The sequence below is a fragment of the Pantoea sp. At-9b genome, assembly GCF_000175935.2.
Lineage (GTDB): Bacteria > Pseudomonadota > Gammaproteobacteria > Enterobacterales > Enterobacteriaceae > Pantoea.
In genome coordinates this window covers 980,416-1,211,101 of sequence record NC_014837.1, presented here as the reverse complement: position 1 = coordinate 1,211,101, position 230,686 = coordinate 980,416, and the positions used below count along the sequence as shown (strand labels likewise).

Genomic DNA, 230,686 nt, shown 5'->3' with positions numbered 1-230,686 from the left:
GAATTGCGCGATAAATCGCGCCGCTACGGCATAGGATCAGGGTTCAAATGGCTGACGCTGGAACTGATCGTGTCCACACTCCGGGCAACGGGTTAAGGTTTCCGGGGTATAAATGGCGCGGGTAAAATGACACTTCTCACACACCAGATTACCCAACCCAACCACCTCACCGCTTTGATAGACGCCATGATGGCGCAGATCCTGAAATACCTCGCGCCACTCCAGTTGACTCTTATCGGTGATGTCCGCCAGCTCCTTCCAGATACTTTCACGGATCACCCGCATAAAAAGCGAGTCACCCAGCGCATCGGAAGACTCCTCATAGCTGAGCGCAAACTCCTGCAAATCCCGCCGTACCGCACGCATCACTTCATCGACCTCTGCTGAGGTCAAATTTTGCTGCGCCAGCAAGCGCAGGCGGGCGCTGGCGACCAGCGCATCGATATCACGCTCGCCACGTTCCAGCCGTTGGGTTAATGCTGCTACCGTTGCACGATATACCTGCGCCACGTTATTCATTTTGTTCTCCTTTCTGCTGCGGATACTCTGATTAAGTTTAGTCATTGGCGGGTACACCAGCGGAGGAAATCACAAAAGGGTGAATGTGGCGGCGCATTCAGCAGAAATCGCCCGGGCAAAGGCGTGAAGTGTTGTTGAGGGGCAGCCTTATGGGTATGCTATGCGGATCTAAAAGTACGCTTAGAGCGATATTCATTAAGGACCACAGGCAGCCATGCAAGAGCAATACCGCCCGGAAGAGATAGAATCCCGCGTCCAGCAGCACTGGGACGAAAATGAAACCTTTAAAGTGACCGAGCAGGAAGGCAAAGAGAAATACTACTGCCTCTCTATGCTGCCCTATCCTTCCGGCCGCCTGCACATGGGCCATGTGCGTAACTACACCATCGGTGATGTGATTGCCCGTTATCAGCGCATGCTGGGCAAAAACGTGCTGCAACCCATTGGTTGGGATGCATTTGGTCTGCCCGCTGAAGGCGCGGCGGTCAAAAATAACACCGCTCCCGCTCCCTGGACTTACGACAACATCCAGTACATGAAAAACCAGCTCAAGCTGCTGGGTTTTGGCTATGACTGGAGCCGCGAACTGGCAACCTGCCAGCCGGAATATTATCGCTGGGAACAGTGGTTCTTCACCAAACTGTACGAAAAAGGTCTGGTTTATAAGAAGACCTCTGCGGTTAACTGGTGCCCGAACGACCAGACAGTGCTGGCGAACGAGCAGGTTATCGACGGCTGCTGCTGGCGCTGTGACACCAAAGTTGAGCGTAAAGAGATCCCGCAGTGGTTTGTCAAAATCACTGACTACGCGGAAGAGTTGCTGAACGACCTCGACACGCTGGAAGACTGGCCGGAGCAGGTCAAAACCATGCAGCGTAACTGGATTGGCCGTTCTGAAGGCGTGGAAATCACCTTCAACGTTGCCAACAGCGACGAGAAAGTGACGGTCTACACCACCCGCCCGGACACCTTTATGGGCGCAACCTATGTTGCCGTTGCCGCCGGTCATCCTTTGGCACAGCAGGCCGCAGCCCGCAATCCGGCGCTGGTGGATTTCATTGACGAATGCCGTAACACCAAAGTGGCAGAAGCCGATATGGCGACGATGGAGAAAAAAGGCATGGCCACCGGCCTGCATGCTATCCATCCGCTGACTGGCGAAGAGATCCCGGTCTGGGTCGCCAACTTCGTCCTGATGGAGTACGGCACTGGTGCGGTGATGGCAGTTCCAGGCCATGACCAGCGCGACTGGGAATTTGCCACCAAATACGATCTGGCGATCAAACCGGTTATCCTCAACCTTGATGGCACCGCACCGGACCTGAGTGCGGCCGCGATGACCGAGAAGGGTACGCTGTTTAACTCTGGCGAATACGATGGTCTCGATCATCAGGCGGGCTTTAACGCCATCGCCGATGCGCTGACCGCCAAAGGCGTCGGCGTGCGTAAAGTTAACTACCGCCTGCGCGACTGGGGTGTTTCCCGTCAGCGTTACTGGGGCGCGCCGATTCCGATGGTAACACTGGAAGATGGCACCGTAATGCCAACGCCGGAAGATCAACTGCCGGTGATCCTGCCGGAAGATGTGGTCATGGACGGCATCACCAGCCCGATCAAAGCCGATCCGGAGTGGGCGAAAACCACCGTTAATGGTCAGCCTGCGCTGCGTGAAACCGACACCTTTGACACCTTCATGGAGTCTTCCTGGTACTACGCGCGCTACACCTGTGCCAACTACAACGAAGGGATGCTGGACCCGGCTGCCGCAAACTACTGGCTGCCGGTCGATCAGTATGTGGGTGGTATCGAACACGCCATCATGCACCTGATGTATTTCCGCTTCTATCACAAGCTGCTGCGTGATGCGGGCTTGGTCAACTCTAACGAGCCAGCCAAACGCCTGCTGTGCCAGGGTATGGTGCTGGCGGATGCCTTCTACTACGTCGGTGCCAACGGTGAGCGTAACTGGGTTTCGCCAGTTGACGTCAACGTTGAGCGTGACGAAAAAGGCCGTATCGTAAAAGCTATCGACAATCAGGGCCGTGAAGTGGTGTACGCGGGCATGAGCAAAATGTCCAAGTCGAAAAACAACGGCATCGACCCGCAGTTGATGGTAGAACGTTACGGTGCCGATACCGTGCGTCTGTTTATGATGTTTGCTTCCCCGGCAGAAATGACGCTGGAGTGGCAGGAATCCGGCGTGGAAGGCGCGAACCGCTTCCTGAAACGTGTCTGGAAACTGGCGTATGATCACGTGGCAAAAGGCGCAACGGTCGCGCTGGATGTGAACGCCCTGAACGACGATCAGAAAGCGCTGCGTCGCGATCTGCACAAAACCATCGCCAAAGTGGCGGATGATATTGGCCGTCGTCAGACCTTCAACACCGCGATTGCGGCGATTATGGAGCTGATGAACAAGCTGATCCGCGCACCGCAAGAGAGCGAGCAGGATCGCGCTCTGTTGCAGGAAGCGTTGGTTGCCGTCACCCGTCTGCTGTATCCGTTCACACCGCACACCAGCTATGCCTTGTGGGAAGCGCTGGGCGGTGAAGGCAATATCGATGACGCCAGCTGGCCGGTTGCGGACGAAGCGGCTATGGTAGAAGACTCACTGCTGGTGGTGGTTCAGGTTAACGGCAAAGTGCGCGGCAAAATCACCGTTGCGCCCGATGCCACCCAGGAGCAGGTGCAGGCGCGTGCCGCGCAGGAGCATCTGGTGGCGAAATATCTGGAAGGCGTCACCATTCGTAAAGTGATTTATGTCCCCGGCAAACTGCTTAACCTGGTCGTAGGTTAAGTTCAGGAGGAACTGTGCGACAACTGATTATCAGGCTGTTTGTCCTGCTGGCGGTGATGATCACCGCTGGCTGTGGTTTTCATCCGCGTGGTACCACCCAGATACCCGCGGAAATGAAAACGCTGATCGTCGCCACTGGCGACCCCTATGGCCCACTGGCACGAACCGTTCGCCAGCAGCTGCGCCTGAATAATGTGCGCATCGTTGAAGATACCAAAGATGCGCGCGCCACTATTCCGACGCTGCGTCTGGGTGGAGAACGCCAGGGCCGTGATACCGCATCCGTGTTTATCAGCGGTACGGCTGCTGAATACTCACTGGTGATGACCGTCACCGCCCAGGTATTGCTGCCAGGTAAAGGGATCTACCCGATCAGTACCACGGTGTATCGTTCATTCTTCGACAACCCGAACGCCGCACTGGCGAAGGATGCCGAACAGGACAAGATCGTGCAGGAGATGCGTCAGCGCGCCGCCGAACAGTTAGTACGTAAACTGCTGGCGGTGCATGCGGCACAGGAAAGCCACAAAGACACCTTGCCAGCACCTGAGGTCATTGTCCCTGGAGATTCACCCGAAGTGCCCTCCTCGTCAGCTACCAGTCTGCAATGATCAGGATCTATCCTGAACAACTCAGCGCGCAACTCCGTGAGGGGCTGCGCGCCTGTTATTTTCTCACCGGTAATGAACCGCTGCTGATTCAGGAAAGTGCTGATGCCATTCGCGCGGCGTCAACGGCGCAGGGATTTGAGGAACACTTCAGTGCGACGCTGGATGCCCAAACCAATTGGGATGATCTGTTCGCCAGTTGCCAGTCTCTCAGCCTGTTTACGCAACGACAAACCTTAACACTGCACTTCCCGGAAAACGGCCCAAACGCAGCGATGGCGGAACAGCTGGTCAAACTTGCCAGCCTGCTGCACAGCGACATACTGCTGGTGCTGCGTATGACAAAGTTGACCAAAGCGCAGGAAAACAGCGCCTGGTTTAAAGCGCTGAGCGCTCAGGCAGTGCTGGTGCCGTGTCAGACCCCCGAGCAGGCGCAGTTGCCGCGCTGGGTAATGAATCGTGCCAAGGCCATGAAACTGCATGTGGATGATGCCGCAGTTCAGCTGCTTTGCTACTGCTATGAAGGCAATCTGCTGGCGCTGGCACAGGCGCTGGAACGGCTGTCCTTATTATGGCCGGATGGCAAGCTGACGCTGCCACGGGTGGAAGAGGCGGTGAACGATGCCGCGCACTTTACACCGTTCCATTGGGTTGATGCGCTGCTGGCCGGAAAAAGCAAACGCGCCCTGCACATCCTGCATCAACTGGAGAAAGAAGACAGTGAAGTGGTGATCCTGTTGCGCAGCCTGCAACGCGATCTGTTGACGTTGCTGCATCTGCAACGCCATCAGGCACAGCAAGCACTGCGTACCCTGATGGATCAACAACGTATCTGGCAAAACCGCCGTGCGCTGTTTATGGATGCACTGCAACGGCTGGATGCACGTCGGTTACAACGCGCCATTCATTTGCTGGCGGAGATTGAACTGTCGATGAAACAGGATTACGGTCAAAACCTGTGGCCACAGCTGGAGACGCTGTCGCTGTTGCTGTGTCACCGTGATTTTCCGATGAGCTTTGCTGATGTCTGAACTTTATGCCCTGTTTGGTGGCACCTTTGATCCGATCCATTATGGACATCTTCACCCGGTCGAAGCACTGGCGCAGCAGATCGGCCTGAAAAAAGTCACGCTGTTGCCCAATAACGTTCCGCCCCATCGCCCACAGCCGCAAGCCAGTGCCCAACAACGGGTCGAGATGCTCCGCTGCGCGATTGCTGACCGTCCATTGTTTGACATCGACACCCGCGAGCTGGAACGGGCAACCCCTTCGTGGACGGTTGCAACGCTGGAAGCATTACGTGCGGAACGCGGCGCGCAACAGCCGCTGGGATTTATCATCGGTCAGGATTCTCTGCTAACGTTATCCAAATGGCATCGCTGGCAAGATTTGTTGTCGCTGTGCCATTTGTTGGTGTGCAAGCGTCCGGGTTATCCGGCACAGATGGACACCCCTGAGATGCAACAGTGGCTGGATCAGCATCTCACCCGCGATGTGCAGCAACTGCATCGCCTTCCGTCCGGCCTTATCTGGCTGGCCGATACGCCGCTTTATGACATTTCAGCCACGGAAATTCGCCAGCGTCGCCACCAGGGCGTTTCCTGTGCGGATTTACTGCCTGCGGCGGTCATTAACTATATCGATCAAGCCGGTCTCTACCTTAAGTAATTCGGGTTGGCAGCGGACAGCAGAGCGCTAACTCCTGCTGTGTCTGACCAGGAAGAATATTCGTAGCGTATCTTCCGACAACCTGAAAGATCGGCGGAATATATCTATATTTCGCCGACCGATCGCGACATGCTATACTGCGCCGCTTCATATTTTGGCTGCGTTTCCAGGGCATTCAGCCTGCCCGTAATCACCTGTTTTGAGGGGAACCTTTTGCAAGGTAAAGCACTCCAAGAATTCGTTATTGATAAGATTGATGATCTCAAAGGCCAGGATATCGTCGCACTCGACGTTCAGGGCAAATCCAGCATCACCGATTGCATGATTATCTGCACTGGCACATCAACCCGCCATGTGACTTCCATCGCTGACCATGTGATGCAAGAGTCACGTGCTGCCGGTCTGGTGCCGTTAGGTGTGGAAGGGAAAGCTGCCGCCGATTGGGTGGTGGTCGATCTCGGCGACGTCATTGTGCACGTCATGCAGGAAGAGAGCCGCCAGCTGTATGAGCTGGAAAAGCTCTGGAGTTAAGCGGTGAAATTGCAGCTTGTGGCCGTCGGGACCAAAATGCCCGACTGGGTTCAGACCGGATTTACCGAGTACCTGCGCCGTTTCCCCAAAGATATGCCACTGGAACTGACAGAAGTGACAGCGGGCAAACGCGGCAAAAACGCCGACATCAAACGCATCCTCGAAAAAGAAGGGGAAGCGATGTTGGCTGCCGTGGGGAAAGGCAACCGTATTGTGACGTTGGATATTCCAGGGCAGCCGTGGGAAACCCCACAGCTGGCGCAGCAACTGGAACGCTGGAAGCAGGATGGACGCGATGTCAGCCTGTTGATCGGTGGTCCGGAAGGTTTGGCACCGGCCTGCAAGGCCGCGGCAGAGCAAAGCTGGTCGTTGTCGGCACTGACGTTGCCACATCCGCTGGTGCGCGTGTTGGTCGCAGAGAGCCTGTACCGTGCCTGGAGCATTACCGCCAATCATCCTTATCATCGTGAATAAACACCAGGCCACACCGGATATTAAACACAGCGGATGAAATTACAAACCAACGCCTTTCGCGATTACACAGCCGAACAAAAACTGTTTGTTCGCCGTGCTTTAGTCGCTTTTTTCGGCATTTTCCTGCTTTCAGGCATTCTGGTGGTCAACTTGTACCACCTGCAAATTTTGCGTTTTGCCGATTACAGTACCCGTTCCAATGACAACCGTATCAAGCTGGTGCCGGTAGCACCCAGTCGCGGCATTATCTTCGATCGTAACGGCGTCCCTCTGGCGCTGAACCGCACCATCTATCAGGCTGAACTGGTGCCGGAAAAAGTCGATAACCTGAAGCAAACCTTACAGGATCTGCGCCCCATACTTGATCTCACGGATGACGATCTGGATGCGTTTGAGAAAGAGCGGAAACGCTCACGACGGTTTACCTCGATCCCGGTGAAAACCGCGCTCAGCGATGTGCAGGTCGCCCGTTTTGCCGTTAACCAATACCGTTTCCCGGGCGTGGAAGTGAAAGGCTATCAACGCCGTTACTATCCCTACGGTCAGACACTGACCCATGTCGTCGGTTATGTTTCAAAAATTAACGATCGCGATGTTGCCCGCCTCGATGAAGAAGGTAAATGGCCGAACTATGCCGCCACCCACGATATTGGCAAGTTGGGTATCGAGAACTATTACGAAGACGTGTTGCACGGCACCACCGGCTATGAAGAAGTTGAAGTCAATAACCGTGGCCGTGTGATTCGTCAGCTGCATGAGCAATCGCCGCAGGCCGGACGTGACATTTACCTCACCATTGACCTGAAATTGCAGCAGTACATCGAAACGCTGCTGGCCGGGAGTCGTGCGGCGGTGGTGGTCAGCGATCCGCGTACCGGTGAACTGCTGGCGCTGGTTTCAACCCCCAGCTATGACCCGAACCTGTTTGTTGAGGGCATCTCCAGCGCCGATTACAAATCGCTGCTCAATGACGAAAATCGACCGCTGTACAACCGCGCGTTGCAAGCGGCTTATCCTCCGGCTTCAACGGTGAAACCCTATGTTGCGGTGTCAGCGCTCAGTGCCGGGGTGATCAACCGCAATACCAGCCTGTTCGATCCCGGCTGGTGGCAGTTGCCCGGCTCGGATAAACGCTATCGTGACTGGAAAAAATGGGGCCACGGACGTCTTAACGTGACCAAAGCGCTGGAAGAGTCCGCCGATACCTTCTTCTATCAGGTCGCCTATGATATGGGCATCGATCGCCTGTCCGAGTGGATGACCAAATTTGGTTACGGCCATCGCACCGGCATCGACCTGCCGCAGGAAAGTCCCGGTAACATGCCGACACGAGATTGGAAGCTGAAGCGCTTTAAGAAACCCTGGTATCAGGGCGATACTATCCCGGTCGGCATTGGTCAGGGTTACTGGACCGCAACGCCCGTGCAGATGAACAAAGCCCTGATGATTCTGATTAACGATGGCGTGATCAAAGTGCCGCATCTGCTGCGTGCTACCCGTGAAGGTCACGCCATGGTGCCGTATCGTCAGGCACCGGACGAGCCGATTGGTGATATTCACTCCGGCTACTGGGAGATTGCCAAAGATGGTATGTATGGCGTCGCCAACCGACCCAACGGCACCGCGCACAAAAGCTTTGCCGACGCGCCCTATAAAATTGCCGCCAAATCCGGTACGGCACAGGTTTTCGGCCTGAAATCGAACGAAACCTATAACGCGCATAAAATTGCCGAGCATCTGCGCGACCACAAACTGATGACCGCCTTTGCGCCTTACGATAAACCGCGCGTTGCCGTCACCATGATTCTGGAGAATGGCGGCGCAGGTCCGGCTGTAGGCACGGTGATGCGTCAGATTCTCGACCACATTATGTTAGGCGATAACAATACGGTGCTGCCTGACGCAGCGCCGACGCCACCTGGTTATGAAGGTGATTAAGAATGTCCATGAATGATAGCCCGCAGAAAAGATCGATCTGGACGCGTATCCATATTGATCCGCTCTTTATGCTGGTGATCCTCGGCCTGTTGGTCTATAGCGCCATCGTCATCTGGAGCGCCAGCGGGCAAGATCCCGGCATGATGGAACGTAAAATCGGCCAGATCGTCATGGGGTTGGTGATCATGATCGTACTGGCGCAAGTTCCACCACGGGTTTACGAAAGCTGGGCGCCCTATCTCTACATTGTTTGCGTCATCTTACTGATCGCCGTGGATGCCTTTGGCCAGATCAGTAAAGGGGCGCAACGTTGGCTCGATCTTGGTGTGGTACGTTTTCAGCCGTCGGAGATTGCCAAGATCGCGGTGCCGCTGATGGTGGCACGCTTTATCAACCGCGACGTTTGCCCGCCAACGCTGAAAAACACCGCCATCGCCCTGGTGTTGATTTTCGCCCCTACCCTGTTGGTGGCGGCGCAGCCTGACCTCGGCACCTCGATTTTGATTGCCGCTTCCGGTTTGTTCGTGTTGTTCCTGTCGGGCATGAGCTGGAAGCTGATTGGCGTCGCCGTGGTGTTGGTAGCGGCCTTTATCCCGGTGCTGTGGTTCTTCCTGATGCATGATTATCAGCGCGCCCGTGTGATGATGTTGCTCAACCCGGAAAGCGATCCACTGGGTGCCGGTTACCATATTATTCAGTCCAAAATTGCCATTGGTTCCGGTGGTCTGCGCGGAAAAGGATGGCTGCATGGTACGCAGTCACAGCTGGAGTTTTTGCCCGAACGCCATACCGACTTTATTTTTGCCGTACTGGCCGAGGAACTCGGGCTGGTGGGTGTCCTGGTGTTGCTGGCGCTCTATCTGCTGCTGATTATGCGCGGATTAATTATCGCTGCGCGGGCGCAAACCACCTTTGGCCGTGTGATGGCCGGTGGTTTGATGTTGATTTTATTCGTTTATGTTTTCGTTAACATTGGTATGGTTAGTGGTATCTTACCGGTGGTCGGCGTACCGCTGCCGCTGGTCAGCTACGGCGGATCGGCATTGATTGTGTTAATGGCCGGATTTGGCATCGTGATGTCGATCCATACTCATCGAAAAATGTTATCTAAAAGCGTTTAAGAGGCTGCACATGCGTAAGGACTGGCTTGGGATTGCTCTGGCAACATGGGTACTGGCTGCCTGTTCCTCCCAGGAAGAACCGCAGAATACCGCCCCACCACAACCGGCCTACAATGGCCCGGTGGTTGAGATTCCGGGGGTGGAACCGCGCTATGAACCGATTAATCCGTCGACCAGTCAGGATTACAGCGTTAACGGCAAAAGCTACCGTATCGTTAAAAATCCCGCGAATTTCAGTGAAGTCGGTTTAGCCACCTCCTACGGTGATGAAGCCCGGGGCAACCGTACCGCGATCGGCGAGACCTTTGATCCGGAAGCGATGACCGCCGCGCACCCCACGCTGCCACTGCCCAGCTATGTGCGCGTGACCAACCAGGCAAACGGTCGTCAAATCGTGGTGCGCGTCAATGATCGCGGGCCTTACACCCCTGGCCGCATTATCGACCTGTCACGCGCTGCCGCCGATCGCCTAAACATCTCAAACAACACCCGCGTGCGCGTTGACTATATTAATGTCGCACCCGATGGCACGTTATCCGGCCCCGGCACCATTGGTACTACGGTGGCAAAACAGAGTTACGCCTTGCCTGCACGTCCTGAACTCGGCGGTGGCACGGTGATGATGGGTGGAAACAGCAACGCGGTCAGTGCGCCGCCGGCACAGGATGTGCGTGCCGTCGATAACAGTACGCTGCAAAGCAGCGACAATATGGGCGCGCCGATTAACAGTAACGGTTTCCTTGGCGCGCCGCAGCCATTAGCCAGTGGTGTGCTGGAAGGTAGCGAGCCGCAACCGGCAGTCGCCACACCGGCCCCGGCCCCTGCGGCTGCACCGGTCGCCGCAACCTCCGCACCTGCCAGTGCAGGCAGCTATGTAGTACAGGTGGGCGCCCTCAATGATTCAGCCCGTGCACATCAACTGGCAGCCAGCCTGGGTAAACGCTTTGGCGTACCGGGTGCCGTTGAAGCCAACGGCAACGTTTATCGCGTGCAACTGGGTGGCTTTAAAACCCGTAGTGAAGCCGCAGCGCTGCAGCAGCGTCTGAGCAACGAAGCGCAGCTGAGTTCTTTTATTACCACGTCTCGTAACGGGATGTAATGATAACCACCAGGCATAGTTATGCCTGGTTACAACAGTTTTGCAAAGCAAGATGCCGCCAGATCAGGTGTTTGCTATAGTAAGGCACTTTTTTAACTCTAAACCCACGGATGTTGTAGTCCTGAACATGAATACGCTGAAACCTTCTCGTTTTCTAAAACGCCTGACAGTGGGATCACTGGTCGCCCTCTCTCTCAGCCATGCCGCCATCGCGGACGATGTAAATCTCAAAACCATGATTCCGGGCGTACCGGACATTGATGCTGAAGCCTACGTGCTGATCGATTACAACTCGGGCAAAGTACTGGCCGAGAAGAATGCTGATGCGCGCCGCGACCCTGCCAGTCTGACCAAAATGATGACCAGTTACGTCATCGGCCAGGCAGTAAAAGCGGGCAAAATCCATCAGGACGACATCGTCACCGTGGGTAAAGATGCCTGGGCCACCGGCAACCCGGTGTTTAAAGGATCCTCGCTGATGTTCCTCAAACCGGGCGATCGCGTACCAGTTTCGCAGCTGACGCGCGGTATCGTGCTGCAATCCGGTAACGACGCGTGTGTGGCGATGGCGGATTATGTTGCCGGCAGCCAGGATGCGTTTGTTAACCTGATGAACAACTACGTCCAGGCACTGGGTCTGAAAAATACCCACTTCCAGACTGTGCACGGCCTGGATGCAGACGGTCAGTACAGTTCAGCCCGCGATATGGCGCTGATCGGCCAGGCGCTGATTCGTGATGTACCCGATGAATATGCGGTTTACCACGAAAAAGAGTTCACCTTTAACAACATCCGCCAGCTGAACCGTAATGGCCTGCTGTGGGATACCAGCCTGAACGTTGACGGTATTAAAACCGGCCATACTGATGCGGCTGGCTACAACCTGGTAGCCTCAGCGACGGAAGGTCAGATGCGTCTGATCTCGGCGGTGATGGGCGGCCACACTTATAAAGGCCGTGAGACCGAGAGCAAAAAACTGCTGACCTGGGGCTTCCGATTCTTTGAAACCGTGGCACCGCTGAAAGCAGGGAAAGAATTCGCCTCTGAACCGGTGTGGTTCGGTAACAGCGATCGCGTCCAGCTTGGCGTGGAGAAAGATGCTTATCTGACCATCCCACGTGGCCGCATGAAAGACCTGAAAGCCAGCTATGTGCTGAATAACACTGAACTGCATGCGCCGTTGCAGAAAAACCAGGTGGTGGGCAGCATCAACTTCCAGCTGGATGGCAAAACCATCGAACAGCGCCCGCTGGTGGTGCTGAACGAAGTCCAGGAAGGCGGTTTCATCAGTCGCATCATCGATTACATCAAACTGATGTTCCACCACTGGTTCGGTTAAGGCGCGATTGAAAAAACGCCGCTTTGCCCCGATATAAGTTAATATTATTGCTCCCGCCCCGGCGGGAGCCTGTTTTTTATGCACCGGAGTCAATATGAAAACCAAACTGAATGAACTGCTCGAATTCCCTACCCCCTTTACCTATAAAGTGATGGGTCTGGCGCAACCGGAGCTGGTTGATCAAGTGGTTGAAGTGGTGCAGCGTCATGCGCCCGGCGACTACAAGCCTGATGTGAAGCCGAGCAGCAAAGGCAATTATCACTCCGTTTCCATCACCATCATCGCCACCCACATTGAACAGGTTGAAACCCTGTACGAAGAACTGGGTAACATCGATATCGTGCGTATGGTGCTGTAATGCTGACGCTGGCAAAGGGTTCTTTGCCAGCGTTATACTTTGCTTCTCACTCTCTAACGGATTCTTCGTTTTGTCAGCCAATACGCTTCTTGTTCGTCAACTGGGTCAGCGCGACTGGCAACCCATTTCTGACGCCATGCACCGCTTTACCGATCAACGCGATAGCGACACCCCGGATGAAGTCTGGCTGGTGGAGCACAACCCGGTGTTTACCCAGGGTCAGGCAGGCAAAGCCGAGCATCTGTTGATGCCTGGCGATATTCCCGTGGTGCAGAGCGACCGTGGCGGCCAGGTCACCTATCACGGGCCGGGCCAGCAGGTTATGTATGTGCTGATTGATGTGAAACGTCGCAAACTGGGTGTGCGTCAGTTGGTGACGGCGCTGGAAGAGACGGTGGTTGCCACCCTCGCAGATTATGGCGTTACCGCGCATGCCCGCCCTGATGCACCTGGCGTGTACGTTGGCGAAGAAAAAATCTGTTCGCTCGGTCTGCGCATCCGCAAGGGTTGCTCTTTTCACGGCCTGGCGTTGAATGTCGCGATGGATTTAGCCCCTTTCCTGCGTATCAATCCCTGTGGCTATGCCGGGATGCGCATGGCTCAGTTGGGACAGTTTCAACCCGGCGTGACCACCGCCGATGTGCAGCCGCGCCTGGTGCAACATTTTGCCCGGCTAACGGGTTTTGCCGATAGCGAGTGGTTGCAGTCTGATGTGCCCGTTTGACCTTGTCCGTCAGTGCGGATTTACAATTTTGTAACCTAACGGCACTCACAGCGGCTGATTCCCGCGCGGCGAGATGATATAATTTTTGCAATTTTTTCAAATAAAGTTGAAAGCCTGGTTCTCAGTTTGAGTGAGGAAGCTTTCAAATCGCAATCCCGACCGGAACCTGCAGATTTATGAGTAAACCAATTCAGATGGAACGTGGCGTCAAGTATCGCGATGCCGACAAAATGGCGCTGATTCCGGTGAAAACCGTTATCACCGAACGCGAGGAGATTCTGCGTAAGCCGGAGTGGATGAAGATCAAACTTCCTGCGGATTCCAGCCGTATTCAGGGCATCAAGGCAGCGATGCGCAAGAATGGCCTGCATTCGGTCTGTGAAGAGGCATCTTGCCCTAACCTGGCAGAATGCTTTAACCACGGCACCGCGACCTTTATGATCCTCGGGGCTATCTGTACCCGTCGCTGCCCGTTCTGCGACGTGGCGCATGGTCGCCCGAACGCCCCGGATGCCAACGAGCCGGTGAAGCTGGCACAAACCATCGCCGATATGGCGCTGCGTTATGTGGTTATCACTTCCGTGGACCGCGATGACCTGCGCGACGGCGGTGCCCAGCACTTCGCCGACTGCATCAGTGCTATTCGCGAAAAAAGCCCGTCAATCAAGATTGAAACCCTGGTGCCCGATTTCCGTGGTCGTATGGATCGTGCGCTGGAAATCCTCACCGCCACCCCGCCGGATGTGTTCAACCACAATCTGGAAAACGTGCCACGCGTCTACCGCCAGGTGCGTCCGGGTGCGAACTACGAGTGGTCGCTCAAGCTGCTGGAACGTTTTAAAGAAGCCCATCCGAACGTGCCAACTAAATCCGGCCTGATGGTCGGTCTGGGCGAAACCAATGCGGAAATCGTCGAAGTGATGCGCGATCTGCGTCGTCATGGCGTCACCATGCTGACGCTGGGTCAGTATCTGCAACCGAGTCGTCACCACCTGCCGGTACAGCGTTACGTTAGCCCGGCGGAGTTTGATGAGATGAAAGAAGAAGCCATGGCAATGGGCTTCACCCACGCGGCCTGTGGCCCGTTTGTCCGCTCCTCTTACCATGCAGATATGCAGGCCAAAGGGCTGGAAGTGAAGTAAATTCGTAGCGGCGCGACATAAAACAAAAAACCAGACTGGTGACAGTCTGGTTTTTTTATAACGTAATAAATTTTTACACTTATTGACGTTCGCCGTAAAGATTACTCTTTATGGCTGACACGTTCTGCCGGGACTTCTTCAGCAGTGCTTTTGGTTGCGGTGGATTCATCATCTTTCATGGCTTTTTTGAAGCCTTTGATTGCGGAACCCAGATCGCCACCCAGTGAACGTAACTTGTTGGTGCCAAAGAGCAGTACGATGAGAGCACCGATGATCAGCAGTTTGGCAATACTGATACCTTCCATAATTAACCTTTCAACCTTAGCGAAAAACGGTGACTGTTATTTACGCGCAGAAAGCTCAGCGGCTCAACTGCAATCTGTAACAGATTAAGATCAAAGCCGCCTGTAACTGGCGGCACACCTCTTAGATAAAACGACTCAAAAACGCCTGGGTACGCGGGTGCTGCGGATTGCCTATCACCTGCTCCGGGCTGCCCTGCTCCACCACCACGCCACCGTCCATAAATACCACCCGGTCAGCGGCTTCACGCGCAAAACCAATCTCGTGAGTGACGACAATCATGGTCAGCCCCTGGTCCGCCAGGGTACGCATGGTTGCCAACACCTCACCCACCAGCTCTGGATCAAGCGCCGATGTGGGTTCATCAAACAACATCAGCGCGGGTTTGATCGCCAGCGCACGGGCAATCGCGACACGCTGCTGTTGTCCGCCCGACAAATGACGCGGCCAGGCATCCGCTTTATCACTCAACCCGACGGTAGCCAGCAACTCGCGGGCATGCTGCAACGCTTCCTGACGCGGAAACTTGTGCACGCCAATCGGTGCTTCAATGATGTTCTGCAACACCGTCATATGCGGGTAGAGGTTGAACTGTTGAAACACCATGCCGATCTTCTGGCGTTGGTGGGCAATCTTGCGTGCTGACAAACGATGCAGAATGCCTTTTTTCAGTTCATAGCCAATTTGTTCCTCACCGACCATGATCGAACCGGCGTTCATATCTTCCAGATGGTTAATACAGCGCAGAAAGGTCGATTTACCCGAGCCGGACGGCCCGAGGATCACCACCACTTCACCGGGAAACACATCCAGATCGATGCCTTTCAGCACCTCGTTGTCACCATAACTTTTCTGCACATTGCGGGCGCGCACCAGCGGCTGAACGTGACTCATACATCCTCCTTCTGCACCAGGGCACCACGACCGATATCCTCGCCCTGCGTGCGGCGTTTGGGCGCGACCACGGTGCGTTTGGTTCCGCGTGCATAGTAACGTTCGATAGCCGACTGACCGACATTCAGAATTGAGGTGATGATCAGATACCAAATCACCGCCACCATCAGCATCGGAATGATTTCAAAGGTACGGTTGTACACCGCCTGCACTGAATACAGCAGATCACCCATGGCAATCACACTCACCAGCGACGTGGCTTTGATCATGCTGATCAATTGGTTACCGGTCGGTGGAATGATTGAACGCATTGCTTGCGGAATGATGATACGGCGCAGCGCACGCGTGCGGCTCATACCGAAAGCTTGGGTGGTTTCCACCTGACCGTTATCCACCGACAACAAACCGGCACGGATGATCTCCGCCATATACGCGGCTTCGTTCAACGCCAGCCCGGCAATCGCTGCGGTTAACGGGGTAATCAGATCATTGGTGTTCCAGCTGGCAAAGGTAATACCGGTCCAGGGTATGGTAATCGACAGCGTCGGAAACAGCGTTGACAGGTTGTACCAAAAAATCAGTTGCACCAGCAGCGGCGTACCGCGGAAAAACCAGATGTAGAGCGATGAGAGACCGCTCAACAGCTTGTTCTCCGACAGACGCCACACCGCCAGCAGCAAACCCAGTAAGGTGCCGAGGATCATCGACACCACCGTCAGCCCCAGGGTGACCTGCAACCCCTTCAGCACCGAGGCTTCCGTAAACCATTTCAGTACCACGGACCACTCAAAGTTTGGGTTGGTCGCCACCAGCCAGAGAAAGTTGGAGGCGATCACCAGCACCACAATCCATGAGACCCAGCGTCCATATGTGGGCGCGCTGCGGGCAAAAGCCACGTCGCGCTGTTGCACGTCGGCCTTATCCCTGGCTCGCGAATCGTTGGTGTTCAAACTCATTTTGCCGCCCCTTTCGCCAGGTTACGACCCGGTGCCTGCAACATGTTTCCGTCCAGCTTCCACTTCTTCATAATGGCCGCGTAAGTCCCGTTGCTGAACAGCTCTTTATAAGCATCCAGAACTACGTTGCCCAACTCAGAACCTTTTGGCACCACGGTGCCCTGGAAGATATCACCGAAGCCGTTTTTCTGGCCTTTGCCGGAAAGCTCCAGCTGTCCGTTCGCCTGCTCAACGAAATAAGTCAGCGGTGCCTGTGATGAGAAGAAGGCATCAGAACGTTTTGAACGCACGGCAAGGATCGATGATGGCTGATCGGTGAAGGACTGCACCACAACCGCCGGTTTACCCGCAGCGACACAGACATCGGACTGCTTACGGATCACCTGCTCAGCAGAACCGGCTGCCATCACCGCGATACGTTTGCCACAGGTGTCATCCAGGCCGTTGATCTTCGCCGGGTTACCTTTCTGCACGCCAAACACCACGAATTCCTGCACGAAATCGATAAAGTCGACTTTTTCCTGACGGTCCGGGTAGTCACCAATCGGGCCAATTGCCAGCTGATAACGGCCGGAGTTGATCCCGGCCAGCACGCCAGACAGGCCGCTGACGGTCGCGTGTTCGATTTTCACCCCAAGCAATTGACCCAGCGCGACAGAGAGATCGGCAGATGCACCGTCCATTGAGTGCGGGCCATTGACGATTTCATACGGCGGAAAAGATCCGTTATTCACCGCGATCATTTTGCCCGCGCTTTTAATCTCGGCAGGCAGACGATCATGCAGCGCCTGATCCACTTTTTGGGTTGGAAGCGTGTCAGCAGCCTGGGCGAACGATGCCGTCAGCCCTAAAGCCAGCGCGATTGCAGTAGTGATTTTTTTCATGCTCGAGTTTCCCAGTGCTGTCAGTGTGTATTCAATTCAGGTCGGGCAAAACGACGGTTCTCCAGAACCGGCAAAACGCTGCGCGCGTAAGCGATACGCTGTGGATCGAGGTCAGCGAACACCAATGCAGCGGACTCAGGTGCTTTTGCAATCGCCACTCCGAGCGGATCAATCACCAGACTGTTGCCGATATTGCGCGGGCCACATTCGCCTACCGCCACCATGTAACAGGTGTTCTCCAGCGCGCGGGCGGTGGTCAGCAGCTCCCAGTGCATCTCCTTCAGCGGCCCTTTCACCCAGGCTGCTGGCAGCACCAGCACATCGGCACCGTCCAGCACCAGACGACGTGCCAGTTCCGGGAAACGCACGTCATAGCAGGTCATCAGGCCGACTTTCATACCCGCCACCTCAACCAGCGGCGGAATGACATGGCCGGGGTTGACGCGTTGTGACTCCTGCATCGCAAAGGCATCGTAAAGGTGGAGTTTTTCGTATTCGGCAATGATTTCACCATTGCGGATGGCGATCAGCACGTTAAGCGCTTTCTGCCCTTCCGTAGGGACATGCACGCTCATCATGGTGGTCAGGTTATTGCCTTTACTGGCCGCCAGCAGCTGCGTGACGAACGGACCATCCAGCGGTTGCGCGGCTTTCAGTACCAGATCCGGGTCGGCGATATCACGCGCCAGTACCCCTTCCGGCAGTACCAGCAAATCCGCACCCCCCGCCAGCGCTTTGTTCATCAAACCAATGCAAATATCGGTGTTTTCCTGCCATTCGCGGCTGACCGCAAATTGTCCCATCGCGACTTTCATCATCACTCCCCCTGCGCCGCTGCCGGGAAAATCACTTCCGGCGTCAGCAATGTTTTGGTTAAACCCTGTTCGAACAGCTCACTGGCGAAATCCGCAATCATCTTTTTGTTAGCGGTAAATCCGTTTTGATTCCAGTCGGCCGGTAATTCCTGCGCGGTACGTCGCAAATCATCCAGTAACCACGGCGTGGTGTCGGCATATTTCTCGCGTTTCTTCATCCACAACTGGTACGAACGATCGATAATCTCACTCAATGCCTGCGGCAGCCATGGATGCTCCGCCGCCAGCGCCGGTTTGATGGCCAGAATATGAATCCCCGGAACATAACCCACACGATTGAAGTAATCACGCTCGGCGCTGGCAAAATCCGGCTGCAACTGGCGCAGGCCCGATCCGGGCAGGAAGAAACCTTCCGGCATAAAGGGGGTGAAGACGGCATCCAGCTCACCGGCTTGCAGCAACTCAATCAGCGGGCGTTCGCCCGGAGCCACCTCAATGCGTCCCGGGCGACCAAAACCGGCCAGACGATCAACAATGGGATGCTCCGCCGTCAGACGGCCAGCGAACCAGTAAGCATCATCAATGCCAACGCCAGCCTCGCGCAGCACGGTGCGCGTCCAGGTGTTGCCTGAATCCTGCCAACCGGTGACGCCAATTTTCTTACCTTTCAGTTGGGCTGGTGTGGTGATCGGGCTATCTGCCGTGGTGATGATGCAGCGCTGTCGAAAGCCACGCATCAGAAAATGGGGCAGGCCGAGCAGCGACGTATCGCCTTTGGCACGCGCCTGGGCATAACGGCTGAACGAAACTTCACCCGCGTCATATTTGTCGCTACTGCCAAGGTTATCAACCAGCGTACCGACGCGGTCAATTTCCAGCTGAAATCCTTCCGGCTTGATGTCGCCGAGTGCCAACGGTGTGAAGTAATCCCAGTCACGCACCGCCAGTCTGATGGTTACCATTTTCGTCATTTCCCCGTGTGCAGCCAGGCTGCGTTTAGTTATTCAGCAAATAGTGCTTGAATTTGATACTAAATCGGGAATACTAATCTGAACAATAAATACTTTGTTACTGAACAAAGGTTTTTCTTATGACGCAAACGGTAGATATCGACTGGTTCAGCGCGCAAATTACCGATGCGTCGGTGAAGGGCATTACGCTTACCGCTTCCAACTTAATTCGTGATGGTCAGATTGCGGTGGGTATGCAGATGCCCGCCGTGCGCGAGCTGGCAGAGCTGTTAGGTGTCAGTCCGGCGACCGTGTCGGCAGCCTGGTCGCAGTTGAAAAAACAAAAAGTGCTGGCCGGTAAAGGGCGTAGCGGTGTCTGGGTGTGCGGTAATACGGTGATGCCACGCCCCATTCGTTTTGAAAAAATAGGCAACTACGGCGATAACATCCGGGCAGACCTGGCGATGGCGTCCCCCGATCCGGCGCTGCTGCCAGATCTGCGTGCGGCGATGCTGGCAGGCATTCAGTCGCCCCAGTTGAATAGCTACCATCGTGAAGCCATTTCACCTCAATTGCTGGCGGCGATTAAGCCACGCTGGCCTTACCCGGCTGAGTCATGGCTGGCGACCGACGGCGGTTTTGATGCGATGAACTTGATCGTACAAACCTTGTTGTCCCCCGGCGATCGCGTGGTGCTCGAAGATCCCACCGCCACCCGTTTACTGGACATGCTGGATAACATTGGCGCAGAAATTCTGCCACTGCCCTGCGACGAACAGGGGCCAATCCCGTCAGCCTTAGCCGCACACCTGCACAAATCCCCGGCGATGTTTATCTATCAACCCCGCACCCATTCGACCACCGGGCATACCGTAACGCAGCAGCGTAGCGCTGAACTCGCACGCGTGTTGGCCAACAGCAAAACGCTGATTGTTGAGGATGACGGGATTGGCGATCTGTCACGCTGGCCGGTGTGGAGCCTCGGTTTCCACTTTCCCGATCGCGTGGTGCATGTGCACTCGTTTTCCAAAGCCTATGGTCCGGATCTGCGACTGGCCGTACTCTCCGCCCCCGGTGAACTGGTGAAGCGCATTCAGGCGTGGCGCAATTTTGGGGTCAGCTGGACCAGCCGAATTTTGCAAGATGCGGTCGCCTGGATGCTGACAGACGCGCCTACCCAGCAGCAAGTGACACAGGCAAAAGCGATCTATCGTGAACGACGCCAACACCTGTTGGATGCCCTGCGGGCGCGGGGATTGGCGTTAACTGAACGTGATGGGCTCAGCCTGTATATTCCGGTGGCGTCAGAACAATATGCCATGATTACGCTGGCAGCCCGAGGTATCGCCGCCGTACCCGGCGAACGTTACAGTATCAATGCCGAACAATTTATCCGCGTCAGCACTGCCATGTTCCCGTTGCAACAACTTGACAGTATTGCTGACGCCTTGGTGATTGCATCCGGGCGAGAAATTAACCTTAGCCCAGATCCTTGATGTGATAACGCGGTGATTCGACATAGCCTTCACGCGCATAAAACTGGTTAGCTTTCAGCCGCGAGGCGTGGCAGTGGACTTCCATCCGATCGCAGCCACGCGCCCGTGCCAGCTGTTCGGCATAGCTGAGCAGTTGCTGACCACTCCCCTTGCTGCGTTCACCCTCCGCGATGCAAAAGTAGCTGATGCGGGCAAAATCCCCGGCCAGCGCCAGTTGCGGAATAAAATGGAGAGAGAGAAATCCGAGTACCTGAGTACCATGCTCCGCCACCAGCAACACTTCATCCGGATGGCTGGAAAGCTGTGCTAAACGTGTATCAATAAACGCTTCAGTGTCTGCGTAACCCAGTTCAGTCAGCAGCGCACTCAGCGCAAAACTGTCTTTCGCCTGTGCCTGACGTATGTTCATCCTGCCTCCTCAATAATCCATTTCCTGCTGTTATATAGCGTTGTCAGCAAAAAAGCTGCAAGTAAGGATTGTTATGGGGATGTTACGAGAGTTATCTGTGAGTTGTCCCGCAGATCGTGCCCTATCATGCGACTGTCATCAGGGCTTAAGGATGCGTTAATATTGCTTTGCCATCCTGACCTGAAGCTAACAGGAGGCAGACATCATGAAGAGTATGATACCCCGTTCGATGGATGAGATGCTGGCAATCACCCTCAGCAGTTTCGCCATCATTGCCTGGGCCATTATTTGGTGGCAGGCATAAAAAAACCCGCCAGAAGGCGGGTTTTTAGAATTCTGCGTGTTAACTTACAGGCTGATAACGTTAGCAGCAGATGGGCCTTTAGCGCCGTCGGTGATTTCAAACTCTACGCGCTGACCTTCAGCCAGAGTTTTGAAGCCGTTGCTCTGGATTGCAGAGAAGTGTACGAATACATCTTTGCTGCCATCTTCAGGAGTAATGAAACCGAATCCTTTAGATTCATTAAACCACTTAACGTTACCTTTGATCTTGGACATCTATATTACCTTTACATGAAAAATGGACACTAAACTGTGTCGGCGTCTAGTACAGCAATTACGGTGACCTTTGTCCAGTGCGAATTGATGAAAAAGTGATAAATATCGCCTTTTTCATCCGCCTTTACACTTTCCGCCTGTCTTCACCGGTCAGAACTGAAATCTCAACCAGGCAAAATAGACATTCCCGTTGTTATAAGTTCCTGGAATATAAGTCATTTGAAAGGTAACGGGGCCATATCCGACCGAAGCCAACGGCAACAATACCGGAATCGGGATATAGTTCCAGTTATCTCTGGCCGTCACACCGGCGGTAAAGCCTGCGCCGAAGTGAAAATTATCATCGCTCAGCGGACGCCAAGTCGCTTCCCAACCGTAACCACCGATCGGTTCCCACTTGTTAAACGAGTCTTTAAACGCCATCAGGTACAGGCCATGCCAGTTCCCTTTGTCATCCCAACGCGAGATACCACCGCCTGCGCCCCACGGGCGTTCATTGTACTTGTCGATATGCTCTTGATCATAAGTCCAACGGTTATGCCAGGTGATCGCGGGCAAGTAAAAATCATAGTTTTGCGGTTGCGACCATGTCTGCGCCACATTGTCAGTAAAAGTATTCCAGCCAGACTTGATAGCCTGTGTGGTGGTTTCTGCCTGGACAGAAGAGACGACCCCGACGGTCAAAATACAGCCAGCTAAGGCTGTAGAAACGTACCGATTCACAACAATCATTCCTGTAACATAATTCTTATGGTGACGAGGTCAGATATCCATCTGAAATCTGCCCAAAACTAAAGCTATTGCATGAAAAGCATAATAAAAAAGCAACGGAAACACGCCAGGCATTGTCTGGATTACACCAGGTATTATCTGCATGATCAGACGCGTATAGGGTAAATGTTACCGCTAAACAGAGGAGGCAACTGGAACAAGAGATAAACGAACCGGCATTGATAAAATGTGCACTGCCGTTTCCCCTGTCATTGCTTAAAATCGCTTAATTTTCAGCAAGCTGTATTTGATTGTTGATAACGTAAATAAATTAATGAAATTTATTGTTTGAACTGTGACAGGGAATGAGATAAATCTCAGTGTTCCAGGAAGGAGATGAGGAGGAATGCTGATGACTATCCGTTGTAGCCGATGTGGATGTGCACGATTCTTTTATACCTTGAACAGTGCCAAACTGACCCGAGAACAGCATCACGGAGCCTGCTGTGCTGCCTGCCGCAAGCCGCTAAACCTGAGGGATGTGGTACTACCGCTGCCCCGCTCGTTCCCGGTGGCCTTCACTAATGCAGAATGAGTCTGAAGCGGCACCCGCAGGTGCCAGATAACGTCAGAAAATCAATTTAAACACGCCAGTAATCGTCAAGAGTCCAACAATGAAGATGATAGCGATGATCCACAGGATTATTTTCATTTTCAGCTCCTTGTTACGTTATAAATAGCGCCCACTCACTTCAGTATAGATGAAAATCCTGCCTCTGCCGCACTGTGCGATACCCATCACAGCGCCTTGCTATCGCTTCGTTTCATTGAAGATTATTTCTGCGACCGGGATCGCAGCTAAGGATTTTTCTTAAGTTTGCCGCTTCGTTCTCTCTCCGCGCACTGTCTAAACTTACAGCGCCTCTAGCAGGCCTCAATTGTTATCACTGCCTAAGTAACAAGGAGATTATATGAGCACGATAAATACCAGCATGGGACGTTATAGCCTAAAGGCAAAGGACTATGGCAATCATATCAGTGGCAGCATCGCCATTAACGATGAAGGTGGCACGCAGCTCACCATGCAGGAGTTTGAAGAACATTATCTTGACGATGTCGTCAACAATGTCATTTATCCTGTCACGGGTGGGAACCGTGAGATTACTCGCGCGCTGCGAGATCAGATGGTCAAAGCGGGGTTTGAACAACCGCACTGAGTTTTTGGGCCACAGTTTGTGGCCCTTTGCTTTACACAATCCTCACTTGCCGTTATTACGCATTCGTCGCAGGATGGAGTCTCCATTTTTTAAAGGAGATCAATCGCGTGAGTGCCCTTCATCGTATCCCGTCTTCCCCTCTTCATCAGTTTGTGCAGGCTATCTGGCTGCATGCTGGCAGCAGTGCCGACGAAGCGCGGCTGGTAGCCGACCATTTGGTTGCCGCAAATCTGGCGGGCCATGATTCACATGGCGTCGGCATGATCCCAAGCTATATGGTTTCGCTCACCCAGGGCTTTTTGCAGCTCAATCAGCACACCACCATTGAAAAAGATGTCGGTGCGGTGATTACATTGAGCGGCCATAACGGCTTTGGCCAGGTCGCTGCGTGGGAAGCGATGCAACTGGGCATTGAGCGCGCGGGCAAATTTGGTATCGCCGCCGTGGGGTTGCACGATTCACACCATATCGGGCGAATTGGTCACTGGGCGGAGCAGTGCGCCGCTGCCGGGTTTGTCTCTTTTCACTTCGTCAACGTTGCCGGCGACCCGATGGTCGCGCCGTTCAACGGCAGCGATCGCCGTTTTGGCACCAATCCCTTCTGCGCCGTGTTCCCGCGAACCCACGGCAAACCGCTGCTGCTGGATTTCGCTACCAGCGGCATTGCCTTTGGTAAAACCCGTGTAGCCTGGAACAAAGAGCAACAGGTCGCGCCGGGCTATCTGATTGACCACCAGGGTCAGGCGACCACCGAACCCGGCGTGATGCATCAGGCACCCTATGGTTCATTGTTGCCCTTCGGTTTGCATAAGGGCTATGCGCTGGCGACCATGTGCGAAATTCTTGGCGGTGCGCTTTCTGGTGGCAGAACGACGCACGATGAGACGTTGGTGACCTGCCATGACGCCATCTTCAACTGTATGACCACCATCATCGTCAACCCGGAAGCCTTCGACGCCCCGGCGATGCAGCAGGAAGCGGAAGCCTTCCTCAATTGGGTGAAACGTTCACCACAAAGTGGCGATGCACCGATTCAGGTGCCGGGCGAATGGGAAGAGAGCAATCGTCTGGAGCGTGAACGCGATGGCATCCCACTCGACAGCAATAGCTGGGATAAGATTTGCCAGGCGGCATTGCAGGCCGGTATGCCCGAAGAAGAGTTGGCGGCCTTCCGCGCGCTGGCGCAGTAGACCGCAACGCTGAGGCTGAACGCCTCAGCGTTTTCGCATCAAATCACTGTCGACAGCAACAGGCAGCCCACCAAACCGCAAACTGAAATGATGGTTTCCAGCACTGACCAGGAGCGGATAGTTTCGCCGATAGTCAGGTTGAAATACTCTTTAAACAACCAGAAACCGGGATCGTTAACGTGGGAGAAAATCACACTTCCCGAGCCAACAGCGATCACCATCAGCTCCGGACTCGCACCAGAGGTGACAATCAAGGGTGCCACAATTCCCCCCGCAGTAATCGCCGCCACGGTCGCGGACCCCAGCGCAATGCGCAGCACCGCCGCAATTGACCACGCCATAAAGATCGGCGACACATTGGTTTCATGCATCATGCTGGCGATGTATTTATCCACACCACTGTCCACCAGCACCTGCTTGAATGCCCCGCCGCCACCGATAATCAACAGCATCATCGCGATGATTTTGATCGAGTCACTCAACGTGCCCATCACTTCATCCATGCTGCGCCCACGGTTCAGACCAAAGGTGAAGATAGCGATCAACACCGCAATCAGGGTCGCCATGATTGGATCGCCAAAGAACTCGGCATAAGGCAACACCACATGCCCTTTCGGCAGCACCATTTCCGCCACCGCACGCAGCGCCATCAGGATTACCGGCACCAACGCCGTCGCAACACTGACGCCAAAACCGGGCATTTCGGCTTCGGTAAAGGTTTTCGGGTTCCACAATCCTTCCGGGATCGGTTTATCAATGCCTTTGAGGAAACGTGCATACACCGGCCCCGCCAGAATGACCGTCGGAATACCCAGCAGGGTGCCAAATAACAGCGTTTTCCCCATGTCGGCGTTAAACAGGGTGGCAATGGCTGTCGGCCCCGGATGTGGCGGCAGGAAACCGTGGGTAACCGACAGCGCTGCCGCCATCGGAACACCGACAAATAACAGCGGGACACGCGCGGACGCCGCAATACTGAACACCAACGGCAGCATCAGTACAAAGCCCACTTCATAGAACAGCGCGAAGCCGACGGTAAAACCGGTCAGCACCAGCGCCCACTGAATATGTTTCTGACCAAATTTAGCAATCAGCGTGGTCGCAATGCGCTGCGCGCCACCACAATCGGCCAGCAGTTTGCCCAGCATGGCGCCAAAACCCATGATTAACGCGAGGCTGCCCAACGTACCGCCGACCCCGGTTTTGATCGATCCAATCACTTTGTTGACCGGCATGCCCTGCATCATACCGACGGCCAGCGCCACCAGAATCAGCGCGATAAACCCATTCAATTTGAAACGAATCATCAGCAGCAGCAGTAACGCCACACCGATAGCCACGTAGAGTAATGGCATAATTTTTCTCCACTTTTTGCCCGGTCTTTCACCGGCAGCGGTTTGTTGTGATAAGTCCAGAGGACGATGGATAAAGCAGCGCTTGATATGTTGTTACATAGCACAGCATCTTGTTACCGGTATCATGTTAAGGGTAACACGACGAAGAAATCACCTGCCGCGCCGGGGGAATTTCGGTTTTGAGAAGGTGATCAACTTTTTGCCCATCGGTTATCAGAATGTTTGCCCCAGCAGCAAAGGGGGATTTGGTTACACTAAGGTCTTTCCGCCCATGAAAAAGGATCTGCAGGTGAGTGAGAATCTGATCGAGCTGTACAGTAATCAACAAACCCTGTTTGCCCGCGGCAGTATTGATCGCCTGGTGCCACTGCTGGCCGCCAATCCACAGCCTACGTTGTTATTCTGTGGGCGCTCATTTCTGAACGGCCCGGCCTGGGCGCGCCTCGGTGCGGCGCTCAACGAGAATATCCTCGGCTATGAAATCGTCAGTCATGAGGCTTCGCCGGATGAGATCGATGGCTGGGTGAATCGCTGGCGTGGTCATGTCGATCGCGTGGTCGCCATCGGTGGCGGCAGCGTGCTGGACGCAGCCAAAGCCTTTAGCGCAATGATGCAACATCCGCTGCCAACGGCACGTTATCTGGAGAAAGTGGGTGATACGCCGGTTCAGCCCGCCACATTGCCGCTGATTGCGGTTCCGACCACCGCCGGGACCGGCAGCGAGGCGACGCAAAACGCGGTAGTGACCGACCAGCAACACATTCAGGTCAAAGCCTCGCTGCGCCATCCGGTGTTTGTACCGCAGGTAGCGATTCTCGACCCCGATCTCCTCAAAGGGACACCAGACCACGTACTGGCCACCTGTGCCATTGATGCCTTTACCCATCTGTTTGAAGCGTATTTATCCCGCAAAGGCAATCTGTTCAGCCAGCAGATGGCGCTGAACGGTCTGCGGTTGTTCTTTCAGGCCTGGCCGGCACTGAATCGCACCGATCAAGCGGGTGATGACGCCCGTGAAGCTATGATGATGGCGTCGTGGCTGGGCGGTGTCTGCCTGAGCAGCGCCGGATTGGGGGTCATTCATGGCATAGCTGGGGAACTGGGGGCGATAAAACCCTTCCATCATGGTGAAGTCTGTGGTCGCCTGCTGTTTCCCTTCCTCGATGTGCTGGCTGAAAGCGAGCATCCGGAGCAACAACGTTTGATGGCACAGCTGGCGCACCAACTGTTGCCGGAGGACCCGGCACCACCGGCGTTGGCACTGAAAGCCTGGCTGCAACAGCACGCGATAAACCCTTTCTGGCAAGGCGGTCCGGTCTTGTCAACCGCAGAAGTCGAGTGGATTGTGGCGCGTGCCAACAGTAAAAACGGCTGGGTCAGCTACGACCAAGAGACGTTGACCGATATGGTGACCGCAGCCTGGCAGATTGTCTGACCCGCAGCGGCGCGATGTCGCGCGCCGCTCCCGCCAGGCGTTAAACCCGGAACGGCCCCTGCCCCGCCAGCATCTGCTCAATAACCTGTAACACGCCCTCGTCGTTATTAGACGGGGCCTGATAACGCGCCGCCTGCTTCACACGTTGTGGCGCATTCTGCATGGCAAAACTGAAGCCAGATTGCACCAGCATTTCGAGATCGTTACCACCATCGCCAAACGCCATCACCTCGTTATCGGCGATTCCCCAGCGCTGCTGTAACAGACGTAAACCGTTAGCCTTGTGCAGACCTGGCACGATTAAATCGACCGATCCATGGCCGCTGGACGTCGCTGCCGCCGCACCTTGATGCAGGCGCTCAATATCAGCCATTAAAATCGACACATATTCGTCGGAGAGATTGAGTGCGAATTTGAACAGTTTGTCATCTCCGGTATCGCTCAGGTTATCGATGGCTTTCAGGCGGTGGCAGTAATGACGCATTTTCGTCAGCCATTGCTCATCCACATCCGCGAAGTAGTAAGCACTGTTGCGACCGGCAATCAGATATTTCAGATCAGGATAGTGACCACGCTGTAGCGTATCCATCACGGCATGGACGTCGTCACGCGAAAATGCACCGCAGAACAACTCTTCATCCCGATCAATAATCCAGGCACCGTTCTCCGCCACAAAGGCGATTTCGCTGGCAATCTCAGGGAAGAAGGATTTGAGTTGATAATATTGGTTGCCACTGGCGACCACGAATTTGATGCCACGCTGTTTCAGTTCGGTGTAACAGGCGTGAAAACGTGCGCGATTGTACTGTTTTTTGTCGTCGAGAAAGGTGCCGTCCATATCTACCGCCACCATTTTTACCACGGCCATCATGACTCCTTAGCGCATTGAAAGGAAAACAGATCGCTATACAGGATAACCTGGTGGGGAAGAGAAAACAGCGAAAAGACGGATGGCGAGTGCCATCCGTCTGCGGGGATTAGTTGAAGGCGTTATTCAGCAGAATGGCGGTGATGATACCGGTTGCTGCGGCAACCAGGACATAATTACCGTCGATATACGACCAGTATTCGCCACGTGGCGGTGCATACAGGCCGTGTCCGCGCCAGTCATCTACACGATAATGCGGGCCACGGAATTCCGGTGGTGCCGGGTATCCACGGCGGAAGTCATGACCGTTCCAGGCGAAGCGATCACCACCGTGATGGCCTTCCGGCATCGGACGACCGGCATAATGGTCATTGCCGCGGCCAGGACCAGGGCCACGATCGGCACCGCGATCAGGGCCACGGTTGTTACCATGGTCTGGGCCACTATTGCCACCACGATCCGGGCCGTTGCCATGATCCTGATGCTGGTTACCACCGTGTTGCTGCCAGCGCTGGTCGCCGGGGCCGTCAGCCCAGGAAGCGCTGGAAATCAATGTGCTGCATGCAATAAGCGAAGCGACTAAAGTCAATGTTGTTTTTTTCATGGTGTTACCTCCAGGGATAACGGCAATGATAGCGCCGTTAAGAGATACTATTAATGATATGGAGGCAAAAGCGCATTTCCAAAACTCCTAAAAACCCGCCGACTTACAATATATTACCTCGAATTATCGCTTTCTTAACGTTTGTGTCAGCGCTGACATTAAGTGGCCCGAAAATTCATCATTTTCAGGTCAAAAACAAAGCATGAAAAAAACCCGATCGCAGGGATCGGGAGGAATCAATTTCCATTTATTGCATAAAGAGGGATAACCCTGCAAAGGTGAGGGTAAAACTGAAGCACACAACGCCACATCACTAGCATTGCCGTTAAACAATACCATTTCAAAATGAAAAATTCTTTTAAAAATGACTTTTTTTCAGAAAAATACGTAAAGAGTTAGATGTTCAGGTAAATAATCATCTGCACAGAATTAACCACTGTTAAATAAGGTCTGTGCTCTGACCAGCGCGACCTGCGAGATATTTCTTGCCATCACGACATTATCATACAATGCAGATCATGAAGAATAAAAAGACAATTAAAATCAAACAAATAAACCAAACTCATTAGCTTAGCCATCAGAGTTTCTTAACGAAACGCGGCTTTCATGGATAATTTTCATCTGATGAGAGTCTTAAACCCCGCCAAAAAACAAATTAATACCAAGCAGTGATTAATACAGAGTTCAATATTAGCGTTATTTGAAATAACTGATGAGATCAGATAATTCTGCGTAAACAGCGCGCGTGAGTGCTTCTTTTCTTTTCACTTCTGTAGAGGGGAACGAATAATTGCCTGTGCAATACCTCAACATTGGTATTTAGTCAGGAATAGCAGCGGCTGAAAGAATGTCAGTAAGCGCCCGCCCTCTGCCTGGATGAAGGCGTGGCGCGGTGAATTACCGGGGTGACAGGCGGCGTGTGGTTGATGCCGGATGATGCAGCAACTCCGCAGCGGGGCGGATAGGACGACGAACCAATTCCCCGCCGCAGTTGGGGCAATGCCCAGCGAGGATCTCAGTGACGCAATTAACGCAGAAGGTGCACTCGAAAGAGCAGATATGCGCCTCTTTTGACTCCGGGGGCAGGTCTTTATCGCAGCATTCACAGTTCGGACGCAGTTCCAGCATGGTGTTCTCCTGTACGAAAAAAAAACCATCATCGCTGGCAGCGACGGGTTATGACCAGACCACCGGCAGACACAGCAGGGGCAAATCGGGACAGCAACACATTTTGCAGCGCGCATAAATCGCGCCGCGCCACCGCCGAATATGTGACGCTGCTCACCAGACCTTCTATAGTTCATGCGATCCCCTTTTTAAAGAGACGTGTTAATGCAAGTTAAAGGTTTGAATATCGGCTTTTTCATCGTCATCCTCGCCATCGTCACAGTGGCGTTTTTTGATGTACTCACCCCTTACTTCTCGGCCATTTTCTGGGCAGCTATTCTGGCGGTGATTTTCCATCCGCTGAAATCTCTGTTACGGCAAAAAATGGGGGACCGAAATGGCCTGGCCTCACTGGTCACCTTGCTGATCATCTGCCTGATCGTCTTTACGCCACTGGCTATCGTGACGTCCTCTCTGGTGGTGGAGCTGAATACCGTCTACAACAAGCTGCAAAACAACTCTTCGCAGTTTCCGACGGTGTTTGCCGATTTGTTCCAGCATTTGCCGGACTGGGCGCGTAATTATCTGTCTGAACATCATCTGAACAACGCTGCGCAAATCCAGGAAAAACTGTCCAGCTTTGCCCTGAAGGGCGGCCAGTACATGGCGGGCAGCGTGTTCGTCATCGGTAAAGGCACCTTCACCTTTACCGTCGGTTTCGGTGTGATGTTGTATCTGCTGTTTTTCCTGCTGAAAGACGGTGCCTGGCTGGTCAACCTGATTTTAGAGGCGCTCCCGCTTTCCACTCATGTCAAACACCATCTGTTGTTGAAGTTTGCCGCCGTGTCACGCGCGACGGTGAAAGGCACGGTGGTGGTGGCTGTGGTGCAAGGCATCCTGGGCGGGCTGGCATTCTGGATCACTGACATCGATGGCAGCCTGTTGTGGGGCGCATTGATGGCATTTCTCTCACTCATTCCGGCGATTGGTTCGGCGATCATTTGGGTGCCCGCCGCCATTTTCTTCTTCGCCACCGGCGCACTGTGGAAAGGCTTATTCCTCGTTGGCTTCTTCGTCGTGGTGGTCGGTCTGGTGGACAATATTCTGCGCCCGCTGTTGGTGGGTAAAGACACCAAAATGCCGGACTATCTGATTCTGATCGCCACGCTGGGCGGCATGGAAGTTTACGGCATCAACGGCTTTGTCATCGGTCCACTGATTGCCGCGTTGTTTATCGCCTGCTGGAACTTGCTCTCTGGCCGCGATAACCGTGACAACGTGGAAGAGATTGATGAGGAGTTTATTGAGGAAGGAAAGCAACGCGATTGATAGCGGGTGCCGTCTGGCACCCGTCCCCATCATTCACTCGCCAGCACCTTATCGCCTGATGCGCGCCAGCCGCGCGTCAGGCGTTTTTCTATCTCCACCAGCACAAAGATCCCGGCACTGACCGCCAGCGCGATCAGCCAGTATTTCAGCGGCAGCGGCTGCGTACCAAACAGAGTGTTCATCAACGGAACATAGATGATCAACGCCTGCAACAGGATCAGCACCAGCGTCACCAGCCAAATTCCCCGGTTCTTCAGCAGGCCGGCATCAAGTGAGAAGCCTTCACTGTTGCGGCAATTGAGCATATAAACCCACTGCGCGGTCACCAGCATCTGCAACAACACCGTGCGGATAAATTCCGGGCTGTAGCCGCGTGGTTGCAGCCAGGCTTCCAGTACAAATGCACTGACAGATATCAGCAGACCGACAAACAACACGCGCCAGATCGCAAACCCATCCATCACATTGCTGCGCACATTACGCGGTGGTCGTCGCATGATGTTCTGTTCCGCAGGCTCAAATGCCAGACCAAAGGAGAGCGTGGCGGAGGTCGCCATATTCATCCACAGAATCTGCACCGGCGTCAGCGGCAACAGATTGCCCATTAAGATAGCGATGATGATCAACAGCCCCTGCGCAAAGCAGGTCGGCATCACAAACAGAATGGTTTTTTTCAGATTGTCATAGACCCGACGCCCCTCTTTCACCGCCGCCGCGATGGTGGCAAAGTTATCATCGGCGAGGATCATATCGGCTGACTCTTTGGTGACTTCGGTGCCTTTAATCCCCATGGCAATACCGACATTGGCCTGCTTCAGCGCCGGGGCATCATTCACGCCATCGCCGGTCATGCCGACAATTTCCCCGCTCGACGCCAGCGCTTTTACCAGCCGAAGTTTATGTTCCGGGCTGGTACGGGCAAAAATGTCATATTCCTGCGCTGCCTGTGCCAGCTCAGCGTCATTCATATGTTCCAGTTGATAGCCGGTCACTGCCGAGGTGCTGTTGCCAATACCCAGCATCTGCCCGATCGCCATCGCCGTTTCCTGATGATCGCCCGTGATCATCTTCACGCGGATACCTGCCTGCTGGCAGTCGCGAATGGCGGTAATGGCTTCCGGGCGTGGCGGGTCCATCATGCAGGCTAATCCCAGCAAGGTCATGCCGTCACGCAAGTCCTCATGGTCGAGGCGATGCTTCACGGTTGGCAACCAGCGCCAGGCCGCCGCCACGGTACGCAACCCTTCGCTGGCGTAGGTGGTAATGGCATTTTCCCAGTAATCCCGATCGATCGGCGTGCTGCCTTGATCCCCCTGCTGTTGCTGGCACAGTGCCAGCAACACATCCGGTGCACCGGTCAGTAAAATGCCGGGCTTACCCTCAATGACCGCACTCACCGCCTGATATTTGTAGAGCGAATCGAATGGCAGCTTGCTGACCACTTCAATGGCGTCGGACTTCACACCTGCTTTCGCCGCCAGCACCTTGAGTGCCCCCTCGGTGGGGCCACCGATGATCCCCCAGTGACCGTTGTCGTCCTGGCGCAATTGACTCTCATTACAAATATCGACGGTGCGGAGAAAAGCCTGTAATACGTGATCTTCCGCGGCAGTCTGCGCGCTGGTACCGGTTACCGGATAAAACTCGCCTTGCGGTTCATAGCTGTCGCCGCTGATGCGCCACTGACTCGCTGCCAGTACCACAGCTTTCACCGTCATCTCATTCATCGTCAGCGTGCCGGTTTTGTCCGAGCAAATAACGGACATCGCACCGAGGGTTTCCACCGTCGGCAGTTTGCGGATAATCGCCTGATTGCGCGCCATTGATTGCACACCCAGCGACAAAATGATGGAGATAATGGCCGGCAACCCTTCCGGCACCGCCGCGACCGCGAGGCTGATTACCGACAGCAGCAGCTCCCCCAGCGGAATGTCGCGCAGCAAAAAACCAAAGACAAACAGCGCCACCATCATCAGCAAAATGATGGCGAAAATGGCTTTGCCCAACTTATCGATTTGCACCAGCAACGGTGTTTTCGCCTCTTCAATCGACGAGATCATCGCATTGATGTGACCTAACTCGGTATCTGCGCCAGTGGCAATCACCACCCCGGCCGCCGTCCCGGCGCTCACCGTGGTGCCGGAATACGCCAGGTTGAACCGGTCGCCGAGTGATTTCTCCCCTTCCAGCGCAGCCGTGCTTTTTGCCACCACGGTGGATTCACCGGTGAGAATCGCTTCTTCTACCCGCAAATTGTGGACGTCAAACAGGCGCAGATCGGCCGGGATTTTGTCACCCGGACGCAGCAATACCACATCACCCGGCACGATATTTTGCGTGGCAATGGTGGCCTGTAATCCTTCACGCAGCACAATGGCATCGCTCGACAGCATATTTTGGATGCTTTTCAATGACTTCTCGGCGTTACTTTCCTGGATAAATCCAATCAGTGCGTTGATGACAGCAACGCCGAGAATGACAAAGGTATCGACCCAATGGCCCATCATGGCCGTGACCACCGCCGCCGCCAGCAAGATATAAATCAGCACATCTTTGAAATGGGCGATAAAACGCATCAGCGCCGATTTCTCGCGCTTTTGCGGCAGAATATTTGGCCCATGCGTCTGCAACCGCTGCTGCGCTTCTTCGCCACTCAATCCTTGTGGGCCGCTATTAAATGCAGCGAATGCGGCTGCACTGTCTTGTTGATACCAGGGACGCTCGGCGGAATCCGTTCGCCGCACTGTAAAAGGAATGATATTCATAATTACCCCGTGGGACTGAATTAATACATCATGACCAAAACAAAAATCATACTTTAATAATATTTTCCGCCCACGCGATGACCAACATCATGTTTTCTTCAGTTTAAAATCATGGGGATAATTCACCCACCGCTAGTCACAAGAGTAAATTATTATCATGATAAGAAACTTCTAATCCGGCATTGTTAAACATTTCATGATTTTATTTTTCTTTTTACAACCCAACAAGAAGACAAGGTAAGTCATTAAAAAACAACTACCTACAATGATAACTCTCTTTATTATTGATGAGATTATTACCCCTCTCGCTGCCGGATTATTGCACGTTAATATCCCTTCCGGTCTGTCTGCATCGCACAGAAGACATTAAACCAAGACTTAACGAAGGCAGAAAAAATTAATTTTTGCCATAAACATTGAGGATAATCAGTATTTCTTCAGGAGCCATGATGCATATTCCCTCTGGTGGTTAATTGACAAGGGCAAGGAAAATGAACAACTGGCCGGTGCTGGGTGCATTGCTATGCTGTTTGATTCTTATAGGTTGTAATAATAAAAAAATTACGGAAATGATAGTTCCGCACGTTATTAAGACGGCTGCATTAAGGGATAATAACGCTGAAACTCTGCGCATATTTCCGACAGCAGATAAAAGTGGCCGCGCGCTGAAACGTGTCGCAGAGTGGCGAGAACATGACGGTCTGAGCACCCTGATGCTTAATGAACATCCGTACCCACTCACCCCGTCGCTATCTCACCGCGGCGATGCACTGGAGGTGATTTTCAGTGTACCGGAAAACCTGTTTATCAGCCTGGAGGTACGCAACGCCAGCAGCTAGTTCCCCTTTCCGTAGCGGCGCGATTTATATTCTGTGAAGTAAATCCCAATTCTCATTCCCACCCCAATTATTTATGTGATCTCACCGGCAATTAATTCGCCATCATCCTTTGCCATCTACCGGTTAATGCCCTGACATTATTATCCTGATTTAACTGTGTTCATCATTTTGAACATATTCCGTTCATGTTTTGGTATTTCTCCCCTCCTGATTTCTGGCTATAACAACAACAGAGCCAGCACCGACATAAATTCTGCGCAGAGGATAACAATGACAGTGCTTAACAAAAGACAAATAGAGTTAGTTAACTTACTGGCACTGGAGAATAGCTGGCTGCCAATGACTCAGGTGGCAGAACAGCTAAATATTTCTATCAGTACCATCCGCCGCGATGTAGAAGTGATTAACCTTTATTACCTGGGGAATAATAAGGTCATCAGTAAACCGGGGCTGGGATTAAAATTAGACGTCAGCAGCACCCTTTCCGTACCACATGATACTAATGATGACGCCATGCTCGGCATTCTGAAAAGTAAACGGCTGATCAGCATGACTACGGACTTACTCTCCGATTCGCCGGACCCGTTATCCATCAGCGCGCTGGCGGAAAAATACTTTATCAGCCGGTCATCTATCGTTGAAGACCTAAAAAAGATTGAAGTCTGGATTGCAAAATTTTCCCTTGCCATCAGTAAAAACCATTCCGGCACCTTTATTTCAGGAACGGATTATAACATCAGAATGGCACTGAAAGAGATTATCACCCATAGCGTGTTGAGTAATTATCAGATGACCGATAGCCGTATCGACCGCTTTTCTCGGGTACAGCTTATCGCCGAATTTGGTCAGGAAAATGTCGCCAACTGCATGAACCTGATTGCCCTCATTGAGGAAGAATTACAGGGATCAATCAGTGAGCCTTATTACACCAATTTATTTTCTCATCTGTTGGTCACACTGCGTCGAAACTTACATCCGGGCAGGAACATGGCGGAGCAAACGTTCTTTATTCGTTACGACAATCGAGAGTGGCGTATTGCCGAAAATGCCATCCTCTGGCTGGAAAATGAATATCAAACTCGTTTTCCGGCTATCGAGGTTAATTATATCTACCAATATATTATTTCATCCGGCATGCACCCCGTCACCGTGGCAGAGACAGACAATAACCATCATGATTGCACCGCGATGGAGTATGCCGGTTTGCTGGTCAACCGACTCTCCGCTTCACTGGATATCGATTTCTCCCGTGATGCCGGATTAAAAAAAGCCTTGGCATCCCATATCAAACCGATGCTGAACCGGTTGGTTTACGGCATTGTTATCCACAATCCATTACTGGAAGAGATTCGCAACGAATTTAATCAGGTATTTACTGCGGTGAAGCAAACCGCATCCGCGATCCATCAGGAACAGCATCTCGCGCTGCCTTCTGATGACGAAATTGCCTGGCTGACCATCTATATTCAGAACGCGCTGGAAAAAACCAAAGCGAAAAAGCGGGTGATTCTGGTCTGCTCCAGCGGTATCGGCACCTCACAACTGTTGTCCAGCCGTATTAACCGTGCTTTTCCAGAGTGGGAGATTATCGATATTGTCCCCGGTGCCCGCCTCAAAAAGACGCTGCAAGGCCAGCCCTGCGATCTGATTATTTCTACCATCCGCTTAGACGATATTGAATTACCGGTCGCCTATGTTTCAGCACTCTTTTCCAGAAATGATATTGCGCGCGTAGTTGAATGCCTGGGAACCGATATAACCCGTAAGGAGAAATGTGATGCTCGATAAAATTGTGGTCGCGGATTTATTAAGTCGTTCCTGTGTGCTGACCGACCTGGTTGCTAAAGACAAACTCGAAGTGATTGAGAAAATGACAGATTGTCTTTACTCCGAACAGGTCATCACCAATAAGGCCGGTTTTATCAATGATGTATTGGCACGCGAAGAGTTGGGCTCCACTGGATTTGAAAACCAGATAGCCATTCCGCACGGAAAATCGCCTTGGGTGAAAGAAACCCGTATTGCGGTCGCTAAACTCAGCAAGCCTGTCGACTGGGAAACCATGGACAGTTCCGATGTAAAACTGGTTATTCTGTTCGCCGTCAAAGATGCTGACAGTGGCGCAGGTCATATCCGGGTGTTGGCTAAAATATCCATCGCCCTCGGGGATGATGATACCGTTGATAAACTGATTAACTCGCAAACCAAGGAGGAGCTTTATGATCTGATCGTCAATCATAGCGAAGAATAATAATTTCCATCAGGAGAGCATAATGAACATCATAGCCATTACCGCCTGCCCTACAGGCGTTGCTCACACCTATCTTGCCGAAGCGAATTTAAAAAAGAACGCCAAAAAGATGGGTGTCGATATCCTTGTCGAAACGCAAGGTGCGGTTGAAAGTGAATATATTCTGACATCGGATGATATTAAAAACGCCGACACGGTATTAATTGCGGCGGATAAAGTGATTGACCTTTCACGCTTCGGTGGCAAGAAGATTATCCGGGTGCCGGTCACCCGTGCAGCAAAGGATGCACAGGGATTATTGAATGATATTCTGTCAGGAAAAATAAAATCAGAGCTGCTTGAGTTAAAAAATAGCCGTAGCCAGAGTGAATCCGGGCAAACGGATCAAAGCCGCTCGTGGTTATCACAAATCTATGTCCACCTCATTACTGGCGTCAACCTGATGATCCCCTTTGTGGTCGCCGGGGGGATTTTAATTGCCCTGAGTTTTTCATTTGGTATTACCGCTGCCACGCCAGGCGATCCACATTTCAGTCCGCTGGCGAAGATGTTTTCTGATATCGGCGGCGGCGCGGCTTTTGCCCTGATGCTACCGATCCTTTCTCTGGGCATCAGTAAATCGATCAGCGGCAATTTGGGGATCGTCTCGGGGGCCGTCGGCGGGATGTTAGCCATTCACACCGGGTCTGGTTTTCTTGGCGCGCTACTGGCGGGTTTCCTCGCCGGTTACGTCACCCTCGCCATTGTGAAATATATCAACCTGCCCAAAGCGCTGGCTGGCCTGAAACCGATTCTGATCGTGCCGTTGCTGAGCGTGTTTATCACCGGCGCATTGATGATTTTCGTCGTCGGTGAGCCGATCAAGGTGTTACTCCAGGCACTGACGACCTTTCTGGAAAACCTCGGCAACACCAACGCCGCAATTATGGGACTGCTGATTGGCATGATGGTGGCGTTCGATATGGGCGGCCCATTAAATAAAACCGTCTGCATGTTTGCCATTGGCTTAATGTCCTCCGGCATTTATGAACCCATTGCTGCCTGTATGGCTGCCGGGATGGTCCCGCCGCTGGGCATCGCGTTGGCTACCCTGCTGTTCAAACAGAAATTCACCCATCAAGAGAGAGAAACCGGAAAAGTCACCTGGGTGCTGGGCCTGTCCTTTATCACTGAAGGGGCCATCCCCTACGCCGTGGCCGATCCGCTGCGGGTGATCCCGGCCATTGTTGCCGGTTCCGGTCTGGCGGGCGCGCTCTCCATGGCGCTGGGTTGTGGTTCCCGCGCTCCCCACGGTGGCATCTTCGTGATGTTTATCCCGAATGTCATCACCCATGTCGTGGCTTATGCCTGCGCTATCGCTGCGGGTGCCATTTTGACCGCGCTGATTCTCCGTTTTGTCAAAAAAGATTGTCAGGAACTTCCACAAGAGGGTTAAGTGATGTTGATGAATATGAAAGATTTACTCCAGGTTGCGCAGCAGAATAAGTTTGGCGTCGGTGCCTTCAATATTGCTTCCGCCGAATTTGCTCGCCTGGTGATTGAGGTCGCAGAAAAGCTGCAATCACCGGTGATTTTGGAGGTGCACCCGGACGAACATGAATTCGTCGGCGATGCGTTTATTGTCTATTTACGTGAACTGGCGAGTAATGCATCGGTCCCGGTAGTCATCCATCAGGATCACGGCCAATCGCTGGAGCAGGTCATGCGCGCCATCCGCACTGGCTATACCTCGGTGATGATCGATGCGTCCGCATTGCCGCTGGAGCAGAACATCGCCATCACCCGCAAAGTAACCGAAGTGGCGCACACGGTGAATGTGTCGGTGGAAGCCGAACTCGGCACCATCGGGGTGGCGCAGGGCAGCGCCGAAGGGGGACACAATGAAATCCTCTACACCGACCCCGCCCAGGCAGAACGTTTTGTTAAAGAGACCGGTGTCGATACCCTGGCAGTGGCGATCGGCACGTCGCATGGCCTTTATCCGCCGGGTATGCAGCCCAAACTGGATATTGATCGCCTGAAAGCGATCCAGCAACGCCTGTCAATTCCGCTGGTGCTGCATGGCGGTTCCGGTAATAAGGACAGCGAAGTGGCGGAGTCGATTCAGTATGGCGTCGGGAAAATCAATATCTCCAGCGATATGAAAAAAGCCTTCTTCGTGGCACTGGAAGAGTCGCTGAAATCGCCGAGTCATGAACCCAGCAGCCTGTTTATTCAGCCAATGGCATCCGCACGCGCGGTGGTGGAACACAAAATGAAGCTGTTTTCCTCGGTGGGCAAAGCGGAGCTTTATCATTAATCCTGAGCGGCGCGAACAATCGCGCCGCTACCCGTCATTTTACGCCTCGCGCCCAATCTCCGGTGCCAGAATCCATTCAGCGCTGTCGTTCCACACATCCATTTTCACGATCAACCCTTCGCGCACTTCATAACGATCCAGATAACGATTACCGGCAAAAGGTCGGCCATCCGGCCACTCGCCATACAAGGTGCCGTTGGAATACACCACTACGTGATCGCCCCGATCCATCCAGTCGAACTGCCCGACGGACTTCTTCACCCATTTATAACGCGCCCCGTTAAAGTCAGTGATGCCCTTCGTGGTGGGAAACTCACGTTTCCCGGTAAAGGTAATCGTTACCTGTGGGTGCATAAAGGTTGCGGCTAACACCGCATCCGGGGCCATTGAAGCCGCTAAAAACCCCTTCACCACCTCAACTGCCTGCTCAATCTCTGACATAACCCCTCCTGATGTGAATTTGCACAACGCTGGCGCATCAGCACCAAAATGGCGCAATTTTGCCGCTAACTTGCGGGATAAACCGCCTGTTTTTAAGCAATAACAAACTGGCACTGTAATTGCTAGAAATAAAAATATTATTGCTAGCAATCCACATGAGGTGAGTGATGTCCGAAAGATCGTTACTGAAAAACTGGCGGTTGTGCGCTACTGCCACCCTGATGACCATGATGTCCGCGAGCGTGCTGGCCGCAGATCCGATCAAAGTCGGCCTGGTCACGGCATTGTCGGGGCAATCGGCTAAATCGGGCGAAGCACTGACCCGTGGGCTGACCATCGCCATCAACGAGATCAATGCGGCGGGCGGCGTTAAAGGTCATCCGCTGGAGCTGGTGCGACGTGATGATGAAAGCAACCCGGGCAAAGGGATGCTGGCAGCACGTGAATTGATCCAGCGCGAAAAAGTCGCCGTGCTGTTCGGTGGGCTGGATACCCCGGTCTCGCTGGCGATCGTACCGCTGGCGAATCAGTTGAAAACACCGTTTGTCGGCTTATGGGCCGCAGGCACTGGCATCACCCACAACGGCGCGAAAGAGAACTACGTGTTCCGCGTCTCCGCCGTGGATGAGCTGGTGGATGAAGCGCTGGTGGAATACGCCAGCGAGAAGAAAGGCATGAAAAAGGCTGGCATGATCCTGGTGAATAACCCGTGGGGGGAATCGAACGAGAAAGGTTTCCGCGCCGCATTGCAGAAAAACAACATCCCGGTCGCCGGGGTTGAACGTATCGAAGACAGTGATGTGGACCTGGTGCCACAACTGACCCGTCTGAAAAATGACGGTGCCGACACGCTGTTGATGGTCGGCAACGTTGGTCCTTCGGCGCAGGTAGTGAAGTCGCTGCATAAGATGAACTGGCAGGTGCCGGTGGTTTCGCACTGGGGGCCTGCTGGTGGACGCTTCAGCGAGTTGGCCGGTCCGGGTGCCGATCAGGTGACCTTTATCCAAACCTTTGTCTTTACCGACCACAACTCGGCCAAAGGCAATCAGGTAATGGATGAACTGAAAAAACAGTATCCACAAATCAAAGGGCTGGCAGATGTCACACCTGCGGTAGGGATCGCTAACGCCTACGATGCCATGCACCTGACCGCGCTGGCGCTGAACAACGCCACCAGCCTCAATGGCACTGACATTCGCAACGGTTTCTACGCCATCAAGGAATATGACGGCCTGATCAAACACTACCAACAACCGTTCACGGTGCAGCAACACGATGCGCTGGGACCAAAAGACTATGTGTTTGCCCGGTTTGAAGGCGAGCAGATCCTGCCAGTTAGCCCGTAAGGAGAAGGATGATGTGGAGTACCGCTCTGTCCACCGGACTTAGCCTCGGCAGCATGTACGCCCTGCTGGCACTCGGCTTTCATATTACCTGGATTGTGTCCCGTACCCTGAACTTCGCGCAGGGCAGTGCCATGATGGTGGGCGCAACCCTCGGTTACAGTCTGTACGTGACCTTCGGTTGGCCATTGTGGCTGGCCTTGCCCGCCACCCTGCTGTGCTGTGCGCTGTATGGCGTGGTGATTGAGCGGCTGCTGGTGCGGCCGTTCGTGGCGCGCAATTCGGAGGCCTGGCTGATGGCGACGGTGGCAGGCGGGATCCTCGTCGATAACCTGGCGATGTTTACCTTTGGCAAAGAGCCACGCCAGTTCCCGGTAACCGACGTCACCTTTACGCTGTTTGGCAGCTCATGGTCGCTGATCAACCTGCTGATCCCCCTCACTGGCGTGGTGATGGTGGTGGCGCTGACCTTGATCCGCCGTTACAGCCGCATCGGCAAAGTGCTGGAAGCCACGGTCCAGAACCCGCGTGCCGCACAGTTAATGGGCATTCGGGTGAATACCGTGGTGGCGGTGGCGTTCGCCCTCTCTACCGTGTTTGCCGCGCTGGCTGGCCTGCTGATCGCTCCACTGTTCAGCATTCAAAGCGATATGGGCACCTTGTTTGGTCTGAAAGCCTTCGCAGTGGCGATCCTCGGCGGCCTGGCCAGCAGCAGCGGTATCTGGGTTGCCGGGTTACTGTTTGGTCTCAGCGAAGCACTGGTCACGCTGTGGTTTGGCTCGGCCTTCACGCAAATCTTCACCTTCTCGCTGGTGATTCTGGCACTGGCGCTGCGCCCGAACGGATTGTTTGGGCAAAAATTAAGGGTCAAAGTATGATCAAAACCCTCCCTCTTGCCGCGCTGGCGCTGATCAGCCTGCTGCTGCCTTTCGTGCTGGGCAGCTACGCGCTGCTGGTGTTTTCCCTGTTTGCCCTCGCCGTCACCACGGTGGTCGGACTGAATATCCTGCTGGGACTGAGCGGACAAATCTCCTTCGGCCACATCGCCTTCTACGCGCTCGGTGCCTATATTTCGGCGGCGTTAACCATGAATGGCGTGCCGCTGGGTGTCGCCATGTTGCTGGCAATGGTCGTGTGCGGGGTGATCGGCGGTTTGCTGGCAATCCCGGCGCTGCGCGTCAGCGGCCCGTTTCTGGCCATGATTACCATCGCCTTTGCGCTGGTGGTGCGCCATGTGTTGATTGAATGGCGTGATGTGACGGGCGGATCGAATGGGTTGATGGGCATCCCGATGCCCGACTTTGGCCCGCTTGATGCCAATATCGGACTCGCCCTGTGCTGCGCCGTACTGATGCTGGCCGCGCTGGCACTGTTTGCGCGGTTACAAGGCAGCCAGTGGGGACTGGCGATGCGTGCCGTCAAGGCCAGTGAGATTGCCGCCCGTTCGCTGGGTTTCAACCCGGTGGTCAGCAAAACGCTGGCGTTCGCGCTCTCCGCCATGCTCGCCAGCGCCGCTGGCAGCTTCGTTGCGCCGCTGATGATGTTTATCAACCCGGATTCTTTCCCGTTCGCGCAGTCGATCCTGTTTGTGCTGGCCGTAGTGGTCGGCGGCAGCGGCACTCTCTTCGGGCCACTCTTGGGCGCGTTGTTGATTGTGGTGCTGCCGGAACTGCTCTCCTCGTTCGCGGAATATCGTCTGCTGATTTTTGCCATGCTGCTGCTTAGCGTGCTGTGGCTGGCACCGCGTGGCCTGCTCGGTACGCTGGCGCGCTGGCTGGCAAAACCCGCTGCGCAATTCGCTCCCGCGATACCCGACGAAGCCCTGCTACAACGCCACTTTCAGCTTGCGGGTAATGATGTACTGCATGTCGAGGGGATCGGCATCCGCTTTGGCGGCGTGCAGGCGGCTAAAGATGTCAGTTTCAAAGTCCGTGCTGGCGAGATCCTTGGCCTGATGGGGCCGAACGGTGCCGGTAAAACCACGGTACTGAATATGATCAGCGGCTTTTATCGTGCCGACAGCGGCAGCATTCGTCTGCAACAAGAACTGCGCGGCCAGCCCGCCTGGCGCGTCGCACGAGCCGGCATCGCCCGGACCTATCAAACCACCCAACTGTTCAGCGGCATGAGCGTGCTGGAAAACCTGCTGGTAGCGCAGCAGCGTGGCCGCCAGGGGCTGCCGTGGCGTCATCCCGCACAGCAACAACGGGCAGTCGCCATGGCACTGCTGGCGCTGGTGGGGTATCGCGGATCGGTGCACATCCCGGCGGAAGATCTGCCGCATGTGGATCGTCGGCTGGTGGAGATTGCGCGCGCACTGGCGCTCGATCCCGCCCTGCTGCTGCTGGATGAACCGGCTGCCGGATTGAGTCGGGAAGAGACGGATGCGCTGATCCCGCTGTTGCGCCGCCTGGCGAAATTTGGTCTGGCGGTGATCGTGGTTGAACACGATATGGCGCTGGTGATGGCAGTCAGCGATCGCCTGCAAGTACTGGATGCCGGTAAGCCGCTGGCGCAGGGTAGCCCGGCAGAGGTGCAACGTAATCCGGCGGTGATTGCCGCCTATCTCGGCGGTACCGAATATCGCGGCAAACCGCGCGTGATGCCGTTGCGCAGCAGCGGTGAGCCGGGGCTGGTGGTGGATAAACTGACGCTCGATTATGGCGCTGCGCCGGTGGTGCGCAATGTCAGCTTCACCGTCAATCCGGGCGAAACCGTGGCGATTCTCGGGGCCAACGGGGCCGGAAAATCCACTATTCTGCAAACGCTGGCGGGGCTGCATCCGGCGCGCAGTGGCGCTATTTATCTGCACGATCATTCGATCAAAGAACTCAACGCCGCGCAAATCGCCGCACGCGGTCTGGCGCTGGTGCCGGAAGGCCGCCAGTTGTTCCCGCAGATGACCGTGCTGGATAACCTGTTGATCGGCCAATATGCCTGTAGCGAACGCCTCGATCCACAGGCGGAAGTCGAGGCGATCCTGCGGCGCTTCCCACGCCTGCGCGATCGTCTGCACAGCCAGGCGGGGCTGCTCTCGGGTGGCGAACAACAGATGGTGGCGATTGGCCGTGGGCTGATGTCACGCCCCTCGATTCTGCTACTGGATGAACCCAGCCTTGGTCTGTCGCCAGCAATGATTGGCGAGCTGTATGACGCGCTGGCGGGGTTACGTAACGAAGGCGTCACCTTGCTGCTGGTGGATCAGATGGCGAACCTCGCCCTGACCATTGCCGACCGGGCGCTGGTGCTGGAATCGGGTGAAGTGGTAAAAGCCGGACGTGCGCAGGATCTGCTGGCGCAAGCCGATCTGGCGGAAGCGTGGTTGGGAGCAGGCAACGCATGAAACGACTGACTATCATCAATGCCCGGTTGCCGGGCGCAGAAGCGCTGCAAACGCTGTATATCGCTGGCGAACATTTTGTGGCTGCGCATGACGAACCAGCAGAAACCTTGGATCTGGCCGGGGCGCTGGTGCTGCCCGGCCTGCTGGAAACCCATATCCACCTCGATAAAGCCTGCATCATCGATCGTTGCCGCCAGCAGGAAGGGACGCTGGCGGAAGCGATACGTGAAACCGCGCGTGCCAAAGCCGATTTCAGTGAAGAGGATGTCTATCAACGTGGTGCCCGCGTGCTGGAGCAAGCGATTGTCCAGGGCACTACGCGCATGCGTACCCATATTGAGATCGATCCGGTGATTGGCCTGACCGGTTTTCGCGCCATCCGCCGTTTACAGGCGGATTACGCCTGGGCGCTCGACCTGCAACTTTGTGTATTTCCACAGGAAGGGATGCTGAATAATCCGGGCACCGAGACGTTACTGTGCGAAGCGCTGGCATCAGGCGCGGACCTGCTGGGCGGCTGTCCGTATACCGACAGCGATCCGATCGGGCAGATCCAGCGGCTGTTTGCCTTAGCGCAACGCTATGATGTCGATCTCGATTTCCACCTGGATTTCGATCTGTCACCGGAAAATCGGCTGATTGATTGCGTGATTGCAGAGACACAACGCGCTAACTGGGGCGGTCGCGTAACCGTCGGACACGTCACCAAATTATCGATTCTCGATATCGAGCCGCTGCGGGTATTAGGTCAGCAACTGGCCGCTGCCGGGGTGCAGGTCACCGCCCTGCCCGCTACCGACCTGTTTCTCACCGCCCGCGATCGCTTCGCCCTGCAACCGCGCGGCGTTGCGCCGCTGGATGAGCTGGATCGCTGTGGTGTGGTGTGTTCCCTCTCCACCAACAATATCGCCAATCCGTTCACCCCGTTTGGCGACGCCTCACTGGTGCGTCAGGCCAACCTGTTTGCCAACGTGCGTCAACTGGGAACTCAGGGGGATTTGTGGCGTTGCCTGAGCTGGATCTCCAGCCAGTCGGCGAAGTTATTACGCCTGAACGATTACGGTCTGACGCCAGGCTGCCTGGCCGATATGGTGATATTTGATGTGGCACGCGCCGAGCAGATTGTGGCGCAGATTACCCCGCCGCTGGCGGGGTTTAAACGCGGACGGCAAACCTTCAGCCGCCCACAGGCCGTACTCAATAGACCTTAACGGGTATGCGCCGCCTCTCCTTCTCCCGCTTGCGGGAGAAGGTCGGGATGAGGGCGACTGACCGCACTAATCCCGTTTACAACAATGCCTGGCTCAGCGACAGCTCCTCGGACACCACTTCGGTTAAATCCAGCTCCGCTTCCAGTTCATCCAGATGTGCCAGCATAATTTGCTGTGCTGCTTCGGTGTTGCCCGCCTTGAGCGCGGTGAGGATGGCCCCATGCTCGGCGCACTGGCATGATGGCACATCATTGCGCTGATATAACGCGACAATCAACGAGCTGCGCACCATCAGGTTTGACAGAATTTCACTCAATACTTTGTTGCCGCTGACTTTTGCCAGCAACAGGTGAAAGGCACTCAATTCCCGCACGATATCGCGACGGTCCTGCTGCCCGGTGGCGGCATGTTCCGCCTTTTGCTGCGACTCAATCTCAGCGGCAAACTGTGCCATCTGCACAGGCGTAATAGACGCCACAATCGCACTCTCAATCGCCCGCCGCGCGATAAAAATCTCACGCGCTTCCTGCGCTTCGGGATGGGCCACCATCGCCCCGATATTGGGTTCGATCGTCACGATATGCTGCAACGCCAGACGTTGCAGCGCCGCCTGCACATGGTTGCGGTTGGCTTGCAGCGCCTCGACAATCTGCGCCTCGACCAGGCGTCTGCCAGGCTTTAGACGATGCTGCGCGATGGCGAGAGAGAGCGCATCAACAATACGCTGCACTTCACGCTGCTTCGCGGTGGCGACCTGACTCATTCTGACCTCTTCCGGGGGTGTTAATGCTGCGATATTAACATCTCAAGGGGCGCTTGCTGAACTGGTTGTGAGGGAAATTGCGTGAAGGGAATTGTTGTCGAATATCAATATTTAGCTAACAAATATGATACGGGTATTCATTCGTGTTTTATTTTTTTGGTATAACAACTTTACAAACCTATCACACCTCTCCCAACTGATTGGGCGTTGTTATGCTAAGGGCACCGCATGGCTTTATCTGATACACCCGGGGAAAACGTTTCCCGTTCGGGTTCGGGCCGCATTTCCGGCGTGGCGTTACTGGTTGCCTGCGCTTTTTTTATGGAATTCCTGGATGGCACAGTGATCGCCACTGCGCTGCCGGATATGGCCAAAGCCTTTGGCGTATCCGCTATCGATTTGAACATCGGGATCAGTGCCTACCTGCTGACACTGGCCGTGCTCATCCCGGCCAATGGCTGGGTAGCGGAACGCTTTGGTGCGCGCAATGTCTTCAGCCTCGCGTTAACCATTTTCACCCTTTCATCACTGTTCTGCGGCCTGACGCACAACGTCACCGAATTCGTGCTGATGCGTATCGTACAGGGGATTGGAGGTGCCATGATGGTACCTGTTGGACGCCTGGTTGTGCTGCGCACCACGCCCAAAGATCAGCTGATCAAAGCCATCGCCACCCTGACGTGGCCCGCGCTGGTCGCCCCGATCATCGGGCCACCGCTGGGCGGATTTATCACCACCTACGCCAGTTGGCACTGGATCTTTTTCCTCAACGTGCCGCTGGGCATTATCGCCATCATACTGGCGCTGCGCATGATGCCGAATGACTCGGCTCATCAGCATCGCCCCTTTGATGTCACCGGTTTTATCGCAACCGGTATCACCATGCTGTGCCTGGTGGCAGGCCTGGAGATGTTGAGTCAGCAAAGTGCCAGCCTGACCGGTGCAGCAGTGACGATTGCGTTGGGACTGGCAGCGCTGGTGTGGAGCATTCGCCATCTGAGTCGCAGCAAAACACCGCTGATTAGCCTGACATCGCTTGCGGTGCCCTCTTTTCGCATCACCATGCGCGGCGGTTTTCTGCTGCGCGCCACCATCAGCTCCGCCCCTTTTATGCTGCCGCTGATGTTCCAGGTCGGCTTCGGTATGAACGCTTTTCAAGCCGGTTCGCTGGTGCTGGCGGTCTTTGCCGGTAACCTGGCGATGAAACCCGCTACTACGCCGCTGATCCGCTATTTTGGCTTTCGTAAGCTGCTGATTGGTAACGGTGTGGTATGCGTGTTGACGCTATTGCTATGCGCGTTTCTGACGCCGACATCGCCGCATGTGATTACGCTGGTGCTGCTGTTTCTGGGCGGTTTGAGCCGGTCGATGCAGTTTACCGGGATCAGTTCGCTGGCGTTTGCCGAGGTGCCAGCCCAGGAGATGAGTTCGGCGAATACGTTGTTTAGTACCTCGCTGCAACTGGCGAGTGGGCTGGGGGTGACGCTGGGGGCGTTGTGTATTCGGTTGGGGACGGTGCTGGGGGATGAGTTTGGTTACGCGGCCGTGCCGGGAGTGGGGTTTAAGGTGGGGTTTGGGGTGATCGCCCTGATTACGCTGGTTGGGGTGTGGGATATGGTGAGGTTGGAGGATGGGGCTGGGAGGAGTGTTTCGGCCCCTACAGGATTGAAAAATAAGGCGTAGTTTGATGATTTATTGGGGGTAAATTCTGAGTTCAATTTTGATCATGCCCCCGCGGATGCCCCCAATTTTTGTGGTGACAGAGGTTTTCGTACAAAAAACACCGATAAAAGCACGGTCACCAAGGAGTTACCTGAACTGGCATATAGTCTTTGGGGGATAGCCGTAACCGGTTTAACAATGCCGAAGAAATACAGAACTACGCAGGGATTGCACCTGTAACCTCGCTAAATGTACTGACTGAAACGTAGGAGGTAACCATCAGGATCCTGCACGAGAAACTCTCTCTGGCATGCTGTCGTTTCTCCGGTACTGTAGTGATTATCACGCAGATCTCGATAAAGCGTTATTCCATGCGCATACACACGGGCAAGTATCTGCTCAATATCGTCCACTTCTATCTGGAAATTAACGCCACGCCCCAGCGGCCTGACGAGTTCAGCCGTGTTCCATCCCTCCTCCATCAAATGACTTGTGCGGGACTCGTGGCTTAGTCACAATCGGGCAACTCGCGACTATTTAGAAGAGAAGAGTGAATATCCTCTCCACGCCTATTGCACGCAGTGCGTGATATGAAATGTAAGCCTGCAAAGTGCCATAAGTAGACTTTGCTGTCTTGTCGTGAAACCAGAGGGAATAATGGCATTGGCAGGCTGAAGATTGCATCCATATGGATAACCAGGGACCAAGCGAGTATCAGAGCGTGAGCAACGACTCTAACAACATCATTACTCTGATAAATTCATTATTAATACATTTAGAAAATGATTGTGTTATTACCTGATAAGTTTCGTTAGGTAATGCGGGGAATAAAAAACGGATAAATGTATAAAATCAATTTGATTAGCTTACACATCATGCTATAAAATATTATCTTACCTCGGCTAAATGCTAAAGATAACTCATGAAAAAGAAATAAAACGCAAAAGTATTCCTTGACAATATGAATGTAACATAAGTCAGAACTAAAATGAGTGACAAATGATATATAAAAACACTATTAATAAGGTTACAGCTTTTAACTCTAAACTTGACACTCCTCAAAAAATAATAAGAAACCTTATCATTGCAGTTGCCATATTTTTTCTTATTGATTTTCTAGGATTAGACAGTTTCCGGAAGGGCTTCTTCATCCTAACTTTGATATACTGGAGTTTTTCAGTTTTCCATGGCCTGATTAGCATATACAAAAAAGTATATCAAACAACATTAGGAAAATGGGCTTTGATATTAGGAGGCACGCTTTGCTTGAATTTTTCCCTATGCCTTTCGGGTATGGTGATCAATGATATAACTTCTGTTTCACCCACAAACTTCCCTCACTCCTTAATATTCATTTCGGCAGCGATGATTCCTTTGATCGTCCCTCTCGGTATGATCCTACTGTTCACGGTTATTTTTGTATCAGCACCTATTTGGGGGTGGTTGTTTGTGTATGATGATAAACTTAAGAAATTTTTAATGCCTGGATATGAGCCGAACCAACAGAGATTTTTGCATAAAACCACTTTGATAATACAAATTATATCGGTAATAACCTATTGTGCATTTATTTTTCAACTTGCGCGACTCACTGGTAACGATTATATATCTTATATCAATAGCAAATCTCAAGGTATGATTTACACGCTCGAAATGTTTGATAAAAGTCCATGTATCAACATTAAGGTAGGTAAGGTTTCCTTTTTAGGTGATGACAATGTACTGGTTGCGACTAAAGACAATGATAAATATTCCTTCAAAGTCATTAAATGCGAGATGAAATAAAACAAACCCGCTTTATCATGGATATAGCACCCTATTCCGATGAGGGACGCTTCCCCGTCGCCTTAGCTATTTCATATTCTGGGATCTAAGAGGTTTATAAACTACTTCAACTTTAGCGACCATAAAAATTTTCATCATCTCAACTTTGCCATCATGGATCGCTTTGAAATCAATCTTCTCCTTATCGGAGAGTATGTTGTGTTCGTATCGCATAAGCAGTTCCGTCATTGGTTGAAAGTTAGGCTATGCCCTAGGCTGTCCCTTAATGTCTGAGCCGTATTCTAAAAATGTATACCTATAAAATTATCACTCGCCAGAAGTAATGAGCATACCCCCGGTGATGATATTGCCGTAATTGCCTGCTTAAATTAACACTTCCAGCCCATGCTTTTGCACAACAGAGAGCAGCTTCAAAGACATCCCGCTTGGGCGCTTCATCCCTGTTTCCCATTTCTGAATAGTCGAAACGCTAGTATTCAGATAACGAGCGAAAACCGGCTGACTCACGTTGAGCTTTTCACGTAATCTTTTTATTTCAGATGGTTGTAGTTCTTCCACATCTTCGATGCAGGTTGCATCAAAGCTACGCATGGTTTCCTGTGGGATCACACCAGCTTTAAACATACCGGCAGCTGCACTATGGATAGCTTCAAATGCAGGGCTTTTGAATTTAGTTTTTGCAGTCATGGCAAATCTCCACCAGTTCTTTAATCTTCATGAGTGCTGCAATGTTCTGATCTGAGAGAGCAGCGTAATGCTTTGCCAGTTCACGAAACCCAGATAGTTCCTGAGAATCAATGTTTGCCATGTCCTGCTTGGCAAACAGAAAAGCGTATATCCAGCGTGTCCCGCCTTTCGCCAAAATGATTGAGCGGTCACGATTGTGGTTCAAGCGCTTTTTGTATACTCCACCACCTAGGTTATCGCCTTTACCTTCAACAACATCCATTATGGCCTGACATAGCTCGCTATCTCTGATGGCATGCGATTTAGCTGCCTTGGTAAACCATTTTGTTTTGAACACACGCATTATGTAGACATCCTGTCGGTTTCTAGTGTAGCACCAAGTGCTATGTTTGTCTTTTTTTCGCTAGATGAAAAACATCTTGATGGCAAAATTATTACCTTATTGATCTTGATCGGAATTGAATGATAAAAATTAACAAATTGATTTATAAGTAAATCATTATTTTTGTACACTCTGAAGTGCCTCCGGCTTTTTGGTGGCAACTGCTATTTGTACAAAAAACATGAACCTCAGCGTGTCCCGTCGGCTACTGAGGATATCAATGTGACTTGATACAAGAGATAGCTCAGATTTGAACTGATAATTTTTCAGGCTAAAGCCCCCTCCTTGATCTGCCAACCTGCATTATGTTAGATACGTTTGTTCATCATAAATGACATAGTTTGTTAAATGATTGAGGAATGGTGAATAAAACATGCGATATTTAGTTAATAAAAAACAACATGAAAATTTATCAACGCTAATTTGATCATGCGAATCGAGCAAGTTCTCGCTTCTTTTCCGGCCCAACTAAATCCATATCTTTTTCGTTTTGACCAACTATGGCAAGCTTATTACCATCAATAGTGGTCCAGAACTCAGTGGAACGTTTCGCAGCAGCTATCGCTTTAGCAGAATCGATTTTTTTACTTTTCTCGATCATAATATTTCCTATTGGCCTTCAACCTTACAGTCCTGCCGCAAATCATATAGCAGAGTCGCAAAGATGTTAATCAATATATTAAGACTGGAGTTTACGAGATGACCATAAGTTAGGAATACAACTTACACCCCCTTGTAATAAGGATTTCAAAAAAAAAATAAATAGCACTTACTCCACGTAGTTAAAAAGCTCCATAGTTATAACCACTTAAAAACAAGAAACTGAGCATTAAAAACAATAAAAGATATTTTAAAATGAAGAAAATAAAAAATTTTTTTGGTATGCATAATTTTGTTTTCTAACTATCTAGCTTAAACAGGCTATATCTAATCTCTCACAACTTCTCTCACTTAATCTCCCTTGAAACCTATCGGGAGTTGTCGTAGATTCGGCCACGAACACCCGCTGTCTACGACAGCCATCCAATGCTTCTGCACTCTGAGAGAAGCGCCTTCGGGTGAGTGCTAGTCAATGTTTCGTATGACCTGAGAGAAACGCCTTCAGGTGGTTAAATATCCTTGTATCCTGAAAGAGGATGCCCTTGTGGCGGAACCCCTTTTTAACCTTTGAGAATTGGAATCTCAATTGTGATTAAGGTCTGGATCTAAGATCCATTACACCACGTCAAACGGCTTATAATGAGCGTTTTGACCGTCAGCCAGAATCACACCCGTGTGATTCTGGCTCTGATGATTCACTACTACTCGTGAGCAACGGCCTTCTAAGCCGTAGGTCTCACGCAAAGCTGTATTCATATACTCCATCGGGATTGCTCCTTACATCCTGCTATTTGCATATCACTTTATGCCGCGTATTAAACTCTGCTGGCTGCGCCTTGCTATGCCGTCAGGCATCTGCATGCGCCTGCCCTGCTGCGTGTTAATACGTGGTTGGTGAAGGCGGTATCGGTGTTCCCCGCCGTATCCGGGCATGGGAAGAAACTCTGAACGGCGGAAGTCCAATCGATTCGCTGTACCGTGTCGATTGCCCCATCTTCCCGGCCAGCCCGGAAAGTGTTCAGCAGGTGATCAAAGCGGCCAATGACGTTAAAGCTGCAACCGGCATGCCGGTAAGGTTGATTATCCTCGATACCCTCGCCCGCTGCTTTGGCGGTTCCGATGAAAACGCGGCGAAAGATATGGGCGCGTTTATCCAGGGCTGTGAATACATCAAGGCAGCAACGCAGGCCACCGTGCTGATTATTCATCATTCAGGTAAAGATCAGGACAGAGGCGCGCGCGGTTCCAGTGCGTTCCGTGCAGCGCTGGATGTTGAATTTAATGTGTGTCGGGAAGGTGAAGGTGGTGCGCTGATCCTCAGTTGCACCAAGATGAAAGATGCAGAGGAGCCACCACGCCAGGCTTACGACCTTTTTCCGGTAGACCTCTATGTCGATAACGATGGCGACCAGGTCAGTTCTTTGGTCCTGAAGGACGAAGGAAGACCGGTCAATGAGTCGGATGATGAATGCAATGCTGAATTGGCCGGAATTTCACGTTTGACTGAAAACCATCTGGCGCTATGGAAAGCCATTCGTTTGCGCGCTGCCAACGGTGAACCATGCACTCGTGCTTTGCTTCGTGATGATATGAGAAAAATGGGGTTCGATGTTTCCAAGAAATTTAACCGCTGGCTGGAAAAACTGGTAAGAGACGGCCTGGTAATTTGCGATGGTGAACATGTCAGGCCACTTTGTCAGGGTCTTAAAGTGGGGGATTAAATGGGGCACATGTGGGGGAAGAAGTATCAGTCACCACTTTTTGAGCTGAATTCCCCCACTCCCCATCTGTATATATACGCTAAGTGGGGTAAAGATTAAAATCATTAATAAACAATATGTTATAGCAACATCAAAAAATGACGTGGGGGAAAGGTGGGACGCCTGCAAAGTGGGGGTGAAGTGGGGGAATATGAGAACTAACCGCCACATAATCTGGCATTTTTTAAAATCAAATTACGGTACAAATCTAACTAGTAGCTATGAGCGAAAAACGGAAGTCCGAAATCGTTCTCACAGATGATGTAGTTATTACTAACATTGGCCTGTGTTATTCAACAGGGAGATTGTCACCTGCATCACGTTAAATAGGCTAGACCTTAGAGTAGTAAGTTATACCGCACTTAACATAAGAGAAGAAAAAAGTGATTTTTTTATATCAATTATTTATCACTCTATTTATTGGGGGGCGTATTACCGCCCCAACTTTTTTAGTTGTTTAGAATGTTTAGCTTTCGTGGTCGCGGATACATACGGTCAAGTTTCGCGGTTATTACAGCATAAAGAGGGCGATAAACGATCCGTTCCCAGTATACAGCTCTAGCAACGTGAAAGACTTTTAAAACCCTAACCCAACCACCGACGTAACTTGGCCCAAATGGTCTCCTTATTGGCCATTGTTCCAGCGGGCACATTGATAGGTTTCTGTTTCAACTCATCAGCAGCTGCATTCGATTCAGTTTGTGAGTAATAGCGCGCCTTAGCCGCTTTGTCGCGACGCTTCTCCGCATCAATCTTAGCTTTGTCCCAGGGACCAGCTTCTATCACCCGGTTACCTTGAATCACATAGTGCGATCTACAGGGCAGGTTCCAGTTACCGACCGATGGCCAAAGTGATATTGTCTCGCCGTCAAATGTTAGCTTCCAGTCCGTTGGAGTCAGCGGTGTGACTACTTCAAGGCCACAGCCGCAACAGCAACAGTGGACCACGGTGCCGTACTCCATTGAAACGTACAACATGCCAGGTTCAAGTTGGCGCGGAACCCCCTTTACGAAGCAGGGGGTAAGCTGGCTATGACGCATCATATCGAGTCACCGTTAAGCAACATATTCCCGTCAGTCGTATAGGAACAATGGTGCTCATTTTCAAGATCACGATAAAAGCCGAGGAGTTTCTTCCATTTGATTACGGCAAGTGCTGCATTCAACATATTTAACTCGGCGACTTGAATATTTGAAGCGTAAACATTTTCTGCGCCACTCTCCTTGAAAGACACACGGGTGCGAATATGTTCACGCTTCTCTGGAGTGCTGGTCGTCACCCTCAGGATGCCACCAAGCGATCCATCCACCAACTCCAGCCCCATTCCCACGTCTACGAATGACACACCCATATCTTCCAGCTTTTGCATCGCTAAACGTTTTGGCTCACCTGCGTCCATGCAAAGGAAGGCAAAGGTGATTCCATCCAAGAGATTAAGATTATCCAGGCTTATCTGTACTGCATGCGTAACGATATGCCGGTGCATCTGACCGTAAATTCCCGCCAAGTAATCTACTTTCTTCGGCACTTCCCTGAGAGTGTTAATGGACGGGGCGCCAGGTGCGCGAAAAGCGTTGTGCTGAAGAAAATCATCACCATCGATGAGACGTATCTCACTAACCGGCGTTTTAGCTATTTGGTCCAGTATGTAGGAACCTGTGCCACCGACTCCAATGATGGCAATGTGCTGACCTTCAAGTCGTGCAGTTAATGCCCCGATCCCGACCCGGTCAGATGCAGTTTCAAGATAGTTAAATACGCCCCCTTCCTCCTCATCAGGGGTTTTAAAAACACGTGGACTAACGCCAGGTTTGAGGGTTGCGGCGTGGCCAGAAATGATCGTCGCATAGGTGGACATCTTCTGATGGTAGTCACTATAACCTTCAGGCCCTGGCTTACTGGAGAATAAGTGCTGAGCAGACAGTCCATGCCCAAGATTTACTGCTTCACTCTGATGAAAAATAGCCTGAATGCGTCCCCCCTGGGAAGTGCATGGAAATTCTCCATCAAAGTGAATTGTATGTGGTTCTGGTTTTTGAGTAACGTCGCCAGACATGCAAAGGCTCGATATAAGCGTGCCGGTTTTAACTTCCCGTTGCGCGTTAACATAAGGCACGTCACGCATGACCAGGAAACCACCCACAATGTGTACGTGGTAACCTTCTTCGCGCAAGCGCTTCAGATCGCTATTAAGATTGAATGGTGCGGCCGACATTGATTACGCTCCCATTTTTCACTTCGATAAAGGCACCTGCAGCTAACTCACCACTGTGTGGTTTTGAGCTCGCTCCACGATATGTAATTGAATATACGATCTCAGCAGTTGGGGCTTCACCTGGATATGCGATAGCCACAAATTGCTCGAAAGTTTGATGACTATCGCTGACCTGAACTTCACGTCCATTAACGACGATATCAATCTTTGGTTTACGCTTTGGCGCCGTTACAAAGTGTTCAATTCCCGGAGTCGTAAGATCCACCGCCTCATTCGGTTCAATCTGGCGATCATCACCACCACGGATAACCATAAATACGGCATCGCCGTCGCCTGGTTTTGCCAGTTCATAAAGTGCTGCCCCCGAAATTGCAGGTTTACCCCATGATACTTGGCTGTCGTTTACAGTAAGTTTGAAATCACGATCGGTCTGGAAGGCCACGAAACGTTCAGCGCCATGACCGCGTAAATCGAAAGGTTCATCAAGGCGCAGATCTTCAAAGTCTCCCGTCTGAAGAATGGCGAAGAGGCTATAGTCATCATTTGCACGCAGACCCGCAGCAATCAGAATTTGTCGACCCAGTGGAACTGGGTCATTGACTACAATTGCGTGAAAATCCAGGTTTTCCTGCGCAAACAGGATGCGGTAGGCATTTGCCGGACGCAGCTCGCGGCCTTCGCGAATCGCTTCTCCGACATCGTCGATATTGTTAATATTTTGGCTGTTCATGTTTTGCATATCCTTGAGTTTGGCCAGATGATGTCTGGCTCTAATACTCAATCGATGCAGCTCTACCAAAGCGGTAAATTATTTTAGAATTTTTTTTGAAGCGCGCCTGGAGGGGTCAATCCGCAGACGAAAAATGCCGGGCAGGAGGGACAGACCCGGGATGATGATTCGGCGGGAAATACACCCCGGCTTATAGAGTCTAAGGCAACATGAAGCTTTTCCTGCCGGTTATGTAGCACCTTAGTGCTCAGATCAATCGGCGTTACAGTCTTATCAGAAAGATGAACTAACTCCACTATCGCGTCAGGAAAGGCTCTCCGTGCTGCCAGTATAAAAGCGGCTGCGCCAAGGTCCGATTCTTCTTTATCTCTTTTATGTCCGGTTCTAACCCGGCGAAAAGTACGTCGCCCATCTGAGTAAATCAACACATCGTCAGGTTGTACAGTGATAGGAATATCCCCAAACTTCATCGTGAGTACACTGGGTGTTTCAGGGGCATGACCTTCGCGAATTGAATTAAAATATCTAACCATGTCAAGTGCCAGAGACTTAAACTCAGGGGCATATCCGTGCTCAGCCAGACCTTCAACTTTGAGAGCTTGCTCAACGCTGCCTTCTATATTCGTAATTATCGTAGACTCTGCCTCGATCATATCCCTGAACACTTTTCGGACAGCATCGTGCATTTTTGAGAATGGGGTTGGTGATCGTCGCCCCCCGATTTGAAGGACGTGAGTATAGAAAAATCGTCGAGGACAAGATTCATAGAGGGAGACCTGATCGCCACTAAGTTTGAATTCTCCATCCGCAACCCAGTCTATTGGTAAAGATTCAGGAGGCTCAATGACCGGATGATGAGGCTCTATGTTTCTTTGAATCAGATTGGGCTCAATACGATCCAGATACTCAGATTTCCTTCGAGTACTACCTGCAGCGTTTCGTAGTGCAGCATAGAGGAATAACTGGTCCCTGGCTCTCGACAATGCAACATAGAATAAGCATTCTCTTTCCGCCTTGTGCTCCAGACTAAACTGCTCCCTGGCATTAGCCTTACTTCCAGCTATCATCCCATCGGGTGGTGGGCAGGCTTGCTTTTGCGTATAACCAGGAAGGGTATCTGCATTCATCCCCGGGACATGGACCACAGGAAATTCAAGCCCTTTTGAGCCATGTATAGTCATGAGGCGAACCGCGTCAATGCTTTGTGCTACTACCGGGAGTTGCCTGAGGTCACGATCGTCCCCGAGTCGGACTAAACGGCGGATGCGATCTAATGTGCGAGTGATAAATAACCCTTCGCCAGTTGAGGGCTGGACTCGCAAGAAATTAAGTAACTGCCAGGTTGCAATACATTGGGAGCGGTCACTACAACCTGAGGAAGTTGCCAGGCGAGCTACAATACGAGTCCTGTCTAAAAGTACAGTGGCCAGCACAGTCCAGGGTGAAGTATCGCCTTTAAAACCGTCCAGTGTTTTAATCAGCCGCTTTAAGGCAGTACGGCCATTTGCAGAGATTTGGAACTGATTTACTTTATCTCTCCAATCCCCCCAGTCATCTTCTTCACGCAGGCATGCAAGAATATTTCCGACATCTTCCAGCGACATCGTAAATTCTGGCAGGCAAGCCATCCTCACCAGGCCCATTGCGCGGCGATCCACTAAAAGGGAAAGCAGTGACAGCCAATCCTTTATCTCTGGACGCTCGAAAACACTGCCCAAGAAAAGAACAGGGATGCCTAAACGCTCAAGTTGTTGCCCAATTTCTGAGAGTTTTTCGTTGCCTGTACAGAGAACGGCCTGATCACGATATGGGTAACCGGCACCTCGCATTTCCTGTATAGCGTCCGCAAGAGCTGGTGACTGTTGAACGCCTTGTCCCACAAAGCGAAGCTCGGGTTTGCAGGCATTACTGCCCCGATTGGGGCGTAGCCAGCTATCAGCATCCCCTACAGCCATACCCACCGCAAATCTCGAAAATGTTGAAACTATTTCAGGTACAGATCGGTAGTTCATTTTTAACCGATATCGCACCCCACCTGGAAAATCTTCATTTCCAAAGCGCGTCATGTTAAATGAAGAGGCACCTCTAAAACGATAGATTGACTGCTTAGCATCCCCAACTGCCCACAAATTATTACCATTGCCACATATAGCTTTCAGCAGTCGCACGCTGCTGTGGTTGACATCCTGGTATTCGTCCACCAAAACGTGTTCATAGGTAGACTGGATATGGGAGCGAATAGCTTCATTTTCTTCAAGTAGCTTTACAGGTAATGAAACCAAATCCCCAAAGTCTATACATTCAGACTGTTGCTTAAGATTCTCATAAGCTGCGTACACCTTGGCGACTTCAATCGCTTTCTCTGCATCGGTAATAGCATCATTCTCAACAGCGCTATCGCGCATGGCCTGCGCCAGTTTCAGGTAGGTGCTTGCATCGACTACCTCGTCTTTAGCACGTGAAATGCCGGCGAGAAAATCCGCAATAATCCGGCTTGGATCATAAAGATTGCGGTAATGAACCAGTCCTAATTTTGGGAACTCATGCTCCAGCAATTCTACTGCTTCTGTACGATCCAACATCCGGGGGGATTGTGGCAGATTCAACTTATCGTGAAACCGGCGAACCAAATCGAGGCCGAATGAGTGGAAGGTACCGATCCACATTGCAGCTGCAGCACCGCTATCGACACGCGCAATTCTTTCAGCCATTTCTCCTGCCGCTTTATTTGAAAAAGTCAGCAAGAGAATTTTCCGGGGATCAACCCCTTCATTAAGCAATCCTTTTACACGGCCTACCAATGTCTGTGTTTTTCCCGTGCCAGGTCCGGCTTCAAGCAAAAAAGCAACACCACGATGGGCTGCGGCTTTAGCCTGCTCATCGTTTAAAGGAAATTCAATTGCTGACTCTTGATTTTCAGGCAAAGTTGGGGGCAACAGTAGTGCATCAAAAAGTTGTTGAGCAACAACGTCAAATGGCGCTCCAAGCTTTTCGGCAATACTTGAAGCACTTTGGCCCTCCAGATAAAGCGTTCTAACAAAATGTCTAGGTAGCAAAAACTCGCGCGCAAAAAGATCCATCTGGACCTCTCTTCGCTGTCTGCGACTGTAATCTACGACTCGCTCAACTCCCAGCGGGGAGGTCTCCGACGTCCTTGTGGGATCTGTCGTATAGCCCTGCTCATCCTCTTCGACATCATCGCCAAGTTCAGCGTGACCAATTTCATGAGCTACGAGGAATGCTTGCTCAAAAGGAGTTGCGCATTTTTCGTGGAGAATAAACTTCTCCTCTGGGATAAAACGAGCCCGTGCGCCCCTCAGGTTAGGCGATCCTTTTCTTGTTCTCTCTACATCAAGCCCTCGTCTTTTTGCTTCCGCAACAGCAAACTCATAGGGAGTCCATGGATTATGTCCAGAATCAACGGCCTGTTCATGTAGAGCAGCAGCGACCTTGCGAGCCAGTTCCACTGCTTGCACGTTATCTATCCTCTTCCATTAAGTTCCTGATTTCTTCCTCAGACATATCGGCATCCCGAAGCAGTAGTTCGAAAGTAATCTTCTCTGCATCACCCGGTTTAGAATCGGACTTATAACTCCCTACAACCTCCATGTGGGGCTGCTCGAGTGAGGTAAATAGCTGTTGCACACTGACCTGAAGTTGTTCAGCTAACCTGGCCAGAAAACCTTGGGGAACAGATTTGGCGACTACGTTTCGCTCTTTGAATGCCATTACTACCTGTCGAGGTATATCCAGTGATTTAGAGAGAGACCGCATTTCTTGAGCTGAGAGGTTAGCAAATGGATCCACCGCTGTTTTGCCCGGTGAATTCTGGATGCGAGTGACAGCAGAATTGATTATGCGGCGCTCGGACTCAGAGAGTGGCGCCTCATCTTCGATTGATATTCTGGCTATCTCACGAGACAGGTCAATGAGATCATTGGCATATTCGGGGAAGGCTGCAAGATACTTTTGCAGAGTCGCTTTTCCCACATCATGCTCTATGGAAAATGACTCAAGTACCTCTTCCAGGGATGCCTGAGGTGAAAGTCCAGTCATCATATTCCCCCTTCAAGCAGTTTAAGCAGACGTGCAAACGCCTTATTTTTCTGATTATGGATGGTCTTTTCAGACTTGTTAAGAGCCTTGGAAATCGTCATCTCATTTGGGTCGATGGAGTCTATCGGAAAATCTAATCGGATCATCTCAATGATTCGCTTTTGTAGATCGGGTAAAGTCTCAATCGTCGCATCAAGCTTGCGACAGTAATGAAAATTATTGAGATCTGTTTCCTCAAAAGGATTATAACCTTCAGAAACTGCTTCAACCTCTGAAGTGATGTCCTCTGAATCATTGTATTCCAGCTCAGTATTTCTTTTCTCTGACCGATAAGACTTCTGAAAGGCATCTTTTTTTAAACTTAAAAAAGCCATGTCAAAACGCAATTCAAAAATGTCCAACCGCTCTTCATACCCTACTTTATCAAGCATAAGCATCTCAACGAAACGGTCAAGAACACTCTCCTGAACGTCGCTGTTCAGCATTGACACTGAGTTTCCGCCTGGATTGACGGTTCGAGGAAGTTTCCTGAAAATTCGTTCTGAGAGAATCCTGAAGAGCGGGTCAAAAAGAGTTTGATTGGTCGGTGCGCTGCGTCGGACGAAGTAAAGAAGACATTCACTGGGCACATATTGCGGATGTGTCTTGCTCTGCTTGCACAGTTCGATCAAATCCTTATCTGGAAGAGTGCTTAATTCCACTAACCTAGTTTCGGTTTCAGGTAAGCGTGTGTACAGCTTTCCAGCCTCAGTTTGTTTTTGAAGAGGAACGATCAATGCAACCTCCATCAGAATACTTGTGTGTAGAAAAGGTGCCTTCAGCTCTGAGAACTAGCGCACCGAGGTGAAAAAATTATAATTAATAATGTGTTAACTCAATTATTATTTCATATTCTGCATTCTACACAGATTTGCTGGATTTAATAAACTCCACATCGCAGCAAAGTTTTTTGCCGGTATCAATTCTCAGCTTCTGAGTATATAGAGTTGCTCCATCACATCTGTCACCCTCTACGCGGAATTAATGATGTTGATTTTACTATATTTATTCCCAACTCCGCCTGAGGCAACGGTTTTCAGGGCAGCAATAATTTAGTGCTCAGTATAACGGTGTCAGGCATAGCATCTAATGTAGCAGTGCCAGCATGCACGAAGCCTCCAAAAATGAATTACTATATTATGCGAGATATCTCATAAGTTGTTGTTAGTGATACCTGCTTATAGCACATACCGACTTACCCCTATCCCTTTTGATTACCCCCATCCCGCAACCCATCCAAATAATCCGCATACCACTGCAACATCTCCCGCCGCCCATCCAGGTACTGCGCATGGTTGTACGTCCCGCGAATCGAATTCTTGTCCACATGTGCAAGCTGCACTTCAATCCACGCAGAGTTATACCCCTGCTCATGCAAAACCGTGCTCATGGTATGCCGGAACCCATGTCCGGTTGCCCGGCCATCATAGCCAACCCGTTTGATCACCTGATTAATCGTGGCTTCACTCATCGGCTTACCGGCATTGCTCCTGCCCGGAAACACATACTTCCCGCGCCCGGTGAGCTGCTGGATCTCTTCCAGCAACTCAACAGCCTGGCGCGACAGCGGCACCGAATGCTTACGCCGCATCTTCATGCGCCCTTCGGGGATCTCCCAGAGTCCTTTACTTAAATCGAACTCACGCCACTCCGCAGCGCGTAACTCAATAGTTCGCGTCCCTGTCAGCATCAGCAACCGCGTGGCGTACTGAGTCATCTTACTGCCGCTATAGCCACACAACGCGCGCAGAAACGCGCCTATCTCGTTATTCAACAGATGAGGAAAATGCTTCTGCTTCGGGGATTTCAGTGCACCCGCCAGTTCAGAAACGGGGTTGTACTCCGCCCTGCCAGTAACAATGGCGTAGACATAAATCTGACTACACGCCTGGCGGGTTTTCTTCAGCTTATCCAGCACGCCGCGTTGTTCCATTTTCCGCAGCACCGCCAGCATCAGCATCGGTGTGATTTCAGTGACCGGCATTTTGCCGATATGAGGAAAAATATCTTTGCGCAGGTATTCCAGAATGTCGTCAGCATAGCCTTGCGACCAGTTAGCCCGCTTTGTCCCATGCCATTCCCGCGCCATCGCTTCAAAGTTGTTGTTAACCGCGAGGATTTTGGCCTGCTTCGCTTCCTGCTTGGCCGCGCCGGGATCACCACCGGCTGCGAGTATCCTTTTCGCGTCTTCGCGCTTTCCGCGCGCCTGCGCCAGCGTAACCGCAGGATAGAGGCCAAACACCACGCGCTTTTCTTTTCCTGCAAAGCGGTATTTCAGCCGCCAGCTTTTACCACCAGTGGGGAAGATTTCGAGGTACAGACCACCGCCGTCAGCCAGTTTCCAGGCTTTGTCTTTCGGCTTGGCAGTCTCGATTTGACGGACGTTGAGCTTCATTTGGGGGCATTTCACTCCATTGAACAGGCCAGTGTCCCCAAGGAAGTAAAGTTTTTAGCGGAACCGAATAGAAATCAAAAGACCAGGAATGCAGCATTGGCAAGGAGTTAGAGGGAATTCACAGATGAAAAAAGAGTTGAGAAGAAGAGGAGATGGCACGCCCTACAGGATTCGAACCTGTGACCTACGGCTTAGAAGGCCGGTGCTCTATCCAGCTGAGCTAAGGGCGCATATGCGGTTGCGTCGAATTATACGTTGGCACGCAGTCGCGTCAACGTTTTTGCACCCGCCAAGTGCAGAGTGCTGATGATCTAACCAATCCCGCTTAATGACGCTTACGATAATCGCTCAGCGACACCAGATTACTCTCCTCGCCCGCTTCGCCTTCCAGCTCAATGCCCGGCAAAAACGCGCCATTGAACCGTTCGCGCATCATATTCATCTCTTCCCGGTCCGGCTCCAGTTCACGCAGAAAACCCATCGCCAGCAGCAGTTGCTGGGGGGTAATCATTGGGGAGAAATGCGCCCGACTGAGGATCTGATGCCAGCGCCGCATGTTCGCTTCCCCGCCATCCACAATGCACACCTGCCAAATCAGCAGCACCGCCGCCGCATTCTGCAAATGGTTTTCATTGTCGCCGGTGATGTAGTCGGTAAACTCCTTCGCCGCCTCTTTCCCCATCAGCGAGAGCATTGATTCCACATGGACTGGCGGCAGTTGCAGCCGCTTACTCAGGGCCTGGGCCGCATGGCGTGAGCCAGCCGTCAGCAGGCGGAAACCCACGACAAAAACCACCACCAGAGTTGCAAGGATTAGCCAGATCATAAACATTCCACTAAATTCATTGCCGGGCATCATACGGGTTAACGCGGGCAATCTGAAGTGACAAAAGCGTGCCTCAGGATCAATCTGTGCCTGACAGCGCGGCGCGCTTCTGACAGAATAGGCGCCTTTCCCCGATTCAACATTACACAGTGGATTTCCTCTCTGATGGCAGCAAAAATTATTGACGGTAAAACGATTGCGCAGCAGGTGCGCCTTGAGGTTGCGGAAAAAGTACAGCAGCGTCTGGCGGCTGGAAAACGTGCACCTGGCCTGGCAGTCGTTCTGGTGGGGGAAAACCCCGCTTCGCAGATCTATGTCGCCAGCAAACGCCGCGCCTGTGAAGAAGTGGGATTCGTTTCCCGTTCTTACGATCTGCCAGCAACCACCAGCGAAGCCGAGCTGCTGGAGTTGATCGATGCGCTGAATAACGATCATGAAATCGATGGCATCCTGGTGCAGCTGCCGCTTCCGGCAGGCATCGATAACGTTAAAGTGCTGGAACGCATCGTGCCGGACAAAGATGTCGATGGTTTCCATCCGTACAACGTCGGTCGTCTGTGCCAGCGCGCGCCTAAGCTGCGTCCCTGCACCCCACGCGGCATTGTCACGTTGCTGGAGCGTTATGACATCGATACCTACGGCCTAAACGCCGTGGTGGTGGGTGCATCCAACATCGTTGGTCGTCCGATGAGCATGGAGTTACTGCTGGCCGGTTGTACCACCACCGTCACCCACCGTTTCACCAAAGATCTGCGTCACCACATCGAACACGCCGATCTGTTGATCGTGGCGGTTGGTAAACCGAACTTTATTCCGGGTGACTGGATCAAACCGGGCGCGATCGTGATTGATGTCGGTATCAACCGTCTGGAAAGCGGCAAAGTGGTTGGCGATGTAGATTTCGAAGCCGCTTCAGAACGCGCGTCTTTCATCACGCCAGTGCCTGGCGGCGTTGGCCCGATGACGGTTGCCACCCTGATTCAGAACACCTTGCAGGCATGCGAAGAGTATCACGATGAGGAGAATGCATAATGGCGACGTTTTCTCTGGGTAAACACCCGCATGTCGATCTGTGCGATCTGCTGAAACTCGAAGGTTGGGTGGAGAGCGGCGCGCAGGCCAAAGCGGTGATCGACGAAGGCGAAGTGCGTGTCGATGGCGCAATTGAAACGCGTAAACGCTGCAAGATCCTCGCCGGTCAGACAGTGGAATTTGCCGGCCAACGCATTACTGTGGTGGCTTAAAAAACGTAGCGGCGCGATTTATCGCGCTTGTTGCCGCTAAAGAGCGCGATAAATCGCGCCGCTACCAGGCTGAAATAAAAAGGGCGAACTTTGATGTTCGCCCTTTTTTATATGTTATTTACGACGCCAGGTGGTGCCCTGCGGCCCATCTTCCAGCACGATACCCAACGCATTCAGTTTATCGCGCGCCACATCGGCCTGCGCCCAGTCTTTCGCCTGACGCGCATCATTACGCATCTTAATCAGCGCTTCGATCTCCGCCACTTCATCGTCGTTGGCCTGCGCACCGCTTTGCAGGAACTGCTCAGGATCTTGTTGTAGAATGCCCAGCACCTCCGCCAGTTGACGCAGTTTCGCTGCCAACGCATCCGCCGCCGTTTTGTCCTCGGTTTTCAGGCGGTTCACTTCGCGCGCCATATCGAACAGCACTGAGTAAGCTTCCGGTGTGTTGAAGTCATCGTCCATCGCGGTGCGGAAACGCGCTTCGAACTCTTCACCACCGGCAGCAACCGCGCTGACATCGGTATGACGCAGTGCGGTGTAGAGACGCTCCAGCGCCGCACGAGCCTGATTGAGGTTATCTTCGCCATAGTTGAGCTGGCTACGGTAGTGGCCGGACATCAGGAAGTAACGCACGGTTTCCGCGTCGTAGTGTTGCAGTACATCGCGAACGGTAAAGAAGTTGCCGAGGGATTTTGACATCTTCTCGCGATCAACCATCACCATCCCGGAATGCATCCAGTAGTTAACGTAAGGGCCATCATGCGCACAGGTAGATTGCGCCACTTCGTTTTCGTGATGCGGGAACATCAGATCCGAACCGCCACCGTGGATATCGAAATGGGTGCCGAGCTGTTTGCAGTTCATCGCTGAACATTCAATATGCCAGCCCGGACGGCCGTTGCCCCATGGTGAGTTCCACGCCGGTTCGTCGGCTTTCGACATCTTCCACAGCACGAAATCCATCGGGTTACGCTTCACTTCGGCCACTTCAACGCGCGCACCGGCCTGGAGTTGTTCCAGATCCTGACGGGACAGCACGCCATAGTCTTTGTCGCTCAGCACATCAAACATCACGTCGCCGTTGTCGGCCACGTAGGCATGACCACGCTCGATCAGGCGGCCAACCAACTCGATGATCTCGTCGATATGGCGTGTCGCGCGCGGCTCCAGATCGGGCGGCAGAATACCCAGCGCCGCGAAATCTTTGTGCATTTCACCGATCATACGGTTGGTCAGGGTTTCGATGCTTTCGCCATTCTCGTTGGCACGTTTGATGATTTTGTCATCAATATCGGTGATGTTACGTACATACTTCAGCTTATAACCGACATAGCGCAGGTAGCGCGCTACCACGTCAAACGCCACAAAGGTACGTCCATGGCCGATATGACAGAGGTCGTACACCGTGATGCCGCACACGTACATGCCGATTTCACCAGCATGAATGGGTTTGAATTCCTCTTTCTGTCGCGTCAGGGTGTTATAAATCTTTAGCATTGAACGGTTCCGTATTTAACGTGTGCGGGAAAGGCCTTTCCAGGCTAGCTGCGTATTGTGCCGTATTTTTTTCTTCAGCGCGACGCCAGCATAGCAACTGTCGCTGCCTTGCTGACGCGTCATCACAATTTGTGATATAAGATGCGTCTACAAAAATGGCCCGCTGCTCTGAGGCAGGCGCGGCAATTGACACCGACGACAACCTTTACAGGACGAGAATGATGGTCACCTTCCAGACGAACCACGGCGATATCGTAATTAAAACCTTCGATGACAAAGCGCCGGCTACCGTAAAGAACTTCCTGGATTACTGTCGTGAAGGTTTCTACGACAACACCATTTTCCACCGTGTGATCAACGGCTTTATGATTCAGGGCGGCGGCTTTGAGCCGGGCATGAAGCAGAAAGCCACCAAAGAAGACATCCGTAACGAAGCCAACAACGGCCTGAAAAACACCCGTGGCACCCTGGCGATGGCACGTACTCAGGCTCCGCACTCTGCTACCGCTCAGTTCTTCATCAACGTAGCAGACAACGACTTCCTGAACTTCCGTGACGAAAGCCTGCAAGGCTGGGGTTACTGCGTGTTCGCTGAAGTGGTTGAAGGCATGGACGTGGTCGACAAAATCAAAGCCGTCGCCACCGGCCGCAGCGGCATGCACCAGGACGTGCCGAAAGATGACGTGATCATCCAGAAAGTGACCGTTAGCGAGTAATGTCGCGCACGCTGTTTATCGCAGATCTTCATCTGTGCGAAGAAGAACCGGCAATCACTGCCGGTTTTCTGCATTTTTTGCAGCGGGAAGCGCATCAATGCGATGCGCTTTATATCCTTGGCGATCTGTTCGAAGCCTGGATTGGCGATGACGATCCCAACCCCTTGCATCAGCAAATCGCTGACGCGCTCAAGGCCCTGCCGGTGCCGACATTCTTTATCCACGGTAATCGCGATTTTCTGCTCGGCCAGCGCTTTGCGCGTGCCAGCGGCATGACGCTGCTGCCGGAGGAACAGGTGTTAACCCTGTACGGCAAGCGCCTGCTGATTATGCATGGTGACACCCTGTGCACCGACGATGAAGGCTACCAACGCTTTCGTGCCAAAGTGCATCAGCGCTGGCTACAAAAGTTATTTCTCGCCTTGCCGCTCAGGATACGCATGCGTATCGCCGCCAAAATGCGCGCCAACAGCAAACAGGCCAATCAGCATAAATCGCTGAGTATTATGGATGTGAACCAACAGGCGGTGATAGAAGCCATGGCCCGTCAACAGGTGCACTTGCTGATCCACGGCCACACCCATCGCCCGGCGATCCATGATTTTGTTTTGCAGGGTGAAAATGCCCAACGCGTGGTGCTCGGTGCCTGGCATCATCAGGGGTCGATGATTCAGGTTGATGCCGCTGGCGTCAGGCTTATCGAATTTCCGTTCTGATTAACGGGCAATCTTGCCCGTTTTCCGGCCACGCAACCGTTTTCCTTGCTGCCATCTCATGCTATTCTCTGTGCCCTTCTTCACCTGCCCGCCCGGCCAGGTTCGTTTGTATATTCACAGGAGTTGACCGCATGTCATCCAACGCCGCCCCGGCTCGTATCGCCATCGTCATGGGTTCCAAAAGTGACTGGGCTACCATGCAGTTCGCCGAGGAAATTCTTAACAGCCTGGATGTCCCCTTCCACGTGGAAGTGGTCTCTGCTCACCGCACGCCGGACAAACTGTTCAGCTTCGCCGAAAACGCCGCGCAAAATGGTTTTCAGGTGATTATCGCCGGTGCTGGCGGTGCTGCCCATCTGCCGGGCATGCTGGCTGCCAAAACCCTGGTGCCGGTACTGGGCGTACCGGTACAAAGCGCAGCCCTGAGCGGCGTCGACAGCCTCTACTCTATCGTGCAAATGCCGCGCGGTATCCCGGTCGGTACACTGGCCATCGGTAAAGCCGGTGCCGCCAATGCTGCCCTGCTGGCGGCACAGATTCTGGCGATTCACGACAGCGCGCTGGCAACTCGCCTGGCGAACTGGCGTCAGACCCAGACCGACGAAGTACTGAACAACCCGGACCCGCGGGGGGATGCATGAAGCCGGTTTGCGTACTGGGAAATGGTCAGTTAGGCCGTATGCTGCGCCAGGCGGGTGAACCGCTGGGCATCGCTGTCTATCCGGTCGGGCTGGATGCCGAACCTTCTGCGCTGCCAATCGCGCAAAGCGTGATCACCGCAGAGATTGAGCGCTGGCCAGAAACCGCGCTGACGCGTGAGCTGGCGAGCCATCCGGCTTTTGTGAATCGCGACATTTTCCCGCGTCTGGCCGATCGCCTGACGCAAAAACAGCTGCTCGATCAGCTGAACCTCGCTACCGCCCCGTGGCAATTGCTGGCAGAGAAAAGCGAATGGCCGCAGGTGTTCAGCTCGCTCGGCGAACTGGCCATCGTCAAACGCCGCACTGGTGGTTATGACGGGCGCGGTCAGTGGCGTCTGCGCGCCAATGAAACCGACACCCTGCCGGATGAGTGCTACGGCGAGTGCATCGTTGAACAGGGCATCAACTTCAGCGGTGAAGTGTCGTTGGTGGGTGCGCGTGGTCAGGATGGCAGCACGGTTTTCTATCCGCTGACCCATAACCTGCATCAGGAAGGTATCCTGCGCACCAGCGTCGCATTCCCGCAGGCTGATGCGGCCCAGCAGCAGCAGGCCGAAGCGATGCTCAGCGCGATCATGCATGAGCTGAACTATGTCGGTGTGATGGCGATGGAGTGCTTTGTTACGCCGCAGGGCCTGCTGATCAACGAACTGGCACCGCGTGTCCATAACAGCGGACACTGGACGCAAAATGGTGCCTCCATCAGCCAGTTCGAGCTGCATCTGCGTGCCGTACTGGGTTTACCGCTGCCGCAACCGGTGGTGTATGCGCCGTCAGTCATGGTTAACCTGATCGGTACGGATGTGAATCTGGCATGGCTGCATCAGCCACTGGTGCATCTGCATTGGTACGAGAAAGAGGTACGCCCGGGACGTAAAGTCGGCCACCTCAATCTGACCGATAGCGACCAGGCTCGTCTGGCCGCCGCGTTGAATGCGCTGGTGCCGCTGCTGCCGCCGGAATATGCGAGCGGTATCGCCTGGGCCGTTGAGAAGCTGTAAAACGCTCCCTCACCCTAACCCTCTCCCGCAAGCGGGAGAGGGTTCCAGAGAAGCCTGTCACGCCGCTTCAAACCGCCTGAACAACGCTTTACCTTTCAGCAAACGCACGCCCAGCCAGCCGCCGCACAACGACAGTAGCACCGCCCCGGTGATTGGCAGCGCCAGCCACAGGCTCCAGTCCGGCTGCCAAGGGAAATCAAAGATCTTCCGTTGTAACCCCCATAGCGCCGCTTCTGCACCCAGCGCCGCCGCAATCCCGGACACCACGCCCAGCAAAGCAAACTCACACCACAGGGTGCCGCGCAGCAGCCGTTTGCTGGCACCCAGCGTGCGATACACCACCAGCTCCTGACGCCGTTGCCGCATCCCGACCTGGATTTGTGCCAGCAGCAGCAATACGCCACAAATCGTCACCAGTATCACCATAATCTCCAGCGCCTGGCTGACCTGTGCCAGCACCTGACCGATCTGGCGCATCATGCTGCCGATATCCAGCAAACTCAGGGTGGGGAATGCCCGGTTCAGCTGCGCCAGCAACGTCGGGTTACTCCCCATACGGAAACTGGTCAGCCAGGTTTGCGGTTGGTCATCCAGCGCCCCCGGCGGGAAGATAAAGAAGAAGTTGGGCCGCAGGCTTTCCCAGTCCACTTTACGCAGGCTGGTAATTTTGGCGCTGAACTGCTGGGTATCGCCGCTGAAGGTTAAGGTATCCCCCAGCTTCACCCCCAGACGATCTGCCAGCTCCGTCTCCATCGAGACTTCCCCGGCACGCGGCGGCCAGCTCCCCGCCACCAGCGGGTTGTGATCCGGCCGCTCAGTCTGCCATGTCAAATTCAGCTCTCGATTCAATGCGTTATCCATATTCGGATCGGCATCCTTACCGTTGAGCTGCGTCAGACGGGCGCGGATAATCGGATAGAACGTCTCCGCCTTGATCTGGTGTGATTGCAGGAAATCACGGACCTGCGGCACCTGTTCCTGCGTCATATTCAGCAGAAAATAGTTGGGGCTATCCGGTGGCAATTGTTGTTGCCAGCGATCGAGCAGATCACCGCGCATCACCAGCAGCAACGCCAGCAACATAAAGGAGAGTGAAAACGCCGCCAGCTGGCTGAGCGTCATCGCCGGTTGCCGTAGCAGACGATTAATCGCCAGCCGCATCGCCAGGTTGCGCACCACCAGGCGGCGCAACAACAGCAAGGTGCCCCAGCCCAGTAATGCCAGCAACAACGCCAGCATCACTACGCCTGCCAGCAGCGCCCACAGCATTTTGCTGCCACCCATCAGCAGCGCCAGCAGGCCAATCACCACCAGCGCCATCACCGGCAGATAGATGCGTAACGGCCAGACGTCCGCTACCGCATCACGACGCAGCACGCGCAACGGCTGTGTTGCCAGCAATAAGCGGTAAGGACGCAGCCCCACCAGTAGCGAGATAACGAACATCGCCCCCAATGACCACAGCCACGGCCAGAAGCTGGCTGCCGGAAGCGCCGCAGGCAGCACCGGTTTCAGCATCGCCAGCAGGATGATTTCTATCCCCTGCCCCAGCACGCTACCCGCCACCGCCGCCAACAGCAGCACTGCCAGCCACTGGCCGATGATTAACCGTTGCAGTACCTTGCGCGTTGCCCCCAGGGTTTTCAGCACCGCCACCAGGTCATAGCGGCTGCGGCAATAGTGACTCATCGCCACCGCCACGGCGGCGATCGCCAGCAGCAAGGTCAGCAACGCTGACAGCAGCAAAAATTGCTGTGCGCGCTGCATCGAACGCCCCAGTGCATCTTCTGAATTTTCCACGCTAATCCAGCGTTGATCCGCTTTGAGCTGCGGCTGAATCCAGTTGTCGTAGCGCGCCAGCGGTGCCGGATCGCCTGAGAATTTGTAGCGCCAACTCAGGCGACTGCCCGGCTGGATCGCGCCGGTTTTCTCCACATCCGCCAGGTTCATCAACAGACGCGGCGCGGTTTGAAACGGGTTAAACCCGGCATCAGGTTCCTGAATCACCTCACCTGCGATACGCAGCGTGGTATCACCTACGTCAATCTGATCGCCAGTTTTCAGGTTCAGCAGCGCCAGCAACCGGGGGGCCGCCAGCACCGTACCCGCGCGTGGGCGCAGGCCGGGCGGATCGGTTTGCAAAGTGCCAAACATCGGATAGGCATCATCCACGGCCTTCACATCCGCCAGCTGCGGCGTTTCCTGCGCGAAGGTCATGGTCATAAAACTTAGCTGACGGCTAACCGATAATCCCTCCTGCCGTGCCTGCGCCAGCCAGGCGTCCGGCACCGGTGCGTTGCTGTGCAAGGTACGATCACCGGCCATAAAGTCACGGCTTTGCTGGCTTAACCCTTTCTCCATCCGATCGCTGATCGATCCCAGCGCCAGAACGCAGGCCACCGCCAGCGTCAGCGCCAGCCAGACGATCAACAGCGAGGGCGAACGCCACTCCCGCCAGAACCAGCGCCAGATCATGACTCCTCCCACAATTTACCGTCACGCAGTCGCAGGCGACGGTCGCAACGCGCTGCCAGTTGTTCATCATGCGTGACCAGAATGAGGGTGGTGGCAAAATCACGGTTGAGCGAGAACAGCAGATCGGCGATGCGATCCCCGGTCTGACGGTCGAGGTTGCCGGTCGGTTCATCGGCAAACAACAGGCCGGGACGCCCATTAAAGGCACGAGCCAGCGCCACTCGCTGCTGCTCGCCACCGGAAAGCTGGGCGGGAAGATGGTGCAGACGCGCTTTTAAGCCGAGCTGCGTCAGTAATTCCACCGCCTGATCGCGGCTTTCACGATCGCTGACACCACGCAACAGCGCTGGCAACTGGACGTTCTCCAGCGCATTCAGCGTCGGCACCAGCATAAAAGATTGAAAGACAAAGCCGACTTCCCGCGCGCGCAGCGCCGCCCGCTGCTCCTCATCCATTGCATGTAATGGCTCGCCCAACAAATGCACTTCACCGCTGCTGCCATCGTCCAGCCCGGCGAGGATGCCCAACAGGGTAGATTTGCCCGAGCCGGACTCGCCAATCAGCGCAATGGTCTGGGCGGGTTTGACAACCAGCTCAACTCCGGTAAGGATGGTCAGCTGATGCTCTCCCTGACCGACGGACTTAGTAAGATGATGAACTTCAACAATGTTTTCCGCTGGCATTATTCCTTCCTGTTGTTATTGCTTCTGCTGGTGTCACGTCTTGCTGCGGCCGATACGCTGCTGGTACTGGGCGATAGCCTGAGTGCCGGTTACCGCATGTCCGCCAACGTTGCCTGGCCCTATCTGTTGGATAAAGAGTGGCAACAACAGCCCAAAGTTATCAACGCCAGCATCAGTGGCGATACCGCCGGACAGGGCCTGGCGCGTTTACCGGCGTTATTAAAACAACATCAACCGCGCTGGGTGTTAATCGAATTGGGCGGTAACGATGGTCTGCGTGGCTTCCCTCCGCAAAATATCGCCCAGGACCTGAGCAAAATTATCGACGATGTGAAAGCAGCAAACGCGCAGCCGCTGCTGATGCAAATTCGTTTACCGGCAAATTATGGACGTCGTTATACGCAGGCGTTTAGCGCGATTTATCCGCAGCTGGCACAACAGTACAACATTCCTCTGGTGCCCTTCTTTATGGAGCAGGTGTATCTGAAACCGGAGTGGATGCAGCAGGATGGTATTCACCCGAATCCGGATGCACAGCCTTTTATCGCCAGTGTGATGGCGAAAGAACTGGCTCCGCTAGTAAAGCATGATTAACGCAGGCGCGTGATTTTTAACAGGTAAAGTTATGCAAAAAACCATTCTTATCACCGGCTGCTCCAGCGGTATCGGCCTGGTGGCCGCCAATGATCTGCTGATGCGCGGCTACCGCGTGATTGCCGCCTGCCGCCGGGCAGATGATGTTGCACGCATGCATGCGCTCGGTTTTATCGGGATTGCCCTCGATCTGGACGATCCGGTCAGCGTCGATGCCGCTGCGGATCAGGTGATTGCGCTGACGGAGAATCGCCTGCACGGTCTATTCAACAATGCCGGTTTTGGTATTTACGGGCCGCTCACCAGCCTGTCGCGCCAACAGCTTGAGCAACAGTTCTCGACCAACTTCTTTGGCACACATCAACTGACCATGCGCCTGTTGCCCGCGCTGCAAGCCAGCGGCAACGGGCGTATTATTAATACCAGTTCCGTGCTGGGATTGATCTCCACGCCGGGACGCGGTGCTTACGCCGCCAGTAAATACGCGCTCGAAGCCTGGAGCGATGCGCTGCGCATGGAGATACGCAGCACGGGCGTGCGCGTCAGCCTGATTGAACCGGGACCGATTCATACCCGTTTCACGGAAAACGTTCATCAGGGGGAGAGCGACAAACCGGTGCGTAATCCCGGCATTGCTGCGCATTTTTCCCTGCCGCCTGAAGCGATTTTGCCGAAGCTGCGCCACGCGCTGGAAAGCGCCCATCCGCGCCTGCGTTATCCGGTGACCCTGGTGGCCTGGGCCATGAGTCTGTTAAAACGCCTGCTGCCAGGCTGGATGCTGGATCGCATTTTGCGCAGCAAATAGGCTGCAAGCCTGATTTGAACTTGAAGCCGGGCAGCTTGCCCCCATATTCTCAACACACTTTCAGCAAAGAGACGCATTCATGTCACACGCTTTGATTATCGACATCAACGAATCCAATCTGCATCAGACGCTGGAACAATCCATGCAGCTGCCGGTGCTGTTCTATTTCTGGTCCGATCGCAGCCAGCATTGCCAGCAACTGACGCCGGTGCTGGAACATCTGGCCCAGGAGTACGCCGGTCAGTTTATTCTGGCGAAACTGGATTGCGATAAAGAGCAGATGGTGGCTTCTCAATTTGGTTTGCGTTCTATCCCGACGGTGTACCTGTTCCAGAACGGCCAGCCGGTCGATGGTTTCCAGGGACCGCAACCGGAAGAGGCGATTCGTGCCCTGCTGCAAAAAGTGCTGCCGCGTGAAGAAGAATTGAAAGCCCAGCAGGCGCTGGCCCTGATGGACGAAGGCAAACCACTGGATGCACTGCCGCTGCTGAAAGATGCCTGGCAGCTGAGTCATCAGGCCAGTGAAATTGGCTTCCTGCTGGCGGAAGTATTGATCACCCTGAACCGCAGCGACGAAGCGGAAGCGGTGTTAAATGTGGTGCCGTTGCAGGATCAGGACACTCGCTATCAGAGCCTGGTGGCACAAATCGAGTTACTGAAAAAGGCGGCCGATACGCCGGAAATTCAGCAATTACAGGAACAACTGGCGCAGGACCCTGCGAACGCGGAGCTGGCTGCTAAACTGTCGTTACAGCTGCATCAGGTTGGTCGTAATGAAGAAGCGCTTGAATTGCTGTTTGGTTTTCTGAAAAGCGACCTCAATGCCGCTGACGGCCAGGTGCGTAAAATGTTGCAGGAAATTCTGGCCGCACTCGGCACCGGTGATGCCTTGGCTGCACGCTATCGTCGCCAGCTTTACTCGCTGTTGTACTAACCAGTACGGGCGTTAAAAGGGAGCCGAAGCGACTCGGCCCCTCAACTGACAACCAGGAGGTTATATGTTAACTGTGATGCCGGTCATCATCGTACTCGCGTTGGTGACCGTATGGGCCGGTGTAAAAATTGTGCCACAAGGTTATCAGTGGACGGTGGAGCGTTTCGGTCGCTATACCCGTACCCTGCAACCCGGCCTGACGTTAGTTGTGCCCTTCATGGATCGCATTGGCCGCAAGGTCAATATGATGGAACGGGTGCTTGATATCCCCTCTCAGGAAGTCATCTCCAAAGATAATGCCAACGTCACTATCGATGCCGTCTGTTTTTTGCAGGTGATCGATGCGGCTCGCACCGCCTATGAAGTCAGCAACCTTGAGCTGGCAATCCTCAATCTCACCATGACCAATATCCGTACTGTGCTGGGCGGCATGGAATTGGATGAGATGCTGTCACAGCGCGACAACATCAATACCCGTCTGCTGCACATTGTCGACGAAGCGACCAATCCCTGGGGCGTGAAAATCACCCGTATCGAAATTCGTGATGTGCGCCCACCGCAGGAGTTGATCGCGGCGATGAACGCGCAGATGAAAGCCGAACGTACCAAACGCGCCGATATTCTGACGGCAGAGGGGGTACGCCAGGCGGCGATTTTGCGTGCTGAAGGGGAAAAGCAGTCACAAATTCTGAAAGCTGAGGGGGAGCGGACTGCGGCGTTTCTGCATGCCGAAGCGCGTGAACGTCAGGCGCAGGCGGAAGCCTCTGCAACGCGTATGGTGTCTGAAGCAATCGCTGCCGGGGATATCCAGGCGGTCAACTACTTTGTGGCCCAGAAATATACCGATGCATTGCAGAAAATTGGCGAGGCCAATAACAGCAAGGTAGTCATGATGCCGCTGGATGCCACCAGCCTGCTCGGTTCCGTGGCCGGGATTAGCGAACTGCTGAAAGAGAGCGGTCGGGAGCGCAAACCGTGATCCTGATGGAGCTGATTGCACATCCACACTGGTTCTGGTTGACACTCGGCGGCCTGCTACTGGCCGCGGAGATGCTCGGCACCAGTGGCTATCTGCTGTGGAGCGGCCTGGCGGCAGTGCTGGTTGGCCTTATCGAGTGGTTCTTTCCCTTCTCGTGGACCAGCCAAGGCCTGCTGTTCGCAGTGCTGACGCTGTTGTGCGTCTATTTCTGGTATCGCTGGATGCGCTATCGCGAGTCGTCACAGCAACCCAATGTGCTTAATCAGCGCGGCACACAACTGATTGGGCAGCATTTCACGCTGGAGAACGCCCTAAAAGACGGCACCGGTCATGTGCGCATCGGCGACAGCAGTTGGCGCGTGCAGGCAGAAAGCGATCTGCCCGCCGGTACGCAGGTGATCGTCACCGGCGTGGTCGGTATTACGCTGATGATTCAGCCGCGTTTTCCTGCTGGCTGATGGCAGCAACCCGCCAGGTGGTTAATGATGGGACATTCCGCACTATCATCGCCCGGACAGGCGTCCGCCAGCGCCAGTAAACGCGCCCGCATGGCGTGTAATTCCTCAATGTGTGCCGCGATCTCATCCGCTTTCTGCAAGGTGCGCGCTTTGACATCGGCGCTGTGGCGCGCGGGATCGTTAAACAACGTCACCAACTCGCGACATTCGTCGAGGGTGAAGCCCACCTGACGCGCCTGGCGCAACAGATTGAGTTCATCAATATGGTGTGGGTTGTAACTACGGTAACCATTTTCACTGCGCAGCGGCGGCGTGACCACGCCCTTCTCTTCGTAAAAACGAATCGCTTTGCTGGTCAGCCCGGTTTTTTTAGCGACATCGCTAATGTTCATATGCTCCCCTTGACCTTCCCCTGAATGGAAGGTTTAGGCTTTATAACTAATGCAAAGTCTGCATGCAGTCAAACCTGAACGCATAAGGAGTTAAATATGTCACATACACAGTTGTTGGCGCTGGACGGCCTCTCCTGCGGCCACTGCGTCAAACGCGTCAAAGAAGCGCTGGAACAGCGTAGCGATGTTGAACAGGCTGAAGTCACACAACAGGAAGCACGTGTGACCGGTGCTGCCAGCGCCAGCGATCTGATCGCCACCGTCGAACAGGCAGGTTATCACGCCGCACTGAAAGACAGCCCAAAGTCTGAACCGTTGACAGCATCAGAGCCGCTGCCGGAGGCGCTGACAACGGAGCTACGATCGCAACCGGCGGATGATACCCTGCCCGTCCAACACCTGCTGATTGGCGGTATGAGTTGCGCCAGCTGCGTGAGTCGTGTCGAGCAGGCATTACAGAAAGTGCCTGGCGTCAGTCAGGCACGCGTAAATCTGGGTGAACGCAGCGCCCTGGTATTGGGTGGTGCACGACCCGCTGACTTAATTAACGCAGTCGACCAGGCGGGCTATAGCGCAGAAATTATCGAAGATGAGCAAACCCGCCGGGAGCGTCAGCAGGTCAGCGCCCGCCAGGCGATGCGCCGCTTTAGCTGGCAATCCGCGCTGGCGTTGCTGCTCGGCGTACCAATGATGATTTGGGGCATGCTGGGCGACAATATGATGCTCAGCGACAACAACATCACCTTATGGCGTGCGCTGGGTGTCATCACTTTGCTGGTGATGATGATTGCCGGCGGCCATTTCTATCGCAGCGCCTGGCGCAGCCTGCGTCATGGCACCGCCACGATGGATACGCTGGTAGCACTTGGCACCGGTGCCGCCTGGCTCTACTCGATGGGCGTCACGCTGTGGCCACAATTCTTCCCGCATCAGGCCAGGCATCTCTATTTTGAAGCCAGCGTGATGATCATCGGCCTGATCAATCTGGGCCATGCGCTGGAACAACGGGCCAGGCAGCGCGCCTCGCAGGCGCTGGAACGGTTGCTGGACTTAACCCCGGCGCAAGCCCGCGTCATCACCGATCAGGGTGAAACGCTGGTGGCACTTAGCGATGTGCAGCCGGGCATGTTGATCAAACTGGTGACCGGCGATCGCGTCCCGGTTGATGGCGAAGTGGCAAGCGGCGAAGGCTGGTGCGATGAAGCGATGCTGACCGGTGAAGCGGTGCCGCAAAGCAAACAGGCCGGGGATAAAGTCTATGCCGGTACGCTGCTCCAGGACGGCACACTGCGTTTTATCGCGCGTGCGACCGGGCGTCACACCACGCTGGCACGCATCATCAATCTGGTACGCCAGGCGCAAAGCAGTAAACCCGACATCGGACGCCTCGCCGACCGTATCTCGGCGGTGTTTGTGCCGGTGGTGGTGGCGATTGCGCTGATCAGTGGGCTGGTGTGGTATCTGGCCGGTCCGCAACCGCAGCTGGCTTATACGCTGGTGATCGTCACCACGGTGCTGATCATCGCCTGCCCTTGCGCCCTCGGGCTGGCAACCCCCATGTCGGTCATTGCCGGAGTGGGTCGCGCCGCAGAACTTGGGGTGCTGGTACGTGATGCTGATGCGTTGCAACGCGCCAGTGAAGTCGACACGCTGGTGTTTGATAAGACTGGCACCCTGACACAAGGTACGCCGCTGGTGAGTGATGTGCTGCTATATGGCGACTGGGATCGCCAGCAGGTGCTGCATGCTGCTGCTCAACTGGAACAAGGCTCCAGCCACCCACTGGCGACCGCGATTATCGCGGCAGTGCCAGATTTGCCCGCAGCTGAAATTGAGCAATTTCGTACAATACGCGGCAAGGGCGTCAGCGCTAAAGTCGCTGACAGAACCTTGCTGCTCGGTAACCTGGCATTGATGGAAGCCGAACAGGTGGATTGCACGCCTGCGCGTGAAGACATTGAACGTCTGGCGGCGCTCGGGGCAACACCGGTGCTGTTGGCTGATGACAACCAGCTACTGGGGTTGATCGCCCTACGCGACAGCCTGCGCCCGGAAAGTCGCGCAGCGCTGCAACGCCTGCATCAGCAGGGCTATCAGTTGATCATGCTGACCGGTGACCACGAAAAAACCGCACGCGCCATCGCGGCTGAAGCCGGTATCGACGCGGTGATCGCCGGGGTGCTGCCGGAAGGTAAAGCGCAGGCTATCGCGCAGTTGCAACAGCAGGGTCGCAAAGTGGTGATGATCGGGGACGGCATCAACGATGCCCCGGCACTGGCGCAAGCGGATGTCGGCATTGCGATGGGCGGCGGCAGTGATGTGGCGGTGGAAACTGCCGCCATGACGCTAATGCGCAACGACCTGCACTGCGTGGCTGATGCGCTGGCGATTTCCCGCGCCACGCTGCGCAATATGCGTCAGAACCTGCTGGGCGCATTTATTTACAACAGTTTTGGCATCCCCATTGCGGCCGGCGTGCTGTTTCCGTTCACCGGTATGCTGTTAAGCCCGATTGTGGCGGGTGCGGCCATGGCGCTCTCCTCCATTACGGTGGTGAGTAATGCCAATCGTCTGTTGCGGTTTAAGCCGCCGGTACGTGAATAGCAAGCGCTGCCCTGTTTTTCCGGTGATGAAATCGCTAGCATGGATTTTTGACTTAAAAAGGACAGGGAATGAGACGCAGCCTGTGGCAATGCGTAACACAGCTGGCATCGCGACTTTTTCCGGCCAGCTACGCCTGGCCCGCGATGGATATCCAGTTGGGCAATCGCCAGTTACATCTGGTTGGCAGCATTCATATGGGCACACGCGACATGCAGCCGCTGCCGGCACGTTTGTTACGCCAACTGGCAAAAGCCGATGCACTGATTGTTGAAGCCGATATCACCCAGGGAGGATCGCCTTTTGCCGAAGGTGAGAACCTTCCTCCCCTGGCAGAACGCCTCGACAGCGAAACCCTGACCAGGCTGAGCGCACTCTGTGATGAACTGACGCTCTCGATGGCGATGTTTGACAACCTGCCGATGTGGCAGATTGCCCTGATGTTGCAGGCGCAGCAGGCACAGCGCCTTGGGCTGCGGCCACAGTACGGCATTGACTATCAACTGTTGCAGGCCGCCAAAGCAAGTCATCAGCCGGTGATTGAGCTGGAAGGGCCGGATACGCAAATCGCGCTGCTGAAATCCCTGCCGGATAATGGCTTGCCGTTGTTGCTCGATACACTGGAACACTGGCACACCAACGCGCGTTTGCTGCAAACCATGATCAGTTGGTGGCTGGATGCACCGCCGAGGCAGCAGCCGGTCGCACTCCCCACCACCTTCAGCAATGAACTGAATGACACGCTGATGCGTAACCGCAATCAGCACTGGCGCGAATTGTTGCTGGCGTTACCGCCGGGACGTTATGTGGTGGCGGTAGGAGCGTTACATCTTTACGGGGATGATAATTTACCGGGCCTGTTAAAGGCGCGCTAAAAAAAGAAGGCCAATATTACTATCGGCCCGTCAAAGAGGAATTTGTTTATGATTTTGGTTATCACACAGCCATTACTGGCTGGCGCGGGCCAATTCTCGCGCAAAGTTCAGAATTTCGCCAGTACTATTCACCGTATCTGAAATAAGATTTTCCTTAGCAAGGATCGAAAAAATGACGCCCGCTGTAAAACTGCTGGAAAAACAAAAAGTCACCTTTACTCTGCATCCTTACGACCATGACAGCCATGAAACCAACTTTGGTGACGAGGCGGTACGTAAACTGAATCTCGATGCACGTCAGGTATTCAAAACGCTGTTGGTGGCGCTCAATGGTGATGCGAAACATCTGGCGGTAGCTGTCACACCGGTTTCCAGCCAGCTCGATCTGAAGAAAGTCGCCAAAGCGTTGGGAGCGAAAAAAGCCGATATGGCCGATCCGCTGCTGGCACAGCGCGTTACCGGTTATCTGGTCGGCGGCATCAGCCCGCTGGGGCAGAAAAAACGTCTGCCGACGGTGATTGATCAACAGGCGGCAGAGTTTGCCACCATCTTTATCTCCGGCGGCAAGCGCGGCCTGGATATCGAACTGGCGGCACAGGATCTGGCGCGTCTGCTGGACGCACCGCTGGCCGATGTGGCGCGCCGCGATTAGTCAGGCTGCTGGGCGCACAGTTGATCGATCATCCAGCGTCCGGCGGGTCCCGGTGGATTGCGCGTCGACCAGACCGCCTCCACCGCAATATGTTGCGGCCACCCCGCTACCGGCAACTCTTTTAACACCTGATGACCAAACTGCTGTACCAGCCAGCGCGGCAAGATGCTCCAGCCAAAGCCCTGCTCTGCCATCTCCAGCAATAACAAATAGGACGGTGCCGACCACACCCGACCCACGGGCATCGGTTCTCGTGTCTCCACCCAGGTATTGAGGCGCAGCTGACGCAACGCGCCGAGTTGTGCTTCGGTCACCTGCTGCTGTTGTGCCAACGCCTGATCCTGATGCAGATAAATCGCCATCTGCGCCTCCACCTGTAAACGCGCTACCGCGATATCCGGTGGTAAAGCGGGTTGTGCTCGCACCACCCCCAGATGTACACGCCCTGCCTGTAACAGGTCCAATACGTCGGCATCTTCGGCGATCATGCATTCAAACTCGATATCCGGATAGCGTGCCTCAAAACGTTTTAGCAGCGTTTCATGATATTCCGCCTGCCAGAAATCGGAGATCGCCAGGCTCAGGCGCGGCTCGACACCCTGCGACAAGCGCACCGCCAATTCGTCCAGACGCTGACTGGCTGCAAGAATCTGCTGCACCTGCGCCAGCGCACGCTGTCCCTGTTCGGTTAACACCGGCTGCCGCCCCTGCCGATCAAACAGCATAAAACCTAAATCATCTTCGAGATTCGCCACCGCACTGCTGATGGTGGACTGGCTTTTACCCAACGCCCGCGCTGCCGCAGAGAATGAACCGCTGGCAACGGTTTGCACAAAAGCCTCCAGGGATTCCGGGGAGTATTTCATAGTTACCCATCGCTTTTATCGATAGGTGTTCATTTTATCTTAATTTTCACCCATGAGAAAATGCGTCCTGTAATGAATCAGGAGGTTTTTATGCGTACCCGTTCTGTGAAAGAACGTTTTTTCCACGCCGCTGGCTTTGAAATTCTGGCGATTTTGACTGTTTCCCCGTTAGCTGCCTGGGTGATGGATAAACCGCTGTTCGAAATGGGGCTGCTGGCAATTATGCTGTCGACCGTCGCCATGCTGTGGAACATGATTTACAACGCCGGTTTTGATCGCCTGTATCCCCGCGATCAGGTGCAGCGTGGCGCAGGCCTGCGTGTACTGCACGCACTGGGTTTTGAGGGAGGATTTATTGTGATCGGACTACCGATTGCCGCCTGGATGCTTAGCATTACGCTGTTGCAGGCGTTTATGGTGGAAGTGGCGTTTTTCCTGTTTTTCCTGCCCTATACCGTGGCGTATAACTGGTTATGGGATATCTTGCGTCAGCGCTGGCTAATGCGTAAAGCCTGCCAGGCGTGAGAAACCCGCGCGATAAATCGCACCGCTACAAATGCGAGCACGGCAAGGTAGCGGCGCGATTTATCGCGCAATGATGCATTAGTTTTCCACCGCATGCGGCAGTATCCATGCCAGCACCGTTTTCGGATAGCTGCGCTTCGGTGCTTTCTCCGGTGCTTTATCACGCTGCTGCTTCTGCTCCTCGCTCAGGTGCACAATCCCTTCTCCCGGTGCGTAATCACTTACTTTCAGCGGTGAATGTTGGCTCACCCAGTTGCGCAGCACATCCGCATCACGCAACCCGGTGTTGCTGTAGCCTGCGAGATGATCAATGCGTGGATAGCCATCGCCACCGGTGGCGTTGAAGCTGTTGGTCGCCATGCGATAGGTTTTATCCTTCTGCAACGGCTCACCGTTAATCATGACCTCGCTGACCTTGCTGCCATCCGCAACCAGGCTGATATTGGCAAACTGCGCAAAGCCACCGGCATCGGTTTTGATATTGGCTACGGTTGCCAGGTAATCCAGCAATTGATTGCCGGTCAGGGTGACCGAAACCACCTGATTGCTGAACGGCTGCACCTGCAATAAATCACGCCAGCTGATTGCCCCTTGAGCCAGCGAAGTACGAATTCCGCCACCACTCATCACCGCAAAATCGGCTTTGGTGGCGGCCATCTGCGCACGCAGAATAAGCTGAGCGAGGTTAGTTTGCTCAAAACGTACCTTGTCACGCTCGCCAACAAAGACCCCGTCGCTGCTGCCCACTTGCACATCCAGTTTGGCCTCTGCGCGCTTCTGGAATGGCGTCAGCAGTTTCATCATTGCCGGATTCGGGGGGATCTCCTGCTGCCAGGTCAGCCAGGATTCGCTGCCATCCGCATTCTTGATCTTATGTTTCAGGTTGACCGGAATCAGCTGGTAGCTATCCAGCGCCAACTCGCCGTTGCGGAAGGTAAAATCACCGCGTCCGACGAATTTCCCCCACTCTTTTGCCTGCACAATCCACACGCCATTCTGCCGATCCGGCTGGCAGGGCTGGCCCGGCTGATAATTTTTCACACTGACGTTTTCTTGCTCCATGCACACCGCATCGTGTGAATGGCCGCCGACAATCAGGTTCACGGTGCCGGGCGGCAGACTGCGCGCCAGCTCGACATCGCCCGGTGCATTGCTACCATGCTGGCCGTCGTCGTAGTGGCCCATATGGGTGAGCAGAATGATGACATCAGGCTTGACGCTGGCACGTAACTCGGCCACCGCTTTTTCGGTTTCAGTAACCGGATCACGAATGTCGAGATTTGCCATGCTGGCCGGATTGGCAATACGCAGGGTGTCGGGGGTCGTCAGGCCGATCACCGCAATTTTCAGTCCCATACGGGTAAAGACCGCCCACGGCTTAAACAGACGTTCACCGCTGGATTTTTGGTAAATATTGGCTGAGAGAAAAGGGAACTTGGCCCATTTTTGCTGCTTTTGTAGCACGCTGAGCGGCTTATCAAATTCGTGGTTACCCAGCGCCATCGCATCATAGCCGACCAGGTTCATGCCGCGAATATCCGGTTCCGCATCGAGCAAATCCGACTCCGGCACGCCGGTGTTGACGTCACCTCCGGAGAGGATCAGCACGCCGCTTCCCTTCGATTGCGCATCATAACGCTGGGTATCCATCAGGGTTTTCTGTGCCGCCAGGCCATATTCGCCTTCGGCATTGGGCCAGAAATGGCCGTGCTGATCGTTGGTGTGCAGAATAGTAAGACGGTAGCTGCGGTCGGGTTGCCAGGCCTGTGCCAACATCGGCAGCAACAGGATAATCAATGCCAGCCATGGGCTTTTGCGCGGAATTAACAACAAGCCGATCTCCTTATTCTGCGTTTTTCCACTAACCAGTGGACTTTATGTGCTTTATCGCCCTTCTGTGTCGCACAGATCGCACTTTAACTCAAGATGAAAGGCTTATAGAGTCATGTGAGAAGTAACAATCTGATAACGAAAATTGACCCTCTCAGGATTTTTATGGCAAGTGATCATACTCTCTCCTCCCCGGCACGTGCACCGGGACGCACGGCGTTTGGCATTTTAGGGGCGATTAGCCTCGCGCATCTGCTTAACGATATGTTGCAGTCGTTGCTGCTGGCAATTTACCCGCTGTTGCAAAAAGACTTTAGCCTGAACTTTGTGCAGATCGGCTTGATTACCCTCACCTTCCAGGTGACCGCCTCGCTGCTGCAACCGGTGGTCGGCTACTACACCGACAAGTACCCCAAACCCTGGTCGCTACCGGTTGGGATGGGGTTTACGCTGTGTGGCCTGGTATTGCTGACCTTCGCCAGTGATTACCTCCAGGTTCTACTGGCGGCGGCGTTAGTCGGCAGCGGCTCATCGATATTTCATCCCGAATCGTCCAGGGTGGCGCGGATGGCATCCGGTGGACGTCACGGCCTGGCGCAATCGCTGTTCCAGGTGGGCGGAAATTTTGGCAGCTCCCTCGGCCCATTGCTGGCTGCGGTGATCGTCGCGCCCTATGGCAAAGGTCATCTCGGCTGGTTCGTGCTGGCCGCGTTGCTGGGTATCATTGTGTTGTTGCAGGTCAGCCGTTGGTATAGCCACCAGCAGCGCGCCAGTAAAGCCAAAGCCGCCACGGTGGTGGCCAATCCGCTGCCGCGTAAAAAAGTCGCGCTGGCAATCAGCATTTTGCTGCTGCTGATCTTCTCCAAGTATTTTTATCTCACCAGCCTGAGCAGTTACTACACCTTCTATTTAATGCAGAAATTCGGCCTCTCGGTCCAGGCGTCGCAATTCCATCTGTTTGTCTTTCTTGGTGCGGTGGCGGCAGGAACCATTATTGGTGGGCCGATTGGCGATAAGATTGGGCGCAAGTATGTGATCTGGTGTTCGATTCTCGGCGTGGCCCCCTTTACCCTGTTGTTGCCGCACGCTTCATTAATGTGGACCAGCGTGCTGAGCGTCATTATCGGCCTGATTCTCGCCTCGGCATTTTCCGCCATTCTGGTGTACGCACAGGAGTTGCTGCCGGGACGTATCGGTATGGTTTCCGGGCTGTTTTTCGGTTTTGCCTTCGGTATGGGTGGGCTGGGTGCCGCCGTGCTGGGCGTGGTAGCCGACCACACCAGCATCGAATGGGTTTATCAAATCTGTGCCTGGTTGCCACTTATCGGCCTTTTAACCGCTTTCCTGCCGGATAACCGTCACGCCTGAGCCTGTTTCGGGGGGTAATTATTTTTCCCTGCCCCCCTTTATTCAGCATGAATCCTGCCGATATGATGAGATAACTGAAGAAAATGACGCTTCGGTTGCATTTTTCTCTCTTTTTTTCAATTTTTTCTGCTTATCCCGCTCAAATGTTTAAACGCGGTTAGCGATTGTGCAGTAAACTAGGTTGTTACAAGCGGATACATTTGCACACAAGGAGACAGGCATGCATCACACCACACCGTTGATCACCACCATCGTCGGGGCACTGGTCCTGGCATTTCTCCTTGGTATGCTGGCAAATCGCCTGCGCATTTCACCGCTGGTCGGTTATTTGCTGGCCGGTGTGTTGGCCGGTCCCTTTACCCCCGGTTTTGTCGCCGATACCAATCTGGCCCCTGAATTAGCCGAATTAGGCGTGATTCTGCTGATGTTCGGCGTTGGGCTGCATTTTTCGCTGAAAGATTTGATGTCGGTAAAGTCGGTCGCCATTCCTGGCGCTGTCGCGCAAATCGCGGTGGCAACCTTGCTGGGAATGGGGCTGTCGTGGGCATTAGGCTGGTCGATGATGACCGGTCTGGTGTTTGGCTTGTGTCTCTCCACCGCCAGTACCGTGGTGTTACTGCGCGCGCTGGAGGAACGTCAGCTGATTGACAGCCAGCGCGGACAAATCGCAATCGGCTGGCTGATTGTCGAAGACCTGGTCATGGTGTTGACGTTGGTGCTGCTGCCCGCGATTGCCGGCATGCTGGAACAGGGCAATGCCAGCCCCACTCTGCTGGCATGGGATCTGCTGCTGACTATCGGTAAAGTTGTCGCCTTTATGGTGCTGATGATGGTCGTGGGCCGCCGTGCGGTGCCGTGGATTCTGGCGAAAAGCGCCGCCACCGGTTCGCGCGAGTTGTTTACCCTGGCGGTGCTGGCACTGGCGCTGGGCATTGCGTTTGGTGCGGTAGAATTCTTTGATGTCTCCTTTGCCCTCGGTGCATTCTTCGCCGGTATGGTGCTGAACGAATCTGAATTAAGCCACCGTGCGGCGCACGATACCCTGCCGCTGCGCGATGCGTTTGCCGTGCTGTTCTTCGTTTCCGTCGGCATGCTGTTCGACCCGATGATTTTGGTCAACCAGCCGTTAGCCGTATTAGGTGCGCTGGTGATTATCGTGGTGGGCAAATCGGTCGCCGCCTGGTTACTGGTGACACTGCTGGGCCACTCACGTCGTACCGCCCTGACCATTTCCGTTAGCCTGGCGCAGATTGGCGAGTTTGCCTTCATTCTGGCCGGTCTCGGCATTTCTCTCGGCTTACTGAGCCAGGAGGGGCGCAATCTGGTGCTGGCTGCCGCCATCCTGTCGATTATGCTCAACCCGATCCTCTTCACCCTGCTGGAACGTTATCTCGACAAAACCGAGACCATGGAAGAACAGACGCTGGAAGAGGCGATTGAGGAAGAGAAGCAGATCCCGGTGGATATCTGCGATCATGCCGTGATTGTGGGCTATGGCCGTGTCGGCAGCCTGCTGGGGCAAAAATTGCTGGAAGCCGATGTCCCGTTGGTGGTGGTGGAAACTTCACGTCCCCGGGTGGAAGCCTTACGCGAGCAGGGCATCAAAGCAGTGCTAGGCAATGCCGCCCGTAGCGATACCATGGAGCTGGCACGTCTGGACTGCGCGCGCTGGCTGCTGCTGACCATTCCTAATGGCTATGAAGCCGGTGAGGTTGTCACCGCAGCGCGTGAGAAGCGCGACAATATTGAGATCATCGCCCGCGCCCATTACGACGATGAAGTGGAATACATTCTTGAACGGGGTGCCAATCGCGTAGTGATGGGCGAACGTGAGATCGCCAACAGTATGCTGCGTATGCTGGAGGAAGAGATCGCGCAGAAGCCAATTGTCCGTGAATGCCCGATTTGATTTAACGCCGTAGCGGCGCGATTTATCGCGCGGGTTTTTCCTGCAACGCGCACGAAATTGCGCGATAAATCGCGCCGCTACATATTATATATTTACCTGTCCCAGTACGACTCTTCGAGGCTGTCCTCACGCTCCGGCAAACCGCGCGTCAGACGTGGGGAGTGCTGATTCAACACCTGATAGCTGACACGGTTGGCATATTTACACACCTGCGCCAGGGAGGAATATGTCAGATAGCCGCGTGCATGCTTGCTGGAGTTCGGGACTTTCTGGCGGTGGAAATTATTCGCGGTGATATCGTGTAACAGCGCAGCTAAGGCCGCATCGCCCGCGCCGTTGGTGTTCATAATCTTCTCGGGTCCGCCCATATAAGGCGCGATATGGGAGAAGATACGCAGCGGCTGTTGGCAGTCCTGCTGACGCATGGCGCGGCTGAACTCATATTGGTTGAATTCCGCAATCGCGCCCGGCAGCAACGGATGGTTGGTTTTGCGCTTAAATTCGTCCTCGGTAAAGCCCGCCATATACAACCCGGTTGGCCCGGCAGTACACAGCACCAAATCGACCCAGTCCAGCGCCATATTGGCGGCCAACAGCGGGTCCGCCTCACCGGTCAGGGCCAGGGCTTCCTCTTCATTCATCGCCACGATCGAGACATGGTCGCGCAGAAAATCACGCCAGAACTGCGGGTTATCCTGAATAACGTATTTGGTGCCCAGCGTTAACACCACTGGCACATTATGTTTTTTGGCGAACGCAATCGCGCGCAGCGTGGCTTCCGGCATCGGTTCACCCGGCTGACAACGCACTAAATAGGAGGTCAGTACCAGCGCAGAGGCACCGGCAATCACCTCTTCCGGGATACTGTCGGCCTGAAGCTGGTTCATCAGACCGGGACTGATGGCGAAGGTGCGCTCGCCCTGCTCACCAATCAGGGTGAAACAGCGACCAATTGCGCCATCAACGCCCTGTAAATAGTTGAGATCCATCCGGCTGGAGGTGTTGCACAGGTAACGGTAGGCGTAGCTGCCGATCTGGATGCTGTTGCACATCACCCCCAGCAGCACCGAACGATCATCGGCCAACACCGAATAGTTATGCAGCGTGTTGCCGATGGTACCGCCAGCAAACTGGTGGCTAATCAACTCATCACGCATCAGTTCGCGGTACAGTGCTTCCGCCGTGGCGTCATCAATCACCAACGAATGACCCGCACTCAGGCCGTAACGTTGCAGAAAGTCCTCATCGACTTTGGCTTCAATATCCACCAGCGTCTGATCAATACCGACGACCCAGCTGCCCTCCTCCTGCTCTTGCGGCGTAGCCTGCAACAGCGGATCGCGCGCGCTAACGGGGAAATAGTGTTTGGATTTACGTTTGCCGGGAAATTTCATGGAGGATGCCGTCTGGAAAATCAGGCAGAGAATGATATCACATTCTCTGCCACTCCCTTAACGGCGTGCGTTGACCAGTTGCACCATCATGGCGATGTGCTCGTCATCCGCGTTCAGCGCAGGAATATATTCAAACTTCTCACCACCCGCGTGCAGGAAGAACTCACGGTTCTGTTCACTGATCTCTTCCAGCGTTTCGAGGCAGTCGGCGGCAAAGCCCGGACTCATCACCTGCACATGCTTGATACCTTTGGCGGGCAATCCCTGCATGGTTTCATCCGTGTACGGCGTCAACCAAGGCTCACGGCCAAAGCGCGACTGGAAGGTCATCATGATCTTGTGAGGCGCGATGCCGAGGGCGGCGGCCAGTGCAGCGGTGGTATCTTTGCAGCGCAATGGATAGTCATCACCTTCGTCGGCAAAGCGCTGGGGAATACCGTGATAGGACAACACCAGCAGATCCGGTTCGCCATGCTGTGCGAAGGAGCGTTCGACCGACGCCTTCAGGGCAGCGATATACGCCGGGTGTTCGGCATAGTCACGAATAAAAGCCACGTCCGGCAAGGAGCGCAGCGGTTTGAAGCTGGCCGCCAGACCGTCCCATACGGCCGCCACCGTTGAGCAAGAGAATTGCGGATAGAGCGGCAACACGATCAATTTAGTGACGCCTTGTGCCAGCAGGCGCTCAACCGCCCCTTCCAGACTGGGCTGACCGTAGCTCATGCCTAACTCCACCGGCATATCGATCTGCTGCGCCAGCGCATCACGCTGCCGTTTACTGAACACCATCAGCGGTGAGCCTTCTTCCATCCAGACGGATGCGTAGAGCTTGGATACACGCGGCGAGCGGAACGGGAGGATGGCAAAGTTGAGTATCGGCCACCACAACCAGCGCGGCGTATCGACCACACGCGGGTCGCCGAGGAACTGTTTCAGGTAACGTTTAACCGCTGGTGTAGTGGGTGCATCTGGTGTGCCTAAATTAACCAGTAAAACCCCGGGCTTTTCTTGCCTCATTGTATTTCCTTGCTGTCGAAACGAATGGGTCAAAATCGTGGGAAATTGTAGCGGAAAAAGCGGGAGGGGAAAGCAATTGCTGCAAAAGGGCCGGTAAACCGACCCTGATCTGACTTAGCCGAGGATGGCTGCCAGTTGAGTACTCACTTCAGCAACCTGACGGGTGCCGTCGATTTTGTGGTACTGCGTGTTACCGGCTTCCGCTTCTTTGCTGTAGTAAGCAATCAGCGGCGCAGTCAGCTGATGGTATTCCACCAGACGCTTACGCACGGTTTCTTCCTGGTCATCTTTACGCGTGGTCAGCTCTTCGCCGGTCACGTCGTCTTTACCTGCCACTTTTGGCGGATTGTAGGTGACGTGATAAACACGGCCAGACGGCGCGTGCACACGACGGCCAACAATGCGATCGACAATCAGTTCATCCGGTACCGCAAATTCCAGCACGAAATCGACGTTGATACCGGCTTCTTTCATGGCATCAGCCTGCGGAATGGTGCGCGGGAAGCCATCAAGCAGGAAACCGTTTTTGCAGTCTTCCTGGGTAATACGCTCTTTAACCAGCGCAATCACCAGCTCGTCGGTCACCAGTTTACCGGCATCCATAATGGCTTTCGCCTGCTGACCCAGCTCGGTGCCTGCTTTCACTGCCGCACGCAGCATGTCGCCCGTGGAGATTTGCGGAATACCGTATTTCTCCATGATGAATTGAGCCTGAGTGCCCTTACCTGCGCCCGGTGCCCCGAGCAGAATAATACGCATTGCGTAATTCCCCTTGTGAATCGCATTGATCAATCTGAGAAGGCGATGACCATACCACTATGCCCCGTCCACCACAAGGAAAGGGGCCACGGTTACGGCTAATGTCCTACTTTACTGCCTTTTGCCACCGATACCAGCCCGACGCGGGATTTTTCCCCATTTTCAGAATTGCGACCGCTGTTCAACAGCTCGCGCAGCCGCTTCGCCAGCTTTGCCGTCATATTCTGGCTTTTATTGGCACTGCCACGCACATTGGCACGCAACAGCGCCCGTCCCTGCTCCGGCCACAGATGGAGATCGGGCGGCGGCGTGTCTGGCAGCTTGCCCGGCATCATCGGCAGCAACGCGAATGACAAACCCGGCTGTTGGAGGGATTGCAGCGAAAACGGCGCTTCGAGGGTAATCGTGTCGACACTGGCGATATTGTATGGCCGCCATTGCGCGGCGGCCATCTGTGCCAGTGCCTGCTCCGGCGCGTCACCCAGCGCCAGTCCCTGTTCAAACAGCCGTAATTCACTGCGGACCAGGGTGCTGAAATCATGGGTACGCAACGCGATCAGAACCAAATCGGTGCCCAGTTGCGCGTGATGGTCGAGCCGCGTAACAAACAACCGTGCCTCGTTAATCAGACGCCGGTGCAGTAGCGTGGCAAAAGACTCGGAGGCATCGGTGACGCCCTGACTCTGGCATTCAGGCAGCGCGCGCACGCGACCACGAAACACATCAACGTGTTCAATCAGCGATATATTCCCCGCCATCACTGGCACCGCCGGTAAGATACTTAATTCACTCACGGGGTATTGAGAAGCATAGCGTGTCTGGTTGCGTGCCTGTTCCTGACGTAAAAACAATTGGGAAAGCAGTACCCGCGCAATATGCAATGAAGGAGCAAAGAACAGATCATACTGTTCAAGCCGGTAATGGCGGGAAAGCAGGCCGCGAAGCTGATCGCGCGCCGCCGCCCTGGCAGAAGCATTCTGTGAAGCCATCGCGTGATTATTCTCTGTTTATTGTGCTGTGTGATGGCGGATGAGGAGCAGGTCCGTGGCGGAAATTACCGGCGTAAACACAGAGGCGCCTGCCAGTCAACCCGCCAGAATCAGGGGGAAAGGTTAGGGCAATGCGGCTGGACTTTAAAATGATATAAACTGACAATCCCTGTTAGGTTTTTACACAGGGGATGAGTATGACCGGGCTACCTTCGTTACGTGCACTGCATTATTTCCACCAGGCGGCACTACACAGCAGTTTTAGCGTAGCCGCTGAACGTTTGCATGTGACCCACAGCGCCATTAGCCATCAGGTACGACAGCTGGAAAGCTGGATGGGTAAGCCTCTGTTTGTCCGTACAAATGGACGTGTCAAATTAACCTCACATGGTGAGCGATTACTGGTCAGTTGTCAGAAGGCTTTTAGCGAACTGTCCACCACCTGCGAAAGTATTCGCACGGGCATGCGTCACCACCTCAGCGTCTCCTGCGCGCCGAGTTTTCTTTCCCAATGGCTGATTCCACGTATTGGCAGCTTTTATCTGCGCTATCCCGATATTGAGATCCAGTTCCAGCAGCTGGTGGAGATCGATCAACTGCGCAGCGAACACACCGATGTGCTGATTCATAGCTATGAACAAACGCCGGATGAAGACATCGATGCCACGCTGGTCAGCGATGATTACGTGGGCCCACTGTGCGCACCGCAATTTGCCGCGCGTTTTCAGAATGAACAGGATCTGGCCGCGTTGCCGCTGTTGCATGCCGACACCCGGCTCCACGCCTGGGCGGAATGGGCGAAAACCAGCGGTACGCGCGGGAATTTCTGGGTCGGAAAACATTTCGATAATCTGACGCTGGGTATCCAGGCCGCCAGAAATGGGCTGGGGGTGATTATGGCACCGCGTTTGCTGGTACGGCAGGAGTTACACGACGGTACGCTGATTGCCCCACTTGGCTTTGTCCGCGTAGATCGCGCTACCTGGATGATGACCAAGGCGTCACGTCAGCATGATGCCGAGATTACCCTGTTCCGTGATTGGTTAAGGGATGAGGCGCACCACTGATCCCTATTGCCACAATAAGATACTTATTACATAAACGTAAAACGTGAATGGTATGAGGATACGTTATGGATGCACTCATTGCCCAGCTACTGAATAGTGGTGTTGGTGAAGCGACAAAAGTCATGGTTGAAAAGTTGCTGAAGGTTGACTGGATCCCAACCCGAAAAGCAGGCAAGAAACTTCTCAGCCAAATGCAATCACCCCACATTCAGCAAGCCTATCTGGAAAAGCATGCCTATGCTGCTCTGCGTATGCGCACTCTGCATAATCCCGATTATGACGTTTTGCTTGAAGATATTTATTATCCGCTCACCATTGAAAACAGGCCGGAAAAGACCGAACTGATTGTCAGTGATGGCGCACAGATAATCTCCCAGAACATCGTCAATATTATTGGGATTGCCGGACAAGGCAAAAGTACCATTCTGCGTAAACTGTTTCTTGAAGAGATCAGAAAGCATCACCGATTGCCTTTCTTTCTGGAATTACGCCGCATTGAGGACGGTAACGTCCTGGAATATATTCACGCTCAATTAAACATATTAGGATTCGATCTTAACCAAGATGCGTTAGAGCAACTCTTGTCGTCAGGAAAAATCATCGTTTTACTGGACGGCTTTGATGAAATTAAAGATAACCTGCGCTCTGCTTTTATCCGATCTATTTTTGAAATTAATAATAAATATCGCTGCCCTGTCATTGTCACCAGTCGCCCCGATACCGAGATATGCAGTGAAGCTGGCATCACCAATGTTTTTGTCAAATCCCTTACTGATAAGGACAGATACGGCATACTTAAAAAACTCGCCACGCCCGATGATTTCAACGAATTATCCCAGCTTCTCAGAACAAATTCTGGGCTAGCGAATACGCTGGTGAGTCCTATCCTGCTGACCCTGTTACATGCCTGTTATCATTACTGGGATGAACTACCACGAACCGCCGTGGATTTTTATCGCCTGTTGTTTACTACCTTGTATCACAAGCATGACCGTCTCAAGGCCTGGTCCAGACAACGCCGCTGTAAATTACAAACAGACGAAATTCAATGGTGTTTTTCAGCAATGTGTTTGTTTGCCATGGAAGATGAAGTCTATGAGTTCAACGAGGAAAACCTCCACGCTTACGCTGCCCGTGCGCTGGATACTGCCGCTCTTGATGAGCAAGAGTGCGATAGCTTTTTGCATGACATCATTAGCATCACCTGCCTGATACAACCCGATGGTTTTAATCGCTATGTCTTTTTGCACAAATCATTGCAAGAATACCATGCTGCTTATGCTGTCACAAAATTGCCTGAAGATTATAAAGATAAATATTATGACTATTTTTCCGATAAACTGGACACGGGCATTGAGTATGACAACGTCCTCTTTTTCTTATTTCATATTGATGAAGAATGGTTTCGCCGAAAAATCATGACAGAGCGGTTCGAGAAGACAGGTTTTATTTCACTAGCAAACAAGAACGACGAAGAACTCGCTGAATACATATTGCAGTCGCTTAAGTACGACGATGCGCTCTATGAAATCACAAAATTCGCCAATGGATTTAGCAACGAGATTGTTGCCAGTACTATGCCAGACATACAGACATCACTTCACACGCTTACCGTTATGTCCGGAAAACCCAGAGATGTCGGACTACATACCGACACTGTCATCAATAACATACTGGAAGAAAGCATCCATCCCGATAATCTCTATAAATACAGAACAACACTGCATGAGAAAACACCTGCTGACGATCCCAATAAGGATCAGTACAACATTGCTCTGTCTGAGCTGTTCTATCAATCAGAATATTGGGATGAATTAGTCTTTTCCATCAGCAGTGAAATCTATCGATATTATCATGGTGTGTATTTACCAACGAAAGCAAGACTTCGCGAAAAGAAACAAGCGTTATCACGCGGTATGAAGATCAAACTTTAAGTTTTGGCAAGCGGGGGAGCGCTAAACTTGCGGTGATCTGAGCAATAAAGGGCGACCTGCTGGTCGCCCTTGTGCTCTTTAGGCAGTTAACAACTGATTCATACGACGAATAAACTGGTTGGGATCGTCCAGCGTGCCACGCTCCGCCAGTAACGCCTGGTCGAGCAGCAGCTCAATCCACTCACCAAAACGGCTTTCATCCTGGGTATCCGCCACACGTTTTACCAACGTATGATCCGGGTTCAGCTCAAAGATGTACTTCACGTCCGGCACGTCCTGACCCGCTGCGGCGAACAGTTTCGCCATCTGGGTGCTCATTTCGTTGGCGTCGGTGGTGACAATCGCTGGCGTATCGGTAAGACGATGGGTCAAACGCACCTCTTTGACGCGCTCGCCCAGCAGGGTTTTCACGCGATCAACGAACGGCTCCAGCGCTTTTTCCGCTTCTTTCTGTTCTTCCGTCTCTTCATCGGCCAGTTTGCTCAGCGAATCATCCGCCTTGCTCACTGACTGGAAGGTTTTACCGTCGAACTCGGTAAGGTAGCTCATCATCCATTCGTCGATACGATCGGACAGCAGCAGTACCTCGATGCCTTTCTTACGGAACAGTTCCAGATGCGGGCTGCTCTTGGCCGCGGCATAGCTGTCAGCGGTGATGTAGTAAATCTTGTCCTGACCTTCCACCATGCGGCTCAGATAGTCGTCCAGCGAGATGGTCTGCTCGGCACCTTCGCTTTGTGTGGTGGCAAAACGCAGCAGCTTCGCAATCTGCTGCTGATTAGCATGATCTTCCGCCGGGCCTTCTTTCAGTACCAGACCAAACTCTTTCCAGAACTGCTGATATTTTTCCGTGTCATCTTTCGCCAGTTTTTCCAGCATTTGCAGGCTACGCTTGGTCAACGCACCACGCAGACTCTGGGTTACACGGCTGTCTTGCAGGATTTCACGCGAGACGTTGAGCGGCAGGTCGTTTGAATCAATCAGACCACGCACGAAACGCAGGTAGTTCGGCATAAACTGCTCGGCGTCGTCCATGATAAATACGCGCTGGACATACAATTTCAGGCCGTGTTTGTGGTCGCGGTTCCACATGTCAAACGGGGCGCGTGCCGGGATGTACAACAGGCTGGTGTACTCCTGCTTACCTTCCACGCGGTTGTGGCTCCAGATCGCCGGGTCACTAAAGTCATGGGCGATATGTTTGTAGAATTCGTTGTACTCTTCGTCGCTGATCTCAGCTTTGTTGCGTGTCCACAGCGCCTGGGCTTTGTTGATTTTTTCCCAGCTGGTGGTGTCGCTCTCTTCATCTTTGCTTTCGATTTCAACCGGCAGCGCGATGTGATCGGAGTACTTACCGATGATGCTACGTACACGCCAGGCATCAAGGAACTCGTCCTCGCCTTCACGCATATGCAGGGTGATCTCCGTACCGCGATCGGCTTTCTCAATCTCCGCCAGGGTATATTCGCCTTCGCCCGCTGATTCCCAGAACACGCCTTCTTCAGCGCTGGCACCGGCGGCACGGGTACGCACGGTCACTTTGTCAGCCACGATAAAGGCCGAGTAGAAACCGACGCCGAACTGACCAATTAGCTGGCTGTCTTTAGCCTGGTCAGAACCCATCGATTCCAGAAACGCTTTGGTGCCTGATTTAGCGATAGTACCGAGGTTCTCAATTACCTCATCACGACGCATGCCGATGCCGTTATCACTCAGCGTCAGAGTACGATTTTCCTTGTTGACCGAGATCCGCACACGCAGGTCGCCGTCGCCTTCGTACAGATCCGCTGCCGACAGCGCACGGAAGCGCAGTTTGTCAGCCGCATCGGAGGCGTTGGAGATCAGTTCACGCAGGAAAATCTCTTTATTTGAATAGAGGGAATGGATCATCAGGTGCAGAAGTTGTTTTACCTCTGACTGGAAGCCACGCGTCTCTTGTCCTTTCATGGTCATTGCTACCTCAACTGAATCGGGTTGATCGAACGTTGAGGAAGAGATGGGGATGGTGCGGAGAATTTCAAGCCGGTATCACGATTGATACCGGCAAGTGATTAAAATTTAATCTTGTGACGTCCGGCCAGCGAGTGCGACAGCGTCGTGCCATCGACCATCTCCAGCTCACCGCCCACCGGCACGCCGTGGGCAATGCGGCTGGCGTCCACGCCGTACTGACTGCACAGCTCGGCGATATAGTTGGCCGTGGCTTCACCTTCCACCGTGGGATTGGTGGCGAGGATCACTTCCTGCAAGGTTTCCTGTTCCAGACGCTGTTCCAGACGATCCAGCCCGATATCCTGCGGGCCGATGCCATCGAGTGGCGACAGGTGACCCATCAGCACAAAGTAGCGACCCGCGAACTGGCCAGTCTGCTCAATAGCGTGAATATCCGCCGGGCTTTCCACCACGCAAATCTGGCCGTTTTGCTGACGACGCGGGTTGGCGCAGATGGTGCAGATGTCCTGCTCGGTGAAGGTACGGCAATCAGCGCAATGGCCGATTTCCGACATGGCGCGGGTTAACGCCTGCGCCAGACGCATGCCACCGCTGCGATCGCGCTGCAACAGATGAAATGCCATTCGCTGCGCCGACTTCGGGCCAACACCCGGCAGACAACGCAGCGACTCCATCAAAGATTCAAGCAGTGGACTGGTTTGCATCAGAACGGCATCTTGAAGCCTGGCGGCAGCTGCATACCGGCAGACACGGAAGCCATTTTCTCTTTCTGGGTTTCATCGATACGGCGTGCGGCATCATTGAACGCCGCAGCGATCAGATCTTCCAGCATGTCTTTATCATCTTCCAGCAGGCTCGGGTCCACTTCCACGCGACGGCAGTTATGCGCACCGTTGATGGTCACTTTGACCAGGCCAGCCCCTGATTCGCCCGTGACTTCCAGCGCAGCGATCTCTTCCTGAACTTTGGCCATTTTGTCCTGCATCTGCTGGGCCTGTTTCATCAGGTTGCCCAATCCGCCTTTTCCAAACATAGTCTTCTCTCTCTGCTGGGGCTGCGTCGCGCGCTCATCGCACGGCAGCATGTTCATACGGGTCGAATACTCTCTTCATCCAGATCCGCGTCGAAGAAACGGCGCAAGGTCTGAATGTGGGTATCGCTAATGATCGACTGACGCGCTTGCGACAGTTTCTCTTCATAAATGGCCTGACGCCATTCCAGTGGCGTCAATACCGCGGAATTATCGTCTTCAATAATGGTCAGTTCAACCGTCTGACCTGCCGCATGGCTGAGTGCCTCGGCTAAAGCCTGGCGCGCGGCACCTGAATTCAGATGGCGCTGACTGCTACGCAGATGCAGGCACACCTGATTATCACCCTGCTCTTTCCACGCATTCAGCGCCAGTTGCTGCACCAGTTTCGGCAAACTCAGTGCGGCGATCTCCGCCGCCCAGGCATCGCGCTGTTGCGCTTCTTCCGCCAGACGTTGCGCCAGCTCAGGCGTTTTCTCATGCTCAAGCGCGGAACGCAAGGCTTTTGGCGTCGCGACAGGCTCGGCGACCACCTCCGTCGGCGTTTGTGCTTTCCAGCGATAGGCTTCCGGTTTTGCCGCCGCTTTTACCGCCGGTTCCGTTGTGCGTTGCTGCACTCGCTCAGTGACATTCGCCAGGCGTTCCAGTGCCGTATTAGCCGGCCGCGCGGAACGCGCTGCCGGCTCACTCTTTTTTGCTTTACTGGCTCCCTGACGCAGCAACTGCGTGCGGGCCTGTAACAACTGGCTGGTGGCATCCGACAGATTTTCCGGCGCAGGGGCCATATCAGGATAATCGGCAGGAATCGGCGGCACTTCAGTCTGCGGCGGTGCCATTTGTGGTTGTGCGGCGATAACCGGGGCTGGAGCCGGTGTCGCCTGCGGCGTCAACACCGGGCGTGCAACCGGATCGGCAATCAATGCTTGCGGGTGAAACGCCAGCGCTCGCAGCAACGTCATCTCCACACCCAGACGGCGATCCGGTGCCAGCGGCAGATCTTTGCGCCCCATCAGCAGCGTCTGGTAATAAAGTTGTACGTCCGCTGGCGGCAAGACACGCGCCAGGTCACGCAGACGTTGTGCCTGGCTGACTTCATCCTCGCTGAGGGAAGCTGGCAGCAATTGCACCATGGCGATACGGTGCAGCAGACGCAGCATTTCCACCAACAACGCTTCCCACTCGACACCGCGCGACGCCGCCTGGCTCAACAGCGCCATCACCTGCTCACCGTTACCGTCGCTCAATGCTTCAATCAACGCCAGCGGCTGTTCATCATCCAGCGTACCGAGCATCTGCGCCACGCTCTCGCGTGTGACGCTACCCTGCCCCATCGCAATCGCCTGATCGGTCAGGCTGAGCGCATCACGCATACTGCCTTCGGCAGCGCGCGCCAGCAGTTGCAGCGCACGCGGTTCGGCGGCGATCTGCTCCTGCTGAAGGATATGCTCCAGTTGCTGGCGAATCTGTTCCACATCCAGCGCTTTGAGATGGAACTGCAAACAACGCGATAAAATGGTGACCGGCAGCTTTTGCGGATCGGTGGTGGCCAGCAGGAATTTAACGTGCGACGGCGGCTCTTCCAGCGTTTTTAACAACGCGTTAAAGCTATGACGTGACAGCATGTGCACTTCATCAATCAGATAGACTTTGAAGCGACCACGCGCGGGCGCATATTGCACGTTATCGAGTAAATCTCGGGTATCTTCGACCTTGGTGCGTGATGCCGCATCGATCTCAATCAGATCGACAAAACGGCCCTGCTCGATTTCGCGGCAGTTGTCACACACGCCACAGGGCGTCGAAGTGATACCGGTTTCGCAGTTGAGGCCCTTTGCCAGCAGACGCGCAATCGAGGTTTTCCCTACGCCACGAGTGCCGGAAAAGAGATAAGCATGATGGATTCGTCCCAGTGACAATCCGTTGGCCAGCGCAGTCAGCACATGTTCCTGACCGACTACGTCAGCGAAAGCCTGGGGACGCCATTTTCGCGCAAGTACCTGATAGCTCATGTGGATTCGATCACTGGATTGGGTTGAGTTGGCACAGCGGCACGACTAAGGAGCCGAGGCCCACTGTCAGTTAAAAGGGGAAAAACGCTGCTTTGCAAACCCTGTTTATTTTGGCAGTAGTTTAACAGCCACAACCGGATATGCCTATACCTGCGGGGATATCACTTTACGGAGGTCGCGCCCCACGGCAACGTGGAGCGCATGAGCCTTAGTGGCCGGGGAAGTTGACCAGGCTGAAGCAGTCGAGGCCCATCGCTTTCAGACGCGCTTCACCGCTCAAATCGAACAGATTAATAATGAAGGCGGCATCTTTCACTTCACCGCCCGCACGGCGGATCAGTTTGACGGTCGCTTCGATGGTGCCACCGGTCGCCAGCAGATCATCCACCACCAGCACCACGTCACCCGGCTGGATAGCATCCTGATGCAGTTCCAGCGTATCGGTGCCGTACTCCAGTTCATAGCTTTCGCTAAAGGTCGCGCGCGGCAGTTTGCCCGGCTTACGTACCGGCACAAAACCCACGCCCAAACCCAGCGCGACCGGCGCGCCAAACAGGAAACCACGCGCTTCCGTTCCTACCACTTTGGTGATGCCTTTGTCACGATAACGCTCGACCAGGATGGCAATCGACGCCGCATACGCCTGCGGGTCCTCCATCAGACTGGTGACGTCACGGAACAGAATGCCCGGCTTAGGATAGTCAGGAATGCTTTTGATGCTGTTTTTGATGAGTTCAAGCTGCTGAGCAGTTGCGGTCATAGTGTTACGCCTGGTGAAATCTCTATTTCGCGCAGCTCCCATAGCGCCAACACCCGGAAGACCGGGTTAAGCGAAGTCAGTTCACAGAGGGAAGCCACGCACGAAGAGGCCCAAATCTAAGCAAATGGCCGCCTAAATGCAACCCTGTCGCCCGGTTTAGCGTTCGTCTGTACTTTCTGCCACCACCGGAATCCGCCACATAAACAGCAACAACACGCACAACATGATGCCAAGCATGATGCGCACCCACAGCAGGTGCACCAACCAGATAGATACCGCAAACGTAAGGATAATCAGCAGCATGGCTCGCCCTTTTGCCCCTGGTGGCATCGCACGATGACGCTGCCAGTGGCGCAGATAACGACCAAAAGGTGAGCGCCATACTAACCAGTGATGAAATCGCGGTGAAGAACGGGCAAAACACCAGGCAGCCAGCAACACGAATGGCGTGGTAGGGAGTAAAGGTAATACAATCCCCAGCGTACCCAGCACGATCGCCAGCCAGCCAAGGCTCAGTAATAAGATGCGTTGCATAACTGATGCCTGATAAAGTCGATACCGCGCTACGTTAACACAGTCGGGAAAAGAGTGATGCCCTTGCCACGCCCACAACAACGTCTGCAACTCACGCTGCAACTGCTGCGCCAGCAAATTGCGCAGCAACCGGATGGCAGCTGCCGTCAGCCGCGTTTCGATGCGCAATTATTCCATTGCAAAGGGACGCGACTGGCCGACTATTTGCAGGAGCTGGAACACAATGTCGCCCAGCTCACCGCCGCTGACCAGGATGTCACGCGTCGCCAGTGGCTGGCGGATAAAGTCGTCGATCAGATCGCGGCCTTACAGCGCGAGTGTCAAAGCCAGCAACTGCGCGTGGCACGCGAACGACCGCGTACCGACGGTAAACAGCAGAAACGTGAAGAATATCGTGGCTATGAGATACGCTTACTGGGGATGATTGCCGAACGTGAGCAGCATCTGCAACGAGCCGAAACCCTGAGCATCCAACAGCAATTGATTCGTGAACTGGAGCAACTGCACCTGCGTCTGGGACGCTGCCGTCAGGCTATTCACAAGCTGGAGCTGCAATTTACCGCACGGTAAGCGCAGCGATCTTTCCTCTATACTCTTCTCTCCGAGATGAGGAGTTGCATATGGCTTTTATCGCCTGGATTTTGACCGGCATAGCCGCCGGCTGGATAAAACGGGTGATCTTTCCCGGACGGCCAGGGGGATTTATCGTGACGCTGGTGCTGGCGGTAATTGGTGCGCTGATTGGCGGCTACATCGCCAGCTATTTCAACGCCGGCGATATGGTAACCCTCAGCTTTGCGACCTTTGGCATGGCACTGGCGGGTGCCGTGGTGATGCTGCTGGTGGTCATGAAATTACGTATTTAGGAGAAGCGATGTCACTGGAAACCGCACCAGACGAAATCAAACTGGCAGTGGATTTGATTCAACTGCTGGAAGAGAACCGGGTTCCCACCGCCACAGTGCTGGCCGCGCTGGCCATTGTTCGCCGTGATTATGAACAGAAACAAGCCGCGGAAAAATCCGCTACAAATTCTTTGTGAGGGTTGGGCTGAACCGCAGCATATCCAACAGCGCTTCGACCAGGCTCGGTGCCTCTGCCGCCAGATCGAAACTCTCCGGGGTAAAAAGCCAGCTTTCCATCATGCCATTCACATAGGCGCGCATAATCAATGCGGCCTGACGGGTGTTCAGGTTGCCAGGCAACTGACCCGCATCAATGCACGCGCGCAGTACCTCTTCTATTCTGTCGTAACATTCCAACAATAAGCTTTGCTGCATGTTCTGCAAGGTTGCCATTTCACCCACAAATTCGCATTTATGGAAAATGATCTCCATTAGTGCGCGTCTTTTGGGATCCTTTGCAGTAGCGTCAAGGATATAGATCAACATCGAACGCATAACAGAAAGTGGATCGCCGGGGTATTTTGTTTGATACTCAAGTTCCACATCATCAAGCCCAGCGTCACACTGCAACCAGATTTCATGTAACAGATCGGCTTTATTCTTAAAATGCCAGTAGATGGCTCCCCGCGTGACGCCGGCAGCCGCAGCGATATCCGCCAGTGATGTGGCGGCAACACCGTGTTCTGAGAAGTGAGCTAACGCGGCATCAAGAATTTGATTACGCGTTTCAAGTGCTTGTGCTTTGGTTTTTCGTGCCATAGCGGACTTTTTTTACAAACTGGCAAGTTTACATACATTTGTGAATGTATGTACCATAGCACGACCCGTGTTTTAACGCAGCAATGGGTTTAACGGTTTGTGATCCATTGATCATTTGATATCGGACACTAGAGGTTTATTTATGAATAAAAACAGAGGATTAGCCCCTCTGGCGGCCGTCCTGATGCTTTCAGGCAGCTTTGTATTGACAGGATGTGATGATAATAAATCCCAGCAAGCCGCCCAGCAGCAGCCCCCCGAAGTGGGTGTTGTGACGTTAAAAAACGAGCCACTGAAAATCACTACTGAGTTACCAGGCCGCACCTCGGCTTTCCGCGTGGCAGAAGTTCGTCCTCAGGTTTCAGGGATCATTCTGAAGCGTAATTTTGTTGAAGGCAGCGACGTGAAAGCAGGGGTTTCCCTGTATCAGATCGATCCGGCGACGTACCAGGCCGCCTACGACAGCGCGAAAGGCGATCTCGCTCAGGCACAAGCCAATGCGCGTATCGCCGATTTGACGGTGAAACGTTATAAGCCACTGCTGGGCACCAAGTACATCAGTCAGCAGGATTATGACACCGCCGTCGCCACCGCTGCGCAGAATGCTGCCGCCGTGCAGGCTGCTCAGGCCAATGTGGAAACCGCACGCATCAACCTCGCTTACACCAAAGTGACGTCACCGATTAGCGGTCGCATTGGTAAATCTTCGGTGACCGAAGGGGCGTTGGTTGCCAGTGCGCAAACCACCGCACTCGCTACCGTACAGCAGCTCGATCCGATGTACGTTGACGTGACCCAGTCCAGCGATGATTTCCTGCGTTTGCGCGCCGAGCTGGAAGCCGGTCAGCTGAAACAGACCGACGGTAAAGCCAATGTGGTGCTGTTGATGCAAAACGGCAGCACTTACGCGCAGCCCGGCACCCTGGAGTTCTCTGATGTGACCGTCGACGAGACGACCGGCTCGATTACCCTGCGTGCGATCTTCCCGAACCCGGATGGACGCCTGTTACCGGGTATGTTTGTCCGTGCGCGTCTGGATGAAGGCACCAACCCGAGTGCCCTGCTGGTACCGCAGCAAGCCGTAACCCGTACCCCAACCGGTCAGGCCACAGCCATGGTGGTCGGTGCCGATAACAAAGTTGAAGTACGTAACCTGACAGCCAACCAGGCAATTGGTGATAAATGGCTGGTGACCGAAGGATTGAAAGCAGGCGATCGCGTGATCACCGTCGGTCTGCAACGTGCCAAACCGGGTGCGCAGGTTACACCACAAGAAGTAACAGACGACACGAAAGCCGCTGCCGCAGCTCCGTCTCAGACGCAGTCTGAAAAATCGTCTTCATAAACAGGAGCCGTTAATACATGGCTAAGTTTTTTATCGATCGCCCCATTTTTGCGTGGGTAATCGCCATCATTATTATGTTGGCGGGTGCGCTGTCGATCATCAGTTTGCCTATCGAGCAATATCCAAATGTTGCGCCGCCGGCAGTTGAGATCCAGGCCTCCTACCCGGGTGCTGATGCGAAAACGCTGCAAGACTCGGTGACCCAGGTCATCGAACAAAATATGAATGGTATCGATGGACTGATGTATATGTCCTCGAGCAGTGACTCGTCCGGTACGCTGACGCTGACGCTGACTTTCCAGTCCGGTACCGATGCGGATATCGCTCAGGTTCAGGTGCAGAACAAACTGCAACTGGCGATGCCGTTGCTGCCACAGGAAGTACAGTCGCAGGGGATTCAGGTTAAAAAATCCTCCAGCAGCTTCCTGATGGTGGCCGGTTTTGTCAGTGATGACCCGAACATGACGCAGAACGATATCTCGGACTACGTCGCGTCGAACATCAAAGACCCGATCAGTCGTACCCCAGGGGTGGGTGATACGCAGGTGTTTGGTGCGCAGTACGCTATGCGTATCTGGCTTGATCCGCACAAGCTCAATAACTTCCAGCTCACGCCGGTGGATGTGATCAGCGCACTGGGTACGCAGAACACCCAGGTCGCAGCCGGTCAGTTGGGCGGTACGCCGCCAGTGCCGGGCCAGCAGTTGAACGCTTCGATCATCGCGCAGACCCGTCTGACCTCGACCGAAGAGTTCGGCAATATTCTGCTGAAGGTCAACACCGATGGTTCGCAGGTGCGCCTGCGTGATGTGGCGAAGATTGAACTGGGTGGCGAAAGCTACGACATCATTGCCCGTTACAACGGTAAACCGGCTTCCGGTATCGGTATCAAGCTGGCGACCGGTGCAAACGCACTGGACACGGCGGATGCGGTAAAAACCGAACTGGCGAAGCTGCAACCGTTCTTCCCGTCGGGCCTGAAAGTGGTTTATCCGTATGACACCACGCCGTTCGTAAAAATCTCCATCTTCGAAGTGGTGAAAACCCTGTTCGAAGCGATCGTGCTGGTGTTCCTGGTGATGTATCTGTTCCTGCAGAACTTCCGCGCCACGCTGATCCCGACCATTGCAGTACCGGTGGTCCTGCTCGGGACCTTTGCGATCATTGCCGCTTGTGGCTACTCGATAAACACGCTCACCATGTTCGGGATGGTGCTCGCCATCGGCCTGTTGGTGGATGACGCCATCGTGGTGGTCGAAAACGTTGAGCGTGTGATGGCCGAGGAAGGCCTGCCACCGAAGGAAGCAACCAAACGCTCGATGGAGCAGATCCAGGGCGCGTTGGTCGGTATTGCGCTGGTGCTCTCGGCGGTATTTATTCCGATGGCCTTCTTTGGCGGTTCTACCGGGGTCATCTATCGTCAGTTCTCGATCACCATCGTGTCAGCGATGGCCCTGTCAGTGCTGGTGGCGTTGATTCTGACGCCTGCGCTGTGTGCCACCATGCTGAAACCGGTAGAGAAAGGCAGCCACGGCAAAACCACCGGGTTCTTCGGTTGGTTTAACCGCCTGTTTGATAAGAGCACCCATCACTACGTGGACAGCGTCGGCCATATCGTGCGCAGCACGGGGCGTTATCTGGTGCTTTATCTGATCATCGTGGTGGGCATGGCGTATCTGTTCCTGCGTCTCCCGACCTCGTTCCTGCCGGAAGAGGATCAGGGGCTGTTGCTGGCTCAGGCGCAGTTGCCTGCCGGTGCAACCCAGGAACGTACCCAGAAAGTGCTCGACCAGGTGACGGATTACTTCCTGACCAAAGAGAAAGACAGCGTGAACTCGGTGTTTACCGTTAACGGCTTTGGCTTTGCCGGTCGTGGACAGAACACCGGTATCGCCTTCGTCAGCCTCAAGCCGTGGGACGAGCGTAGCAGTGCCGACATGAAAGTGCCCGCCATTGCCGGTCGTGCGATGCGTGCGCTGGGAGCCATCAAAGATGCGATGGTTATTCCGTTCAACCTGCCTGCGATTATCGAACTGGGTAACGCCACCGGTTTCGACTTCCAGCTGATTGACCAGGGCAACCTGGGGCATGAAAAGCTGACCGAAGCACGTAACCAGTTGTTTGGTATGGTGGCACAGCACCCGGATACCCTGGTGGGTGTGCGTCCTAACGGGATGGAAGATACCCCGCAGTACAAACTGATTATCGATCAGGAAAAAGCCTCAGCGTTGGGTGTCTCGTTGTCGGACATCAATACCACGCTGGGCGCTGCATGGGGCGGTTCCTACGTTAACGACTTTATCGACCGTGGTCGCGTGAAGAAGGTGTACGTCATGGGTCAGCCGGATTCACGTATGCTGCCTGATGACGTCAGCAAATGGTATGTGCGTAACAGCGCCGGTGAGATGGTGCCCTTCTCGGCCTTCTCCAGCGCGAAGTGGCAGTACGGTTCGCCACGTCTGGAACGTTATAACGGCCTGCCGTCGATGGAAATTCTCGGCCAGGCAGCTCCGGGCAAAAGTTCCGGTGATGCCATGAACCTGATGGAACAGCTGGCGGCGAAACTGCCAGCCGGTATCGGTTACGACTGGACGGGGATGTCCTACCAGGAACGTCTGTCCGGTAACCAGGCTCCGGCGCTGTACGCCATCTCGCTGATTGTGGTGTTCCTGTGTCTGGCAGCACTGTATGAGAGCTGGTCGATTCCGTTCTCGGTCATGCTGGTGGTTCCGCTCGGCGTGGTGGGTGCGTTGCTGTTCACTACCCTGCGCGGTTTGAGTAACGACGTCTACTTCGTGGTGGGTCTGCTCACCACCATCGGCCTGTCGGCGAAGAACGCCATCTTGATCGTCGAATTCGCCAAGGATTTGATGGAGAAAGAAGGCAAAGGGTTGGTGGAATCAACGCTTGAGGCATCCCGTATGCGTCTGCGCCCGATTCTGATGACCTCACTGGCCTTTATCCTCGGCGTACTGCCGCTGGCGATCAGTACCGGTGCCGGTTCTGGCGCACAGAACGCCGTAGGTACTGGCGTGATGGGCGGCATGGTCACCGCCACCGCACTGGCCATCTTCTTCGTACCGGTGTTCTTCGTGGTGGTGCGCCGCCGTTTCAGCAAGAACAAAGCTGAACTGGAACAAGGCCATCCGGTCAACCACAGCCACTAAGATGTTCCCTTCCTGAAAAGGCCGCTGATGCGGCCTTTTTTTTTCCTTCACGATAAATAGCGCCGCTGCATCCCGCCAGTGGTTGCATTGTGGTACGCTCAGGTTCATACTATTGTTATATTATAACATTACATGAGGCGCATAATTATGAAACCTGATATCCATCCTTTCTACCGTCCGGTGGTGTTCCACGACACCACGGCGAATGAATATTTCAAAGTCGGTTCCACCATTAAAACGGAACGTACCATCGAATTTGAAGGCGAAGTGCTGCCGTATGTCACGCTCGACGTCTCGTCAAAATCGCATGTGTACTACACCGGCAAACAGAAAGATTTTGCCAAAGAAGGCAGCGCGGCACGCTTCAACCAGCGTTTTGGGCGTTTCCTCGGCCGTAGCAAGGCATAACGGAGCACCAGATGCAGGTATTGAGTTCATTGCGTTCAGCGAAAACCCGTCACAAAGATTGCAAAGTCGTGCGTCGTAAAGGTCGTATCTATGTGATCTGTAAAACCAATCCGCGCTTTAAAGCGGTACAGGGAAGAAAGAAGAAAAAACGTTAGGATGTGTCGTGATAATTGGCCGGGTTGATACCCGGCCTTTTTTATTACTGCATACTTTTCAGCATGTCATTCACGTTGTGTTTGAATGCAGCTTCATAGCTGGCGGCCGGACCATTGGCTTCCGACAACGCTTCCGGATACAGCTCGCCACCCGGTTTGGCACCGGTTGCGCTGGCAATCTGCTTCACCAGACGCGGGTCGGTCTGATTCTCCATAAAGTAGGTATTGATGTGCTCCGCCTTGAGCTGTTTGATGATTGAGGCGACATCGCTGGCGCTGGCTTCCGCTTCAGTTGAGAAGCCAACCGGGGCGAGGAATTCCACGCCATAACGCTGACCAAAATAACCAAACGCATCATGGCTGGTCAGAACTTTACGTTTACTCTGCGGTACGGCAGCAAAAGACGTTTTTGCCCAGCTGTCGAGTTTCTGTAATTGCTGAATGTAGTTTTCGCCCTGCTGGCGAATGGCGGCGGCGTCTTCCGGATCGGCTTTGATCAACGCATTCATCACGTTGGTGGCATAAATCACGCCATTCGCCATGCTGTTCCACGCGTGAGGATCGGTAATGGTTTTGCCATCGTCCACCATTTTACGGGTATTGATGCCCGTTGATGCTACCACCAGCGTGCCTTTGTAACCCGACGCGCTCACCAGTCGATCCATCCAGCCTTCCAGCCCGAGGCCGCTAACGAACACCACGTCAGCCTGCGCCAGCGCCTGGCTATCTTGCGGTGTAGGTTCGAAGGTGTGAGGATCGCCGTTTGGCCCCACCAGTGATTTAACCTTAACGTGATCACCACCAACCTGTTTCACGATATCCGCCAGCACGGTAAAACTGGCGACCGCATCCACGGTTTTTGCCAGCGCCAGCGGGCTGATCAACATGGCACCCAACGCCAGGCTAATCGGTAACTTCTTCATACATATCCCCTTATTGGTTTCGTTATCGGCGGCGCAGTAAACCGCCACATGGTCCTGTCAAAACAGAAAGTAAAAAAAGCCCGGCAGCACTCAACACCACTGCCGGACCGGCAGGCAGTGAGTAGTGCCACGACAACATCAGCCCAATCAGAGCCGCGACCACCGCCAGCAACATGGCAACGCCGAGCATGCAGGCGAGATGGCGACTCCAGAAACGGGCGCTGGCGGCGGGCAACATCATTAACCCCACAGACATCAACGTACCCAGCACCTGAAAACCCGCCACCAGGTTGAGCACCACCAGAGTGAGAAAAATGCCGTGCACCAGCGGCGCACTCCATTTGCCCTGCGCACGCAGGAAATCGGGATCGAAGGCGTCAATCACCAGCGGACGGTAGATAATCGCCAGCATCAGCAACGTGAAGGCAGCAATGCCGCCGACCAACATAATCGCCGCGTTATCCACCGCCAGCAGCGAGCCAAACAGCACGTGCAGCAAATCAACGCTGGAGCCGCGCAGTGACACCAGGGTGACGCCAAGCGCGAGTGAACCGAGATAAAAACCGGCGAAGCTGGCATCTTCTTTCAGCGGGGTATAACGGCTGACGGCCCCGGAGAGCAACGCCACCGCCAGACCCGCAATCAGCCCACCGATCCCCATCGCCACCAGCGACAAACCTGAGATGAGATAGCCAATCGCCGCGCCAGGTAGCACCGCATGAGAAAGCGCATCGCCAATCAGGCTCATACGCCGCAGCGAGAGGAAAACGCCCAGCGGGGTAGCACTCAGCGCCAGCGCGACACAGGCCACCAGAGCACGGCGCATAAAACCGAATTCGATGAAAGGTTGCAGTAAGGTCACGATGCCACCCTCCGTAACAAGGGAGCATGCGCGGAGGTGGGTTCATCCAGTGACAGGACATCCTGAAAATAGCGCTCAACTAAAGGACGGTCGTGCAATACCACCAACAAGGTGGTACCCGCCTGTTGCTGTTGTTGCAGGATTGACATCAATAGCGTCACGGTTTGGCTGTCGATGCCATTAAAGGGTTCATCCAGCAGCCACAATCTACTGCGTTGCAGCATCAGGCGGGCGAACAACACGCGCTGCAATTGCCCCCCCGACAAGGTGGCGGGTTGCGCATCGGCAAAATCACGCATTTGTACCGCATCCAGCGCCGCATCGATCTCTTTGCGCAACGCACGATTAATCGCGCCAAACCAGCCACAGCGCGGCCAGCACCCCATCGCCACCAACTCATAAGCGGTGATGGGAAAACGCGTCTCCAACTCGGTACGTTGTGGCAACCAACCCAGTTCCTTACGGGAAACCTCGAGATCGCAACGACCAGCAATCGGCGTCAGTAAACCGGCGATGGTTTTCAGCAGCGTGGATTTTCCGCTGCCATTCGCGCCAATCAGCGCTGTCATGCTGCCGGACGGCAGTTCGCCATTAATGGTTGGCGTAACCCGTTGTCCCTGATACCCGGCCTGCAGGTGATGAAAACGCATCATTTCTGCATGCCCCAGGTGATCGCCAACACCAGCAAAGCCACCAGCAACAACGCGACCAGCAAGCGCCCGCCCAGTGACAACAGTAATCCACTGTGATTCATAAAAACACAACCAAAATGTTATAACATAACAATACACTATCAGACTCTTTGGTTGTCTGGTCAGAGGAAAGTGTTTCAAAAGTTAAACAGCGGCGATCCCTTCCGCTTCCGCGCAATGCAATCCATCACAACAATAGCTATTTATGCTTAAGGTAAGCTTGCAATGTTTGCCAGAAACCCCAATGATATAAACAACAACCTTTTTAGCGGATTAACGATGCAGGCCATTATTCATTGCGATATAGCTGTCGATGAGGATGACTGTTCAAAGTTGCAGGCAATAATACAAGGGAATATTCTCAAAATAGCCTCAGCGTTGGCGGGTGATTTACAATGGTATTCACAAAATGCGCGTTTAGTTCCCGAGAGTTTTCACATTATTTCCATCAAGAGTATCGCTAATAATCGATTTAAAATGCTTTACGATTTCCAGTGGAATTTATTTAGTCCCTGTCAGGATTTAAATGAAACCTTTACACGCCAGGAAGATGTTCTGTTTCATATCCAGCCGGGTGCGCTGGTGTTTGAGGTGATAGACAATTCACGCCCTTCTCCTGCCGACGAATTGTAATATTTGGTAATGGAGGTGAGCAAAACTAATGAATGTGGATTATATTTAAGGAGTCGCTGAATTCATTTTATTCGTGATCGCTTCCTGGCCGCTTTTCCAAATCTCGCCGCGCTGCGGTAACTGTGCTAGCTATGGAGGGGAAAAAGATGGACGAATACTCACCGAAACGGCATGATATTGCCCAGCTTAAATTTCTGTGTGAGAACCTGTTTGACGAAAGTATGGCAACCTTAACTGACAGTCATCATGGCTGGGTTAATGATCCTACCTCGGAAAGCAATTTACAGCTCAACGATTTGATTGAGCATATCGCGTCTTTCACGATGAATTACAAAATTAAGCATGTTGAAGATACAGCACTGATTACGCAAATCGATGAATATCTTGACGATACCTTTATGCTGTTTAGCAGCTACGGAATCAATACTCAGGATCTTCAACGTTGGCAACGTTCAGCACGACGCTTATTTAACCTGTTTGCCGAAGAGTGCGCTTTTCTACAGCAACCCAGCCATTCCTTTTAGCATCAGAGTGAGAACCCTTTATTTATGAGCAATCAAGCCTTAACCAAAACCGATTATTTGATGCGACTGCGCCGCTGTCGCTCAATCGATACCCTTGAGCGGGTGATTGAGAAAAACAAGTATGAATTGTCCGATGACGAGTTAGCGGTATTCTACTCTGCTGCCGATCACCGCCTTGCAGAGCTGACGATGAATAAGCTCTACGATAAAGTGCCCGGTTCTGTCTGGAAGTTCGTCCGCTAAGTTTTTCCCTTCTCTTGCCTGGCCTGTTGCAGCAACCGATTTGCAGGGATTGACCTGTCACTGGCAAAGGAGTGCCAGCAGCATGCTATTGATTGAATCAGAGGGATTTTTTACGGGGCAGAAATGGTGGAGGCCCTGCCAGCTACATCCCGGCACACGCGTCGCCTGCTGCGGCTGCTTCCTTCCGGACCTGACCGAGTTCACAAGTTAGCATTGCGGGAGAACCAACAGGGCCTCCATTGACAAGCCCTCGTTACGAGAGCGCTGGCATTATCAGGTAAGCCCCCGTCAATTGCAAGCAAACCCCGGATGACCGTTGTTTTCTTGAACAAACGGACGGTTATCCGTTGCCAGCTTCATGGTAAAGTCTGCGCTTTGCGGTTATTCAGGACGACCTCAATGAGTGAACACGATAGCTTTCCGCAGCGCGTCTGGCAGATTGTTGCCGCCATTCCCCCCGGTAAAGTGATGACCTATGGTGATGTCGCCCGTCTGGCTGGTTCACCCCGTGCGGCACGTCAGGTCGGCGGGGTACTGAAACGTTTACCTCCCGGCAGCCAGTTACCCTGGCATCGTGTCCTGAACCGCCATGGTCGAATTTCGCTACAGGGCGACGATTTGTTTCGTCAGCGCGATGCGCTGGAAGCCGAAGGGATTGAAGTCAGCGATGCCGGAGAAATAGAGCTGGCACGCTATCGCTGGGACCAGGATTGATCCCAGCAACAAATTCGTAGCGCCGCAATCCATCGCGCCGCTACGTGATGCATTTTACATACTGGTTGCAGCAGGCACTGAAGACGACGGTGTCACCTGCGTCGGCGAGGTTGACGGCACGGTGGTTGCCGCACCTGGCTGCGTTGGCATCGCCACATTGGTGGTCGGCACCAGTAACAACTCGACCTTGGTTCCACCCTGATTGATCACCGGTTTCACCGTATCCGTGATAAACGCCAGTCGACCATCAATCGCAATCGCTGCACTCAACAGAATCCGCGCGTTTGGCTGGATGTCTGCCGGATTAAAAGGCAGCACAAACTGGAACGGAGCCTGTTTACCCTCGGTACGCACCACATGCTGCGCCAGCACACGGGATGGCGCGTCGGATTTTGACGCATCCGACAACGTGACCGTCAGTACCGCATCCGGCGGTAAGGCAATACGCTGGCGAATATAAATGGAACCACTCACATTCGGCTGCGCAATGGCCGCCTGCTGCCCGGCAACAGCTGAACCCAGGGTGGGCGTTGCCACCGGTTTGCTGTGGTCTGCGCACCCTGCTACCGCCACAGCCAGCGTCATACCGCTAATGATTTGCCAGAGTTTCATCGATGTCGTCTCCTTATGAACACTATGATTGTCGGCGGCAAAAATAATGTGCAGCTATTCAACCGCCGAATGCCATTAATTCTGGCACAAAAATCCGCAATGCGCTTAAGACGCGTCTTAGATTGCTGAAACCACGGCAAAAAGATTGACGGCAACTGGTCGGATCTTTCACACTTGCCCGACCGGTATCACTGAGGAATCCGTTATGAGCCAGGCACTGCACAACCTGCTTAATTTGTTGAATCTGGAAAAACTGGAAGAGGGACTTTTTCGCGGTCAGAGCGAAGACCTCGGCCTGCGTCAGGTGTTTGGTGGTCAGGTGGTTGGCCAGGCGCTTTATGCAGCGAAACAGACAGTGCCGGAAGCACGTATCATCCACTCATTCCATAGCTACTTTCTGCGTCCCGGCGATAGTCACAAAGCCATTATCTATGATGTCGAAACGCTGCGTGATGGCAAAAGCTTTAGCGCACGCCGCGTCAGTGCCGTGCAAAATGGGCAGCCGATCTTCTACATGACGGCGTCATTCCAGGCACCGGAAAGCGGGTTTGAGCACCAGAACAGCATGCCGCAAGTGCCTGCCCCGGATAATCTGCCATCGGAACAGGATCTGGCACATAAACTGGCAGCGCATCTGCCCATTAAGCTGCGGGAAAAATTCCTCTCCGAGCGCCCGCTCGATATTCGTCCGGTACAAATTCACAATCCACTGAAAGGTCGGGTTGATGAGCCGGTGCGTCAGGTATGGGTGCGCGCCAACGGTCAGCTACCGCAGGATCGCCGGATTCACCAATATCTGCTCGGCTATGCGTCAGACCTCAACTTCCTGCCCGTGGCGCTCCAGCCGCACGGCAAAGGCTTCCTGGAGCCTGACATGCAGGTCGCAACTATCGACCATTCCATGTGGTTCCACCGTCCGTTCGACTTGTCAGAATGGCTGCTGTACAGCGTCGTTAGCACCTCAGCATCAGGTGCACGCGGTTTTGTGCGCGGGGAGTTTTTTACCCAGGATGGGACACTGGTCGCTACCACGGTGCAGGAAGGGGTGATGCGCCAGCGCAGCGAATAAAAAAAGGGGCGATTTCTCGCCCCTTCTGCCTCTTATTATTTTAGCGCACTGCTCTCTTTTTCAGCCCGGCTCTTACTGGTTGTAAGCATTCTCGCCGTGGCTGTTCACATCCAGACCTTCACGTTCCTGATCTTCTGGAACACGCAGGCCAACAATCATATCGGCCAGTTTGAAGCCAATGAAGGCAACCACACCAGACCAGACGATGGTGACACCGACGCTGAACAGCTGGATCCACACCTGATGGCCCATGGTCACGCCTTCAGCATAACCTACGCCACCCAGTGAAGAGGACGCGAACACACCGGTCAGGATACAACCCACGATGCCGCACACGCCGTGCACACCGAACACATCACACGGGTCATCAACACGCAGCCATTTCTTCAGGGTGGTCACACCCCACAGGCCAGCCAAACCACCGACCAGACCGATAATCAGCGCACCACCGACACCGACATAACCACACGCCGGGGTGATAGCAACCAGACCAGCGATGAAGCCTGAAGAGGCACCCAGCAGAGAAGGCTTGCCACGCAGCGCCCACTCACCGAAGGTCCAGGACAGTACCGCACCCGCGGTGGCAATCACGGTGTTCAGGAACGCCAGGGCAGCGATTTCGTTAGCAGCAGAAGCAGAACCGGCGTTGAAGCCGAACCAGCCCACGTACAGGATGGCTGTACCGGTGAACACCATCGGCAGGTTGTGCGGTTTGAAGGCTTCTTTACCAAAGCCAGCACGTTTGCCCACCAGGTAAGCACCCACCAGACCTGCAACCGCGGCGTTGATGTGTACAACCGTACCGCCAGCGAAGTCCAGCGCGCCGTCAGATGCCAGCAGACCGCCAGCCCAGACCATGTGCGCAATCGGCAGGTAAGCCAGTGTCAGCCATACTGCAACGAAAATCAGCACCGCAGAGAAACGGATACGTTCAGCAATTGAACCGACAATCAGGCCCACGGTGATACAAGCAAACGAAGCCTGGAACGCCACGTGGATGTATTGATAGAAAGTTCCCATCAGCGCTTTCAGCTCGATGTTTTTCAGCATCGCCCACTGGAAGCTACCGAAGAAGGCATTGCCTTCGCTGAAGGCCAGCGAATAACCGTAGATCATCCACAGTACGCAGACCAGGGAGAAGGTGACCGCCACCTGAGTCAGCATGGACAGCACGTTTTTACCGCGGATCAGACCGCCGTAAAACAGGGCAATACCCGGAATTGACATGAACAGCACCAGTGCGGTGCAGATCATCATAAACGCGTTATCGGCTTTATCCGCAACGGCAGGAGCTGCCGCCATGGCCAGAGACGGTAACAGCGCCAGGCTGGTCAGGCCTAACTTCGTCATCATTTTATTCATTTCTTTCCATCCCATCACAATCAAGGCCCAGTTACAGTGCTGCTTCGTCGGTCTCGCCAGTACGAATACGGATAACGCGTTGCAGTTCCGCAACGAAAATTTTGCCGTCGCCAATTTTGCCGGTGTAAGCAGCTTTGCTGATCACATCCACAACTTCGTCGAGCTGATCATCAGCAATGGCGATATCAATTTTTACTTTTGGCAGGAAGTTCACGCTGTACTCGGCACCGCGATAAAGCTCTGCGTGACCTTTCTGGCGACCGAAACCCTTCACTTCGGTAACTGTCAGTCCCTGAATGCCAATAGAGGATAAGGCTTCACGCACGTCCTCCAGCTTAAATGGTTTGATTACCACGGTAACCAGCTTCATACGATCCCCTCCAGGTATTTAATGAGTGAGTCTTACCGGACACGCAGGGATATAAGCAAAGGGTGTGCCATAAATAAAAAAACCGCAGAGTCAGCAGATTAGCCGCGCCGCAGCACGCTTCGTTCTGTGATGAACAACACAAATACCAGCAGGAGAGGAAGAAAGGAGTGGATTGTTTGCACTTCTTTGGTGCTTCAAGCCTCAAAGAAGTGCATTTCTACAGAATAATCCGATAAAGGTGCGCAAAAAAGGTGCAAGTCACCCTTCAGCCGTTAAGGGAATGCCCGCCGCGAGTTCATCGCCAGCCTGTTGCAACTGGTACATTTGCCAGTAACGTCCCTGCTGCGCCAGCAATTCACTGTGCGTACCGCGCTCGGCAACCTGCCCGCGGTGCAGCACCAAAATCTGCTCCGCTTCGGTAATGGTGGAGAGGCGATGCGCAATCACCACCAGCGTGCTGTGCTGGCGTAAGGCGCGCAGCGCGTGTTGAATCGCCTGTTCCGTACCGGAGTCGATATTGGCCGTGGCTTCATCGAGGATCAGAATCTGCGGTAATGATACCAACACCCGTGCCAACGCCAGCAGCTGCTTCTGACCGACCGACAGATTGTTGCCCTGCTCGCCCAGCCGGGTGTGAATACCGTCCGGCATCGCGCGGACCAGAGACGCAAGCTGCACCGTTTCCAGCGCCTGCCACACCGCCTGCTCGGGGATGTCGCGTCCGAGGCGGACGTTGGCGAGTAAGGTATCCGCCAGCACCACCGGGTCCTGCTGCACCATCGCCACCCCCTGACGTAACGCCTGATGCGTCAACTGTGGCAGCGGACGCCCATCCAGCTCGATACTGCCGCGCGTCACCGGGTAGTAGCCCATCAGCAGGTTTGCCAGCGTACTCTTGCCACTGCCGGTATGACCGACCAACGCAATAAATCCACGTGGCGGCACGTCCAGATTGATCTGGCTTAACACGTCACGATCGGCACGATAGGCAAAACTGACGTCACGCAGGGAAATACGCCCGGAGGCCAGTGGCCGATTGTCGCTGCCGTAATCCTGCTGGGTCGCATCCATTAACTCAAAAATACGCTCACCCGATACTACCGCCTGTTGCAGCATCGATTGCTGGGTGGTGAGTTCAATCAACGGCTCATTCAGACGCCCGAGGTAAGTGATAAAGGCATACAGCACCCCCACCTCAAAGACGCCGGGAGTGGCGAAACTGAACAGCATCAGCAGGCCGCACAAAATCAGTGCAGAGAACAAACTCAGTAGCGGGCGCAGCAGGAAGCCATCCAGGCGCAGCGTCTCCATTCGAGCCAGATAGTGTGAACGGCTGGCCTCCGCCATGCGCTCACCAAAGCGCGCCTGCTGGCGAAACTGCTGGATAACGCTCATGCCGTTAATCACTTCATTGAAGCCGTTATTGATATCGGCCAGGTAGCTCCGCACCCGGCGCGCTATCGGTGTGCTGTAGCGCTGATAAATCAACATCACCGTTAGCACCAGCGGGAAAATCACGATTGCCACCAGCGCCATGCGCCAGTCGAGCGCAAACATCGCCACCAGCATCGCCCCAACCAGCGCGGCACTGCGCAACACCGTTGCCACCACCGTGACGTACAGATCGCGGATCACCTCGGTATCGTTGGTCACGCGTGAGATGATCTGCCCGACCGGTTGGGTATCGAAAGCACTCAATGGTTGCCGCAACGCCGCATTCATCACATCAGAACGTAATTTTTGTACCACGCCGATCGCCGCGCGATTAAACAGCAACGCCTGAAAATAGTGCAGGCCCGCCGCCAGTAGTTGCAGCAGAATGAAGCTGACCACCAACCCGACGACAATGCCCCACGGCATCTGGTGCTTCGCCACCAGATGATCAATAAAATAACTGATCAATACCGGCCCGGTGACTTCGGCTGCCGCCGCCAGCCATAGCATGCCCACCGCCAGCCACAACGATTTACGCCAGGGTTTGCCGTAAGCCAGTAAACGTTTCAACGTCGGCCACAGGCGCACAGATTTAGCCACGACTCGCTCCTTCGGTGATCTCATCCTCGTCCAGCGCCGCTTCCAACTGCTGATAACGGTACATATCGCGATACCAGCCACTTTGCGCGACCAGTTCATCGTGGTCACCACGCTGCATCACCTGACCTTGCTGCAACACCAGAATCTCGCTGGCTTCGGTCAACGCCGACAGACGATGCGCACTGATAATCAGGGTGCGACCCTGACCCCATTGCCGCAGGTTGTGCAGAATATCGTGCTCGGTACGTCCATCTACCGCTGATAAGGCGTCATCCAGAATCAGGATCTCGGCATTCAGCAACAACGCGCGCGCGATAGCAATACGTTGCTTTTGTCCGCCTGATAACATCACGCCCCGCTCTCCCACCTCGGTTTCATAACCTTGCGGTAAGCGCAGGATATCCTCATGAACGCAGGCCATCTTTGCCACCCGCTCAATCTCCTGCTGGCTGGCATTTGGTCGACCCAATGCGAGGTTATTCGCCACCGTGTCGGAAAACAGGAATGGCGTCTGACTCACCACCGCCAGGCGGCTGCGCCAGCTATCGATGCGCAGGTGCGACAGCGGTGTGTTGTGATAGCGAATGTCGCCCTGCTCCAGGTCAAAATGGCGCTGAAGCAAACTCAACAGCGTACTTTTGCCACAGCCGGTAGGGCCGCATAATCCCAGCATCTGGCCTGGTTTGAGCTGGAAATTGACATGGCTGAGCGCCACACCGGCACTCGCCGGATAGCGAAACTCGCGGATTGCCACCTGTAAATTCCCCGCCTCCGGCGGCAGAATTTTTTGCCCATCTTCCACCGCCGGGGCTTCCGCCAACAGGGCACGGATGCGGCTCCAGGCGGCACTGCCACGCTCGACGATATTGAACATCCACGCCAGCGCCAGCATCGGCCAAATCATCAATCCGAGGTACATCACAAAGCTGGTGAGCTGCCCTAACGTCAGGCTGCCGTGCCACACCATCCAGCTGCCGCCGCCGATCGCCAGCAGGTTAGAAAAACCAATCGCGATATAGATCGTGGGATCAAAACGCGCATCCACGCGCGCTACGCGCAGGTTCTTCTCGCCAGTGTCACGTGCGATGGCCGCAAACTGCTGTGACTGATGATCTTCCAGACCAAAGGCTTTGATCATGCGGATACTGGTCAGGCTCTCCTGCGTTTGATCATTGAGGCTGGAGAACGCCGCCTGTGCCAGTTTGAAACGGTCATGCAGTTGATTGCCGTAGCGATGGATAATCAGCGCCATAATCGGCATCGGCACCAGCGCCAGTAACGTCAGCTGCCAGCTAATTTGTATGCTCATTACCACCAGCACCACACAGCCCATCACCAGCGAATCCACCAGCGTCAGCACCCCTTCCCCGGCAGCAAACACTACGCGGTCAACATCATTGGTCGCACGGGCGATCAGATCACCGGTGCGATGGCGCAGATAAAACGCCGGATGTTGGCGACTCAGTTGGCGGTAAAAGTCTTCACGCAATTTCACCGCCAGTTGGTAAGAGGCACCAAACAACAGCACGCGCCAGACATAGCGCAGCAGATACACCACCACGGCGGTGACCAGCATCACGCCGATCCACATCATCAGTCGCCCGGTGCTCAAGGTATGTTGGGTAACGCCATCAACAATCACCCCCACCAGATGCGGTGGCAGCAATTGCAGAAGCGCAATGATGATGAGCAGAGTGACCGCGCCCAGATATCGCCGCCACTCGCGCAGAAAATACCAACTTAACTGGCTGAATAATCGCACAAGACTGTCTCTTTCTTTACCCGTCAGGGTGCTACCGGCAATGCGGTGGTATATTTAATTTCTTCCATCGCGAAACTGGAGGTCACATCAATCAGACCCGGTACGCCATTCACCAGCCGCTTATAAAAACCGTCGTAACTTTTCATATCTGCCACCTGAATGCGCAGCAGATAGTCGTATTCTCCGGCCATACGATAGAACGCCATCACTTCTGGCATCTGCTGGACCACGCTGACAAATTGCTGATACCAGTCGCTGCTGTGCTGCTGGGTTTTGACAAACATGAACGCAGTCAGCGCCAGTCCGATTTTATCGCCGTCCAATAGCGCCACGCGCGCACGAATAATGCCATCATCTTCCAGTTTTTTCAGGCGTTTCCAGCACGGTGTGGTGGTGAGATTGACCGCATCTGCCAGCGTCTGGAGTGACAGGGTGCAATCCTGCTGTAATAACGCCAGCAGTGTACGGTCAGTTTTATCTAGCATTTGCCTCTCCGGGAGAAAATTTTTCTCTCATCGAGCCATTATACACCGATTAAAGCAACCTCTTTTTCCTGCCAGTGCCTTACACTGTGACGATTAAATTTAGTGGAAACTCAGCATGCAAACGCCCTGGATTCGTCACGCTATTAACGAAATTAACGCTGATTTTCAGCGATCTGCCGACACGCACCTGATTCGCTTTAGCCTGGATGATTTTCCCGGCATTGGTTTTTACCTGAAAGACGAAAGCACCCATCCGAGCGGCAGCCTGAAACACCGCCTGGCACGCTCGCTGTTTTTGTACGGTCTGGCTAATGGCTGGATTCGCCAGGGAACACCGATTATTGAAGCCTCATCCGGCAGCACGGCGGTTTCAGAGGCCTATTTTGCGCGTCTGCTGGGCCTGCCGTTTATTGCTGTGATGCCCGCCAGCACCGCCAAACGTAAGATCGAGCTGATCCGTTTTTACGGTGGGGAATGCCACTTCGTGACCGATCCTTGCCAGCTGTATAGCGAATCTGAGCGACTGGCGCGGGAGCTGAACGGCCATTTTATGGATCAGTTTACCTACGCTGAACGCGCCACTGACTGGCGTGGCAATAACAACATCGCCGAAAGCATCTTCCGCCAGATGGCCCATGAACCCTGCCCGGTGCCGCATACCCTAATTATGAGCGCCGGTACGGGCGGCACCTCCGCCACCCTCGGGCGCTATATTCGTTATCAGGGTTATGACACCCGCCTGCTGGTGGTCGATCCTGAGCATTCGGTGTTTTTTGATTTCTGGCACAGCCGCGAGCGCGGATTAAGTAGCGATCGTGGCAGCATGATTGAAGGCATTGGCCGCCCACGCGTTGAACCGTCGTTCTTGCCCGATGTGATTGACGAGATGATCAAGGTGCCAGACGCCGCAACCGTAGCTGCCATGCTGAAGCTGGAACAGATTCTTGGCCGTCGTCCGGGCGCCTCCACCGGTACCAACTTCTGGGGGATGTTGCAGGTGGCAAAACGTATGCGTGAACAGGGTGAACAGGGATCGCTGGTGACGATACTGTGCGACAGCGGCGAGCGTTATCCGGATACCTATTACAATGCGGAATGGGTCGCACAGCACATTGGTGATGTACAGCCATGGCAACGTGAGCTGCAATAAAAAACCGGACATCCTGTCCGGTTCACTGCAAGCCTCAGCATTCGGGGGAATAATCGAGGTGTGGTGTGGTCATCCAGTGATTTAAATAGTGAGACACCGCCTGTGTCTCGCAACGACCAATAACCGGCAAATGCGGCAACTCCGCTTTCAATTGAGGCATGGCGTTACCCATGATGAAACCGTTCCCGACACTCCCCAGCATTTCGCGGTCATTCATGGCATCGCCAAACGCCATACAATCAGCGAGTGACAAGGAAAGATGCTGACAAAGGCGTGCCAGTGCCGCGCCTTTGTGGCAATCCAGCGGCAACACTTCCAGGCAATCCCAGGCTGAAAAACAGATATTCGCTCGCTCACCCAACGCGGCATCCAGCTCGGCTTTTAACGCACATAACGTCTCATGCGGGGCAATAAAGCAGATTTTGGTGACTTCATGCGCCGACATACGTTGCAGATCACGCAGTTGATAGTCGAACCCACTCAGCACATGCGCTTCACGCACGAACGGCAGCGGCTTGTCAGTAAACCAGCCTTCGTCGTTGAAAATATGGATGGATGCAGGCGTTTGCCAGTGGCGATGAATAACCTCTTCGGCGATGGAAGGCGGCAAATCACAGCCATACAACAGCTTGCCATCCAGATCGTGCACACGCGTTCCGTTTCCGGTGATCAACCACGCAGGAAGCGTCACTTGTTCACGCACCACCGGCTGCATATCCAGCAGATGACGTCCGGTGGCAAACGTCAGTGTGACGTCGCGCTGATGCAGGGCATGCAAACTGGCGAGGGTTTCTATACCTAAGCGATGCGTAGGCAACAACAGCGTACCGTCCATATCAAATGCCGCGAGGCGTGCCATGCGAATTCTCCTGTCGATGTGAGGGAGTTACTATCGCCTGGTAATTGCGGAACTAATAGTGAATACTTTTAGAAAACTGTTCCGGGTTTAGGCAATGCGGCAACTCCATCGGGTCAACCAATTTCAGCGGCTGTGGCAACTCAGCCAGGGTGCACCACAACATCTGAGCGTCTCGATGATGGCGCAGCACTGTTTTTGCAGCGAACGCCATATCCGTACCTTATTGCGCCAATGGCAGGACGCTGGCTGGCTGTGCTGGCTGGGTGCTGCGGGTCGCGGCAAACAGGGAACGCTGACCTTTCTCGTGTCGCCGGAACAGCTGCGCCAGCAACTGTTGCAGCAGCAACTCGCCGCAGGTGAAGCGGTGCAGGCATTGCAGGTGCTCGACGTACAGCCGGATCACTTGCTGAATATGCTGCGTCCGCTGATGGGGGGACAGTGGCTCAATCAGGCTCCGGTGTTACGTATTCCTTACTACCGCGCCCTTGAGCCTTTGCGCCCGCTGCGATTGACCGGACGCGCCGAACAACATCTGGCGCGCCAGATTTTTTCCGGACTGACACGCTTCCAGGGAGACGATGTCGTCGGCGATTTGGCCCACCACTGGCAGCATGACGAGACGGGCCGCGACTGGTTTTTCTGGCTGCGCCCGCAATTGAGCTGGCATAACGATGAACCGCTGTATGCTGCGCAGTTGGTGGCGCAGTTCAACAAGATCCGTCATAGCACGCCGGGGCTGCGGCTGCTGGCCTCAGTAGAAAGTATCACTGCGCCACACCCACTGGCGCTGCGTATTCGCCTGCGTCACAGCGATTACTGGTTGCCGCAACGGCTGGCGCATCAACACTGCCTGTTACCGCATCCTGAACGTGATGACATCGGCAGCGGCGCATGGAAACTGGCGCATTTCACCGATGACCTGGTACGGCTGGAAAGCCATGCGCGCTGGCATTTACAACGCCCATTGATTCAGGCGGTTGAATACTGGATCACGCCCCAATTGTTTGATCGGACACTTGGCACCAGCTGTCGTCATCCGGTGCAAATCGCCATTGGCGATCCGGACGAGCTGGATACCCTACGTCCGGTTGATCGCAGCATCAGCCTGGGATTCTGCTACCTGGCCCCCCGCATCTCCACGCGGCTGAGTGCCGCACAGGCAAAAACCTTAATTAGCCTGATTCAGCGCAGCGGTATGATTCAACAATTGCCGCTGGAAGAAGGATTAATCACCCCGAGTCAGGAGCTACTGCCTGGCTGGCCGGTCCCGGCTCCTGAAGAGACAATGGCTGCGCTGCCAGCAGCCCTGACTCTGCATTATCATCTGCCGGTTGAATTGCATGTGATGGCCGCCGCATTGAAACCCTTATTAGCCGCGCAGGGGTGTCAGCTAACCTGCATTTTTCATGATGTCAAAAGCTGGCGCGATGAACGGGAGCTGGCCGAGGCCGATCTGGTAATGGGCGATCGCCTGATTGGTGATGCACCGCTGTTTACCTTGATCAGTTGGCTGGAGAATGATCCGCTCTGGCAGCCGCTGCGGGGATCGCAAAGTGCGATCAATTTACGTCACCACCTGCGTGAGATAGCGCAACAGCAGGACCCGGATCAGCGTGCTATCCTTAGCCACCAGCTGTTTGAGCAACTGATGCGCGCCGGTTATATGCTGCCGCTGTTCAATTATCGCTACCAAATCTCCGCCCCACCCGGCGTGGAAGGCATTCAACTCAACAGCCTGGGCTGGTTCGACTTTACACGCGCCTGGATCCCCCCTCCCGCTGCAGTCGATACTGTTCATCACACATCTGAGCCAGTACCATAAGCGCTCAGTTTTATACGGAAGAAAAGATGAAAAGAGCCGTTGTAGTATTCAGTGGCGGACAAGATTCCACCACCTGCTTAATTCAGGCGTTACAGCAGTATGACGAAGTGCATTGCGTCACCTTTGATTATGGCCAGCGTCATCGCGAAGAGATCGAGGTTGCCGCCGAACTGGCACAGAAACTGGGTGCACGTGCGCACAAAGTACTGGATGTTACGCTGTTGAACGAATTGGCCGTCAGCAGCCTGACGCGCGATAACATCCCGGTTCCGGCTTATGATCCGGATGCCAGCGGTCTGCCAAGTACCTTCGTGCCCGGACGCAATATCCTGTTCTTAACGCTGGCCTCAATTTATGCGTATCAGGTTGAAGCGGAAGCGGTGATCACCGGCGTGTGTGAAACCGATTTTTCCGGCTACCCTGACTGCCGTGATGAATTCGTCAAAGCGCTGAATAATGCCGTCAGTCTGGGCATGGCGCGCCATATTCGTTTCGAAACGCCGCTGATGTGGCTCAACAAAGCCGAAACCTGGGCACTGGCGGATTACTGGCAACAACTGCCGCTGGTACGTGCTGAAACCCTGACCTGCTACAACGGCATCAAAGGTGATGGTTGTGGCGAATGTGCCGCCTGCCATTTGCGTGCTCGCGGGTTGACGGATTATCAGGCCAATGCTGCGGCAATCATGGCCCAGATGAAACAAAAAAGCGGGCTGGCTTGATCCCGCACCCTTACTGGCGTCGCTGACGCCAGCCTCCTGTCACACCATTAATGCCGCCAGCCGTTCGCGCAATTCCCCCTCCATCGGCACCGCTTTTTGCGTCTGCAGATCGATACACACAAAGGTCAATGCAGCATCAGCCACCGGCGAGCCATCGCTGGCCAGTAAAACGCGTTGTGAGATAACCCCACTCTTCCCATTCAACTGGGCAATCTCGCTCTCAATGGTAAGGACGTCGCCCAGCACTGCCGGGCGGCGATAATTAATGTTGATATTCACCACCACAAAGGCGAGTTTCTGCTGCACCAGCCAGTTAAACGCATCGACATCTTCCAGCCATTGCCAACGCGCCTCTTCGAGAAACTCCAGATAACGCGCATTATTAACGTGCTGATAAACATCAAGATGGTAGCCGCGCACTTTGATCGTGGTCTGCATTGTTGCTCCTGATTAGGCTGAAAATGACAACTGGTTGGACCTGTTGAGCATAGCACAGCCTAAAGAGCGGTTTGCTTCATCCTTCCTGAGTCGCGAGCTTTCTCACAATTTCAGGCGGGCACTGTTACGCTCAACCAATGCGCTACCGATGCCCGGCACCTCCTTAAGTTGCTCGATCGCGGTAAACGGACCGTATTGCTCGCGATAACTGACAATGGACTGCGCTTTCTTCAGACCAATACCATTCATGGCTGCTGCAAGTTCCTCTGCCGTCGCCTGGTTGATACTGACCTGCCCTTGTGCTGGCGTGGATACCTGCGTTGCCTGCGTTTCACTGGGACTTTCTGCCGCAGCGAGACTGGTAGAGCACACCGTACCGCCAAGGGCCAGCGAGAAGAATAAAACCTGAAATGTTTGTTTGATCATGCTGTGTCTCTCCTTGTGTTTAACAGCAGATGCAGAGTGTCACAGCACGTTTTCAGGCTCAAAAGCCGAATCTCAGAAATGGAAAAGGCCGCATAAGCGGCCTTTGTCTGTTGCAGTGGTACTGATTTTTTTGCGAGGCTTACTGCATTTGCGCGGCGGCACCGTACTTGATCTTCGCCTCTTTGCGCAGGTTTTCCAGCAGAGCTTCGAACGCGATTTGCGCGTTATTCTGCGTTACGCCTTTTACCATCTGGTCGATCTGCGGCTGTGGCATGCTGCCGGTGCTGACTTTATCCAGCGCCACCAACACCACATTACCCTGCATATCTTCGCTCACGCCCCATGACGGCTTGTTATCCACCGGCTGTGGCAGGTTGAAGGCGGATTGTGCTACCGGATCCTGTGCATTGCGATCCACCGTTTTGCTGGCGCTCAGCGTCAGACCCGCAGCTTGCAGACCATCCTGCTTACCTGCGTTGAGATCGGCCAGTAACTTATTCGCCTGCTCTTTCGCCTGCTGCGTCGCTTTATCATGCTTCAGGGTATCCGCGATTTGTGCTTTCACCTGATCCAGCGGTTTGACGGCTTCAGGTTTGTGCTCGCTGATACGCAGGACAAACGCACGATCACCATCCACTGAGATGATGTCGGAGTTGTTACCCGGCGCGCCATTCTGACCCACTAAACCACCATTAAAGACCGCTTGTTTAACCGCATCAAAATCCAGATCCTGCGGCACGCTGTCCTGGCTGAACCAGTCAGTTTCGACCACTTTCAGACCTGAAGCTTCCGCCGCGCCCGCCAGTGATTCGTTGTCATTGCTGGCTGCTTCGCTGACTTTCTGCTGCATTTTGTAGAAGGCATCAACCGCTTTTTCCTGCTTCACTTTGTCAGCAACAGCATCATGCACTTCAGACAGCGGCTTAACCTGCTCCGGCTGAATATCATCCAGTCGGGCAATCAGGAAGCCAACGGATGACTTGATCACGCCAGAAAGTTGGCCTTTTTCAGTCAGGTTAGCGTTCTTCAGCTCATCCGGGGTGGTGTTCGGTTCCAGCCAACCCATGTCGCCCCCTTTACGGGCAGAGATCGGGTCGATGGATTTGCTTTTCGCCAGGGTAGCGAAATCTTCGCCTTTCTTCAGCGCATCCAGCACAGCATTGGCATCCGCTTCCGTTTTGGTCTGAATCACGCTGTAGCGATTACGTTGCGGCTGCGAGTAGTCAGCTTTGTGTTGATCGAACCAGCTCTGGATATCCGCTTCGCTGGCGTTTTCCTGCAAGCTCGCGGCATCCATCTTGATGTAGCTGACGCGGAACTGCTCCGGTGCCATAAAGCTATTTTGATGCTGTTGATAGTACTGGCTGATTTCGTCATCAGTAACGGTTTGTTTCGCCGCCAGTGCATTGACATCAATGGTCGCCTGACGGATTTCGCGCTGTTGCGCCACCAGGTCCACCAGCTTGCTGGTTTCACCTTTCAGCATGAAATCGGTATTGGCAACGGCGTTAATCAGCTGCTGAGTCGCCAACTGCTTACGCAGTGCTTCGGCGTATTGATCGGCGGTGAAGCCCATGCTGGTGATCAGACCGTTGTATTTGACGTTGTCGAACTTACCATTGGTCTGGAAAGCCTGCTGATTGAAAATCGCGTCTTTAACCTGATCGTCGCTGATGCCAATGTGCAGATCTTTGATGTACTGGTCGAGCAGTGCCTGATCAATCAACTGAGAAAGGGCCTGCTGACGCATCTGCTGCATGTAGCCTTCATTACTGGCCAGCTGAGAGAATTGATCGCCCAGCATCTGCTGTTGACGATTGCGCTCCGTGTTATAAGCCTGGTCCAGTTCTGCACGACTGATCTCATGTCCGTTAACTTTGGCAGCATAATCACTGTTACCGCCAATCAGGTAGTTGCCCACCCCGGTCAGTACAAAGGACAGGATAATCAATCCCAGAATGATTTTGAGCACGACGTGATTACCCGCCGCACGTAAATTGTCCATCATGGTATGACAACACTCCGCTGTAGTGTGAATGTAAAGCTCTGACACGATGTCATCATCGCGCAACTGCAGTTCAGGCTGGCAGCTGACAACCCTGCGGAGACAACAGCCAAAGGGGCTATTTGCTGCGCATCAGAATAAAAAAAGGCACATCAAAATTGATGTGCCCGTATGTTACATGAGAACGGCTTTTGCGTCCTCAATCCACTGAAGAAAATGCTTCAACGGATGTGACAGCGGTCATTAATTGACAGCGTCTTTCAGCGCTTTACCCGCGCGGAAGCCCGGCACTTTACCAGCCGGAATGGTGATCTCTTTACCGGTTTGCGGGTTACGGCCTGTGCGAGCAGCACGCTCACGAACAGAGAAAGTACCGAAACCAACCAGTGCCACTTCATCACCGCCTTTCAGCGCGTCAGAAACGGAACCCATGAATGCATCTAATACACGTCCCGCTGCTGCCTTAGAAATATCCGCATCTGCAGCAATTTTGTCGATCAACTGTGACTTATTCACTCTATTCATCCCCTCTTTTATTATTCACATCGCATCCGCGCTTCCCGCCGGATACGAACGCGCAGCCAGTTATATCAAGCCTGTTGAGCCGAAACAACGGTATTCGTCTTAATCGTTGATCCAGCAGCCCCCTAACTTAGCGGCACAAAAAAAGGCTGGCAAGCACCATTTGGCCTGCCCGCCTCGCTTTTTAACGGTTTTTGCCGTTAATCACTATTTTGCGGTCGCAACCTGCATCCCGTAAGGGGCATTTTCCAGTGCCAGGTTCAGCACCTCTTCAATGCGTTTCACCGGGTGAATGGTCAAATCAGCGATCACGTTCTGTGGAATCTCTTCCAAATCGCGTTTGTTTTCGTCCGGGATCAGCACCGTTTTAATGCCACCACGATGTGCAGCCAGTAGTTTTTCTTTCAAACCACCGATAGGCAGCACCTGACCACGTAAGGTGATCTCACCGGTCATCGCGACATCAGAACGCACCGGGTTACCCGTCAGACAGGAGACCAGCGCAGTACACATTGCGATACCGGCACTTGGACCATCTTTCGGCGTTGCCCCTTCCGGCACGTGCACATGGATATCGCGTTTCTCATAGAAATCGCCATTGATACCCAATTTCTCCGCACGGGCACGGACTACCGTCAGCGCGGCCTGGATGGACTCCTGCATCACTTCACCCAGCGAGCCGGTATAGGTCAGCTTACCTTTGCCTGGCACACAAGCGGTTTCGATGGTCAGCAGATCGCCGCCCACTTCCGTCCATGCCAGACCCGTTACCTGACCCACACGGTTTTCGCTATCCGCACGGCCGTAATCAAAGCGCTGAACCCCAAGGAAATCTTTGAGGTTATCACCGTTGATGGTGATGTGTTTTTTCGCTTTGTCCATCAGCAGCGCTTTCACTGCTTTACGGCACAGTTTAGACAGCTCACGCTCAAGGCTACGCACACCCGCTTCACGGGTGTAGTAACGAATGATGCCCATAATGGCGCTGTCATCTACGCTGATTTCTTTTTCTTTCAGCGCATTACGCTCAATCTGTTTCGGCAACAGATGCTGTTTAGCGATGTTCAGTTTTTCATCTTCGGTATAACCGGAGAGACGAATCACCTCCATACGATCCAGCAGCGGTGCCGGGATATTCATCGAGTTTGAGGTCGCGACAAACATCACGTCTGACAGATCGTAATCCACTTCCAGATAGTGATCGTTAAACGCGATGTTCTGCTCCGGATCCAGTACCTCAAGCAAGGCAGAAGCCGGATCGCCGCGCATATCGGACGACATTTTGTCGATCTCATCCAGCAGGAACAGCGGGTTTTTCACCCCGACTTTCGCCATTTTCTGGATCAGTTTGCCCGGCATTGAGCCGATGTAAGTACGACGATGTCCGCGAATTTCCGCTTCATCACGCACGCCACCCAATGCCATACGCACATACTTACGGCCAGTTGCTTTCGCAATTGACTGACCCAGCGAGGTTTTACCTACCCCCGGCGGTCCTACCAGGCACAGAATCGGCCCTTTGATTTTGCTGACACGGCTCTGCACCGCAAGATACTCAAGGATGCGGTCTTTCACGCGCTCCAGACCGTAATGGTCGGTATCCAGCGTTTCCTGCGCTTTACGCAGGTCTTTTTTCACCTTGCTGCGCGCGTTCCACGGAACCTGAACCATCCAGTCGATGTAGCCACGTACTACCGTTGCTTCCGCTGACATCGGCGACATCATCTTCAGCTTCTGCAATTCCGCTTCAGCTTTTTCACGCGCTTCAGTCGGCATTTTTGCCGCTTCAATTTTGCGTTTCAGCGCTTCATATTCGTCAGGCGCATCATCCATCTCGCCCAACTCTTTCTGAATCGCCTTCATTTGCTCATTGAGGTAATACTCGCGCTGGCTTTTTTCCATCTGCTTTTTCACGCGGTTGCGAATACGCTTCTCAACCTGCAGCAGATCGATTTCCGACTCCATCATCGCCATCAGATATTCCAGACGCTCATTGACGTCGGACATCTCCAGCACAGATTGTTTATCGGCCAGTTTCAACGGCATATGCGCCGCAACGGTGTCAGCCAGACGGGCTGCATCGTCAATGCTGTTGAGTGAGGTTAACACCTCAGGAGGAATTTTTTTGTTGAGCTTGATGTAGCCTTCAAACTGATTGATGGCCGTGCGGACCAGCACTTCCTGCTCGCGCTCTTCGATTTCGGGCGAGATCAGATATTCAGCCTGGGCGACAAAGTGGTCGCCATTATCTGCCAGCGTGGTGATATGCGCGCGCTGCAAACCCTCAACCAGCACTTTGACCGTGCCATCCGGCAGCTTCAGCATTTGCAATACTGAAGCGACGGTCCCTACAGAGAAGAGATCGTTAATACCAGGTTCATCCGTTGAAGCCTCTTTCTGTGCAACCAGCATGATCTTCTTATCATGATCCATCGCGGCTTCGAGGCACCGAATCGATTTTTCCCGACCCACAAACAACGGAATTACCATGTGCGGATAAACCACCACGTCGCGCAGAGGCAACACGGGGATTTCAATGCGTTCAGAACGCTCAGGATTCATAGAGCTCTCTCTTAGTTTAATGTCCGCCAGGTGATGGGAACCGCCTGATCACAATCAATATGCAGTTAAACCCACAGGATATTGAGTATATGGGGATGCTTATCCGACATTCAATGTCACAGGCGTGAGAAAAACAAAAGGGGAAAAGATTTTCCCCTTTTATATACTAACAATGTGGTTTAATTGTTTATTTATTCGCCAGAGGCTTGAGCTTCATGCTTTCCGTAAATCAACATTGGCTCAGACTGGCCTTCAATCACCGACTCATCAATCACCACTTTCTCGACGTCTTCCATGGAAGGCAGGTCGTACATGGTTTCAAGTAAGGCGGCTTCAACAATTGAACGCAGACCACGGGCACCGGTTTTACGTGACATGGCTTTCTTCGCAATCGCCGTTAACGCTTCGTCACGGAACTCCAGCTCAACGCCTTCCAGGTTAAACAGCGCCTGGTACTGTTTGGTCAGCGCATTTTTCGGCTCACGCAGGATCTGAATCAGCGCTTCTTCACTCAGTTCATTCAGTGTCGCAACCACCGGCAGACGACCAATAAACTCAGGAATCAGACCAAACTTGATCAAATCTTCCGGCTCGACCTGAGACAGCAGTTCGCCTTCACTCGCTTTCTGCGATTTACCTTTTACGGTAGCGCCAAAACCAATACCTGAACCGGTTTCTACACGCTGAGAAATCACTTTATCGAGACCGGCGAAAGCACCACCACAGATGAACAGGATTTTTGAGGTATCAACCTGCAAAAACTCCTGCTGCGGATGCTTACGACCACCCTGCGGCGGCACGGCAGCAACGGTACCTTCGATCAGTTTCAGCAACGCCTGCTGCACGCCTTCGCCCGATACGTCACGGGTGATGGACGGGTTGTCTGACTTACGAGAAATCTTGTCGATCTCATCAATGTAGACAATGCCACGCTGCGCTTTCTGGACATCGTAATCACATTTTTGCAGCAGCTTCTGGATGATGTTTTCCACATCTTCACCCACGTAACCGGCTTCGGTCAGCGTGGTGGCGTCGGCCATGGTGAACGGGACATCCAGTAAACGTGCCAACGTTTCTGCCAGCAGAGTTTTCCCGCTACCGGTTGGACCGATCAGCAGAATGTTACTTTTACCCAGTTCGATGCCATTGCTGGTGTCGCCATTACGCAAGCGTTTGTAGTGGTTGTACACCGCCACTGCCAGCACCTTTTTCGCCTTTTCCTGCCCGATAACATAATCATCGAGATGATGGCGGATTTCATGCGGCGTCGGCAGAGCACTGCGTTCGCGATGCGGGGCGACTTCTTTAATCTCTTCGCGAATAATGTCGTTACATAAATCGACACATTCGTCGCAGATATACACTGACGGCCCGGCAATCAGCTTACGCACTTCATGCTGGCTTTTGCCGCAAAAAGAGCAGTACAGCAACTTACCTGAACCGTCTTTGCGCTTATCTGTCATCAGCTAACCTCTTTTCGTTCTCGGGCCATACGGGGGTACGGCACTGGCCGCACGTTACGGCCGATATTCATTCAACTCATCTGCCTGTCGTCCTGTTAACTATAGCCCAGGTGCCAGGCAGATGTGTCTTATTGGCGATGCGTCAGAATCGAATCGACCAGGCCATACTCTACCGCTTCACTGGCAGAGAGGAAACGGTCACGCTCAGTGTCGCGTTCAATCTGCTCCAGCGATTTGCCGGTGTGCTCAGCCATCAGTTCATTCATACGCTGCTTCACTTTCAGAATCTCACGCGCATGGATTTCAATATCCGTTGCCTGGCCCTGATAGCCACCCAACGGCTGGTGAATCATGACGCGCGAGTTAGGCAGGCAGAAGCGTTTGCCCTTGGTGCCTGCCGTCAGCAGGAACGCGCCCATTGAACAGGCCTGGCCCATACAAATAGTGCTGACGTCCGGCTTGATGAATTTCATTGTGTCATAAATTGACATACCGGCGGTAATCACACCCCCCGGGGAGTTAATGTAGAGGTAGATATCCTTCTCAGGATTCTCCGCTTCCAGAAACAGCATCTGCGCCACGATCAGGTTAGCCATATGATCCTCAACCTGGCCGGTCAGAAAGATCACACGCTCTTTGAGCAGGCGAGAATAGATGTCGTAAGAACGCTCGCCACGCGAGGTTTGTTCGACCACCATTGGCACCAGCGCCATGTGCGGTGCAGTAAATTCACGATCGCCACTGTATGACATTACCGTCTCCTGGATAAATTTCGTTGGCAACATTCTGTACCGATTTTACGTGAGACGCGCGATGAAAACTATGCGCGGCCTCCTCACTCCGACACCAACAGGACGGTTAATCAGCCAGTTTCACTGTCTTCATGCATTCTCCCTGTATCTGGGGATGCTGCCCAGTTATTTCAAGCATAACAACCTTTTCCCCATTCGCTAATACGGAAAAAGAGCTTAGCGGATAATTTGCCGGTTAATTAATCAAATAGAAGACAAATCCAGACTTTTCAGCGCGAGAAAATAAAAAAGCCCGCGACATTTGTGTCGCGGGCTTCGCACTTCGTGTTAACTAACGAATCAGGCCGAAGCGGTCTGGTTCATCAGTTCCTGGAAGTTGGTGGCTTTTTCGGTCACTTTTGCTTTTTCCAGCACCGCTTCAACCGCTTGTTCTTCCAGCGCAACGTTGCGCATGTTGTTCATCAGCTCGTTGTTCTTGCTGTAGAACTCAATAACTTCCTGCGGATCTTCGTAAGCAGAAGCCATCTCTTCGATCAGCGCTTTAACGCGGCTTTCATCAGCCTGCAGCTCGTTGGTACGAATCACTTCGCCCAGCAGCAGACCCACGACAACGCGGCGTTTCGCCTGCTCTTCGAACAGCTCGCGCGGCAGTTCCAGCGCTTGCTTCTCGTTGCCACCGAAACGCTGAGCCGCCTGGCGACGCAGAACATCGATTTCGCTGTCGATCAGAGCAGCCGGTACGTCGATAGCGTTGGCGTTAACCAGGCCGTCGATCGCCTGAGACTTCAGACGGTTACGGATTGCGCCTTTCAGCTCACGTTCCATATTCTTACGCACTTCGGTACGCAGACCTGCAACTGAACCATCTTCAACGCCGAAACGTTTGATGAATTCTTCGGTCAGTTCCGGCAGTTCACGTACTTCAACTTTCTTCAGTACGATTTCGAACTTCGCGTCTTTACCTTTCAGGTTTTCTGCGTGGTAATCTTCCGGGAATTTCACATCGATGGTGAAGGTTTCACCGGCTTTGTGACCCACAACGCCTTCTTCGAAGCCCGGGATCATGCGGCCTTGGCCCATTGCCAGTACGAAGTCAGACGCTTTACCGCCTTCGAACTCTTCGCCGTCAACTGAACCGGTGAAGTCGATGGTCGCGCGATCTTCAGCACCCGCTGCGGCATCGCTCTCTTTCCAGGTCGCCTGCTGCTTACGCAGAGTTTCCAGCATGGTATCGACGTCAGCGTCGGTCACTTCAACAACCGGCTTCTCAACTTCGATGCTGTCGAGACCTTGCAGCTCAACTTCCGGGTAGACTTCGAATTCTACCGTGAAGGTGAAATCTTCACCCAGTTTGTACTCGCCTGGCACGTAGTTCGGTGCACCAGCCGGGTTGATTTTCTCTTTAATGATGGCGTCAACAAAGTTGCGCTGCATCAGATCGCCCAGCACGTCCTGGCGAACAGAAGCACCGTAGCGCTGCGCTACGATCTGCATCGGCACTTTGCCCTTACGGAAACCATCGATACGGACTTTCTTCGCCACATCCACCAGTTCTTTCTTCACTGCGCTTTCGATGCTGTCAGCTGCAACAGTAATCGTAATGCGACGGCCCAGACCCTGAGTGGTTTCTACTGAAACTGTCATCTTGCTACCTCAAAAAATCACGTGCTCGGTCAACTTCAGACACCACACATATGAAATGCGCCGTATCCAACTAGCGGGAGGGCATCTGCTGACAGAACCGGTTCCCTGTTGTCAGAAGCTCCCGAAGACATTCCGGAAAAATAGACGCCGCATTATAGCGGCATCATCCAGGCTAGTCGAGGCTGCAAAGTCACCACTTTTAAACGGTTTTGCTGCTTTTTTGCGCCGCAGATCGCGTTTAAGCGTAAATAAGGAAGAGAAAACGGCCCGCAGGCCGTTTTTTAGTCAGATGAAGTGAGAAGAATCAGGCAAGCGTACCGGCACCACGGCAATTAGGTGAAGCCAGTACCGTATCCTGTAAACCATCCCACTCTTTTTGCGTGTAGGTATGCAGTGCCAGCGCATGGACACCTCCGGCAAACTCCGCCGTCAGCTCACTATAAATGGAGCGATGACGGGCCAGAAAACGCTGACCGGTAAAGCGGTCACTGACGATCACCACTTTGAAGTGACTTTCAGAACCAGCAGGCACGTTATGACGGTAGCTTTCATCATGCACTTCGAGGTGTGCAGGTTCGAACGCCTTACGCAGCTTTTCTTCTATTTCTTCGCGAATCATTGGTAACACTCCTCTACGGCGAGCGCTGTGCCTCATCTGTTTAAATATTAGTAGGTTTTTCGCCATTTCCGCAGGGAAGCTGGAAAAAATAATAGCGGATGTGCATCTTAACCAGACTGTCACACAGGTCAACGTGGGTTTATCACCATCCATCTGAAAAAACCCTTTACAATCAATTTCCACTGGCCCAGGGCTTTTTTCGCCCTCATGCAATGCTATGATGGCCGCAGTTTTGCAAACCAACCCATATACCGCTAATGAGAATGAGTATGTTGAAAAAACTGTTATTTCCTCTGCTGGCTGCATTCATTTTGGCCGGCTGTGCCAGCAATACTACCACGCTGAATATTCAGCCAAAAATTCAGCTGCCACAGCAGGACCCAAGCCTGATGGGCGTGACTGTCAGCATCAACGGTGCCGATCAGCGTAGCGACCAGGCACTGGCTAAAGTCAACCGCGATGGTCAGCTGGTCACACTGACGCCGTCCCGCGATCTGCGTTTCCTGCTCCAGGAAGTGCTGGAAAAACAGATGACCGCGCGGGGCTACATGATTGGCCCGAATGGCACGGTTGACCTGCAAATCGTGGTTAATGGCCTGTATGCCGATGTCACCCAAGGTAACGTGCGCTATAGCATCACCACCAAGGCAGACATTTCCATCATCGCTACCGCGAAAAATGGTAACAAACAGGTTAAAAACTACCGCCAGACCTATAGTGTAGAAGGCGCCTTCACTGCAACGAATGACAAGATTACTAACGCGGTTAACTCTACGTTAAGTGACGTCATCTCCGATATGGCGCAAGATACGAGCGTTCACAACTTTATTAAACAGAACGCCCGCTAAGTCTGTCGTTCTTCGCCCGGTCATCCGTGGCCGGGTTTCATTTCAGGTTTGCTATGACTTCTCACTATCTGCGCATTTTTACCCAACGTAACGCCGCCGTTTTACTTCTGCTGGGTTTCGCCTCCGGGCTTCCATTGGCATTAACTGCGGGTACGTTGCAGGCGTGGATGACGGTGGAGAATATCGACCTGAAAACCATTGGTTTTTTCTCCCTTGTTGGCCAGGCCTACGTCTTTAAGTTCTTGTGGTCGCCAATGATGGATCGCTACACTCCCCCCTTTCTTGGCCGCCGTCGCGGCTGGTTGCTGGTCACGCAGTTACTGCTGATTGGCGGCATTGTGGCGATGGGCTTTATGCAGCCCTCCCGTGATTTAACCCTGTTGGCAGCTATCGCGGTACTGGTCGCTTTCTGCTCCGCCTCGCAGGATATTGTGTTTGATGCGTGGAAAACCGACATTCTACCGCCCGAAGAACGAGGCAGCGGTGCGGCCATTACCGTGCTGGGTTACCGTCTGGCCATGCTGATCTCCGGCGGTCTTGCCCTCTGGCTCGCCGACCGTTATCTCGGCTGGCAGGCGACGTACTGGTTGATGGCGATACTGATGGTGCCCGGCTTGGTCGCGACGTTACTGGCCAAAGAGCCTGACATCCCGGCGAATGAGCCACGTAACCTGCGCCAGGCGGTCTCTTTACCGCTGAAAGATTTCTTCCAGCGCAACAATGCCTGGCTACTGATTACGCTGATCATCCTTTATAAGCTGGGTGATGCATTTGCCGCCTCACTCACCACCACCTTCCTGATTCGCGGCGTTGGCTTTAACCCGGGCGATGTTGGTCTGGTCAATAAAACCCTTGGCCTGCTGGCGACCATTATCGGAGCGCTATACGGCGGCGTATTGATGCAACGCCTGAGCTTGTTCCGGGCATTGATGATCTTTGGCCTGCTTCAGGCGGTATCCAATTTTGCCTATTGGTTGCTGGCGGTGACACCCCCTCATTTGTGGAGCATGGCAGGTGCGGTTTTCATTGAGAATCTGTGCGGCGGTATGGGGACAGCGGCCTTTGTCGCCTTGCTGATGACGCTGTGCAACAAATCATTTTCTGCGACGCAATTCGCCCTCCTCTCCGCGCTTTCCGCCGTGGGCCGGGTCTATGTTGGCCCTGCCGCTGGCTGGCTGGTTGAACTGTGGGGATGGCCAACATTCTATGCTTTCACCGTGGTTGCGGGCTTGCCTGGCCTGCTACTGCTGTGGGTATGCCGCAACACGTTGCATGCGATCCAGCAAACCGGCGAGTTCATCCCGCGCAGCCAGTGGCAGCAAGGTTATCGCTGGACAGTCCGTTTGTTTAGTTTTGGCTGTGCCTTGCTGGCTGCCTGGCTGGTGACGCTGGCGCTGAGTGCCGCCGGGTTCTGGCAACCGGGAGACCTGCTGACGCACCTGTTCGAAGTGGGTATGGCCTTGGCATTAATCGCGGTGGCATTTGGGGTGACCCTGGATTGCCTCGCCCTGCGAAAACATCCCCGGATAAAACCCCATCAGGCTTAGTCGCTATATTCTTGTTGTCGAATTAATTGACTAAAAAATATCAGCGACTAAATTTTATCAGATAGCATTTTTTTACAACGGCAAAAAGAAACATTAAATTAACAATTGCGAAAAATATTAAAACCCGGTGAGCAATTATTTTGTAGCTTTATTATCGCAAAAATGATGCAGAATTGTTAAATAAATGGGCATTAAAAGTACGGTTTATGCTTTCCCTGATTTTACTGCGGTTTCTATCATTTGATTTTGTTATAATAATGCCAACTACTTGTCTCCGTTAATAATTTGTCACCCTGCGCAACATCTGTGACACCCTTAGCAAAAGGTGTCAACAGCCTTCTGACACATCCTTAAGCTGGTTTACACTGCATAAACCTTCCCGTAAAATGCGCGCACACTTAAACGACAATAGAGCCCTTTGTCATTGAGGTCGTTAAATGAGACTCAGGAAATACAATAAAAGTTTGGGGATTTTGTCATTAATTGCAGGCGCTGTATTACTCAGTGGCTGCGATAGTGCGTTGTTAAATCCCAAAGGACAGATTGCACTGGAGCAACGTTCGTTGATTCTGACAGCTTTTGGCTTGATGTTGATCGTCGTTATCCCGGCAGTCTTTATGGCGGTATTCTTTGCCTGGAAATATCGGGCAACCAATACCAACGCAAAGTATAGCCCCAACTGGTCACACTCTAACAAAGTGGAAGCCGTGGTCTGGACCATTCCGATCCTGATCATTCTCTTCCTTGGCGTTCTGACCTGGAAATCAACCCATGCGCTGGAGCCGAGCAAACCGCTGGCCTCTGACGTCAAACCGGTTGAGATCGACGTTGTTGCGCTGGACTGGAAATGGCTGTTTATTTACCCGGAACAGGGTATTGCAACCGTTAACCAGATTGCCTTCCCGGCAAATACTCCGGTTAACTTCAAGATCACCTCCAATTCCGTCATGAACTCCTTCTTTATTCCTACGCTGGGTAGTCAGATCTACGCGATGGCGGGCATGCAGACCAAACTGCACCTGATCGCCAACGAGCCGGGAATTTTCGACGGTATCTCTGCTAACTTCAGTGGTCGCGGTTTCTCTGGTATGAAGTTCAAAGCCATTGCCACCAAAGACGACGCGGAATTCCAGCAGTGGGTAGCCAAAGTTAAAGCGGCTCCAAACACGCTGACCACCATGGATGATTTCGAGAAACTGGCTGCGCCAAGCGAAAATCACCCGGTGGAATATTTCTCTACAGCCAACCCTGAACTGTTCAAGCAAGTGATTGATAAGTTCAAGATGAGCCACGGGAAGATGGACATGCCTGAGCACGAAGGCATGGACATGAGTCACGCCGCTTCCGCGGGAGCCGAGGAATAATACGATGTTCGGAAAATTAACACTGGATGCAGTGCCGTACCATGAGCCGATTATCATGGTCACGGTTGCCGGTATCATCATAGGTGGTCTGGCTGTCATTGCGGCCATCACCTACTTTGGTAAATGGCAATATCTTTGGTCTGAATGGCTGACGTCAATCGACCACAAAAAATTGGGTATCATGTACATCATCATGGCGTTCGTCATGCTGCTGCGTGGCTTCGCCGATGCGGTGATGATGCGTACCCAACAGGTTATGGCTTCCGCCGGGGAAGCGGGCATACTACCGCCGCACCACTACGACCAGATCTTCACCGCGCACGGCGTGATCATGATCTTCTTCGTAGCGATGCCTTTCGTAGTCGGTCTGATGAACGTTGCCGTGCCGTTGCAGATTGGCGCACGTGACGTTGCCTTCCCGTTCCTGAACAACCTGAGCTTCTGGTTCACTGCGATCGGTGTGATCCTGGTTAACCTGTCTCTGGGTGTGGGCGAGTTCGCGCAGACTGGCTGGCTGGCCTATCCGCCGCTTTCGGGTGCGGAGTACAGTCCTGGCGTCGGGGTCGATTACTGGATCTGGAGTCTCCAGCTATCTGGTATCGGGACCACGCTGACCGGCATCAACTTCTTCGTGACCATTCTGAAGATGCGTGCGCCGGGCATGGACCTGTTCAAAATGCCGGTATTCACTTGGGCTGCTCTGTGTACTAACGTCCTGATCATCGCTGCGTTCCCGGTTCTGACCGTAACGCTGGCACTGTTGACCCTCGACCGTTACCTCGACTTCCATTTCTTCACTAACGAAATGGGCGGTAACATGATGATGTACGTCAACCTGATTTGGGTCTGGGGTCACCCGGAAGTATACATCCTCGTCCTGCCGGTGTTTGGTGTCTTCGCAGAAGTCACTGCCACCTTCTCGAAAAAACGTCTGTTTGGTTACACCTCTCTGGTGTGGGCGACCATCGCCATTACCGTACTGTCGTTCATCGTTTGGCTGCACCACTTCTTCACCATGGGTGCCGGTGCCAACGTTAACGCCTTCTTCGGTATCATGACGATGATCATCGCGATTCCGACCGGCGTGAAAATCTTTAACTGGTTGTTCACCATGTATCAGGGTCGTATTGAGTTCCACTCAGCAATGCTGTGGACCATCGGCTTCCTGGTGACCTTCTCCATTGGTGGTATGACCGGGGTTCTGCTGGCAGTACCGGGTGCGGACTTCGTCCTGCACAACAGCCTGTTCCTGATCGCGCACTTCCATAACGTTATTATCGGTGGTGTGGTGTTCGGTTGTATGGCGGGTGTGACCTACTGGTTCCCGAAAGCCTTCGGCTTTACCCTGAACGAAACCTGGGGCAAACGCGCCTTCTGGTTCTGGATCATCGGCTTCTTCGTGGCATTTATGCCGCTGTATGCGCTGGGCTTCATGGGTATGACCCGTCGTGTAAGCCAGGACATCGACCCGCAGTTCCACTCACTGCTGGTGGTTGCGGCTTGCGGTGCTGCGCTGATTGCCTGTGGCATTCTGTGCCAGCTGATCATGTTCTACGTTTCTGTGCGTGACCGCGACCAGAACCGTGACCTGACCGGTGACCCGTGGGGTGGTCGTACACTGGAGTGGGCAACCTCTTCACCGCCGCCGTTCTACAACTTTGCTGTCATCCCGCACGTTCACGAGCGCGATGCTTTCTGGGAAATGAAAGAGAAAGGCGAAGCGTATCAGCAGCCGGCTAAATATGAAGAAATTCATATGCCGAAAAACAGTGGTGCTGCCATTGTTATCGCTGCCTTCGGTACGATTTTCGGTTTCGCGGCTATCTGGCACATCTGGTGGCTGGTGGTTGTCGCCTTCCTGGGCATGATCATCTCCTGGATTGTGAAGAGTTTCGATGAAGACGTGGATTACTACGTACCGGTTGCGGAAATCGAGCAGATCGAGAAGAAGCACTTTGACGAAATCAGCAAAGCAGGTCTGAAATAATGTCAACTCAAACTGTGACGACACACCACCACGACGCCCATGCGGAGCATGGGCATCACGATGCAGGAGCCAATAAGATCTTTGGCTTCTGGATCTACCTGATGAGTGACTGCATTATCTTCGCAACGCTGTTTGCGACCTATGCAGTTATGGTCAACAACACTGCCGGTGGCCCGGCAGGTAAAGACATCTTCGAACTGCCGTTTGTACTGGTAGAAACCGCGCTGCTGCTGCTTAGCTCCATTACCTATGGTATGGCAGTGATCGCGATGAACAACCAGAACAAGGGCGCGGTCATCAGCTGGCTGGCGTTGACCTTCCTGTTCGGTGCCGGATTTATCGGGATGGAAATCTATGAATTCCATCACCTGATCATGGAAGGCTTCGGTCCTAACCGTAGCGGCTTCCTGTCCGGATTCTTTACCCTGGTTGGTACGCACGGTCTGCACGTGACTTCTGGTCTGATCTGGATGGCGGTACTGATGTTCCAGATCTCCAAACGTGGTCTGAGCGCCACTAACCGCACCCGTATCATGTGCCTGAGCCTGTTCTGGCACTTCCTGGATGTGGTGTGGATCTGCGTATTTACCATTGTTTACCTGATGGGGGCCATGTAATGAGTCATTCAGCAACCGAACATGGTGCATCACACGGTAGCGTGAAGTCCTACATGATTGGCTTCATCCTGTCGATCATCCTGACGGCAATCCCGTTCTGGATGGTGATGGATGGCAGCGCCTCTAAAGGCACCATTCTGGCTGTAGTTCTGGTGTGTGCGGTGGTTCAGGTGCTGGTGCACCTGGTCTACTTCCTTCACCTGGATAGCAAATCTGAGGGTGGCTGGAACATGGTGGCCATTGTCTTTGCGGCAGTCATTATTCTGATTGTCGTAGTAGGCTCACTGTGGATTATGTGGAACCTCAACTACAACATGATGGTCCACTAAGAGTCGCCCATGATGATTAAGCAATACCTGCAAGTAACAAAACCAGGAATTATTTTCGGCAATTTAATTTCTGTGATCGGTGGATTCCTCCTGGCTTCGAAAGGCAGCATTGATTACACCTTGTTCGTCATCTCACTGGTGGGTGTATCGCTGGTTGTCGCGTCAGGTTGTGTGTTCAACAACGTGATCGACCGCGATATCGATATCAAGATGGAGAGAACGCGGAATCGAGTGCTGGTCAAAGGCCTTATCTCGGCGAAAGTGAGCCTGGTTTATGCAACCGCATTAGGTATTGCTGGCTTTGCGTTGCTTTATTTCGGTGCTAACCCGCTGGCCATGTGGCTGGCGGTGCTGGGCTTCGTTGTCTACGTCGGCATTTACAGCCTCTATATGAAGCGTAATTCAGTCTACGGTACGCTGATTGGTAGCCTCTCCGGTGCAATGCCGCCGGTGATTGGCTACTGCGCGGTGACTAACGAGTTTGATGCTGGTGCGCTGATTCTGCTGGCGATCTTTAGCCTGTGGCAGATGCCGCATTCCTACGCGATTGCCATCTTCCGCTTTAAAGATTACCAGGCGGCGAACATCCCGGTTCTGCCGGTGGTGAAAGGCATCTCGGTGGCGAAAAACCATATTACGCTGTATATCCTGGCGTTTATGATTGCCACTCTGATGCTGTCGCTGGGCGGCTACGCTGGCTACAAATATCTGGTGGTTGCGGCGGCGGTCAGTGTCTGGTGGCTCGGGATGGCACTTTCAGGTTACAAAACCTCAAACGACAAAGTTTGGGCGCGTAAACTGTTTGTGTTCTCGATTGTTGCTGTCACTGCATTGAGCGTCATGATGTCGGTCGATTTTATGACGCCGGCATCAAAAGACCTGCTGACTTACGTCTGGTAATTTAGCTCCGCAAATCCATGAAAGGGCGCGATTTTCGCGCCCTTTCTTTTTGTTACCATCGCTTAAAAACAATTGTTTTACCCGCCCTGCCCTGCTCCCTAGAATAGACGCAGCAATTTTTCAGAGGTTGGAATGAACGATAATAAAATGACTCCGGTGGAGCTACGTGCAACATGGGGGTTGGGCACAGTCTTTTCCCTGCGCATGCTGGGAATGTTTATGGTGCTGCCAGTACTTACCACTTACGGCATGGCGTTACAGGGTGCCAGTGAAACATTAATTGGCCTGGCAATCGGTATTTATGGTCTGGCACAAGCGGTGTTTCAGATCCCCTTTGGCTTACTCTCCGACCGCATTGGCCGTAAACCGCTGATTGTCGGTGGTCTGCTGCTGTTTGTTTTGGGTAGCGTGATTGCGGCCACCACCACCTCTATCTGGGGCGTTATTCTGGGTCGTGCGTTGCAAGGTTCTGGTGCCATCGCCGCTGCGGTGATGGCTCTGCTGTCGGATTTAACCCGTGAACAGAACCGTACCAAAGCGATGGCCTTTATTGGCATTAGCTTTGGCGTCACTTTTGCCATCGCGATGGTGCTCGGTCCGATTGTCACCCATGCACTCGGCCTGCACGCGCTGTTCTGGATGATTGCCATTCTGGCAAGTAGCGGGATTGTCATTACGTTACTGGTGGTACCCAATGCGCCAAACCACGTGCTGAACCGCGAATCCGGCATGGTAAAGGGCAGCATTCGTGCGGTACTGGCCAATTCACGCCTGGCGAAACTGAATATCGGTATCCTTTGTCTGCACATCCTGCTGATGTCGAGCTTCGTCGCCCTGCCTGGCCAGTTTGAACAGGCCGGTTTCCCGGCATCCGAACACTGGAAGGTGTATCTGGTAACCATGCTGGTTTCTTTTGTCAGCGTCATCCCTTTCATTATTTATGCCGAAGTCAAACGTCGCATGAAGCGCGTGTTTGTCAGCTGTGTCGGATTGATTGTCGTGGCGGAGATCGTACTGTGGGGAGCGGGCAGCCACTTCTGGACGCTGGTGATTGGCGTGCAGTTATTCTTCCTTGCCTTCAACCTGATGGAAGCAATTCTGCCGTCACTGATCAGTAAAGAGTCCCCGCCGGGTTATAAAGGCACCGCAATGGGGATCTACTCCACCAGCCAGTTCCTTGGCGTCGCGATTGGCGGCAGTATGGGCGGTTGGGTATTTGGTCATTTTGATGCACAAACGGTGTTTCTGGTGGGTGCGGTGGTGGCAGCGATCTGGCTGTTCATCAGCATGTCGATGCAGGAACCGCCTTATGTCAGCAGCCTGCGCATTGTGCTGAGCGATGCGGTTCTGGCGGTGCCCAATCTGGAGAAACGCCTGAAAGCCCAACCGGGTGTGGCGTCGGTGTTTATCGTCGCGGAAGAGAAAAGCGCTTACATCAAGATAGACAGTAAAGTGACGAGCCGCGTCGAACTGGAAGCGCTGCTCGCCAGCAGTTAAAACCCAGCCCGGCCATTGCGCCGGGCTTGTTGTTTACAGCGACATATCGACGACAATGCGGCCTTCAATTTTACCGGCATGCATCCGCGCAAAAATATCGTTGATGTTCACCAACGGCTCCACCGCCACATTAGCTTTCACTTTGTGACGACCGGCGAAGTCGAGCGCTTCCTGCAAATCTTTACGGGTGCCGACAATCGAACCACGCACCGTAATACCATCCAGCACCATATCAAAGATCGACAGGTCAAATTTGCCCGGCGGCAGACCATTCAGCACCATAGTACCGCCACGACGCATGGTGCCCAATGCCTGCTCAAAGGCTTTCGGTGAAACCGCTGTTACCAGCACACCGTGCGCGCCACCGAAGCTTTCATGGAAGAATTTCGCCGGATCAACATTCTTAGCATTAGCCACCACGCTGGCACCCAGACGTTTCGCAAACTCCAGCTTCTCGTCATCAATATCCACGGCGGCCACATTCAGCCCCATAGCTACCGCGTACTGCACCGCCATATGCCCCAGGCCGCCGATACCGGAGATCACCACCCAGTCACCCGGTTTGGTATCGGTCATCTTCAGCCCTTTGTACACCGTGACACCGGCACAAAGGATCGGTGCGATTTCATTGAACTCGATATTATCCGGCAACACCCCGACGTAGTTAGCATCGGCAAGACAATATTCCGCAAAGCTGCCATTGACCGAATAACCGGCATTCTGCTGTGACAGGCAGAGCGTTTCCCAGCTATCGAGACAATATTCACAGTGACCACAAGCCGAGTAGAGCCAAGGCACACCAACGCGATCGCCCAACTTGAGATGTTTCACCCCTTCACCCACTGCCACGATCTGTCCCACCCCTTCATGGCCAGGAATAAACGGCGGGGTCGGCTTGATTGGCCAGTCACCTTCCGCAGCGTGCAGGTCGGTATGACAAACACCGGTGGCAGCGATTTTCACCAGAATCTGGCCCGGCCCTACCGAAGGAACCGGAACGTCCTCAATCACTAATGGCTCACCGAATGATTTCACAACTGCCGCTTTCATCGTGGTTTTGATCTTCATAGTCATCAATTCACTCTCCAAAAGGATTTTTGGGCTTAAAACAGGCCCAGTGGTGCGATGTCGTAACTAACCAGCAGGTTTTTGGTTTGTTGATAGGCGTTCAGCGCCATTTTATGGGTTTCGCGTCCCACGCCGGATTGCTTGTAACCACCGAAGGCAGCATGCGCCGGATAGATGTGGTAGCAATTGGTCCAGACGCGACCGGCTTTAATACTACGCCCCATGCGATAGGCCAGATTAGTGTTTCGTGTCCAGACACCGGCCCCCAAGCCAAACTGCGTCTGGTTAGCGATCGCCAGGGCTTCAGCTTCATCTTTAAAGGTCGTGACACCGATCACCGGTCCAAAAATCTCTTCCTGGAAGCAGCGCATCTGATTGTCACCTTTGATCAGCGTCGGCTGGATGTAGTAGCCGTTATCAAATGCTGGCGCAATGCTGGCACGTTCGCCACCGGTCAGGATCTGACCGCCTTCCTGTCGGGCAATGTCGATATAAGAGAGGATTTTATCGAACTGCTGACGAGAAGCTTGGGCACCGATCATAGTTTCGGTATCCAGCGGATCGCCGCGACGGATGGTGGCAATCTTCGCCATCACCCGCTCCATAAACGGGGCATAGATAGATTCATGGATCAGCGCACGTGACGGACAGGTACAGACTTCGCCCTGATTGAAGAAGCCCAACACCAGCCCTTCCACCGCTTTTTCAATAAACTCCGGCTCGCCGTCCATCACATCAGCAAAATAGATATTGGGGGATTTGCCGCCCAGTTCGACGGTACAGGGAATAATATTCTCCGCCGCACAGGCCATAATGTGACGCCCGACGGGGGTCGAACCGGTGAAGGCAATTTTGGCGATACGTTTGCTGGTAGCCAGCGCTTCGCCTGCCTCGCGACCAAAACCCTGGACCACGTTGAGCACACCCGCCGGGAACAGATCACCGATCAACTCCAGCAGCAGGGTAATGCCCAGCGGTGTCTGTTCAGCCGGTTTCAACACCACGCAGTTACCCGCAGCCAGTGCCGGAGCCAGTTTCCATGCCGCCATCAACAGCGGGAAATTCCACGGGATGATCTGCCCCACCACGCCCAACGGCTCGTGGAAATGGTAGGCAACGGTATTTTCATCGATCTCGGCCGTACTGCCTTCCTGCGCGCGCAAGCAGCCCGCGAAGTAACGGAAATGATCCACCGCCAGGGGCAGATCCGCATTCAGTGTTTCACGGATCGGCTTACCGTTGTCCCAACTTTCGGCAACCGCCAGCATGGCCAGATTGGCTTCGATACGATCCGCCACCTGCAACAACAAATTAGCACGGTGTTGCACGCTGGTTTTTCCCCAGGCGTCAGCGGCCTGATGAGCTGCATCCAGTGCGAAGTCGATATCACGCGCATCCGATCGAGGGAACTGCGCAATGTCGCTGCCATCTACTGGCGAGGTGTTAGTAAAATATTGGCCACTGAGCGGCTCTGTGAATTTGCCCGCAATGTAGTTGCCGTAAGTCGCTTTGAAAGAGACCAAAGCGCCGGGCGTGCCGGGATGTGCATAACGCATCGCAAACTCCTTAATGTAGGGTCAGATGTTCTGGAGCTGGCAGCGGCAACCTGAGGGTCGCCAGGTTGAACAGCCCGCTGCCGTCAGGACTATTGCAGCGTGCGTGCCAGTTTTTTCAGCTTGCTGATGGTTTAAAAAATGATGATACTCATCATAGAGTTACAGAAATAATACCCCTAACAACCCAAAGGTAGGGTGCGGTAAAAATCGCCATCTGTGTTGCATATCGCAACACCACAAAAACCAAATAGCTACAATGTCGCAACACTTTGCTAAGGCATGAGGTTACCAATGCAGGGAAATTCATCCGCCGCGATCGACGCCACTCCACTCCTGAGCGACTCCTGGTTTCGCAGCCAGCTATATGGTCTTGATCGCACTGCTGATGACTTTCCCCGTGTTCGCCAGGGTGAACTGGCGGATTTGCTCGCCAGCAACAGCGGGTTGCAACAGTTTGCCCAACCGGTGATCAACCAGCTGGCGCAGAAAATGGCGCAGCAGCAATCGGTGGTGATCCTCTCCGATGCCAGTGGCATGGTGCTCCATACCTTTGGTGATATGCAGTCGATGGAAAAAGCGCAGCGCTATGCGCTGGCTCCGGGTAATTTATGGAGCGAATGTGGCCGCGGCACTAACGCGATAGGCACCGCGCTGGCCATTGACGATGGTTGTGAGATTGACGGACAGCAACACTTCCTGACGCGTAACCAGGGCTTGTACTGTGCAGCCATGCCGCTACAGATGCCTAATGGCCAGATTGCCGGCGTGCTGGATATCTCAGGTCCGGCACATTTCCCCCATCCTCAAACCTTTAGCTGGGTAAAAGCCGCAGCTAAACAGATCGAATATTTGTGGGTGAAGCAGAGCCTGCATCCACAACAGTGGCTGATGAGCCTGCATACGCACTCTCAGGGCATTGATACCAGCGACGAACTGCTACTGGTGTTCTCCGACAATGTGCTGATGGCAGCGAATCGCCTGGCGATGCGCGAACTGGCGCTCAGCGCCGAGCAACTGGGTTCACTGACGTTCCAGCAACTGTTTCCCCATCAGGAGCAGGCCGCCAACACCATTCCAATGCCACTGAATTATTGCGCGCAAACCTTTTGGTTCCGTCTGCGTGCACCGCACCGCACCCATTTCGCGACGCCAGCAGCCAGCCAATCTGAGCTGCCTTTCTCGCTGCGGCGCGAGGGCGAAAAAATGGTGCGCCTGCTTAACGCCGGGGTTTCCTTATGTATTCATGGTGAGACCGGCAGTGGCAAAGAGTTTGTCAGTCGCGCGTTGCATCAACAGAGCCGCTGGCGTGAAGGCAAATTTGTCGCCATCAATTGCGCTGCCATTCCGGAATCGCTGATCGAGTCTGAATTATTTGGTTATCAACCCGGAGCCTTTACCGGCGCGGGCAAAAACGGCTATATCGGTAAAATCCGTGAAGCCGACGGTGGCGTGTTGTTTCTCGATGAAATTGGCGATATGCCGCTGGCGCTACAAACCCGCCTGCTGCGGGTATTGCAGGAAAAAGAGGTGTCGCCGTTGGGGTCCAGCCGCAGTTGGCCGGTCAACTTTGCGGTGATTTGCGCGACCCATCGCGATCTGGCGCAACGGGTGGCGCAGGGTGAATTCCGTGAGGATTTACTGTATCGCTTACAGGAATTCTCCATGACCATCCCACCGCTACGCGAGTGGCCTGATTTGGCGGGCTTTATTCAGCGTTTGTGGCTGGAACTGGGCGGCGGCGATCGTGACATCCAGCTATCGCCCGCACTGCTGGCTTCGCTGGCACAGCTCCCGTGGCCGGGTAATGTGCGACAGCTACGCAGCCTGCTGCGCGTACTGCTGGCGTTGGCGGATGAGGGGGAAGAAGTGAGTGAAGTGCATCTGCCAGCCGAGTATCGCCGTTCTGCGACTCCGGTGGTGGTCGAGGACAGGCAAAGTCATGATGAACGGCTGATTGCCGAAACGCTGCAACGGTTTAACGGCAATATCAGTAAAACCGCGCAGGCGTTAGGGATCGCGCGCAGCACGCTGTATCGCCGTGCCGCACGCGACAAACGCGATTAATCGCGGAAGTTTTTGAACTGGAAGGGCTGGCCGAGATTACCGCCGCGCACCAGCGCCATCGCGCTTTGCAGATCGTCGCGTGACTTGCCGGTGACGCGCAGTTCATCACCCTGAATCTGGGTCTGCACTTTCAGTTTGCTGTCTTTAATCAGCTTCACCAGTTTCTTCGCGACGTCGCTTTCGATGCCTTTTTTCAATTTGGCTTCGACGCTCCAGCTTTTACCGCTGTGCTCGATCTCTTCCGGGACGTCAATCGCCGCCCCTTCAATGCCGCGCTTCAGCAGTTTTTCTCTTAAAATATCCACCAGCTGTTTGACCTGAAAATCAGACTCCGTGGTGATTTTGATGGTCTCATTCTTTTCGTTCAGCTCAATGCTGGCGCTGACGTTACGGAAATCAAAACGGGTAGACAGTTCACGGCTCGCATTTTCCACCGCATTACGGACTTCCTGTAGTTCGACTTCGGAAACGATATCGAAAGATGGCATCTTGTCTTCTCCTGACGCTAAAGTGACATGCATAATACGCGTCTTGTCACGCGAATAAAACACGCGACGCCGAAAGCTATAATAGGTGTTGTGGTGTACAAAAACGATAACCCGCCAGCGGGAGGCAAAATGAAAATTACCGTGTTGGGTTGCGGCGCCCTGGGCCAGATTTGGCTCGCCGCCCTCGCACGCCAGGGACATGATGTTCAGGGCTGGCTGCGCGTACCGCAGCCCTATTGTTCGGTCAATGTGATCGATCCTGAAGGCAATGTCAGTAACCACACCTTTATTGCCAACGATCCGCTGTTTCTGGCGGAGAGCCAATTATTGTTGGTGACGTTAAAAGCGCCGCAGGTTTCTCCCGCCGTGAAGAACCTGCAAAGCGTATTACCGGCGCACGCGCCGATTCTGTTGTTGCACAACGGCATGGGAACGCTGGATGAACTGAAGGACCTCGCACAACCGTTGCTGCGTGGCATTACCACTCACGCGGCAATGCGTGATGGTACGGTGATCAAGCATGTGGCGCAGGGCATTACCCACATTGGCCCGGCCAGCCGCGAGGGTGAGGCACTGAGCGATATCGCCGATATCCTGCACCAGGCGCTGCCTGATGTTGCCTGGCATAACAATATTGCCTCGGCCTGCTGGCGCAAGCTGGCGGTCAATTGCGTGATCAATCCGATGACCGTGGAGCACGATTGCCAGAACGGTGCACTGCGTGCCTGGCCTGAACAAATCGCCAAACTGTGCGAGGAGATCGCCTGGGTCATGGAACGTGAAGGGCAACATATTGCCGTCGATAATTTGCGTGACATTATTTATGACGTTATCGATACCACGGCGGCCAACGTCTCATCGATGTTGCAGGATGTGCGGGCACAGCGTCAGACTGAAATAGATTACATCACCGGCTACCTGCTGCGGCGCGCCCGCGCACAGGGCATCGCATTGCCGGAGAACACCCGTTTGTATGATTTGATTAAACGCAAGGAGTCCCAATATGAGCACGAACGCATCGGTTCTGGTTTGCCTGGCACATGGCAGTGAAGAGACCGAAGCGGTCACCACCATCGATTTGCTGGTGCGTGGCGGTTTACAGGTCACCACCGCCAGTGTCGAAAGCGATGGCAGCCGGGAAATCGTCTGCTCGCGTGGCGTGCGCTTACTGGCGGATGCACCGCTGGTTGAGGTCGCAGATAACGATTATGCCGCCATTGTGCTACCGGGCGGCCTGAAAGGGGCACAAACCTTCCGCGACAGCCCGCTGTTGGTGGAAACTGTGCGTCAGTTTCATCTCTCTGGCCGTATTGTCGCGGCGATTTGCGCCGCACCGGGCACTGTGCTGGTGCCACACGATCTGTTCCCGGTGGGCAACATGACCGGATTTCCAGGCCTGAAAGAGACCATCCCGGAAGCGAAATGGATGGAGCGCCGTGTCGTGTGGGACCCACGCGTCAATCTGCTGACCAGCCAGGGACCGGGCACGTCGATAGATTTTGCGCTGAAATTGATTGATCTGCTGGTGAATAAAGAGAAAGCGCGCGAAGTCGCATCGCAACTGGTGCTGGCGGCGGGGATTTATAACTACCAGGAATTCGAATAAATTTGATCTCTCATCTCGTGGCGGCGCAATTTATTGCGCAAATCTGATGAGGCACAGAGCCTCATCAGATAAAATCCGCGCGATAACTCGCGCCGCTACGGACGATAAACCTTCACGTTGGTAAAGCCCTGCTCATGCAGATATAACGCCTGCAAACGGCTCATCACGCCGCGATCGCAATACAACAGCCAGGTTTTGCTTTGGTCGAGATCGCCAAACTGGGTGCTGAGTTTGTAGAACGGCAGGGATTTCACCTCAACCCCATCCAGCGCCAGCGGCGTATCATCCTGTTCATCAATCGAACGGATATCCAGCACCACGTCATTGGCGGTGAACGACGCAACCGTTTCGACCTCCACCACGTCTGCTTCGGTTTTCTCCGCAATTTCACGGATATCGACGTTGCTGGCTTCCTGCACCACGCGTTCCAGAATGGCAAAATCGAAATGGGTCTCTTCCGCTTCGATCTTCGCCTTCACCGCTTTCACCGTCGGGCTTTTCGAGATCACGCCGCAATATTCCGGCATGGTGCGGGCAAAATCTTCGGTACCGATGTCACGCGCCAGCTTGATGATGTGCTCTTTGTCGTGGGAGATCAGCGGACGCAGAATCAGCGTGTCAGAGGCGTTATCAATCAAACGCAGGTTAGTCAGCGTCTGGCTGGAAACCTGACCCAGCGCTTCGCCGGTCACCAGCGCCTGAACGCCATAGCGCTCAGCAACCATTGACGCCGCACGCACCATCATCCGCTTCAGCACGACGCCCATCTGGCCGTCATCCACCTTCTCAAGGATCTCACCCACCACCGGTTCAAAATTGATGGCAACGAAACGCACGCGATGCGAACGACCAAAACGATTCCACAGATAATGCGCCACCTGACGCACGCCGATTTCATGTGCAGCACCGCCAAGATTGAAGAAACAGTAATGCACGCGGCAGCCACGACGCATCAACATGTAGCTGGAGACGCCGGAGTCAAAACCACCGGAAATCAGCGACAACACATCTTCCTGCGTGCCAATCGGGAAACCGCCCAGCCCTTCATAGCGTCCGGTGATTAACAGCAGGCGATCGTTTTCAATCTCCAGATTGACCGTCTCATCCGGGTGATTAAGCTGCACGCGGGCGCTTTCGATATGCTGATTCAGACCGCCGCCAACGTAACGCTCCACGTCCTGCGAGCTGAATTCATGCTTGCCGCGCCGCTTCACACGCACACAAAAGCTTTTGCCTTCCAGACGTTCACGGTACAGCGCCAGCGTTTGTTCGAAGATGTTATGCATATCGGTGTATTCATGATCTTCCACCGCCAGCACGTGATGGATACCCGGAATACGCGTCAGTTCGGCAATCACCGTGGCACGCAACGACTCCTTCTTCGCCCGGACCACAATGTGGTCCCAGTGACGCACCACCGCGATCTCATCATCCAGAGTACGCAGAATGTTACGAATGTTTCCGGTCAGAATTTTAATAAAGCGCAGTCGCACCGACTGACTCTTGATGGTGATTTCGGGGAAGAGCTTGATAATAAACTTCATGGCGACACAGCTTCGTTGGGCAAATAAGTGCTAAAAGCATCGGCACTTAGCTGGTAAAATCATATAATTGCGGGCTGAGCAGGAGCGCCCGCATCCGAGGCGCGAGAGTATATCACCTTTGTCTGGTGACTTCTTCTGCAACCGCAGTCACATTCATTATTTTGCTAATTAATCCTCGTCAGATACCATGACCGACTGCAAGATGATGTCCCAACCTGTGAGTCGACACTGATTATGCCGAAAAAAGCCGAAGCGCCCGCCAGTTTTGAAAGCGCACTACAGCAACTGGAGCAGATCGTCAGCCGCCTGGAAAGTGGTGAGCTGCCGCTGGAAGAAGCGCTAAAAGAATTTGAACGCGGTGTTCAACTGGCACGTAGCGGTCAGCAAACCCTGCAACAGGCGGAACAACGCGTACAGATTTTGCTGAGCGACGATAAAGACGCTGCGCTTACCCCTTTTACCCCGGAAGATAACTGATGGATTTCGCCAAACTGCTAAGCGCTTATCACGAAAGGGTAAACCTCGCGCTGACGCGCCTGTTAGATCCACTTCCTTTTCAGAGTTCTCCTCTGGTGAATGCCATGCAATATGGGGCACTATTAGGCGGTAAGCGTCTGCGCCCTTTTCTGGTTTACGCCACGGGTGAAATGTTAAAGGCCGATCCGGCCAGCCTGGATGCGCCCGCTGCGGCGGTTGAATGCATCCACGCTTATTCTTTGATTCATGACGATCTGCCGGCGATGGACGACGATGCGTTACGTCGCGGGCAGCCAACCTGCCATATCAAATATGGCGAAGACACCGCGATTCTGGCAGGCGATGCCCTGCAAACGCTGGCGTTTTCTATTTTGGCCGATCAGCCAATGCCTGGCGTGAGTGCAGAAGCCCGTATTACCATGATTTCAGAACTGGCGCAGGCCAGTGGTGTCGCGGGGATGTGCGGCGGTCAGGCACTGGATCTCGCGGCTGAAGGCCAAAGTATCGATCTGGCACAACTGGAACAGATTCACCGCCATAAAACCGGTGCATTAATCCGTGCAGCAGTGCGCCTTGGCGCATTGGCAGCAGGCGAACAAGGGCGCGCTGCCCTGCCGGTACTGGACGTGTATGCTAATGCCATCGGGCTGGCATTTCAGGTGCAGGATGACATCCTGGATGTCGTCGGCGACACCGCGATATTGGGCAAAACCCAGGGAGCCGATCAGGCTCTGGGCAAGAGCACATATCCGGCGTTGATGGGGCTGGATAATGCCCGTCAAAAAGCCTGGGACCTCTATCAGGAGGCGCTGGGCGCGCTGGATATTCTGGCCGCGCAATCCTTTAACACCACAGCATTACAAGCGTTGGCTAGCTTCATAATTGAACGCGATAAATAACTTTCATAATGAGTCTCTGATGAGTTTTGATATTGCAAAATACCCGACACTGGCGCTGGCAGGCACGGTACAGGAATTACGTTTACTGCCAAAAGAGAAGCTTCCGGCACTCTGCGACGAGCTGCGCCAGTATCTGCTGGACAGCGTCAGCCGCTCCAGTGGTCACTTCGCTTCGGGTCTGGGCGTCGTCGAGCTAACAGTGGCGCTGCATTATGTTTATAACACCCCGTTTGACCATCTGGTGTGGGATGTCGGCCACCAGGCCTACCCGCATAAAATTCTGACCGGTCGCCGCGATCGCATCGGCACTATCCGCCAGAAAAATGGTCTGCACCCCTTCCCGTGGCGTGAAGAGAGTGAATACGACGTGTTAAGCGTTGGTCACTCGTCAACCTCCATCAGTGCCGCCCTCGGCATGGCGGTCGCCGCTGAACGTGAAGGCAAAGGCCGTCGCACCGCGGCCATCATTGGCGATGGCGCGATCACGGCGGGTATGGCATTCGAAGCCATGAACCACGCGGGCGATATCAAGCCGGATATGCTGGTGATCCTCAACGACAACGAGATGTCGATCTCCGAAAATGTCGGTGCGCTGAACAACCGTCTGGCGCAGATTCTCTCGGGCAAAACATACTCACGCCTGCGCGAAGGCGGTAAACGGGTGCTGGACAATCTGCCGCCGATCAAAGAGCTGGTCAAACGCACTGAAGAGCATCTGAAAGGCATGGTGGTACCGGGTACGCTGTTCGAAGAACTCGGCTTCAACTATATCGGCCCGGTGGATGGTCACGATGTCCTGGCCTTGGTGAGTACGCTGAAGAATATGCGTAGCCTGAAAGGCCCGCAGTTCCTGCATATCATGACCAAAAAAGGCAAAGGCTATGCCCCGGCGGAAGAAGATCCGATCACCTGGCATGCTGTGCCGAAATTCGATCCGGCCAGCGGTTCGCTACCGAAAAGCGCCGGCGGTTTACCGAGCTACTCTAAAGTGTTTGGTAACTGGCTGAGCGAAATCGCCGCTGACGACGCCCGTCTGATGGCCATCACCCCGGCGATGCGTGAAGGTTCAGGCATGGTGAGTTTTTCCCGTGACTATCCGCAGCAATATTTCGACGTGGCCATCGCCGAACAGCACGCGGTCACCTTCGCGGCCGGTATGGCGATTGGCGGCTACAAACCGATTGTGGCGATCTACTCCACCTTCCTGCAACGTGCTTACGATCAGGTGATCCACGATGTCGCGATCCAGAAGCTACCGGTGTTGTTTGCCATCGATCGCGGCGGCATTGTCGGTGCCGACGGACAAACCCATCAGGGCGCATTCGATCTGGCGTATCTGCGCTGCATTCCTGGTATGGTGATCATGACGCCAAGCGACGAGAACGAATGTCGCCTGATGTTGTACACCGGTTACCACTATCAGGATGGCCCAAGTGCGGTACGTTACCCGCGTGGCACCGGTACCGGGGCTGCGCTGCAACCGCTGGCGAGCCTGCCGTTAGGCAAAGGCGTGGTCAAACGTCAGGGCGAAAAACTGGCCATTCTCAACTTTGGTACGTTGTTGCCGGAAGCCACTGCGGCCGCCGACGCACTGAACGCCACCTTGGTTGACATGCGCTTTGTCAAACCGTTGGATGAAGCCTTGATTACCGAACTGGCGGGCAGCCACGACGCGCTGATCACCCTGGAAGAAGGGGCAATTATGGGCGGAGCGGGCAGCGGCGTGAACGAATTCGTGATGGCAAAACGCCTGCGCATCCCGGTACTCAACCTCGGCCTGCCGGATGAGTTCATTCCGCAGGGCACCCAGGAAGAAGTGCGTCATGACTACCAACTGGATGCCGCCGGTATTCAGCAGCAAATCGCCAGCTGGCTGGCACAGTAATCCCCTGCTCGCTCGCTGCCCGGCGAGCGAGCCTGCTGCTATGCTTAAGGGATTTCCCTGATGCATAAGAGCAGACGCCCCAATGAAAAAAATTCCTTTAGGCAAGACTGAATTACAGGTTTCCCGTCTCTGTTTGGGTTGTATGACCTATGGTGATCCGACGCGCGGCAAGCACGCCTGGACGTTACCGGAGGAGAGCAGCCGTCCGCTGATCAAACAGGCACTGGAAGCAGGCATCAACTTTTTTGATACCGCCAACTCCTACTCTGACGGCAGCAGTGAAGAGATCGTCGGACGCGCCCTGAAAGATTTTGCCCGCCGTGATGAGATCGTGGTCGCGACTAAAGTCTATTTCTCCCTCACGAATCTGTCGCAAGGGCTCTCGCGCAAAAATATCCTGCAATCGATCGATGACAGCCTGACACGGCTGGGGATGGAGTATGTCGATTTGCTCCAGATTCACCGCTGGGATTACGACACGCCAATTGAGGAGACGCTGGAAGCCCTGCACGATGTGGTTAAGGCCGGTAAAGCGCGCTATATCGGCGCGTCATCAATGCATGCGGCGCAATTTGAGCAAGCGCTCCAGCTGCAGGCGCGCGAAGGCTGGGCACGTTTTGTCAGCATGCAGGATCAGTACAACCTGATTCAGCGTGAAGAGGAGAATGCCATGCATCCGCTGTGTCTGCGCGAGGGCATCGCGGTACTGCCGTGGAGCCCATTGGCGCGTGGTAAGCTGACACGTCCGTGGGGTGAAACCACCGCCCGTTCCGTATCGGATGAGGTGATGGCAAAACTCTATCAAGACACCGACGAGAACGATGCCGCTATCGCGGAACGCATCGCCGCCCTGGCGGCAGATAAAGGCGTGACACGTGCACAGATTGCGCTGGCCTGGTTGCTGCATAAGCCAGTGGTGACGGCACCGATTATCGGCGCATCACGCGCAGAGCAGTTTGCTGAGCTGGTGAAAGCGGTGGATGTAGAGCTGAGTTCAACGGATATTGCCGAGCTGGAAACTGTGTATCAACCGCATCCGGTGGTGGGTTTCGAATAACACGTAGCGGCGCGATGTATCGCGCCGCCAACACATCAAAGCATCACATGCCCTAACGCATACAGAATCACCGCTGAGATCACCCCGGCAATGATATCGTCGACCATAATCCCCATGCCGCCATGCACGTTCTGATCGAACCAGCGGATTGGCCAGGGTTTCCACATATCAAAAATGCGGAAAATCACAAACCCCGTCAGCACCCATTTCCAGCTCATCAGCGGAATCGCCATCAGCGTGATCCACATACCGATAAACTCATCCCAGACGATACTGCCGTGATCGTGTACCCCCATATCCTTCGCGGTACGATGGCAGAGATAAACGCCCACGCTGATGCCGATGAGCACTACCAGCGAATAGATCTGTAACGGCAAAAAGGTCATCAGCCACCAGAACGGGATCGCCGCCAGCGATCCTACCGTGCCGGGCACGATCGGGCTTAATCCACTGCCAAATCCGGTTGCCAGCAGATGCCAGGGATTGGACATACGCAGGCGACTCTTGGCCACATCTTTATTTAACGTCAAAGTGATCAAATCCTTTGTGATTGAAACTCACCGGCTTGCCGTTTTCCAGCAACGTGAGTCCATCGGCTTCCGGTGCTATCTGACCAATACAGGTATAAGGCACGCCGAGATGGCCGAGTGCCACATCCAGTGCGCCCCGGTTCACTTCCGGCACGGTGAAGCACAGTTCATAGTCTTCGCCGCCCGCCAACGCCCAGCGTTGCACCTGTTGAGCATCAAAATGGTCGCGCAGTGCCGTTGACAGTGGCAAGGCATCGACATTGAGTCGTGCGCCGACGCGGCTGGCCTGCAAAATATGGCCGAGATCGGCGAGTAAGCCATCCGACACGTCGATGGCTGAAGTCGCGAGGCTACGCAACGCCTGGCCCTGCAACACACGTGGCATCGGGCGCAGATGACGTTTGATCAACACCTCGTGCACCGCCGGGTCCGGCAGACGGTAACGATGCTGCAACAACGCCAGACCTGCGGCGCTGTCACCCAGCGTGCCGGTGACAAAAATCCAGTCACCCGGCTTCGCACCGGAGCGTTTCAATGCACGCCCTACCGGCACCAAACCGTGGATGCCCAACGTCATACTCAGCGGGCCACGCGTGGTATCGCCGCCAATCAACTGCATATCGTAGTAATCCAGCAACTCAAACAGGCTGTCACTGAAAGCTGCCAGCCAATTCTCGTTCACCTCCGGCAGCGTCAGTGCCAGCGTGAGCCACGCCGGATCGGCTCCCATCGCCGCCAGATCGCTCAGGTTTACCGCCAGCGCTTTATAACCGAGATCGGCTGGATGGATATCACGCAGGAAATGCACGCCTTCCACCAACGTATCGGTGCTGATGGCCAGCGTTTGTTTTTCAGGCAAGTTAAGTAAAGCGCAGTCATCACCAATTCCCTTTTCGACATCGCGGCGGGAGCTGGTGACGCGGTTAAAATAACGTGCGATCAGTTCGAATTCACCACAGGACATAGTCAGGTCTCAATGAAAAAAGGCCGGATGACCGGCCTTTTGCATTATTTTCTGTTGGGGCGAATTTGTGGAGCGGCTTTATCCAGCACGCCGTTGACAAATTTGTGGCTGTCTTCAGCACCGAATACTTTTGCCAGCTCGATACCTTCGTTAATGGCCACTTTATACGGCACATCACTACGTTTGCTCAGTTCAAACAGCGAAATACGCAGAATGGCTTTTTCCACCTGGCCCAGCTCTTCCAGCTGACGCGACAGGTAAGGCTTCATCAAACCATCCAGGTACGCGCTGTTAGTCGCCACACCGGACAGCAGTTCGCGGAAGTAGCTGATATCGACGTCTTTGACGTCTTGTTCCGCCAGAAACTGGTATTCCACATCGGCAATGTCGTTGTTGGACAACTGCCAGGAGTAAAGCGCCTGGACAGCGCACTCACGGGCGCGACGACGAGCAGCAGGTTTCACAAAATTCCCCTTACAAAAATCAGGCTTTGATGGCTTTCAATACGTTAATCATTTCGAGTGCAGTCAGGGCCGCTTCGGCACCTTTGTTACCCGCTTTCGTGCCGGCGCGTTCAATCGCCTGCTCGATGTTTTCGGTGGTCAGCACGCCGAAGGTCACCGGGATATCGCTGGTCATCGCCACATTAGCGATACCAGAGCTGGCTTCACCGGCAACATATTCGAAGTGCGCCGTGCCGCCACGGATCACGGTACCCAGCGCGACGATAGCGTCATGCTTACCGGATTTTGCCAGTGCCCGCGCCGCCAGCGGCAGCTCATAGGCACCCGGCACCCAGACGATGGTGATGTTTTCGTCTTTCACCTGACCAATACGCTTCAGCGCATCAACCGCACCGTCCAGCAGGCTGTCATTAATGAAGTTGTTAAAACGCGCAATTACGATGGCGATATTGGCATCAGGCGTGGCAACAGGAGCTTCGATAACTTTCATACATATCCTTTGGGTTATATAGCCCCGCAGGGGGCGGATTCTATCATACTCTTTCGCGACGCGCTCAGGCTTTTCCATGTGGCGTCAGGGTCAGACGCAGGTCCCCACCGACCCTGCGCACATCGCTAAAATTCAATGCTGGCGCAGCGGCCAGATGTTCCAGACCCGGTAATTCACACAAGCCACGGGCGGCATTACCCAGCAGTTTCGGTGCCAGATAGACAATCAGTTCATCTACCAACCCCGCCTGCAACAACGCACCGGCAAGCTTCGCTCCGGCTTCGACCCACACGCTGTTAATCTGACGTTGACCAAGCAACATCATCATCGCCACCAGATCCAGTTGGCTCTCGCGCTGTGGCACGGCAATCTGCGTAACCGACTCCGGCCAGACGTGTTGATCGGGTGCACTGCGCATCAGCCAGGTTTCACCCGGTTGATCGATCAGGCGATGCTGCGGGGTTACGCGCTGCTGGCTATCAATCACCACGCGCACCGGCTGACGCAATTGCTGCTCATCCAACTGCTGGCGCACCTCGTCATTGAGTTCATTCCAGCGCACCGTCAGCGAGGGGTTATCCGCCAGCACCGTCGCACTGGTGGTAAGGATAGCCGAACTCTGGGCACGAAAACGTTGCACATCGCGCCTTGCTGCCGCAGAGGTGATCCATTGGCTTTCACCACTCGCCATCGCTGTACGGCCATCCAGCGATGCGCCCAGTTTGAGCTGAATCCACGGGAAACCGGTACGCATCCGCTTCAGGAAGCCGCGATTGATCGCTTCGGCTGCGTTCATCATCAAACCGTGACTCACAGCAATCCCGGCCTGCTGCAGGCGATATAAGCCACGACCCGCCACCTGTGGATTTGGATCTTGCATGGCCGCAACTACCCGGCTGACGCCCGCCGCAATCAATGCATCGCAGCAAGGCGGTGTACGGCCATGGTGGCTACAAGGTTCCAGCGTGACATAGGCGGTCGCGCCTCTGGCTTTCTCACCCGCCATGCGCAGCGCATGGACTTCCGCATGCGGCTCACCCGCGCGATGATGCCAGCCTTCGCCGACAATTTCGCCATCCCGCACGATCACACAACCGACATTCGGGTTGGGGGTGGTGGTAAAACAGCCGCGACGCGCCAGTTCCAGCGCGCGCGCCATATAGCGTTCGTCGATCATGGATTAATCCTGCAAGCGGGCGATCTCTTCGCCAAAATCACGAATATCTTCAAAACTACGGTAAACCGACGCGAAACGAATATAGGCCACTTTGTCGAGTTTCTTTAACTCGTCCATCACCAGATTGCCGATCAGCTTACTGGGGATTTCACGTTCGCCGGTGGCACGCAGTTGCGTTTTGATATGGCTGACGGCGCTCTCCACCGCATCGGCACTGACCGGACGCTTCTCCAGCGCCTTCATCATGCCGCTGCTGAGCTTATCTTCGTTGAAGGGTTCACGCACATCGTTGCTTTTCACCACGCGCGGCATCACCAGTTCAGCCACTTCAAAGGTGGTAAAACGCTCATGACACACCAGACACTGGCGACGGCGACGCACCGAAGATCCTTCACTGACGAGGCGCGAATCTATCACTTTGGTGTCCACAGCGGAGCAGAATGGGCAATGCATGACGTTTCCTGTCGCGAGAATTTGGGCCAGACAGTGTAGCGCGATCTCGGTTTCAACAAAATGCGTTGATAAGAAAAGGGCGGCAATGGTTAAAACAGCGTGATAAATCACGCCGCTACGATACAGTGCATGGGTTGTCGCGGCGCGATTTATCCCGCAACATTAGCCCTCCCCCACAATGGAAAGGACATTGCATGACGATCAGGATGTTATGGGCGCCAGCAGCGCTTTCTTTGCTGGTACTCAGCGGTTGCAGCTCAACACCCGCTTCACCACAAGTAACTCAATTACATCAGGAAGTGAGTCAGCTGAATCAGCAAATGCGCCAGTTGACCAATCAGGCCGGTGCGCTGGAAATTCAGGGACAACTGAATGGCCAATCCAGCCAAGGGGCATGGCTGCTACCCCAGGCCAATACGCCGGTGGAGCTGCAAACCCAACTGGGGAAATTGCGCCTGTCACTGACCAACGTTGAAGGTGAAGCCACTGGCAGCCGCGCCATTCTGACGATCCGCTCAACCGATGGCAAACCGGTTCCGGCACTGAACGCCACGGTAGTGTGGGGAGAAATGGACCCGGCCAGCGGTAAACCGTTAAACGCGGGCAGCCTCAGCCAGACCATCAGTGCCCCCGGCAGCCTGACGCTGCGTAGTGCTGTGGTAGTACCGCTGCGCCTGAGCGGTCTGTCTCCCGATCAACTTGGCTATGTGCGTGTGCACGATGTCACCGCCGAGACCACGCCCTGATAGCGTACAGATAAAAAAAGGGCTGCCATTGGGCAGCCCTTGATCTTTCTGGTCAGTCGTTACGGCATGATTGAAGGCTGATCGGCGCCCTCTTTCTCCACTTTCTGCACCAGCATATGTTCACGCTTCATGCCCAACTTCAGCGCCAGCGCCGAAGAGACATAGATTGAGGAGACCGTACCAATGGTCACACCAATCAGCATGGTCAGCGAGAAGCCTTTCAGCAGCGCGCCACCAAAGATGAACAGAATCAGGATCATCGCCAGGGTGGTCAGCGAGGTGATCAAGGTACGGCTCAGCGTCTGGGTCAGCGACACGTTGGTGATATCGTAAGACGAACCGCGACGGATCTTGCGGAAGTTCTCACGAATACGGTCGGAAACCACGATCTTATCGTTAAGCGAGTAACCAATCACCGACATCAGTGACGCCACGATGGTCAGGTCGATTTCGATGTGGGTCAGCGCCAGAATGCCGCAGGTGATGATCACGTCGTGTGCCAGTGCCAACACGGTACCCAACGCCAGACGCCACTCAAAGCGGATGCCGATGTAGATCAAAATCGCAATCAACGCCGACAGCAGCGCCATCGCCCCGGCCTGCGCCAGATCGCTACCCACGCTCGGACCCACGAACTCGATACGCTTCACGGTGGCATTCTGCTGCGCCGTTTCGTTAATCACCGATACCACTTTGTTGCCCAGTTCCTGGCCCGCCGGACCTTGCACCGGAGCCATACGCACCATCACGTCACGGCTGCTGCCAAAGTTCTGTACCAGCGGTTCCTGGAAGCCTGCTTTCACCAGCGCTTCGCGCAGGGTATCCAGCTCGGCCGGTTTCTCCAGGTTGATCTCAATCACCGTCCCGCCAGTAAAGTCGAGGCCCCAGTTGAAGCCACGCACCCCGACGATGGCGATAGACGCCACAATCAGCAGGCCGGAGATGATAAAGGCCAGCGTGTCCCAGCGCATAAAGTCAATGACCTTACGCCCGTGGTTCAGCTGCTCAATATTGTATTCCTGTGCCACAACGCACTCCTTAGATAGACAGCTTGTTGATGCGTTTGCCGCCGTACACCAGGTTAACGATGGCACGGGTGCCGACGATAGCGGTAAACATGGAGGTCGCGATACCGATAGCCGTGGTAATCGCAAAACCTTTGATTGAACCGGTACCGACCGCATAAAGAATGATGACTTTAATCAGCGTCGTGACGTTAGCATCGACGATACTGGAGAAGGCACCTTTGTAGCCTTCATGAATCGCCTGCTGCACGGAACGACCGTTACGCAACTCTTCTTTAATACGTTCGTTAATCAGTACGTTCGCATCCACCGCTACCGCCAGCGTCAACACGATACCGGCAATACCCGGCATGGTGAGTGTCGCACCTGGCAGCAGTGACATGATGCCGACGATCAACACCAGGTTGCACAGCAGTGCGCTGGTGGCGATCAGACCGAATTTCTTATAGAACACCACCATAAAGATGATGGACGCGATCAGACCCCACAGACAGGCTTCGAGACCCTGTGTGATGTTCTGCTGACCCATGGTTGGGCCGATAGTACGCTCTTCCACAATCTGAATGGGCGCAATCAACGCACCGGCACGCAGCAGCAGCGACAGCTGACGGGCTTCGTTCGGATTGCTGATACCGGTAATACGGAAGCTGTTGCCGAGGCGCGACTGAATGTTCGCCACGTTAATCACTTCTTCCTGTTTCACCAGAATCGCACGGCCATTGGCATCTTTCTTACCGCTGTCCTTGTACTCCACAAACAGGGTCGCCATCGGTTTACCGATATTGTCCTTGGTGAAGTTCGACATGATGTTACCGCCCGCGCCATCCAGTGAAATATTCACCTGCGGCTGGTTGTACTCATCCATGCTGGACGTGGAGTCGGTGATATGGTCACCGGTCAGAATCACACGTTTGTACAGCACAACAGGCTGGCCTTCACGCGTCATTTTGACTTCAGAATCACCCGGTACACGGCCACTGGCCGCAGCGCTCGGGTCAACCGTGGTGTTCACCAGACGGAATTCGAGGGTTGCAGTCGCACCCAGAATCTCTTTGGCACGCGCGGTATCCTGAATACCCGGCAACTCAACCACGATGCGGTCAGAACCCTGACGCTGTACCAGCGGTTCAGCAACGCCAAGCTGGTTAACACGGTTACGCAGGATATTGATGTTCTGCTGCACAGCATATTCACGCGCTTCACTCAGGCGCGCATCGGTCATCACCGCACGCAGGGTATCGCTGCCCTGGCTGGAAATCACCAGATCCTGATGACGTGAAGACAGATAGCTGATGGCCGCATCACGGCTGGTGCCGTCACGGAAACGAATTTCCACGCCGTAGTTAGCGATTTTATTGACGTTAACGTAAGGGATGCCTTTATCGCGCAGGTCGCTGCGCAGGCCGTCGGCATTCTGCTCCTGCAGTTTGCTCAGTGCGGTATCCATGTCCACTTCCATCAGGAAGTGTACGCCGCCACGCAGGTCAAGACCGAGTTTCATCGGCTCTGCGGCCAGCAGGCTCAACCAACGCGGCGTAGCCGGTGCCAGGTTGAGTGCTACAACGTAGTTCTCGCCAAGAACATTGGTAATCGCTTCACGGGCGCGCAACTGCACATCCGTATTCGCAAAGCGCGCAAGAACCGCGCCATTTTCCAGAACGAGGGATTTGCTCTGGATATTATCTTTTTGTAATGCAGTCTGGATCTGATCCAACGTTTGCTCACTGGCGGCGCCACCGCGCGCACCAGTGATTTGAACGGCCGGATCCTCACCATAAAGGTTGGGAAGCGCATAGAGCAGGCCGACGAGAATAACGACGACCAGCATGATGTACTTCCACAAAGGATAACGGTTTAACACGGCAGTTTCCTTCGGGAAGAAAAAATTACAGCGCCTTCATGGTGCCTTTCGGCAGAACGGCAGCCACGAAATCACGTTTAATCACTACTTCAGTGGTGTCGTTCAGGGCGATAGCGATGTAGCCGGTTTCAGCAACTTTAGTTACGCGACCTACCAGACCACCATTGGTCAGTACTTCATCTCCCTTGGAGATGGAATCCATCAACTTCTTGTGCTCTTTGGAACGTTTCTGCTGCGGACGCAGAATCATGAAGTAAAAGATCAGACCAAAGACCACCAGCATGATCACCAGAGAATAAGGACTTCCCTGCGACGGTGCGCCTGCTGCAGCCACAGCGTCAGAAATGAAAAAGCTCATTAAATTTCCCTCATTGATGAATTATCAGACGTTTAACGGCGGAACCGCTTTGCCCGTCCGTTGGTAGAACTCGCTAACAAAGTGCTCTAATTTACCCTCTTCGATAGCCTGGCGTAAACCCGCCATCAGACGCTGGTAATAGCGCAGATTGTGGATGGTATTGAGACGCGCGCCCAGTATTTCGTTACAGCGGTCAAGATGATGCAAGTATGCACGGCTGTAATTGCGACAGGTGTAACAATCACACTCTGCATCCAGTGGCGAGGTGTCATCTTTATGCTTCGCATTACGGATTTTCACCACACCATCGGTGACAAACAGGTGGCCGTTACGCGCGTTGCGCGTCGGCATAACGCAGTCAAACATATCGATACCGCGACGAACGCCTTCCACCAGATCTTCCGGCTTGCCAACGCCCATCAAATAACGCGGTTTGTCGTGCGGAATTTGCGGACAGACGTGCTCAAGGATACGGTGCATGTCCTCTTTCGGTTCACCCACCGCCAGGCCGCCCACAGCGTACCCATCAAAGCCAATCTCTACCAGACCTTTCACGGAGACATCACGTAAATCTTCGTAAACACTGCCCTGAATGATGCCAAACAGCGCATTTTTGTTACCGAGTGAATCAAAACGGTCGCGGCTACGTTTCGCCCAACGCAGCGACATCTCCATTGAACGCTTCGCGTAGTCCCAGTCCGCCGGATAAGGCGTACATTCGTCGAAAATCATCACAATGTCGGAGCCAAGATCGAACTGAATTTCCATCGATTTTTCCGGATCGAGGAAAATCGGATCGCCATTGATCGGGTTACGGAAATGCACCCCCGATTCGGTGATCTTACGGATATCACCGAGGCTAAACACCTGGAAACCTCCCGAATCGGTCAGGATTGGTCCTTTCCACTGCATGAAATCATGCAGATCGCCATGTAACTTCATGATTTCCTGGCCCGGACGCAACCACAGGTGGAAGGTGTTGCCGAGGATGATTTGCGCACCGGTGTCCTGCACTTCTTCCGGCGTCATGCCTTTTACCGTGCCGTAGGTGCCCACGGGCATAAATGCCGGGGTTTCCACCACGCCGCGATCAAAAATCAGACGGCCACGGCGCGCGCGCCCGTCGGTAGTGTCTAACTCAAATTTCACATTGACCTCATCAGAGAAACAGTCTGACGTTTAAGACCCAACGCTCTCGTCGGGTGCATTCACATTACGGGTAATGAACATGGCATCCCCGTAGCTAAAGAAACGGTACTGCTCGGCCACCGCCGCCTGATAAGCCGCCATGGTGTGCTGATAACCGGCAAACGCCGACACCAGCATAATCAGGGTGGATTCCGGCAAGTGGAAATTGGTGATCAACGCATCGATCACCTGATACTGATAGCCGGGGTAAATAAAAATCTGGGTATCATCGAAGAAAGGCGCAATCAGCGCATCTTTACTCGCCTGTGCAGCACTCTCCAGCGAGCGAACTGAGGTGGTGCCTACCGCCACCACTTTGTTGCCCCGCGCTTTGCAGGCCAGCACCGCATCCACCACCTCTTGCGGTACTTCGGCATATTCGGAGTGCATGGTGTGATCTTCAATACTCTCCACGCGCACCGGCTGGAAAGTCCCGGCTCCCACGTGCAGCGTGACAAACGCCATCTCCACGCCTTTCGCCTTCAGCGCCTGCAACAGCGGGTCATCAAAGTGCAAACCGGCGGTCGGCGCAGCGACGGCCCCGGGGCGGGCGCTGTACACCGTCTGGTACAACTCGCGGTCAGCTTCTTCATCCGGGCGATCGATGTACGGCGGCAACGGCATGTGGCCGACGCTGTTGAGGATATCCAACACGGCACGGTCATCTTCGAAGGCAATTTCAAACAATGTATCGTGGCGCGCCACCATGGTCGCTTTAACGCTTTCGTCATCGCCCAGCAGCAATTCTGCTCCCGGTTTTGGGGCTTTTGAGGCACGAACATGCGCCAGCACACGTTTGTCGTCCAGCATGCGCTCCACCAGCATCTCGATTTTGCCGCCACTGGCTTTACGGCCATAAACGCGCGCCGGGATCACGCGGGTGTTATTGAATACCAGCAGATCGCCCGGATTGAGCTTCTCCAACACATCGGTAAAGACGCCATGACTCAACGCCCCGCTTGGGCCATCCAGCGATAACAGACGGCAACCGCTGCGCTGCGCCTGGGGGTAATGGGCGATCAAAGATTCCGGCAATTCAAAGGAAAAATCCGCTACACGCATGCTCAACTTCTTCAGGACTAAAAACAGGCGGCATAGTTTAGCGGAAAAGCGACCAATTCTGAACAACTGGCTGTGCTTCATTGATTCTGTCTATAATGCGGCATGAACTTTCTCGCTCACCTGCACCTGGCCCAGTTGGCTGACAGCTCACTGCTGGGCAACTTAATGGCCGACTTTGTACGCGGCAACCCCCATCAGCAATGGTCAACCCCGATTGCCGACGGCATTTTGCTGCATCGACGGCTTGATAGCCTGACCGATAATTTGCCGGAAGTGCGCGAGGCGCGTCAGTGGTTCCGTGCCGAAACCCGGCGCGTGGCCCCCATCACGTTAGATGTCATCTGGGATCATTTCCTGGCGCGGCACTGGGATCGATTCCACCCCGCCCAGTCGCTGGCCGCTTTTTCCGCGGCGGCTGAACGGGAAATTACGCCGCAGTTGTCGGGGACACCGGCGGGTTTTGTCGAGCTGAACGCGATAATGTGGCGTGAACGCTGGCTGGAGCATTACGCCGAACCGACCCGTCTGGCGCGGGTGTTGAGTGGCATGGCGCAGCGCCGTCCCCGCCTCGCTGCGTTGCGTGATTCATATCAGGATTTCGTTGAGAATTATGCCGGACTGGAGCAACAATTCTTCCAATTGTATCCGCGGCTGATGGAACTGGCGCGCACGCAGCAGCTGTAACACATTCAGAATCCTCTCCCCTCTTGCCAGCCGCAAACATCTGCGGCTTAATGAAGCCTTTCTTATCTTTCGTTACCTGGATCACACAGCCATTTCGCCTGTCACAATACCCGATCCCCTGAGGGGAGCTTGAAGTCTGAAGGGTATAAATCATAAGAGGGAAAGATGTCATCAGCATCACTTACTGAACTTGACGCGCGTTACCACTTTGCCCGTGATGTCGCCACCGCCGCTGCCAGCCGCGCCTTCTCCTGGTATCAGCAGCGCCATCAACTGGTGGTCGAGCATAAGAAGGATCTCCAGGATGTGGTCAGCGAAGCCGATCGTAATGTGGAGCAACTGATTAAATACATGATTGCCGAGCGTTTTCCGGAAGATGCGGTGCTGGGTGAAGAGAGCGGCGGTGACACCCAGGGGGCCCGTTTTGTCTGGGTGGTGGACCCGATTGATGGCACCAGCAGTTTCGTCAACGGCCTGCATAACTGGTGTGTATCGCTGGCTATCGTGTGTGAAGATGAGGCGGTGATTGGCGTGGTGTGCGATCCCAATCATCACGAGCAGTTTCATGCCTGCCGTGGTAAGGGAGCGTGGGTGAACGACAAGCGCATTCAGGCCCACAGCGCCCAACAGCTCAATCAGGGCGTATTAGGTATCAGCAGTTCCAACAGCCAGCCCGCTGAACCCCTCACCACCTTTATCGCCGCGCTGCTGCAACAAGGTGGAATGTTTATCCGTACCGGGTCGGGCGCGCTGATGAGTGCCTGGGCGGCGGCCGGTCGGTTGATTGGCTATTACGAAGCGCATATGAACCCGTGGGATGGTCTGCCCGGCATCGTACTGATGCGCGAAGCTGGCGGCGTCACCAACGATTATCTGCACAATGACGGACTGAAACACGGCAACCCGGTGTTGCTGGCCAATGCCGTGCTCTATCCGCAGTTGAAAGCGATGCTGCCCTCCTCCTCTCTCCTGTGATTAAGGATGTGCTGATGTCGGTGCCCTTTACTCTGCCAGCCCGCCTGGTGCTGGCCTGCGCCTTATTATTACCGCTGGCTCATAGCCAGGCTGCGGATCACTATCAACTGGAAAAAGTGGTCGAAATCAGCCGCCACGGCGTGCGGCCACCAACACCAGGCAACCGCAAAGAGATCGAAGCCGCCACACAACGCCCCTGGACGCAGTGGACCACCCATGACGGCGAATTGACCGGCCATGGCTACGCTGCTGTGGTTAACAAAGGTCGTTGGGAAGGGGAACATTATCGTCAACTGGGTCTGCTTACCCGAGGATGCCCGACTGCCACGGATATCTATGTACGCGCCAGCCCATTGCAACGCACCCGCGCCACCGCAGAAGCGCTGGTTGATGGTGCCTTTCCTGGCTGTGGTGTGGCGATTCATCATGTAGATGGCGATAGCGATCCCCTGTTCCAGAGCGAAAAAGAACCGTTTGCCCAGCTGGACCCGGCCAAAGAACACGCTGCCCTGGTCGCTAAAGCCGGTGACATCGCGGCGTTGCAACAGCAGCTCCAACCGGCGATACAGCAACTCAGACAGGCGGTCTGCGCGCCCACCAGCGACTGCACCGCCTTTACCCAGCCGTGGCAGTTAAAAGAAACGAAAAAAGGCCATAGCTGGGTGCAGGGGCTGAGCGTGCTGGCCAGCATGGTCGAAACGTTGCGCCTCGGCTGGAGTGAGAACCTGCCGCTCAGCCAACTGGCCTGGGGCAACATCACCTCTTCCGCGCAGATCAGCGCCTTGTTGCCGATTCTGACCGCCAGCTATGACCTCAGCAACGATGTGCCTTACATGGCGCAACGTCGCGGCTCAATCCTGCTGGATGCGGTGATAAAAGGGCTGGAACAAGGCATCAACCGCGACGGCAATACCTCACCGGATACCCGCTGGTTGCTATTCGTGGCGCATGATACCAATATCGCGCGCGTGCGTACCCTGATGGACTTTAGCTGGCAATTGCCCGGCTATGCCCGCGGCAATATCCCGCCCGGCAGTAGCCTGGTGTTTGAACGTTGGCGCGACACACAAAGCGGGCAACGTTTCGTGCGTATCTATTTCCAGGCACAAAGCCTCGATGACCTGCGACATTTAACGCCGGTGGATGATCGTCATCCGTTACTGCGTCAGGAGTGGCATGAGAAAAACTGTAGAGTGACGGAAGTCGGCACCTTATGCCCTTATCAATCCACCCTGGACACCTTCCGCCAGGCGCTGGATAAGCAAGCCATTATTCCCGTCAATTATCCGTAGCGGCGCGATTTATCGCGCGGTTTTTCACGGATTGGTGCGAGCTAACGGACGCGCGATAAATCGCGCCGTTACGCCTCTGGCTTATCTGAGCAAAATACAACCATTAAGATTTCGTTAGCTATTCGTCAGTGACTTCTGAGGATTTTCTATATTTCCCGTCAGGCGTTCGGATTCGTTTAACCTCGGGTTAACCTGTCAGCGTCAATCATCCCTTGATTCATTATTTTTTACCCTTGTTTTTCGGCGACAAGGAGTCGCCGATTTATTTTTCGCCATTTGCATCAGGTAATTAAAAATCAACGGGCGGTATTATGACCAATTCGGATAGTTTCCGTTATCGCGCGGATATTGATGGTTTGCGCGCTGTCGCTATTCTGTCGGTGGTGCTGTTCCATTCCGGTGTCAACTTTCTGCCGGGTGGCTTTATCGGTGTTGATCTCTTTTTTGTTATTTCCGGCTTTTTAATCGGTGGCATTATTAGCCGGGAAATCGCCGCAGGGCGCTTCTCCTTTTATCAATTCTATTTACGCCGTATTCGTCGTATCGCGCCTGCCCTGTTTTTCATGATGGCGATTCTGTTGCTGCTCGGCTATATCCTGCTGTCCCCCCTCGAATTCAGCCAACTGGCAAAATACAGCGTTGCGGTGTTTATCTCCGTGCCCAATATGCTGCTGATGAAAAGCGGCGACTACTTCAGTAGCGATGCCGATTTAAATCCGCTGCTGATGACCTGGTCCCTCGGGATTGAAGAACAGTTCTACGTGGTGTTGCCGTTTATCTTGCTGCTGGCCGCGCGCTTTAAGCGTTCGATGGCTGGCGTGATTTTCGTCATCAGCATCGCCTCGCTGGTCGCCTGCCTGTGGCTGACCCCGAGGGACAGCACCCATGCCTTCTACCTGCTGCCAACCCGCGCGTGGGAACTGGGGGCGGGTGTGCTGCTGGCGCTGTGGCAACCACAGCCGCTGGAAGGACGCGCCGCCAACCTGTGTAATCTGCTGGGCTGGCTGTTGATTATCGCCAGCGCCATGCTCCTGACCCGCGATGATGACTTTCCAGGCTGGCTGGCGATCCTGCCGGTGGCAGCCGGTTGTCTGATGATCGGTGCGCGTGGCCGCCTGAACCGGCTGCTGCTGGAAAACCGCGTGATGCGCTTTATCGGCACCGTCTCCTACTCCTGGTATTTGTGGCACTGGCCGCTACTCAGTCTGGCGCGCATCTTCAGCGATCATCCGTTAACCGCGTGGCAGGGCCTGATGATCAGCGCCCTTGCCTTGCTGATTGCCTGGCTGTCATGGCGCTTTGTTGAACAACCTTTTCGCCATCCGCAACGTGGCACTCGCCTGGTGATCCCGGTTTACTGCGCCTCGTCGCTGTTGGCTGCCGGTGCCATGGTGGTGCTTTGGCAGACCGGCGGGATGAAATCTCGCGTCAGTGAGCTGGTGGTCAACGGCGAATCCTGGAAGATTTCGGCACAGCGCAATCCCTGCCTGCTGGATTACGGCGCGAATTTCCCGTCGCTTGATGCGCAATGCCATCCGGCTACGGACCAGCCCGGTATCGCGTTAATCGGTGACAGCCACGCTGCGGCGTTACGCGCCACGGTGGCCGCCTATGCCTTGCGCCAACACAAACCTTTATTCCAGCTGACTAAAGCCTCATGCCCGTTCCTGATTGGCGTGACGCGGGTGGTCAATCAGGTACCAACCCATGCGCAACAATGCGTCGATTTTAATCGCGAGGTACTGAAAATGGTGCTGAGTGACAAAATTGATGAAGTGGTGATCAGTGCCTACTGGGCCTCTGGCATGAGTATCCTGCCCAAGGCTGGCTTTCGCGAGCTGGCGCATCCAGATAAAAGCAATCTGGAGGCGTTGAAATTCGGTATGGATAACGTGATTGCCGAGCTGCGGAAGGCGGGGAAAAAAGTCACCATCATTGAAGACGCCCCGTCGCTGGATATCGATCCGTTGCGGTACAGCAACAATCGCAACATCCCGATTCGCCGCGAATTGAGTGACTGGCTGGGGCGCTGGGATACGCCACCGTTACCGACGGCACGCACCAAATTGTTCCAGTACCCGGAAGCCGCCGTGGATGAACTGTTGCAGAGTTATCAGACATCAGGTGTACGGGTGCTGTCTCTGCGTGACAAGCTTTGTAATGACAATGGTTGCATGTTTGCCAATGGTGGCTTGCCACTGTATTACGACAACAACCACCTTAGCCCTTATGGTGGCGAGATAGCGTTAGGTAAGAACTGGTGATTATTCGCAAGTTATTGTAGCGGCGCAATTTATCGCGCAATGCCCTCAGGGGACAAAAAAACAACAGCGCGATAAATCGCGCCGCTACAAACATTTGTGACCGTTACTTGTTACGCTTCACCAGCGGCCAGGCCAGCAGCAGCAATACAATCCACGCCAATCCAACGTACAGCGACACGCGCGTATCCGGGAAGTAACCGATCAAGGCGATGATAAAGGCCAGGAACAACACCCCCACCCATGCCGTGGCACTGCCACCCGGCAGCGCAAATTGCAGCTTCCCGGCTTCCTGCCGACCAATTTTGCGGCGGAAGGCGATCTGCGACAGCAAAATCATGATCCACACCCACACCGTGGCGAAGGTTGCCAGCGAGGCAATCACCAGGAACACTTTTTCCGGCATCAGGTAGTTGAGGTATACCGCGACCAACATCGCCACCATCATCACCAACACCGTCACCCACGGAATACCGCGCTCCGACACCTTCATAAACATCTTCGGTGCATGGCCCTGCTGCGCCATACCGTGCAGCATACGGCCCACCCCAAATACGTCGCTGTTGATGGCTGACAAAGAGGCCGTCAGCACCACGAAGTTGAGGATCGAAGCGGCTGCGGCAATACCGAGATGCTGGAAGGTCAGGACAAAGGGACTGCCTGCGGTACCCACCTGGTTCCACGGGTAGATCGACATAATCACAAACAACGTACCGACGTAGAACACCAGGATGCGCCACGGTACGGAATTAATCGCACGCGGGATAGATTGACTCGGGTCTTTCGCTTCACCGGCAGTGATACCGATAATCTCGATCCCACCGTAAGCAAACATCACCATCTGCAAGGAGAGCAACATGCCGACCACGCCATGCGCAAAGAATCCGCCATTGGTCCACAGGTTATGGATACCGGTTGGCTGACCGCCATTGCCGATACCCCAGAAAATCATGCCGAAACCGGCGATGATCATGATGATGATGGTGGCAACTTTAAAGAAGGAGAACCAGAACTCCACCTCACCAAACACCTTCACGCTCATCAGGTTGATGGCACCGATAATCAGCACCACACTCAGCACCCAAATCCAGTGCGGCACCTCGGGGAACCAGACGCCCATGTAGATACCAAACGCGGTCACATCAGCGATGGCGACGATCAGAATTTCAAAGCAGTAAGTCCAGCCGGTGATATAACCTGCCAACGGGCCAAGATAATCCTGCGCATAACGTGAAAAAGAGCTGGCCTGCGGGTTGTTAACCGACATTTCGCCCAGCGCACGCATGATGATATACGCCACCGCCCCGCCAATGATGTACGCCAGCAGCACACTGGGACCGGCCATTTTGATGGCATCCGCCGAGCCATAAAACAACCCGGTGCCAATCGCCGAACCCAGTGCCATAAAACGAATGTGGCGCGTGCTCAGTCCACGTTTGAGCTTATTGGTTTCTTGCATAACAACAGTACCTTGCAAATGAAAAAACCACGGGCAGGCCCGTGGTCGAAATTAACAGCAATGTCGCTTACTGGTGAACGGCGACTTGTTCGCGCCCTTTCACGCGATCCACCACCGCGGCAATCAGCAGCATCACCAGCGACGGCGGCAACCAGGAGAGTCCCTGATCGGCCAGCGGCAGGTGCTGACTGAACAGCGGCAGCGCGTCTTTAAAGCTGGTCGTTTTGATGGCGTCAACAATACCGAACAGCAGGCTCACCAGCATCGCCGGGGCGATAATGCGGCTGCTCTTGTTCCACCAGTTCAGGGTGAAACTCAACACCACCAGCACGATGCAAGGCGGATAAATTGCCGTCAGCACCGGAATGGAAATCTGAATCAGATGGCTCAGACCAAGGTTTGACACCACCATCGAGAACAGACCGAGGATAAAGACCAGGGCTTTATACGACAACGGCAGGTATTGCGCAAAAAATTCTGCACAGGCGCAGGTCAGGCCAACGGCCGTCACCATACAGGCGACAAAGATCAGTGCCGCAAGGAAGAAGCTGCCCATACCACCGAAAGTTTGCTGCACATAAGCATGCAGAATTGCCGCACCGTTGGCGTTCTGATCAACAATCGCGCCACTGTCTGAACCCAGTTTGAACAGGCACAGGTAAACCAGCGTCAGACCCACACCGGCAATGATACCGGCCAGCATGGTGTAACGGGTCAGCAGGCCGGAATCTTCCACACCGCGCGAACGCGCCGCGTTGACGATAACGATACCGAACACCAGCGCACCCAGCGTATCCATGGTCAGATAGCCGTTAACAAACCCGCTGGAGAAGGCGGCACGCTGATAATCTGCCGTTGCCGGCGACAAGCCACCGGCTGGCCACAGCAGCGCGGCGACACCCAGCACTGTCAGGGCAACAATTTTCAGCGGAGCCAGGAAGTGGCCCACGGTATCCAGCAATTTGCCCGGATAGAGGGAAATCACGATCACCAGCGAGAAGTAGATCAGGCTGTAGATAAACAGCGGCAGCGCGCCATCACCGGTCAGCGGGGCGATCCCCACTTCAAATGATACCGTCGCGGTACGCGGCGTAGCGAACAGCGGGCCAACGGCGAGGTAACACACGGTCGCCAGCAGCAAACCGGCTGCTTTACCAATCGGCGAGCTGAGGGCATCGATGCCGCCGCCAACACGCGCCAGCGCGATAACGGTCATCACCGGCAGACCCACGGCAGTGATCAGGAAGCCAATGGCGGCCACCCAGACGTGTTCGCCAGACTGAATACCCACCATCGGCGGGAAAATGATGTTTCCTGCGCCAACAAACAGGGCAAACGTCATAAAGCCCAGCGCAAGTATATCCTTCGGGGTTAAACGATATGTCATAAACTTCTGTACTGCCTGTAGCTGATGTTGCGGTGAAAGTTGAGTTTGTGTTGCTCCCTGACCGCGCCAAAACAACGACTTATACGGCAACGCCAGTGCGTTATGCTCGTCGTAGGGTTAAAGCGCAGGTGATTTAAACTGCTTTTCTTCTGTTCACAGAGGGAAGAATCGACAACGGCGCGTAGTAAAACGTTTATAGCGGAGAAAGGCAATACGGGATCGGAAAACCAGAAGGATATAGCACTAAACAGATAAAAAGCAGTGAATCAATATAGATAAGGTCGAAAACACATCAGATGATTTGCTTAAACTTTCCACAGCGCAGGAGATATCCGCGCATCACGTGGCTTTCAGATGCACAAAAGGCGCGATTTACGCGCCTGTTTGCACAACTTTACAGCATCACCACACCTGATTGGCGATGTCGACCACCAGCCGGATTTTCTGCCACTGCTGATCTTCACTCAGGCTGTTGCCCTCTTCGGTTGAAGCAAAGCCGCACTGCGGGCTGAGGCAAATCTGATCGAGGCTGACGAACTGCGCCGCTTCCTGCAAACGCGCTTTCACCTGAGCCGGATCTTCCAGCTCACCGGTTTTGGTGGTGATCAGGCCCAGCACCACCTGCTGATGGCCCGGCTTAATAAAGCGCAATGGCTCAAAACCACCGGAACGCTCGTTGTCATATTCGAGGAAGAAGGCATCAATATTCACGCCGCCAAACAGGACCTCAGCCACCGGCTCGTAGCCGCCTTCTGAGATCCAGGTGGAGCGAAAGTTACCGCGACACACGTGCAGACCGACGGTCAGATCCGCCGGTTTACCTTCCAGCGCGGTATTCAGCACCTGAGCGTAGATACGCGCCAGTTCCTGTGGATCTTCACCACGTTCGCGGATCTGCTGCTGCTGATCGGCAGAACACAGATAGGCCCAAACGGTATCGTCCAGTTGCAGGTAACGGCAGCCTGCCGCGTAAAACGCCTGGATGGCATCTTTCCAGGTCTGTGCCAGATCGGCGAAATACGCTTTCAGATCCGGGTACACGGTGGCATCAATCACTTTGCGGCCGCCACGGAAATGCAACACGCTCGGGCTGGGAATGGTCATCTTCGGCACCGCGTCGCCGGCGATGCTTTGCAGGAAGCGGAAATGCTCCAGCATCGGGTGGTTCGGGTTGAACGCCACTTTGCCGGTCACTTTCACGCCACGTGCTTTGGTCTGCACGCCATTGAACTGAATACCCTGATCCGCTTCATAACGCTCAACGCCGATCAGGCCATCAAAGAAGTCGAAATGCCACCAGGCGCGACGAAATTCACCATCGGTGACCACGTGCAAGCCGTTGGCACGTTGTTGCTCCACCACATGACGAATGGCCTCATCTTCGACCTGACGCAGCGCGGCAGCATCAATTTCACCTTTAGCAAACTGCTCACGCGCCTGCTTAATCGCAGCGGGACGCAGAAAACTGCCGACGGTATCGGCACGGAACGGGGCGGTTACTCGTTGCATGATCACTCCTGGCTAAAGCCGTAAACGCATGGTTGCGTCAGGTAATAATTTCACCTGGTTATTTTTAGCCATCTGGATGGCTATATGGCTAAGGAGAGTGACATGCTGAACGGTTTTGGGCAAACGAAGAAAATTCAGGTGACATGAAGAAAATTCATGTTGCGATGCACGTTCTTCAATTTTCCTCAATGGCGGCGCGCGCCTGCGCCATCTGGCTGTCAGACAGCGGCAGATAACCCGCCTCACTGACCCGACGCTGCCCCTGAGGCGACAACACCTGATGCAAAAATGCCGAGACCAGCGGCGGCAACGGTTTGCCAGGCGCTTTGTTGATGTAGAGATAAAGCGGACGCGACCACGGATAACGGCCGCTACGAATGGATTCCGCATCCGGCATCACGCTTTCGCCATTGTGGGTAACCACCGGCAGCGTCTTCACCCCACTGAGATGAAAGCCGAAACTGGCGTAACCAATGCTGTTGGGCGTGGCCGCTACCGCCTGCACCACCGCCGCCGAACCGGGGAACTCCGCCACATCGGCACGGAAGTCGCCCTTGCACAGCACCTGCTGCTTAAAGAACCCCCAGGTGCCGGACGCGGAGTTACGTCCGTAACGTTGGATACTGCGCGTGGCCCAGTGCGGATCGGTCAGGCCGACATCGCCCCAGCGCTGCGGCACCTGATGCGCACCACACAGGCGCGTCACTGAAAACAGCGCATCCAGTTGCTGTGGCGCAATTTGCGTCAGTGGATTGTCCTGATTGACCACCACCACCAGCGCATCCATCGCCACTGGTACCGCCAACGGCGGATAGCCATAGCGGGCAATAAACAACTGGCGCTCATCCACCTGCATCGGGCGGCTCATCGGGCCAAGCTGGGCTGCCCCGGCAGCCAGCGCGGTAGGCGCGGTTGACGATCCCGCCGCCTGCACCTGCACGTTCACGCCCGGTGACTGACGGCTGAAATCCTCACCCCACAAGGTCATCAGATACCCCAGCGTATCAGAACCGACACTGCTCAGATTGCCCGCCAGCATGGTTTGTTGCCCCTGCGCCAGCACAGAGAACGACAGCAAAATGAACAGCAGCAACGATTTCATGCAGGGATTCCGCGTAGCGGCGCGATTTATCGCGCAGGTTTTTGAGCGATTTATCGCGCAGTTTTTGATGTTCTAACTGAAGGGCGCGCGATAAATCACGCCGCTACCGAATGTGCTTTGACTGAGCGACAGCAGAACGCTTATTGCGCCACATTCTCCCGTATCTGGCTGGCGACAATCAACCGTGGCGGCAGGATAAAGCTGAAGCAGGTCTCCTGATGCGGCACGCTGGTGATATCAAGGCGTGCGTTGTGATGCCCAAGCGCATGCTTAACAATCGCCAACCCGAGACCGCTGCCACCGGTGGCGCGCGAACGTGCTTTATCCACCCGGTAGAAACGTTCGGTCAGCCGTGGCAGATGTTCAGGGCTAATCCCCGGCCCGTTATCGCACACCTTAAACTCGGCCCCCTGCTTATTACGCAGCCAGCTGATATCAATCCTTGTGCCTTCCGGCGTATGGTTGACGGCGTTATACACCAGGTTCGAGATGGCACTGCGCAACTGCTCATCATTGCCCAGCACTTTGAGATGCGGATCGGTATGGAAATGGATTTCATGACGCCCCTGACTGAGGGTTTCCGCTTCACGCTGCAACAGCAACAGCATGGTGGGCACGTCTACCGTCTCTTTCATGTCGAGGGCCGGAGCCGCTTCAATGCGCGACAGCGTCAGCAGCTGTTTCACCAGGCTGTCCATACGGCGCGTTTGCTCCGTCATGGTCTGTAACGCTTTGCTGCGTGAACGTTCATTCATCACCGAGTCGTTCATCATCTCCAGATAGCCCTGCAACACCGTCAGCGGAGTACGCAGCTCATGACTGACGTTAGCAAAGAAGTTGCGGCGCGCCCCTTCCAGCTGGTGCATTTGCGTCACATCACGTGCCACCATCAGCCACTGCCCTTCGCTGTAAGGCATCACGCGGAACTCCATATGGTGTTGATTATTCAACACCAGCGTCAGCGGTTTGTTGAAATCGCGTTGGCGAATGTAGCGGGAGAATTCAGGGTAACGCAGCAGGTTGAGGATGTTCTGCCCATTGTCTTCCGGCCAGCGCAGGCCAAGATGCTGCTGCGCCAGACCGTTACACCAGAAAATGATGCCCTCTTCGGTGGTGAGCACCACCGCATCCGGCAGCGATTCCGCACCACTACGGAAGCGTTTGATCAGATTGCCCAGTTCGCGGCGGCGGCGGCGATTACGCAGCTGCATTTGATACAGCCCGTAAAACAGCGGCTCCCAGCTGGCACGTCCGCCGGGTGGCGTCATGGAACGGTCTACCCACAACCAGTGGGACAAGCGCATCAGGTTACGGAAATGCCACAACAATAACCCCAGCACGGTGATCAACAGCAGCCAGGGGAGATAGCCAAATACCAGACCGAGAATCAGTGCCGGTAGACAGACCAGCACCAGTTCGGTCAATAATCTCTTCCAGGAGAGTCGTTCCAGCACGGTAAAGACTCCGTTCAGTAGCGGGCAGAGAAACGATACCCTGTTCCGCGCACGGTTTGTACCATGCGATCGTGGCCGGAGACCTCCAGCGCTTTACGTAAACGACGGATATGCACATCGACGGTGCGATCTTCGACATACACATTGGTGCCCCAGACGTGGTTCAACAGCTGTTCACGGCTGTAAACGCGTTCCGGGTGGGTCATAAAGAAGTGCAGTAACTTGTACTCCGTCGGCCCCATCTCCAGCGGCGTGGTTTCTGACATCACGCGATGCGACGACGGGTCGAGGCTCAGCCCCTGCATCTCAATCACCTCTTCCACCGCCATCGGTGAAATACGGCGCATCACCGCTTTGATACGCGCCATCAACTCTTTCGGTGAGAAAGGTTTGGTAATGTAATCATCCGCGCCCACTTCGAGACCGCGAACACGATCTTCTTCTTCGCCGCGTGCAGTCAACATCATCACGGGAATATCACGCGTCATGGCTTCACGTTTCAGATGCTTAATAAACTGGATACCGCTGCCACCAGGTAACATCCAGTCCAGCAAAATCAAATCAGGCCAGGGTTCGATCAGCTTCCCCACTGCGCTGTCATAGTCTTCCGCCTCAATCGGCTGGTAATCGTTCTGTTCCAGCACGAAACATAACATTTCACGGATGGGAGCTTCGTCTTCCACAACCAAAATGCGCTTAGCCATTATTACTCCTGCTGATATGACGGCTGTCACTGGGATTTGCGGCGTCATTATGCGTCAGTTTTATGACACTTTTATGAAAAACGCACCCCTGAATATTTAGTTAAAAAACAGAAATGTGACAGCCATGCGGCGAATTTTTTTCTTTCGCGATGAAGCCGTTATAATTGCCCATCGCGTCAACCGGCAGGGAGCATCCATGCGCATCATTCATACGGCGGACTGGCATCTGGGCCAGTTCTTTTACAGCAAAAGTCGCGCAGCTGAACATCAGGCGTTTCTCGACTGGCTGCGTCAGCAAATTGAACAACATCAGGTGGATGCGCTGATTATCGCCGGTGACCTGTTCGACACCGGCTCGCCACCCAGCTATGCCCGTGAAATGTTCAACCGCTTTGTGGTGGCGTTACAGGCCAGCCAGTGCCAGTTGATTGTGCTGGCCGGCAACCATGATTCGGTGGCGACATTAAATGAATCTCGCGAGTTGCTCGCCTGCCTCAATACTCAGGTGATCACCAGCGCGACGCCACAAGGCGAGCAACAGGTGTTGACCCTGAAACAGCGCGACGGTACGCCAGGCGCGCTGCTGTGCGCCATTCCTTACCTGCGTCCGCGCGATATTCTGCGCAGCCAGGCTGGACAGTCCGGTCGGGAGAAACAACAGTCGTTGCTGGAAGCCATCGAACAGCATTATCAGCACTGCTTTGCCGCCGCCGAGGCGCAACGCGCGGCACTCGGAGGCCAACTGCCGATTATCGCCACGGGCCATCTCACCACTGTCGGCGTCACCAAAAGCGACTCGGTGCGTGATATCTACATCGGTACGCTCGACGCCTTCCCGGCGCAGGCGTTTCCCGCCGCCGACTATATCGCCCTTGGCCATATTCACCGTGCGCAGCGCATTGCTGACAGCGACCATATTCGCTACAGCGGTTCGCCCATCCCGCTCAGCTTTGATGAACTGGGCCGTGATAAAAGCGTGTTTCTGCTCGATTTCAGCACCGGTCTGGATGCGGTGACGCCGCTGACGATCCCGCTGTTCCAGCCAATGCAGATGCTGAAAGGCTCGCTGGCTGCTATCGAACAACAACTGGCCGCGTTCCAAGATAACGCCGCATCGCTGCCAGCGTGGCTGGATATTGAAATCACCACCCAGGAACATCTCAGCGATTTGCAGCGCCGCGTGGAGCAACTGACGGAAAATTTACCGGTCGAGGTACTGCTGGTACGCCGTAGCCGTGAGCAACGCAGCCGCAGCCTGGCACGACTGGATAACGAAACCCTGAGCGAATTGCAGGTTGAGGAGGTGTTTGCGCGTCGCCTGGCGCAGGAAGACGATCTGGATGACGAACAGGCGGCCCGGCTCACCGAGCTGTTTCGTACCACCCTTGCCGCGCTGGAGAACCCTGCTGCATGAAAATCCTGACGCTGCGCTTTAAAAACCTCAACGCCCTGCGTGGGGAATGGTTTATCGATTTCCGCCGCGAACCCTTTGCCAGTAACGGCCTGTTTGCCATCACCGGCGCAACCGGTGCCGGAAAAACCACCCTGCTCGATGCTATTTGCCTGGCGCTGTATCACCAGACGCCACGCCTTGGCGTGCTGTCGCAATCCCAGAACGAACTGATCACCCGCGATACCGCCGAATGTCTGGCGGAAGTGGAGTTTGAGATCAAAGGCGAGGCATGGCGCGCCTTCTGGAGCCAGAACCGCGCCCGTGGTCAGGCCGATGGAAAATTACAGGCACCGCGCGTCGAGCTGGCGCGCTGTGCCGATAACCAAATCGTCGCCGATAAAGTGGGCGACAAACTGAAGTTGATCGAAACCTTATCCGGTCTCGATTTCGCCCGCTTTACGCGTTCGATGATGCTGTCACAGGGGCAATTTGCTGCCTTTCTGAATGCCAAACCGGGCGAGCGCGCCGAATTGCTGGAAGAACTGACCGGCACCGAAATTTACGGCCAAATCTCGATGCAGATTTTTGAGCGCTACAAAAACGCTCGCGCCGAACTCGATACGCTACGCGCCCGCGCCGGGGGCATGTCGCTGCTGGATGAGGCGCATCGGACAGCACTGACCAGCCAACTGGAGCAACTCAATGCTGCCGAAACCACGCTGAATCAGCAGCTGACTACCGCCCAACAGCAGCAGCAGTGGCTGAGTCAGTCACATCAACTGGCTGAGGAGCAACAACAAGCACAACAGGCATTGCAGGCGGCGGAAAACGCCTGGCAACAAGCCGACCCCGAGCGCCAACGGCTGGCCCGCGCCGAACCCGCAGAAAAATTGCGCGCTAAACTGCAACAGCGCACCCAGTTGCAACAGGAAAACATCGCCCTGACGCAGCAGTACCAACAGGTGCAGGCGCAACAGCAGCAGGCGATCGCCGCGCAACAACAGGGCGAAACCCGTTATCAGGCAGCGCAACAGGCGCGTGAACAGGCACAGCACGCACAGCAGCAACTGGAAACGCTGCTGACGGAGCAGGTCATCCCACTCGATCAGCAACTCACTGCCCTGCAACACCAGCTCAGCGATCAGCAGCGCGAGGTAACCGCCCAACAGCAGGTGGTGCAGCAAAGCCGTACTGCGCTCAATCAGCAACAACAGGAGAGTGAACGCTTACAACAGCTGTGGGATGAGCAGCAGCAATGGCGCAGCCGTGAGGCCAGCGTCGCCAGTTGGGGTGAGCACCTGACACGCTGGCAGTCCGACATTACCCGGCTGGATGAGCGTGAGCAAACCGTTGCCCAGTTGCGCCACCAGCAACAGCAGCAACAACAGCAGCTTGACCAGCTCCAGCACGCCCTCACCGCCCGTCAGCAGGCAGCGCAGCCGCTGGCAGAGCAGGAGACGCGGGATATCAGTCAGGTGCGGGAGGCGTTGGCACAACATCAGGCACAGCGTGCATCGCGCCAACAGCTGACCCTGTTGGCCGCGCAGTGGCACGCACTCCAACCACAGCAGCAGCAACGCCAGCAGAAACTGCATGCGTTAACTCAGCAGTATCAGGCGGAAGAACAGGTTTTACAGGCGCTGCGCGAGGAGTGGAAGCGCGAGAATCAGGCGATGCTTGATGTGCAGACCATCTGTGACCAGGAGCGTACTATCGCTCAACTGGCCGATGAACGCGCCCGCTTGCAGCCCAATCACCCTTGCCCGTTGTGTGGTTCCTGTCAGCATCCGGCCATTGAGCAATATCGCCAACTGGAACCTGGCGAGAATCAACAGCGTCTTGCGGCACTGCAAACCCGTGTTGCTCAGCTCAAAGAATCCGGCACGGCTAAAGGTGAACAGCAGCGCCTGTCATTGCTGCAACAGCAGGCGTTGCAGCAGGAGCTCAAGGATATCGGGCAACAACTCACTACGCTGACTGAGCAATGGCAACAGTTGACCGGTGAGCTGGCGCTCACCTTCGCAGTGGAGCAGCAGGACGATGTTATCCGCTGGCAACAACAGCAGGATCAGCAGGAGAACCAGCTACAAGCATGGCTGGAGCATCTGCAACAGCAGCAACTGGCGCAGCAGCAGATTAGCAGCGTACAGCAGGCGTTGGACGATCTCCGCCAGCGCAGTGAAACGGAATACGCGGCGTGGCAGCAATTAAGTCAGCAGTTGGCACAGCAACTGGCACAACATCAGCTTACCCTGCCCGCCCGTGAGGCGCGTGAAAGCTGGCTAAACACGCTACAACTGCGCTGGCAGAAATGGCAAGAGAGTGAGCGGTTACTCACCAACCTGCAACCGCAGCTGGCGAAAGCCGACAGCGAACGCCATAACCAGCAGCAGAATCTTGCGCGTGAACAGCAACGGCTGGATGCACTGCAACAAACGCTCAGCGCGCTACAGCTGCAAAACGCCGAACAACACCAGCGTCGCCAGCAACTGTTCGGCGATCGCCAGGTGCAGGCCGAGCGCCAGGCGCATCAGGCCGCGCTACAGGCAGGTGAACAGGAACTGGCGCAGCAATTACAGGCCTGGCAGCAGGCACAAAGCGCCGTGCACAGCCTGAGCGGCCAGCGCGCGCAACTCGAACAGCAGCAACTGACGCAAGCCGCCCGTCTGGAGGCGGCGGAAACCGACCTGCGCAGCGCCTTGCAGCACAGTGATTTTGCCGACGAGGCTGCACTTCGCGCCGCGCTGCTGGATGTGGCAGAGGTTGATCAGCTGCGTCAACGTTTACAGGCGCTGGAACAGCAGCGACAACAACAAACCGCGCTGAGCCAGCAACTGGTGCAACGATTGAGCGCCCATCAGCAACAGCGTCCGGCAGCACTGAGCGACGAACTGGCGGCAGACATCGGCACCCGACTGGAAAACCTGCGCATGGCGCTGCGCGACAATGCGCGCCAGCAAGGTGAAGCACAGCAGCAGTTGTCCAGCGATGCCAGATTGCGTGAGCAGCAGCAATCGCTGTTGACGCAAATCAGCAGCCATGAAGCGGAACTGACGCAATGGAGCCAGCTCAACGAGTTAATCGGCTCAGCTAAAGGCGATAAATTCCGCCGTTTCGCCCAGGGGTTAACCCTTGATCACCTGGTATGGCTGGCTAACCGTCAGCTCGATCGCCTGCATGGCCGTTATCTGTTGCAGCGTCGTGCCACGGATGAACTGGAACTGGATGTGGTGGATACCTGGCAGGCCGATGCCACCCGCGACACCCGCACGCTATCCGGCGGCGAGAGTTTTCTGGTCAGCCTGGCATTGGCGCTGGCGTTATCCGACCTTGTCAGCCACAAAACCCGCCTCGAATCGCTGTTCCTTGATGAAGGCTTTGGCACGCTGGATGCCGAGACACTCGACACCGCGCTGGATGCGCTCGATGCATTGAATGCCAGCGGCAAAACCATTGGCGTGATTAGCCATGTGGAAGCGATGAAGGAACGTATCCCGGTGCAGATTAAGGTGCGTAAGATGAACGGTTTGGGCTACAGCAAGCTGGAGTTGCCATAGCAGCGCGATGAATCGCGTCGCTACGGATATGGGAAGGGTGCGACGGTGCCGCACCCTTTTCATTACTTAATGCGTGACTGACAACGGACGACGCGGACCTGCCAACAGGCCGCCATCTTCGTTTTGCGCCAGCAGACGCACGCTGGTTACACCGGCAACCGTGTGCGCTTTATCGGTGACGTTATTGGCGATCTGTTTCACCGCCGCCGACACCAGGATACCGATGATACCCCCGCTATTGTTGTTACCATTTTCGCCATCATTGGCAGTGGCACTGCCTTCCCACAGCTGCTTACCGGTGCGCAGATCCACCAGGCGTGCCGAGGCGCTCACCATCGTGTTGCTGTCGACCACTAAATAGCGCGTACCGTAATCGGTAATCGAAATGTAGAGCGCGCTGTCAGCGTGGAAAATATCGTGCAGACGTTTGGTGCTGACTGCCTGAACGTCATGGCCGTTGGTCAAACCGTTCTGCTGGAACGTCTCTTCCACCACCGCCACCGGGAACACGTAGTAACCCGCTTCCGCTAACGGCTGCGTCACCAGCGAGGTAAAGCTGTGGGCCGCATTGACATCCGGTGCTTTGTTATCCGCAGGCAGCACCAGAATCGAGGCGGGCTTGCTGGCACGGAACGCACTGTAATCATACGGTTTTTTATGCGGCGCACAGCCGGTCAGCAGCAGCGCGGTCAGCACGGCGAAACCTGCAATCAGTTTTTTCACTGGGTTGCTCCTTGTTTTTTACTCATCAGAAAATCCATATACGGTGCTGATTCCGGGAACAGTTGCTTTTCTGCCGCAAACTGGCTGAATGCTTTGTCGGTTTGGCCGGTCTGGGCGTAGAGCAGACCCAACTGGGCATGCAGACCTGGTGCCACGGGTTTATTTACCGAACGGGCTTTTTCGATATCCAGATTCAGCGCATCAATCTGCTGGACCGGATCTTTGTCTTTTTGGTAGTAGCTATAAATCTGCTGCTGGTAATCACCCCAGTAGTAGAGTGGCTCCGGCCCTTTCGGCGCACAGCCCGCCAGCACACCCGCCGCGATCAGCGCGGCGCTCAGTTGCATCAATTTCATCGGGAATATCCTTATTTCGCCGGACGCCAGGCGCCGCTGGTAATGCCGTCAACCAGGTGATCGACCGCTTCACGGATCGCCAGATCCATCACTTTGCCATTCAGGGTTGAGTCGTAGCTGGTGGTGCCGCCAAAACCAATCACTTCACGCGCTGAAAGCTGGTATTCACCCGCGCCCTGCGCGCTGTACACCACTTCAGAGGTGGTGACGTCCACCACGTTAAGGTTGACCTTGGCGTAAGCGACCTGCGTTTTGCCACGTCCGAGGATGCCCCACAGCTGCTGGTCGCCCACTTCTTTACGACCAAACTCGGTGATATCACCGGTGACGATGTAGTTGGCACCTTTGATATTTTGCTGGCTGTGCTTGAAGTTGGCTTCCTGTTGCAGCTCTTTCAGGTTGGTACGCTCCAATACGTTAAAGCGCCCGGTTTGCTGCAAGTGGGTGACCAGAATGGTTTTCGACTGATTACCCAAACGATCTACACCGTCAGAGAAAATACCGTTCATATAAGACGAGCGGTTGTCGAACTGACCCACCGCAATCGGGCTACGTACCCCCTGGTACGCCGGTTGACTGGCGGCCCGCACCTGCGGGGCTTCAATGGCGCGCGAAGACTCAGTGGCACAGCCACTCAGCAGCGCCGCCGATAACAAGGAAAGTGCCGCGAGGGCATATTTTTTTTGCATTTCAGATCCATGAATAAAAGAAGGGAAAACCGCGCGGGGCGGCAAATTCTGGTTTTACCGACAGTCGGACGAATGCCATAGCATTCAGTGAGTCGGTCTGTAGACTGTCGGCAGGGTGTAATCAGATCTTTAGCGAAAATAACGGCACATTAATGAATTTAATTAATAGAATTGCGGGATTATTAGGCGGGACAGCTATCCTGATGACACTGAGCGCCTGTCAAAATCTCCAATCCAGCCAACAGGATGAGCAAGCCAACCTGTGCCAGCCGCAGATCGCGGCGGGTAGCGTATCCTGCAAATGGGCTGATGAAATGCAGCAAAAGTTGGCCCATGATTTCCACGATGCCAGCCATTATGCCGGCCAGCGGTGTCTGGTGCGGCTGGAGTGGGAAAAAAGTGGACGTTATGCCGTCACTCAGACACAGGGCGATGAACCGCTGTGCCTGCGCGCCTGGCAATTGATTGGTCAATCGAAGGGATTACCGCCGCCACCCGATCGCGAGCAGCCAGCGTGGTTTGGGTTTGCGCCGCAGCAGGTCAGCTTACCAGTCCATCTTGCCGCCACTGGCGTGGACTGATGCCGAACCAACGGCGGAACGCGCGCGAAAAGGCACTCACCTCGGAATAACCGAGCAGCAACGCCATTTCGGAAATCGGCAGCTGTTTCTGTTGCAGGTAATGGGTTGCCATCTCACAACGCACTTTATCTACCAGCGCGCTAAAGCTGATGCCCTCTTCGCGCAGGCGACGTTGTAACGACCAGCTCGACAGCCCCATTTTATCGGCGATCTCTTCCAGTACCGGTTCGCCCTGAATCAGCGACAGGTTGACCTGCGAGCGAGCCTGTTCGACCACGCTCTGCTGACTGGCATTGCTGTTGAGGCGACGGATGGCATCCTGCATCACCATCAGCAACATCGGATCCTGCTCCGGCATCGCGCGCAACAGATCGCGTTTCGGGATCACCAGCGAGTTAAACGGTTGCTCGAACCAGACCGGCGCATCGAACACTTTGCAGTGCTCATGCCACTGCTCCGGACGTGGATGTTCGAAATGCACTTCACGCGGTGCCCAGTTTTTCCCAGCAACATGACGGATCAGATTCAGGAACATACCGAGCGTCAGCTCCGCATCCTGGCGACGCGACAGAATGGCACCGTGGCGTACCTGATAATCAAGCCGCCAGCAGTCGCCTTTATCCACCAGCCGCGTCAGGGTGTCGTGCTGATGCCAGGGAAAGGCATTGACCACGTTATGCAGTGCCTGCTCCAGCGTCGGCGAGCACAGCCCGATGTAACCAATCAGGCCTAATGACTGCGGTTTGAACTGCCTGCCGTAGTGCAAACCGAAGTTATCAAAACCGGAATGTCGCGCCGCCTCTTCCATTACGCGGCAATAGTTTACCAGGCCCAGACTCAGGGTCGGGCTGGCGAGTAATTCGGAATCAATGCCGCTGATGCCAAAGATGCGATCCACATCGCCGCCTTTGCCGGTAATAAAGTCGCTCAGGCCGGTGGCCGCCGCCGCCAACACGCCACGGTTACTGGCGTTGACCTGAGCCGACAAGGCGCTAAACGCCTCGGGCTGTCTCATCAGTGAATTCATGCTGACCTCACAGGATACGCAGGAGTGAATCGAATTACCGTATCCAGCAATTTTCGTACCAGGCGGGCAACGCAGAAAAAGCGCGCTTCAGGCAGGAGGGTGGGCGTGGCGAGCACCGTAACGGCGCAGCCACGCCCACTGGTGGTGCATCAGGCACCGACCGGCAACTGGCTGTTTTCCAGATAGCGGCGACACAGACGCACGGAATGATCGGCCCAGCGCGGCCCAAGGCTCAGCGCCATTTCGGTTTCGGCATGCGATCCCATCCAGGCGGTAAGCTGGATACGGCGCTGGATCAACAGCGTCGGCACCAGTGCCATCTCCGCATCGCTGATATGCCCCACCTGCTCGTAACCGCGGATCCAGTTCTCCACCCACTCTTCCGCGCGCGGATGGTGTTCTACAAAACTGATCGCCGCCGCCAGATCGTGCAGATACCAGCCGAGACCACAGTCGTCAAAGTCGATCACCCGGGTTTCCCCTTTGTGCAACAGCAGGTTAGTCAGACGCAGATCGGCATGGATCAAGCCGTAACGATCCGCACCTTTGCCAAAACCCTGCAACTCCAGGCCAACCCGCGCAATCGCCTGTTCCACCACCTGATGATCGGCCGGATTGAGATTGGGCGCATCCTGCCAGCGTCCCCAGTGGCTCTGATCGCTCACCATGGTGTGATGATCCCAGATAATGCGCTGGAATCCCTGCGGTTTCTGCCAGCGTTTGCTGTGCTGATGCAGACGCGCGGTGATATGGCCGAGTTGCTGAAACGCTTTGGGATCGACATCAGTGGTCGGCATCTCACCCTCGATCCAGTGGAACAGCACCGCATGCCGCACCTCGCCATCGGCAAGGTGTAGCGACAATACGGTTTCGCCATCACTGGCCGGGATGGCTTCCGGCACCATGATGCCCGTCTCGCGTAGCGCATCCAGCCACAACAGTTCGCTCAGGATGTCGGCTTTGCTGTGGTAGTCAGGGCGATGCAGACGCAGGGCGTAACGTTTCCCCCCCGCCAGCAGCAGAAAAGTGGCGTTTTCAGAACGGCACAGCAATTTCAGCTCGCCCTGCAGTGCGGCGGGATAGCAGGCCAGCGCCTGTTGCGCCAGCACGGTGATTTCAGCATTTGTCAGGGTGTCGGATTGTTTGGCACTCATTCATCAGGCTCCAGGGATGACAACAGTGTTATCAGCATGGGATGACGTCGTCCTGACTGCTTGACCGCAGATGACCCAAAGTTGACCGCAGCGTGCATCTGGCACTTTTCTTGCGTCAGAGTTGACCGTGGAGGACAAAACTCACTGCGCCTGCGTCAAGTTTTCCCGTGAGAGGCAACGGCATTATCCCCTTCACTGTAGCGCAAACGATAAACCGGCGCGGTGAATCTACCGCACTCAACAATAACGACGGGGATAAGATTATGACGAGCAAGCTCAAACCCACCCTGGGAACCCTGCATCTTTGGGGTATCGCGGTTGGCCTGGTCATTTCCGGGGAGTATTTCGGCTGGAGTTACGGCTGGGGCGTAGCAGGGACGCTGGGATTTCTCATTACCACGGCGCTGATCGCCACCATGTACACCTGTTTTATTTTTAGCTTCACCGAACTGACCACCGCCATTCCCCATGCGGGTGGCCCGTTTGCATACAGCCGTCGCGCCTTTGGCGAAACCGGCGGCCTGATCGCCGGTCTGGCGACCCTGATCGAGTTTGTATTTGCTCCTCCGGCCATCGCCATGGCGATCGGGGCTTATCTCAACGTACAGTACCCGCAGCTCAACCCGAAAACCGCAGCGGTCGGTGCCTATCTGGTGTTTATGACGCTGAATATCCTGGGCGTGAAACTGGCGGCGATGTTTGAACTGGTGGTCACCGTGCTGGCGGTACTGGAACTGCTGGTATTTATGGGCGTGGTCTCACCGGGCTTCAGCATTGCCAACTTCGCGGCCAACGGCTGGGCGGGAAGCGAGCATTTTGGCATGCCGGCGGTATCCGGCATTTTTGCGGCAATCCCTTTTGCCATCTGGTTCTTCCTTGCCATTGAAGGCGCTGCGATGGCGGCAGAAGAGGCCAAAGATCCCAAACGTACCATTCCGAAAGCCTATATCACCGGCATTCTGACGCTGGTGGTGCTGGCGATTGGCGTGATGCTGCTGGCGGGCGGAGCTGGTGACTGGCGTAAACTGTCCGACATCAACGACCCGCTGCCGCAGGCGATGAAGATGATTGTGGGTGAGAACTCCAACTGGATGCATATGCTGGTGTGGATTGGCCTGTTTGGTCTGGTCGCCAGCTTCCACGGCATCATCCTCGGTTATTCACGTCAGTTCTTTGCTCTGGCCCGTGCCGGTTATCTGCCGCAGAGCCTGGCGAAACTGTCACGATTCCAGACACCGCATCGCGCCATTATTGCTGGTGGGGTGATCGGTATCGCCGCAATTTACAGTGATGGCTGGATTAACCTGCAAGGCATGAGCCTGACCGCAGCCATGATCACCATGGCGGTATTTGGCGCGATTGTGATGTATCTGATGAGCATGCTGAGTCTGTTCAAACTGCGTCGCACCGCCCCGGATCTGGAACGTAGCTTCCGCGCCCCCGGTTACCCGATTGTGCCAGGTATTGCGCTGGTGCTGTCGCTGGTGTGTTTAGTGGCGATGCTGTGGTTCAACCCGGTGATTGGCGGCCTGTTTGTGGCGATTATGGTGGTGGGTTACATCTACTTCCTTGCCACCAAAGCGCAACGTGACAACGCCCCACAGGATTCCATGCTGGTTGGGGAATAAGGAAACATAACGTAGCGGCGCGATTTATCGCGCTGTTTTTTTAGCAGGAGTGCCCCTCCATGCAAAAAGATGCGCAATAAATTGCGCCGCTACGTCACAGCACTACATTTAGTCTTTTAAGGGCCACAACCACGCAGCACCACGCACACCACTGGAATCGCCATGCACCGCCTTCAGCACCGGCGTTTCACACTCGCGACCAAACACCCACTGTTTCATCAGCGTCGGCACGGTCTGATACAAGCGATCGTTATTGCTCATCCCGCCGCCCAGCACAATCACATCCGGATCGAGCAAATTCACCACCTGGGCCAGCGATTTCGCCAGCCGCATTTCGTAGCGGCGCATCGCCAGTTCCGCCACCGGGTCTTGTTGCTCAATCAGCTTAATAATCTCTGCCCCTTTCAGCGCGTTGCCGCTCAAACGCTGATAATCAATGGCAAACCCCGTGCCCGACACAAAGGTCTCAATGCAGCCCTGTAAGCCACAGTAGCAGGGAACTTCTGCGCGATAACGCAGCTCATCCTCGTCCATCCACGGCAGCGGATTGTGGCCCCATTCACCGGCATTGCCGTTACCGCCGATGCGCGACTCGCCGTTAATTGCCACACCGGCACCAGAACCGGTGCCAATAATCACCGCAAATACCAGCGGTTTTCCCGTTCCTGCGCCGTCTACCGCTTCGGATACTGCCAGGCAATTCGCGTCGTTGGCGATTCGCACGTCACGATTCAGCGCCTGCGCCAAATCCTTATCCAGCGGCTGGCCGTTGAGCCAGGTGGAGTTGGCATTCTTCACCCGCTGGGTATAAGGCGAAATGGTGCCCGGAATGCCCAGCCCGACGGTTCCCTGCTGCCCGGTCTTCTCTTCTGCCAGATGCACCAGATCCACTATCGCCTGTACCGTTGCGCCATAGTCGTCACGCGGGGTATTCACGCGGTGACGAAACAATTCCTGTCCCTGGTCCGACAGTGCAATCACTTCAATTTTGGTGCCACCTAAATCGATACCAATACGCACGTGTTATTCCTCATTATTCGTTAGGTTGAGAGATACCGTAGAGGGTCGTTTGGGTAAAGGCAATGAAACCCAGCCGATGTTTCGCTATGATGCGCGCTGACTGATAGATTTCCCCCGGTAAGGAATCCCGATGTTGTGGTTTAAAAATATGATGGTTTATCGTCTGAATCGTGACATTCCGCTGTCCGCAGACGATCTGGAAAAACAGCTCGATGCCTTCACCTTCTCACCCTGCGGTAGCCAGGATATGGCGAAAACCGGTTGGGTTTCCCCTATGGGTAACCGCAGCGAGGCGCTGACGCACGTGGTTAATGGTCAGATTGTGATCTGTGCCCGTACCGAGCAAAAAATTCTGCCTTCTCCGGTGGTCAAACAGGCGCTGGAAGCCAAAATCGACAAGCTGGAAGCGGAACAAAGCCGCAAGCTGAAGAAGACGGAAAAGGACTCGTTAAAAGACGAAGTACTGCACAGTTTGCTGCCGCGAGCCTTTAGCCGTTTCAGCCAGACCTTTATGTGGATCGACACCGTCAACAACCTGATTATCGTTGACTGCGCCAGTGCGAAAAAAGCCGAAGATACGCTGGCGCTGTTACGCAAAAGCCTCGGTTCACTGCCGGTGGTGCCGTTGACGCTGGAAAGCCCGATTGAACTGACGCTGACCGAGTGGGTGCGTTCAGGCCAGCTGCCAGCCGGCTTCACCCTGATGGATGAAGCCGAGCTGAAAGCGCTACTGGAAGAAGGTGGCGTGATCCGCTGTAAAAAGCAGGACCTGGTGTCGGACGAAATTGCTACCCATATCGAAGCCGGTAAAGTCGTGACCAAACTGGCGCTCGACTGGCAGGAGCGCATTCAGTTTGTTATCGCTGATGACGCTTCAGTGAAGCGCCTGAAATTCAGCGATACCCTGCGTGAGCAAAATGACGATATCGATCGTGATGATTTTGCTCAGCGTTTCGATGCTGATTTTATCCTGATGACCAGTGAACTGGCTGCGCTGATCAGCAATCTGGTGGAAGCACTGGGCGGAGAAGCACAGCGTTAAGCTGCACTAACGCGAATTCGAAGCGGCGCGATTTATCGCTCCGCTACGGATTTGCTTTAATTCCGCTTTAAACTGGGATTTCGCGTCTCATTTGAGGATCTGATAACGATATAATGTCGTGTCAAAATCCTGCTTCATACTGCAAAACATCAGCACCTGGATCGTTTCGCCATCAAATTCACAGAGCATCCGATATTCGCTATCAGGGTCCAGCCTCTCGCGCACAGATAAACCTCGCTGCGAAAGATGATGGTTAAAACGATAGCGTGTTGGGTCCTCACTAATCGCTGCTAATGAATCCAGGAATAACTGGTCAACAAACTCTGCCGCCAGCTTCGCTCCAATAGTGGCACTTTTGAAAGATTCAATATCTTTCAGCGTCCATTCCGCCAAAGGGGCAATGTTGATCCGAAACGGGTGTGGCACGCACAGATATCCTTATTTTATGTTCTGGCAGAGCGTAACTTCTCCAGAACCTCTTCCGGGGTAAGCCCCCCCTCAACCGCAATTTCCTGTTTAGCTGTCATCGCTAACTTAAATAACGCGTTGATTTGACGCTCTTCCCTGATGCCCCTCAGCTCAGATTCTCTTTCCGCTGCCGTTTGAACAAACAACTCTGCAACGCCGTTTTTCGTGATATAGACCCCACCCTCAAAGAGCTCTGGATTCCCCAGTCCCTCGCGGGCAGCTTTTTGCGACATAGTCTGAGCCATGAGTTGTAACCTTTGCTTTATAAGCGTTTGACTGCTCCTCCATACCAAGCCTGCCAATGAAAGCATCACCTGACATGTACATAAAACGAGCTTAAAACTCTCCGCACTGGTGGGCAAATTTATACTAAATTTGCCCACCAGCGATTATACTCATGCCATAGCGAGAAGCTGACACAGAAGCATAACGTCAAATCCTGCCTGTCTGCATTCTGGTGGTTCGATTTATACCCTTCCGAACCCGCTATTTATAACCGGGTCGCCGCCTCCTCATATAAATCATCCTTTTTTATTCCATAAATATTCAGCGTATTCTTCACTTTTATTTTCTCGTCAATGATCACAACAGTGTCTCGCCGGACAGACGTTGTATCGACTGGCGTTTGAGAAGACGGCTCTTCTTTTATCGTTTCACATTCCGGATAATAATTGTCAAACTTCTCTCCGAATTGCCACGCTCTTTTATCCGAAAACGTTCCGGCATTAGCCGTAACAATCGCGCGGAATGGGTTGGGTTTTGCGGGTTCGTTTCTTTCACCTGAATCATAATTATGCTCCGACTGTTCGGGTTCTTTTTGCACTAAAAAACTGTCCTCACCCAAATTATCCCAATTCGTGACAAAGAGAGTTTCCGGCGTTACCGCGCCTTCTGACGCCGATGCAGAAAGGCTTTCAACCCCGGAATCAGCGTGCTCAACCGCAAACAACGTAGTGTTTAACTCAGCGGACGATGATTTTAACTTCTCAGAATAACAGGCCCACAGATTATTCAGGTTTACTTTTTCCCCGCCAGATTCTTTTCCCTTTTTCAGTGTCCCGGCACTACAAGGCGTGACGGCATTCCCGGTTAACTTCACCGAACCCGGAACACCCACCAGGCGAGGGAGTGGCGGTGTGTTCTTCATAAACCAATGCTTATTGACAGGCTGTAACTCTTTCAGCCCCTGATTCACCGTGTGCTTCGCACAATGATTTGAAGACAGGCAAGCACAATTATGATCAATAAACTTAATCGCATTATTTAATACAGGAATAACTTGCACAGGACCGGGATTAAAACAATGCCGAATTATCCCTGGCGGCAAACGATATACACTCGTAAAAGACATTTTAGTCTCCCTATATCCTCATCATGTAATGGGTATATCATTTTTAATCTACATCGCTGCATCACGCAACCCGAAAAATAAATAAAAACCAATGCTTTCAATTATTTATTACAAAGGCAAGTAACAAGAATCCATTTTAATTTGTTGAAATCAAACAACCATTAAGAAATAAATGGTCTTCAAGATGGCAAGTAAAATATTTTTATTGTTGGTCGGTGTCAGTCGTTGATTTGTGCCGGTGAGATCAGAAATAGCAGAAGGGAGACAAAAAAAAGACCGCAGCGGAATGCTGCGGCCTGGACAACATGCTTACAGATAGCGGCACAGATAAGAGGTTGGCTCAGCCACCTGTAAATGGAATTCGCTGTGGCCCGGCACGTTGAACACGCTACCGGCTTCATACCATTTCCACTCGCTTTCGCCCGGCAACAGCACCTTCAGTGCGCCGCTGACGACAGTCATCTCTTCCGGCTGGCCCGTACCGAAGGTGTATTCCCCTTCCGCCATTACGCCCACGCTCGCGCGACCAATGGTGACGCTCTCGAAACCAATGGACTTCACTTTTCCGTCAAAATACTCACTCACGTTGAGCATATTACTTCCTCACAGCACATTAAGATAACAGGCAGATTACAAGGGAACTCGCTGATCTGTCACGCGAAATGACAACAGGGATCACAAGTTGTGATCCCTATACATTAAACGATCAATTCCGCAGCCAGCTTGGCAACCAGCACGTTGGACAGCAACACCGGAATGCCCAGCATCTTTTGCAGAAAATCACGATGCTTCTGGTGATAACCGATGCAATCCAGCACCACCACATCCGCCCCCTGCTCCTGGAGCGATAGCCCCGCATCCACCAGATCCGCCTGTTGCGCCAGATACGGGCTGGCTACCGCGAAACACGGTGGCGTCCCCAGATTACGCCACTTACTGGCCTGTTCCGCGATCTGCTCCTCCACCGGTACGACGATCCCCACTTTATGACCATGGACAATCGCGCCAACCAGCGGGGGGATAATACGGTCCGGCTCCAGCAACAGCGCCTTCTGGGTTTTCAACGTGCCGAATTCGCCGGTACACAGCAGCAGGATGGTGTTGTAACCCTGCTCCTCCAGCGCGGTGATCTTCTGCTGCAATCCCTGCTCTACCTTGTGCGCCGACAGACGCACCTGCTGCCCATCCAGCATGCGCGAAACCAGCACTTTCTCTCCGGCAACCGGCGTATAGTGCTGCTCCACTTCTGCGAGGGTGAGTCCATCCAGCAATCCAGCATGCTCCACCTGCCCGGCTGGCAGATGGGTCTGCAACAGCGGCAGAATGTCGCTGCGCGGAGACTGACCAATGGTCAGGGTAATCAGGGATGTTTTCATACTTATGCTTTCCGGGAACGCAGATGGCTGAGGCTACCATACAAAGATAGCAGCAGTGCGTATTCCTGCGCGTCGTAGAACTGGCAGGTTTCGCGGCCAAACTCTTTCGCCACTTCCACGGCAAATTTCACCGTACTGGCGATATCCACTTCGTGGCTGGCACCGGTACCGCAACCTGGCACCACCGATTCGGCGCAAATTGCCACGCCCACGACCGGTACATCCGTCGCGGTTGAGGGTTGCAGAATGCTGTTGAGGTGATAAACCCCGTTACCATACGGCGTGATGTCCTGCGTGGTAATTGGGAAGGTCACCGCCGGGCGGCCACTGGTCATCTCCATGATACGTAACAGATCTTCCGATACGCGCAGGATGTAACCCTCTTTCACCGTCGGCGACAGCGCATAACCTTTATGATTCAGAATGCGGTTGCCTTTCGTGGTATCGATGGAGAGGATGGCGTCCACACCTGCCACCACCTCGTTGTCGTTCATGGTGATATCGTCGATGGGTGAATCCATAAAATCCACCGGCTCATGCGGGCGGGTGGGCGCATCCGGACAGATATGGGTAGTGATGATCACATCACCGGCCAGCACATCACCTTTGGTCTGCATCTGCGCCAGCTTCAGGGCGCTGCTGACGGCGGCTACTGCACCGTCGGCATCCGACACCATGCCGATGCGCGTCGGACGCGCACCAATACCGCCAAGACGGCCAATGATACCGAGCGTCGGGGCCTTGCCACCTTTGCTTTTGCCCTGTGCACCCGGAATATCAATGCGCACAAAGTCGGTACGCCCTTTCGGGCCGCTGACGCGTTTGGTGCTGGCGCTGACGCCCGGATAAGCGGCAAACAGATCAACCACCTGCTGACCATCAACGAAAGCGCTATCGAGTAACTCAAAGACTTGCAGTGTCTGCTGTAAACTCATGTTGGATTCCCTGATTATTTCTTACTGCTACTGGCAAAAAGTGAATGGAAGAAACTGTAGAGTGCGTCACCGGCGATAAATCCTGCCGCCATCACCTCCATCGGTGAACGGCCACGCTCGCCCCAAATGCGCAGGATCAGGATGCGTAAGGCGATCCCCACCAGCACCGCCCAACCCGCTGCGGCGTTGTTAATCAGCAAACCGGTCGCCAGCAAAACACCCAGTTGGCGCTTCGGTCCGCCAATCAGCTGAATAATCGCGCCCGGAATAGCCCAGATCAGCAGGCTGCCGGCGATACCCGGTTCCGCACCAGCCTGAATGGTTTTGGCGTAGACACGTGCCACCGGTGGCAGCAGGTTTTCCGCGAAGAACAGGTTATGGGCATACCACACCACCGGAATGGCGATCACAAAGGCGATCATCGCGGCAATCAGCTGGATACGACGCCCCCACAGCTCCTGCTGCATGTCTGCGCCGTTACCGCGCAGAATAAAACCGGCTTTCAGGTCGTAGCCCATGTCCGCAAACGCCGGGCCGGTTGCGGCGGTAAAGCCACACAGCAGGCACAGCGCCAGTGGCGGGAAGCCGAGCATAATGCCGAGGATCAGGGTAATCAGCGCCACGGCAAACGCCGGGAACCAGCCCGAGTGCATCGCGGCGATACCGACAATCAATTCATGCACAAAGGCGGCGAAGGCGGCATAGATGATAAACAAGACCAGCATCGGCAGGCCCATCTGGCTCCATAACCCCCCCGCCAGCGCCAGCAGCGCAGAAATGACGATATAACCCAGGGTGCCGAAACCGAGCGAACGTTTTACTTCATTATCGCCACGGCTGACATTGATCGCCTCGTTACGGCGACTGAGGATGACCTGCACCACCTGAATCAGCGCCACCAGACCGGCACCGACCATCATGCCGTGAGGAATATAAAGCGCGTTGATATCAATGCCGGCTACCGGTTGCGCATAGGCACGTAGCAGGAAACCGACGCCGAGCATGGTCAGCGCCCAGATATTACCGATAAACGCCGTACCAAATGCCGACATGGGGATCTTCAGCATTGAACCGGCAATCCCGCCGACAACGCCCAGCACCAGCAGCCATGCCTGACGACCGCCTTTGTCACCGGCTTTGATCGCTTCCGCCGCTGCAACACCCGGTGGCCAGGCGTTGCTGGCTGGAAACACGCGGGTATCGAACAGGCGATAGAGCAGCCAGGCATCCAGCAACATCGCGGCGCTGACGCCGACAAACAGTGGCAGCACCAGTTGCGGCTCGCCTAACGCCCAGGGCACAGCAATCGGCATCAGCAAACTGTTGGCAGCACCAAAGGTAGCGGAAGAGATAGCGGTCTGCGCCAGGTTCTGCACTTCGACTGAACGGTAGCGACGAAACCATTGCAACGGAATACGCGCCAGCAGCATGGCAAACAGCGCGCCGATAATAGAGGTATTGGGAGTCACCCCGATGGTAGTAATTAATTGTACGCCAATAATTGCGCCCGCAACGGACAGCAATACCAGCATTAAACCCACTCCGACACTTTTTATTGGATTTGTGTGACGCATGTTATTCCCCGTAATTTCACCCTGGCGAAAACGTGATTACGCACCGCCCGACACGCGGGACGGCGGTATTGAGTTAAATAATCATTCCCTGACGGTTGAAATAAGCAGGCCCGAAGGCCTGTTATTTCCCTGGTGTGGCGCGAAGTATTACGCCGTTAAATCAGGCACCATATTTTTCGGCCATAATGGCCGCCGTGGCGCGTAATTCAGTGAGCAGCGCTTCCGGATAACCCGGGGCCGCTTCTTGTGAAAGAAATGAGAGACAGAGTGCGACACTTTCGCCGCGATGTTTATTCGTGACAGCCACCGCCATCGAACTGATGCCCGGTAGTGTTTCATTGCGCGCCAGCGCCCACCCCTGGTGACGGATGGTCGCCAGTTCAGCGCACAGCGCATCGAGATCCAACGGAGAATTGAGCGAAGCCGCGTGCCACTCATCGGCGAAACGCGCGCGTACCTCTTCATCGCTGCTTTGTGCCAGCAGCACACGCCCCGTGGACGTCCCCGCTGCCGGCATCCGCGTACCGGGTGGCGTAATCAGCTGGGTAAACAGGCGGCCATGGTACATACGCATCACCAGGATATCGTGCCCATCCAGCACCGAGATATAGCCCATACAACCGGTGCTGGACGCCAGACGCGCCATCGCCGCTGAGGCACTGTCCACCAGCGGCGTAGAGAGATAGTGACCCGCCACCGACAGCAGCACTCGACCAATGTGAAAGCAGCGACTATCCGGATCACGTTCCAGTAATCCCTGGCCTTCCATCGTCGCCAGCAAACGGGAAACGGTACTTTTTGGCAGTGCTAATGCCTCAACCACCTCGGTAAAGGTGAGGCCGGGATGCCCCTGCGTCACGCCGAAACGCTGGAACAACTTAAGCACTGCGGCGGCATTTTCGAGTGTGGTCATAAAAGTAGTTTCACTATTTGGAACTAAGTTCCTTAATCAATACCCCGAAAGTAAAACGTCAGGTTTTTGTGGTCAAGCGCAAATTTTGTACCGGCGAAAAGAGAGAAAAATTAAGGCAGCATAAAATGAGGAATAAAGTAAAAACGGAGTGATTTTATCAGGCAGGAGGAATTAAGCGCAGAAAAGACGATAACTTTCTGGCTGCTTTGCAGCGAATTCACGGGAAGAAAAAAAAACGTTTAGCACCGGAACGTTATTACTGGCATCCCTGCCAGCCGATATTACTCTTTTTCCACATCTTCATAGCGCGTTTTCGCATCCTGCGCTTCCGCCTCAGTTTTATGTTCGCTAATCAGCGAATCCGGGCGTGGATGATCGGCGCGTAACTCGTACCAGGTAACGGTATTGCCCGGTGTCCCCTTTTCTACCGTAACGATTCGCGCGTGACGTGGATAAGGTGGTTTTGACGGCATAGCTCTCCCTCCTGGGTCAGTCAGTTATCCAAACGGACAGCGGCAATCCCCTGCCCGTTAATCAGTATAGACAACAGGGATCGCGACAATTTAAAGCAGGAGAACGCGCGCCGCTACGGAGCCGGCTGAGGCGTTAGCTGGCACGCGCCAGAGAAAGGGATTGCAGGATGGCTTCGACCACCAGCTCCGGTGACTGCATGGCATTCACTTCATGATGGGAAGTCTGATGGTAGAGATGCGCACGCTGGCGCAGAATGTCGCCCATCTCTTCCGCAATCGGGCGACCGGTTAACGTCGGGCGTTGCCCCGCTTCCGGCTGGCGCTCCAGTCGGTCGGCCAGCACGGTGGATGGCGCATTTAACCAGATAACCTGACCATGCTCGCGCATAAAGCGACGATTCACCTCAGCCAGCACCATGCCACCACCGGTGGCTATAATCGTACCGGGTGCAGTGACCGCCTGTAGTGATTCCGTTTCACGCGCACGAAAGCTATCCCAGCCTTCTGCCGCCACGATTTCCGCTACGGTACGCTGAGTGGTGGTTTGCAGGTGATGGTCGGTATCACGAAAGGCGTAACCAAGCGCCTGCGACAGCGCCTGGCCAATGGTCGTTTTACCGCAACCGCGTGCGCCGATCAGATAGATGGGTAATGACATCCTGGCTCATCCTCCGCCGTGTTGTGCCGCACGGGCAACGTCATCAGGTCAATATTGCGTCGCATGATACCTGGATTTCATTTCATCAGCTACCGGCGAAGCACGATTTACGCGTATCTTGCCCATACAATCTCGCATCTCTATAATTCATAACGGAAAAATCATGCGAGTTTTGTGCATCCCTTAAAGTGTAAGCAGGAGCAACATTTGCTTACCAGCGCGTTGATTTACTTTCTGTCATCCCGCCCGCATATAGTGGGTAACTCGCAAACGGAGGTTTACCATGCAGAGCGAAGAACAACAGTTAATTGAAAGCCTGTTCAGCCGTCTGAAACAGGCCGAGAGCCAGAGCGGTCCGCGTGATGCGGGCGCAGAGCAGTTAATCAAACAACATTTGCTGTCACAGCCCGGTGCGCCCTACTACATGGCACAGGCCATCCTGATTCAGGAAGCGGCGATGAAAAAGCTCAATGCCCAAATCGGCGAGCTGGAGAATCGTCTGGCGCAGGCTCAGCAGCAACAGCAGGCACCGCAGCAGAGCAGCGGCGGTTTCCTCTCCAGCCTGTTTGGTGGCGGTTCACGTCCGGCGGCACAGCCGCAGCAGCAACAGCCGGCGTGGAACAGCGCCCCACCGCAACAGCCGCAATATCAGCAGCCGCAGTACGCCAGTGCCCCGGCAGCGCGTGGCACCGGTTTTCTCGGCGGCGCATTGCAGACCGCCGTCGGTGTGGCGGGTGGTGTGGTGATGGCAGATATGCTGACCAGTCTGTTCCATCATTCACAGCCGGAAGAGATTGTGAACATCATTAATGAACCGGCGTTGCCGCAGGTTGATGACAATCTCGATACCTTTAACGGCGTCAACGACAGCAACAACGCGTTCCTGAATGATAATACCAGCGGCTGGGACAATAGCTTCGCCGATAACAATGACTTCAGCGATTTCGGCGGCAGTGACGATTTCAACGACGATGACAGCTTTGTCTAACGTCGCTGACGTAACCACTTATCCAGTTCGTTAGCAAACTGCTGGCGGTCGCGTGGGCTGAGAGCCGGCGGGCCGCCACTTTGAATACCACTGGCGCGCAGGGTTTCCATAAAGTCACGCATGGTTAAACGCTGACGAATGGTATCCGGCGAATAACGTTCGCCACGCGGATTCAGCGCCGCCGCCCCCTTTTCCAGCACTTCCGCCGCGAGCGGAATATCCCCGGTAATCACCAGTTCCCCCGGTTGTACGCGTTTGACAATCTCGTTATCGGCCACATCAAAACCTGCTGCCACCTGTAAGGTTTTCAGCCAGGGTGACGGTGGCACGCGCAGCGGCTGGTTCGCGACAAACGTCACCAGGGTTTGTGTGCGTTCGGCGGCACGGTACAAGACTTCTTTGATGACATTGGGGCAGGCATCTGCATCAACCCAAATCGACATAATGGCTCCTTTCTCACAGGGAATGCCTGTGATCTTCCCGTTCTGCGCCAGAATGGCAAATATAATTTGATCGCCTCAGTCAGCCACGTAAGCTAGCCGATACAGAACATTGAACCATTTAAAGGATCACGCAATGCTGGAGAAGAAAATCGGGTTTATTGGTGCCGGTAACATGGCCAAAGCGATCATCAGTGGCCTGGTGAATAGCGGACAGATCGCCCCGGCCAATATCTGGGTTTACGATCGCAAACCGGCCACCAACCAGGCTCTGGCACAGCAATATGGCGTGACGGCGGCGGAGAGTGCCGAAAGCCTGGCGCGGGAAGTCGATATCCTGTTTGGCGCAGTGAAACCCAATGTGATTCTCAAAGTCCTGAAAGATCTGGCGAGCCAACTGAAAAAAGAGGCGCTGGTGGTGTCGATTGCCGCCGGGGTAACTCTGGATTCACTGGCAGCGGTGCTGGGCCACGATCGGAAAATCATCCGCGTGATGCCCAATACGCCCTCGCTGGTGAATGAAGGGATGACTTCGGTGACACCCAATGTGCTGGTTGAGCAGCATGAAACCGATGAAGTGGTCGCGATTTTCGAAAGTTTTGGTAAAGCCGCAGTGGTCAGTGAATACCTGATTCATGCTGTGGTTGGTGTGAGCGGCTCAGCGCCGGCTTATGTGTTTATGTTTATTGAAGCGATGGCCGATGCTGCCGTTCTGGGAGGGATGCCCCGCGCCCAGGCGTACCAATTTGCCGCTCAAGCGGTGAAGGGATCGGCACAGATGGTGCTGGAGACCGGTAAACACCCCGGTGAACTGAAAGATATGGTGTGCTCACCCGGTGGTACCACCATTGAAGCAGTGAAGGTGCTGGAGGAGAAAGGCTTCCGCGCAGCGGTGATCGAAGCGATGCAGCAGTGCATGAAGAAATCGGATGCGTTAAGTAAGCAATAGCCGGGCATCCTGCTCTCGTAGCGGCGCGATTTATCGCGCTGTTTTTCATGCACCGGCAAAAATACGCGCGATAAATCGCGCCGCTACGATAAGCGTATTTAACTCTGATGCTCCTCAAATAACGCCATACCCTGTGCCATCGTCATCGGCTGCTGCATCAGTTCCACCAATGTGGCCGTCAGGGTGTACATGCCTGCGGAACAGACGGCCGCCAGCTTTCCTTGTTGTCCGTAAAAGGCGATAAAGCGCTTGTCCTGTAATGATCCCAGTAGACGGTATTCATCCCATTCCGTAGCGTGCCCCAGATATTCGTAGCGCGTGCCATAGTGCGCGGTCCAGAAAAACGGCACCCGGTCAAACACCTCGCGTTGCCCCAGCATATTCAGAGCGGCTATGCGTCCCTGTTGCTGCGCGACCCGATAGTGCTCAATCCGCTGCGGCCCTTTTGCCGTGGGATAACTGGCAATATCGCCCGCTGCCCAGATATTTTTCGCTACCTGGAGCTGGCTATCTGTCGTCAGGCTGCCATCCGTTTGCATCGCCAGATCATGGATAAAGCCGGTCACCGGCGTTATCCCGGTAGCAAATAACACCAGACTGGCCGCCAGTTGCTTCCCGTTTGTCAGCGAAACCGCTGCAACGTGGTCATTACCGATCAACGCCTGAGGTTCACCCGACACCATCTTCACCCCATTACTGACGTGCAGATCGCGAAAATATCGGCCAATTTCATCGCCAAATTGTTTGGCAAATGGCAGAGGATGACGCGCCAGCACCGTGACATCAACATCCCGGTTGCGCAACGCACCCGCCAGCTCCATACCAATGAAACTATTGCCGACAATCACGATCTGATGGCTTTCATCCACATCCTCCAGCAGTGAGGCCGCCTGGCCGAGCGAGTGCAGCAGGTGAACACCGGGCAAATCATGTCCCGGAATGTCCAGCGGTTGCGCACTGCCGCCGCTGGCAATCAGCAGCTGATCAAAGTGCAGAGTGTTACCATCGGCGAACGTCAGTTGTTGCGTAGCACTGTCCAGCGCCACGACATTGGCCTGAATACGCTCGACATGCCCCAATACATCGTCTTTCAGCAACCGCGGCACCTCTGCGATCGCCATTTTTCCCGCCGGTACAAACTTGCTTAGCGCGGTGCGATCGTAAGGTGCCTGCGCCTCGCGCTCAATCAGCACCAGATGGCCCCTGAATCCCTCGTGTCGCAAAGTCCACAACGCTGCGCTGCCCGCCGCGCCAGACCCCAGCACCACGCAAACGGGTTGTTCTCGTTCAACCGAGGGGAGCGTGGTTGAGGACATGGCTTTGGGGTTGACCCACACGTGGCCCTGCTCGATACGTACCGGGTAGTTTTTCAAATCCGCCAACGCCAAGGGTTCATGCATCCTGCCGTCTTCAATGCCGAACACCGCCTTGTGCCAGGGACATACCAGTTCATCTCCGCATACCGCCCCTTGTTCGAGCGGTGCGCCAGCATGGGGGCATTTGGCTTGCAGGGCATGGACACGTTCACCTTCGCGGATCAGCAAAATATCTTTATCACCAACAGTGAATTTGGTCGGTTTATGCTGCTTCAGCTTTTTCAGTTCAACCACAGATTGATAGCTCACGTTTTGCCTCCCTGGGCTGTCGTTAGATGCGATGCAATAAATCCATACAAACAGTAAGCCTGGCAAAGCCTGATAATTTAGCGGGGTCAATATAAGGATGTATTGGGCAAGGTTTTGTTAAGCGGGAGGTTTTAACAGGAAAGAGAAATGTAATAAAAAAATAGCGGTCCGCAGACCGCTATCAGGAGATTAACTTTTTTTCAGACATGAACTCATAAAGGTTTTACGGGCATCGCCGCTGAGTTTTTTATCACCCGCTTCGCTGTTACACGTTTTCATCTTCATCTGCTGCGGCGTCATGCTGCCCATTTTGCTGTCTTTTTTCAGGCAACTGCTCATAAAACTTTTGCGCGCATCACCTTTCAGGTTTTGCGATGACGCATGCTGATTACACATGGTCATTTTTTCCTGTTGCGCCGTTTTCTCTGCCGCACCCGCAGTGCCTGCTAACAACAAACCGGCTGCCATCATTGCCATAAGAAACGATTTCATTGCACCTTCTCCATAGAGTTATCGCCTGATAAGCCTGGCATGAGATAAGCAAAGCAGAAATAAATATAATGAAAAACGCCTGTGGTGATCACAGGCGTCAGGAAAATCATACGCGGGGATGGTTTAACAGCTTTTCAACGTAATTACGCAGCAACATGGCATCGGGCGAGGTGTCCTGATGGGTAACGGGTGTCATCGCGCTTTCAATACCTGAAGTAATACCTTTTAACTGCTCCGGCTCAAGTTTACGTAATAAGGCCGTCACCACAATTTCCAGCGCCTCAACCTGGACCACTAACTCTTTAGACTCTTCTTCTTTTTCAGCCAGCTTAAGCAGGAGTTCCGCAATCAGATTTTTCATGCGACCAACTCAATTAGTTGAGGGAAATGCTGACGTTAGCACTGCGCAGAATAAAACAACAGGGATTTTTATGCGATCCTGATAACACAGTTAAAAATGGCGGGAAGGAAAAGTTGACGCAGAATTTTATTATTAAACGGCGAAACGTTTCTCTGAAAAATAATACTTTTGTGAAACGTTTCGCGCGCTAAAGCAGCAATTAACGCAGGACGCTAATGGCTTATGGGCCCATAAATCCGCGACCCGGACCGCCACCGTGGCCGCCCCAACCGCCGCCGCCACCGCCACCACCTGGAGGTGGGAAAATACAACCGCTCAGTGCGGTAACCAATGCGACTACTGCTGCGAGTTTAACAATACGGACCATAATTACCTCAGTATGGAGAAATCGCGCTGAGTGTATGAGCCGCAGACGCGGCCGACAATACAGAATTCTCCGCAACCCGGCGCTATTCATCTCTGCTCACCATGCTTAACAATTTCCTGGCACTACACCAGGAGAAAACCGACAAAGGCGTAATGAAAGCGATAAAAATAGCGGCCCGGCAACGCATCGCCATGCTTTACAGTTGGCATGATTTCACGCAATGTGAGCGCATTACAATTAATGAGATCCCACTATGACATCTGTCTCTGTTTCCCTCAGCGAAATCCTGGCGCGACGCGACTGGGAAAACCCGGTAATTACCAGCCTGAACCGACTCGATGCGCATCCCCCCTTTGCCAGTTGGCGCGATGAGCAGGCGGCACGTGACGATCGTCCTTCGCCGTCCCGTCGCAGCCTGAATGGCCAATGGACGTTCAGCTATTTTGCCCAGCCGGAAGCAGTGCCACAAAGCTGGCTGTTACAGGATCTGCCAGATGCCGGGAGCTTACCAGTACCTGCAAACTGGCAACTACACGGCTATGATGCCCCGATCTACACTAACGTGCAGTACCCTATCCCGGTTAACCCACCGTGGGTTCCGAGCAACAATCCAACCGGATGTTACTCGCTCACATTCAATGTTGACGCTACCTGGCTGCAACAGGGCCAGACGCGCATTATCTTTGATGGCGTGAACTCCGCCTTCTTTCTGTGGTGCAACGGTCAATGGATTGGTTATTCGCAGGACAGCCGCTTACCTGCCGAATTCGATCTCAGTAGCGTGTTGCAGGCAGGCAGTAACCGTCTGGCGGTCATGGTGCTGCGCTGGAGCGATGGCAGTTACCTGGAAGATCAGGATATGTGGCGCATGAGCGGTATTTTTCGCGATGTCTCCCTGCTGCATAAACCCACGACACAACTGGCTGACGTGCAAATTGAAACGGTGCTCAGCCCGGAATATATCCGTGCCGACTTGCGGGTCAGCATAACGATCCAGCAACTCAAACCCTGTCGTCTGCGTCTACGCCTGTGGCAAGGGGAAACGCTGATCGGCGAACACGAACAAGCCCCCGGCAGCGCCATTATTGACGAACGCGGTCACTACCCGGAACGCGCATTGCTGGTATTGCCGGTCAACCAACCCAAACTGTGGAGCGCCGAAACACCCCATCTGTACCGTGCGGTGGTTTCTCTGCTCGATGATCAAGGCAACCTGCTGGAGGCGGAAGCTTACGATGTCGGTTTCCGTCGGGTAGCGATTGAAAATGGCCTGCTGTGTCTGAATGGTCAGCCGCTGCTGATTCGCGGTGTGAACCGCCACGAACATCATCCGGAAAAGGGCCAGGTGGTGGATGAGGCCAGCATGCGGCGCGATATTGAGTTGATGAAACGCCATAACTTCAACGCAGTGCGCTGTGCGCATTATCCAAATCATCCATTGTGGTATCGCCTGTGCGATGAGTATGGTTTGTACGTGGTGGATGAGGCGAATATCGAAACCCACGGCATGCAGCCGATGAATCGCCTTTCTGATGACCCGCGCTGGTTTGCCGCTTACAGCGAACGCGTCACCCGCATGGTGCAGCGCGATCGCAATCACCCCTGCATTATTATCTGGTCATTGGGCAATGAGTCTGGTCATGGCAGCACCCACGATGCATTGTACCGATGGGTGAAAAGCAGCGATCCCAGTCGCCCGGTGCAATATGAAGGCGGCGGAGCCAATAGCGCCGCAACCGATATTGTTTGCCCGATGTATGCCCGCGTCGATCAGGATCAGCCCTTCCCGGCGGTGCCCAAATGGTCACTGAAGAAGTGGATCGGCCTGCCCGGCGAAACCCGCCCGCTGATCTTGTGCGAATATGCTCATGCGATGGGCAACAGCTTTGGCGGCTTCGCCAAATACTGGCAGGCTTTCCGCCAGTTTCCACGTTTACAGGGCGGTTTCGTCTGGGATTGGGTGGATCAAAGTCTGACGCGTTATGACTCGCAAGGCGAGGCATGGCAAGCCTATGGTGGGGACTTCGGCGACACGCCGAATGACCGCCAGTTCTGCATGAACGGCCTGGTGTTTGCCGATCGCACACCACATCCGGCACTGTTCGAAGCTCAGCGGGCGCAGCAGTTTTTCACGTTCACCGCGGATGCACAGGACCCCTGGCGGTTTACCGTCAGCAGCGATTACCTGTTTCGCCATAGCGATAACGAAGTGCTGCGCTGGTCGGTTGAACAAGAGGGCGACGTTGTGGCCCAGGGTGAACTGGCGCTCGATATCGCACCCCGCGCCAGTCAGACATTTACGCTGCCACAGGTTGAAGGATTACAAGGCAACTGCTGGCTTAATCTGGCAGTGCACCAACCGCACGCGACCCGCTGGTCAGAAGCCGATGCACGTGTCGCCTGGCATCAATGGCCGCTGCCTGCTGCGCAACCGACAAATTCACCGGGGCAGACAGAAGCGGCCCCGCAGGTTGAGTCGAATCATGATTTGATCGCTGTTTGTCTGCCACACCAGCGCTGGCATTTTTCCCGTCGCAGCGGCGAGCTGGTGCAGTGGTTCGTGAATGACGAGGAAACCCTGCTGACGCCGCTCCAGGAGTGTTTCATCCGCGCACCGATTGATAACGACATCGGCACCAGCGAAGCCGCCAACGTTGATCCGAATGCCTGGGTCGAGCGCTGGAAACGCGCGGGTTATGATCAGCTTGAGCCGCAGTTAATGGCGATGGAAATTGACAGCCTGAAGCATAGCGTGCTGATTGAAACGCGGCATCAGTGGCATGCTGCCGGGCAGGTGATCTTTACCAGCCGCAAGCGTTATCAGATTCGCGGTAATGGTGAAGTCTCCCTCGATATCGATGTCGAACAGACGGCAGGCTTGCCACCACCGGCACGTATTGGCTTGCGCGCGCAGCTGGCTCATGCCCCGCAGCAGGTCAGTTGGTTGGGACTGGGGCCACATGAAAACTATCCCGACCGCCAACTGGCCGCACAATTCTCCCGCTGGCGGCAGCCGCTAAGCAGCATGCGCACCGAATATGTTTTTCCGGGGGAAAATGGTCTGCGTAGCGGGACACGCCAGCTTGATACCGGAAGCTGGCAGGTAAGCGGTGATTTCGCCTTCTCGCTGAGTCAGCACAGCCTGGAGCAACTGCGCGCCACCTCGCATCGCCACCTGTTGCAGCCAGAAGCGGGTTGCTGGCTGCATCTCGATGGCTTCCATATGGGGGTCGGCGGGGATGATTCCTGGAGTCCGAGCGTCAGCCCGGAGTTTTTGCTTTCTCAGCAGCGCTGGCACTTCTCCCTGACGCTGCGTCAGTAACCTTCTCCGCCTCATCACGCTGGCTCACCGGTTGAGTCAGCGTGGTCTTTGGGCGGCGATAGAAACGACGTAGCAGCAGCACATTGAGCAACACCACCATGGCGGTCGCGAAGAACACCCAACGATACCCCGTCGCCGCCGATACTGCGGCACCAAGCAGCGGTCCGGCCACATTGCCCAGATACATAAACGACTGGTTATAACCAAAAATGCGGCCCGTAACATTATCGCGGGAATGCCGTACCAGCAGCGTCTGCACCGCTGGCATCATTGCGCCATCGGCAAAGCCGAGCAGAAAACGCAGCACGCCCAATTGCGTCGCGCTGGTGACAAACGACATCGCAATCAGCAGCACCAGGGAGGTAATCATGGTGGCAATCAAAATGCGTTGAGTACCAATACGATCGCCGAGTTTGCCGAGGCGCGGTGCAGAAATCAGTGCCGAGATGCCCGGCAGCGCCGCAATAAAGCCACTGAGGAAAGCGATGTTTTGCGCGTTGGGAGCCAGTTCACGCACGAACAGCGTCAGGATTGGGTTTACCGAACCGTTGCACATCTGAATCACCATGGTGGTGATAAACAGACAGACCATCAAACGTGGATTGTCGAGGCTGCGAAATACTTCGCGCCCCGTCAGCTTGTCCTGCTTGCTGACCGGGGTATAACCGGTTTCTTTAATCAGGAACAGCGTCACCAGGAAACTGATCAGCAGCAACGCGGCGGTGACGATAAACACCAGACGCAAGCCCAGCCAGTCAGCCAGCAGGCCGCCAATCATCGGCCCGAGGATCACGCCGCCAATTTGCCCGGTCGCCACGCAGCTCAGTGCCCAACCGCTGCGATCGCGTGGCACCTGTGCCGCGACCAGCGCCATCGCATTAGGAATATAGCCGGAAGTCAGCCCCATCAAGGCCCGCAACAACAGCAGTTGCCATGCATGCGTGACAAATGCCTGTAACAGAATGACCGCGCCCATGCCAAACGAGGCACGCAGCAACATGAGCTTGCGCCCTTTACGATCGGCCAGGCTGCCCCATAACGGCGCTACCGCCGCCGAAATCACAAACGTGATGCTGAAGGTCAACCCTGACCACAAGCTCAGCGCATTATCCCCACGTATCCCGAGATGTTCGATATACAGCGGTAAAAACGGGATGATCTGGCTAATCGCCAGTCCGGTAAAAAAACAGCCAAACCAGACTGAGATCAGATTGATTTTCCAGGGTTCAACGGAGCGTAACATGAGAGAGCACATCAAAATTGAAATGAAGGTTCAGTTTAACAATCCGTTGACAGGGCTGGACGGCAAAACATGGCATAGGGATAAAAACGCAGTTTTTCGCTATTCAGTCCGTCTCTATGCACAGCAAATATTACGCAGAGCACGATTCACAGCGGGTTAATGTGTAAAAACATTGCGGGAAAAAAATCGCTAAATCGTCCATAGCTCAAATCGTGAAAAAATATTACTGGCGGTTACTGACAATTTTTGACGCCGCAACTATGTTTAAAAAACCACCAGCCGCCGCTGATGGGGCGCTGTCCGTTCTGGGCAGTGAGCATACTTAATCCAACATCTCCCCGCGGTTGCCTGTTCCGGGCAGCGGGCATCGTTGTCTCTGCGGAGGTCAGCTATGAGAGTGCATCCCAACAGCGCCAGTCGGGCGATTACCGATTATTTTAACAGTCCAGCCTGGCATGCGCCGCATGAGGGCGATCTGCTGGCGGCCATTATGCGCGAGCTGATGGATGCCGGTCAGCCTGCGACCAGCAAGGCAGTGATCGCGCGGGTGATCGCCAAACTGGAGTTCGAGGGAGATGAGCAACGCCTGCAAAGTTATCGCAACCTGTTGGCGCAGTTGCTGGAAGCACGTTCACATGAATAAATCAGGGCGGGTAGAAAAAAAATCCCGCCATAGGCGGGAAAAACAAGACGAGCATTGCATATTCGAGAGTGACGAGGAAATCTCCGTAATGCGCAGCTATCCTCGCCCGGCGCTATGACAGCCCGATGACAATGCGATGTCGTTTTGGTGTTAGCCGCAGTAGACCTTGTCGATCTTACCGCTCTGATCAGCGGTAAAGTTCAGTCGGCGCAGATTGAAATCCATCGTCACCGCAGAATTCCACGGAATGGCGCGCACCGGCACGTCAAAACGTTGTTTCTGCAAGGCCGATAAAGGCTGGCCGATGTAGTTCTGATACTGCGATGCGCCACACATGTCGTTTTCCGCGTCCTGGGCGGTAGTTGCCGCGGTGTCAGGTTTGCTCGCAGACTGGCAGGCGGTCAGGGTCAGGAACCCCAGCACCAACAGCGCTTTTCCATAATGCTTCACGTTTTTCTCCTCCTGGATAATCAGACAACCGGATGCCCGAGAGTAGCAAAGCGTGCCTGTGATACAAAAATTTTTCTATCAGACGTGTCGCAGAAAAAACCCGGCCAGTGGCGCTGACGCACGCATTTTTTCGGATTAATCACACAATCTGCCCAATATTTCAGCAACGATTGCGTAAAATTACCTAAGATTTATCTGAGGTAATGATTATGGAACTCGCAATTTTTATTGGTTTTGCAATTTTGATGACGTGTGTCGCCGTCAAAGTTCGTTAAACACCCTGTTCATTCAAGAGCGCACTGAACGCCGCCAGCGGCATGGGTCGCCCAAGAAAGTAGCCCTGCCCTTCCTCGCAAGACAGCACTTTCAACTCGTTCAGTTGCGCTTCGGTTTCAATCCCTTCAGCGGTAATGGTCAGGGCAAACGCGCGTGCCAGCCCGACAATGCCTGCCACCACTGACTGCGCTTGCGGCGATTCCGGGAACTCCTTCATCCACGAACGATCGATCTTCAAACCGTTAAACGGGAAGGTTTTCAAATAGCCCAACGCCGCATAACCAGTACCGAAGTCATCCACGGTTAACCGCACCCCGAGGGCACGCAGTCCCTGCATAATTTCCAGCGCGCGATCCGGATGTTCAAAGGTGATGTTTTCGGTAATTTCCAGCTCCAGTCGGGTCGCCGGTAAACCGCTGACCTCCAGCGCCGAGGCGACACGCTGTACCAGATCGCTGCCGCGAAACTCTACCGGCGAGATATTGACGGAAACATAACGTTGGTCACCCCAATCGCGTGCGTCAGTACAGGCGCGCATCAGCACCCAATCGCTGATGGCATTGATCAAACCATTCTCTTCAGCGAGGGGAATAAAGCGATCGGGGGTAATCCATTTATCCTCGGCAACCTGCCAGCGAATCAGCGCTTCGGCACCGGCCAGTTGGCCATTTTGCAACTGGTAACGGGGTTGATAGTGCAGACTGAAGGCCTCGTTGGCGAGCGCCGCTTCCATTGCCTGTACCATCTCGCGTTTCGATTGCAAATGGCTTGCCATCTCGTTGGAGTACCATACCCATTGATTGCGTCCGGCGGCACGAGCCTGCCCCAGTGCGATATCCGCCAGACGCAGTAATGCCTCGGGCTGGCTGGCATCCTGCGGTGCACAGACAATCCCCATGCTGGCCGTCAGGCTGAGCTGGTGCGAGCCGCTGATCACCGGCTGATGTATCGCGCGTTGCAGCGCGCGGCAACGATATTCCACACCGGCCCGCGATGCCTCACGCATCACTAAAATGAACTCATCGCCGCCCAGTCGCGCCGCCAGCTCATGTGCTCCCATCAGGCTTTGTAAGCGCTGGGAAATCTGGTTTAGCACCGCATCGCCCACCGTATGTCCCCAGGTGTCATTGATGGGCTTGAACTGATCGAGATCGAGGCTGATCACAATCAACGGATCATCATCCGTCGCCTGATCGAGATGGGCAGTGAGAAACTCCTGCAATTGCATGCGGTTAGCCAGGCCGGTCAGGATATCGTGACGTGACAGAAACTGGATGCGCGCCTGTGCATCTACTTCATAGGTGATGTCCGAAACCGTGCCGCGAAAACCGGACCGCAGGCCGTTGCGACGAATCGTTTTCGCCATCAACTGCCCGATCCGCCGTTCCCCGGTCGCTGACATAAACTGGCAACGCAGCGGCATGCGGGGGACATCCTCACCCTGGCGCATCAGCCAGGTCACCAACGAGTGGCTGGGATGGCTGAGTAAATGGTCAAGATGGCGGCCCAGCCAACGTTTCACCTCATGTCCGGTGACATCGGTAAAACGTGCGGAAAGGTAACATAAACGTCCCTGCTCATCGGTTTCCCAAATCCAGTCGGATGCCGCTTCAGCCAGGTCGCGAAATCGCTCCTCACTGTCAGCCAGTTCCCGCTGGCTGATGGTGAGCATTTCAAAGCGTCGGTCAGAGAGCACCGCATTGTACAGCGCATGACGCACCACCCGGCGCGTCACCAGCGCAATGGTCAGAGCCATCAACAACAACAACGGCAGCAGTAACCAAATCAGCCCCATGCCCGGGTATTTTGCCTGCCAGCGAATCACCACCGGTTCCGTCCCCCCGGTCGCAAACACCATGCGTGGCTCATCCTGCGCATCGCGGCTGCTGGTCGGGGCGTGTGGATTGATCACATCCATCGCTTTACCCATTGCCTGAAGTTTCGCCGGGGTAAAAATATTCACAAACACCAGCACCGATGGCGGGCCAGGCAGGATGGGTAAATTGGGAACTTTGCCCGGTGTAATGGGTGCGGAGACAACTAAAGCCGGCTGGCCAAATATCTGCACGTTACGGGCAATCGCTTCGTGCCCCAGCCTGCGTGTCACCGTCAGCAGCGAGGCGGTTTGTGCCCCCAGCCAGCTCTCCAGCGGCGTGTCGACCATCTCACCATTGATAATGGTATAGCGCGTCTGTCCCGCGCCATCGACCACAAACACCCCTTCGTAGTGGTACTCCTTGTAGAGGTTTGCTCCCAGGTTCTCTTCATCAAAGGCCCAAACTTTGTTGAGCTGAAGATGCAGGTTTTTATAGCCCTCCCCCCAGAAAGCGTAATCGCGCACATCGATCAACATCTCTTGCTGGCGCGCATGCCACGCCTGACGCAATAACATCTCGTCATGTTCGATGGAAACATTATTTTGATGATGCGCAATCGCCATCACCATCACCATGGAGAGCACCAGCACGCCAAACAACAACGCGGTGAGCGTCCGCAGGCTACGTCGTGTCACGCGTACCGTAAGTGCTTCCATATTGGCCCTGGCAAACCAGTGAGACTCAGAATTCATGCGTAATGCTCGCGAAAAAACAGACAGCAAAAAGAGGCCGCAGGCGACGCGAATAACGTCACTGCACCCTGTAATGGTTTTTTCGATTATCGGCGCGGCGCGCGCCAGATTTAGCCCAATGGCAGAATATTTGAGCAGCAGAAATCTCAACGCCCTGCCCTCGACAGCGATCCTCGCCATTGCTACTATGCGATTTCCTCTGCTCGCTGAGTTGCCTATGGACACCCAATCCGACAAAGTCACGTTGACGCTGTTTTACGTTGGCAGCTTTGTGGTTTATTACCTCGTTACCATGCTGATTACGCTGTTTCCCAACTACGGCGTGCTGCGTAACGACGGTTTGCTGGTGCCGGTGTTGTGCCTGTTTGAATTTGCCGTGATCTACCCGCTGTACCGCTTCTATTGTCAGCGCCGCAACGACATCCCGCTCGGCTATCTGCGTCCCGGCCAAACCTTGCTGTTTATTGGGGCGTTATTCATTCTGATGGTGGCACAAACCCAGTTTATGCAACCGGAAGGATGGCTGGTGGCGCAAACCCAGCAAGGACGCAGCTCGATGCTGATCCTGCTACTGACGGCGGTGTTGCTGGCTCCGGTATTTGAAGAGGTGCTGTTTCGTGGATTTCTGTTGCAAGGTTTCCTGCTGTGGGCACCGAAAAGCCGCTTCGCCTGCATGTTGCTGACCTCGCTGCTGTTCGCCGCCATGCATACCCAGTACGTGCACTGGGAAACCATTGTCGCGCTCACGCTGTTCTCGCTGCTGCTGTGCTATGCGCGTCTGCGCAGCAACAGCCTGGCGCTGCCGGTGTTCCTGCACACACTCAATAACCTGATCGCAATTCTGCCGGTCTGGTATTACGCCTGAGAACAGCGCGATAACGCGCGCCGCGACGTTACTCTTTTTCCGCTTCGAAGTGGTTTTTGAATTGTTCGTAGATGGAAATCATATTCGAGGCATCGCCGTGCAGTGGGCTCAGTTTGCCGGCACGGACCAGTTCAATCACCAGTTGCAGGGCGGCTTGTTTTGGGCTGCTGGCCGGATGGGCAATTTCAATCGACATGTTTGACTCACTTCTCATTTTTCCAGGGCCGCACAGTTTAGCTCAGAATGCGCTGATGTTGTGCATCGCCCCGGGTATAATCGCGTCGTTCGGGTAAAAAAAAGCCGCTCAGGCTGATAACCCGCTACCGTTGCGTTTGGCTATACTGGATCGTTAAAAGGGAACAAACAGCCACACTTTCCGTACCAGAGAAAATGTGTATCAGGAGCCAAACCATGCTGATTGGTTTTGTTTTGTTAGTGAGCGCGTGTGGACATGATGCCTGTGACGCGTTGCCGGTGTCGGAATACATTTATCCGACCAAAGTGGCCTGTGAGCAAATGGCGACGCGCATACACAAAGTTCGCCCCAATGTGGTCCTGATTTGCGGTGAGGTACACCGTTAGTTTGGGGCCATTGGGCCGTTCAGGTGGAGATAAATTAACCCGCTAACGTTGCAAGCGCAGGGTTTAGCGTTCAAAATATAAGCAGCTTTACACTATTACTGTTGTGACTCCCATGAAAACAACTCGCCCCCGCCGTCCTAACGGACGCTGGGTTTATTACATTTTGTATGATGGCATTCTCTGGCCGTGCCCGGTACGCTGGGAGTGGGAGAGTGGCTATGGCGGCTGGCTGCCGTTTTACTATTCGCCGACCTTTGAGTTTGTGGTGGGTGATCCGCGCAAAGCTTATCGTATCGCCCGCAGCAACATCCGTGCGGCTCGGCCCGATAACGAATACGCCTGAGTATCTTAACCCAGTTGCCACGGCAACCAGCTGGCAGTCAACAGGTAGTGCACCAGTTCCAGTGCCAGAAGCACCATAGCCAGCACGCCCAGCTTATGGCGGCAGATCCAATCCTTTAGGCCCATATCATCGCCGCCCAACGGATCAGCAGCAGCGCACCACAGATACACAGCAACACCAAAACCATTTTCCAGTGTTTTTTCGCAGCCAGATATTTTGCCAAGCATCCTCCCGGTCAGCAGAAAGCAATGATGCGCCCACAGGCGCATCATCGATTCTAGCTCCGGTCCGCCGTTGAGGCGATCAATTATTCAGCGTGTAGTCGAGGGTGATCTCGGCATTCAACACCTGGGAAACCGGACAACCGGCCTTCGCCTGCTGAATAATTTCATCAAATTTGGCGTTATCAATGCCCGGCAGTGACACTGTGCTGGTCAGGGCGATTTTGGTAATGGCAAATCCCTCACCTTTTTTATCCAGCGAGACATCCGCCGTGGTGTCGATGCTTTTCGGCGGATGTCCCGCCTGACCGAGCATCAACGACAACGCCATAGAAAAGCAGGCGGCATGCGCAGCACCAATCAACTCTTCCGGATTGGTGCCCTTTGCGCCTTCGAATCGCGTATTGAAGCCATAAGGTTGATCACTCAACACGCCGCTTTCGGTGCTAACGGTGCCTTTCCCTTTGATGTCACCTTCCCAATGGGCCGATCCTTTCTTGTGAATGGTCATGTCATTCCTCCGGTTAGTCAGACAGGGAGTAAGTATAGACAACGCCTTTCACTGTGACGGATCAGCTCACCGCACGCGGACGCGCCGGGGCCAGACCCGCCTCGGACAACAGCGCGTTGGCCTGTACCAGCGAATCACGTGTGATATCCGCGATGGTTTTCGCCCCGGTCAGTGTCATCGCCACCTTCATCTCTTTCTCAATCAGGTTCAGCAGATTTTCCACCCCACGCTGGCCGTGCGTTGCCAGCGCATACAGGAAGGCACGCCCCAGCAGCACGCTGTCGGCACCCAGCGCAATCATCCGCACCACATCCAGACCGTTGCGGATGCCGCTATCCGCCAGAATGGTGATATCACCTTTCACCGCATCGGCAATCGCCGGTAACGCACGCGCCGAGGACAGCACGCCATCCAACTGCCGCCCGCCGTGATTCGACACCACAATGCCGTCGGCACCAAAGCGCACCGCATCGCGGGCATCTTCCGGGTCGAGGATGCCCTTGATCACCATCGGACCGTCCCAGAATTCGCGAATCCACTCCAGATCCTGCCACGAGATCGACGGGTCAAAGTTGTTCGCCAGCCAGCCGATATAATCTTCCAACCCGGTCGGTTTGCCGAGATAGGTGGAAATATTGCCGAGATCATGGGGACGCCCCTGCAGGCCCACATCCCACGCCCATTGTGGATGCGTTACCGCCTGCCAGTAACGACGCAGCGCCGCATGCGGGCCGCTCATGCCTGAATGCGCATCACGGTAACGCGCACCCGGAGTCGGCATATCCACGGTGAACACCAGCGTTGAACAGCCCGCCGCTTTGGCGCGCTCCAGTGCGTTACGCATAAACCCGCGATCGCGCAGCACGTACAGCTGGAACCACATCGGACGACTGATCGCCGGAGCCACTTCTTCGATCGGGCATACCGACACGGTCGATAACGTAAAAGGGATGCCTTTCAGCGCCGCAGCACGCGCCGCCTGCACCTCGCCGCGCCGGGCGTACATACCGCACAGGCCAACCGGGGCCAGCGCCACCGGCATCGATAAGGTTTCATTAAACAGTTTGGTCTCAAGGCTGAGATCGGACATGTTTTTCAGCACGCGTTGACGCAGCGCCACATCAGCGAGATCCGCCACGTTGCGCTGCAACGTATGCTCCGCATAGGCTCCCCCGTCAATGTAATGAAACAGGAAGGGCGGCAAAATACGTTGCGCAGCAGCGCGATAGTCACTTGCAGCAGAAATGATCATCAGGGTTTTTCCTTGCGTTTATCCAGGTCATGGCCCGGCAGACGGGTAATTCGCGCCTGCCGCGCTTCATCTTCATGCAGGGTTTTCAGCGTGGTATGTACAAAGCCGAGGTGGTCCATCGCCGCAAGGCGTGCCGCCTCCGCATCGCCCGCCAGAATGGCGTTCAGCAGCGCCTGATGTTGTTCGGTCAGGCGGTCAAAAATCACCGGTTGGGTGTACATGCGCTGACGGCTTTGCATCACCGAGGATTGCAACAAATCGAAGAAGCCCCGCATGGTTTGCAGCAACACCACGTTGTGCGAGGCTTCAGCAATGGCGAGGTGGAAACGCACATCCGCCTGCGCCGCCAGGTCAGGGTCATCGCTCTCTTTCAGTTTGAGCGTGGCGTCAAAGGCGTATTGCAGCTTCTCTTTATCCGCCTCGGTCGCGCGCAACGCCGCATGCCAGGCAGTGCTGGCTTCGATGGCGTGGCGTGCTTCGAGGATGTCATAGCGATAATCCGGGTCGGCAGCCAGTAACTGACGGATCGGTTCAACAATGCGTTGCTCTGACCACGGCTCCTGCGGCTGACGTAGCCAGGTGCCACCGCCACGTCGGCTGATTAACACGCCGCTACTGATAAGTTGCTGAATCGCCTCGCGTAACGACGATCGCGAGACGCCGAACTCCGCTGCCAGCTGTCGCTCCGCCGGTAAACGCATCCCGGGTTGCAGTTGGTGCTCATCAATCCAGGCGCGTAAACGCGCCCGCAACGTATCCGCTAAGCGCGGCGTGTTTTCAGTCATGGAATCATCCAGGTTAAGACATACGCCTGAAGCGTGGTGATCACGCCAACCATACAGGTGAAGATCAGGCTATGTTTGACGGTAAAACGGAACAGATCCGACTCTTTGCCTACCAGCCCAACGGCCGCACAAGCGATGGCGATCGATTGCGGTGAAATCATTTTACCCGTCACCCCGCCGGTGGTGTTGGCCGCCACCAGCAGCACATCCGATACGCCAATCTGTTGCGCGGTGGTGGCCTGGAGGGCAGCAAACAGCGCGTTAGAAGAGGTATCCGAGCCGGTCAGGAACACACCAAGCCAGCCGAGGAACGGTGAGAAAAAGGTGAACGCATTGCCGGTATGGGCCAGCGCCAACGCTAAGGTGGCGGACAGACCGGAATAGTTGGAGATAAAGGCAAACGCCAGCACCATGCCAATCGAGTAAATCGGCAGCGCCAGTTCTTTCAGCGTTTCGCCGAAGGTCTCAATGGCGGCTTTTGGCTTCATACGCAACCACAGCACCGACAGCACGGCCGCCACCAAAATCGCGGTGCCGGTGGCTGACACCACATCAAACTTGAACAGCGCCGGATAGGGCGTCGCATTCGCCACCACTGGCGGCATACGCGCCACCAGCTCATGCAGCAGCGGTACCGGCACGGTAAAGACCCAGTCGTACAGCGCACCGCCTTTGGCAAACAACGCTTTGAACGGCGGAATACTCCACAGCGTGACGGTCGCCGTCAGGAACAGGAACGGCATCCAGGCACGGATCACCTGCGCGGCGCTATAGCGCTGACGCGACAGATCCTGATCCACCATTGAAGCGCCCATGTCGTTAAAACGGAAAATACGCACGGGTTTCCAGCGGCGCAGGAACAACGTCAGACAGATCAGCGAGGCCAGTGACGAAATGATGTCCGGCAGCTCCGGGCCAAGGAAGTTGGAGCTGAGGAACTGCGCAATGGCAAACGACCCCCCTGCCACCATCACCGCAGGCCAGGTCTCTTTCACCCCGCGCCAGCCATCCATGATCGCCATGATCCAGAACAGCACGATAATGGTCAGGAACGGCAACTGGCGGCCAGCCATCTGGCCGATATGGAAGCTGTCCAGCCCGGTCACCTGCCCGGCAACGATAATCGGGATGCCCATCGCACCAAACGCCACTGGCGCGGTATTGACGATCAGACACAGTCCGGCCGCGTACAGCGGATTGAAGCCCAGTCCCACCAGCAAGGCTGCGGTGATCGCCACCGGTGCGCCAAAGCCTGCCGCCCCTTCAAGGAACGCGCCAAACGAGAAGCCGACAATCAGCATCTGCAAACGCTGGTCCGGGGTGATCGACAGGATCGAGGCACGAATGATGTCGAACTGCCCGGTTTTTACCGAGATTTTGTAGACAAAAACCGCCGCGACAATGATCCAGGCGATCGGCCACAGACCATAAAGAAAACCATACGCCACCGAGGCCAGCGCCTGTCCCACCGGCATCCCGTACAGCAACAGCGCCACCAGCAGCGCCAGCACCACCGTCGCGGTGCCCGCCTGATAGCCCTTCAGCTTGAGCTTAATCAGCGCGAAGAAAAAGAACACAATCGGGATCACCGCCACAAGGCTGGAGAGCCAGATATTATTGAGAGGATCGTAATTTTGTTGCCAGACCTGCATAGCGTGATCTCCAGAGGTCATCAGAAGCCTGCGTGACGCAGCGAGGCGTGCTTCACGCGTTATTGCCCGTGTTCATCACTGAATTGGTCGGACCAAAATTCAGTTTCCCGGGCTTTCTGGCTCCAGATAGTTAACGTATTGTTAACCTAAAGCAACGCGGCAGGGGTGATTTTTCGTGTTATGTGACGTCCCGGCAACATTTTCACCCCATTGGTAGGACCAATCAGGCCTTTGGTTGACCAAAGGCCCGGGGATAGCTGTGGGGATGGAAGCGCAGGTTAAGACCGAGCAACCCGATGACCACCGCGCCCTGCATCAACCATACGCTGGAAAAGCTGCCGGTGGCGGCATACAGCTGACCGGCAACAAATGGCATGCAACCAGCGATGATAAACCCGACCCCCTGCATAAACGCCACCAGCCGTGCACCGGCCTGCGGTTGTGGCAGATGTTCCAGCGCCAGTACCATCGCCAGAGGAAAGGCGGCACCGAGACCAAAACCGGCAATCGCGGCCCACAGCCACGGGGCCAGCAGCGGAACCAGCAGAAACCCCGCCATACCGATCAGCTGGCACACCAGACTGATGGCCAGTTGCGGACGACGATCGCTGCCACGCGCCAGCAGCGGCATCAGAACCGCGCCCGTCACCTGTAACGCAATCATCACCGCCAGCAGCGAACCACCGGCCTGTGCTGACCAGCCTGCTTGCTGGTAGGCATCCGGCAACCAGGCAACACAGGTGGCATAGCCGCCATTCACCAGACCGAAGCTCAGCGCCAACGTCCAGGCGCGGGGTTTGCGCCACAACGGCGGCACCACCACCGGCTTGCTGTCAGGGTTAACCGGCACCCGTACCCACAACCAGACGAGGAGCGCCAGCAACACCGGCAGCGCCCAATCACTTAACGCCAGCGACCAACCCAGCTGTGCACTCAGCCAGGGTGACAATGCCGCCCCGAGGCCGCCACCGCCCATCAGCGCCCCGGCCCATAAGCCAGTCACCGCCGCACTGCGCCGCGAAAAACGCTGCCGAATCAGCCCTGGCATCGCCATCTGTACGATGCCAATGCCCAGCCCACCACATAATGCGCTCAACACCAGCCAGCGGCCTTCGGCAATCGCGCCACGTGTCGCCAGCGCGACCAATAACAAGGTTAACCCGGCCAACAGCAGGCGTCGCAGCGGCAGACGCTGCATCAGGGGGGCGCCCAGCAGCGCAACCGCGCCCATCATCACCATCGGAACGGCAGGCAATAAGGACGCCGCCAGCGGGGAGAGGCCAATGCTTTGGCGCAACTGTCCCAATAACGGGCTGACGGAGGTAAGTAACGGACGCATATTCAGCCCGGCCAGCACCAGGGCGGCGAGCGTCGGTCCGTTGGAATGTCGGGTCATACACAATCCTGCAGAGAAAAGGTTGTCAGGATGACAGCGGCGGTTACTATTTGGAAATGAAATAACGCCATAGCGAACAGTGGAAAAATGAATCGTCAGCCGATGTTTACCCCGCAACAGTTGTTAAGCTTTGTCGCGGTATGCGAAACCGCCAGCTTTACCCGCGCCGCCGACCGCGTGCATCTGTCGCAATCCACCGTCAGCCAACAGGTGCGACGGCTGGAGGAGATGGTCGGCAAGGCGCTGCTGCAACGTACCTCCCATCAGGTGGCTGTCACCGAAGAGGGCGAAAAGTTGCTGGGCTATGCGCGCCGGATCATTGCATTGAATGGCGAAGCGCACGATGTACTGAGCGACAAATGGCGTGACGGGGTGATGCGGCTCGGCGTACCGGAAGATTTTGCCGCCCCCACGGCAGGGTTACTGGCCGATTTTAGCCGCCAACACCCGCAACTGCGGCTGGATGTGATGAGCGGAATGTACGTTGATCTGCACGCGGCCTGGCAGCGAGAAGAACTCGATATCATGTTAATTAAGCAACCAGGCGGGGAACGGCCTCTGGCAGCGAGGCCGGAACCGTTGCTGTGGCTGGATAGCGCCGAACATCCCTGTTTTGGACAAACCCCACTGCCGTTAGTGGTGTTTCCTCAACTTGGCTTGTATCGCGAGGAGATGTGCCAGACGCTGGATAGCCTCGGCCGTAGTTGGCGCATCAGCTACAGCAGCACCAGCCTGGTGGCGCTAGCCAGCGCGGCGGCGGCGGGCCTCGGGCTAACCTTACTCCCCGCCAGTTGCCGCCTGCCGGAACATCGGGTGTTGGGCGACGCCGAGGGATTACCGGTGATCAGCCATTTCGAGCTGGCGTTGTTCTGCCGCCAACCGCAGGACCATTTGCAGCAGGCGCTGGCCGCCGCGCTGGTGGCGTTTTGTCAGTTGCGCTGGCAGTGATTTTCCCACTGCCAGCCAGTGGCAAATATCGCAGCACCGAGGCGAGGCTTTTGCCAGATTAGGTTTTTCCCTTTTTGACTGGAGCCTCTGATGCAACTCTCTTCCCCCAGCCGTCGTGATTTTCTCAGCCAGACAGTACGCTGGACCGCCGCCGGAAGCCTGTTGGCGGCAGGTATGGGCCATGCCAGCCAGACGGTCGCTGCGCGATCCGAACGCCCGGCCCTCCCCCGCGCCCGCCATTACCAGTTGTTGAATGTGCGTCTCGAAGAAGATTTCGAGCGCGAAGGTAACGAGGTGATCGCCACGCGCACCGCGTTGTATGACATCACGATTAATGACGGGAAATTCGTCGCCATCGAGCCAGCCGGCAACGCGCGTAACAGCGCCTTACCCAACTGGGATGCGCAGGGTCTGCTGCTGCTGCCGCGCACCCGTGACATGCATATCCACCTCGACAAAACCTTTTACAGTGGCCCGTGGCAGGCACCGCGACCGCGTCAGGGCAAAACCATTATGGATATGATTGCCCGCGAACAGGTGCTGATCCCACAACTGCTCCCCACCTCACAGGCGCGAGCCGAAGCGCTGATCGGCCTGCTGCAAAGTAAGGGCAGCACCGAAGCACGCAGCCACTGCAATATCGATCCGGTTAGTGGTCTGAAAAGCCTGGAACATCTGAAGCTGGCGCTGGCAAACCACCCCGATTTTGACTGTGAAATTGTCGCCTTTCCCCAACACGGTTTGCTGCATTCAAAGGTAGATGGGCTGATGCGCGAAGCCATGTCACTGGGTGTGCAGTATGTCGGCGGACTCGACCCCACCAACGTGGACGGCGCGATGCAGGCTTCGCTCGATGCCATGTTCCAGATTGCCCTTGATTACCAGCGTGGCGTGGATATCCATTTGCATGAAACCTCCCCGGCAGGGGTGGCAGCGATTCAGTATATGGTGGCTACCATCGCCAAGAATCCGCAGCTCAAGGGGAAAGTCACCCTGAGTCACGGCTTTGCCCTCGGCACGCTGGAGGGGAAAGCGCTGGATCAGATGATTGCTGGCATGGCCGAGCAGCAGATGAGCGTGGCTTCCACCATCCCCATCGGCAAGTTGACCATGCCATTGCCGCAATTGCAGGCGGCAGGCATTACGGTGATGACCGGCACTGACAGCGTGATCGATCACTGGTCGCCTTTCGGTAGCGGCAGTATGCTGGAGAAAGCCAATTTGTATGCGCAACTGTACCGCGGCTCCGATGAGTTTGGTCTGAGCCGGGCGTTGCATATCGCGACTGGCGGTATTCTGCCATTATCGAATCAGGGCGCACGTCAGTGGCCGCAGGTGCAGGATGAGGCCAGCATGATGCTGGTGGAGGCCAGTTGTTCCGCCGAAGCCGTGGCGCGGATTGCACCGGTCCACGCCACCTTCCGCCGTGGCACCGCCGTGTACGCCGCCTGAAACAAAAAAGCCTCCGGGAAGGAGGCTTTATGAACGAAAAGGCAGGGACAGGTTGCGCCCACCGCCATGCTGGATTATTACGATAACATCTGAATTGCCAGCGCATACAGCCGCTGGTTTTCTTCGTCGCTGACAGGCTCTTCTTCCGCGTAACAGGCAATCATGGAGCTGACTTTGTCAGATGACAACGCCTCTCCGTGAATGTGTAGGGTTAACACGGCGCGGCCGACGATTTTCAGAATGTCCTCGTTTTGTCCCTGGACGTAGTGACTCAATGAAGTGACCTCTGAAGTTGTTTTATATCGCCAAATGGCGCGCTAAATATAAAACAATCCAGAGAACGATTTTAATCGGAATTTCCTGTAACAGACGGGACACATAAAGATAACAGCAGCAATTGGTCGCTATCTTGCCGTCAGTATGCGGCTATCGTCTGATTAACTCAGCCATTTTTCTCGACTGGCGAATTTCTCATCATGGGAGTTTTCGGAAAATTCATTAGAACTTTGCGACAATAACTGTCGAAAAATAAACCAAATATTACCAGATGCTTATTTATTCCCGTCAGCAACCATCCTCCCGGCCGTGAGGTGATTTATCATTGATGCCGCGGGCCCTTTCTGCCAGACTGGCCGCCGCAACTCCGCCCGATATCAGAGACCGTCCCGTGACTGCTTTTTCTACCCTGACGCAACTGCCTGCCAGCCAACTCGACAACCTGCGCGAGATGGGTTTTGACGCCATGACGCCAATTCAGGCAGCCGCCCTGCCCGCGATCTTACAAGGGCGCGATGTGCGTGCGCAGGCGAAAACCGGCAGCGGTAAAACCGCCGCCTTTGGTATCGGCCTGCTCCAGCGGATTGATAACAGCCAGTTTCATACCCAGGCGCTGGTGCTCTGCCCGACGCGCGAACTGGCCGATCAGGTCAGCAACGTATTACGCCAGCTGGCGCGCTTCACGCGCAACATTAAGATCCTGACGCTGTGTGGCGGCCAGCCGATGAGCGCCCAGCGTGATTCACTGGTGCATGCGCCCCATATCGTGGTCGGTACACCGGGACGTATTCTTGATCATCTGAAACGCGATAACCTCGATCTCAACCAACTGCAAACCCTGGTGCTGGATGAGGCCGATCGCATGCTGGAAATGGGTTTCCGTGATGATATGGAAGCGATCATCGGCTTTACCCCTGCTGCACGCCAGACCTTGCTGTTCTCCGCCACCTGGCCGGATACCATTGCCAGCCTGAGCGAACGCTATCAGCGTGATGCGCTGGCAGTGGCCACCGAGACCGAAGCCGAGCTGCCCGCCATTGAGCAACGATTTATTGAAGTCAGCGCCAGTGAACGCACCAACCTGTTAAGCGCCTTGCTCAGCCAGCAGCAACCCACATCCTGCGTAGTGTTCTGCAACACCAAACGTGAATGCGATGACATCGCCGCTGCGCTCAACGATCGTCAGATCAGCGCCCTCGCGCTGCATGGCGATCTGGAACAGCGTGACCGCGAGCGGGTGCTGATCCGTTTTGCCAACGGCAGCATCCGCGTGCTGATCGCCACCGATGTGGCAGCACGCGGCCTGGATATTAAGTCGCTGGCACTGGTCGTGAATTACCACCTCGCGTGGGACCCGGAAGTCCATCTGCACCGCATTGGCCGTACTGGCCGCGCCGGAGAATCAGGTCTGGCGGTCAGTTTTGTCGCGGCCGATGAGATGGCGCGCGCCCATGCGCTGGAAGATTATCTGCAACAATCTCTCAACTGGGTTGCCGCCAGCACGCTGAAAGGCAGTGCAGCCAAAGCACTGCCAGCAACCATGATGACGTTATGTATCGACGGTGGCCGTAAAGCCAAAATCCGCCCCGGCGATATTCTTGGCGCACTGACCGGTGAAGCCGGTTTCAGCGCCGATCAGATCGGTAAGATCGATCTCACCCCAACCCATGCCTATGTGGCCATTGCTGCCGCTCAGGCCAAAACGGCGCTGATCAAGCTGAAAGAAGGCAAGATCAAAGGCAAAAGTGTACGCGCCATCCTGTTGAAATAAGCCGTTAAAACGTGGGGGCGCTCGCCCTCACGTCAAAATTCCACCCGCTACTCTCTATTTTTTAATCACTCTGCCGATAACTCCATCACGGCGATGTTGCCATGCCCCTAACGCAGCCCTGAGCGAGGCCAGGATGGATAATTTCCAGAAAGAGATCGATGAACGCGCTAACCTCGCGTTATCAAACAAATTCGAACTGTTGTTGTTCCGCCTCGGCTCCGATCAGCGGAAAGGCAAATCAGAGCTGTACGGGATTAACGTCTTTAAACTGCGTGAAATCGTGCCGATGCCGAACATCACCCGTGCTGCCGGGATGCAATCGCCGCTGCTCGGCATGGCCAGTATCCGCGACCAGTTTATCCCGGTCATTGATCTGCCTGCGGTGACCGGCTGTACCCCGGAAACCGGCCTCAACCTGCTGCTGGTGACGGAATATGCCCGCAGCACTCAGGCGTTTGCCGTGGAATCGGTGGAGAATATTGTGCGCCTCGACTGGAATCAGGTGCATACCGCTGAAGCGGGGATTGGCAGCCGCAACATCACCAGCATCGCCTGCCTCGATAGCGACGGTGAAAGCAACAATCTGGCGCTGGTGCTGGACGTTGAACAGATTCTGTATGACATCATTCCGTCGGTGCGCGGTGTCGAGCCGGGTGAAGAGACGGTGAAAAACTTCAATCTGAAACCGGGTCAGGTGGCGATTGTCGCGGAAGACTCCAAAGTGGCCCGTCAGCTGCTGGAACAGGGTCTGCAAAGCATGGGTATCCCGGCGATTATGCATAACACCGGTCTGGAAGCGTGGCAGAAAATCACGCAGATGCAGCAGGAAGCGCAGGCGGCCGGTGAGTCGATCCACGACAAAATCGCCCTGGTGCTGACCGATCTCGAAATGCCGGAAATGGACGGCTTCACCCTGACGCGTAATATCAAACGCGATGATGTGCTGCGCCATATCCCGGTGGTGATCCACTCCTCACTTTCCGGTAGCGCCAACGAAGATCACGTGCGCAAAGTCGGTGCCGACGGTTATGTGGCAAAATTTGAGATCAACGAATTGTCGAGCGTGATTCACCGGGTATTGGAAGCGACACGTTAATTCAGCTCCTCTGGCGGTGCGAATTATCGCACCGCTACACATCCCCTGCGAAGTTTTTGTGACAAACCTCTAAAAAATTAAAGTAAAAACATTAACATCCGATAACCCATAGCGCTTGCGCGTGCGGGCCAGCATGCTTCCCGCCGAAGTGAGCAGATAATTTTCGCTTAAAAAACATCAACCAGATGCAGATATCTCATCTGCTTTTCTATCTTGAAAACCATTTTTGGCATCACGGGGAGAAACCTATGTTGAGCTTTAAGAACCTGAAGGTCGGTGTCCGACTGGGCATCGCCTTTGGTCTGGTGGTGGCGCTGCTGGTGGTGGTGGGCATTACCTCCATCACCAAAATCAGCAATATCAAAAACGGCATCACCTCCATCGTCGAAGATCGCTATGTAAAAGTACGTCTGGCCTATGATGTGCGTGATGGCGTTAACGATCAGATCAAATATCTGCGCGGTATCGTGATTGATACTCATCGCCCGGAAAATAACGTGAAGCGTTTTCAGCAGTTAGCAGAAGCGACGGACCGTACCAACAGTGCGATGAAAAAGATTGAAGCCATCCAGATCACCGCCGTGGGTAAAAAGAAAATTGCCGGTCTGCTGGATGCCAGCCATCTGTTTGAACAACAGAAAGATCAGTTGGTTGCCCTGGTAAAATCAGGCGACCTCGAAGCCTCCAGCACCTTTGTGCTGAAAAAAATTACTGATACGCAAAACACCTATCTGGATAGCGCCAATGCGTTTGCCGCTTCGCAGTCTGAACAGCTGCAAAATGAAGGCATTAGCATCATCGCTGATGGTTCTACCGCCATCATGGTGACGCTGATTTTCTCCGCTGTCGCCATTGTCGCCTCCATCATCCTTGGCTTCCTGCTGACGCGTTCGATTGTGCGTCCGCTGAATGAAGCCGTCGAGATTGCCGGAAAAGTGGCAGCCGGTGATCTCAGCACCCATATCGAAGTCAAAAGCACCGATGAAACGGGCGTGCTGATGCGTGCATTGCAAAGCATGAACGATAATCTGCTGACCATCGTTACGGATGTGCGTGCCGGTTCTGACACCATCGCTGTGGCATCCAATCAGATCTCTAGCGGTAACCTTGATCTCTCCTCGCGTACCGAGCAGCAGGCCAGCTCACTGGAGGAGACTGCCTCTGCGATGGAACAAATGACCTCCACCGTGAAGCACAATGCCGAGAACGCGCGCGAGGCCAATAAACTGGTCGCCAACACCTCTGATGTCGCCAAAGAAGGCGGTGTGGTGATGGAACAGGTGATTGAGAAGATGGAAGCCATCGCGCTCTCCTCGAAGAAGATTGTCGACATCATCAGCGTCATCGACTCTATCGCGTTCCAGACGAATATCCTGTCGCTCAATGCTGCGGTAGAAGCGGCGCGTGCCGGTGAACAGGGGCGCGGTTTTGCCGTGGTCGCCAGCGAAGTGCGTAATCTCGCGCAACGCTCGGCTTCCGCAGCGAAAGAGATCAAGGTGTTGATTGAGGATTCTGTGGCGAAAGTGGATGAAGGGAGCCGCCTGGTATCCCATGCCGGTTCCACCATCGGTGAGGTGGTGAACAGCGTGAAAAGCGTGGCGGATATCATGAGTGAAATCACCATCGCCAGCAGCGAGCAGAGCAGCGGCATCAGCGAAATCAACCTCGCGATTACCCAGATGGAAGCCGTGACGCAGCAGAACGCCGCGCTGGTTCAGGAAGCGTCCGCCGCCTCACAGGCCTTACAGGAACAGGCTGAGCGTCTGGCACAATCGATGAGTGTGTTTAAAACCGGGCATGGCATGGAGCTGAGCGTGGTGTAAACCCTCATAGCGGCGCGATTTATCGCGCCGCTATGCATGTTACGCTTAATTCACCAGCGAATAGAAAATCGAAGAGATAGCCAACAACCCAACAATCACCACAAAAGCATTGCTGATTTTGCCGCTGTACTGACGCATCGCGGGGACTTTCTGGATGGCGTACATCGGCATCAGGAACAACAGCATTGCAATCACTGGCCCGCCCAGGGTCTCAATCATCCCCAGAATGCTCGGATTGAGTGTCGCCACCAGCCAGGTGGTCAGCAGCATAAACACCGAAGTCATGCGATTCAGACGCTGCGGCGTGACGCTTTTGCCACGGCTGCGCAGTGACTTAATCACCAGACCGTTAAACCCTTCTCGCGCACCAAGATAGTGACCCAGGAACGATTTGGTGATCGCCACCATCGCCACAATCGGTCCGAGCCAGGCAATCATCGGCACCTGAAAGTGGTTCGCGAGATAAGAGAGGATGGTGATGTTCTGCGCTTTGGCCGCATCGAGGTCGGCTGGCGACAGGCTCAATACGCAGCTGAAGACAAAAAACATCACGGTCAGCACCATCATCAAATGCGCGCTGGCGAGAATACGTGAGCACTTCTGCTCCGCCGCCGCACCATACTCTTCACGCTTCGCTACCGCGAATGAGGAGATGATCGGAGAGTGGTTGAAGGAGAACACCATTACCGGAATGGCTAACCACAGCGTCATCCAGATATTGCTGTCGCCACTGCCCTGGCCGGATGACAAGGTCTCCAGCGCGGCACCGTGCCAGTGTGGTATCAGGTAGCAGGCCAACAACATCAGCACCGCCACAAACGGGAACACCAGCACGCTCATCGCTTTGACGATCATCTGCTCGCCAAAACGCACCACGGTCATCATGCCAACAATCAAAATCAGCGACAGCACGACTCGCGGCGGCGAAACCAGCCCCAACTGATGCACGATAAAGCTGTCAACGGTATTGGTAATCGCCACGCTGTACATCAACAGAATGGGATAGATGGCAAAGAAGTAGAGCAGCGTAATGATCTTCCCTGCCCCTGTGCCAAAGTGTTCTTCCACCACTTCGGTAATATCTTCGCCGGGATTTTTTCCGGAGAGCACAAAACGCGTCAG

217 protein-coding genes, 1 tRNA gene, 1 other RNA gene, 2 pseudogenes and 1 other annotated feature (1 of these 222 cut by a window edge) are annotated in these 230,686 nt (G+C 54.4%); of the genes and pseudogenes, 101 read left to right on the top strand and 120 right to left on the bottom strand.

All coding sequences use genetic code 11. The features are described from left to right. Positions 1–36: 36 nt before the first annotated feature. A complete protein-coding gene (locus PAT9B_RS05425; RefSeq protein ID WP_013508258.1) occupies positions 37–519 on the bottom strand; it encodes a zinc ribbon-containing protein in 483 nt (160 codons plus the stop codon). 214 nt (positions 520–733) lie between these two features. Between PAT9B_RS05425 and leuS the strand changes: the two genes are divergently transcribed. The 13 genes from leuS (at position 734) to lipA (ending at position 14,318) form a co-directional block, all read left to right on the top strand. Then, positions 734–3,316 (top strand): leucine--tRNA ligase, encoded by a 2,583-nt coding sequence (gene leuS, locus PAT9B_RS05420; protein WP_013508257.1) that lies wholly within the window; start codon positions 734–736, stop codon positions 3,314–3,316. 14 nt (positions 3,317–3,330) lie between these two features. Continuing rightward, positions 3,331–3,927 carry an LPS assembly lipoprotein LptE gene (lptE, locus tag PAT9B_RS05415; protein WP_013508256.1) on the top strand — a complete coding sequence of 199 codons (597 nt, stop codon included), beginning with the start codon at positions 3,331–3,333 and terminating at the stop codon, positions 3,925–3,927. Further along, on the top strand, positions 3,924–4,955 hold the full coding sequence (gene holA / locus PAT9B_RS05410; protein ID WP_013508255.1) for a DNA polymerase III subunit delta: 1,032 nt from the start codon (positions 3,924–3,926) through the stop codon (positions 4,953–4,955). Before lptE ends, holA begins: the two co-directional genes overlap by 4 nt. Continuing rightward, positions 4,948–5,592 (top strand): nicotinate-nucleotide adenylyltransferase, encoded by a 645-nt coding sequence (gene nadD / locus PAT9B_RS05405; protein WP_013508254.1) that lies wholly within the window; start codon positions 4,948–4,950, stop codon positions 5,590–5,592. The genes holA and nadD overlap by 8 nt, the downstream gene beginning before the upstream one ends. A 213-nt stretch (positions 5,593–5,805) precedes the next feature. Further along, complete coding sequence (gene rsfS / locus PAT9B_RS05400) at positions 5,806–6,123, top strand: ribosome silencing factor (RefSeq protein WP_013508253.1); 318 nt, start codon at positions 5,806–5,808, stop codon at positions 6,121–6,123. A gap of 3 nt (positions 6,124–6,126) precedes the next feature. Continuing rightward, complete coding sequence (gene rlmH, locus PAT9B_RS05395; RefSeq protein ID WP_013508252.1) at positions 6,127–6,597, top strand: 23S rRNA (pseudouridine(1915)-N(3))-methyltransferase RlmH; 471 nt, start codon at positions 6,127–6,129, stop codon at positions 6,595–6,597. 33 nt (positions 6,598–6,630) lie between these two features. Continuing rightward, positions 6,631–8,535: a peptidoglycan DD-transpeptidase MrdA gene (gene mrdA, locus PAT9B_RS05390; RefSeq protein WP_013508251.1), complete on the top strand. Its 1,905-nt coding sequence runs from the start codon at positions 6,631–6,633 to the stop codon at positions 8,533–8,535. An 8-nt stretch (positions 8,536–8,543) separates the two neighbouring features. Continuing rightward, positions 8,544–9,656, top strand: coding sequence for a peptidoglycan glycosyltransferase MrdB (gene mrdB, locus PAT9B_RS05385; RefSeq protein ID WP_041525906.1), 1,113 nt, complete (start codon positions 8,544–8,546; stop codon positions 9,654–9,656). A 10-nt stretch (positions 9,657–9,666) separates the two neighbouring features. Beyond that, the gene (gene rlpA, locus PAT9B_RS05380) at positions 9,667–10,755 is read left to right on the top strand and encodes an endolytic peptidoglycan transglycosylase RlpA (protein ID WP_013508249.1); all 1,089 of its coding nucleotides are present in this window, start codon (positions 9,667–9,669) and stop codon (positions 10,753–10,755) included. Between the two features lie 127 nt (positions 10,756–10,882). Further along, the gene (gene dacA, locus PAT9B_RS05375) at positions 10,883–12,094 is read left to right on the top strand and encodes a D-alanyl-D-alanine carboxypeptidase DacA (RefSeq protein ID WP_041525742.1); all 1,212 of its coding nucleotides are present in this window, start codon (positions 10,883–10,885) and stop codon (positions 12,092–12,094) included. Positions 12,095–12,188: 94 nt separating this feature from the next. Beyond that, complete coding sequence (gene ybeD, locus PAT9B_RS05370) at positions 12,189–12,452, top strand: DUF493 family protein YbeD (RefSeq protein WP_013508247.1); 264 nt, start codon at positions 12,189–12,191, stop codon at positions 12,450–12,452. Between the two features lie 70 nt (positions 12,453–12,522). Further along, a complete protein-coding gene (gene lipB, locus PAT9B_RS05365) occupies positions 12,523–13,176 on the top strand; it encodes a lipoyl(octanoyl) transferase LipB (RefSeq protein ID WP_013508246.1) in 654 nt (217 codons plus the stop codon). 176 nt (positions 13,177–13,352) lie between these two features. Further along, entirely contained in the window at positions 13,353–14,318 is a 966-nt protein-coding gene (gene lipA, locus PAT9B_RS05360; protein WP_013508245.1) for a lipoyl synthase, read from the top strand. A 101-nt stretch (positions 14,319–14,419) separates the two neighbouring features. Here the strand turns inward: lipA and tatE are convergent, their stop codons facing one another. The 6 genes from tatE to PAT9B_RS05330 form a co-directional block, all read right to left on the bottom strand. Next, the gene (gene tatE, locus PAT9B_RS05355) at positions 14,420–14,623 is read right to left on the bottom strand and encodes a twin-arginine translocase subunit TatE (RefSeq protein WP_013508244.1); all 204 of its coding nucleotides are present in this window, start codon (positions 14,621–14,623) and stop codon (positions 14,420–14,422) included. Between the two features lie 121 nt (positions 14,624–14,744). Beyond that, positions 14,745–15,515, bottom strand: a complete 771-nt coding sequence (locus PAT9B_RS05350) for an amino acid ABC transporter ATP-binding protein (protein WP_013508243.1) — start codon at positions 15,513–15,515, stop codon at positions 14,745–14,747. After that, positions 15,512–16,471 carry an amino acid ABC transporter permease gene (locus PAT9B_RS05345; protein ID WP_013508242.1) on the bottom strand — a complete coding sequence of 320 codons (960 nt, stop codon included), beginning with the start codon at positions 16,469–16,471 and terminating at the stop codon, positions 15,512–15,514. The genes PAT9B_RS05350 and PAT9B_RS05345 overlap by 4 nt, the downstream gene beginning before the upstream one ends. Beyond that, positions 16,468–17,355, bottom strand: coding sequence for an ABC transporter substrate-binding protein (locus tag PAT9B_RS05340; protein WP_013508241.1), 888 nt, complete (start codon positions 17,353–17,355; stop codon positions 16,468–16,470). The genes PAT9B_RS05345 and PAT9B_RS05340 overlap by 4 nt, the downstream gene beginning before the upstream one ends. A 20-nt stretch (positions 17,356–17,375) precedes the next feature. Next, complete coding sequence (locus PAT9B_RS05335; RefSeq protein WP_013508240.1) at positions 17,376–18,170, bottom strand: deaminated glutathione amidase; 795 nt, start codon at positions 18,168–18,170, stop codon at positions 17,376–17,378. A 2-nt stretch (positions 18,171–18,172) separates the two neighbouring features. After that, the gene (locus PAT9B_RS05330) at positions 18,173–19,132 is read right to left on the bottom strand and encodes an ABC transporter substrate-binding protein (RefSeq protein ID WP_013508239.1); all 960 of its coding nucleotides are present in this window, start codon (positions 19,130–19,132) and stop codon (positions 18,173–18,175) included. A 128-nt stretch (positions 19,133–19,260) separates the two neighbouring features. On the opposite strand from PAT9B_RS05330, the gene PAT9B_RS05325 reads away from it, so the two are divergent. After that, entirely contained in the window at positions 19,261–20,616 is a 1,356-nt protein-coding gene (locus PAT9B_RS05325) for a PLP-dependent aminotransferase family protein (RefSeq protein ID WP_013508238.1), read from the top strand. Here the strand turns inward: PAT9B_RS05325 and PAT9B_RS05320 are convergent. From PAT9B_RS05320 to pagP, 3 genes are all read right to left on the bottom strand, one after another. Continuing rightward, positions 20,600–21,025, bottom strand: a complete 426-nt coding sequence (locus PAT9B_RS05320) for a GNAT family N-acetyltransferase (RefSeq protein ID WP_013508237.1) — start codon at positions 21,023–21,025, stop codon at positions 20,600–20,602. The genes PAT9B_RS05325 and PAT9B_RS05320 overlap by 17 nt on opposite strands. A gap of 348 nt (positions 21,026–21,373) precedes the next feature. Next, positions 21,374–21,583 (bottom strand): transcription antiterminator/RNA stability regulator CspE, encoded by a 210-nt coding sequence (gene cspE / locus PAT9B_RS05315; protein ID WP_006118399.1) that lies wholly within the window; start codon positions 21,581–21,583, stop codon positions 21,374–21,376. A 150-nt stretch (positions 21,584–21,733) separates the two neighbouring features. Then, positions 21,734–22,306 carry a lipid IV(A) palmitoyltransferase PagP gene (gene pagP / locus PAT9B_RS05310; RefSeq protein ID WP_013508235.1) on the bottom strand — a complete coding sequence of 191 codons (573 nt, stop codon included), beginning with the start codon at positions 22,304–22,306 and terminating at the stop codon, positions 21,734–21,736. 959 nt (positions 22,307–23,265) lie between these two features. Here pagP and PAT9B_RS05305 point away from each other — a divergent pair. Beyond that, positions 23,266–23,511 (top strand): hypothetical protein, encoded by a 246-nt coding sequence (locus PAT9B_RS05305; protein WP_008103719.1) that lies wholly within the window; start codon positions 23,266–23,268, stop codon positions 23,509–23,511. 107 nt (positions 23,512–23,618) lie between these two features. Next, the gene (locus PAT9B_RS05300) at positions 23,619–24,701 is read left to right on the top strand and encodes a malate/lactate/ureidoglycolate dehydrogenase (protein WP_013508233.1); all 1,083 of its coding nucleotides are present in this window, start codon (positions 23,619–23,621) and stop codon (positions 24,699–24,701) included. 38 nt (positions 24,702–24,739) lie between these two features. Here PAT9B_RS05300 and gntT read toward each other — a convergent pair whose 3' ends face one another. Next, complete coding sequence (gene gntT, locus PAT9B_RS05295; protein WP_013508232.1) at positions 24,740–26,056, bottom strand: gluconate transporter; 1,317 nt, start codon at positions 26,054–26,056, stop codon at positions 24,740–24,742. Between the two features lie 124 nt (positions 26,057–26,180). Here gntT and PAT9B_RS05290 point away from each other — a divergent pair, with 124 nt between their 5' ends. Then, positions 26,181–27,491, top strand: a complete 1,311-nt coding sequence (locus PAT9B_RS05290; protein WP_013508231.1) for an iron-containing alcohol dehydrogenase — start codon at positions 26,181–26,183, stop codon at positions 27,489–27,491. 40 nt (positions 27,492–27,531) lie between these two features. Here the strand turns inward: PAT9B_RS05290 and PAT9B_RS05285 are convergent, their stop codons facing one another. The 3 genes from PAT9B_RS05285 to PAT9B_RS29595 form a co-directional block, all read right to left on the bottom strand. Continuing rightward, positions 27,532–28,359: a Cof-type HAD-IIB family hydrolase gene (locus PAT9B_RS05285; RefSeq protein WP_013508230.1), complete on the bottom strand. Its 828-nt coding sequence runs from the start codon at positions 28,357–28,359 to the stop codon at positions 27,532–27,534. Between the two features lie 109 nt (positions 28,360–28,468). After that, positions 28,469–28,963, bottom strand: coding sequence for an RcnB family protein (locus PAT9B_RS05280; protein WP_013508229.1), 495 nt, complete (start codon positions 28,961–28,963; stop codon positions 28,469–28,471). 897 nt (positions 28,964–29,860) lie between these two features. After that, positions 29,861–30,091: a DUF1272 domain-containing protein gene (locus tag PAT9B_RS29595; RefSeq protein WP_013508228.1), complete on the bottom strand. Its 231-nt coding sequence runs from the start codon at positions 30,089–30,091 to the stop codon at positions 29,861–29,863. 204 nt (positions 30,092–30,295) lie between these two features. Between PAT9B_RS29595 and PAT9B_RS05275 the strand changes: the two genes are divergently transcribed. Next, positions 30,296–31,399 (top strand): AI-2E family transporter, encoded by a 1,104-nt coding sequence (locus PAT9B_RS05275; protein ID WP_013508227.1) that lies wholly within the window; start codon positions 30,296–30,298, stop codon positions 31,397–31,399. 29 nt (positions 31,400–31,428) lie between these two features. On the opposite strand, the gene PAT9B_RS05270 is transcribed toward PAT9B_RS05275, so the two are convergent. Further along, a complete protein-coding gene (locus PAT9B_RS05270; protein WP_013508226.1) occupies positions 31,429–34,164 on the bottom strand; it encodes a cation-transporting P-type ATPase in 2,736 nt (911 codons plus the stop codon). A 491-nt stretch (positions 34,165–34,655) separates the two neighbouring features. Here PAT9B_RS05270 and PAT9B_RS05265 point away from each other — a divergent pair, with 491 nt between their 5' ends. The 5 genes from PAT9B_RS05265 (at position 34,656) to PAT9B_RS05245 (ending at position 39,553) form a co-directional block, all read left to right on the top strand. Continuing rightward, positions 34,656–35,003 carry a hypothetical protein gene (locus PAT9B_RS05265; RefSeq protein ID WP_013508225.1) on the top strand — a complete coding sequence of 116 codons (348 nt, stop codon included), beginning with the start codon at positions 34,656–34,658 and terminating at the stop codon, positions 35,001–35,003. Positions 35,004–35,159: 156 nt separating this feature from the next. Continuing rightward, positions 35,160–36,791 carry a transcription antiterminator gene (locus PAT9B_RS05260; protein WP_223300461.1) on the top strand — a complete coding sequence of 544 codons (1,632 nt, stop codon included), beginning with the start codon at positions 35,160–35,162 and terminating at the stop codon, positions 36,789–36,791. Further along, complete coding sequence (locus tag PAT9B_RS05255; protein WP_013508223.1) at positions 36,781–37,254, top strand: PTS sugar transporter subunit IIA; 474 nt, start codon at positions 36,781–36,783, stop codon at positions 37,252–37,254. Before PAT9B_RS05260 ends, PAT9B_RS05255 begins: the two co-directional genes overlap by 11 nt. Before the next feature lie 22 nt (positions 37,255–37,276). Next, the gene (locus tag PAT9B_RS05250) at positions 37,277–38,689 is read left to right on the top strand and encodes a PTS fructose transporter subunit IIC (protein ID WP_013508222.1); all 1,413 of its coding nucleotides are present in this window, start codon (positions 37,277–37,279) and stop codon (positions 38,687–38,689) included. A 3-nt stretch (positions 38,690–38,692) separates the two neighbouring features. After that, the gene (locus tag PAT9B_RS05245) at positions 38,693–39,553 is read left to right on the top strand and encodes a ketose-bisphosphate aldolase (protein ID WP_013508221.1); all 861 of its coding nucleotides are present in this window, start codon (positions 38,693–38,695) and stop codon (positions 39,551–39,553) included. A gap of 39 nt (positions 39,554–39,592) precedes the next feature. Here the strand turns inward: PAT9B_RS05245 and PAT9B_RS05240 are convergent, their stop codons facing one another. Next, complete coding sequence (locus PAT9B_RS05240; RefSeq protein ID WP_013508220.1) at positions 39,593–39,994, bottom strand: nuclear transport factor 2 family protein; 402 nt, start codon at positions 39,992–39,994, stop codon at positions 39,593–39,595. 167 nt (positions 39,995–40,161) lie between these two features. Between PAT9B_RS05240 and PAT9B_RS05235 the strand changes: the two genes are divergently transcribed. From PAT9B_RS05235 to PAT9B_RS05220, 4 genes are read left to right on the top strand one after another with little or no spacing between them, the layout of a single operon-like run. After that, positions 40,162–41,340, top strand: coding sequence for an ABC transporter substrate-binding protein (locus tag PAT9B_RS05235; protein ID WP_013508219.1), 1,179 nt, complete (start codon positions 40,162–40,164; stop codon positions 41,338–41,340). A gap of 8 nt (positions 41,341–41,348) precedes the next feature. Then, a complete protein-coding gene (locus PAT9B_RS05230) occupies positions 41,349–42,215 on the top strand; it encodes a branched-chain amino acid ABC transporter permease (protein WP_223300460.1) in 867 nt (288 codons plus the stop codon). Further along, positions 42,212–44,680 carry an ATP-binding cassette domain-containing protein gene (locus PAT9B_RS05225; RefSeq protein ID WP_013508217.1) on the top strand — a complete coding sequence of 823 codons (2,469 nt, stop codon included), beginning with the start codon at positions 42,212–42,214 and terminating at the stop codon, positions 44,678–44,680. Before PAT9B_RS05230 ends, PAT9B_RS05225 begins: the two co-directional genes overlap by 4 nt. Further along, positions 44,677–45,891 carry an amidohydrolase family protein gene (locus PAT9B_RS05220; RefSeq protein ID WP_013508216.1) on the top strand — a complete coding sequence of 405 codons (1,215 nt, stop codon included), beginning with the start codon at positions 44,677–44,679 and terminating at the stop codon, positions 45,889–45,891. The genes PAT9B_RS05225 and PAT9B_RS05220 overlap by 4 nt, the downstream gene beginning before the upstream one ends. Positions 45,892–45,967: 76 nt before the next feature. On the opposite strand, the gene PAT9B_RS05215 is transcribed toward PAT9B_RS05220, so the two are convergent. Then, on the bottom strand, positions 45,968–46,654 hold the full coding sequence (locus PAT9B_RS05215; RefSeq protein ID WP_013508215.1) for a GntR family transcriptional regulator: 687 nt from the start codon (positions 46,652–46,654) through the stop codon (positions 45,968–45,970). A 228-nt stretch (positions 46,655–46,882) separates the two neighbouring features. Between PAT9B_RS05215 and PAT9B_RS05210 the strand changes: the two genes are divergently transcribed. Next, positions 46,883–48,337, top strand: a complete 1,455-nt coding sequence (locus PAT9B_RS05210; RefSeq protein ID WP_013508214.1) for an MFS transporter — start codon at positions 46,883–46,885, stop codon at positions 48,335–48,337. Positions 48,338–48,561: 224 nt separating this feature from the next. Here PAT9B_RS05210 and PAT9B_RS31085 read toward each other — a convergent pair. Further along, positions 48,562–48,792: pseudogene (locus PAT9B_RS31085) on the bottom strand (VOC family protein); the annotation flags it as partial. A gap of 523 nt (positions 48,793–49,315) precedes the next feature. Between PAT9B_RS31085 and PAT9B_RS31080 the strand changes: the two are divergent. Next, the gene (locus PAT9B_RS31080) at positions 49,316–50,101 is read left to right on the top strand and encodes a hypothetical protein (RefSeq protein ID WP_013508213.1); all 786 of its coding nucleotides are present in this window, start codon (positions 49,316–49,318) and stop codon (positions 50,099–50,101) included. A gap of 363 nt (positions 50,102–50,464) precedes the next feature. On the opposite strand, the gene PAT9B_RS05195 is transcribed toward PAT9B_RS31080, so the two are convergent. The 3 genes from PAT9B_RS05195 to PAT9B_RS30890 form a co-directional block, all read right to left on the bottom strand. After that, entirely contained in the window at positions 50,465–50,788 is a 324-nt protein-coding gene (locus tag PAT9B_RS05195) for a DNA-binding transcriptional regulator (RefSeq protein ID WP_013508211.1), read from the bottom strand. Then, positions 50,772–51,131 (bottom strand): type II toxin-antitoxin system RelE/ParE family toxin, encoded by a 360-nt coding sequence (locus tag PAT9B_RS05190; RefSeq protein ID WP_013508210.1) that lies wholly within the window; start codon positions 51,129–51,131, stop codon positions 50,772–50,774. The genes PAT9B_RS05195 and PAT9B_RS05190 overlap by 17 nt, the downstream gene beginning before the upstream one ends. 466 nt (positions 51,132–51,597) lie before the next feature. Further along, positions 51,598–51,771: a hypothetical protein gene (locus PAT9B_RS30890; protein ID WP_013508209.1), complete on the bottom strand. Its 174-nt coding sequence runs from the start codon at positions 51,769–51,771 to the stop codon at positions 51,598–51,600. Between the two features lie 883 nt (positions 51,772–52,654). Between PAT9B_RS30890 and PAT9B_RS05185 the strand changes: the two are divergent. Further along, positions 52,655–53,491: pseudogene (locus tag PAT9B_RS05185) on the top strand (AAA family ATPase); the annotation flags it as partial. Positions 53,492–54,115: 624 nt separating this feature from the next. On the opposite strand, the gene PAT9B_RS31075 reads toward PAT9B_RS05185, so the two are convergent. The 9 genes from PAT9B_RS31075 to PAT9B_RS05140 all read right to left on the bottom strand — a co-directional run bounded on the left by PAT9B_RS31075 (position 54,116) and on the right by PAT9B_RS05140 (position 63,792). Next, the gene (locus PAT9B_RS31075; protein WP_369700781.1) at positions 54,116–54,493 is read right to left on the bottom strand and encodes a DUF6527 family protein; all 378 of its coding nucleotides are present in this window, start codon (positions 54,491–54,493) and stop codon (positions 54,116–54,118) included. 77 nt (positions 54,494–54,570) lie between these two features. Next, complete coding sequence (locus PAT9B_RS05175) at positions 54,571–55,746, bottom strand: ThiF family adenylyltransferase (RefSeq protein ID WP_013508206.1); 1,176 nt, start codon at positions 55,744–55,746, stop codon at positions 54,571–54,573. Continuing rightward, positions 55,721–56,476: a multiubiquitin domain-containing protein gene (locus PAT9B_RS05170; protein ID WP_013508205.1), complete on the bottom strand. Its 756-nt coding sequence runs from the start codon at positions 56,474–56,476 to the stop codon at positions 55,721–55,723. Before PAT9B_RS05170 ends, PAT9B_RS05175 begins: the two co-directional genes overlap by 26 nt. 83 nt (positions 56,477–56,559) lie before the next feature. Then, positions 56,560–59,952: a UvrD-helicase domain-containing protein gene (locus PAT9B_RS05165; protein WP_013508204.1), complete on the bottom strand. Its 3,393-nt coding sequence runs from the start codon at positions 59,950–59,952 to the stop codon at positions 56,560–56,562. Position 59,953: 1 nt separating this feature from the next. Then, complete coding sequence (locus PAT9B_RS05160) at positions 59,954–60,535, bottom strand: hypothetical protein (protein WP_013508203.1); 582 nt, start codon at positions 60,533–60,535, stop codon at positions 59,954–59,956. Further along, positions 60,532–61,308, bottom strand: coding sequence for a sigma-70 family RNA polymerase sigma factor (locus PAT9B_RS05155; protein WP_223300459.1), 777 nt, complete (start codon positions 61,306–61,308; stop codon positions 60,532–60,534). Before PAT9B_RS05155 ends, PAT9B_RS05160 begins: the two co-directional genes overlap by 4 nt. Before the next feature lie 464 nt (positions 61,309–61,772). Beyond that, the gene (locus PAT9B_RS05150) at positions 61,773–62,966 is read right to left on the bottom strand and encodes a tyrosine-type recombinase/integrase (protein ID WP_013508201.1); all 1,194 of its coding nucleotides are present in this window, start codon (positions 62,964–62,966) and stop codon (positions 61,773–61,775) included. A gap of 153 nt (positions 62,967–63,119) precedes the next feature. After that, positions 63,120–63,196, bottom strand: a tRNA-Arg gene (locus tag PAT9B_RS05145). A gap of 95 nt (positions 63,197–63,291) precedes the next feature. Then, entirely contained in the window at positions 63,292–63,792 is a 501-nt protein-coding gene (locus PAT9B_RS05140) for a DUF1198 family protein (protein WP_013508200.1), read from the bottom strand. Positions 63,793–63,957: 165 nt separating this feature from the next. Here PAT9B_RS05140 and folD point away from each other — a divergent pair, with 165 nt between their 5' ends. After that, on the top strand, positions 63,958–64,824 hold the full coding sequence (gene folD, locus PAT9B_RS05135) for a bifunctional methylenetetrahydrofolate dehydrogenase/methenyltetrahydrofolate cyclohydrolase FolD (RefSeq protein WP_013508199.1): 867 nt from the start codon (positions 63,958–63,960) through the stop codon (positions 64,822–64,824). Beyond that, a complete protein-coding gene (gene ybcJ, locus PAT9B_RS05130) occupies positions 64,824–65,036 on the top strand; it encodes a ribosome-associated protein YbcJ (protein ID WP_013508198.1) in 213 nt (70 codons plus the stop codon). Before folD ends, ybcJ begins: the two co-directional genes overlap by 1 nt. Before the next feature lie 114 nt (positions 65,037–65,150). Here ybcJ and cysS read toward each other — a convergent pair whose 3' ends face one another. Further along, positions 65,151–66,536 carry a cysteine--tRNA ligase gene (cysS, locus tag PAT9B_RS05125; RefSeq protein WP_013508197.1) on the bottom strand — a complete coding sequence of 462 codons (1,386 nt, stop codon included), beginning with the start codon at positions 66,534–66,536 and terminating at the stop codon, positions 65,151–65,153. A gap of 221 nt (positions 66,537–66,757) precedes the next feature. Between cysS and ppiB the strand changes: the two genes are divergently transcribed. From ppiB to purK, 4 genes are all read left to right on the top strand, one after another. Next, a complete protein-coding gene (ppiB, locus tag PAT9B_RS05120) occupies positions 66,758–67,252 on the top strand; it encodes a peptidylprolyl isomerase B (protein WP_013508196.1) in 495 nt (164 codons plus the stop codon). Beyond that, positions 67,252–67,968 carry a UDP-2,3-diacylglucosamine diphosphatase gene (gene lpxH / locus PAT9B_RS05115; RefSeq protein WP_013508195.1) on the top strand — a complete coding sequence of 239 codons (717 nt, stop codon included), beginning with the start codon at positions 67,252–67,254 and terminating at the stop codon, positions 67,966–67,968. The genes ppiB and lpxH overlap by 1 nt, the downstream gene beginning before the upstream one ends. A 131-nt stretch (positions 67,969–68,099) precedes the next feature. Next, the gene (gene purE / locus PAT9B_RS05110; protein WP_013508194.1) at positions 68,100–68,609 is read left to right on the top strand and encodes a 5-(carboxyamino)imidazole ribonucleotide mutase; all 510 of its coding nucleotides are present in this window, start codon (positions 68,100–68,102) and stop codon (positions 68,607–68,609) included. Continuing rightward, positions 68,606–69,670 carry a 5-(carboxyamino)imidazole ribonucleotide synthase gene (gene purK, locus PAT9B_RS05105; RefSeq protein ID WP_013508193.1) on the top strand — a complete coding sequence of 355 codons (1,065 nt, stop codon included), beginning with the start codon at positions 68,606–68,608 and terminating at the stop codon, positions 69,668–69,670. Before purE ends, purK begins: the two co-directional genes overlap by 4 nt. Before the next feature lie 57 nt (positions 69,671–69,727). Here purK and ybbP read toward each other — a convergent pair whose 3' ends face one another. Together ybbP and ybbA are read right to left on the bottom strand one after the other, a co-directional pair. After that, on the bottom strand, positions 69,728–72,145 hold the full coding sequence (gene ybbP / locus PAT9B_RS05100) for a putative ABC transporter permease subunit YbbP (RefSeq protein ID WP_013508192.1): 2,418 nt from the start codon (positions 72,143–72,145) through the stop codon (positions 69,728–69,730). Beyond that, on the bottom strand, positions 72,142–72,828 hold the full coding sequence (ybbA, locus tag PAT9B_RS05095; RefSeq protein WP_013508191.1) for a putative ABC transporter ATP-binding protein YbbA: 687 nt from the start codon (positions 72,826–72,828) through the stop codon (positions 72,142–72,144). Before ybbA ends, ybbP begins: the two co-directional genes overlap by 4 nt. Here ybbA and tesA point away from each other — a divergent pair. The 5 genes from tesA (at position 72,796) to PAT9B_RS05070 (ending at position 76,598) form a co-directional block, all read left to right on the top strand. Next, entirely contained in the window at positions 72,796–73,422 is a 627-nt protein-coding gene (gene tesA, locus PAT9B_RS05090; protein ID WP_150105773.1) for a multifunctional acyl-CoA thioesterase I/protease I/lysophospholipase L1, read from the top strand. The genes ybbA and tesA overlap by 33 nt on opposite strands. 31 nt (positions 73,423–73,453) lie before the next feature. Then, positions 73,454–74,227, top strand: a complete 774-nt coding sequence (locus PAT9B_RS05085; protein WP_013508189.1) for an SDR family oxidoreductase — start codon at positions 73,454–73,456, stop codon at positions 74,225–74,227. Positions 74,228–74,306: 79 nt separating this feature from the next. Further along, entirely contained in the window at positions 74,307–75,161 is an 855-nt protein-coding gene (locus PAT9B_RS05080; RefSeq protein WP_013508188.1) for a co-chaperone YbbN, read from the top strand. 64 nt (positions 75,162–75,225) lie between these two features. Continuing rightward, on the top strand, positions 75,226–76,140 hold the full coding sequence (locus PAT9B_RS05075; RefSeq protein ID WP_013508187.1) for an SPFH domain-containing protein: 915 nt from the start codon (positions 75,226–75,228) through the stop codon (positions 76,138–76,140). Further along, positions 76,140–76,598 (top strand): NfeD family protein, encoded by a 459-nt coding sequence (locus PAT9B_RS05070; protein ID WP_041525902.1) that lies wholly within the window; start codon positions 76,140–76,142, stop codon positions 76,596–76,598. The genes PAT9B_RS05075 and PAT9B_RS05070 overlap by 1 nt, the downstream gene beginning before the upstream one ends. Here the strand turns inward: PAT9B_RS05070 and cueR are convergent. Next, entirely contained in the window at positions 76,574–76,990 is a 417-nt protein-coding gene (gene cueR, locus PAT9B_RS05065) for a Cu(I)-responsive transcriptional regulator (RefSeq protein WP_013508185.1), read from the bottom strand. The two genes, PAT9B_RS05070 and cueR, sit on opposite strands and share 25 nt — an antisense overlap. Positions 76,991–77,086: 96 nt before the next feature. Here cueR and copA point away from each other — a divergent pair, with 96 nt between their 5' ends. From copA to ybaK, 3 genes are all read left to right on the top strand, one after another. After that, positions 77,087–79,594: a copper-exporting P-type ATPase CopA gene (copA, locus tag PAT9B_RS05060; RefSeq protein WP_013508184.1), complete on the top strand. Its 2,508-nt coding sequence runs from the start codon at positions 77,087–77,089 to the stop codon at positions 79,592–79,594. Between the two features lie 68 nt (positions 79,595–79,662). Further along, entirely contained in the window at positions 79,663–80,466 is an 804-nt protein-coding gene (locus PAT9B_RS05055) for a TraB/GumN family protein (protein ID WP_013508183.1), read from the top strand. Positions 80,467–80,638: 172 nt separating this feature from the next. Then, entirely contained in the window at positions 80,639–81,118 is a 480-nt protein-coding gene (ybaK, locus tag PAT9B_RS05050) for a Cys-tRNA(Pro)/Cys-tRNA(Cys) deacylase YbaK (RefSeq protein ID WP_013508182.1), read from the top strand. On the opposite strand, the gene PAT9B_RS05045 is transcribed toward ybaK, so the two are convergent. Further along, the gene (locus PAT9B_RS05045; RefSeq protein WP_013508181.1) at positions 81,115–81,984 is read right to left on the bottom strand and encodes a LysR family transcriptional regulator; all 870 of its coding nucleotides are present in this window, start codon (positions 81,982–81,984) and stop codon (positions 81,115–81,117) included. The two genes, ybaK and PAT9B_RS05045, sit on opposite strands and share 4 nt — an antisense overlap. Positions 81,985–82,074: 90 nt before the next feature. Between PAT9B_RS05045 and PAT9B_RS05040 the strand changes: the two genes are divergently transcribed. Further along, complete coding sequence (locus PAT9B_RS05040; RefSeq protein WP_013508180.1) at positions 82,075–82,509, top strand: multidrug/biocide efflux PACE transporter; 435 nt, start codon at positions 82,075–82,077, stop codon at positions 82,507–82,509. A 78-nt stretch (positions 82,510–82,587) separates the two neighbouring features. On the opposite strand, the gene ushA is transcribed toward PAT9B_RS05040, so the two are convergent. Further along, positions 82,588–84,285: a bifunctional UDP-sugar hydrolase/5'-nucleotidase UshA gene (ushA, locus tag PAT9B_RS05035; RefSeq protein ID WP_049792202.1), complete on the bottom strand. Its 1,698-nt coding sequence runs from the start codon at positions 84,283–84,285 to the stop codon at positions 82,588–82,590. A gap of 219 nt (positions 84,286–84,504) precedes the next feature. On the opposite strand from ushA, the gene PAT9B_RS05030 reads away from it, so the two are divergent. Then, positions 84,505–85,707, top strand: coding sequence for an MFS transporter (locus PAT9B_RS05030; RefSeq protein WP_013508178.1), 1,203 nt, complete (start codon positions 84,505–84,507; stop codon positions 85,705–85,707). A gap of 220 nt (positions 85,708–85,927) precedes the next feature. After that, positions 85,928–87,616 (top strand): YbaL family putative K(+) efflux transporter, encoded by a 1,689-nt coding sequence (gene ybaL, locus PAT9B_RS05025; protein ID WP_013508177.1) that lies wholly within the window; start codon positions 85,928–85,930, stop codon positions 87,614–87,616. A gap of 92 nt (positions 87,617–87,708) precedes the next feature. On the opposite strand, the gene PAT9B_RS05020 is transcribed toward ybaL, so the two are convergent. From PAT9B_RS05020 to PAT9B_RS05005, 4 genes are all read right to left on the bottom strand, one after another. Beyond that, positions 87,709–89,010 carry an inosine/guanosine kinase gene (locus tag PAT9B_RS05020; protein ID WP_013508176.1) on the bottom strand — a complete coding sequence of 434 codons (1,302 nt, stop codon included), beginning with the start codon at positions 89,008–89,010 and terminating at the stop codon, positions 87,709–87,711. Positions 89,011–89,067: 57 nt separating this feature from the next. Then, positions 89,068–90,027 carry a ferrochelatase gene (gene hemH / locus PAT9B_RS05015; protein WP_013508175.1) on the bottom strand — a complete coding sequence of 320 codons (960 nt, stop codon included), beginning with the start codon at positions 90,025–90,027 and terminating at the stop codon, positions 89,068–89,070. Positions 90,028–90,141: 114 nt separating this feature from the next. Next, positions 90,142–90,786 carry an adenylate kinase gene (gene adk, locus PAT9B_RS05010; protein ID WP_013508174.1) on the bottom strand — a complete coding sequence of 215 codons (645 nt, stop codon included), beginning with the start codon at positions 90,784–90,786 and terminating at the stop codon, positions 90,142–90,144. Positions 90,787–90,884: 98 nt separating this feature from the next. Further along, positions 90,885–91,775, bottom strand: coding sequence for a DUF6024 family protein (locus tag PAT9B_RS05005; protein WP_013508173.1), 891 nt, complete (start codon positions 91,773–91,775; stop codon positions 90,885–90,887). Between the two features lie 197 nt (positions 91,776–91,972). On the opposite strand from PAT9B_RS05005, the gene PAT9B_RS05000 reads away from it, so the two are divergent. Next, positions 91,973–92,842 carry a LysR substrate-binding domain-containing protein gene (locus PAT9B_RS05000; protein WP_013508172.1) on the top strand — a complete coding sequence of 290 codons (870 nt, stop codon included), beginning with the start codon at positions 91,973–91,975 and terminating at the stop codon, positions 92,840–92,842. Between the two features lie 65 nt (positions 92,843–92,907). Then, positions 92,908–94,776, top strand: coding sequence for an NACHT domain-containing NTPase (locus tag PAT9B_RS04995; protein ID WP_013508171.1), 1,869 nt, complete (start codon positions 92,908–92,910; stop codon positions 94,774–94,776). Positions 94,777–94,854: 78 nt separating this feature from the next. Here the strand turns inward: PAT9B_RS04995 and htpG are convergent, their stop codons facing one another. The 6 genes from htpG to PAT9B_RS04965 all read right to left on the bottom strand — a co-directional run bounded on the left by htpG (position 94,855) and on the right by PAT9B_RS04965 (position 101,062). After that, the gene (gene htpG / locus PAT9B_RS04990) at positions 94,855–96,729 is read right to left on the bottom strand and encodes a molecular chaperone HtpG (protein ID WP_013508170.1); all 1,875 of its coding nucleotides are present in this window, start codon (positions 96,727–96,729) and stop codon (positions 94,855–94,857) included. Between the two features lie 98 nt (positions 96,730–96,827). After that, positions 96,828–97,433, bottom strand: a complete 606-nt coding sequence (recR, locus tag PAT9B_RS04985) for a recombination mediator RecR (RefSeq protein ID WP_013508169.1) — start codon at positions 97,431–97,433, stop codon at positions 96,828–96,830. Continuing rightward, positions 97,433–97,762: a YbaB/EbfC family nucleoid-associated protein gene (locus PAT9B_RS04980; RefSeq protein ID WP_021182290.1), complete on the bottom strand. Its 330-nt coding sequence runs from the start codon at positions 97,760–97,762 to the stop codon at positions 97,433–97,435. The genes recR and PAT9B_RS04980 overlap by 1 nt, the downstream gene beginning before the upstream one ends. Before the next feature lie 53 nt (positions 97,763–97,815). Then, on the bottom strand, positions 97,816–99,768 hold the full coding sequence (gene dnaX / locus PAT9B_RS04975; RefSeq protein WP_013508167.1) for a DNA polymerase III subunit gamma/tau: 1,953 nt from the start codon (positions 99,766–99,768) through the stop codon (positions 97,816–97,818). Further along, positions 98,413–98,474, bottom strand: a sequence feature (DnaX frameshifting element). (Overlaps the previous gene by 62 nt.) 208 nt (positions 99,769–99,976) lie before the next feature. After that, positions 99,977–100,528, bottom strand: a complete 552-nt coding sequence (gene apt / locus PAT9B_RS04970; protein ID WP_013508166.1) for an adenine phosphoribosyltransferase — start codon at positions 100,526–100,528, stop codon at positions 99,977–99,979. A gap of 156 nt (positions 100,529–100,684) precedes the next feature. Further along, complete coding sequence (locus PAT9B_RS04965; RefSeq protein ID WP_013508165.1) at positions 100,685–101,062, bottom strand: DUF454 family protein; 378 nt, start codon at positions 101,060–101,062, stop codon at positions 100,685–100,687. Positions 101,063–101,119: 57 nt separating this feature from the next. Here PAT9B_RS04965 and priC point away from each other — a divergent pair, with 57 nt between their 5' ends. The 3 genes from priC to rsmS are packed head-to-tail and all read left to right on the top strand — an operon-like array spanning position 101,120 to position 102,104. Next, positions 101,120–101,632, top strand: a complete 513-nt coding sequence (gene priC, locus PAT9B_RS04960) for a primosomal replication protein PriC (protein WP_013508164.1) — start codon at positions 101,120–101,122, stop codon at positions 101,630–101,632. 50 nt (positions 101,633–101,682) lie between these two features. Next, a complete protein-coding gene (locus PAT9B_RS04955) occupies positions 101,683–101,928 on the top strand; it encodes a GlsB/YeaQ/YmgE family stress response membrane protein (RefSeq protein WP_013508163.1) in 246 nt (81 codons plus the stop codon). Positions 101,929–101,936: 8 nt separating this feature from the next. Then, positions 101,937–102,104: a pleiotropic regulatory protein RsmS gene (gene rsmS / locus PAT9B_RS29590; RefSeq protein WP_013508162.1), complete on the top strand. Its 168-nt coding sequence runs from the start codon at positions 101,937–101,939 to the stop codon at positions 102,102–102,104. Here rsmS and acrR read toward each other — a convergent pair. Continuing rightward, a complete protein-coding gene (gene acrR, locus PAT9B_RS04950) occupies positions 102,088–102,726 on the bottom strand; it encodes a multidrug efflux transporter transcriptional repressor AcrR (protein ID WP_013508161.1) in 639 nt (212 codons plus the stop codon). The two genes, rsmS and acrR, sit on opposite strands and share 17 nt — an antisense overlap. A gap of 142 nt (positions 102,727–102,868) precedes the next feature. On the opposite strand from acrR, the gene PAT9B_RS04945 reads away from it, so the two are divergent. From PAT9B_RS04945 to ykgO, 4 genes are all read left to right on the top strand, one after another. Continuing rightward, positions 102,869–104,071: an efflux RND transporter periplasmic adaptor subunit gene (locus tag PAT9B_RS04945; RefSeq protein WP_013508160.1), complete on the top strand. Its 1,203-nt coding sequence runs from the start codon at positions 102,869–102,871 to the stop codon at positions 104,069–104,071. Between the two features lie 17 nt (positions 104,072–104,088). Continuing rightward, complete coding sequence (locus tag PAT9B_RS04940) at positions 104,089–107,238, top strand: multidrug efflux RND transporter permease subunit AcrB (protein WP_013508159.1); 3,150 nt, start codon at positions 104,089–104,091, stop codon at positions 107,236–107,238. Between the two features lie 147 nt (positions 107,239–107,385). Continuing rightward, on the top strand, positions 107,386–107,646 hold the full coding sequence (locus tag PAT9B_RS04935) for a type B 50S ribosomal protein L31 (protein ID WP_013508158.1): 261 nt from the start codon (positions 107,386–107,388) through the stop codon (positions 107,644–107,646). 11 nt (positions 107,647–107,657) lie between these two features. Beyond that, positions 107,658–107,801 (top strand): type B 50S ribosomal protein L36, encoded by a 144-nt coding sequence (gene ykgO / locus PAT9B_RS04930; RefSeq protein WP_013508157.1) that lies wholly within the window; start codon positions 107,658–107,660, stop codon positions 107,799–107,801. Between the two features lie 44 nt (positions 107,802–107,845). On the opposite strand, the gene PAT9B_RS04925 is transcribed toward ykgO, so the two are convergent. From PAT9B_RS04925 to PAT9B_RS04915, 3 genes are read right to left on the bottom strand one after another with little or no spacing between them, the layout of a single operon-like run. After that, complete coding sequence (locus PAT9B_RS04925) at positions 107,846–108,724, bottom strand: metal ABC transporter substrate-binding protein (RefSeq protein ID WP_013508156.1); 879 nt, start codon at positions 108,722–108,724, stop codon at positions 107,846–107,848. A gap of 22 nt (positions 108,725–108,746) precedes the next feature. Further along, on the bottom strand, positions 108,747–109,586 hold the full coding sequence (locus PAT9B_RS04920) for a metal ABC transporter permease (protein WP_013508155.1): 840 nt from the start codon (positions 109,584–109,586) through the stop codon (positions 108,747–108,749). Then, positions 109,583–110,239 (bottom strand): metal ABC transporter ATP-binding protein, encoded by a 657-nt coding sequence (locus PAT9B_RS04915; RefSeq protein ID WP_013508154.1) that lies wholly within the window; start codon positions 110,237–110,239, stop codon positions 109,583–109,585. Before PAT9B_RS04915 ends, PAT9B_RS04920 begins: the two co-directional genes overlap by 4 nt. A gap of 318 nt (positions 110,240–110,557) precedes the next feature. On the opposite strand from PAT9B_RS04915, the gene PAT9B_RS04910 reads away from it, so the two are divergent. The 3 genes from PAT9B_RS04910 to PAT9B_RS04900 all read left to right on the top strand — a co-directional run bounded on the left by PAT9B_RS04910 (position 110,558) and on the right by PAT9B_RS04900 (position 111,678). Beyond that, the gene (locus PAT9B_RS04910) at positions 110,558–110,911 is read left to right on the top strand and encodes a hypothetical protein (RefSeq protein ID WP_041525900.1); all 354 of its coding nucleotides are present in this window, start codon (positions 110,558–110,560) and stop codon (positions 110,909–110,911) included. A gap of 146 nt (positions 110,912–111,057) precedes the next feature. Continuing rightward, positions 111,058–111,435, top strand: a complete 378-nt coding sequence (gene tomB / locus PAT9B_RS04905; RefSeq protein ID WP_013508152.1) for an Hha toxicity modulator TomB — start codon at positions 111,058–111,060, stop codon at positions 111,433–111,435. 24 nt (positions 111,436–111,459) lie between these two features. Next, the gene (locus PAT9B_RS04900; protein WP_013508151.1) at positions 111,460–111,678 is read left to right on the top strand and encodes an HHA domain-containing protein; all 219 of its coding nucleotides are present in this window, start codon (positions 111,460–111,462) and stop codon (positions 111,676–111,678) included. 133 nt (positions 111,679–111,811) lie between these two features. Here PAT9B_RS04900 and ffs read toward each other — a convergent pair. Continuing rightward, an RNA gene (gene ffs, locus PAT9B_RS29585) (signal recognition particle sRNA small type) lies at positions 111,812–111,908 on the bottom strand. 169 nt (positions 111,909–112,077) lie between these two features. On the opposite strand from ffs, the gene PAT9B_RS04895 reads away from it, so the two are divergent. Beyond that, positions 112,078–112,392, top strand: a complete 315-nt coding sequence (locus PAT9B_RS04895) for an MGMT family protein (protein WP_013508150.1) — start codon at positions 112,078–112,080, stop codon at positions 112,390–112,392. A 54-nt stretch (positions 112,393–112,446) separates the two neighbouring features. Here PAT9B_RS04895 and PAT9B_RS04890 read toward each other — a convergent pair whose 3' ends face one another. Continuing rightward, positions 112,447–113,004 carry a YbaY family lipoprotein gene (locus PAT9B_RS04890; RefSeq protein ID WP_013508149.1) on the bottom strand — a complete coding sequence of 186 codons (558 nt, stop codon included), beginning with the start codon at positions 113,002–113,004 and terminating at the stop codon, positions 112,447–112,449. Between the two features lie 205 nt (positions 113,005–113,209). On the opposite strand from PAT9B_RS04890, the gene tesB reads away from it, so the two are divergent. Beyond that, positions 113,210–114,073, top strand: coding sequence for an acyl-CoA thioesterase II (gene tesB / locus PAT9B_RS04885; RefSeq protein WP_013508148.1), 864 nt, complete (start codon positions 113,210–113,212; stop codon positions 114,071–114,073). Positions 114,074–114,145: 72 nt separating this feature from the next. Here tesB and amtB read toward each other — a convergent pair whose 3' ends face one another. The 5 genes from amtB to PAT9B_RS04860 all read right to left on the bottom strand — a co-directional run bounded on the left by amtB (position 114,146) and on the right by PAT9B_RS04860 (position 120,086). Beyond that, positions 114,146–115,435, bottom strand: coding sequence for an ammonium transporter AmtB (gene amtB / locus PAT9B_RS04880; RefSeq protein ID WP_013508147.1), 1,290 nt, complete (start codon positions 115,433–115,435; stop codon positions 114,146–114,148). A gap of 31 nt (positions 115,436–115,466) precedes the next feature. Further along, positions 115,467–115,805, bottom strand: coding sequence for a P-II family nitrogen regulator (gene glnK, locus PAT9B_RS04875; protein WP_007886947.1), 339 nt, complete (start codon positions 115,803–115,805; stop codon positions 115,467–115,469). A 258-nt stretch (positions 115,806–116,063) separates the two neighbouring features. Continuing rightward, a complete protein-coding gene (locus tag PAT9B_RS04870) occupies positions 116,064–117,839 on the bottom strand; it encodes a SmdB family multidrug efflux ABC transporter permease/ATP-binding protein (RefSeq protein WP_013508146.1) in 1,776 nt (591 codons plus the stop codon). Next, complete coding sequence (locus PAT9B_RS04865) at positions 117,832–119,601, bottom strand: SmdA family multidrug ABC transporter permease/ATP-binding protein (protein ID WP_013508145.1); 1,770 nt, start codon at positions 119,599–119,601, stop codon at positions 117,832–117,834. Before PAT9B_RS04865 ends, PAT9B_RS04870 begins: the two co-directional genes overlap by 8 nt. A 23-nt stretch (positions 119,602–119,624) precedes the next feature. Further along, positions 119,625–120,086, bottom strand: a complete 462-nt coding sequence (locus PAT9B_RS04860) for an Lrp/AsnC family transcriptional regulator (RefSeq protein WP_013508144.1) — start codon at positions 120,084–120,086, stop codon at positions 119,625–119,627. A gap of 115 nt (positions 120,087–120,201) precedes the next feature. Here PAT9B_RS04860 and PAT9B_RS04855 point away from each other — a divergent pair, with 115 nt between their 5' ends. After that, positions 120,202–121,236 (top strand): PLP-dependent cysteine synthase family protein, encoded by a 1,035-nt coding sequence (locus PAT9B_RS04855; RefSeq protein ID WP_013508143.1) that lies wholly within the window; start codon positions 120,202–120,204, stop codon positions 121,234–121,236. 34 nt (positions 121,237–121,270) lie between these two features. Here the strand turns inward: PAT9B_RS04855 and cof are convergent, their stop codons facing one another. Continuing rightward, positions 121,271–122,095: an HMP-PP phosphatase gene (gene cof / locus PAT9B_RS04850; RefSeq protein WP_013508142.1), complete on the bottom strand. Its 825-nt coding sequence runs from the start codon at positions 122,093–122,095 to the stop codon at positions 121,271–121,273. Positions 122,096–122,189: 94 nt separating this feature from the next. On the opposite strand from cof, the gene PAT9B_RS04845 reads away from it, so the two are divergent. Further along, positions 122,190–123,917, top strand: a complete 1,728-nt coding sequence (locus PAT9B_RS04845; RefSeq protein WP_013508141.1) for an SgrR family transcriptional regulator — start codon at positions 122,190–122,192, stop codon at positions 123,915–123,917. 26 nt (positions 123,918–123,943) lie between these two features. Further along, on the top strand, positions 123,944–124,639 hold the full coding sequence (queC, locus tag PAT9B_RS04840) for a 7-cyano-7-deazaguanine synthase QueC (RefSeq protein ID WP_013508140.1): 696 nt from the start codon (positions 123,944–123,946) through the stop codon (positions 124,637–124,639). 39 nt (positions 124,640–124,678) lie between these two features. Here queC and PAT9B_RS04835 read toward each other — a convergent pair whose 3' ends face one another. The 9 genes from PAT9B_RS04835 to bolA all read right to left on the bottom strand — a co-directional run bounded on the left by PAT9B_RS04835 (position 124,679) and on the right by bolA (position 135,070). Beyond that, complete coding sequence (locus tag PAT9B_RS04835; RefSeq protein ID WP_013508139.1) at positions 124,679–125,077, bottom strand: thioesterase family protein; 399 nt, start codon at positions 125,075–125,077, stop codon at positions 124,679–124,681. A 102-nt stretch (positions 125,078–125,179) separates the two neighbouring features. Next, a complete protein-coding gene (locus PAT9B_RS04830; protein ID WP_013508138.1) occupies positions 125,180–125,503 on the bottom strand; it encodes a helix-hairpin-helix domain-containing protein in 324 nt (107 codons plus the stop codon). A gap of 139 nt (positions 125,504–125,642) precedes the next feature. Beyond that, positions 125,643–127,511, bottom strand: coding sequence for a peptidylprolyl isomerase (ppiD, locus tag PAT9B_RS04825; RefSeq protein ID WP_013508137.1), 1,869 nt, complete (start codon positions 127,509–127,511; stop codon positions 125,643–125,645). A 240-nt stretch (positions 127,512–127,751) separates the two neighbouring features. After that, positions 127,752–128,024 carry a nucleoid-associated protein HU-beta gene (gene hupB, locus PAT9B_RS04820; RefSeq protein ID WP_014606441.1) on the bottom strand — a complete coding sequence of 91 codons (273 nt, stop codon included), beginning with the start codon at positions 128,022–128,024 and terminating at the stop codon, positions 127,752–127,754. A gap of 213 nt (positions 128,025–128,237) precedes the next feature. Then, positions 128,238–130,592: an endopeptidase La gene (gene lon / locus PAT9B_RS04815; protein WP_013508136.1), complete on the bottom strand. Its 2,355-nt coding sequence runs from the start codon at positions 130,590–130,592 to the stop codon at positions 128,238–128,240. Positions 130,593–130,783: 191 nt separating this feature from the next. Continuing rightward, a complete protein-coding gene (gene clpX / locus PAT9B_RS04810; RefSeq protein WP_013508135.1) occupies positions 130,784–132,055 on the bottom strand; it encodes an ATP-dependent protease ATP-binding subunit ClpX in 1,272 nt (423 codons plus the stop codon). A gap of 128 nt (positions 132,056–132,183) precedes the next feature. Beyond that, positions 132,184–132,807, bottom strand: coding sequence for an ATP-dependent Clp endopeptidase proteolytic subunit ClpP (clpP, locus tag PAT9B_RS04805; protein WP_013508134.1), 624 nt, complete (start codon positions 132,805–132,807; stop codon positions 132,184–132,186). Between the two features lie 339 nt (positions 132,808–133,146). Beyond that, positions 133,147–134,451 carry a trigger factor gene (tig, locus tag PAT9B_RS04800; protein WP_013508133.1) on the bottom strand — a complete coding sequence of 435 codons (1,305 nt, stop codon included), beginning with the start codon at positions 134,449–134,451 and terminating at the stop codon, positions 133,147–133,149. Positions 134,452–134,755: 304 nt separating this feature from the next. After that, the gene (gene bolA, locus PAT9B_RS04795; protein WP_013508132.1) at positions 134,756–135,070 is read right to left on the bottom strand and encodes a transcriptional regulator BolA; all 315 of its coding nucleotides are present in this window, start codon (positions 135,068–135,070) and stop codon (positions 134,756–134,758) included. Between the two features lie 269 nt (positions 135,071–135,339). On the opposite strand from bolA, the gene PAT9B_RS04790 reads away from it, so the two are divergent. The 8 genes from PAT9B_RS04790 to PAT9B_RS04755 all read left to right on the top strand — a co-directional run bounded on the left by PAT9B_RS04790 (position 135,340) and on the right by PAT9B_RS04755 (position 144,159). Further along, positions 135,340–135,918, top strand: a complete 579-nt coding sequence (locus tag PAT9B_RS04790) for a lipoprotein (RefSeq protein ID WP_013508131.1) — start codon at positions 135,340–135,342, stop codon at positions 135,916–135,918. 53 nt (positions 135,919–135,971) lie between these two features. Beyond that, positions 135,972–137,465: a muropeptide MFS transporter AmpG gene (gene ampG / locus PAT9B_RS04785; protein ID WP_013508130.1), complete on the top strand. Its 1,494-nt coding sequence runs from the start codon at positions 135,972–135,974 to the stop codon at positions 137,463–137,465. Positions 137,466–137,902: 437 nt separating this feature from the next. After that, on the top strand, positions 137,903–138,829 hold the full coding sequence (gene cyoA / locus PAT9B_RS04780) for a cytochrome o ubiquinol oxidase subunit II (RefSeq protein ID WP_013508129.1): 927 nt from the start codon (positions 137,903–137,905) through the stop codon (positions 138,827–138,829). Positions 138,830–138,833: 4 nt separating this feature from the next. Beyond that, a complete protein-coding gene (gene cyoB, locus PAT9B_RS04775) occupies positions 138,834–140,816 on the top strand; it encodes a cytochrome o ubiquinol oxidase subunit I (protein WP_013508128.1) in 1,983 nt (660 codons plus the stop codon). After that, the gene (locus PAT9B_RS04770) at positions 140,816–141,433 is read left to right on the top strand and encodes a cytochrome o ubiquinol oxidase subunit III (protein WP_013508127.1); all 618 of its coding nucleotides are present in this window, start codon (positions 140,816–140,818) and stop codon (positions 141,431–141,433) included. Before cyoB ends, PAT9B_RS04770 begins: the two co-directional genes overlap by 1 nt. Next, entirely contained in the window at positions 141,433–141,762 is a 330-nt protein-coding gene (locus PAT9B_RS04765) for a cytochrome o ubiquinol oxidase subunit IV (RefSeq protein ID WP_013508126.1), read from the top strand. The genes PAT9B_RS04770 and PAT9B_RS04765 overlap by 1 nt, the downstream gene beginning before the upstream one ends. 12 nt (positions 141,763–141,774) lie before the next feature. Then, positions 141,775–142,662 (top strand): heme o synthase, encoded by an 888-nt coding sequence (gene cyoE / locus PAT9B_RS04760; protein WP_036627589.1) that lies wholly within the window; start codon positions 141,775–141,777, stop codon positions 142,660–142,662. A 132-nt stretch (positions 142,663–142,794) separates the two neighbouring features. Next, entirely contained in the window at positions 142,795–144,159 is a 1,365-nt protein-coding gene (locus PAT9B_RS04755; RefSeq protein WP_013508124.1) for an MFS transporter, read from the top strand. A 33-nt stretch (positions 144,160–144,192) separates the two neighbouring features. Here PAT9B_RS04755 and adhP read toward each other — a convergent pair whose 3' ends face one another. Beyond that, positions 144,193–145,233 carry an alcohol dehydrogenase AdhP gene (adhP, locus tag PAT9B_RS04750; RefSeq protein ID WP_013508123.1) on the bottom strand — a complete coding sequence of 347 codons (1,041 nt, stop codon included), beginning with the start codon at positions 145,231–145,233 and terminating at the stop codon, positions 144,193–144,195. A 29-nt stretch (positions 145,234–145,262) separates the two neighbouring features. Further along, entirely contained in the window at positions 145,263–146,783 is a 1,521-nt protein-coding gene (locus tag PAT9B_RS04745; RefSeq protein WP_013508122.1) for an aldehyde dehydrogenase family protein, read from the bottom strand. A 291-nt stretch (positions 146,784–147,074) separates the two neighbouring features. Here PAT9B_RS04745 and PAT9B_RS04740 point away from each other — a divergent pair, with 291 nt between their 5' ends. Continuing rightward, positions 147,075–148,847, top strand: a complete 1,773-nt coding sequence (locus PAT9B_RS04740) for a sigma-54-dependent Fis family transcriptional regulator (RefSeq protein ID WP_013508121.1) — start codon at positions 147,075–147,077, stop codon at positions 148,845–148,847. Here the strand turns inward: PAT9B_RS04740 and PAT9B_RS04735 are convergent. Then, positions 148,844–149,335, bottom strand: coding sequence for a YajQ family cyclic di-GMP-binding protein (locus tag PAT9B_RS04735; RefSeq protein ID WP_013508120.1), 492 nt, complete (start codon positions 149,333–149,335; stop codon positions 148,844–148,846). The two genes, PAT9B_RS04740 and PAT9B_RS04735, sit on opposite strands and share 4 nt — an antisense overlap. Before the next feature lie 129 nt (positions 149,336–149,464). On the opposite strand from PAT9B_RS04735, the gene panE reads away from it, so the two are divergent. Together panE and yajL are read left to right on the top strand one after the other, a co-directional pair. Then, positions 149,465–150,385: a 2-dehydropantoate 2-reductase gene (gene panE / locus PAT9B_RS04730; protein ID WP_013508119.1), complete on the top strand. Its 921-nt coding sequence runs from the start codon at positions 149,465–149,467 to the stop codon at positions 150,383–150,385. After that, positions 150,339–150,941 carry a protein deglycase YajL gene (gene yajL / locus PAT9B_RS04725; protein ID WP_013508118.1) on the top strand — a complete coding sequence of 201 codons (603 nt, stop codon included), beginning with the start codon at positions 150,339–150,341 and terminating at the stop codon, positions 150,939–150,941. The genes panE and yajL overlap by 47 nt, the downstream gene beginning before the upstream one ends. Positions 150,942–151,036: 95 nt before the next feature. Here yajL and thiI read toward each other — a convergent pair whose 3' ends face one another. Beyond that, a complete protein-coding gene (gene thiI, locus PAT9B_RS04720) occupies positions 151,037–152,485 on the bottom strand; it encodes a tRNA uracil 4-sulfurtransferase ThiI (RefSeq protein WP_013508117.1) in 1,449 nt (482 codons plus the stop codon). Between the two features lie 234 nt (positions 152,486–152,719). Here thiI and xseB point away from each other — a divergent pair, with 234 nt between their 5' ends. The 4 genes from xseB to PAT9B_RS04700 all read left to right on the top strand — a co-directional run bounded on the left by xseB (position 152,720) and on the right by PAT9B_RS04700 (position 156,803). Beyond that, on the top strand, positions 152,720–152,962 hold the full coding sequence (xseB, locus tag PAT9B_RS04715) for an exodeoxyribonuclease VII small subunit (protein ID WP_013508116.1): 243 nt from the start codon (positions 152,720–152,722) through the stop codon (positions 152,960–152,962). Beyond that, positions 152,962–153,861: a (2E,6E)-farnesyl diphosphate synthase gene (gene ispA, locus PAT9B_RS04710; RefSeq protein WP_013508115.1), complete on the top strand. Its 900-nt coding sequence runs from the start codon at positions 152,962–152,964 to the stop codon at positions 153,859–153,861. Before xseB ends, ispA begins: the two co-directional genes overlap by 1 nt. Positions 153,862–153,880: 19 nt before the next feature. Then, positions 153,881–155,746, top strand: coding sequence for a 1-deoxy-D-xylulose-5-phosphate synthase (gene dxs, locus PAT9B_RS04705; RefSeq protein ID WP_013508114.1), 1,866 nt, complete (start codon positions 153,881–153,883; stop codon positions 155,744–155,746). An 82-nt stretch (positions 155,747–155,828) separates the two neighbouring features. After that, complete coding sequence (locus PAT9B_RS04700) at positions 155,829–156,803, top strand: aldo/keto reductase (protein ID WP_013508113.1); 975 nt, start codon at positions 155,829–155,831, stop codon at positions 156,801–156,803. Between the two features lie 35 nt (positions 156,804–156,838). Here PAT9B_RS04700 and pgpA read toward each other — a convergent pair whose 3' ends face one another. The 6 genes from pgpA to nrdR form a co-directional block, all read right to left on the bottom strand. Then, a complete protein-coding gene (gene pgpA / locus PAT9B_RS04695; protein ID WP_013508112.1) occupies positions 156,839–157,333 on the bottom strand; it encodes a phosphatidylglycerophosphatase A in 495 nt (164 codons plus the stop codon). Continuing rightward, complete coding sequence (thiL, locus tag PAT9B_RS04690) at positions 157,320–158,297, bottom strand: thiamine-phosphate kinase (RefSeq protein WP_013508111.1); 978 nt, start codon at positions 158,295–158,297, stop codon at positions 157,320–157,322. The genes pgpA and thiL overlap by 14 nt, the downstream gene beginning before the upstream one ends. A gap of 44 nt (positions 158,298–158,341) precedes the next feature. Then, positions 158,342–158,761 carry a transcription antitermination factor NusB gene (nusB, locus tag PAT9B_RS04685; RefSeq protein ID WP_013508110.1) on the bottom strand — a complete coding sequence of 140 codons (420 nt, stop codon included), beginning with the start codon at positions 158,759–158,761 and terminating at the stop codon, positions 158,342–158,344. Between the two features lie 19 nt (positions 158,762–158,780). Beyond that, on the bottom strand, positions 158,781–159,251 hold the full coding sequence (gene ribE, locus PAT9B_RS04680; RefSeq protein ID WP_013508109.1) for a 6,7-dimethyl-8-ribityllumazine synthase: 471 nt from the start codon (positions 159,249–159,251) through the stop codon (positions 158,781–158,783). Between the two features lie 64 nt (positions 159,252–159,315). Continuing rightward, positions 159,316–160,428, bottom strand: coding sequence for a bifunctional diaminohydroxyphosphoribosylaminopyrimidine deaminase/5-amino-6-(5-phosphoribosylamino)uracil reductase RibD (ribD, locus tag PAT9B_RS04675; protein ID WP_013508108.1), 1,113 nt, complete (start codon positions 160,426–160,428; stop codon positions 159,316–159,318). Between the two features lie 3 nt (positions 160,429–160,431). Beyond that, the gene (nrdR, locus tag PAT9B_RS04670) at positions 160,432–160,881 is read right to left on the bottom strand and encodes a transcriptional regulator NrdR (RefSeq protein ID WP_013508107.1); all 450 of its coding nucleotides are present in this window, start codon (positions 160,879–160,881) and stop codon (positions 160,432–160,434) included. Positions 160,882–161,075: 194 nt separating this feature from the next. On the opposite strand from nrdR, the gene PAT9B_RS04665 reads away from it, so the two are divergent. Beyond that, entirely contained in the window at positions 161,076–161,627 is a 552-nt protein-coding gene (locus PAT9B_RS04665) for a DUF3251 domain-containing protein (RefSeq protein ID WP_013508106.1), read from the top strand. Between the two features lie 59 nt (positions 161,628–161,686). Here the strand turns inward: PAT9B_RS04665 and secF are convergent, their stop codons facing one another. Genes secF through queA form a run of 5 tightly spaced genes read right to left on the bottom strand, consistent with a single transcriptional unit; the run spans position 161,687 to position 167,121 of the window. Then, complete coding sequence (secF, locus tag PAT9B_RS04660; RefSeq protein ID WP_013508105.1) at positions 161,687–162,655, bottom strand: protein translocase subunit SecF; 969 nt, start codon at positions 162,653–162,655, stop codon at positions 161,687–161,689. Between the two features lie 10 nt (positions 162,656–162,665). Then, positions 162,666–164,513: a protein translocase subunit SecD gene (secD, locus tag PAT9B_RS04655; protein WP_013508104.1), complete on the bottom strand. Its 1,848-nt coding sequence runs from the start codon at positions 164,511–164,513 to the stop codon at positions 162,666–162,668. Positions 164,514–164,538: 25 nt separating this feature from the next. Then, on the bottom strand, positions 164,539–164,871 hold the full coding sequence (gene yajC, locus PAT9B_RS04650) for a preprotein translocase subunit YajC (RefSeq protein WP_013508103.1): 333 nt from the start codon (positions 164,869–164,871) through the stop codon (positions 164,539–164,541). 24 nt (positions 164,872–164,895) lie between these two features. Further along, positions 164,896–166,020, bottom strand: coding sequence for a tRNA guanosine(34) transglycosylase Tgt (tgt, locus tag PAT9B_RS04645; protein ID WP_013508102.1), 1,125 nt, complete (start codon positions 166,018–166,020; stop codon positions 164,896–164,898). Positions 166,021–166,050: 30 nt separating this feature from the next. Beyond that, positions 166,051–167,121, bottom strand: a complete 1,071-nt coding sequence (queA, locus tag PAT9B_RS04640; protein ID WP_041525736.1) for a tRNA preQ1(34) S-adenosylmethionine ribosyltransferase-isomerase QueA — start codon at positions 167,119–167,121, stop codon at positions 166,051–166,053. Between the two features lie 102 nt (positions 167,122–167,223). Here queA and PAT9B_RS04635 point away from each other — a divergent pair, with 102 nt between their 5' ends. The 4 genes from PAT9B_RS04635 (at position 167,224) to PAT9B_RS04620 (ending at position 172,336) form a co-directional block, all read left to right on the top strand. Beyond that, positions 167,224–167,805: an ACP phosphodiesterase gene (locus PAT9B_RS04635; protein WP_013508100.1), complete on the top strand. Its 582-nt coding sequence runs from the start codon at positions 167,224–167,226 to the stop codon at positions 167,803–167,805. 165 nt (positions 167,806–167,970) lie between these two features. After that, entirely contained in the window at positions 167,971–168,780 is an 810-nt protein-coding gene (locus PAT9B_RS04630) for an inositol monophosphatase (protein WP_013508099.1), read from the top strand. A gap of 14 nt (positions 168,781–168,794) precedes the next feature. Beyond that, positions 168,795–170,072 (top strand): histidine-type phosphatase, encoded by a 1,278-nt coding sequence (locus tag PAT9B_RS04625; RefSeq protein WP_013508098.1) that lies wholly within the window; start codon positions 168,795–168,797, stop codon positions 170,070–170,072. A gap of 311 nt (positions 170,073–170,383) precedes the next feature. Next, positions 170,384–172,336, top strand: coding sequence for an acyltransferase family protein (locus PAT9B_RS04620; RefSeq protein WP_013508097.1), 1,953 nt, complete (start codon positions 170,384–170,386; stop codon positions 172,334–172,336). Between the two features lie 103 nt (positions 172,337–172,439). Here the strand turns inward: PAT9B_RS04620 and proY are convergent, their stop codons facing one another. The 6 genes from proY to phoB all read right to left on the bottom strand — a co-directional run bounded on the left by proY (position 172,440) and on the right by phoB (position 179,948). After that, complete coding sequence (gene proY, locus PAT9B_RS04615; RefSeq protein WP_013508096.1) at positions 172,440–173,792, bottom strand: proline-specific permease ProY; 1,353 nt, start codon at positions 173,790–173,792, stop codon at positions 172,440–172,442. A 67-nt stretch (positions 173,793–173,859) separates the two neighbouring features. After that, positions 173,860–175,179 (bottom strand): branched-chain amino acid transport system II carrier protein, encoded by a 1,320-nt coding sequence (gene brnQ, locus PAT9B_RS04610; RefSeq protein ID WP_013508095.1) that lies wholly within the window; start codon positions 175,177–175,179, stop codon positions 173,860–173,862. A 402-nt stretch (positions 175,180–175,581) separates the two neighbouring features. Continuing rightward, the gene (locus PAT9B_RS04605; protein WP_013508094.1) at positions 175,582–176,688 is read right to left on the bottom strand and encodes a cobalamin-independent methionine synthase II family protein; all 1,107 of its coding nucleotides are present in this window, start codon (positions 176,686–176,688) and stop codon (positions 175,582–175,584) included. A 175-nt stretch (positions 176,689–176,863) separates the two neighbouring features. Beyond that, entirely contained in the window at positions 176,864–177,790 is a 927-nt protein-coding gene (locus PAT9B_RS04600) for a PstS family phosphate ABC transporter substrate-binding protein (RefSeq protein ID WP_013508093.1), read from the bottom strand. A gap of 140 nt (positions 177,791–177,930) precedes the next feature. After that, a complete protein-coding gene (gene phoR / locus PAT9B_RS04595) occupies positions 177,931–179,244 on the bottom strand; it encodes a phosphate regulon sensor histidine kinase PhoR (protein WP_013508092.1) in 1,314 nt (437 codons plus the stop codon). A 14-nt stretch (positions 179,245–179,258) separates the two neighbouring features. Further along, positions 179,259–179,948 (bottom strand): phosphate response regulator transcription factor PhoB, encoded by a 690-nt coding sequence (gene phoB / locus PAT9B_RS04590; protein ID WP_003852491.1) that lies wholly within the window; start codon positions 179,946–179,948, stop codon positions 179,259–179,261. Between the two features lie 196 nt (positions 179,949–180,144). Here phoB and sbcD point away from each other — a divergent pair, with 196 nt between their 5' ends. Then, positions 180,145–181,362, top strand: a complete 1,218-nt coding sequence (gene sbcD, locus PAT9B_RS04585) for an exonuclease subunit SbcD (RefSeq protein WP_013508091.1) — start codon at positions 180,145–180,147, stop codon at positions 181,360–181,362. Next, positions 181,359–184,898, top strand: a complete 3,540-nt coding sequence (locus tag PAT9B_RS04580) for an SbcC/MukB-like Walker B domain-containing protein (protein WP_013508090.1) — start codon at positions 181,359–181,361, stop codon at positions 184,896–184,898. Before sbcD ends, PAT9B_RS04580 begins: the two co-directional genes overlap by 4 nt. 66 nt (positions 184,899–184,964) lie before the next feature. Here the strand turns inward: PAT9B_RS04580 and PAT9B_RS04575 are convergent, their stop codons facing one another. From PAT9B_RS04575 to PAT9B_RS04565, 3 genes are read right to left on the bottom strand one after another with little or no spacing between them, the layout of a single operon-like run. Beyond that, positions 184,965–185,621 (bottom strand): DUF799 domain-containing protein, encoded by a 657-nt coding sequence (locus PAT9B_RS04575; protein ID WP_013508089.1) that lies wholly within the window; start codon positions 185,619–185,621, stop codon positions 184,965–184,967. Next, on the bottom strand, positions 185,618–185,977 hold the full coding sequence (locus PAT9B_RS04570; protein ID WP_013508088.1) for a DUF4810 domain-containing protein: 360 nt from the start codon (positions 185,975–185,977) through the stop codon (positions 185,618–185,620). The genes PAT9B_RS04575 and PAT9B_RS04570 overlap by 4 nt, the downstream gene beginning before the upstream one ends. 11 nt (positions 185,978–185,988) lie before the next feature. Beyond that, positions 185,989–186,666 (bottom strand): CsgG/HfaB family protein, encoded by a 678-nt coding sequence (locus PAT9B_RS04565; RefSeq protein WP_013508087.1) that lies wholly within the window; start codon positions 186,664–186,666, stop codon positions 185,989–185,991. A gap of 152 nt (positions 186,667–186,818) precedes the next feature. Between PAT9B_RS04565 and PAT9B_RS04560 the strand changes: the two genes are divergently transcribed. Then, a complete protein-coding gene (locus PAT9B_RS04560) occupies positions 186,819–187,247 on the top strand; it encodes a cell envelope integrity protein TolA (protein WP_041525735.1) in 429 nt (142 codons plus the stop codon). Here the strand turns inward: PAT9B_RS04560 and PAT9B_RS04555 are convergent. Both PAT9B_RS04555 and PAT9B_RS04550 read right to left on the bottom strand, forming a co-directional pair. Continuing rightward, positions 187,207–188,262, bottom strand: a complete 1,056-nt coding sequence (locus PAT9B_RS04555) for an AraC family transcriptional regulator (RefSeq protein ID WP_223300458.1) — start codon at positions 188,260–188,262, stop codon at positions 187,207–187,209. The genes PAT9B_RS04560 and PAT9B_RS04555 overlap by 41 nt on opposite strands. 161 nt (positions 188,263–188,423) lie before the next feature. Next, positions 188,424–189,428, bottom strand: a complete 1,005-nt coding sequence (locus tag PAT9B_RS04550) for a phosphotransferase enzyme family protein (protein ID WP_013508084.1) — start codon at positions 189,426–189,428, stop codon at positions 188,424–188,426. Positions 189,429–189,691: 263 nt separating this feature from the next. Between PAT9B_RS04550 and eat the strand changes: the two genes are divergently transcribed. Next, positions 189,692–191,056: an ethanolamine permease gene (gene eat, locus PAT9B_RS04545; protein WP_013508083.1), complete on the top strand. Its 1,365-nt coding sequence runs from the start codon at positions 189,692–189,694 to the stop codon at positions 191,054–191,056. A 108-nt stretch (positions 191,057–191,164) separates the two neighbouring features. Here the strand turns inward: eat and mak are convergent, their stop codons facing one another. Further along, positions 191,165–192,076 (bottom strand): fructokinase, encoded by a 912-nt coding sequence (gene mak / locus PAT9B_RS04540; RefSeq protein ID WP_013508082.1) that lies wholly within the window; start codon positions 192,074–192,076, stop codon positions 191,165–191,167. A 130-nt stretch (positions 192,077–192,206) separates the two neighbouring features. Between mak and rdgC the strand changes: the two genes are divergently transcribed. Next, complete coding sequence (rdgC, locus tag PAT9B_RS04535) at positions 192,207–193,118, top strand: recombination-associated protein RdgC (protein ID WP_013508081.1); 912 nt, start codon at positions 192,207–192,209, stop codon at positions 193,116–193,118. Positions 193,119–193,205: 87 nt separating this feature from the next. Here the strand turns inward: rdgC and PAT9B_RS04530 are convergent, their stop codons facing one another. The 10 genes from PAT9B_RS04530 to aroL form a co-directional block, all read right to left on the bottom strand. Next, entirely contained in the window at positions 193,206–193,544 is a 339-nt protein-coding gene (locus tag PAT9B_RS04530) for a hypothetical protein (protein ID WP_013508080.1), read from the bottom strand. Between the two features lie 17 nt (positions 193,545–193,561). Then, positions 193,562–193,831, bottom strand: coding sequence for a hypothetical protein (locus tag PAT9B_RS04525; protein WP_013508079.1), 270 nt, complete (start codon positions 193,829–193,831; stop codon positions 193,562–193,564). 245 nt (positions 193,832–194,076) lie between these two features. Next, complete coding sequence (locus PAT9B_RS04520; protein WP_013508078.1) at positions 194,077–194,937, bottom strand: hypothetical protein; 861 nt, start codon at positions 194,935–194,937, stop codon at positions 194,077–194,079. Positions 194,938–195,246: 309 nt separating this feature from the next. Then, positions 195,247–195,531: a pyrimidine/purine nucleoside phosphorylase gene (gene ppnP / locus PAT9B_RS04515; protein WP_013508077.1), complete on the bottom strand. Its 285-nt coding sequence runs from the start codon at positions 195,529–195,531 to the stop codon at positions 195,247–195,249. Between the two features lie 104 nt (positions 195,532–195,635). Next, positions 195,636–196,313 carry an AroM family protein gene (locus PAT9B_RS04510; RefSeq protein ID WP_013508076.1) on the bottom strand — a complete coding sequence of 226 codons (678 nt, stop codon included), beginning with the start codon at positions 196,311–196,313 and terminating at the stop codon, positions 195,636–195,638. A 2-nt stretch (positions 196,314–196,315) separates the two neighbouring features. Continuing rightward, positions 196,316–197,248 (bottom strand): DUF1177 domain-containing protein, encoded by a 933-nt coding sequence (locus PAT9B_RS04505; protein ID WP_013508075.1) that lies wholly within the window; start codon positions 197,246–197,248, stop codon positions 196,316–196,318. 14 nt (positions 197,249–197,262) lie between these two features. After that, positions 197,263–198,822 carry an OPT/YSL family transporter gene (locus tag PAT9B_RS04500; RefSeq protein ID WP_013508074.1) on the bottom strand — a complete coding sequence of 520 codons (1,560 nt, stop codon included), beginning with the start codon at positions 198,820–198,822 and terminating at the stop codon, positions 197,263–197,265. Between the two features lie 160 nt (positions 198,823–198,982). Further along, positions 198,983–199,735: an IclR family transcriptional regulator gene (locus tag PAT9B_RS04495; protein ID WP_013508073.1), complete on the bottom strand. Its 753-nt coding sequence runs from the start codon at positions 199,733–199,735 to the stop codon at positions 198,983–198,985. A gap of 281 nt (positions 199,736–200,016) precedes the next feature. After that, positions 200,017–200,208 carry a YaiA family protein gene (locus PAT9B_RS04490; protein WP_013508072.1) on the bottom strand — a complete coding sequence of 64 codons (192 nt, stop codon included), beginning with the start codon at positions 200,206–200,208 and terminating at the stop codon, positions 200,017–200,019. Positions 200,209–200,341: 133 nt separating this feature from the next. Continuing rightward, positions 200,342–200,866: a shikimate kinase AroL gene (gene aroL, locus PAT9B_RS04485; RefSeq protein WP_013508071.1), complete on the bottom strand. Its 525-nt coding sequence runs from the start codon at positions 200,864–200,866 to the stop codon at positions 200,342–200,344. Between the two features lie 283 nt (positions 200,867–201,149). Here aroL and PAT9B_RS04480 point away from each other — a divergent pair, with 283 nt between their 5' ends. Further along, positions 201,150–201,854, top strand: coding sequence for a DUF2076 domain-containing protein (locus tag PAT9B_RS04480; protein WP_013508070.1), 705 nt, complete (start codon positions 201,150–201,152; stop codon positions 201,852–201,854). Here the strand turns inward: PAT9B_RS04480 and PAT9B_RS04475 are convergent. Next, the gene (locus PAT9B_RS04475; RefSeq protein ID WP_013508069.1) at positions 201,851–202,297 is read right to left on the bottom strand and encodes a YaiI/YqxD family protein; all 447 of its coding nucleotides are present in this window, start codon (positions 202,295–202,297) and stop codon (positions 201,851–201,853) included. The genes PAT9B_RS04480 and PAT9B_RS04475 overlap by 4 nt on opposite strands. A 133-nt stretch (positions 202,298–202,430) precedes the next feature. Here PAT9B_RS04475 and proC point away from each other — a divergent pair, with 133 nt between their 5' ends. Further along, complete coding sequence (gene proC / locus PAT9B_RS04470) at positions 202,431–203,243, top strand: pyrroline-5-carboxylate reductase (protein WP_013508068.1); 813 nt, start codon at positions 202,431–202,433, stop codon at positions 203,241–203,243. Between the two features lie 98 nt (positions 203,244–203,341). Here proC and PAT9B_RS04465 read toward each other — a convergent pair whose 3' ends face one another. The 3 genes from PAT9B_RS04465 to iraP form a co-directional block, all read right to left on the bottom strand. Next, positions 203,342–204,868 (bottom strand): FAD-dependent oxidoreductase, encoded by a 1,527-nt coding sequence (locus tag PAT9B_RS04465; protein WP_013508067.1) that lies wholly within the window; start codon positions 204,866–204,868, stop codon positions 203,342–203,344. Between the two features lie 189 nt (positions 204,869–205,057). Next, positions 205,058–205,360 carry a PsiF family protein gene (locus PAT9B_RS04460; RefSeq protein ID WP_013508066.1) on the bottom strand — a complete coding sequence of 101 codons (303 nt, stop codon included), beginning with the start codon at positions 205,358–205,360 and terminating at the stop codon, positions 205,058–205,060. A gap of 106 nt (positions 205,361–205,466) precedes the next feature. Then, positions 205,467–205,721, bottom strand: coding sequence for an anti-adapter protein IraP (iraP, locus tag PAT9B_RS04455; protein ID WP_013508065.1), 255 nt, complete (start codon positions 205,719–205,721; stop codon positions 205,467–205,469). Between the two features lie 620 nt (positions 205,722–206,341). Here iraP and PAT9B_RS04450 point away from each other — a divergent pair. Further along, positions 206,342–209,410, top strand: a complete 3,069-nt coding sequence (locus tag PAT9B_RS04450) for a beta-galactosidase (protein WP_013508063.1) — start codon at positions 206,342–206,344, stop codon at positions 209,408–209,410. Here the strand turns inward: PAT9B_RS04450 and PAT9B_RS04445 are convergent. Further along, complete coding sequence (locus PAT9B_RS04445) at positions 209,349–210,653, bottom strand: multidrug efflux MFS transporter (protein ID WP_013508062.1); 1,305 nt, start codon at positions 210,651–210,653, stop codon at positions 209,349–209,351. The two genes, PAT9B_RS04450 and PAT9B_RS04445, sit on opposite strands and share 62 nt — an antisense overlap. A 391-nt stretch (positions 210,654–211,044) precedes the next feature. Here PAT9B_RS04445 and PAT9B_RS04440 point away from each other — a divergent pair, with 391 nt between their 5' ends. Continuing rightward, positions 211,045–211,296, top strand: a complete 252-nt coding sequence (locus tag PAT9B_RS04440) for a biofilm development regulator YmgB/AriR family protein (protein WP_013508061.1) — start codon at positions 211,045–211,047, stop codon at positions 211,294–211,296. 150 nt (positions 211,297–211,446) lie between these two features. Here the strand turns inward: PAT9B_RS04440 and PAT9B_RS04435 are convergent, their stop codons facing one another. Then, a complete protein-coding gene (locus PAT9B_RS04435) occupies positions 211,447–211,746 on the bottom strand; it encodes an I78 family peptidase inhibitor (protein WP_013508060.1) in 300 nt (99 codons plus the stop codon). A gap of 271 nt (positions 211,747–212,017) precedes the next feature. Next, positions 212,018–214,591 carry an EAL domain-containing protein gene (locus PAT9B_RS04430; RefSeq protein ID WP_041525899.1) on the bottom strand — a complete coding sequence of 858 codons (2,574 nt, stop codon included), beginning with the start codon at positions 214,589–214,591 and terminating at the stop codon, positions 212,018–212,020. A 217-nt stretch (positions 214,592–214,808) separates the two neighbouring features. Here PAT9B_RS04430 and PAT9B_RS04425 point away from each other — a divergent pair, with 217 nt between their 5' ends. Beyond that, on the top strand, positions 214,809–215,456 hold the full coding sequence (locus tag PAT9B_RS04425) for a CPBP family intramembrane glutamic endopeptidase (RefSeq protein WP_013508058.1): 648 nt from the start codon (positions 214,809–214,811) through the stop codon (positions 215,454–215,456). Between the two features lie 28 nt (positions 215,457–215,484). On the opposite strand, the gene PAT9B_RS30885 is transcribed toward PAT9B_RS04425, so the two are convergent. Further along, complete coding sequence (locus PAT9B_RS30885; protein ID WP_013508057.1) at positions 215,485–215,652, bottom strand: hypothetical protein; 168 nt, start codon at positions 215,650–215,652, stop codon at positions 215,485–215,487. Positions 215,653–215,867: 215 nt separating this feature from the next. On the opposite strand from PAT9B_RS30885, the gene PAT9B_RS30880 reads away from it, so the two are divergent. Together PAT9B_RS30880 and PAT9B_RS04420 are read left to right on the top strand one after the other, a co-directional pair. Further along, the gene (locus tag PAT9B_RS30880) at positions 215,868–216,038 is read left to right on the top strand and encodes a hypothetical protein (protein ID WP_013508056.1); all 171 of its coding nucleotides are present in this window, start codon (positions 215,868–215,870) and stop codon (positions 216,036–216,038) included. 112 nt (positions 216,039–216,150) lie between these two features. After that, positions 216,151–216,381 (top strand): hypothetical protein, encoded by a 231-nt coding sequence (locus PAT9B_RS04420; RefSeq protein ID WP_013508055.1) that lies wholly within the window; start codon positions 216,151–216,153, stop codon positions 216,379–216,381. Between the two features lie 115 nt (positions 216,382–216,496). On the opposite strand, the gene yniD is transcribed toward PAT9B_RS04420, so the two are convergent. The 6 genes from yniD to PAT9B_RS04390 form a co-directional block, all read right to left on the bottom strand. After that, positions 216,497–216,604 carry a small membrane protein YniD gene (yniD, locus tag PAT9B_RS31070; protein WP_223300457.1) on the bottom strand — a complete coding sequence of 36 codons (108 nt, stop codon included), beginning with the start codon at positions 216,602–216,604 and terminating at the stop codon, positions 216,497–216,499. Positions 216,605–216,684: 80 nt separating this feature from the next. Further along, complete coding sequence (locus PAT9B_RS04410; RefSeq protein ID WP_013508053.1) at positions 216,685–217,113, bottom strand: OsmC family protein; 429 nt, start codon at positions 217,111–217,113, stop codon at positions 216,685–216,687. Between the two features lie 61 nt (positions 217,114–217,174). Further along, positions 217,175–218,365, bottom strand: a complete 1,191-nt coding sequence (gene lldD, locus PAT9B_RS04405; RefSeq protein ID WP_013508052.1) for an FMN-dependent L-lactate dehydrogenase LldD — start codon at positions 218,363–218,365, stop codon at positions 217,175–217,177. Continuing rightward, on the bottom strand, positions 218,365–219,150 hold the full coding sequence (gene lldR / locus PAT9B_RS04400) for a transcriptional regulator LldR (RefSeq protein WP_013508051.1): 786 nt from the start codon (positions 219,148–219,150) through the stop codon (positions 218,365–218,367). Before lldR ends, lldD begins: the two co-directional genes overlap by 1 nt. Further along, positions 219,147–220,802, bottom strand: a complete 1,656-nt coding sequence (gene lldP / locus PAT9B_RS04395) for an L-lactate permease (protein ID WP_013508050.1) — start codon at positions 220,800–220,802, stop codon at positions 219,147–219,149. Before lldP ends, lldR begins: the two co-directional genes overlap by 4 nt. Positions 220,803–221,025: 223 nt before the next feature. Further along, positions 221,026–222,198, bottom strand: coding sequence for a cyanate transporter (locus PAT9B_RS04390; protein ID WP_013508049.1), 1,173 nt, complete (start codon positions 222,196–222,198; stop codon positions 221,026–221,028). 87 nt (positions 222,199–222,285) lie between these two features. Here PAT9B_RS04390 and PAT9B_RS04385 point away from each other — a divergent pair, with 87 nt between their 5' ends. Further along, positions 222,286–223,146, top strand: coding sequence for a LysR substrate-binding domain-containing protein (locus PAT9B_RS04385; protein ID WP_013508048.1), 861 nt, complete (start codon positions 222,286–222,288; stop codon positions 223,144–223,146). Positions 223,147–223,236: 90 nt separating this feature from the next. Then, positions 223,237–224,598, top strand: a complete 1,362-nt coding sequence (locus tag PAT9B_RS04380) for an amidohydrolase family protein (protein WP_013508047.1) — start codon at positions 223,237–223,239, stop codon at positions 224,596–224,598. A gap of 77 nt (positions 224,599–224,675) precedes the next feature. Here the strand turns inward: PAT9B_RS04380 and PAT9B_RS04375 are convergent, their stop codons facing one another. Next, entirely contained in the window at positions 224,676–224,873 is a 198-nt protein-coding gene (locus PAT9B_RS04375) for a hypothetical protein (protein WP_013508046.1), read from the bottom strand. A gap of 392 nt (positions 224,874–225,265) precedes the next feature. Here PAT9B_RS04375 and dbpA point away from each other — a divergent pair, with 392 nt between their 5' ends. The 3 genes from dbpA to PAT9B_RS04360 all read left to right on the top strand — a co-directional run bounded on the left by dbpA (position 225,266) and on the right by PAT9B_RS04360 (position 229,564). Next, complete coding sequence (gene dbpA / locus PAT9B_RS04370; protein WP_013508045.1) at positions 225,266–226,645, top strand: ATP-dependent RNA helicase DbpA; 1,380 nt, start codon at positions 225,266–225,268, stop codon at positions 226,643–226,645. Between the two features lie 133 nt (positions 226,646–226,778). After that, on the top strand, positions 226,779–227,741 hold the full coding sequence (locus PAT9B_RS04365) for a chemotaxis protein (protein WP_013508044.1): 963 nt from the start codon (positions 226,779–226,781) through the stop codon (positions 227,739–227,741). 248 nt (positions 227,742–227,989) lie between these two features. Continuing rightward, entirely contained in the window at positions 227,990–229,564 is a 1,575-nt protein-coding gene (locus tag PAT9B_RS04360) for a methyl-accepting chemotaxis protein (RefSeq protein ID WP_013508043.1), read from the top strand. A 45-nt stretch (positions 229,565–229,609) separates the two neighbouring features. Here the strand turns inward: PAT9B_RS04360 and PAT9B_RS04355 are convergent, their stop codons facing one another. Then, positions 229,610–230,686 carry the 3' portion of an HAAAP family serine/threonine permease gene (locus PAT9B_RS04355; RefSeq protein ID WP_013508042.1) on the bottom strand. It continues 213 nt past the right edge of the window, so only the last 1,077 of its 1,290 coding nucleotides appear in the window; the start codon falls outside the window, past its right edge; it ends in the stop codon at positions 229,610–229,612.

Coding starts and splice junctions, on each gene's coding strand:
- PAT9B_RS05425 (WP_013508258.1), bottom strand. CDS start 519: ATGAATAACGTGGCGCAGGTATATCGTGCAACGGTAGCAGCATTAACC.
- leuS (WP_013508257.1), top strand. CDS start 734: ATGCAAGAGCAATACCGCCCGGAAGAGATAGAATCCCGCGTCCAGCAG.
- holA (WP_013508255.1), top strand. CDS start 3,924: ATGATCAGGATCTATCCTGAACAACTCAGCGCGCAACTCCGTGAGGGG.
- nadD (WP_013508254.1), top strand. CDS start 4,948: ATGTCTGAACTTTATGCCCTGTTTGGTGGCACCTTTGATCCGATCCAT.
- mrdA (WP_013508251.1), top strand. CDS start 6,631: ATGAAATTACAAACCAACGCCTTTCGCGATTACACAGCCGAACAAAAA.
- mrdB (WP_041525906.1), top strand. CDS start 8,544: ATGAATGATAGCCCGCAGAAAAGATCGATCTGGACGCGTATCCATATT.
- rlpA (WP_013508249.1), top strand. CDS start 9,667: ATGCGTAAGGACTGGCTTGGGATTGCTCTGGCAACATGGGTACTGGCT.
- dacA (WP_041525742.1), top strand. CDS start 10,883: ATGAATACGCTGAAACCTTCTCGTTTTCTAAAACGCCTGACAGTGGGA.
- ybeD (WP_013508247.1), top strand. CDS start 12,189: ATGAAAACCAAACTGAATGAACTGCTCGAATTCCCTACCCCCTTTACC.
- lipA (WP_013508245.1), top strand. CDS start 13,353: ATGAGTAAACCAATTCAGATGGAACGTGGCGTCAAGTATCGCGATGCC.
- tatE (WP_013508244.1), bottom strand. CDS start 14,623: ATGGAAGGTATCAGTATTGCCAAACTGCTGATCATCGGTGCTCTCATC.
- PAT9B_RS05350 (WP_013508243.1), bottom strand. CDS start 15,515: ATGAGTCACGTTCAGCCGCTGGTGCGCGCCCGCAATGTGCAGAAAAGT.
- PAT9B_RS05345 (WP_013508242.1), bottom strand. CDS start 16,471: ATGAGTTTGAACACCAACGATTCGCGAGCCAGGGATAAGGCCGACGTG.
- PAT9B_RS05340 (WP_013508241.1), bottom strand. CDS start 17,355: ATGAAAAAAATCACTACTGCAATCGCGCTGGCTTTAGGGCTGACGGCA.
- PAT9B_RS05335 (WP_013508240.1), bottom strand. CDS start 18,170: ATGAAAGTCGCGATGGGACAATTTGCGGTCAGCCGCGAATGGCAGGAA.
- PAT9B_RS05330 (WP_013508239.1), bottom strand. CDS start 19,132: ATGGTAACCATCAGACTGGCGGTGCGTGACTGGGATTACTTCACACCG.
- PAT9B_RS05325 (WP_013508238.1), top strand. CDS start 19,261: ATGACGCAAACGGTAGATATCGACTGGTTCAGCGCGCAAATTACCGAT.
- PAT9B_RS05320 (WP_013508237.1), bottom strand. CDS start 21,025: ATGAACATACGTCAGGCACAGGCGAAAGACAGTTTTGCGCTGAGTGCG.
- cspE (WP_006118399.1), bottom strand. CDS start 21,583: ATGTCCAAGATCAAAGGTAACGTTAAGTGGTTTAATGAATCTAAAGGA.
- PAT9B_RS05305 (WP_008103719.1), top strand. CDS start 23,266: ATGAGCACGATAAATACCAGCATGGGACGTTATAGCCTAAAGGCAAAG.
- gntT (WP_013508232.1), bottom strand. CDS start 26,056: ATGCCATTACTCTACGTGGCTATCGGTGTGGCGTTACTGCTGCTGCTG.
- PAT9B_RS05290 (WP_013508231.1), top strand. CDS start 26,181: ATGTTAAGGGTAACACGACGAAGAAATCACCTGCCGCGCCGGGGGAAT.
- PAT9B_RS05285 (WP_013508230.1), bottom strand. CDS start 28,359: ATGGCCGTGGTAAAAATGGTGGCGGTAGATATGGACGGCACCTTTCTC.
- PAT9B_RS05280 (WP_013508229.1), bottom strand. CDS start 28,963: ATGAAAAAAACAACATTGACTTTAGTCGCTTCGCTTATTGCATGCAGC.
- PAT9B_RS29595 (WP_013508228.1), bottom strand. CDS start 30,091: ATGCTGGAACTGCGTCCGAACTGTGAATGCTGCGATAAAGACCTGCCC.
- PAT9B_RS05275 (WP_013508227.1), top strand. CDS start 30,296: ATGCAAGTTAAAGGTTTGAATATCGGCTTTTTCATCGTCATCCTCGCC.
- PAT9B_RS05270 (WP_013508226.1), bottom strand. CDS start 34,164: ATGAATATCATTCCTTTTACAGTGCGGCGAACGGATTCCGCCGAGCGT.
- PAT9B_RS05265 (WP_013508225.1), top strand. CDS start 34,656: ATGAACAACTGGCCGGTGCTGGGTGCATTGCTATGCTGTTTGATTCTT.
- PAT9B_RS05255 (WP_013508223.1), top strand. CDS start 36,781: ATGCTCGATAAAATTGTGGTCGCGGATTTATTAAGTCGTTCCTGTGTG.
- PAT9B_RS05250 (WP_013508222.1), top strand. CDS start 37,277: ATGAACATCATAGCCATTACCGCCTGCCCTACAGGCGTTGCTCACACC.
- PAT9B_RS05245 (WP_013508221.1), top strand. CDS start 38,693: ATGTTGATGAATATGAAAGATTTACTCCAGGTTGCGCAGCAGAATAAG.
- PAT9B_RS05240 (WP_013508220.1), bottom strand. CDS start 39,994: ATGTCAGAGATTGAGCAGGCAGTTGAGGTGGTGAAGGGGTTTTTAGCG.
- PAT9B_RS05235 (WP_013508219.1), top strand. CDS start 40,162: ATGTCCGAAAGATCGTTACTGAAAAACTGGCGGTTGTGCGCTACTGCC.
- PAT9B_RS05230 (WP_223300460.1), top strand. CDS start 41,349: ATGATGTGGAGTACCGCTCTGTCCACCGGACTTAGCCTCGGCAGCATG.
- PAT9B_RS05225 (WP_013508217.1), top strand. CDS start 42,212: ATGATCAAAACCCTCCCTCTTGCCGCGCTGGCGCTGATCAGCCTGCTG.
- PAT9B_RS05220 (WP_013508216.1), top strand. CDS start 44,677: ATGAAACGACTGACTATCATCAATGCCCGGTTGCCGGGCGCAGAAGCG.
- PAT9B_RS05215 (WP_013508215.1), bottom strand. CDS start 46,654: ATGAGTCAGGTCGCCACCGCGAAGCAGCGTGAAGTGCAGCGTATTGTT.
- PAT9B_RS05210 (WP_013508214.1), top strand. CDS start 46,883: ATGGCTTTATCTGATACACCCGGGGAAAACGTTTCCCGTTCGGGTTCG.
- PAT9B_RS31080 (WP_013508213.1), top strand. CDS start 49,316: ATGATATATAAAAACACTATTAATAAGGTTACAGCTTTTAACTCTAAA.
- PAT9B_RS05195 (WP_013508211.1), bottom strand. CDS start 50,788: ATGACTGCAAAAACTAAATTCAAAAGCCCTGCATTTGAAGCTATCCAT.
- PAT9B_RS05190 (WP_013508210.1), bottom strand. CDS start 51,131: ATGCGTGTGTTCAAAACAAAATGGTTTACCAAGGCAGCTAAATCGCAT.
- PAT9B_RS30890 (WP_013508209.1), bottom strand. CDS start 51,771: ATGATCGAGAAAAGTAAAAAAATCGATTCTGCTAAAGCGATAGCTGCT.
- PAT9B_RS31075 (WP_369700781.1), bottom strand. CDS start 54,493: ATGGAGTACGGCACCGTGGTCCACTGTTGCTGTTGCGGCTGTGGCCTT.
- PAT9B_RS05175 (WP_013508206.1), bottom strand. CDS start 55,746: ATGTCGGCCGCACCATTCAATCTTAATAGCGATCTGAAGCGCTTGCGC.
- PAT9B_RS05170 (WP_013508205.1), bottom strand. CDS start 56,476: ATGAACAGCCAAAATATTAACAATATCGACGATGTCGGAGAAGCGATT.
- PAT9B_RS05160 (WP_013508203.1), bottom strand. CDS start 60,535: ATGATGACTGGACTTTCACCTCAGGCATCCCTGGAAGAGGTACTTGAG.
- PAT9B_RS05150 (WP_013508201.1), bottom strand. CDS start 62,966: ATGAAGCTCAACGTCCGTCAAATCGAGACTGCCAAGCCGAAAGACAAA.
- PAT9B_RS05140 (WP_013508200.1), bottom strand. CDS start 63,792: ATGATCTGGCTAATCCTTGCAACTCTGGTGGTGGTTTTTGTCGTGGGT.
- folD (WP_013508199.1), top strand. CDS start 63,958: ATGGCAGCAAAAATTATTGACGGTAAAACGATTGCGCAGCAGGTGCGC.
- ybcJ (WP_013508198.1), top strand. CDS start 64,824: ATGGCGACGTTTTCTCTGGGTAAACACCCGCATGTCGATCTGTGCGAT.
- cysS (WP_013508197.1), bottom strand. CDS start 66,536: ATGCTAAAGATTTATAACACCCTGACGCGACAGAAAGAGGAATTCAAA.
- ppiB (WP_013508196.1), top strand. CDS start 66,758: ATGGTCACCTTCCAGACGAACCACGGCGATATCGTAATTAAAACCTTC.
- lpxH (WP_013508195.1), top strand. CDS start 67,252: ATGTCGCGCACGCTGTTTATCGCAGATCTTCATCTGTGCGAAGAAGAA.
- purE (WP_013508194.1), top strand. CDS start 68,100: ATGTCATCCAACGCCGCCCCGGCTCGTATCGCCATCGTCATGGGTTCC.
- purK (WP_013508193.1), top strand. CDS start 68,606: ATGAAGCCGGTTTGCGTACTGGGAAATGGTCAGTTAGGCCGTATGCTG.
- ybbP (WP_013508192.1), bottom strand. CDS start 72,145: ATGATCTGGCGCTGGTTCTGGCGGGAGTGGCGTTCGCCCTCGCTGTTG.
- tesA (WP_150105773.1), top strand. CDS start 72,796: ATGATGAACTTCAACAATGTTTTCCGCTGGCATTATTCCTTCCTGTTG.
- ybbA (WP_013508191.1), bottom strand. CDS start 72,828: ATGCCAGCGGAAAACATTGTTGAAGTTCATCATCTTACTAAGTCCGTC.
- PAT9B_RS05085 (WP_013508189.1), top strand. CDS start 73,454: ATGCAAAAAACCATTCTTATCACCGGCTGCTCCAGCGGTATCGGCCTG.
- PAT9B_RS05080 (WP_013508188.1), top strand. CDS start 74,307: ATGTCACACGCTTTGATTATCGACATCAACGAATCCAATCTGCATCAG.
- PAT9B_RS05075 (WP_013508187.1), top strand. CDS start 75,226: ATGTTAACTGTGATGCCGGTCATCATCGTACTCGCGTTGGTGACCGTA.
- cueR (WP_013508185.1), bottom strand. CDS start 76,990: ATGAACATTAGCGATGTCGCTAAAAAAACCGGGCTGACCAGCAAAGCG.
- copA (WP_013508184.1), top strand. CDS start 77,087: ATGTCACATACACAGTTGTTGGCGCTGGACGGCCTCTCCTGCGGCCAC.
- PAT9B_RS05055 (WP_013508183.1), top strand. CDS start 79,663: ATGAGACGCAGCCTGTGGCAATGCGTAACACAGCTGGCATCGCGACTT.
- ybaK (WP_013508182.1), top strand. CDS start 80,639: ATGACGCCCGCTGTAAAACTGCTGGAAAAACAAAAAGTCACCTTTACT.
- PAT9B_RS05045 (WP_013508181.1), bottom strand. CDS start 81,984: ATGAAATACTCCCCGGAATCCCTGGAGGCTTTTGTGCAAACCGTTGCC.
- PAT9B_RS05040 (WP_013508180.1), top strand. CDS start 82,075: ATGCGTACCCGTTCTGTGAAAGAACGTTTTTTCCACGCCGCTGGCTTT.
- ushA (WP_049792202.1), bottom strand. CDS start 84,285: ATGTTGGCACAGGCCTGGCAACCCGACCGCAGCTACCGTCTTACTATT.
- PAT9B_RS05030 (WP_013508178.1), top strand. CDS start 84,505: ATGGCAAGTGATCATACTCTCTCCTCCCCGGCACGTGCACCGGGACGC.
- ybaL (WP_013508177.1), top strand. CDS start 85,928: ATGCATCACACCACACCGTTGATCACCACCATCGTCGGGGCACTGGTC.
- PAT9B_RS05020 (WP_013508176.1), bottom strand. CDS start 89,010: ATGAAATTTCCCGGCAAACGTAAATCCAAACACTATTTCCCCGTTAGC.
- hemH (WP_013508175.1), bottom strand. CDS start 90,027: ATGAGGCAAGAAAAGCCCGGGGTTTTACTGGTTAATTTAGGCACACCA.
- adk (WP_013508174.1), bottom strand. CDS start 90,786: ATGCGTATTATTCTGCTCGGGGCACCGGGCGCAGGTAAGGGCACTCAG.
- PAT9B_RS05005 (WP_013508173.1), bottom strand. CDS start 91,775: ATGGCTTCACAGAATGCTTCTGCCAGGGCGGCGGCGCGCGATCAGCTT.
- PAT9B_RS05000 (WP_013508172.1), top strand. CDS start 91,973: ATGACCGGGCTACCTTCGTTACGTGCACTGCATTATTTCCACCAGGCG.
- PAT9B_RS04995 (WP_013508171.1), top strand. CDS start 92,908: ATGGATGCACTCATTGCCCAGCTACTGAATAGTGGTGTTGGTGAAGCG.
- htpG (WP_013508170.1), bottom strand. CDS start 96,729: ATGACCATGAAAGGACAAGAGACGCGTGGCTTCCAGTCAGAGGTAAAA.
- recR (WP_013508169.1), bottom strand. CDS start 97,433: ATGCAAACCAGTCCACTGCTTGAATCTTTGATGGAGTCGCTGCGTTGT.
- PAT9B_RS04980 (WP_021182290.1), bottom strand. CDS start 97,762: ATGTTTGGAAAAGGCGGATTGGGCAACCTGATGAAACAGGCCCAGCAG.
- dnaX (WP_013508167.1), bottom strand. CDS start 99,768: ATGAGCTATCAGGTACTTGCGCGAAAATGGCGTCCCCAGGCTTTCGCT.
- apt (WP_013508166.1), bottom strand. CDS start 100,528: ATGACCGCAACTGCTCAGCAGCTTGAACTCATCAAAAACAGCATCAAA.
- PAT9B_RS04965 (WP_013508165.1), bottom strand. CDS start 101,062: ATGCAACGCATCTTATTACTGAGCCTTGGCTGGCTGGCGATCGTGCTG.
- priC (WP_013508164.1), top strand. CDS start 101,120: ATGCCCTTGCCACGCCCACAACAACGTCTGCAACTCACGCTGCAACTG.
- PAT9B_RS04955 (WP_013508163.1), top strand. CDS start 101,683: ATGGCTTTTATCGCCTGGATTTTGACCGGCATAGCCGCCGGCTGGATA.
- rsmS (WP_013508162.1), top strand. CDS start 101,937: ATGTCACTGGAAACCGCACCAGACGAAATCAAACTGGCAGTGGATTTG.
- acrR (WP_013508161.1), bottom strand. CDS start 102,726: ATGGCACGAAAAACCAAAGCACAAGCACTTGAAACGCGTAATCAAATT.
- PAT9B_RS04945 (WP_013508160.1), top strand. CDS start 102,869: ATGAATAAAAACAGAGGATTAGCCCCTCTGGCGGCCGTCCTGATGCTT.
- PAT9B_RS04940 (WP_013508159.1), top strand. CDS start 104,089: ATGGCTAAGTTTTTTATCGATCGCCCCATTTTTGCGTGGGTAATCGCC.
- PAT9B_RS04935 (WP_013508158.1), top strand. CDS start 107,386: ATGAAACCTGATATCCATCCTTTCTACCGTCCGGTGGTGTTCCACGAC.
- ykgO (WP_013508157.1), top strand. CDS start 107,658: ATGCAGGTATTGAGTTCATTGCGTTCAGCGAAAACCCGTCACAAAGAT.
- PAT9B_RS04925 (WP_013508156.1), bottom strand. CDS start 108,724: ATGAAGAAGTTACCGATTAGCCTGGCGTTGGGTGCCATGTTGATCAGC.
- PAT9B_RS04915 (WP_013508154.1), bottom strand. CDS start 110,239: ATGATGCGTTTTCATCACCTGCAGGCCGGGTATCAGGGACAACGGGTT.
- PAT9B_RS04910 (WP_041525900.1), top strand. CDS start 110,558: ATGCAGGCCATTATTCATTGCGATATAGCTGTCGATGAGGATGACTGT.
- tomB (WP_013508152.1), top strand. CDS start 111,058: ATGGACGAATACTCACCGAAACGGCATGATATTGCCCAGCTTAAATTT.
- PAT9B_RS04900 (WP_013508151.1), top strand. CDS start 111,460: ATGAGCAATCAAGCCTTAACCAAAACCGATTATTTGATGCGACTGCGC.
- PAT9B_RS04895 (WP_013508150.1), top strand. CDS start 112,078: ATGAGTGAACACGATAGCTTTCCGCAGCGCGTCTGGCAGATTGTTGCC.
- PAT9B_RS04890 (WP_013508149.1), bottom strand. CDS start 113,004: ATGAAACTCTGGCAAATCATTAGCGGTATGACGCTGGCTGTGGCGGTA.
- tesB (WP_013508148.1), top strand. CDS start 113,210: ATGAGCCAGGCACTGCACAACCTGCTTAATTTGTTGAATCTGGAAAAA.
- amtB (WP_013508147.1), bottom strand. CDS start 115,435: ATGAATAAAATGATGACGAAGTTAGGCCTGACCAGCCTGGCGCTGTTA.
- glnK (WP_007886947.1), bottom strand. CDS start 115,805: ATGAAGCTGGTTACCGTGGTAATCAAACCATTTAAGCTGGAGGACGTG.
- PAT9B_RS04860 (WP_013508144.1), bottom strand. CDS start 120,086: ATGCTAGATAAAACTGACCGTACACTGCTGGCGTTATTACAGCAGGAT.
- PAT9B_RS04855 (WP_013508143.1), top strand. CDS start 120,202: ATGCAAACGCCCTGGATTCGTCACGCTATTAACGAAATTAACGCTGAT.
- cof (WP_013508142.1), bottom strand. CDS start 122,095: ATGGCACGCCTCGCGGCATTTGATATGGACGGTACGCTGTTGTTGCCT.
- PAT9B_RS04845 (WP_013508141.1), top strand. CDS start 122,190: ATGCGGCAACTCCATCGGGTCAACCAATTTCAGCGGCTGTGGCAACTC.
- queC (WP_013508140.1), top strand. CDS start 123,944: ATGAAAAGAGCCGTTGTAGTATTCAGTGGCGGACAAGATTCCACCACC.
- PAT9B_RS04835 (WP_013508139.1), bottom strand. CDS start 125,077: ATGCAGACCACGATCAAAGTGCGCGGCTACCATCTTGATGTTTATCAG.
- PAT9B_RS04830 (WP_013508138.1), bottom strand. CDS start 125,503: ATGATCAAACAAACATTTCAGGTTTTATTCTTCTCGCTGGCCCTTGGC.
- ppiD (WP_013508137.1), bottom strand. CDS start 127,511: ATGATGGACAATTTACGTGCGGCGGGTAATCACGTCGTGCTCAAAATC.
- lon (WP_013508136.1), bottom strand. CDS start 130,592: ATGAATCCTGAGCGTTCTGAACGCATTGAAATCCCCGTGTTGCCTCTG.
- clpX (WP_013508135.1), bottom strand. CDS start 132,055: ATGACAGATAAGCGCAAAGACGGTTCAGGTAAGTTGCTGTACTGCTCT.
- clpP (WP_013508134.1), bottom strand. CDS start 132,807: ATGTCATACAGTGGCGATCGTGAATTTACTGCACCGCACATGGCGCTG.
- tig (WP_013508133.1), bottom strand. CDS start 134,451: ATGACAGTTTCAGTAGAAACCACTCAGGGTCTGGGCCGTCGCATTACG.
- bolA (WP_013508132.1), bottom strand. CDS start 135,070: ATGATTCGCGAAGAAATAGAAGAAAAGCTGCGTAAGGCGTTCGAACCT.
- PAT9B_RS04790 (WP_013508131.1), top strand. CDS start 135,340: ATGTTGAAAAAACTGTTATTTCCTCTGCTGGCTGCATTCATTTTGGCC.
- ampG (WP_013508130.1), top strand. CDS start 135,972: ATGACTTCTCACTATCTGCGCATTTTTACCCAACGTAACGCCGCCGTT.
- cyoA (WP_013508129.1), top strand. CDS start 137,903: ATGAGACTCAGGAAATACAATAAAAGTTTGGGGATTTTGTCATTAATT.
- cyoB (WP_013508128.1), top strand. CDS start 138,834: ATGTTCGGAAAATTAACACTGGATGCAGTGCCGTACCATGAGCCGATT.
- PAT9B_RS04770 (WP_013508127.1), top strand. CDS start 140,816: ATGTCAACTCAAACTGTGACGACACACCACCACGACGCCCATGCGGAG.
- PAT9B_RS04765 (WP_013508126.1), top strand. CDS start 141,433: ATGAGTCATTCAGCAACCGAACATGGTGCATCACACGGTAGCGTGAAG.
- cyoE (WP_036627589.1), top strand. CDS start 141,775: ATGATTAAGCAATACCTGCAAGTAACAAAACCAGGAATTATTTTCGGC.
- PAT9B_RS04755 (WP_013508124.1), top strand. CDS start 142,795: ATGAACGATAATAAAATGACTCCGGTGGAGCTACGTGCAACATGGGGG.
- adhP (WP_013508123.1), bottom strand. CDS start 145,233: ATGACTATGAAGATCAAAACCACGATGAAAGCGGCAGTTGTGAAATCA.
- PAT9B_RS04745 (WP_013508122.1), bottom strand. CDS start 146,783: ATGCGTTATGCACATCCCGGCACGCCCGGCGCTTTGGTCTCTTTCAAA.
- PAT9B_RS04740 (WP_013508121.1), top strand. CDS start 147,075: ATGCAGGGAAATTCATCCGCCGCGATCGACGCCACTCCACTCCTGAGC.
- PAT9B_RS04735 (WP_013508120.1), bottom strand. CDS start 149,335: ATGCCATCTTTCGATATCGTTTCCGAAGTCGAACTACAGGAAGTCCGT.
- panE (WP_013508119.1), top strand. CDS start 149,465: ATGAAAATTACCGTGTTGGGTTGCGGCGCCCTGGGCCAGATTTGGCTC.
- yajL (WP_013508118.1), top strand. CDS start 150,339: ATGAGCACGAACGCATCGGTTCTGGTTTGCCTGGCACATGGCAGTGAA.
- thiI (WP_013508117.1), bottom strand. CDS start 152,485: ATGAAGTTTATTATCAAGCTCTTCCCCGAAATCACCATCAAGAGTCAG.
- xseB (WP_013508116.1), top strand. CDS start 152,720: ATGCCGAAAAAAGCCGAAGCGCCCGCCAGTTTTGAAAGCGCACTACAG.
- ispA (WP_013508115.1), top strand. CDS start 152,962: ATGGATTTCGCCAAACTGCTAAGCGCTTATCACGAAAGGGTAAACCTC.
- dxs (WP_013508114.1), top strand. CDS start 153,881: ATGAGTTTTGATATTGCAAAATACCCGACACTGGCGCTGGCAGGCACG.
- PAT9B_RS04700 (WP_013508113.1), top strand. CDS start 155,829: ATGAAAAAAATTCCTTTAGGCAAGACTGAATTACAGGTTTCCCGTCTC.
- thiL (WP_013508111.1), bottom strand. CDS start 158,297: ATGTCCTGTGGTGAATTCGAACTGATCGCACGTTATTTTAACCGCGTC.
- ribE (WP_013508109.1), bottom strand. CDS start 159,251: ATGAAAGTTATCGAAGCTCCTGTTGCCACGCCTGATGCCAATATCGCC.
- ribD (WP_013508108.1), bottom strand. CDS start 160,428: ATGATCGACGAACGCTATATGGCGCGCGCGCTGGAACTGGCGCGTCGC.
- nrdR (WP_013508107.1), bottom strand. CDS start 160,881: ATGCATTGCCCATTCTGCTCCGCTGTGGACACCAAAGTGATAGATTCG.
- PAT9B_RS04665 (WP_013508106.1), top strand. CDS start 161,076: ATGACGATCAGGATGTTATGGGCGCCAGCAGCGCTTTCTTTGCTGGTA.
- yajC (WP_013508103.1), bottom strand. CDS start 164,871: ATGAGCTTTTTCATTTCTGACGCTGTGGCTGCAGCAGGCGCACCGTCG.
- queA (WP_041525736.1), bottom strand. CDS start 167,121: ATGCGTGTAGCGGATTTTTCCTTTGAATTGCCGGAATCTTTGATCGCC.
- PAT9B_RS04635 (WP_013508100.1), top strand. CDS start 167,224: ATGAACTTTCTCGCTCACCTGCACCTGGCCCAGTTGGCTGACAGCTCA.
- PAT9B_RS04630 (WP_013508099.1), top strand. CDS start 167,971: ATGTCATCAGCATCACTTACTGAACTTGACGCGCGTTACCACTTTGCC.
- PAT9B_RS04625 (WP_013508098.1), top strand. CDS start 168,795: ATGTCGGTGCCCTTTACTCTGCCAGCCCGCCTGGTGCTGGCCTGCGCC.
- PAT9B_RS04620 (WP_013508097.1), top strand. CDS start 170,384: ATGACCAATTCGGATAGTTTCCGTTATCGCGCGGATATTGATGGTTTG.
- proY (WP_013508096.1), bottom strand. CDS start 173,792: ATGCAAGAAACCAATAAGCTCAAACGTGGACTGAGCACGCGCCACATT.
- brnQ (WP_013508095.1), bottom strand. CDS start 175,179: ATGACATATCGTTTAACCCCGAAGGATATACTTGCGCTGGGCTTTATG.
- PAT9B_RS04605 (WP_013508094.1), bottom strand. CDS start 176,688: ATGCAACGAGTAACCGCCCCGTTCCGTGCCGATACCGTCGGCAGTTTT.
- PAT9B_RS04600 (WP_013508093.1), bottom strand. CDS start 177,790: ATGAAATCGTTGCTGCTGTTCATTTTGCTGTCGTTCTCTGTGCTGGCG.
- phoB (WP_003852491.1), bottom strand. CDS start 179,948: ATGGCTAAGCGCATTTTGGTTGTGGAAGACGAAGCTCCCATCCGTGAA.
- sbcD (WP_013508091.1), top strand. CDS start 180,145: ATGCGCATCATTCATACGGCGGACTGGCATCTGGGCCAGTTCTTTTAC.
- PAT9B_RS04580 (WP_013508090.1), top strand. CDS start 181,359: ATGAAAATCCTGACGCTGCGCTTTAAAAACCTCAACGCCCTGCGTGGG.
- PAT9B_RS04570 (WP_013508088.1), bottom strand. CDS start 185,977: ATGAAATTGATGCAACTGAGCGCCGCGCTGATCGCGGCGGGTGTGCTG.
- PAT9B_RS04565 (WP_013508087.1), bottom strand. CDS start 186,666: ATGCAAAAAAAATATGCCCTCGCGGCACTTTCCTTGTTATCGGCGGCG.
- PAT9B_RS04560 (WP_041525735.1), top strand. CDS start 186,819: ATGAATTTAATTAATAGAATTGCGGGATTATTAGGCGGGACAGCTATC.
- PAT9B_RS04555 (WP_223300458.1), bottom strand. CDS start 188,262: ATGAGACAGCCCGAGGCGTTTAGCGCCTTGTCGGCTCAGGTCAACGCC.
- PAT9B_RS04550 (WP_013508084.1), bottom strand. CDS start 189,428: ATGAGTGCCAAACAATCCGACACCCTGACAAATGCTGAAATCACCGTG.
- eat (WP_013508083.1), top strand. CDS start 189,692: ATGACGAGCAAGCTCAAACCCACCCTGGGAACCCTGCATCTTTGGGGT.
- rdgC (WP_013508081.1), top strand. CDS start 192,207: ATGTTGTGGTTTAAAAATATGATGGTTTATCGTCTGAATCGTGACATT.
- PAT9B_RS04525 (WP_013508079.1), bottom strand. CDS start 193,831: ATGGCTCAGACTATGTCGCAAAAAGCTGCCCGCGAGGGACTGGGGAAT.
- PAT9B_RS04520 (WP_013508078.1), bottom strand. CDS start 194,937: ATGTCTTTTACGAGTGTATATCGTTTGCCGCCAGGGATAATTCGGCAT.
- ppnP (WP_013508077.1), bottom strand. CDS start 195,531: ATGCTCAACGTGAGTGAGTATTTTGACGGAAAAGTGAAGTCCATTGGT.
- PAT9B_RS04510 (WP_013508076.1), bottom strand. CDS start 196,313: ATGAAAACATCCCTGATTACCCTGACCATTGGTCAGTCTCCGCGCAGC.
- PAT9B_RS04505 (WP_013508075.1), bottom strand. CDS start 197,248: ATGAGTTTACAGCAGACACTGCAAGTCTTTGAGTTACTCGATAGCGCT.
- PAT9B_RS04500 (WP_013508074.1), bottom strand. CDS start 198,822: ATGCGTCACACAAATCCAATAAAAAGTGTCGGAGTGGGTTTAATGCTG.
- PAT9B_RS04495 (WP_013508073.1), bottom strand. CDS start 199,735: ATGACCACACTCGAAAATGCCGCCGCAGTGCTTAAGTTGTTCCAGCGT.
- PAT9B_RS04490 (WP_013508072.1), bottom strand. CDS start 200,208: ATGCCGTCAAAACCACCTTATCCACGTCACGCGCGAATCGTTACGGTA.
- aroL (WP_013508071.1), bottom strand. CDS start 200,866: ATGTCATTACCCATCTATCTGATCGGCGCACGCGGTTGCGGTAAAACG.
- PAT9B_RS04480 (WP_013508070.1), top strand. CDS start 201,150: ATGCAGAGCGAAGAACAACAGTTAATTGAAAGCCTGTTCAGCCGTCTG.
- PAT9B_RS04475 (WP_013508069.1), bottom strand. CDS start 202,297: ATGTCGATTTGGGTTGATGCAGATGCCTGCCCCAATGTCATCAAAGAA.
- proC (WP_013508068.1), top strand. CDS start 202,431: ATGCTGGAGAAGAAAATCGGGTTTATTGGTGCCGGTAACATGGCCAAA.
- PAT9B_RS04460 (WP_013508066.1), bottom strand. CDS start 205,360: ATGAAATCGTTTCTTATGGCAATGATGGCAGCCGGTTTGTTGTTAGCA.
- iraP (WP_013508065.1), bottom strand. CDS start 205,721: ATGAAAAATCTGATTGCGGAACTCCTGCTTAAGCTGGCTGAAAAAGAA.
- PAT9B_RS04450 (WP_013508063.1), top strand. CDS start 206,342: ATGACATCTGTCTCTGTTTCCCTCAGCGAAATCCTGGCGCGACGCGAC.
- PAT9B_RS04445 (WP_013508062.1), bottom strand. CDS start 210,653: ATGTTACGCTCCGTTGAACCCTGGAAAATCAATCTGATCTCAGTCTGG.
- PAT9B_RS04440 (WP_013508061.1), top strand. CDS start 211,045: ATGAGAGTGCATCCCAACAGCGCCAGTCGGGCGATTACCGATTATTTT.
- PAT9B_RS04430 (WP_041525899.1), bottom strand. CDS start 214,591: ATGAATTCTGAGTCTCACTGGTTTGCCAGGGCCAATATGGAAGCACTT.
- PAT9B_RS04425 (WP_013508058.1), top strand. CDS start 214,809: ATGGACACCCAATCCGACAAAGTCACGTTGACGCTGTTTTACGTTGGC.
- PAT9B_RS30885 (WP_013508057.1), bottom strand. CDS start 215,652: ATGTCGATTGAAATTGCCCATCCGGCCAGCAGCCCAAAACAAGCCGCC.
- PAT9B_RS30880 (WP_013508056.1), top strand. CDS start 215,868: ATGCTGATTGGTTTTGTTTTGTTAGTGAGCGCGTGTGGACATGATGCC.
- PAT9B_RS04420 (WP_013508055.1), top strand. CDS start 216,151: ATGAAAACAACTCGCCCCCGCCGTCCTAACGGACGCTGGGTTTATTAC.
- PAT9B_RS04410 (WP_013508053.1), bottom strand. CDS start 217,113: ATGACCATTCACAAGAAAGGATCGGCCCATTGGGAAGGTGACATCAAA.
- lldD (WP_013508052.1), bottom strand. CDS start 218,365: ATGATCATTTCTGCTGCAAGTGACTATCGCGCTGCTGCGCAACGTATT.
- lldR (WP_013508051.1), bottom strand. CDS start 219,150: ATGACTGAAAACACGCCGCGCTTAGCGGATACGTTGCGGGCGCGTTTA.
- lldP (WP_013508050.1), bottom strand. CDS start 220,802: ATGCAGGTCTGGCAACAAAATTACGATCCTCTCAATAATATCTGGCTC.
- PAT9B_RS04390 (WP_013508049.1), bottom strand. CDS start 222,198: ATGACCCGACATTCCAACGGACCGACGCTCGCCGCCCTGGTGCTGGCC.
- PAT9B_RS04385 (WP_013508048.1), top strand. CDS start 222,286: ATGAATCGTCAGCCGATGTTTACCCCGCAACAGTTGTTAAGCTTTGTC.
- PAT9B_RS04380 (WP_013508047.1), top strand. CDS start 223,237: ATGCAACTCTCTTCCCCCAGCCGTCGTGATTTTCTCAGCCAGACAGTA.
- PAT9B_RS04365 (WP_013508044.1), top strand. CDS start 226,779: ATGGATAATTTCCAGAAAGAGATCGATGAACGCGCTAACCTCGCGTTA.
- PAT9B_RS04360 (WP_013508043.1), top strand. CDS start 227,990: ATGTTGAGCTTTAAGAACCTGAAGGTCGGTGTCCGACTGGGCATCGCC.